Source organism: Hyphomicrobium nitrativorans NL23, assembly GCF_000503895.1.
Taxonomy (GTDB): Bacteria; Pseudomonadota; Alphaproteobacteria; order Rhizobiales; family Hyphomicrobiaceae; genus Hyphomicrobium_C; species Hyphomicrobium_C nitrativorans.
This window is the reverse complement of sequence record NC_022997.1, coordinates 2,637,454-2,863,761: the sequence shown is the minus strand read 5'-3', so window position 1 is coordinate 2,863,761 and position 226,308 is coordinate 2,637,454. Positions and strand designations below refer to the sequence as shown.

Genomic DNA, 226,308 nt, shown 5'->3' with positions numbered 1-226,308 from the left:
TCGGCGACACGACATTCGACATCGAGATGGCGCTGGGCGCGGGCACGTCGTCCATCGGCGTGGCGTGGGGGTATCACCCGGTGGATGCGTTGCGGGCGGCAGGCGCCCACCACGTCACCGCCGATTGTGCCGAGCTTGGGCGGACGCTCGACCGATTGATGTTCGAACGGCAGGTAGGATGACGGAAGACGAACGTAAGAGCGCGAACGGGAGCGCCAACGGACAAGGCAAGGAGCCGATGACGGTTCCCGTCAAAGACGCCTTGCGGCCGCCTTTGCCGAAGCGCTTCTACAAGTCGGCGTCGGTCGAGTCCCGTGACGGCGCTTTCGCAATCCTGCTCGACGGGCGGCCTGTCCGCACGCCGGGGAAGCGCCTGCTTGCGGTGAGCGTTATAGCCCTCGCCGAAGCGGTGGCCGCCGAATGGGAGGCGCAGGGCGAACGGATCGATCCGGCGACCATGCCTCTCACGCGGCTCGCCAACACAGCAATCGATGCGGTGTCCGACAAGATGCACGAGGTCGCCGATGACATCGCGGCCTTCGCGGCGAGCGATCTCCTCTGCTACCGCGCGGAGGCGCCCGAGGGGTTGGTCCGCCGTCAGGCGGAGGCGTGGGACCCGCCGCTCGCGTGGGCGCGGGACGCATTGGGCGCCGGCTTGACCGTTCAGGCCGGCTTGATGCCGGTGGATCAGCCAGCCGAAGCCATCGCGTCCGTGCGCGGCGCGCTCGCCCCCCTCGACGCGTTGAGCCTCGCCGCCACGCACGTGCTCACGACGTTGACGGGGTCGGCCATTCTGGCGTTGGCCCACGTCGAAGGACGGCTCACTCTTGAAGAGGTTTGGGCCGCTGCGACGGTCGACGAGCGCTGGCAAAGCGACCTATGGGGGCGCGACGCGGAGGCGGAGGCGAGAATGGCGGAACGCCTTGCCGAAGCTACGGCCGCCGCTCGGTGTCTTCGTCTTCTACGGTCTCGATGATGAGTGTCGGCCTGCGCGGCACGTCCGGCTGCGGCTGAGCGAAGTGCGCGAGCTTGAGGATGCCGAACGCGAGCAGCGCGGCGATGATGGCGAGCAGGTAATTGCCCGTGCCGGCTGCGACGCCGAGCGCTCCCGCCATCCACATCCCGGCCCCGGTCGTGAGTCCGCGTACCGTGTTCCTGCCCTGAATAATCACGCCGGCGGCAAGAAACGCCACGCCCGCCGTCACCGCCTCGATGATACGGATCGGATCGGCGTTGGCTTGCATCTGGCTTTGACGCACCGTCTCGTAAATCTCGAACGTAATGACCGTGAACACGGCGGCTGCGAGCGCAACGAGCATGTAGGTTCTGAGACCGGCGGGTCGAGCCTGCTCTTCGCGATCCCAGCCGAGCAGGCCGGCAAGCGCCGCGGCAAGCAATAAGCGAAAGCCCACCTCCAGGTGAGCCAGAAGGCCAGTCGAATGCAGCAGCTCGAGCGAGGTCACAGTCTGAGTCCCCCAACAAACGAGTCAGCGAGCCATAAGAATAAGACGAATTATCTTATAACGGAAAGACAAACGCGTAAGATCTTCACAGGCTGCCGTTCCGGAGCGTGCCGGGTCGTCGTCGGTCAGTCGTTATCCCTGCGGGGCACCGTGATATCGACGCCAGGAGCTTGGATGCGGGTGCCGCTCTCGTTCGTGTCGACCGACGTCCCCGGAGCATTGACGGTCGTGCCTGTGTTGTCGCTTTCGACGCGCGTCCCCGGTGCATCGACACGCGTCTCTGCGCCGCCCGTGACGGGAGAGGGGCCCCTATCCTGCGCAATGACGATCATGCCGACGAGAACGACGGCAAGGGCGGCGACGGCAATCAAAACGGTCGGGCGAGACATTCACGGCTCCTCTTCACGGCTCCTCGTTGAAGACGCGCGCCTGCATAACCGGCGAACGCAAAGAAGGTTCCCGCCGGGCGGGCGCGAGCCTCAAAGCCGGTCGTCCGTTAAATCTTCATTCATGATATCGGCGCCAAATGGCAAAGAGTTCCAAAGGGACAGGAGTGCCCGCCCCATGCTGCCGACCCACGCCCTCTTCGCGCGCCAGACGTGGCAAGCTCGCCGCGCCGTGACGATGGCGCTCGGCGCGTTTTTGGCCGGGGGCGCGCTGACCCTCGCTCCGGCGCACGCGGCCGATCTCGTGGTCGCCTACGACCAGTCGCAGCTCCTGCGCCTTCCGCGCACCGTGTCGAGCGTCATCATCGGCAATCCGTCGATCGCGGACGTGACCGTCCAGGGCGGCAACCTGCTCGTCGTGACCGGAAAGACATTCGGTATCACGAACATCATCGCGCTCGACGGCGAGCGTAACATCATCCAGGACCAGCGCGTGATCGTGACGCGAGACGAGGTCCGCACCGTGAACCTCAACAAGGCCGGAGAGCGTCAGTCCTATACCTGCACGCCGAATTGTTCGCCGATGCTCACCATTGGCGACGAAAAGGATTACTTCAGCACGATCTCGTCTCACGCCCAGACTAAAACCCGCATCTCGGAAGGCACGAGTGGGAGCGGTGGGGCGGAAGGCCAGTAGGCAGGAGCGGTGCGCCGGGCGCGCGTGAAACGCGTCGCTCCCCTCGCGGATCATCTCAGCGACGTGAAAACGTAAACGCGGACGCCGATCAGGCGTCCGCCGCGTTTTTGGGCGTGCACATGGAGCGCTTTCCGCCGGCCCGGATGAACGCGATGATTTCCATCACCGTCGGATGATCGCGGAATTCCTGCGCAACGTCGTCCACGCGCTCCAGCAGCGTGCCTTCGGCCGCAAACATCAGCCGATAGGCGCGGCGCAGGTCGTGGATCTGGCTGGCGGAAAAACCGCGCCGCTTGAGGCCGACGATGTTGAGGCCCGAGAGATACGCGCGATTGCCGAGCGCCATGCCGTACGGGATGAGATCCTGTTCGAGCCCGCTCATGCCGCCGAGGAACGCGTGGTCCCCGACGCGCGCGAACTGGATCACGGCCGCGCCGCCGCCCAGGATCGCGAAATCGCCGACCTCGACGTGCCCGGCCAGCATGACGTTGTTCGAGAAGATGACATTGTTGCCCACGTGGCAATCATGGCCCACGTGCGAATTGGCGAGGAACGCGCAGCCGTTGCCGACCGTCGTCGACATGCCGCCGCCCTCGGTGCCGGGATTGATCGTGACCCCTTCGCGGATCATGCAATCCGTACCGATCGACAGCGTCGAGGGCTCGCCGTGGTATTTGAGATCTTGCGGCTGATGCCCGATGGAGGCGAACGGGAAGATCCGCGTGCGTGCCCCGATCGTCGTCCGCCCCGTCACGACGGCGTGGCTGTGGAGCACGACGCCCTCGCCGAGCGAGACATCGCGCCCGACGATGGAGAACGGCCCGACAGTGACGCCGTCGGCGAGTGTTGCGCCGTCCTCGACGATCGCAGTCGGATGAATGTTCGTATCAGCCATTCTTGCTCGCCGCGAATGCACGAGCGTCTGCGGTGTCGGCGAGCATCGCGCTGATCTCGGCTTCGGCGACGGTCTGCCCATCGACTTTCGCTTCACCGTAGAAGCGCCACACGCGCCCGCGGTTGCGGATCTTACGCACGTGGTAGTGAAGCTGGTCGCCCGGCACCACCGGCTTGCGGAACTTGCACTTGTCGATGCCCATGAAGTAGACGAGCTCGGTCTTGTAGTCTTCGCCGAGGCTGTGCACGCAGAGCGCGCCCGCCGTCTGCGCGAGGCCCTCGATGATGAGGACGCCCGGCATGACGGGGTACTGCGGAAAGTGGCCCTGGAAGAATGGCTCGTTGATGGTGACGTTCTTGACGCCGACGCACGTCTCGTCGCCGTTGATGTCGTAGATCCGGTCGAGGAGCAGGAACGGGTAACGGTGCGGCAAGAGCTTCAAGATCTTGCCGATATCCGCCGTCTTCGGCAGGGCCTGCTTGGTCGCGTCGTCCATCCCCATCACACTCCGTCTTTCTCCTGACCTTTCGGGGCCGAAAGGAACAGGATCAATTCAATCTCATTTGCCGTCCGCGTCGTCGTCGTCGATGGAGCGACGCGCAAGCCGCTGGACGGCGGCAACTTCGCGAGCCCACTGCCTGAAGGGCCGCGCGGGCGTACCCGCCAGCACCGCTCCCGGCGGCACATCGCCCTTCGGGTGAGAGCCGCCGGCAATCTGTGCGCCGGTTCCGATCTTGATGTGGCCGATTGCGCCAGACTGGCCGCCCATGACCACGAAATCGCCGAGTTCGGCCGATCCCGCGATGCCGACTTGCCCGACGATGACGCAATGCCGTCCGATCACCGCGTTGTGCCCGATCTGCACGAGATTATCAATTTTTGTGCCTTCGCCGATGATGGTATCCTTAAGCGCCCCACGGTCGACGGCCGAGTTGGCGCCGATTTCCACGTCGTCCTGGATGATCACACGCCCCACCTGCGGCACTTTGAGATGCCCGGTCCGGCCCATCGCGAAACCGAAGCCGTCCTGCCCGATTCGGACGCCTGCGTGCAGGATGACCCGGTTCCCGATCAGGGCATGAATGACGGAGACGAGGGGGCCGATGTAGCAGTCGCGCCCGATGGTCACGCGGTATCCCACGACGGCGCCCGCAGCCACCCGCGTGCCGCGCCCGATGCGGGCTTCCGGGCCGACGATCGCCCCCGGCTCGATGATGGCGCCGTCCTCGATCACCGCCGAGCGCGCGATCCGCTCCTCGGTTCCGCCTTCCGCAGCCTTGCTGTGCATGGCTTCCGGATAGAACAGGAGCAGGGACTTGGCGAAGGCCTGGTAGGGAGTGGGCGTCGTCAGCGCGACGGTGCCGGCCGGCACGCGCGGCAGGAAGCGAGGGTCGACAAGGCAGGCGCCGGCCTGCGTTGCGAGAAGCTGCGGCAGATACTTGCGGTTCTCGAAGAACGAGAGCTGCCCTGATCCGGCTTCCGAGAGCGGCACGACATCGTCCACCAGCCGGTCGGCCTGGCCCGTTTCGCCCTGCACCTCGGCACCCGTCGCCGCGGCAACCTCGGCCAGCGTGAACGGCCCGGCTTTGCGGAAGAAACCGGGATGGTTCATGAGGAAGCCTCTCGAACGGGTGCTGGATCTGTTGGCGCAAAAGGGAAGCGAACCCCTCGGGCCAGAGCCCGCGAAACCGCCGCGTCCCTCTCTTAAAGCTTGGAGTGCGTCCGGTCCAGACTGCCCCCTAGCCAGTCCGCATGTTTGGCGTTCGCGCAGGTTTGCGCCCCGCCCACGGAATGGCTTCAATTCGCCCCGGAAAAATTCTAGCTTCATGCGGCTCTGGGAAACACGGGGAACGCACAGCATGCCAGCCTTTATCGACCTCTTCCTCGGCTTTGGCCTTTGGAACTGGTTCATCGCCGGCCTCGTCTTGATGGCGCTCGAAGCCGTAATCCCAGGCGTCCAGTTTCTCTGGTTCGGCCTGTCTGCGATTGTCGTTGGCCTTATTCTGACGCTTCTCACCTGGGCGGGCGTCGGCGAAGCGATGACCTTGCCCTGGCAACTCGTGTTGTTCGCCACTGTGTCCGTCGCGACGGTCTTTGCGGTGCGTTTCTTTTCCGACCATCAGACCGTGGACCGTGCGGACCTCACCCTCAACCAGCGCGCCGCCCAGTACATCGGCCGCGTCGTCGTGGTCGAGGAGGAAATCCGCGGCGGGCGCGGGCGTGTGCGTGTGGGCGACACCCTCTGGGCTGCCGCCGGCGCCGACACCCCGCAAGGCACGCGCGTGCGGATCGCCGGGGGCAGAGGGCACCGTCCTGGTCGTCGAGCCCGTCTGACACGCGTGCCGGCCAATTCCGCGCTCTGCCAATCGCCGTGATCGCGAGCCGCGATGGGGGAGGCCGCTCCACACGCCCATCCGCGAATGCTTAAGCGCGCGTTAACCCGCCACTCTCTACTGTCGGCCGATCCGGGTGTGTGGCCGGGTTGACGGTCGGGTTTGCGTTCGCGTGCAGGTATTTGTTCCTCATGAGGGCGCCCCCGTGGCGGTGGTCTGGCGGCTAGGCTTGATCGTCTTTGGCTTTGCGGCGGCAACGCTCGTGGCCGCGTTGAGCTATGCGCCACCGGCCAGCGCTCAGGAGCTGAATGAGCCGCCGCGCACGAACGCCGGTGCCGCATCGGCGCGAAGCATCACCGCGCCATCCGGCCGAGACCGCGATCCCGTCTCCGATCTCGCCAACGCCTACGAATTTGTCTCCCCGGCCAGAATGCGCGGCTCGATCGGCGGCGCCGACGATGACGATGGCGAACAAGGTGGAGACCCACTCGACAGCGACCCGCTGTCCGCCGAGACCGACGGCGCGGCGTCCACATCGGAAAGCACGGGCGAGAGCGAAGCCTTGCAGCCCGTCGATGGCCTGACACCGTCCGACGGACGCATCGAGCTTGGCGAGTCCGAGGCCTGGAACGAAGGCGCCGATCTCGGCCGCGATACGCGCCCGCCTGAAGACCTCGACGTTTTCAACACGCCTCCCGCCGGTCACGATCCGTTGCTGTTCCAGATCGAGGACATCGATCCCGCTGAAACCGACCGTCGTCCCGCGCGCTTCGCGCGCATCGAGCCTTACGATCCCGTCGGCATCCGCATCGGCAGCTTCGTGCTCTTCCCCGAAGCGGAGTTGGGCGGGCTCTACACCAGCAACGTGCTGAGCACGCCTCGTGCCCGCTCCGACATCGCGGGCGAGCTCAGGACCGAGGCGCGCCTCGTGTCGAACTGGAATGTTCACGCGGTCGAACTGCGCGGCACCACGTTCTCGACCTACCACGACGACTATCCCTCGGAGGACGACCGCGCCTGGAGCGTTGAAGCGCGCGGCCGCCTCGATATCAGCCGCCGCACCAACTTTCAGGGCCTCGTCGGCCGCAGCGTCAGCCAGGAAGATCGCACCGCCGTCGACGCCAACGTGACGGGCGAGCGGGCACAGGTCCGGAGCGACGAAGCCCGGCTCGCGTTCAATCACCGTTTCAATCGGCTCGCCGTCGAGCTGAGAGGATCCGTTTCCGACACGACCTATGCGTTGCCCCACGATGGCGAAAGCCTCGCGGATCGCGACACCTTGGAAACACACCAAGCCGTGCGCGCGAGCTGGGAGCTGAAGCCCACGCTTGCCGTGTTCGCGGAAGGCGAACTCAACCAGCGCGACAAGAAAGCGGCCCCCGCAGACGGTATCCGTCGTGACTCGGACGGCGTTCGCACGCGTGTAGGGCTTGACTTCGGATCGACAGGCGCGATCCTGCGCGGGCAGGCCAGTGTAGGCTACGGCCGGCAAACGCCCCGCGACGGTCGCCTCGCATCCGTCGAGGCGTTCCTGTTCGACGCAAATCTCGCCTGGCGGCCGAGCGAGATCACATCGTTGATGCTCACGGCATCGAGCGACATCTACGACACGACCACAGAGGAGTCGGGTGGCGTCGTGTCTCATAAAGTCGGCATTGAAGCCCGCCATGCCTTCCGCCGGCATCTGATCGGCTCGGCCGGGCTCTCGTATACGCATTACGACTTCCACCGGACCCCGATCGAGGAAAGCGTGGTGACGGCTTTCGTCGGTGCGGAATACTACGCAAGCCCCGAGCTGGTGCTGTTTGCGCGCTACCAGCACCTCAGCTTTGCCTCAAATGACGTGAACGGTGACTACGAGACGGACGAGGTGCGCGTCGGCGTTCGCGTACGCAGATAACGCGACAACGGGCGGCCTCTTATGCTCGCCGAGAGCGTTGCGCGCCGATGGCCTGCGTCTACTCTTGTTTGCAATTGATTCGCTTGATTTATGAGCGCAGGGAGCCTGCCATGTCAGACCGCACCCAATTCGCCGTCGGCCACAATCACAAGGTCCCGATGCCGAAGGTCATGAAAAAATCCCTTCAGGTCGTGATCGCCGCCCTGCTGACGGCGGGCGTGGTGTTGTTCGTGATGATGGTCAACGGCTTCCTCGTCGGCCGCGGCGGTTCGATGGGCGGGCTCGATGTCTGGCTTTCGTTCATTGGCCGCAGCGACATCATCGGAACCATCATCCTCACCGCGCTGGTGACGATTGCCTTCATGTACTGGCAGCGCGATCGCGAGCGCCGCTAGACCATGATCGCTTCGGACCCTATCAGTCCGAAGCGTGAATCATAGGTCTAACTCAAGAGACCATGATCGCTTTGGACCCTAGCCGCTCCGATCGCCGCGCCGCCTACCCGGCGCGGCGTGAATCGGCAGCGCGGAGAAAGTCCGAAGCGATGCATCATCGGCCTCATCAAAGATATAGAGCGTCCGATCCGATTCCATCGGATCGGAAAACGCCCTAGTTCGTTCACCGGCGAAAACCCCAAATCGACAAGGCGCGTGCGAACGGATGTTCGCTCGCGTTTTTTTTACGTGCATGCGCGCGCTGCAGCGGCACCTAAGCTGATCCATCGCGCCGCCGCCGGGGGCCGTGAACGCTTGAGCTTCATGCGCACGTGATAGCCGTGTGATGCCGGAGGAGCCATGCTTCGCATGGATGGGGAGAGAGGGCGCGCTAAAGGCAAGCGGCCTACTTCACCTCTCCCCGGTGGGACGTGTTGCGCAATGCGGAGACGCGTCTGGACCCCGACCGTCCATGCGGAGCATGGCTCCGCCATGACGGGGGAGGGGAAAACGCGAGTCCATCTCGAATGAACATGCTCTAAGAGAGCCCGATCTGGAGCCGTGCCGCGCGCACCCCGAGAAGGCGTGGCACCTTCCAAAAGAAAAACGCCCGGCAGGCAGCGAGCCTCCGGGCGTTTTGTTCGTTTTGGATGTCTCGTTAGAAGTTGGTCGAGGCACCGAAGCGGAAGAACTGCACTTCGTCGTAGCTCTCTTTCGAGAGGGCCTTGGCGAAGTCCATACGGATCGGACCGACCGGCGAGTTCCACATGATGCTCGCACCGATGGACGAGCGGATCGTGGAGTCGTCGGCGAGATCGATCAGACCGGCTTGATCGAGCCGCTTTGCGCGCTCGTTGGCGTTGAACAGCGAACCCGCGTCGGCGAACACGGCAGCCGAGAGGCCCAGATCGTCGGGCACGAACGGCAGCGGGAAGCGAACCTCAGCCGTACCGGCCCAGTAGCTCCGGCCGCCAAGCGCGTCCTCACGCCCGTTGGCGCTCATGTCGCGAGGACCGAAGCCGGCGCGGTCGAAGCCGCGAATGGTCTCGCCACCCCGATAGTAGAGGTCCGTGAGGCGGATATCGTCGTCGCCCCAGCCTTCGATATGACCGCCGATCAAGCGGCCGACGAAGGTGATCTTCTCGGTGATCGGATAGTACGCGCGGCCTTCCGCGTTGACGCGCACGTACTGCACGTCGCCGCCCAGACCTGCCATGTCGGTCGCGACCTGCAGATAGTAGCCGCTGGTGGGCGTGCGCGGGTGATTACGCTTGTCGTAGGTGATCGAGGTGCCGATCGAGGAGGTGAGAGCACCCTCGCCAAGATCCGCAACTTCGTCGCGAACCACGAGCGACACCTGATCGCCCCAGCGGTCGTCCACGTCCATCGAGCTGTAATCGATGGTGTAGCCGGTCTGCATCCACAGGTTCTCGGAGAGCGGGAAGCCGAGACGGACCGTACCGCCCGTGCGCTTCGACTCGTAGCCCGTCTCACGAGCGTAATCGAGTTCCTTGTGGAAGAGGTCGAAGCCCGCCGAAAGGTTGCGATCCAGGAAGCGCGGCTCCGTGAACGACAGGTCGACCTGCATACGCTCCATGGAGCCTGCGAGCCTGAGGCGCAGGAACTGACCGTTACCGAGCAGGTTGCGCTCGCTGATGCTGACGTCGCCGATCACGCCTTCGGAAGTCGAGTAGCCGGCGCCGAACGACAGCTCGCCCGTCGACTGTTCTTCGAGATCCACGTCGAGGATCACACGATCCGGCGACGAGCCGGGACGGCGCTTGATGTCCACTTTCTTGAAGAAACCGAGCGCTTCGAGACGCTTCTTGGCGCGGTCGACGAGCAGCGGATTGAAGGCGTCGCCTTCGGCCAGGCGGAACTCGCGGCGGATCACGTGGTCCTTCGTGCGAAGGTTACCGTTCACGTTGATGCGCTCGATGTAAACGCGCGGGCCTTCGTCGATCAAATAGCTGAGCGCAATCGTGCGCGAGGCAGGATCGGGCGTGGCGCGGGGGCGCACCCGGGCAAAGGCATAACCTTGCTCGGCGATGAGCAGCGTCAGGCGCTCGGTGCTCTTTTCGATATCCTGGCCGTTATAGATGTCGCCCTGACGGGTGAGCACTTCACCGGACAGATAATGAGGATTGACCTCGGGCAGCGAGCTTTCGATCGTGACGTCGCCGAATGCATAGCGCTCGCCTTCGTCGATCGCGAAGTTGAGATAGAAGCCGGAGCCGCCGCGGTCGAGTTCGGCGTTAGCCGCCACCACGCGCACGTCTGCGTAACCGTTCTTGAGGTAGAACTGACGCAGAAGCTCGCGGTCGAGGTTCATGCGGTCCGGATCGTAGATGCTCGTTCCCTTGAGGAAGTCGAACAAACCGGACTGTGTCGTGGAAATGATGTCGCGAAGCTGCGCGTCGGAGAACGCGTAGTTGCCGACGAAGTTGATGCCTTGAACCTTCGTCGCGCCACCCTCGTTGATTTCGAACACGAGGTTCACGCGGCTCTGTTCGAGCTCGATGATCTTGGGCTCGACCCAGGCGGCGTAGCGGCCCTGGCGGCGGTAGACGTCGAGAATGCGCTGCACGTCGGCTTGCACGCGGGCACGCGTATAGACGGAGCGCGGCTTCAGATGCACTTCGGACCGCAGCGTGTCGGTATCGACCTCGCTGTTGCCCTCGAAGGCGACCTGGTTGATGACGGGGTTCTCGACCACGTAGACAACGACGGCGTCGCCCTGGCGATCGATGGAAATGTCGGCGAACAGGCCCGTAGCGAAAAGGGCCTGGATCGAGCGGTCGGCCTTACCGGCGTCATACGCCTCGCCGACGGTGAATTGAAGATAGGAGCGAACCGTCTCCGGTTCGACGCGGCGATTACCCTCGACGCGGATATCGCGAATGGTTTGCGCATGGGCCGGAGCGGAAAACGCCACGACGTCGATGGTCAGCGCCGCCGGGACCGCAAGTGCGAGCCACAGCATCAAGCGCACGCCATGACGAGGCATGCTCCTCAGATGAACCCAGATCCGTGAGTGCTTCATGTGCGGATCTGCCTCGCCTTCATGCCGATCCCCCTCGACTCGCGGGACCTGTCGGCGACAGTCCCGAGCCCCGTTTCTTGAAATGTTGGATGATCGCAAGGACCCCAACATGAGCGGCCTGAGAAACGCTGCACTTCCCTCCGAGACCCCCAAAGTCTCGAATCGTGCTCCCAAAACCCCTCACTTCAGGCATTCTTAACAACTGGGTAAGGCACTGGGAAGTGGCAAGTTTACGTCACCCCAGGCAGATTCTAGCCGCCGCCAAAAAGCCACCTTTTACCCAATCGCATCAGGTCGTTGAGGTTGACGAAGATGATCAAAGTCATCACCAGCGCGATTCCGATTTTGAACCCGATTTCCTGCACGCGCTGGCTCAGCGGCCGGCGGCGGATGGCCTCGATCGTGTAGAAAACCAGATGACCGCCGTCGAGCACGGGAATTGGCAGCAAATTCAAGAGGCCGATGTTGGCCGAAATCAACGCCGTCAGCCGCAGCAAGGGCTCCCAGCCGTGCTCGACCACGCGTGCCGTCACCTCGGCCAGGAGAATTGGCCCGCCAACCTGATCGGCCGACTGGCGCCCCCAGATGATGTCGCCGATTCCCGTGATCGTCTGCACGATATTGGAGTAGGTCTCCCGGACACCCAGGCGGGCGGCTTCCACAAATGAAACGGCCACCGGCTCAGGCCGGTCCTGCGCGACACCGATGCGGCCGACTTGCTTGGTGCTCCCGTCCGGCATGGCGATTTCGGCCGCCGTCGGGACGATTTCGAGCGCCCGGGTCTCGTTTCCGCGTTTGACCGTCACGGCAAGCGGCCGCTCGGCGGCCGGTTGCACCAGCTCCACCACGTCCCGGAACGAGGAGATGGCGGTGCCGTCGATGGCCGTGATGACGTCGCCCACTTCGATACCGGCCTTTTCGGCCGCCGAATCCGGCACCACCGCGCCGACCCGCGCCGGCACGTGGCGGCGCACGCCGATATCGCCGAGCCGCACGGTCACGCCAAGGTCGTCCCTCTCGTCGCGCATGGCGGGGGTCACGGGGAAGGTCAGGGTTTCGCCGTTGCGCTCGACCGCGATCTGCAGCGTCCGTCCGCTCGATGTCAGCACGAGCCGCGACACGTCGTCGAACGTCTCGATCCGCCACCCGTCGATGCGGGTGATGACGTCCCCGGCGCGGAGCCCGGCCTGTTCCGCCGGCATTCCAGCCACGACTTCGTCCACCTGCGCCGTCACGCGCGAAACGCCGGTCGATACGTTGAGCGCGGTGTAAATCACCGCCGCGAGAATGAAATTTGCCAACGGACCGGCGGCGACGACCAGAAAGCGCTGCCAGACCGGCTTGTCGTGGAAGGTGCCTGCGCGGGCTTCAGGTGACATCTCGGCGCTGGCCGCCGTCCCCGGCGAGCTCGCGACGTTCGTGTCGTCCAGGAATTTGACGTAGCCGCCGAGCGGGATCGCCGCGAAACGCCAGCGCGTGCCCTTTCGGTCGACGAAGGCCGCAAGCTCTTTGCCGAAGCCGATGGAGAACGTGGTGACGGTCACGCCGCACCAGCGCGCCACGAGAAAATGGCCAAGCTCATGGAAAAAAACCACCGCGCTCAAGACGAACAGGAAGCCGAGGCCTTGGATGGTCCACGTCGAAACCTGACTGAGAAGCCCTTCGATCATCCTTGATGAAATCCTGTTCGCTGAGACGTTGTGGGGAAAAATCCTTGTCGGCCGGGCGCGCGGTCGCGTTGCCCGGAGGGACGCAGAGGGGCAACCTTTATCCTGGAAGCAGCATCCGTGCCATGTTTCGCGCTTCGAGATCGACCGCAAGCACGTCTTCCAGCGTCTCGACGCTGCTGAGAAGCCCCAGGGATTCGGCTTTTTCGAGACATGACGCGACCGTCTGGGCGATATCGAGGAAGCCGATCTTCCGGTCGATAAACGCCGCGACAGCGACCTCGTTGGCCGCATTCAACACGGCCGGGGCCGCGCCGCCGTGCCGGAGCGCATCGGTCGCGATGCCGAGAGCGGGGAAGCGGTCGAGGTCGGGCGCCTCGAACGAAAGCGTCTTCAGCGCGAGGAGGTCGAGTCGCGAGACCGGGGTCGTGAGCCGCTCGGGCCAGGAGAGCGCAAGCGCGATGGGCGTGCGCATGTCCGGCTGCGAAAGCTGGGCCATGACCGACCCGTCTTCGAGCATCACCAGGCAATGGACCACCGATTGCGGGTGCACGATGGCTTCGAGCTGGTGCGCCTCGACCGGGAACAGATGATAGGCCTCGATCAGTTCGAGGCCCTTGTTCATGAGCGTCGCGGAATCGATGGTGACCTTCGCCCCCATCGACCAGTTCGGATGCTTGAGCGCCTGCTCGGGCGTGACGCGCGCGAGCGCATGCCTGTCGAGGGTTCGGAACGGTCCGCCCGAAGCGGTCAGCACGATTTTCTCGATCGAGGCGGCCTGCGTCTGCCCGATGGACTGGAACGCGCCCGAATGCTCGCTGTCGACGGGCAGCAGCTCCGCCCCGGATTGCCGCACGTGCCTGAGGAAGATATCGCCCGCCGATACGAGGCATTCCTTGTTGGCAAGCGCAACGCGGCATCCCTGGCCAGCGGCGGCAAACGTCGGCGTGAGGCCTGCCGCGCCAACGATGGCAGCCATCACGCAGTCGGCCGGTTCGAGGGCTGCGGCCTCGACTGCGTCGGCGCCCGCCGCGACACGGATGCCCGTGCCCGCGAGGTGGGATTTGAGGTCGTCGTAATAGGCCGGATCGCCGATCACCGCGAGCTGGGCCCGATGAGCGATGGCGAGTTCCGCAAGGCGCGCCGCGTTGCACTGCGCTGTGAGCGCCACGATCTCGAAACGGTCGGGGTGCCGGCCGACCAGATCCAGCGTGCTCGTGCCGATCGATCCGGTCGCGCCCAGAACCGAGAGACGCTGCGGCCGGCGCGTGCCGGGTGCGTGCGCCGTCGCCTCCGCGCTCGCGTCGGCAGTCTCGGTTTCGAATGCCGAAGCGCGCGATACGGGAGGCGCGTGCGCCATGCCTGACATCTCCATTCGTCGACGCCGTACAAGCCGAGCCCAGAGCCTCAGGGGCGTGGCGGCCGTCGCGACAGGTTCGAGGCGCTTTATGCGCCATATCGTGGGTCTGAGCCAGCTCGGGAGCATTTCCGCATCGAGTGGCTCGCGAACGTCACCTTTGCGCCGGGAAGAGACCGGAGAAGAGTGCGTCGGCAGGGGCTTTCGGGTCGAGGAACAAGAGCACGAGAGCGAGCAGCACCGCCACCGGCACCAATCCGTCCACGCGGTCCATGAAACCGCCGTGCCCGGGCAACAAGCCGCTCGCGTCCTTGAGGTGGAAGGCGCGTTTGAGCGCGGATTCGGCAAGATCTCCCGTCTGCGCCACGAGCCCCATCGCAACACCGGCGACGGCGAGCGGAAGCACCGGCGCGCCGACGCTAGAGGCGAACGCGCCAGCCGTGAGCCCGGCCGCGCTGATCCCGCCCAGAAGACCGCTCCATGTCTTTTTCGGCGAGATCGAGGGCGCGAGCCGTGGCCCGCCGATCGAGCGCCCCGCGAAGTAGGCCGCCGTATCGGTGGCAGCCACCACCAGCAGGATGAAAAGGACGGCGTAAAACCCCATCGGCTCGTTGGAGCGCAGCCAGATCAGCGCCACGGCCGGGAGCCCGGCATAGAGAACGCCTGCCGCCGAAAGGATGGGCCGCTCCCCGAATTCGAGCGCGAGAACGATGATGGTGCCGATCAGCAGAAGCGCGACGCCGAGCGCGGCAAAACCGAAGGCGGCAAGGCCGATGGCACCGATCGCCGCGGCGAATTGGATGCCAAGCGCAAGGTCGATACCGTCGCCGCGTACGACATGCGCCCATTCCCAACTCAGGATAAGCGTCACCGCCAGGACGAGGGCGGCGAACGGCAGCGTGCCGGCCCAGGCGAGTGCCACGGAAACGGAGCCGAGCAGAAGCGCGCTGACGATCCTGAGACCGAGTTCGGCTTTTGCGCCTCCCGATGCGGCGATGGCAGGCTCGGGCTCGGCCCGACGTGTCTCGTCCTCGGTCATGGGAAGAGCCTCAGGCCGTGGATCGGCTGGGCAAGCCACCGAAGCGACGCTCGCGCGAGTTATACTGCGTGATCGCCTCGATGAGCAGTTCACGCCCGAAATCCGGCCAATAGGCATCGAGGAAGACGAGTTCCGTATACGCCGATTGCCAGAGAAGGAAGTTCGAAAGCCGCCGCTCGCCGCTGGTGCGGATCAGCATGTCGGGGTCAGGAAGATCGCCCGTATCGAGCGCCAGCCGGAAGTGGTCCACCGTGATTTCGGAAGGCGAAAGCCGCCCCGCCGCCACGTCCTCCGCAAGCCGCTGTGCGGCCCGCGTGATTTCGTTACGCGCGCCGTAATTGAAAGCGATCGTGAGCGTAAGGCGCGTGTTGTCGCGTGTGAGGTCGCACGCCTCGTCGATCAACGCCAGCATCTCCTGGTCGATGTCGCTGCGTTCGCCGATCACGAGGATCTTGACGTTGTTCTGATGCAGTTCCGCGAGGTCTCCGCGGATGAACCGCTTCATCAGCCCCATCAGATAATCGATCTCGTCCCTGGGGCGCGACCAGTTCTCGGATGAGAAGCTGTAGAGCGTAAGACAAGGGATCGAAAGCTCGATGGCGGCTTTCACGGTCCGGCGCACGGCTTCCACGCCCGCCTTGTGCCCCGCTGCGCGCGGCAATCCGCGCTCCGCCGCCCACCGGCCGTTGCCGTCCATGATGATGGCGACGTGGCGTGGAGAGAGCGGCGCGCTGAGTACCCCGTCTGGGGATTTGGATCTGTCGGCCACGGGATCTCGGCGAGTTGTTGCGGCTGGCGTGCCCGGAATATCGGTGTGCAAATGAGTTTAAATCGTGAGGCCGATTGCGCCTAAACCTTTTGGATTTCGGCGTCCTTCGCGGCAAGCGTCTGATCGATCTCCTTGATCAGCTTGTCGGTAAGCTCCTGCACCTTTGCGGAATTCTTATGTTGCTCGTCCTCGCCGATCTTGCCGTCTTTTTCGAGCTTCTTCAGAAGCTCCATACCCTCGCGGCGCACGTTGCGCACGGCCACGCGATGGTTTTCCGCATATTTGTGGGCCTGCTTGGCGAGTTCCTGGCGCCGCTCGGCGGTGGGCGCGGGGATGGGAAGCCGGAGCGTGGTGCCGTCGATGATCGGGTTGACGCCGAGGTTGGACTCTCGGATGCCCTTTTCGACCGCCGACACGTTAGACTTGTCCCAGACCTGGACCGAGATCATGCGCGGTTCCGGCACGGTGACCGTCGCCACCTGATTGAGCGGCATGCGCGACCCGTAGACGGTGACCTGAACGGGATCGAGCAGGTGCGCGCTCGCGCGCCCCGTCCTGAGGCCGGCAAGCTCGCGCTTCAGGGCCTCCAGGGAAGCACGCATCCGCGTCTCGATTTCAGTGGGATCGAACGTTGTGAGCGACACTTGCCTCGTCTCCTTCTTGTCTCTTCGCGGCGGCCGAGGCTTCCGCGCCCAGGGATCGACCGTCAAGGTCGACCGGATGATGCGGGGAGCCGCCGCGTCCGGAATTTAGCCGTGGATCACAGTGGCCCGGGCCGTACCCCGCAGCACCTTGATCAGATTCCCCGGCTCATCGATGGAAAACACAATTACCGGAAGATGATTGTCCCGGGCAAGCGCGATTGCCGCTCCATCCATCACCCGGAGATCCTTGGCCAGAACGTCCGAGTAGCTAAGCCGGTCGTAGCGCTGGGCCGCCGGGTCCTTTTTCGGGTCGGCGGAATAGACGCCGTCCACCTGTGTCGCCTTCGCGACCGCGTCGCACCCCATCTCGATGGCGCGCAGCGTCGCCGCCGTGTCGGTTGTAAAAAACGGGTTTCCGGTGCCTGCCGCGAAAATGACGATCCGCTTGCGTTCGAGGTGATAGAGCGCGCGATGGCGGACATAGGGCTCGCAGACGGTCGGCATGGTGATGGCCGACAGCACGCGCGCGGGCGCGCCCGCCGCTTCGAGCGCGCTCTGCAGCGCCAAAGCGTTCATGACGGTGGCGAGCATGCCCATGTAGTCGGCTGTGGCCCGGTCCATGCCGCGCGCCGCCCCCTGAAGGCCGCGGAAGATGTTGCCGCCTCCGACGACGACGGACACTTCGCACCCTTCGGCAAGGGCGCCGGCAAGATCGGCCGCCAGACGGTCGACCACAGCCGTATCGAGGCCGTAGCCGTTCTGCCCCATGAGCGCTTCGCCCGAGAGCTTGACGAGCAGCCGCCTGTACTTCAGCGCTCCGTCACCCGTCGTCATGCCGGTCTCCGTTTTATTGTCGTCGCGTCCACAGTCGTCTGCCGGCACTTTGCCCTCGGTGCGCTGTCCTGGCAAAAGAAACGGCGCACTTGCGCCCGGGAGCAAGGCGACCCGGCGCAAGTGCGCCAGCCATCCACATACCACAACATCCGTTGAGCGAAGCCTCAGGCAGCTTGCGTACGCCAAAAAAAAAGCCGGCGATTTCGCCGGCTTTTTCCCGTCTAGCCTTACTGTTTTACTGCGCCCATCGTTTTGGCGACTTCGGCGGCGAAATCTTCTTCTTTCTTCTCGATGCCTTCACCGAGCTGATAACGCACGAATGCCGCGACCTTGACCGGCGCGCCGACGTCCTTTTCGGCCTGCTTCAGGATTTCCGCGACGGTTGCCTTGCCGTCGATCACGAACACCTGCTTGAGGAGTACGGCCTGGTTGACGAATTCTTTCTGAAGGCGGCCTTCACCGGCCTTGAGCAGGATTTCGTCCGACTTGCCGGCGTTCTTAGGCTCGGCCTTGGCCTGCTCCAGATAAATCGCCCGCTCGCGGTCCATCGCGTCCTGCGAAAGGTCCTCGACGTTGACGACCTGCGGGCTCGACGCTGCAATGTGCATGGCGATCTGCCGGCCGAGCGCCATCAGCTTGTCCGTGTCGCCAGCGCTTTCGAGCGCGACAAGCACGCCGATCTTGCCCAGGCCGTCTGCGGCTTTGCTGTGCACGTAATCCGCAACGACGCCGTCGTTGACGGCGAGCGAAGCCGTACGGCGCACGGCCATGTTCTCGCCGATGGTGGCGATCGCTTCCTTCATCCGGTCGTCGACCGTGCCCTTGCCGCCGGGATAAGCCGCGGTGAGGAGCTTCTGGAGATCGCCGCCGGCTTCGGCGGCGAGGCCTGCGATCGTCTGGACGAGTTCCTGGAATTCCGCGTTACGGGCGACGAAGTCGGTCTCGGAGTTGACCTCGACGACGGCACCGGATTTCACTTTAGAAATCACGCCGATCAGGCCCTGCGCCGCAACGCGGTCCGACTTCTTGGCGGCTTTTGCGAGACCCTTCTTACGCAGGAGGTCGATAGCGGCCTCCATGTCGCCGTTGGTCTCGGTCAGCGCCTGCTTGCAGTCCATCATGCCGGCGCCGGTCTTGTCGCGCAGCTCTTTGACCAGTGCGGCTGAAATCGTGCTCATGAGTCTCCTTTCGCGCTTCAGCGAAGCGTCGTGTCCATGGGGCGGAAAACGGATACGCGATCCGTCCGCAGTGGGAGGCCAGCGCCGAAGCGGACGGGATGACCCGCCCGCTCCGAGGAGTTAGGCGGCGGACGCCTCAACGAGCTTTTTGGCCTGGGCGACCCAGTTTTCCTCACCGATCTGGCCCTTGAGCTTGAGCTGACGGTCGAGCGCGGCAAGGTTGTCGGCGTCGAGGTCGGCGATCTGCCAGAAATGGAACACGCCCGCGTCGTTGAGCTTCTGCTCGATCTTCTCGTTGACACCCTTGATCCGCTTGAGATCGTCGGCTTCGCCGCGCGGTCCCTCGATGCCCTTGAAGGCAACGGCGGCCTCCGGCAGGCTCTCGGCCGGAGCGTCGACCGCGGCACCGATGTCGATGCCGGACGAGCCCTGGCCGCGCTCGATGCCGTCGAGGGCAGCACGCGCGATGAGGTCGCAGTAAAGCGTGATGGCGCGACCAGCGTCGTCGTTACCGGGAACGGGGAAATCGATGCCGTCGGGATCGCAGTTGGTGTCGACGATGGCGACGATCGGAATGCCGAGCTTGCGGGCTTCCTTGATCGCGATGCCTTCCTTGTTCGTGTCGATCACGAACAGGAGGTCGGGCACGCCGCCCATGTCCTTGATGCCGCCGAGCGCCTTGTCGAGCTTGTCGCGCTCGCGCTGGATGGTGAGGACTTCTTTCTTGGTGCGGCCCTGCGGGTCGGCAAGAATGTCGTCGAGCTGACGCAGGCGGCGGATCGAGGTGGAGATCGTCTTCCAGTTGGTCAGCGTGCCGCCGAGCCAGCGGTGATTGATGTAATACTGAGCCGAGCGCTTGGCGGCGTCGGCGATGGCGTCGGAGGCCTGGCGCTTGGTGGCGACGAAAAGCACGCGCCCGCCCGAAGCGACGGTGTCGGAGACCTTGTTCAGCGCCTGGTGCAGCATCGGCACCGTCTGGGTCAGGTCGAGAATGTGGATGTTGTTGCGGGCGCCATAGATAAAGGACGCCATCTTGGGGTTCCAGCGGTGAGCCTGGTGGCCGAAGTGGACGCCTGCTTCCAGGAGCTGGCGCATGTTGAATTGCGGCGCGGTCATGTGCGTCGTGTTCCTTTTCCGGTTGGTCCTCCGCGCGTCTTGAGAAGAAAAGCGAGCCATATGAAAGGCTTAGCTGTTCCACCGGAGCGACCCTGCGGGGCTTTTAATCCGCCGGGCGCATGAGACGCGCGTGTGAGATGGCCGCTCCTTAGCCGCAAATCTCCGAAATGACAAGTTTTAAGGGAGCCTCCGAAGTCCCGCGCGCACCGGAGCCGTCTCGGCCCCCTGGAGGGCGTCCGCGTGTCTGCGGTTGCGCCAAGAGGTCGCATAAGTCCCTGACGAATAATGCGAATATGACAGTCTCATGACGGACGGTTTAAGGCCGAATTCATCGCTTCTTGCTAGCTCTCGGGTGTGGGAACAGCGGAGCGGCATATGTTTGGGTCGTCGGTACATTTGCTTCGCGAGAGCAACGGTGGAGCCATTTTCCTGGACCGCGTCCGCCAGGCGGTCGATGCCGCCCTGCAACCCATCACGGATATCCGCAGCGGCGCGACCCATGGCTGCGAAGCGCTCGCGCGGCAGACCCAGGCGCTCGGCTTTGCATCGATCCCGCAGTTTTTCGCTTTTGCGGAGCGCCTCGGCGTTCGCGTCGAGGTCGATGCGTTTCTGGTCGGGCGGGCCGCGCAGAAAATCGCCGCCCGCAAGGCGCATGTCGATGCTCTCCTGTTCGTCAATCTGGACCGCATGCGCGCGGCCCAGATCGAAGACACGTTGCCGGCGTTTCTCGCCGAGCTGTCACGGGCGGGTCTCTCCCCGTCCGACGTCTGCATCGAAATCACCGAGGGTGGGGAAGCCCCAAGCTGTGTCGGGCTCATCCAGGCGGTTGCAGAGCTGCGCCAGCACGGTTTTCGCATCGCCATCGACGATTTCGGCACCGGCCATTCCGGACTGCAGGCCCTTTACGAGCTCCAGCCCGAGTACGTGAAGATCGATCGCTTCTTTATCAAGGATCTCGACCGCGATGGCCGCAAGCGCGTGTTCGTCTCGCGCGTCGTCGAGCTTGCGCACATTCTCGGGACGCAGGTCGTGGCGGAGGGGGTCGAGCGCGTGGAAGAGCTGCACGCGTGCCGCGACGCCGGGTGCGATCTCGTGCAGGGCTATTTCGTTGCCATGCCGAGCACGGAAGCCGCTGACATCCGCAGCGTGTACGGCCCCGTTTCCGAAAACCCCGACCGTCGCCTCGCGCCGCGCAACGTGGTCACCCTCGAAGCCGAGGGCGTCGTGATGGCGCTCGAAGCGCTGCCCGATACGACGCGTGTCGCGGATGTCGTCGATTACTTTCTCGGCCACCCCGAGTGCGCTTATCGTCCCGTCGTCGATGCGCGGAGGATGCCGCTCGGGATTGTGCGCGAGCGTGATTTACGATGGCTGGTGCAATCGCCTTTCGGGCGCGATCTTCTCCAGAATTCGTCGTTCCCCATGACGCTGCGCGATTTCACGACGCGCCTGCCGACAGTGGACGCCAGCATCTGCCCCACGCAACTGATCGAGCAGTGTGCGCACGCGATCGACGAGGGCGTGATCGTGACGGAAGGGACGAGGTACTCCGGCTTCGTGCCGTCGAACGCGCTCCTGCGCCTCGCGGGAATGATCAGGCTGCGGCAGGCGCAAAGCCAGAACCCGCTCACGCACCTGCCGGCGAACGATGCAATCCTCGGCTTCATCGGGCGCGCAACCGAGGAGCGCGGCCTGAGCCATGCGTTCGCGCATCTCGATTTCAATCACTTCAAGCCGTTCAACGATGTCTACGGGTTCCACGTCGGCGACAGGGCCATCATCATGTTCGCCGATCTGCTGCGTGCCGAATTCGGGCGCGATGACGTCTTCATCGGCCATATCGGCGGCGACGACTTCTTCGTGGGCGTCTCGGGAGAGATCGACGGTTTTTCGCGCCGCGTGCGGGACGTGTGCACGCGCTTCGCATTGAATGCCGAAAGCCTTTACACTCAGCAGCATCGCCAGAACGGATATATCGAATGCGCGGGCAGGGACGGTGTCGTCGCACGTTTCCCGTTGCTGACCTGCTCCGTCGCGCTGCTCGTTTTGCCGAAGGGCGGGCGCGCAGCGACCACCGACGAGATTGCCCACGAACTGAGCCGCCTCAAGACGATCTCGAAAAAGTCGGAAGCCTGCTTCAGCACGGCGACGCTGACTGTGCGGGAATGCGGAAACGTGTTCAACGCGCGGGAGACGCCCGCGCTTCTGGAGCGCGCCGCCAATTGAAATCCATGCGGCTCAATCCCGCACGAGGCCCGACAGCGTCTGCGTGGGGGTGATGGCGTCCGGATCCTGCCGGAGATCGATGACGAACGGACCTTCGGCGCGGAGTGCATCGCGGAACACCGCTTCGAAGTCCTCGCTGTTTTCGACCGTCGCGCCCTGCGCCCCGTGCGCTCGCGCAAACGCGGCGAAATCCGGGTTGACGAGATCGGTCCCGCTCGGACGTCCCGGATACTTCCGCTCCTGGTGCATCCGGATCGTGCCGAACATCCCGTTGTTGGCAATCAGGATGACGATGGCGAGTCCGTGCTGCACGGCCGTCCCGAGCTCGGCCCCCGTCATGGCGAAACAGCCGTCGCCGGCGAAGCACACGACAGGCGCGTCGGGGTGTTCGAGCTTCGCCGCAATCGCCGCCGGCAGCCCGTAGCCCATCGAACCGGACGTGGGCGCGAGCCCCGTGTGATAGCCCTTGAACTGGAAGTAGCGGTGCACCCACTGCGAATAGTTTCCGGCACCGTTTGTCACGATCCCGTTTTCAGGCAGGAGCGTCGAGACCGCCGTCACCACGTCTTCGAGCTTGAGCGCACCCGGCGTCGGCCGCGGCGCGAGGCTCGCTTCGTACGCCGCGCGCAGATCCAGACGATAGCCGCCCCAGCGACGGCTCTCCGTTTCGCGCGGCTCGGGCGCAACGTCGGCGAGCGCTTCCGAAAACGCTGCGGATGTTGCGACGATCGAAAGCGCCGCGCCGCGATAGCCCAAAATCGCGCTGGGCTCGGGATGGACTTGCACGAACGTTTTTCCCGGACCGCTGAGAAGGGCGTAGGAATCGGTCGCGATGTCGGCCACTTCCGCGCCGACCGCGATCACGAGGTCGGCCGCCGTGAGGCCGGCCTTGAGCTTGGTATCCGTCGTGAAGCCCAGGTGACCCACATAGCAGGGATGCCGGTTGTCGACGTAATCCTGACACCGGAACGACGACGCGATCGGAAGATCGAACCGCTGCGCAAACCGCTCGACCGCGTGCCGCGTTTCGTCCGTCCAACCAGGTCCGCCGACGATGATGAGCGGACGCGCCGCAGCGGCGAGACGTTGGCCGAGATCGCTCATGTCACGCGCGGACGGGGCACCGCCTTTAAGCGCCGCAGGTGCGAGCACCGTTGCGCTCGTCTCTTGGGAGAGCACATCTTCCGGCAAGCCGATGATGACAGGCCCCGGCCGCCCCGACATCGCCACCGTAAACGCGCGCTGAACGTACTCGGCCACCCGATCCGCCTGCCGGATGATGCCGGTCCACTTGGCGATGCCGGAAAAGAGGGCTTCGAGGTCGATCTCCTGAAACGGCGCCTTGTCTTCGAGAGGGGTCGTCGGCAGGCCGACGAACAGGATCATCGGCGTGGCGTCCTGCTGCGCGACGTAAACGCCGGAGATGGCGTTGACGACGCCCGGCCCGCGCGTCGCGAAGACGATGCCGGGACGGCCGGTGAGCTTGCCCGTCGCCTCGGCCATCATCGCCGCTCCGCCTTCATGCCGGCAGACGATGGTCTCGATGGCCGAGGTCTCATAAAGCCCATCGAGCGCGGCCAGAAAGCTTTCACCCGGCACTTCGAACACGCGCGTGACGCCATGCGCGGCCAATTGGTCGATCAGGATCTTTCCGCCGTGCGGCATTGGGGGCTCAGGTCCGTGAGAAGGGATGCAGTCTCTCCAGCCACACATAGGCCACGTACCCTTATTGAACCACCCTCGGCCGGTGCGGTTCCTCCGCCCACCTTCGTGCTGGTAAATGCAACTGAAAGCGCGCAACGCTCCGCCGAGTAGGGTCTAGGCTCCCACGCGGCCCCCCGATAGTCTCGGAAGAACGTGACGGCCGATGACGGAGACGACGGGAATGAGAGAGGGAACGCGCGCACGGGCTGGCGCTTGGTTCGCCTTCGCGGCGTGCCTGGCGTTCGCGTGTGTCGTGGCTGTGAAACCGCTGGCTGCCACGGAGAATGGCGACGCAACGCTGCCTAAGCGCGCCAAAGCCGTGATCGAGACGCATTGCACCGTGTGTCGGGGCGACACGCAGTCGGCTGACGGCCCCATCCAGAGCCTGGAGGAGATCGCAGACGATCCGGGCCTCGTCATGCCGGGACGCCCGGACGCCTCGCCGCTTTATCTGCGCCTGGCGCGCGCGCGCCCGTTGCGTGAGGTCAAGGAAGGAAGTGACGCAAACGTCGTCGCGCCTTCGCCTGAGGACATCGAGGCCGTGCGCGACTGGATCGCGAGCTTGCCCCTGCGCGAAGACGGCTGTCGCGACCGTACGCTCGTTTCGGCCGACGACATCGCGGCGCTTGTCCGGCGCTGGGCGGACGCGGTCGGCCCCGAGGACGCGGCCGCGACCCGCTTCGTCTCGCTCGCGCATTTGTGGAATGCATGTACGGCGCCCATGCGCATGATGGAATTGCGCATCGCGACCGCCACACTGCTTGGCGCGCTGACCGGCCGCCGTGAGGGGCTGCAACTCGAAACCCTGGGCGAGAAGAGCGTCCTCCTCGCCATTCGTCCGGGCGCGGAGGCGCTTAAGGTTTCAGGCTGGGATCGGTTGACGGCGGATGCGCCTCTCTCGGCAAGCGGCGCGGTGCCGGCCGATTGGCTCGCAGCGCGCGTCTTGTCCGAACGGAAGGATGACGACGCGAACGCGGGGTCCATCGGCCAGACCGTTTTGGATAAGGCCGGCGAGCGGGCCGTCTCGGCGCTTGCGCGCCATTGGACGCGTGACGTGGATCTCGTGCGGGCCGCAGCCGAGCAGGGCGTTCCCCCGAATGCCCTGAGAAAAGCGCTGATGACTGTCGGGGGCGATCTGCTCGTCCCATCGCGGCGCCTCGCGCACGGTGCAGTCCCGCGGGACGCGTGGCAGCGGCTGTCGCACGCGCTCGACGGCGCACCGAAGGCGCGCGTCGAGAAAGAGCGGGAGAAAACAGATCCGCGCGACGCGGTTGACGTTGTGCTCTGGCCCGACCGGCCCTCCTATCGCCCGCGCGATCTCGTGACCTTCAACGTGCGTGTCGACAAGGCCTGTCACCTGACGCTGATCGGTGTCGACGGCGAGGGGCAGGCCACGGTGCTGTTCCCAAACGAATTGGAGCCTGAAAATCTCGTCGCGCCATCTGTCACCGTGCGGGTTCCGGGTAATACGGCGGGCTATCAGTTCCGCTTCGAGAAGGCGGGGGAGGAGACGGTAGTCGCCATCTGCCAGCGGGACGCGCGCCGGCCGCAGGGCATCTCCTACGACTACGAACGGCAGCGCTTCGCGCTCCTCGGAGATTGGCGGGAATTCCTGCGGACGGCCGAGACGCGGGAAAAGAACATCCGCGCCAGGCAGGAGGTCCAGGCAGCCCGCCGCAAGCGACGCGGCCGTGCGCCGGTGGAAAAGGAGCCGCCGCCGGTCGCGCCCAAAGAGGCCGGCGTGGAAGGACGCACGGCAATCACGATCGTGATCGAGCCGGGCGGCGGGCCTCTTTAGCACTCACCGATTTTGCGCGTTGCGGGCATCCGCTTGCGGGTCGCGATCCTTGCCTTCGGTCGCGTAGAAACGGTCGCGCAGGTCCGGCATCGGGTTGGTGTGCTTGCCGGGCGGAATCCCCTGCGGGCTCGTCTGATGTGCGAGGAGCAGCCAACGCCCGTCGGTCTCCTGCCGCTCCAGAACGAAGACCGTTGCCGCTGCGCGCTCATAAGTGGTCTGCGCTGACCACGCATAAAAGTAGCCGCGCTCCCACACGTTGACCTTGGCGAAGGCGGGGTCGATCCGCAATCGCTCGATGTCGTACGTGAATTCGAGCGCCGTGGCCGCGAGCGAGGTGTAGACGCGCGGACCCGCCGAGGCGGCACCCGTATCGAGGTGCCGATAGTGCGGCGTGGCATCGATGAAACCGGGCGCGGCAACCTTGCGCGGGCGCCCGTTCTCTTTCTTCCGAAGCTCGCCATACCAGGCCGCGATGACGGAGCGGATTTCGGCCTCGTCGCTTTTGTTCGCCGCGCAGGCGCAGGGCGCAACAGCGAAAAGCGCCAGGGCGACGGCTGCGACAGGACGTGCGAAAAAGGCGGAGCGGAATTTCATCCGTAGACGGTCGCGCGGTTCTGCGGCGCTTCTACGGCGGCCGAAGGGCACGGGGCGGGCGCGCCGGACCAAATTTCCGGCCTCCGAATCGGCTACCTACGGAGCCATGGTCGAGACCTATTCAGAGCGCCTGACCCACTGGCTTGCCGCGCTGCGCGAGACATTGAACGCCGTCGACCCGCTGATCGCGGTCGGCGCGGCGCTTCTGGTGTTCGTGATCGTGGTGGTCTGGGTGTCGCTCAAGCGTGGCCAGCAGAGCGCGCTGGCGGCGGCCGAACTCGCGGAGATCAAGGGCCGGCTCACGGCGATGAGCGAGATCGCCGTGCGTCGTGAGACGGAGCAGGCGCGCGTGCTCGATGTGCGTGTGGAGGAAATTTCGGGCCGTCTGTCCGAGCGCGTCGATGCCCTCTCGCGGCGCATGGCGGACAGCCTCGACACCGTCTCGCACCGCCTGGGCGACAACCTGGCGGAAGCGGGCCGTCGCACGACGGAAAGCCTCTCGAACCTGAACGAGCGTCTCGCCGTCATCGCCGAGGCGCGCCAGAGCCTCGCGAACCTCTCTTCGGAAGTGACGTCGCTCACCGGCGTGCTGGCCGATAAGCAGGCGCGCGGCGCTTTCGGCCAGCTTCGCATGGAAACCATCATCCGCGACGCGCTGCCCTCAGGCGCGTATGAATTTCAGCCGACACTCTCGAACGGAAAACGGCCCGACTGCGTGATCCGCCTGCCGAACACGCCGGCGGTGCTTGTGATCGATTCCAAGTTTCCGCTCGAAGGCTTCGAAGCCTTGCGGATCGCAATAACGCCCGAGGCCGCGAAGTCGGCGCGCGACGCCATTCGCGCTGCCGTCGGCAAGCACATCGACGACATCGCAGGCAAGTACCTGATCGCGGGCGAAACGCAGGACACCGCCCTGATGTTCGTGCCGTCCGAGTCGGTCTACGGCGATCTTCACGAGCATTTTGCCGATCTCGTTCAGCGCGCGCATCGCGCCCGCGTCGTGATCGTGGCGCCGAACGTGCTTATGCTCGCCGTGCAGACAGTGCAGGCCGTCATCAAGGATGCGAAGATGCGCGACCAGGCCGGTCTCATCCAGCGCGAGGTGGGCCTGTTGCTGGGTGATGTCGCTCGTCTCGTCGAGCGCGTAGGCGAGCTGGAGCGCCATTTCGGCCTTTCGGCCAAGGCCTTGGAGAAGGTCACCGCGTCGGCTGGCCGCATCAGCGGACGTGGAGAGCGCCTGACGGCTCTCGACCTGGAGGACGAATCCGGCGCATCCTCCGCCCCCGCGGCCGAGTTGACCGCGCGCGCGTCCTGACACTAAAGGCATTGGTATGGATAAGATCAATCGGCGTATCGCAGACGAACTGCGCGTGGACGCGGCTCAGGTGATGGCCGCCGTCGGCTTGTTGGACGAGGGCGCGACCGTGCCCTTCATCGCCCGCTACCGTAAGGAGAAGACGGGCGGCCTCGACGATACGCAGTTGCGCACGCTGGCCGAGCGCCTCGTTTATCTTCGTGAGCTGGAGGATCGCCGGGCGACAGTGCTCCGCAGCATCGACGAGCAGGGCAAGCTCACGCCGGAGCTGGCGCACACCGTGAACGGCGCGATGACGAAGGTCGAGCTTGAGGACATTTACGCGCCCTACAAGCCGAAGCGCCGCACGAAAGCACAGATCGCGCGCGAAGCGGGGCTCGAACCGCTGGCCGATGCGCTTCTCGAAAATCCTTCGCTGGATCCCGTCGCTGAGGCCGAAAAATACATCGCAGCCGACAAGGGCGTCGAAGATCAGAAAGCAGCCCTCGACGGCGCTCGCTTCATCCTGATCGAGCGGATTTCCGAAAAGCCTGAGGTCGTCGGAACTCTGCGCGAGTGGGAGTGGAGCGAAGGCACGCTGGCCTCCAAGGTCAAGAAGGGCAAGGACGCCGAAGGCGCCAAGTACGCCGATTACTTCGATTTCGGCCAGTCCATCAAGGATATGCCGAGCCATCGCGCGCTGGCGCTTCTGCGCGGCGTGAACGAAGGCATCCTCGACATCGGCCTCGACGTCGCGCACGACGAGACGAAACCGCACCCGGCCGAAGGAAAAATCCGCTCGGCGTTCGGCATCACGGACAAAGGCCGCCCCGCCGACGCGTGGCTGGGCGAAACGGTGCGTCTTGCGTGGAAAGCCCGTCTCGGCCCTTCGATCACGTCCGATCTCCTGACGCGCCTCAAGGAGCGCGCGGACGCCGAAGCCATCGGAGTGTTTTCCTCGAACCTGAAGGATCTCTTGCTCGCCGCACCGGCAGGCCCGCGCGTGACGATGGGCCTCGACCCCGGCCTGCGCACGGGCGTCAAGGTCGCGGTGATCGATGCCACGGGCAAGCTGGTCGAGACGGCCACGATCTACCCGCACGAGCCGAGGCGCGATTGGGCGGGGTCGCTCTCGGCGCTCGCTGCGCTCTCAACAAAGCACAAGGTCGATCTCGTAAGCGTCGGCAACGGCACCGGCAGCCGCGAGACCGACAAGCTCGTCGCCGAGTTGATGCAGAAGATGCCGCAACTCAAGCTGACCAAGGTGATGGTGTCGGAGGCGGGCGCGTCCGTCTACTCGGCCTCTGAGCTAGCTGCGAAGGAATTCCCAGATCTCGACGTCTCGCTGCGCGGCGCCGTCTCCATTGCGCGCCGCCTGCAGGACCCGCTGGCGGAACTCGTCAAGATCGAGCCCAAGGCCATCGGTGTCGGCCAGTACCAGCACGATGTCGATCAGAACGGGCTCGCCCGCTCGCTCGATGCCGTCGTGGAGGATTGCGTGAACTCGGTCGGCGTGGACGTGAACACGGCGTCCGTCCCGCTTCTCACGCGCGTGTCGGGGCTGAACCAGGCGCTCGCATCGAACATCGTGGCCTTCCGCAACGAGAACGGCGCCTTCAAGACGCGCACCGCGCTGAAGAAAGTGCCACGCCTCGGGCCGAAGGCGTTCGAGCAGGCGGCGGGCTTCCTGCGCATCATGGACGGCAAGAACCCGCTGGATTCCTCCGCAGTTCACCCCGAGGCCTACGAGGTCGTGGAGCGCATCTCCGAGAAGACCAAGCGTCCGTTGAAGGAGATGATCGGCGACCGCAGCTTCCTCAAAGCGCTGCGTCCGGCTGAGTTCGCGGATGCGACCTTCGGCATCCCGACCGTCACCGACATCCTGGCCGAGCTGGAGAAGCCCGGCCGCGACCCGCGCCCCGAGTTCAAGACAGCGACTTTTGCAGACGGAGTGGAGAAGATCTCCGACCTGAAGCCCGGCATGCAGCTCGAAGGTACGGTGACCAACGTCGCCGCCTTCGGCGCGTTCGTGGATGTCGGCGTGCACCAGGACGGGCTCGTGCATATCTCGGAGCTTGCGGACCGCTTCGTGAAGGACCCGCGCGATGTGGTGAAAGTCGGCGACGTCGTGCGCGTGCGCGTGAAGGAGGTGGACGTCGCGAGGAAGCGCGTTGCCCTCACCATGCGCTCCGGCGAGATCGACCGCAGCGCCAGCGCCACGGGCGGCCCCCGCCGCGAGGAACGCGCGCCGCAAGCCTCTCGCGGCTTCGCCCCGCCGCCACGGAAGGGCGCAGAGGCACCTGCCGAGAGCGCGCTCGCCGCAGCGCTGCGCCGCGCGCAGGAAGGTAAATAAGAACCGCGCTTCCGAGCGCACGCGTTGAACGCGCGTCAGTTTTGGCCGGCCGGCTTGTCGGAAAAGAGACAGGCCGGCCGTCACGCGTTTGTCATATGAATTGCTTGGCCCCAAGGGCCTTTACATCAAAGCCTCAAGGCCCTAAATGCGTGCCACGCACGGCGGATACGCTTCGCACGGCGCTTCTTTTCCAACCCATGTTGGTGGAGGTCCTGTGAGATGGAGCGATACAATTCAGCGGCCGAACTTGTCGCCGCCCGTAAGCCGGAGCGCCCCGTTCTTTGCGCTCGTCCCCATGCCGCCGGCCGCGCCGCGCGCTGGTTCCTCGAAAATTTCGAGGGCGACGTGGCCTATGCCTACAAAGCGAACAGCTCGGTCTTTCTGATCGGCGCGCTTTTTGGCGCTGGGATTCGTCACTTCGACGTGGCCTCGCTCCCCGAGATCGAGGACGCGGCGACGATCCCGGGCGCGAACCTGCATTTCATGCATCCCGTGAAGTCGCGTGAAGCCATTCGCCGCGCTTACCACGAGCATGGCGTCAGGAGCTTCGCGCTCGACAGCGAGGATGAACTCCGCAAGATCGTGGAGGAGACGTCGGACAGTTCCGGTCCCGCGCGCGATCTCGCGTTGTTCGTCCGCATCGCCGTGCCCGCCATCAACAGCCGCATCCCGCTGGAGCGCAAGTTCGGCACCGGCGGCCAACTGGCGGCACGCCTGCTTGTCGAGGCGCGCCAGGTCGCGGGTGACTTGGGCATCACCTTCCACGTCGGCTCGCAGACCATGACGCCGGATGCCTACGTCAACGCGCTCGGCGAAGTGCAGCGCCTGATCGGCATGGCAGGCGTCGTCGTCGACCGGCTCGACGTTGGCGGCGGCTTCCCGTCCGTCTATCCGAACATGCAGCCTGCCCCGCTCGCGCGCTTTCTCTCGGCTATCGAGGAAGGCGTCGACAAGATGCCCGTGCGAGACAACGTGCGCCTCATGTGCGAGCCCGGCCGTGCCCTCGTGGCAGAGGCCGAGAGCGTGGTCGTGCGCGTCGAGGCGCGTCGCGGCAACGACCTCTTCATCAACGATGGCGGCTACGGCATTCTGTTCGATGCGGCCCATCTCGGCTGGATCTATCCCGCGCGCCTCGTGAGCCGGGACGTGGGCCCGAGCGAGCCGCTGGTTCCCTTCGAGCTGTGGGGACCGACCTGCGATTCGATCGACCACATGAAGGGGCCGTTCCTGCTGCCGGCGTCGATCCGCGAGGGCGACTACCTCGAAATCGGCAACGTCGGCGCCTACGGGCGCGCCATCGCGGGCGACTTCAACGGCTACGGACGTTACGAAGAGGCGATCCTCGACGACGAGCCGATGATGACGCTCTATGCCGACGCCGAAACGCCGGCCGCGTTGCTGCGCTGAGTGTCTCAACAACTCTTCCGCGATTCTGAGTATAACTCCCGTTCGGCAGATTGCTGACGGTCGGGAATCGGATAGCTCGGGTGTGCTCTTTGCGGGGGACACTCATGGACATGCAATCCGCGTTTCAGCGTATTCGGCGTGCGCTTGAAGACTTCAACATGGAGATTGAGCGCGCGCGTGCGGAGCAGGCGATTAGCCAGAACCAGATCGCGTCGGTCGAGTACGAGCTCGATCAGATGAAAAAGCTCATCGCCGAGAGCGCGCTCGCGGAGTAAGCCCGGTACGCCGAACGAGCTTCGGCCGCCCCTGGGGCGACGACTGTCTCAGGTATCGAGATATTTCGCGAGCACGTCGGTCGCGGGCAGGCCGGGCTTGGCTTCGCCGTCGTCCGCCTCTCCGAAAAGGCGCTCGGCTTCGTCCGGGTCGGTATCGAGATGCTCCATCAGCGCGCTCGCAAGCGCTTGGCGCTCTTCCGGTGGAAGGCGCAGCGCCGTGAGCAGAATCGCTTTGACGCGTTCGTTCATCAGCCGCCTCGCGGTCCGCTGGCTGCCTCGCGCCGCAAGCGCGACTCAGGTCCCTAAGCGCAGGCACCCACCGATTAGACCGGAAGTCAGGTGCCGGATCAATTCCGAAAAGAAATGCGGCCGCCCGGACGATCCGGGACGGCCGCCTCCGGAAGCAGCCTGCTGAACGCCGGTGCGGGAAGACTTAGAGAACGTCGAACCTGTTTTCGAGCGGCTTCCCGTTGGGCCAGAACGGGGAATCCTCGCTCTTGTCGAGCTTCCGGTCGCCATCGTCGTCACGATAGAGCGAGGCCCATAGCGTCGAGCCGCTTTCGAGTTCCTGCTCGATTTCGACCGTTACGTTGTGGTGGTAGCCCGCTTCGAGCGGCACATAGCCCAGCACGTCGCCCGTGACTTTGCCCTCGTCGTCGCTGCCGTAGATAGCGACGTAACCGTCATGCGGCAGGCGGACGAAGCTGAAGCGAACCTCTTTGCTGCCGGCCTTTTGATCGAAGACAATCACCGAGGGATCGATCTCGTCGCTTGCGACATCGGGCACGCCGGGTGCCTGCGGTGCGGCCATCGCCTGTACGGCGAGGAAGGGCGCGAGAAGGAGCGCCGCGGCGCTCACAGAAAGTCGAGAGATAGGAGAGTGTTTCGTCATGGGGCTTTCCTCTTCTGCTTTTGCGCCGATGGGGAATGTCGGCGTCCTGGGAAAGCAACGCCACGCGGAGGCGACGGCTCCGTCACATCCGCTCACGTCAAGTTGTTTGGTTTTGAATAGAGGCGGCCTGTCCCTAAGGAACAGCACTGATATCGCCACCTCGCTCAGCGCGGGAACGTGACGCGCCGTGTTGTTCGCCGGCGGAGCCGAGACCGGGCCGATGCGGCGCTCCGCGTGACAGTGCATAAGCTAATCTGAACTTCTTCGTTCCGGCCCGCAGTGACGCGTGCAACGCTCCGCCCGCAATCATGTCCATCGCCAACGGCCGGCGCTTTGGCGCCTTGGCGCGATTCGAGATGTCTTCCAATGAATGAAATCACCGACCTGAAAACGCTCTCCGCGAAACCTGCGTGGGGACACGGACGCGTGTATGACAGCCTCACGGAAACGATCGGGAACACGCCGCTCGTGAAATTGAACCGGCTGCAAAAGGCGGCCGACATCCAGGGCAACATTCTCCTCAAGCTCGAATTCTTCAATCCGCTCTCGTCGGTGAAGGATCGCATCGGCGTGGCGATGATCGATGCGCTCGAAGCGAGCGGAGACATCACGCCGGCCAAGACCACGCTCGTCGAGCCGACATCCGGCAACACCGGCATCGGCCTTGCATTCGTTGCTGCCGCGCGGGGGTATCGGCTGATCCTCGTCATGCCGGAATCGATGTCGGTCGAGCGGCGCAAGATCCTCCGCCATCTCGGCGCGGAGCTGGAACTCACGCCCGCACCCGCAGGCATGGGCGGCGCAATCGCGAAGGCGCAAGAGATCCTGGAATCGATCCCCGGCTCCGTCAGTCCGAGCCAGTTCGAGAACCCTGCAAACCCGCTCGTGCACGAACGCACGACGGCTGAAGAAATCTGGCGCGACACCGGCGGCGACGTCGCAGCGATCGTGGTTGGCGTCGGCACCGGCGGCACGCTGACCGGCGTCGGACGCGTCCTGAAGGCGCGCAAGCCCGATATCAAGATCATCGCGGTTGAGCCCGAGGCCAGCCCCGTTCTGTCGGGTGGCGAAAAGGGCCCGCATAAGATCCAGGGCATCGGCGCGGGGTTCGTTCCCGCCGTTCTCGACCGGAGCCTCATCGACGAGGTGATCACGGTCCCGAACGACAAGGCGTTCGAATACGCGCGCCATCTCGCTCACGTCGAAGGTATTCCCGGCGGCATCTCGACGGGCGCCAATGTCTTTGCCTCGATCATTGTCGCGGGCCGCGAGGCCTATGCGGGAAAGAACGTCGTGACCTTCGCGCCGTCATCGGCCGAGCGCTACTTATCGAGCGATCTCTTCGGCCAGTCGTAACCACGCCCTGTCTCGACCGTTGCGTCCCGAACAAAAAACGGGGCGGTCAGCGCAATGCTGGCGGCCCCGTTTATTTATCGTGCACGCTCGGCTTAAGTGCGCACTAGGCCCGTTTCCGCCTGGATGTCCTCCAGCGCAGAGACGAGCACGTCGATCTCGCCGCAGGTATTGTAGAAGGCGAACGACGGCCGCACGGTTGTCTCCTGTCCGAAGCGGCGCAGGATGGGCTGGGCGCAGTGGTGGCCGGAGCGCACGGCGATGCCGTATTTGTTGAGCCGCGATCCCACCTCTTCGCTCGGGACGCCCTTGATCACGAGCGAGATCACGCTCGCCTTCTCGGGCGCCGTCCCGATGATCCTGAGGTTCGGGATCTGCAACAGCCGCTCCGTCGCGTACACGAGAAGCGAGTGCTCGTAGCGCGCGATGTTCTCCATTCCGATACGCTCGACGTAGTCGATCGCCGCGCCAAGCCCCACCGCATCCGCGATGTTGCCCGTGCCCGCTTCGAACCGCTGTGGGGACGCATGGATCTCCGTCCGCTCGTAGGTCACGTCACGGATCATGTTGCCGCCGGATTGATACGGCGGCAGGCTGTCCATCAGCGCCTTCTTGGCATAGAGCGCGCCGATGCCCGTGGGGGCGAACAGCTTGTGCCCCGAGAATACGAAGAAGTCGGCGTCCAGCTCCTGGACGTTGACCTTCATATGCGAGACCGACTGCGCGCCGTCGACCAGCACCTTCGCGCCCACCCGGTGAGCCATCTCGACAATAGCCTTGGCCGGCGTGATGGTGCCGAGCGCGTTCGAGACCTGCGTAAAGGCCACGAGCTTCGTCCGGTTGGTCAGAAGCTTGTTGAACTCGTCGAGCAGAAGCGCGCCGTGATCGTCGACGGGTGCCACGCGGAGCTTCGCGCCTTTCGCCAGACAGAGAAGCTGCCAGGGCACGACGTTGGCATGGTGTTCGAGGTTGGTGATGACGATCTCGTCGCCCGGCCCGATGTGCTGTTGCCCGTACGTTGCCGCAACGAGGTTGATCGCTTCCGTCGCTCCCCGCGTGAAGATGATCTCCTCCGGACCGCTCGCACCCAGGAAGTGCGCGACTTTCTGCCGTGCGCCTTCATAGGCATCCGTCGCGCGAGCCGCCAGTTCGTGCGCCGCCCGATGGATGTTCGAGTTCTCGTGCTCGTAGAAGTAGGAGATGCGGTCGATGACGGCCTTCGGCTTCTGCGTCGTGGCGGCGTTGTCGAACCAGATCAGCGGCCGGCCGTTCACGGTCTCCGACAGGATCGGAAAATCCCGGCGGATGGCGTGAATGTCGAACGCCGGATGCGCCGATTGAAGCTCCGACTGATGGAAGGGCGCAGCCCCCGCGCCCGAGACGTGCGCCTGACCCGGGATCGACACGCCATCGAGGAAGTAGAGCCCCGTATCGGTCGGCAGCCCCGGCACGGCAGGAACGGCCGGCACCGACGATACTGCAAGCGGCGCAAGCAGCGCATCGAGCTCCTTCTGGAACGGGATCTCGATCGGATAACCGCCAAGGCCGCCGAGTCCGCCGGACGGTGGCGTCGAAATGCCCGACGTATCGACGAGAACCGGCGCCGGCGGGTTCGCTGGCGGCGGCTGCGGAGGCGCGGGCTGATCGGCCCCCGTCTGAGCACCGGCGACCGAAGTCCCGCCACCCGCGTCCGATGGCGGCGTGCTGATCGTTCCCGCGTGGTTCAACGCACTGCCGGTATCGATCCCGCTCGGCAACGACGGATGAGCGCCGTTGATCAGCGGCTGCAAGGCGAGCGCGTCAAGCGGATCCGCCGTCGGCAGAGACACCGAAGGCGAGATGCCGATCCCCGGCGCGGATGGCGACGCGGCGCCATACGACGGCAGAGACGGCAGGCTCGGGCTGGCCGGAGTCTGTGTCCCGCTGAGGTCCATCACAGAAAACGCGGTCGGTGCCACAGGAACGGGAGAGGGAGCCGACGGCGCCTCGGACGTTGCGGCAACAGGATTTGGAACCGCTCCCGCCACACCCGTGGGGCTTGCGCCGACGCCGCCGAAAGAAGGTCCCGCAACCGTCGGCGCCTCGGGCGAGGGGAACGACGGCAGCGGCTCGCCTGGCGTTGCGGCGAAGAACGCGTTGGCCATGCGGGTCAGAAGGTCGGGGTCGGGCAAGCCCGGGGGTGGAAGACCACCCCCGCCATGGCTGCCCGCTGCGGCGGCGAGAGCGTCGAGGTCTGTCGGACCCTGAGGCAGTCCAAGATTAGCTGTAGACATGATACTTGCCCACCTCGACGCCTTCCAGAACACCGAGCGCATCGTCCGTCAGAACGGCGAGCGAGCAGTAGAGCGAGACGAGGTAGGAGGCGATCGCCTGATCGTTGATCCCCATGAAGCGGACCGACAGCCCCTTCGAAAGCTCGCCTGGCAGGCCGGGCTGGAAGAGACCGACCACGCCCTGCTTGGCTTCGCCGGTGCGGATCAGGAGGATGTTGGTCTTGCCGGCCTTCACTTCGAGCTTGTCGGATGGAATGAGTGGAATGCCGCGCCAGGTGAGGAACGGCGAGCCGAACAGCGTGACGGTCGGCGGGGGAACGCCGCGGCGCGTGCATTCACGGCCGAACGCGGCAATTGCCAGCGGATGCGCGAGGAAGAACGCAGGCTCTTTCCAGACGCGGCTGATCAGTTCGTCGAGATCGTCCGGCGTCGGCGCGCCGCTCCGCGTCTTGATCTTCTGCGAGGCGGCTGCATGCGCGAGCAGGCCGTATTCCTTGTTGTTGATGAGCTCGCTCTCCTGGCGCTCCTTCACCGTCTCGATCGTCAAGCGAAGCTGCTCTTTGATCTGGTTGTGCGGCACGCTGTAGAGATCCGAGACGCGCGTATGAACGTCGAGAACGGTCTGCACCGCGCTCAGGAGATACTCGCGCGGATTGTCGATGTAGTCGACGTATGTCTGCGGAAGCACGCGCTCGTCGCGCAGCGAGCAGGCCACCTCGACGCTGTCCGCATCCTTCACCTTGTTGACGCGATAGATGCCTGCCTCGACCGGAACCCAATTCAGGAAGTGCACCAGCCAACGCGGCGTGATGCTCGACATCTGCGGGACGGTTTTGGTGGCATTGGCGAGTTGCCGGGCAGAAATATCGCCAAGAGCTGTCTGTTTATCGTCTGCCATGTTTGACCCAAATTCTGCTATAATGGAGAATATTGTTATCGTGAATATGCTTATTCACGGAATGGAATTGGCCGTCAACGCCAAGATATTGGAATTAGATTCCCAGTCCAGCTTCGAAGGAATCCGCAATCGGCTGCGCTTGCAGCACGTGGCTCCCAGCCGGCACGCTACGCGTCAGCCACACGTTGCCGCCGATGACGGAACCGCGGCCGATGGTGATGCGCCCGAGGATGGTGGCGCCCGCGTAGATCACGACGTCGTCCTCGACGATCGGATGGCGCGGCGCGCCCTTGACGAGCGCACCGCTTTCGTCGACCGAAAAACGTTTCGCTCCGAGCGTCACCGCCTGATAGAGCCGCACGCGCTCGCCGATGACGGCCGTCTCGCCGATCACGACGCCCGTTCCATGGTCGATGAAGAAGCTTGAGCCGATCTCGGCGCCCGGATGAATGTCGATGCCGGTGGACGAATGCGACAACTCGCTGACGATGCGGGCAACGATTGGCGCTCCCAGCCGAAAGAGCTGATGCGCGACGCGGTGATAATAAATCGCCTTGATGCCAGGATAGCTCAGCAAAACCTCTTCGAGGCTCTTCGCCGAAGGATCGCCGTCGAAGGCCGCGCGCGCATCCAGGATGACACTCTCTCGGATGTGAGGCAGGCGCTCCGCGAAGTCGTGGGTGATGGATGCAACGATCCCTTCGATGGCCGTGTCGGCGCGCTGCTCCAGCGCGAACGTGAAGCGCAGTTCCTGGCTGAGGAGACCGCGCAACTGCCGGAGCGCGCTGTTGAGCGTGTTGCCGACGAAGTAGTCGATCCCCTTGTCGGTCGCATCCTGTCCGCCGCCGTGGCGCGGAAAAAGCGCTGCGAACAGCTCCTTCAGAACGCGGCCCGCGTTTTCCGGATTTGGAAGATCGCGCGCGTATGCGCTACGCGGCGTGAGGGTTCGCGCCCGGTCGCGGGAAGCCTTGAGCGCCGCGACGATGCGATCGAGCGGAATGGAAAGATCCACCGTGTCGAGCGGCGGAGAGTTCTCTTGGACGGTCATCGCGAAGGCCTTGTCGTGACGCTCACTCCCGACACTTTTATTGGCGCTCCGAGCCGCCGAGAAAGAAGAAGAACTCATAAGCTATGCAGATCGGCGCGGTGCGCAGCCAATCGGCGTTTCGGCATATGCATAGAAGAAATTGTTCTTTTGGCCGCTGCGAACGCCCGGCTACGCTCGTCCCTTGGCAAGCTTATTCTAAAACGTGAAGCGTGGACGCTTGGCCGGGCGTGGCAACGTTGCGGAGCCGTTGGCTTATGAATTTTCAGCAATTGCGCATCATCCGGGAAACCGTGCGCCAGCGCTTCAATCTGACGGAAGCAGCCAACGTGCTGCTGACCTCGCAATCCGGCGTCAGCAAGCACATCCGCGACCTTGAGGATGAGCTTGGTTTCGAGATCTTCGTTCGTCGCGGCAAGCGGCTTCTCGGCCTCACGGACCCAGGGCGCGAAGTCGCCGCTGTCATCGAGCGTATTCTTCTGGAAACCCAGAATTTGGAAGAGCTGTCGTCCAGCATTTCCCAAAGAGCGTGCGGCACCCTGGTGATCGCCACCACGCACACCCAGGCGCGCTACTCGCTTCCAGGTGTCATCGCCGAGTTCAAAAAATCATTTCCGGAAGTTCGCCTGACGCTCAAGCAACTTAGCCCCAAGGACATCGCGAGCGTGCTGCTGGAGGGGCTGGCCGATGTCGGCATTGCGACCGACACGCTTGAACACAATCCGCAGATCCTCACCTTCCCCTTTTACTCTTGGGAGCACGTCATCATCGTTCCCAAGTCGCACCCTCTTGCGCGCCGGAAGAATGTGACGCTGGAGGACATCGCTCCTTACCCGCTTATCACGTACGATGAAGGGCTCACGGGGCGCGCGCGCATCGACGACGCCTTTCAAAAGGCGTCGCTCGTCGCGGACGTGGCGATGACGGCACTCGATGCCGACGTGATCAAGGCTTATGTCGAGCTTGGCATGGGCGTCGGCATCATTGCGTCGATGGCGTTCGACAAGGAGCGCGACGCCAACCTCACGCGCATCGTGACGCCGAGGCTTTTCGAGATTAACACGTCGAGCATCGCGGTGCGGCGCGGCCGGTTCCTGCGCGGATACGTCTATCGCTTCATCGAAATGTGCGCGCCCGGCGTCACCGAGGCCCACGTCCGCACGGCCGAGCGCACGGCGGCGTCTTTGTAACGACCGCGATGGCCGGAAGACTGCGAAACTTGAGCGATGACGAATTGGTCCGAGCGCCTGACGCTCGGAGCCGCGCGCGTGAGCGACGACCTATGTCGCGCTCGGACCAATTCGGATGATTTGGCGGCTTCGGCCCGTAGGGCCTGGGAGCAAGGCGACCCGGCGCGCGCGCCGCCCCCGCGGAGCGCGCCCGAGCGCCTGGCGCTCGGAGCAGCGCGCGTGAGCGACAAATGGTGGGCGGTACTGGGATTGAACCAGTGACCCCACGCGTGTGAAGCGTGTGCTCTACCGCTGAGCTAACCGCCCGTTCGGGGTGACCCCGTCCATGGTCCTGCGGAATGCGGGCCGGGAGTATCCCGGCGCAAGACGACGCCGTTATGCGAGCAGCGTCCCCGGCCTGTCAAGCTCACCTGTCACGCTCAGGCGGCATCCGGCTGCCGGGCCGCCTTTTCGATCAGAAAGCGATGCACGCCCGATATCGCGCTCTGTCTCACGAGGCGGTGCCCCGTGGTGCGGCAGAAAGCCTCGAAATCGTCGGCTGCACCGGGGTCGCTGGCCAGCACCTCCAGCACCGCGCCGGGGGCGAGGCCCGCGAGCGCCTTGCGTGCCTTGAGGATCGGCAGGGGGCAGCGAAGACCGACGGTATCGAGGGTGGCGGATGCCGGGGCGGGTTCCATAGCACTCAATCTCCTGCCCAGGCCGATGCGAACCGAGGCTCAGCCGGTGGCTAGCTTCCGTGGATAGCTAGGGTATCGGACGCCGCTCTGCAATGGCGGATGCAACCTGTCGGGACCTTGCACGGGCGAGGCCCCGATGCCAGGGTGCCGCGCCGAGCGAAAATGCAGGCACCGGCGCATTGCCGTCGGCGGGGGCGGATCGAAGGGAAGCCGGCGGGAATGCCGGCATCGGGCATGGCTGACGACGACTTCCCGCGCCGATCCTTCTGGCTCTCGTTCGGCCTGGACCGCTTGGGGCTTGTGGCGCTCAAAGCGCCTTATGCCGTCCTCGCGCTGATCGTCGTCCTGACCGGCCTCGCGCTCGTCGGCGTGACCAAGCTCCGCGTCGACGACAGCCTTTCGGAGCTCTTCCGGGCCGATACGGCCGAGTTCCGCCAATATGAGGATATCGACCGCCGCTTTCCGTCGAGCGAGTACGACGTTCTGATCGTGGTCGAGGGGAAGGGATTGCTCGAACCGGACGGCATCCGGGCGTTCCGTGATGCGGTGATCGAACTGCAACTCACCGATGGCGTCGGCGGTCTCGTCTCGATGCTCTCCGCCCGCACCGCACCCGACGAGAACGGCTATGCCGCCCCCGTCGTGCCAGACGAGCTTCCGGCGGACGCCACGGGCTATGCCGCCGTCATGGCGGCTCTGAAGGAGAACGACATCGTCAAGGACAAGTTCTTGTCCGCTGACGGTGAGCTGGCGCTGATCGTGATCGCGCTCGACCGCAAGGCCGTGTCGGATCTTTCGGCTCGCACCGTGATCGGCGGCATCCGGGAGACGGTGGAGCGGGAACTCTCGGGCACGGGCCTCTCCGCCAGGCTCACCGGCGCGCCGGTGATGCAACTCGAAATCCGCAATGCCGTCGAGCGCGACCGGCTGATCTATAACGGCTTGGGTTTCCTCGCCGGCATCGTCGTCGCCTATCTCTTTTTCCGTCGCATCTCGCTCACGTTGATCGCCGTGCTCGGGCCCGCGATCGCGATTTTCTGGACGCTCGGCGTGCTCGGGCATCTCGATTTCCGTCTCAATGTGTTCATCAACGTGATCACGCCGCTGATCCTCGTCACCGGCTTTTCGGATTCGATGCACCTCGTATTTGCGATCCGGCGCGACATCCTCGCGGGCGTCGATCGCGTTGAAGCAGCCCGCAACGCGGTGCGTGACGTGGCCCCGGCCTGCCTGCTGACGGCCATGAACCAGGCGCTCTCGCTTGTCGTGTTCGCGTTCGCGACGTCCGCGCTCATTCGCACGTTCGGTCTCGCGGTGCTGATGGCGGTGACGATCACTTACGTCACCGTCGCCGTCGTCGTGCCGGTCCTCGCCGCGATCTTGATCCGGCGCGAGCCGCCCGCCGTTGTCGATCCGCGCATTCGCGAGGAGGGCGGCATCGGCGTCCTGCAGCGCGCGACGAGCGGGATCATGAACTTCGTCGGCTCACGGCCTCTTGCATTCGTCCTTGCGGGTCTCGTGGCCGTCGCCGCGACGGGGTATGCCTACGTCAACCTGAAGCCCATGTACCGGCTCGCCGATCAAGTGCCGGACCGCGAGCAGGCGCTCGCCGCGACGGGCAGCCTCGACACCAAGTTGACGGGCGCCAACCCCGTCCACGTGATGATCGAATGGGACAAGGCCGAGAGCGAAAATACGACCATCGCCTTGTACGACCCGGCCACGCTCGCCGTCATTTCGCGCGCGCACGAGGTGCTGGAAGGCCAAGCCGGGCTCGGCAACGTCTGGTCGCTCGAAAGCCTGCGCCGCTGGCTCCGCGCGGCGGGCGACGCCAGCGTCGAGACGGTTCAAAAGTATGTGGGCCTCTTGCCCGAGCATCTCGTGCGCCGCTTCATCGCGGCCGACGAGCAAGCGGTGCTCGTGACCGCGCGCTTGCCCGACATCGACGCGAGCGAGATCTTGCCCGTGGTGGACGAGATCGACCGCGCGCTCGATCCCGTTCGCGCTGCGAACCCCGGCTATCGGATATCGGTCACGGGCCTTCCCGCCATCGCCGCGCGCAACTCGGCCCTCCTCATCGGCGAGCTCAACGTCGGGCTGGTCGGCGACATCTTCCTGGTGTTCGTCTTCCTCGCCATCGCGCTTCGCTCGATGATGGTTGGTGTCGCGGCCGTGTTGCCCTCGCTGTTTCCGATCTTCGTGACGGGAACGCTGCTGTCGGTCAGCGGGCAGGGGCTCCAATTCGCGTCCATCGTCGCCATCGCGGTGGCGTTCTCGCTCGCAATCGATTCCACCATTCATTTCCTCAATCGGTTTCGACTGGAGGAAGACCGTCTCGGTGCCGGACCCGGGAGCGAGCAGGAAGTGTTGGCCCGCACGGCCCATCACATCGGTCCCGTCGTGGTGTTGACGACCATCGTGCTCGCGCTGGGCCTCGGCGTCACGATGCTGTCGGATCTGCCGTCGCTGCGCCTTTTCGGACAGCTCGCAGCGGTCTGTCTCTTTGCGTCGCTGTTCGCGCAACTCGTGATCTTGCCGGCCGCGGTCTCGCTCTATCGCCGCTGGTTTCCGTTGAAGCGCACGGCGTGAGGCGCGTTCTCGCTCACCAGTTCTCGCGCCAAAGCGGATAGGCCATCGCGCCGCGCGGAATGGTGATCTTGCCGTCGCGGCCGATTTCGCCACCGCCGCCAAGCTCGGCAGCCAGCTTGTTCGCGATGTTGACCTTGAGATTGGCGTTGGCCGCGCTCGAATATTTGATCTGATATTCGAAGCGCCCGACCGCCTGACGCACGATCTGGAACTGGAAGCGGCTCTCGTCGCCCTTGGGATTGGCGGAACCGAGGCACGCCCTGCGCAGAGCCGCCAGCTTGTCCTCGGTGTATTCGTAGATCGTACCCGTGAAGGTGAGCGTCACGTCCTCGACGTAGGAGCCCTTGAAGCTTGCATTGAGCAGGTTCGCCCAGCCGGCGTTAAGCCCGAACGTCTTCTGGTCGCGGACGGCGAAGGCTGCGCTGTCGAGGTTTTCCTCGATGCCGTCTTTGTCGAACGGCGCCCGGCAGCGCACGACGTTGACCTTGAGCAGCTTCTCTCCCGTGCGCTGGTAGGTGCGCTTGTCGAGATGTCCCCGCGCGATGGTGCCCGGCGTGTAGGCCGCCAGCGGCGGGCTCATACGCAGCACGTTGAGATTGTCGGAGATGGCATCGGCGTGCGCAATGTGAGGAACGGTAAAACACAGGCCGAGCGCCCACACGCTCCGACACACAAAACGCATGACACCTACCCCGCTCGAACAATGCCCACGTAGATTTACCGGGGAGCAGGGGCGCTCGGCAATCGGCAGCACGCTGAATTGAGCGAGCTGTGTGCTGTCGCTGCCACGATGCCCGGACACGCAAAAAAACGAGAATGGCCGCGGGCGCCCCCGCGGCCATTTCGAATTCCGGTGCTCCCGCCGTCAGTTGACGCGCGTCACCTCCACCAGGTTGTCGGAGTACGTCGGCGCGCGGCCGAGCCCCGACCACGCATCCGACGAGATCGAGTTGACCGAGCCGTCCGAGCGGTTGAGCGAACGCCAGTATCCGAGCGTGGCCACCACGAGGCCCGGCGGCACGTCATCGGTGACGCGCGCCAGCCCCTCGAAGCTGCCGCGCGAATTGGCGACGCGCACGGGATCGCCGTGCCGGATGCTCCGCGTTTCGGCATCCGCAGGCGAGATCATCACGAACTGCTCGCCCTGGCCTCTGATCTTGTGCGGCTCGTTCGCGTAGCACGAGTTCAGGAAGCCGTGGCTCTTCGGCGTGATGATGTTGAGCGGAAACGCCTTCGCGAGTTCGGCGTCGGCTTCCGCCGTCTCGCGCATGGCGACGTAGCCGGGCAGCGGATCGACGGGCGATCCGTCCTGGTCGCCGTCGTACATGGCGCGGAAGGGACCAGCGACGAAGTTTTTCGTATCCTCGGGCAGCAGCACTTCCACCTTGCCCGACGGCGTCGGGAACTTGCCCTCGGCGTGCGGCGCGCGCGTGTCCACCGGCCCCACGTCGATCCTGTAGAAACCGTGCTCCTTGAAGTAGTCCATGTCGACGCCGCCCATCTTGGGATCGTCCCAATTGATGTAGGCAGCGCACAACTCGCTGTCGGTCATTTTGAAGACAGGATCGTCGAAGCCCATCTCCGCCGCGAGCAAGCGCCACAGATCGCTCGTCGGTTTGCACTCGCCGGGCGGATCGACGGCCTTCTCGTTATAGGTGAGGTAAAACGTGCCCCACGACCACATCATGTCCTCGGCCTCGCCCGCCATGGTGGAGGGCAGGATGATATCGGCATACTTCGCCGTATCCGTGATGAAGTGTTCGGCCACGACGGTGAACAGATCCTCCCGCTGCAGTCCCTGCACGATCTTGTTCGTCTCGGGCGATTGGCTCACCGGATTGGTGCAGAAGACGAACAGGCTCTTGATCGGTGGATCGAGCTTCATCTCGCCGGTGAGCGCCTGGCCGAGGCGGAGATTGTTGATCGCGCGCGTGCCCGGCTTGATGAAATCCGGCCGCGCCGCCTTGGCCCAGTCGACGGGAAAATCCCACAGCGGAAGTTGCAGCATTCCGCCGCCCACATGCCGCCAGGAGCCCGCGAGCGCCGGCAGCGCGTAGATTGCGCGTGACGCCTGTGCACCGCCCGCCGAACGCTCGATGGCGACGCCGATGCGGATCGCGGACGGCTGCGAGGTCGCGAACTCGTAGGCGAACTTTTTCACGTCGTCGGCTTTGACGCCCGTAACGCGCTCCACGTACTCGGGCGTGAAGTCCGCCGCGCGCTCTTTGAGCTCCGGAAAGCCGTGGACATGCTTGTCCACGTAGTCCTGATCGACCAAACCCTGCTCGATCATCGAATTGATGATGCCGAGCGCGAGCGCGCCGTCCGTCCCGGGCTTCAGCGCGATGTGCCAGTCGGCGCCCTTTGCCGTACGCGAGCGGTAAGGATCGACGACGACGATCTTCGCGCCGCGCTTCTGCGCTTCGAGAATGAACGGCCAGTGATGCAGGTTGGTCGAGATCGTGTTGCACGCCCAGATCACGATGAACTTGGAGTGCACGAAGCTTTCGGGATCCACACCACCCGTTGGGCCGTGCGTCATGAGCCACGCCGTGGAGGAACCCGACGTGCAAAACGTCTTCTCGTTCACCGTCGTCCCGAGGCGGTTGAAGAACGGATCGCCCGAGTTGATACCCTGCACGAGACCCATGTTTCCGAGATAGCTGTAAGGCATGATCGCCTGCGAGCCATGCACGGCAATGATCTCGCGCCACTTGGCGCCGATGGTCTTGATTGCCTCGTCCCAGGTGATGCGCTCGAACGTATTGCCCCCGTTGGGCCCGGAGCCTTTGGGGCCGACGCGGCGCAGCGGATACATGAGCCGGTCCGGATTGGCGTGGTGATCGTGGAAATCCTTGAGCTTCACGCAGAGGCCGCCACGCGTGTACGGATGGTTTTTCTTGCCGCGCACGTCCACGAGCTTGCCATCCACCACGTGGTATTCCATGGCGCAGGTGTCCGGGCAGTCGTGCGGACATGCGCCGTGAAAGACTTGGGGCTTGATCTGCTCGTTCATAGGGTGCGTCCTCCGTCGCGTTTCCGTGATCCCTGGACCCGCCTTCCGCTCCGTTAGGAGGTGGCCGGTCTCTATTGTTGAGATGCGACACTCTGACATCGGGGGCGGTTGCCCGCAAGCGGTTGCTTTTGCGGGCAAAATGCCCGTGGCCCGCTGACAACACGGTGTTTTTCACAATATCAAAGAGGTGGGCGGACGAGCGAAATAGCCGCTGAAATATAGCGCGTATCCTGCGGCGCTTGATGCTACGGCGCGCACGCGCCGTCGGTGCGATGCAACGTTCCCGATGGATCGGCGACGAGGGTACCGTCGTCGCTGAGATAGTCCGGCCCAACCGGCACCTTCCCGTGGCCGCCCGGAATATCCAGCACATACGTGGGCATCGCGAGGCCGGAAAGACGCTGTCTCAGCGCGCGCATCAGCGCCTGGCCCTCCGCGATGCTCGTGCGGAAGTGTGCGGTGCCCGGCGCAAGGTCGCCATGATGGAGATAGTAGGGCGTGACGCGCGCCTCCACGAACGCCCGCATCAGCGCTTCGAGCGTATCCACGTCGTCGTTCACATCGCGCAGCAGCACCGTCTGGCTGACGAGCGGAATGCCCGCATCGACAAGACGCGCAATCGCGGCGCGCGAAACGGCCGTCAGTTCGCGCGCATGGTTGGCGTGCAGCGCGACGTAGACGGTTTTGCCCGATGCGCGAAGCGCTGAAACAAGATCCCCCGTCACGCGCTCGGGCGCCACGACGGGCACCCGCGTATGCCAGCGGATGACCTTGACATGCGCGATGTCGCCAAGCGCACGGCTCACGTCTTCCATGCGCCGTGGGCTCATGATGAAGGGGTCGCCGCCGGTCAGGATCACTTCCCAGATTTCGGGATGCGCACGGATGTACGAGAGCGCCGCGTCAAGCTCGTCGGACGTGAGGTTGGCGTCCGCGGCCGGGCCCACCATCTCGCGCCGGAAACAGAAGCGGCAGTAGACGGGGCACACGCCCACGATCTTCAACAGAACGCGATCCGGATACCGATGCACGATGCCGCGCACGGGGCTCTTGGCGTGATCGCCGATAGGGTCCGCGCGCTCCTGCGGCGTCGTTTCGAGTTCGCGCACGTCGGGCACGAACTGGCGCGCAATCGGATCGTGCGGATCGCTGGGATCGATCAGCTCTGCCATCGCCGGCGTCACGGCAACGGCATACCGGACGCCTACGGTGGCGATGCTCTCCTCCCGCTCGGCCGCCACCAAGCCCGCGTCGACGAGGTCGCTGGCGTTTCTGAGTGTCTGGCGAAGGCGGGTCATGGGGGTGGCCAGATTTCGGTGTCGTGGTCGGGGTGCTGGTTTGAGATCACGTTGACCAGAAACGCTGCATTGGGATCGGCCAGTGTGTGCTGCTCGGGAAGTGCGTGCACGCGATCCGTATAAGGGAGCTTGCCCTCGACGCCCCACTGCACGACAGGCGTGAAATCTTGCGGCCGGTCGAAAGCGCCGATGGCGAGTGCGATGCCGTCGGGAGCTTCGTACGTGAGCGGCGTCCCGCAGTCGCCGCAGAAACCGCGCGCCACGATGTTAGACGATTGAAACCTCTTCGGCGCGCCACGTGTCCACGTGAGCGTGGCCTTCCCCACGGAAACGAGTGGCGCGTAAAAGCCTCCGAACGCCTTCTGGCACATCCGGCAATGGCAAACGGACGCATCGCCGAGCGCGCCATCGACGCGGAAGCGAACGGCACCGCACTGGCACCCGCCGGAATGTGTCTCGGTCATGGGGCGTCTCACCGCTCGAAGCCTCGCGCCTTTACTTGCGCTCATCGGTCAACGGTGTCCAGATCACCTGATCGACGTTCGACGCACCTGCGGCCAGCATCACGAGCCGGTCGAAGCCGAGCGCCGCCCCGGCGGACGCCGGCATATGCGGCAGCGCAGCCAGGAAATCCTCGTCCAGCGGATAGCGCTCGCCATAGAGCCGCGCCTTCTCGTCCATCTCATGCATCAGGCGGCGGCGTTGCTCGCCAGCATCGCCAAGCTCGCCGAAGCCGTTTGCGAGCTCCACGCCCGCAATGTAAAGCTCGAACCGCTCCGCGGCTTCCGGCCGCCCTGGCACGGGTCGCGCAAGCGCCGCTTCAGGAGACGGATAGTCGTAGAATATCGTCGGCCGCGGAAAGCCGAGGCGCGGCTCTATCTTCTCCACCAGCACACGCGAAAAAATGTCGGACCAAGTGTCGTCGTCCGCGATCCGGATGCCGGCCGCAGCCGCGCGCTCCGCCAGCGCGTCGCGATTCCCATGTCCGCCGGGGCACGTGTCGAGCAGCCGGAATCCCGCGAAACGCGCGAACGCATCATCGACGGAAAGCCGCTCGAATGCGCTGTCGATCTCCGTTTCGCGCCCGCGCCAAGTCCATGTCGTGCGCCCCGCCGTGCGCGCCGCAAGCGCCAGGATCGCCGCGCAATCCTCCCAGAGCGTCTCGTAGGGCACGCCGGTGCGATACCATTCGAGCATCGTGAATTCGGGCGCGTGGAGCGCACCGCGCTCCCGGTTCCGGTAGACCGGCGCGAACGTGAAGATCTTGTCCTCGCCCGCGGCCAGCAGCTTCTTCATCGCGAACTCGGGCGATGTGTGAAGGTAGAGCCGCTGCCGTTCGAGGTCGGTGCCGACGAGATCTGTCCCGAAGGCATGGAGGTGCGTCTCGTTACCCGGCGAGACCTGGAGCGCACCCGCCTCAATCTCGACGAAGCCCTGATCCGTAAACCATGCCCGGAGGGCCGCCTTGATCCGCCCCCGTAGGAGAAGGCCCGGCCGGCGATCCCGGTGGCGGTCGGCATCCCACCAGGGGGAGGGAAGGGGCATGAGACGCGGTCCTTGAAAATGCGGCTGTGAGGCGCTGTGCGGCGCACCCTATCGAGGCACGCAGGGACGCATCAAGCCGATTTGAGCGGCGATCTGGAGTGTCCCAGCCCCGCCCCTTGGCCTCGAACCCGATCCAGAGTATGAAGCGCCACGATTTTCGGACCACGATTGCGCCGGGTCTCTGGGCCTGAGGCGTGCGTCGGCGGGCTCGACAAAGACGAGAGCCCCGCGCTGGGCAGCGGCCAAGGCTGTGATGAGCGCCGGGCCGCAACACGTTCAGCAGGAGAAGACCGTGGTCAAGGTGATCGCAAGCTCGATTCGTAAAGGCAATGTTCTCGATCTCGACGGCAAACTCGCCGTCGTCATCTCGGCGGAGAACATCCACCCCGGCAAGGGCACCCCCGTCACCCATCTCGAAATGCGCCGCATCTCGGACGGCGTGAAAGTGACCGAGCGCTACCGCACCACCGACCAGGTCGAGAAAGCCTTCCTCGAAGAGAAAGACTACAATTACCTCTACGAAGACGACATGGGCTTCAACTTCATGGAGCCGGAGACGTACGACCAGATCGCCGTTTCGAAAGATGTGATCGGCGATCAGGCGGTCTGGCTGCAGGAAAACATGTCCTGCAAGCTCTCGCTGTTCGAGGGCAACGCGATCGCCATCGAGCTTCCCGCCCGCGTCACCTTCGAGATCGTCGAGGCGGACCCCGTGGTGAAGGGCCAGACGGCCTCGTCGTCTTACAAGCCTGCGAAGCTCGAAAACGGCGCCCGCATCATGGTGCCGCCGCATATCGCCTCCGGCACGCGCGTCGTCGTCATGACGGCGGACGGCTCCTACGTCGAGCGCGCGAAAGACTGATCGCGCGCTGCATGGGTTCTGATTTCAGAATTTGATGAGCGTGGCGGGCTCGGGAACGGGGCCCGCCTCCGCGTGCATGGCCTGCAGGCGCGGCACGATCTCGGCCGCGTCCGTCACGATGCCATAGCTCACTTCGAGCCCCGGCCGGATGAAGGCCTGGCTGCGCATGTGCTCCAGCAGATGCAGGAACGGGCTCCAGAAGCCGGAGATATTGGCGACCACGATCGGCTTGGTGTGCTGCCCGAGCTGTGCCCACGTGAGCTGCTCGACCAGCTCTTCCAGCGTGCCGATGCCGCCGGGTAGCGCGACGAACGCGTCCGAGTGCTCGAACATCAGCCGCTTGCGCTCGTGCATATCGGCGGTGACGATGAGATCCGAGACATCGTGCAGCATCTGCTCCCGTTCGGAGAGAAAGTCGGGGATGATGCCCGTGACCTTGCCGCCGCCTTCGAGCGTTGCGCGCGCCACTTCGCCCATGAGGCCGAGCCCGCCGCCCCCGTAGACGAGGCCGATGTTTGCGTCTGCCAGCGCCCGGCCGAGCGTGCGGGCGGCATCCGCATAGACGGGGTTCTCGCCGTGCCCCGAGCCGCAATACACGCAGACGCTACGCACCGTGTCGGGACGAGCACGCATGTCCGATTTTCCATGAGTGTTGGCCCGCGCGCCGGTTTGACCGGCACGGGTACGCTGGGCAGAGGCAGGTGGTGGATGTTTCAACGGAGTTCCTTATGTGTGAGGATGGCGCCGCAGCGCCGAGATTAACCTCCTGTTTACAAATGGGGTGTGACGGCGTGTCTGCCAATGGCGAGGCTGAAAAGCATCAGCCGTCCGGGGTAATCGACCCGTCAGCTTAAGAAAATTTGGAACTTCCTTTGCTCCCCTGCCAACGGGTGCCGTAGTCTCGCCCCAAGAACAAAGCGCGGGAAGCGCAAGGGTGGGGAGTGGGTTGCGTAATGAGTACGGGGCGGAACGAAAATTTCACAAATATTCCAGGGGTCTGCGGGCTGGCTGTGCTGCTGTGCGGACTGCACGTTTCGCCGGATGCGCGGGCGGACACGCCGTCGCCTGCGGAGCGGATCGAGGTCGCTCAACACGACGGTACGGCGTTCAGTCAGGTCACGGAGTGGCTGGAGCGCGCGCAACGCACCTATCAGGTCGAGGTGGCGGGCAGGCTCTCCACGCCGCGCGCAGCCGCAGGCATAGGGGAGCAACAAGCCGCCGCAGATGAGCCGTCGGGCCTATGGGGCCGGATATGGGGCGCGATCGATACGGCGATGGGCTACCTCTCGTTCTGGCTGGACCGCGCCTACGAGGTGGCGGGCCTCCCGGCGCCCGCTCTGCCTTATGCCTCCGACAGCAGGCTGGACCGCGAAACCCGCGCCATCGCCGAAGCGCGCCAGCAGGCGGAATCGGAATGGAAGAGCCTGGAGGAGCGCGCCGAAGCCGTCGCCCGCGATGCCGCCCGCGAGGCGGACACCTCACGCGAGGCGGTGCAAATGGCAACGGCAGGAGAGCTTCCGGCGGTCCATCTGGCGGACGCGGAGCGCGCTCGCGCCGAGCAGCGCAAGGCGGAGCTCGCTAGGCGCAAGCAGGAACTGGACCGGCAGATCGCCGACGGCTTGCAGAAGCTCGAAGAGTTTACCGAGGCCGACGAAGCCGGAAAGCAGCGCATCAGAGACGCCGCCCGCAACGCCGAGGAGGCGCTGAAGGCCGCCGAGGACAAGCTGAGCGAGGCGAAAAAGGCCGAGGAAGCGCGCCGCGTCGCAGAAGCAGAGGCCGTCGCGCAGCGTGCCGAAGACGAAGCGCGCCGTAAGACCGAAGAGGCCGAGACGGCGCGCAAGGCGGTTGAGGCGGAAGCGGCGCGTAAAGCCGAGGAAGAGCGTCGCGTCGCGGAAGCCAAGCGGCAGGCGGAAGACGTCGAGAAGGTGCGACTTGCCGCCGAGCAGGCAGAAGCCGCACGCAAAGCCGAGGAGGCGCGCCGCGTAGCCGAAGCGCGCCGGCGCACCGACGAGGCTCTGAAAGCGCAGAAAGCGGCCGAAGCGCAGGTGCTGGCAGATGCGGCCGCCGCCCGGCGCACGTTGGAAGACGCCCGGCGTCTCTCCGTAGAGCGGCGCAGAGCGGAGGCGGCGGAAAAGGCCGCAAAGGCCCAGCCGGCGCAAAAGGCGGAGATCGCCGCCGACGAGCGCACGCAGCAGGAAGACGCCTCAGCCGCAGCGGCACGCGCGGATGCGGAAGAGACGCCGTCTCCCGACCGCACCACCGACGCGGTCGCAGAGGATGTCGCGGAGAGCCCACGCACGACAGCGGCGCAGACTGCCGCCACGCGTGAAACGCATGAGGCGACGCGCGTCGCTGCCGCGGCCAACACCGAAGCTGCCCCGCGTCGCGCCGTAAGTCCGAGAAAGAAGGTTCGGATGAAGGCCCGCGCCCACCGCGCGAAGGTATCGACCCAACGCGCGGGGCGCCCGCGCAGCGCGCTCGGATGCAAGTGGCGCAAGCCGTCCTATGCGCACAAAAAGCGCGCGCGAACCGTGAAGCGCCGTGAGGCAACGCTGTGGCAGAGGGTTCAGCGACGCGTCTCCAGCCGGGTGTCGACGCGCGCCGCGCGCTCCGTCGCGCCGGATCGGGTGAGGGACGCCAAGAAGTGCTGCACGAAACGCTGCGCCAAGCGCATCCGAGTGGGCCGCAAGGCGGGGCGCACCGGCATCTAACTCAGCGGGCGAAGGGATTGCACGCTGGCCACCCAATGACAAAAGAGGCTAAGTCTCTCGCCTGCTTCGCCAGGGGCCCCGCCGTTTGGCGCTGATCCGATACGGACCTGCGCACGTAGCGCATTGAGAGACATGAGACCCAGAAACATCGCGACATCGCAGGCGAGCCGGAGCGAGCGGCCGGACTTGCTCGGCCTTTCCGCCGAAACGAGCCACTGGACGGTTTTTCGGAGCTTGCTGCCGTTCATCTGGCCGGCCGGCCGGCCGGATCTCCGTCTGGAAGTGATCGGCGCGCTGGTCGTGCTTGTGATCGCCAAGCTCGTGACGGTTGCCGTGCCGGTGGCGTTCAAGACGGTGACCGACTGGCTCGCAACAGATATGACCGCCGCGGAAGCCGCCGCGAAGGGGCTCGTCCTCGGCGTCTCCATGCTGATCGTCGCCTATGGCGTAGGGCGCGTCTTGATGATGGCGCTCAATCAGATGCGCGACGTACTCTTCACGCGCGTCGGCCAACACGCCATCCGCGAACTCAACAACCGCACCTTCCGCCATTTGCACAAGCTCTCGCTGCGCTTCCATCTGGAGCGGCGCACGGGCGGCCTCTCGCGCGTGATCGAGCGCGGCACGCGCGGCATCGATCTCATCGTCCGCATGGGCGTGATGCAGCTTGCGCCGACTGTGATCGAGCTTGTGCTCGTGTCTGCATTGCTCGTGTTCTACTTCGACTGGAGCTACGTGCTGATCCTGCTGGCCACCGTGGCGGTCTACATGTGGTACACGTTCGTCGCGTCCGAGCGGCGCATCGCCATCCGCCGCGAGATGAACGAGAGCGATACCGAGGCCAACACCAAGGCCATCGACAGCCTCCTGAACTTCGAGACGGTGAAGTACTTCGGAAACGAGGACGCGGAGGCCCGCCGCTACGATGCTTCGATGGCGCGCTACGAAAAGGCCGCCGTCAAAACCTACTATTCGCTTGGCATGTTGAATGCGGGTCAGGCCGCCATTTACACCGTTGGCATGACGCTCGTGATGTGGCTCGCCGCCACCGGCGTGATGGCGGGCACGCATACAGTGGGCGACTTCGTGCTCATCAACGCGTTGATGATCCAGCTTTCTATGCCGCTCAATTTCCTCGGCATGGTCTATCGCGAGATCAAGCAGGGTCTCGTCGACCTCGAAACCATGTTCGCGCTGCTGGCGGAGAAGCCCGAGGTGGAGGATCGGCCGGGCGCGAAACCGCTCGTCGTCCGCGAAGGCACGGTGCGCTTCGACAACGTGTCGTTCTCCTACGACGGCGACCGGCAGATCCTTCACGACATTTCGTTCGAGGTTCCGGCCGGAAAGATGGTCGCCATCGTGGGCCCGTCGGGTGCGGGCAAGTCGACGATCTCGCGCATTCTGTTCCGCTTCTACGACATCGACCGGGGCGCCGTGACCATCGACGGTCAGGATATCCGCGACGTGACGCAGACATCGCTCCGCGCGGCCATTGGCGTCGTGCCGCAGGATACCGTGCTCTTCAACGACACGATCCTCTACAACATTCGCTACGGTCGCCCCGACGCGAGCGACGAAGACGTGCATGCCGCGGCCCGCCTCGCGCAGATCGACAAATTCATTGCAACCCTTCCTCAGGGGTACGCAACGATGGTGGGCGAGCGCGGCCTCAAGCTTTCCGGCGGCGAGAAACAGCGCGTCGCGATCGCACGCACGATCCTGAAAGGCCCGCCGATCTTGATGCTGGACGAAGCGACGAGTGCCCTCGACAGCCACACCGAAAAGGAAATCCAGGACGCGCTCGACCGCGTGGCAGCCGACCGGACGACGCTCGTCATCGCCCACCGCCTCTCGACCATCGTCCACGCCGATGCGATCCTCGTACTCGACAAGGGGCGGCTCGTGGAGCAGGGCACGCACGCCGAATTGATTGCGAAAGAAGGGCTGTATGCGAGCCTTTGGAGCCGCCAGAGGCAAGCGGAGCGCGCCCGCGAGGAACTGGCGGCCGCGCTCGAGTCTGCCGGCGCATCCGCGTCACCCCTGCCGTCGGCGGCCTATCCGCAGCCCGCTGGGCCGAACTTCGACCCCGAACGCCCGTTCGACGATTGACCGCGATGTGCAACCGTCGGAAAGAGCCTGGCCAAAGATAAGCGGGCCGCCGAGGTCGAAACCTCGACGGGCCGTCCTCATATGGCGGGATTGCACGCTGCTTACTGAGCGGCCAACTGCGCCTTGAATTCCTCGAAGCGCTTCGTGGATTCCTTGCCCTTGGGCTTGTAGGTGTCGAGCTGATCCTTGTTGGGAGGCTCGTCACCGGCCACGATCATTGCGATCATGCCCATCGTGTAGTGCGGCATGCACTTGATTCCATAGATGCCGGGCTTCTCGATCGTGATCGTGATCTCTTCGTTGAGCTTGCCCTTGAACGTCGGCACGCCTTCCGGCCACAGCTCGGGGATCGACTCGGCATTATGGGGCATTTGGGCGAGGACGAACTTCACGGTATCGCCAACATTTGCTTTGATGAAGTCCGGCTGAAACAGCATGCGCTTACCTTCGCCGTCGGTGTTCAGCATTTCGACGACATGCTCCTCGGCGAAGGCATTGCCGGCGAGAGAGCAGGCGAGCAGCGAGACGGCGGCGACACGGCCGAAGCGTGAGAACATGTTTTCTCCCTATGGGTTATATAAACTTGACAATATAAGTATAGAAATGAGGCGCGTTTGTCAAACGGCGTGCGGTGCGACGCACCGTCACGAAACGTGCGCGATGGCGGGAATGCCCTGGAGATAAAGCAGCGCGGTGAGGTCGCCGTGCGCGACGACGGCCCCGGATGCGGAAGAGCGGGCCGCAGAAGCCAGGATCGGCTTGGCCCGGAAAGCGACGCCAAGTCCCGCCGTCTGCAACATGACGAGATCGTTGGCGCCGTCGCCGACCGCCAGCGTATCGGAGGGATCGAGCCCGTGTTTCGCTGCGAGGCGGGCGAGCGCATCCGCCTTGCCGTTCGGGCCGACGATCGGCGGCCGGACCTCGCCCGTGAGTGTCCCGTTCTCGATCACGAGTTCGTTTGCGACGACCGTGTCGAAGCCGAGGCGGCGCGCAATGGGGTCCGCGAAGCACGTGAAGCCGCCCGAGACGAGCGCGCATTTTGCCCCGTTCGCCCTCATCGTCCGCAGCAGCGTGGCCGCACCGGGCATGAGCGTCGCGCGGCGTAGAATGTCGTCGAGCCTGTTGGCCGCAAATCCCTTGAACAACGCGACGCGCTGGACGAGAGCGCCCTCGAAGTCGATCTCGCCGCGCATCGCAGCCCCCGTGATGGCGGCGATCTCGGCGCGGCAGCCGACCGTCTCGGCCATCTCGTCGATCAGCTCCTCGCTGATGATCGTGCTTTCCATGTCCGCGCACAGCAAACGCTTGCGGCGAGCGCTCTGCGGCATCGCGACGAGATTAATGTCGACCGGCGCGGAACCGAGCGCCGTCTCCGCCGAGCGCCGTACCTCGTCAGCCTCTTTATGATCGAGGTAGATCTCGGTCTCCCAGGCTTCGCCCGGTGCAAGCCAGTCACCCTCCGCACCGGCTCCGGAAAGCGTCTCGCGAACATTGTCGACGATGCCCTGGGTGAGATGGCCGGAGGAGGGTGCGGCCGTCAGTACGAGAGTGCCGATGAGACGCGAGGACATGAGCGTTGAGTCCGGGTCCGGCTGCGGTTCAGGAGTGGAAAGAAGAGATTATGTATCGATCCGCTGGAGATCCATCTCTCGCAATCGCGGATCCTGATCCACGGTATAGACGATGTCCGCGGTGCGATAGGCGCTCTCCACCGCCTGCTTGTAAGCCGAGTCGATGACGACCGACCGCTCCATCAAGCCGACGCGATAGCGCTCCTCCGCTTCGGAGCTGCCGAGATAGACCCAAACGCGCCCCTCGATGCCGGGGAACTGGTCGGTGATGTCGCAACGGCAGTAATTTCTCTCGCGCCTGTCCAGAATGGCGAGCACGGATTCGTCGATGTCGAACAGCACACCGGCCACTTCGGGAGGTGGAGCGCCCGCCGGCATATCCGTTTTTCGCACCCGTTCGATGTTGAGGAAGGCCACATACACGTCCGGATGTGTGCCGGTCGCGCGGTCGATATAGTATTTGTAATCCGGCACGATCTCCCGGTTGTCCATGGCGACGCTCCAGGAACGTCTCCATCCCGTGATCGTCACGTACCGATAATCGCCGAGCGCGAGCCCGTGCTCGGTGAGAAACTCGCTAAGCCGCCCGACATCGACGAGCGAGCCGTAGCCGAAAATCATCTGACGCGTGGACTTTGGCGCATTCACGGGGCGGGCCTCGTCGAACTCTTTCCAGCCCTCCCAATCTTCCGAGCGCCCGCCGGCCCGTCTCGGCGTGGAGCCGGGCTGCACCATGACATCGTGAAAGTCGCCGAATTCGTACTCACGCGCGGGCGCCTCTCCGCTGAGCTGAAACCAGTGCGTATCGACGAACTCGCTCCCGAGGCTCGGAACGCGTCCGCGTGCGATCACCACCAGAAACGCTTCTCCTTTGTTGCCCGTCATCCCCATCGGGGTGATCGAATGGCCCTGGATGCGCCGAAGAAGCACGTCCGATCCGCTGCCGCAGACGTCGCCGGGCTCAAGCGCGATCGGCAGGCTATAGGGTACGTGTTTGATCGAGATCGGCCAGTCCTTCTTTGTGTCGAGCGTGATACGGGCGTTGCTCACGAAAGGGACGACCTTGAGGCTGTGCTGCGGCGTTGGTGCGCTCGGGTCTGCGGGGCGGGCATCGGCGAGCGTCGGTGTTCTCACGAAAGCCTCGAAGCTGAGGTCGACGAGTTCTGCGGCAGTGGCATTGTAGAGCCGGATCAGCAGCTCCCACTCGCCCTTTCCGTTGCGCCGGACGAAGAAACGTTTGCGGAAAACGAACAGCTTCTGGGGGACCAGCAGCTTGAACACGACGACGCCGAGCAGCACGGCGTGCAAAAGCATTCGGATCACGCCCGCGAGGATCGGAACCCACCAGATGCCGAGCGGTTCCTCCCGGTCGAGAAGTTCCTCCGCACCGACAAAGAAGCCACAGAAATAAACCCAGTCGCGAACAAACGCGCCGAGTGCGGGTGGGCACTCCAGCAGGGCGAGCCCGGCCGCCGAAACGATAATGAGCCCGACGAAGGCCAGCAGCAGCACCCACACTGGCGTCCTGGCCGCAAGCGCCGTGACGCGCTTCCTTTTGAAGGGATGCTGGCGTGAGAATAGGTGTAAGAGTGCCACCGAATGCTCCAGCAGATGAAGCCATGAAGAAAACTGTCGCCATACTGATCGCAGGGCCGACCGCCTCCGGCAAGTCCGCGCTTGCTCATGCGCTGGCCGAGCAACTGTCGGGCATCGTGATCAATGCGGATTCGATGCAGGTCTACCGCGAACTCCGCATTCTGACGGCGCGGCCGTCGGAGGCGGAAGCGGGCGCTGTGACCTATCGGCTCTACGGGCATGTGCCGGGCGACGAGGCCTATTCCGCCGCGCGCTACGCGGATGAGGTGCGCATCGCCCTAGCCGAGGCGCGGGCGGCGGAAAAGCTCCCCATTGTCGTCGGAGGGACGGGGCTCTATTTCAAAGCGCTGCTCGAAGGGCTGTCGCCGATCCCCCCGATCCCAGCGGAGATCCGTACACGCTGGCGCGAAGCCGCCGTCGAGCAGGGCGCGGCATCGCTCCATGCGCAACTCGCCGCCCGCGATCCCGTCATGGCGGCCCGCCTCCGCCCGAGCGACCCGCAGCGCATCGTGCGCGCGCTCGAAGTTCTTGAGGCGACCGGCGTCTCGCTCGCGCAGTGGCAGGAGGTGCCGGGCGAGCCCGTCATACAACTCGACGACGCACTTCCGCTCGTCGTCTCGCCTCCGCGTGAGGTGCTGCGGCAACGGATCGACGCCCGCTTCGATGCCATGATCGAAGAGGGCGCGATCGAAGAAGTGCGCGCCCTCGCGCATCTCGGGCTCGACCCGGATCTTCCGCTCATGAGAGCGCTTGGTGTGCGTCCGCTGATGGACATGCTGGCGGGGCGGGTGAATGCGACAGAGGCGGCCGAGGGCGCCAAGGCCGAGTCGCGGCAATATGCGAAACGGCAGACAACATGGCTTAAAAGCAATATGAGTGCGTGGAAATGGCAAGATACGCAAGATATGCAAAGTTTGCCGCGGCAGTTGTGCGATTTTATTAAAGCATGAGCCTTGACCCCATCTCTTCGCGCTCTTAGGTTTCGGCTCCATACCGGGGTTTCCCTTAGAGCACAGGGTGAGAGAGTTCATGGCACGGACGATGACGGGCGCCGAAATGGTCATCAAGGCGCTCCAGGATCAGGGCGTCGAGCACATCTTCGGCTATCCCGGCGGCGCGGTGCTGCCGATCTACGACGAATTGTTCCAGCAGGATAAGGTGCGCCACATCCTGGTTCGCCAGGAAGGCGGCGCGGTGCACGCGGCCGAGGGCTACGCGCGCTCGACGGGCAAGGTCGGCGTGGTGCTGGTCACCTCCGGCCCCGGCGCGACCAATGCCGTGACCGGCCTCACCGACGCGCTCATGGATTCCATCCCGCTGGTTTGCATCACCGGCCAGGTGCCGACGCACCTCATCGGCAACGATGCGTTCCAGGAGTGCGACACCGTCGGCATCACGCGCCCCTGCACGAAGCACAACTGGCTCGTGAAGAATGTGAACGACCTCGCGCGCGTTCTGCACGAAGCCTTCTACATCGCCAAGGCTGGCCGCCCCGGCCCTGTCGTGGTCGACATCCCGAAGGACATCCAGTTCGCGACCGGCAACTACGTCGGCCCGTCGAACATCGCGCACAAGACGTATAAGCCGCGCGTGAAGCCGGATGCGGCCCTCGTGCGCGATGCTGTCGACATCATGGCGTCCGCCAAGCGTCCCGTGTTCTACACGGGCGGCGGCGTGATCAACGCGGGCCCGAAGGCAAGCCAGCTCCTGCGCGAACTGGTGCGCCTCACCGGCTATCCCATCACCTCGACGCTCATGGGCCTCGGCGCCTATCCGGCGTCCGATAAGCAGTGGCTCGGCATGCTCGGGATGCATGGCACGTACGAAGCCAACCTCGCCATGCACGACTGCGACGTGATGATCAACATCGGCGCCCGCTTCGACGACCGCATCACGGGCCGCATCGACGCCTTCTCGCCCGGATCGCGCAAGATCCACGTCGATATCGATCCGTCCTCGATCAACAAGAACGTCCGGGTCGATCTCCCGATCATCGGCGACTGCGCCTACGTGCTCGAAGAGATGCTGCGCGTATGGAAGGCGAAGGCCCCGCAGATCGACAAGAACGCGCTCAAGTCGTGGTGGAAGGAGATCGACGGCTGGCGCGCGAAGAAGTCGCTCAGCTACGCGAATTCCAAGGACTACATCATGCCGCAGTACGCCCTTGAACGTCTGCACGAGCTGACCAAGGACCGTGATGTCTACTTCACGACGGAGGTCGGTCAACATCAGATGTGGGCCGCCCAGTTCCTCCACTTCGAGGAGCCGAACCGCTGGATGACATCCGGTGGGCTCGGCACCATGGGCTACGGTCTTCCCGCCGCCATCGGTGCGCAGCTCGCGCACCCGAAGTCGCTCGTCGTCGACGTGGCGGGCGATGCGTCCATCCTCATGAACATCCAGGAATGCTCGACCGCCGTGCAGTATCGCCTGCCGGTGAAGGTGTTCATCCTGAACAACGAGTACATGGGCATGGTGCGGCAGTGGCAGCAGCTTTTGCACGGCAACCGTCTGTCCGAGAGCTACACGGAGGCGCTGCCCGATTTCGTGAAGCTCGCGGAAGCCTACGGTTGGAAGGGGATGCGCTGCGACCATCCCGCTGATCTGGATGACGCGATCCGCGAGATGATCAACTCGAAGGAGCCCGTGATCTTCGATTGCCGCGTCGCCAAGCTCGCGAACTGCTTCCCGATGATCCCGTCAGGGAAGGCCCACAACGAGATGCTCCTCGGCGAGAACGTCTCCGACGAGGAGGTGTCGAAGGCCATCGGCAAGGAAGGCAAGGTGCTGGTGTGAGGAAAGCCGCGCACGCGCGTCTCGCTGTCGTCGCCGGGCTTGCAGCATTGCTCGCGCTCGGTAGCGGCGTGAGCGTGCGGGCGCTCGGCGGTGAGGCGCCGGGAAGCGGTGGGGCTGGCGCTGAAGACGTAACGCCGGCGTGGGATCAGGTCGCGACCATCCGCGGGGCGGCCGAGCGGCTCGGGCAACTTCACCGCGCCAAGGGCGCCAAGGCGGCGTACGACCTGATCGACGCGTGCTACCGCACCCACAGCCTCTCCTCGACCTACGGCGAGGGCTACGAGATCTGCATCGTCCAGGACTACCTGGAGACGCGCACGCTGATGAAGGTCTACGCGCGCATGCCGCCCGAGATGCTCGAAAAGCTCGGCGTCCCGTCGCCGCAAGATTTGGCGCGCGGCATGACGGAGCGGATCGCGCACGGGTTCGGGCAGTATGGAAAATCCCAGGCCTATGCCGACAATTTAAAAAAGCTGGTCGACCAGCACGGTGTTCCGGTGTTCCTCGCGCTCGTTTTTCCCGAGGCTGCCGACAGCATTCAAGGACAACAGAAGAGCAAGCCCAAATGATCAACCCCAATCCTCAGACGCACTACGCGGGCCCCGCTCTTCGCCAGGAGGTCGAAACCCGCACGCTGTCGGTGCTCGTCGACAACGAGCCGGGCGTTCTCGCGCGTGTTATCGGTCTCTTTTCTGGCCGCGGCTACAACATCGACAGCTTGACCGTGACCGAGACCGAGCACGAGAAGCATCTGTCGCGCATCACCATCATCACGCGCGGCACGCCTGCCGTGATCGAGCAGATCAAGCATCAGCTCGAACGCCTCGTTCCGGTGCATCGCGTGCGCGACCTCACGGCGGAGGGCGTCTCGCTGGAACGCGAGCTCGCCCTCGTCAAGGTCGTCGGCAAGGGTGAAAAGCGGCTCGAAGCCTTGCGCATGGCGGAGATTTTCCGCGCGCAGGTCGTCGATACGTCGATCGAGCACTTCGTGTTCGAGGTCACGGGCAAGCCCGGCAAGATCGAGACCTTCATCAACCTTATGACGGAGCTCGGCCTCGTCGAGGTGTCGCGCACGGGCATCGCCGCCATCGGCCGTGGCGCGGCAGCGATGTGATGCAGGCCTCTCGCCGCTTAGAACATCGAGCGCTTTTTGCCTTTGACGTTGCTTGCAGCCTGCGCCTCGGCAACGGAGGTCGCCAGCCGCGAGAACGCGAGGCTGTGGTCGCTGGCCGCGAGCGTGGTTTTGTTCGCGGTGACGAAGCCCACCGTGCCCGCTGGAGCAGGGTAGAGCGGCTCCGCCCGCGGGGAGCCGCCGAGCGTGACGAGGAATGCGGAGAGACGCACGCGATATTTACCGGACGCCGCGCGCTCGCACCTGCCGGCGCCCGCCGCGCTCTCGCAGCTTTCGATGTTGTTGTGGGCGACGGTTGCCTCGTGCTGGGTAACGGCCCGCTCGATGGCCTCCGCACACGCGTCCACGGCGCCGGGGCCGAAGGACGCGCAATCGGACGCGCTCGCGATCACGCCGCGTGTGCTCGTGTTGGCGCCGGTCGCTTTCCCGCTGTCGCCGCATCCGCCGAGAAAGGCGGACATGGCTGCGAGGAGAGATACGCGGGCGACTGTGAGGGAGCGCATGGCAAAACCGATGGCGAGGGGTTCGGGGCCCGCTATCCTGCGCCGATACACCCTTCCGTTCTGTTAATCACGAAGCGCCCGGGCGCGCGTCCTCATGTCCCGCTCGCTCAGGCTTCGGCCGTCTTGGCCGTTGAAACGGCGCCGATGCCCGGTGTAACGTCCGCCGAAATTTCCCGTGCGCTCGGATTTCACGCCCTTTCAGGGCCCGGCGCTTATCCCTTCACCTTCCATTAATCCAACCGCAAGAGAGAGCGATGCGCGTCTATTATGATCGTGATGCCGACATAAACCTGATCAAGTCCAAGAAGGTGGCCATCATCGGCTACGGCAGCCAGGGCCGCGCGCACGCGCTGAACCTCAAGGACTCGGGCGTCAAGGAGATTGCCGTCGGCTTGAAGGCCGGCTCGGCAACCGCCAAGAAAGTCGAGGCCGATGGCCTCAAGGTCCTGACCGTCGCCGAAGCCGCCAAGTGGGCGGACTTGATGATGATGGCCACGCCGGATGAGTTGCAGGCCGACATCTACCGTGACGAGATCGCTCCGAACATCCGGGACGGGGCCGCCATCGCGTTCGCGCATGGCCTGAACGTGCACTTCGGGCTGATCGAGCCGAAGGCGAGTGTCGACGTGCTGATGGTCGCTCCGAAGGGGCCTGGGCACACCGTTCGCGGCGAGTACGAGAAGGGCGGCGGCGTGCCGTGCCTCGTGGCCGTCCACCAGAACGCGTCGGGCAACGCGCTCGATCTCGGTCTCTCCTACGCCTCGGGTGTGGGCGGCGGCCGCTCGGGCATCATCGAGACGACCTTCAAGGAAGAGTGCGAGACCGACCTGTTCGGCGAGCAGGCCGTGCTCTGCGGCGGCCTCGTGGAGCTGATCCGCGCGGGCTTCGAGACGCTGGTTGAGGCCGGTTATGCGCCGGAAATGGCCTATTTCGAGTGTCTCCACGAGGTGAAGCTGATCGTCGACCTCATTTACGAAGGTGGCATCGCCAACATGAACTACTCGATTTCCAACACCGCCGAGTGGGGTGAGTACGTCACGGGCCCGCGCATCATCACCGAAGAGACCAAGGCGGAGATGAAGCGTGTCCTGGCCGACATCCAGACCGGCCGGTTCACGTCCGAATGGATGCAGGAATACAAGGGCGGCGCCGCGCGCTTCAAGGGTATCCGCCGCGTGAACGACGCGCATCAGATCGAAGAGGTTGGCGCCAACCTGCGCGCGATGATGCCGTGGATCGCCAAGAACAAGCTGGTCGACAAGGGCCGGAACTAGATCGAATGCGGGCAGCTTAAGAGCCGCACAACGAATGATTGAGACAAGTAGGCGGCGGGGCGAAAGCTCCGCCGCTTTGATTTTGCGCGCTCGGCTCGCGCCCGTCGCTGGAAATTGGCAGCGTTTGAGCGCATATCATCGCGATGGAATTGCTCACGCAACCGATCCTGGAGTGCGGAACATGACACGCGCAATCGTAACGTTGTGTTTGGCTGCCGTCCTGACTATCGCCGGCCCGGCAGGCATGGGGAGCCTCAATTGGCTCGCGGAACCGTCAGCGTTTGCCGATACGAAGGCGAAAGCCAAATCCAGGACCAGGGCCAAGGCGGGCCAGAAAACCTGTACGGCAAAAACGAATGCCGGTGACACCAAGACATGGCAATGCCCGGCGAACCAAGCCTGTTGCATCAACCGCTTTATGGATCAGTACGTGTGTGGAATTCCCGGTCTGGGTTGTCTCTGAAGGCCGTCTACACCGCCGCCGATAGGAACGGTTTTCGCGCAGCAGAAACCGTTCGAAAACGCGCATAAAGCGTGCCGTTGTCGGATTGAAGCGGAAAAACCCTTTTCTGCACGCTGTTTAGTGTCACATATTAAAATTTCAGCAACGCCTCCTGTGACATAAAACGACACTCAAGCCGGCCGAAAAGAGCGATAAACGAAAAAGCTTGGAGGCCCCCGGATTATCGCGTCCCGACGCGGGAGGAGGCCGAGGTGATAACCAAAAGAAAACGACGCACGGAGCCTATCGAGAAACGGCTGAAGGACATTCAGCATGAAATTCTCGTAGCGGTTGCGTCCGGTAAGCCCCTGCACGATGTGATGACCCTCCTGTGCGCCCGCGCTGAGGAGATTGCGCCCGGCACCATCTGCTCGGTCATCCGGGTGGATTCGGAAGGACGGCTGCGTCCGCTCGCGGCCCCGTCGCTTCCCGACGATTACTCCCGCGGCATCGACGGCCTGGCGATCGGCCCGATGATCGGCTCGTGCGGAAGCGCTGCCTATTACGGTGAGCCCGTCGAGGTGCGCAGCATCCGAACCGATCCGCGCTGGGTCGATTTCCGCGATGCCGCGCTGGCACTCGGATTGAGGGCGTGTTGGTCGAGCCCCATCAAATCGCATGACGGGCGCGTCGTCGGCACGTTTGCCTTCTATTTTTCGACCGCACGCAAGCCGAGCAAGACCGAAAAGTACATCGTCGAACTTTGTGCGCATCTCTGCGCGCTCGCCATAGAGCATTGGGAAGCGCAGGCCCGTATCCACCACCTGGCCTACACGGATACGCTGACCGGCCTTGGTAACCGCGCGCTGCTTACGGAGCACTTCTCCGACATCCTCGCCCGCGCACACGCGATCGGCAAAGAAGTCGCTGTATTCTACATCGACCTCGACGGCTTTCGCGCGATCAACGATCTTCGGGGCCACAAGGCCGGCGACCAGCTTTTGTGCCGCGTCGCGGATAGAATTCGCGCCATCACAGGCGAAGCCGATCTGGTCGCGCGCCTTGGTAGCGACGAATTTCTCATTGTGAAAACACAAGGGGAGGATCGCGGAGAGTTCGTCTCTCTCGCGCAGCGGCTGAGCAAGCAGCTCTCAGGCCGATACGGCCTCGAAGCGGATGTCGAGGTCAAGGCTGCGGCGTCCATCGGCGTTGCCTGCTTCCCGGGCGACGGCAAGGATCTCGATGGCCTCATGGGGCACGCCGATACCGCGCTCTGCCGCGTCAAGCGGGACAACCGCTCCGGCTATGCCTTCTATTCGTGTGAAATGGATGCCGAGAAGCACGCCCGCCGCTCCTTCGAGCGCGATGTGTCTCTTGCCGCAGCGGCAGGCCAGCTCTCCGTAGTCTACCAGCCTCAGGCTCATGTCGAGAGCTGCGACATCGTCGGGTTCGAAGCGCTGCTACGCTGGAAACATCCGATCCACGGTTTCGTGTCGCCCGAGAAGTTCATTCCCGCGGCGGAAGCGTGCGGCGTCATTGCCGAGATCGGCGCATTCGTCCTTCGGGAAGCGTTGGCCCAGGCCGCGCGGTGGCCGGAGCATCTGCGCGTTTCCGTCAATGCGTCGCCGGCGCAAATCGTCCATGTCGATTTCGCCCACCTCGTCGAGGAAACGCTGCGTGCCTCGAACGTCGATCCCAGCCGCCTTGAGATCGAGGTGACGGAAAGCCTGTTCATTTACGATTCGAATGCGGCGATGAGAACGTTGGAGCGGCTGAAGGCGCTTGGCGTCAGCGTGGCGATTGACGATTTCGGAACCGGGTACTCCTCGTTGAGCACGCTGCGGTCGTTCCCCTTCGACCGTATCAAGATCGACCGGAGCTTCATCGCCGACATGGTCGAAAACACGGATGCTGCGGCGATCGTCAATTCGATCCTGAGCCTCGGCCGCGCCCTTGGCCGCCCCGTCATAGCCGAGGGCGTCGAGACGCAATTCCAACTCGAAATGTTGCGGGATTTGGGTTGCAGTGAAGTGCAGGGCTATCTGATCGGCAAGCCGCTTCCCATCGCCAAGTACGCCCAAATCGTCAAGCCGGCGCCAAAGAGCGAGAAACGGACGCGGTTCCTGCCCCCGAAAAAGCACGAGCAGGCAACGGTCTAAGCGGAAGCAAAGGAGCGTGGCGAGGGCGACGCCTTAATTGTCGCCGTAGGTCGACACCTGATTTCGCCCGCCCGATTTTGCGTCGTAAAGCTTGGTGTCCGCGCGCTGGACGAGCAGTTCCGTATCGTCTCCCGAACGGTATTCCGCGACGCCGAACGATGCCGTCATCTGTCCGATCTTCTGGTTTGTCTCGCGGACCGTGAGCTTCTTGCTTTCGAACTGCCGGCGGATGCGTTCGGCGATCGATTTGGCGACGTCTTGGCCGGCCTTTGGCAGGATGATCGCAAACTCTTCGCCGCCATAGCGGATCACGGTGTCGCCGTCGCGCACGCTCGCCTCGATGACACGAGAGAACATCTTGATGATCTCGTCGCCGACCTGATGGCCGAAGTCATCGTTGACGCGCTTGAAGTGGTCGATGTCGCACATGACAAGCGAAAGCGGCGCGCCGCTATCGCGGCTGTCCGCGATCGCTTTCTCGATCTCGATGTCGAAGCACCGCCGGTTGCCCACGCCCGTCAACGGATCTCTGAGCACCACCTCTTCTGCTTCGATAAGATTGGAGCGTAGCGTCTCGATCTGCCGCTGGGACTCTTCGAGCTTGACCTTAAGTTCGCTGCTGTCGCGACGCATCCGCTCGTTCTCGGCAACGAGCAGGCTCACGATGACGCGAACCTGTTCGCCCTCGGAAAGCTCGGAGAGGCGCGATTGCGCGTTGGCGAGGGACTTTGCGTAGCTCTCGTTGGAGGAAATATGTCCACGGATCAGTTCGAGCACCTTGGAAAGCTCGCGCTCGATGCGTTGGCCCGCCCTCGCGACGGCGCTCGATGTGCCACCGATGCTCGCGAAGCTCGCGCTGGCGAGCAGTGGCGCAAAGCGGGCAATGAGCCATGCGAACGCCCCGACGATGGCGAGACCGACGAGCGCGATGGCGAGGATGGCGAAGGGATTGTACTGGGTCGAGATGATCGTGCCGCCACCGCCGACGTGCACGGACCGCAACGTCCGGATAGGGGTCAGATCGAAGTCTGAAATAGCCAGCAAAGCGACGATCGCGGCGCCGAGCACACCTGCCCCGACTGCAAGAATGCCTTGCTGAGAGCGGGACAAGTCGGGGGATGAATTCATGGATGGGCACTTCGACCAAGCGATGCGGAAACCGCATGTGAACGACAGCGGTGTCTCTTTAACAGCTTATGCATACATCTGAACATGTGCTAATTTGGACAATAGACAGAGCATCCGCACCGAGATGCCGTCAATTCTATGGCGACACGCATAACGCGTTGAATTCAAAGAAGAAAGAACGCCCCGTCCAGATGGGGCGAAGCGCACCGTACGCTATATTATGAACATTTACAGCCTAAATGATTCGTGAAGCGCCAGGAAGAAAACGCAAGGGCCCGCACGCCACCGCTGTAACGGTTGGGTTGCTCGTTCTGAACGAAACGAGCGCTCGACTTCCGTCGGCCGCGCCACTTGAGCGTTGAGATCGGTCTCCCCAGATGACGCAAAGCCTGCTCGCAAAAGACGGTCCGCCAACGTCCCATGCCGTCTTTGCAAGGGCCGCCGCCGCTGTGCGACGTAGAGAGAAACATAAGGAGATCTCATGGACCTCGATCTTGCTGGCAAAACAGCTCTTGTGACCGCATCCTCCGGCGGCATCGGCCTTGAGATTGCCCGCTCGCTTGCGGCCGAGGGCGCGCGCGTCACGATCAACGGCCGGAGCGAGGCCGCCGTCGGCAAAGCGATCGAGGACGTCCGCAAAACGCACCCCGCGGCCGATCTCGTTCCGCTCGTGGCCGACAACGGCACGGCCGAGGGATGTGCTGTGACGATCGCCGCCATTCCTGCTGCGGACATCTTGGTGAACAACCTCGGGATCTATGAGGCGGTCGGCTTCTTCGACGAAACGGACGAAGCCTGGCAGCGGCTGTTCGAGGTCAACGTCATGAGTGGTGTGCGTTTGGCGCGCCACTATCTGAAAGGCATGATCGACCGGGGCAAGGGCCGCGTCGTTTTCATATCGAGCGAGTCCGGCATCAGCCCGGCGCCCGAGATGGCGCACTACAGCGCCACCAAGACGATCCAGCTCGGCATTTCGCGGTCTCTTGCGGAACTGACCAAGGGAACGCGCGTGACCGTCAACTCCGTGCTCCCCGGCCCGACACGCACCGAGGGCGTGGAAAAATTCATATCGGGTGTTTACCCCGGCCTCGATTTCGCAGAGGCCGAGCGGCGCTTCATGGCGGAGAACAGGCCATCGTCGCTGATTGCGCGGTTGATCGATCCGAAGGAAATCGGCGATGTGGTGTCCTTCGTCTGCTCCGAGCGCGCATCCGCAATCAATGGGTCGAATATCCGCGCCGAAGGCGGATTGATCCGCAGCGCATTCTGAAGCTGATCAGTTCGATTGAACTTGGATCACGCTCTATCTCTTTGGTGAGGCCGATCATTCACGCCTCAGGCGGATAAGGCGTGAAGCGATTACGTGCGAGAGACCAGGCGCGCGATCTTGGCCTCTGCCTCTGGCCGTTCCCCGGCGCTGAGATCGAGCCCCGCCTTCGTGCGCCGCCAGAGAACGTCCTCCGCCGTACGCGCCCATTCGGTGTCACGGAGATAGCAGATCTCGCGCTCGGTCAGCCCTCCGCCGAGCGCTGCTCCGAGATCTGCATCGTGTGCGGCATCTCCGATGACGCGATCTGCGCGCGTCCCGTAAAGCGCGGCGAGGCGGTCGAGCGTTTCGGGTGCGAACCCCGGCCGTCGTCGTGCGAGATCCGCGCGGTAACCCGTGAGGCCATGCGGTCCCACATCTCCGCCTGGCAGCGGCGCGTGCGCCGTCCACGCACCTCCCATCCCGGGGAAGAACGGCCGAAGCCGGTCCAGCACCGCTTCGGCCAGCAGGCGAAACGTCGTGATCTTCCCGCCGATGACATTGAGGAACGGAGCGGATCCGGCCGGCTGAACGAGATCGAGCCGCCAATCGCGCGTGACGGAGGATGCGGTTGCAGCCCCGTCATCGACGAGAGGGCGAACGCCCGCGAACCGCCACACGATGTCCGTGCGGGTGAGGGGATGAGACAGATAACGTCCGGCCGCCTCGATCAGGTACGCCTCCTCCTCCGCGCTTGCCACGAAGCCCTCGGCGGGCGTTGAGACGACAACCTCGGTCGTGCCGATCATCGTGAAGCGCGCGCCGAACGGCAGCACGAACACGACGCGCCCGTCGGCGTTTTGCAGGAGAAGGGCATCGTCCGCGCCGGGAATGCGCGGGACGACGATATGCGTGCCGCGCACCAGTCTCAGCATTGGCACAGCCGCCTTGGAACCGGCCCCTTCCGGCCTTGCAAGCGCGGCGACGTCCGCGCACCACGGCCCGGCGGCATTCACGACCGCGCGCGCGGAGAAGGCGTGTCGCGCGCCGCCCGCTTCGGCGTCGATCCGCCAGCCCTCGCCCTCGCGCACGATGCGCGTGACGGGGGCCCGCGTGAGGATGTGCGCGCCGCGTTCGGCAGCATCGAGCGCGGTGATCGCAACGAGCCGCGCATCGTCGACCCAGCAATCGTGGTAGGAAAACCCGTTCCGGAACTCAGGACGCAGCGCGGCTCCCATCGGATCGCGCGTGAGATCCACCGATGCAGACGCGGGAATACGGCGGCGGCGCGCCAGACTGTCGTAGAGGAAGAGCCCGGCCCGCATCACGATGCGCGGTCGCATGCCGGCGGCGTGCGGGATGACGAACCGCAACGGGTGAATCAGGTGCGCCGCCCGGTCGAGGAGAACCTCTCGCTCGGCGAGCGCATGCCGCACCAGCCGGAATTCGCGCTGTTCGAGATAACGCAATCCGCCATGGATCAGCTTCGAGCTTGCAGACGAAGTTCCGCAGGCAAGATCGCCCTTCTCGAAAAGCACGACCCTGAGGCCACGCCCGGCGGCATCGGCAGCGATACCGGCGCCGTTGATACCGCCGCCGATAATCGCCAGATCGTAGATCGTGCCGGACATACCCCATCCGCTCCCGTTCCCTGAGGCTATCGAACATATTCCTCAGGGCACATCAATGGGGGCGGATGGGTGAGGCTCAGCTCGTGAAGAAGCTCTGCGTGCCGTGCGCTTCGATCGCTTCCGCGAGGCGTCCGAGCGCGTGCACGTAGGCGGCAGTGCGCATCGAGATGTTCTTCTCTCGCGAGATGTCCCAGATTGCACGGCCTTCGCGTTCCATGATCGTCTTCAAGCGGTCGTGGATCTCTTCGATGGTCCAGTAGAAGCCCTGGCGGTTCTGAACCCACTCGAAGTAGGAGACCGTCACTCCACCGGCGTTCGCGAGAATGTCGGGCAGCACGACGATGCCGTTCTTCTCCAGGATCGCATCGGCTTCCGATGTCACCGGCCCGTTGGCCAGTTCGAGCACGATCTTCGCTTTCACCTGCGCCGCGTTGCCTTCATGGATCATGTTTTCCAACGCGGAAGGCGCGAGGATATCGCAATCGACGCCGACGAGATCGTCCGCCGACATGAGTTCGTGCCCATCCTCCCCGGCCGTGCTGCTGACAGACTGGCCGCTGGCCTTCGCTGCGAACAGCTTCTGGAGGTTGAGCCCGCTGTCGCACTTGACGGCGCCGGACGAGTCCGAGACGGCCACGATCTTATGACCGTCGGCCGCGAACAGGCTCGCGATATGCTGCCCCGCGTTGCCGAAGCCCTGGACGGCCACACGCGCGCCTTGACCGAGACCGAGATCGGTCGCGAGATGGCGAACGAGGTAGTAGCCGCCACGCGCGGTCGCGTCGTCGCGTCCGAGCGAGCCGCCGAGCGCAATCGGTTTGCCGGTGATGACGGCCGGCTCCGTCTGTCCGACGATCTGCGCATACTCGTCGGCCATCCAGCCCATGATCATGGCGTTGGTGTAGACGTCGGGCGCGGGAATATCGCGGTTGGGGCCGATGACGCGCGCGAACGCCTGCATGTAGGCCCGCGACAGGCGCTCAAGCTCGGCTTTCGAGAGCTTGCGCGGATCGACGCGCACCGCACCCTTGCCGCCGCCGTAGGGCAGGTTCATCACCGCGCACTTGAACGTCATCCAGAAGGCCAGCGTCTCGACCTCGAAGACGTCCGAGTCGGGATGAAAGCGGATACCGCCCTTGGTCGGCCCGCGCGTGTCGTCGTAGCGGCAGCGCCAGGCGATGAACGATTTGCGCGATCCGTCGTCCATGCGGATCATGAGCCGCGCCTTGGCCGTCTCGCGCGCGTACTTGAGTTTCTCGATCACATCCGGGTCGATGCTGAGATGTGCGGCCGCCTCGTCCAGGCGGACGAGGGCTTGATCGAGAAGATTGTCGTGTGACATTCCTGCTCCTGACGTTTTGCATCCTTGTTGTGCGGCAAGTGCATAAAATGTGGGCACGTCCGCCGCAACCTGTGTCTGTAGGCAAATTGTCATGGAGGAGGGATCCCGCGCGGCGCAAGGCAGCATGTTGCGGCGCAGCATATCTGACGGCTGACGATTGAGGGAGTCGAGAAGCAGGACGTCGCATGAAAAACTGCCGCCAAGAGGTGGCGTGCAATGAGCCAAAATTCAGCGCGCGTTCGCCGCGTTAATCACGCGGAATGGAGCGGACAGAAGGGTCGGTTCAGTCGCCCTCAGGCTCTTCAGGATCTGGAACCGACTTCTTAGGGCGCGCGCCGCCCGCAAACCCGCCGAGGTCGTTGACCTTGTCGGCACCCTTCGAGAGGTCGTGCTTACGATAAGCGAAGCCCTCGCCGTACTGCTCCCGCTGGCCTTCGCCGTAAGGCAGGTGCTCGTTCTTCTTCTTGGGCCGCGGCATCGTCCACTCTCCTTAGAGACGCTTTGCCCCCCGGGGGGGGGGGGGGGGACCGGGGGCAGCGTGGCAACCGGCGAAGCAAGGGTAGCAAGCAGCCGGCATGTCGAACAACGCCGCCCGCGGCCGGCGGTTCCGCCAACCGCTCAGGGTGACGAGCCACGCAGACGGCGCTCGGCTAGCTTTCTATTCGCGCCCTCCCACAACAGATCGACCAATCCGGCCGCCTTCGGCTTCGTCTTGACGGACTTAATCTGTTCCTGGGTTGCGAGCGCGAAGTTCTTTGCCAAGTCTTTCAGCTCCTTTTCCGAGAACGTCATGAAGGCCTCTCGGAAGGCCGGATAGTCCGATCGGGAGGCGACAAGGATCGGATCGGCCATTTGTGCAGCGACCGCACCTGTAAACGTCACTGTCACACCGGCAGCCTCCAGCATCCGTCGCGCAAAGGCCGGATTGGCGGATGCCTCTTCGCGGATCACAGTAAAGATCCGCTCAAGCGCGGTCTCGGGAGTGATTTTCAATCCGTCGCTCATGGCGCCCCCTCAAGTTCAAGACGGTCGAACATCGTGTCGGCCAAAGCGAAGACCTCGTCGATGGCCCCTTCGTATTTCTCTCGCGCAGAGCGGAAGGCCCCGGTCCCCGGGTGCATCTGGGCTCGCTGCAAAGCGGTTGAGTGCGGAATGGCCCGATAAACCGCGTTGAGCTCGTAGGCGCCAGCGCGGACGTGGTCGAGCATCTGGCGTTGAACGGGATTGATCGATTGGTACATCGTGACGAGGATATGAACGCGCAAACGTTCGGAAAGGCCAAGATCCTCGGACAGGATGAGACGCCAGAAGTCGACCAGCGTAGAGTAGGAGTTCTGTTCGAGGTTTGTGGGCACGATCACGTGATTTGAAAGTCTGAACGACGTCAGTGCGAGGGGCACTGGGCCGGCGGGACAGTCAAAAATGATCAGGTGATAGCTGCGATCTATCCGTGAAAGCTCCTCTGCGAACATCGTGGCCAGCAAAGCGTCGACACGTTGCTTGCGTCGAACTCGGCCAATGATGGTCTGAAGCTCGCCCAGGTCCTTGAGGAGTTCCGGATCTGACGGAATGATGTCGACGCTGCCGATATCGTTAGATCGATCGCGAAGTTCGATAATGTCGCTCGCTGGAACGATGTGCCTCGATATGTCGGCTTTACGCCCTTTCGCCCAGGCATTGAGAAGCGAACTCAGGCCCCGGTCCTGGCTGCGGTACTCATGCAGCGCCTGCTGCCCGATCAGGATTTTCGTGGCCATGGCCTGCGGATCCATATCGAGAACCAGGACACGAGCGCCAAAGCGCAACGCAACCCCTTCCGCCAGCATCATCGCTGTCGTCGATTTGCCGACGCCACCTTTGGGGTTCCCGATAGCCACGCGTATTGCCATGTCACTGAAGCTCCTGGATCCATGACTGAAGCTGTTTCCGGTCGGAGGCTTCAAGCCGGGTTTCCAAGAATTCGTCCAAGGCATCGGGTGTCGGAGCGTGCTTGTGCGCGGGGACGCGGATCTCATACGAGCGCACATCGCCTGGGTCGCTGAAGGTGATCAGGCCGACCCCAAATCGGCTGCAGGCCTCCAGCACGGAATGGCACGTTTGATCCCGCTCATCCCAATCTGAGCAATGCCACATCAGATGCGAGTAATGCACGAGCGAGGTATGGTTCAGTGCTTCATACACGGATTGCGTGGAGCACTTGCCGAGGGGTTTCACCTCGAAACCATGAACGTCCAAGTGCCAGTGAAGCCCGTATTTCTGCCGCCATAGGGCGACGAGGCACAAATCAGGTTTGGACCAGACGCCTGTGGTGTTGCCGCCGGAGTTGGCCGTCACTGCGCTCAACGGCCGAAAGTCTCCGAACATCGGTCCGAGGCGAGGACTGAACGCGATATTGAGATAGACCTGAACGAGCGGGTAAAGATCTTTTTCGAGCATGCCGGCTCCCCATAGGCACGAGCCTAGAAAATTTGGGAGCGCGACGCCACCCGGTGTTTATGCGTAGCGGGCCTGAGAGCCAGGTTCACCGCTCCGCCTGCCCTCATCAAGGTGCTTGCTCCTAATCTGGAACCTCCGGCAAACCCGGAGCAGTTCAGAGGCGAAGAGCGGATGCCTGCTTCGACCCGGCGAGCACTTCGCGGGCGTGCGCCAGACCGGCCTGATGAAGTTTAACAAAAACTCCTTATACGCAACGGTGCGAAGTTGAAATCCCGACAGCTCCACGCGAACCGGTAAAAAGGCAGCCAAAACTACGCGAAAAATGATCAACACGCCATTTTCTGATGAACACTTCGCCGTGATGGGCGTTGCGAATGAAAGGAGATCCCATCATGCGCGCGTTATTGCAGTCCGCCATACTTGCGCCCGTACGCGCACTTTCCGCGCGCGCTGGTGCATCATCCCCTCCGATTGAGGTGACCTATGGCGCCAATCCGACGCTCTCGGAACCGGAGCGTCCATGGATACCCATCCCACACGTCAACGAGATGAAGGCCGTGGGCTGGACCGAAGACGGCGCCCCGGTCGCGGCCGACGGCCTTTCGGTTACGCGATTTGCCGATGGCTTAATTCATCCGCGTTGGGTGCACGCGTTACCGAACGGCGATGTGCTGGTAGCCGAGGCGTCGAGCTTGCCGCTCTCCAACAAGGGGATAGTCGGCGCGGTGATGGAGCCGGTGATGCGCAACGCCGGCGCGGTGCAGGAGACCAGCCCTAATCGCATCGTGCTGTTGCGCGACGCCGATGGAGATGGCGTCGCCGAGCTGCGCGAGATCTTCCTTGAAGGCCTACACCAACCGTTCGGGATGGCTCTGCTCGATGGCTATCTTTACATCGCGAACACTAATGCGCTTGTGCGCGTGCCGTACAGCGACGGAGACCTCACCGCCGCCGGTCCGCCCGAAACCGTCGCATCCCTGCCCTTCCGCGCTGACGACAACGGTCATTGGACACGCAACGTGATCGCGGCGCCCGATGGCTCGCGCCTGTTTGTAACCGTCGGCTCGATCAGCAACATCGCCGAGCAAGGCATGGACGTTGAACAAGGGCGCGCCATGATCCACGCCATCGATCCTGCGACCGGCAGGGTCACCGCGTTTGCTACCGGACTGCGTAATCCCAACGGGATGGGATTTGCGCCTGGCACAAGTACGCTCTGGACCGTCGTTAACGAGCGTGACGGCCTAGGTGACAATCTTCCACCGGATTATCTCACCTCGGTGCAGGAAGGGGGATTCTACGGCTGGCCGTGGGCCTATTGGGGCCGGGCCGATCATCGGTTCAAGTCCGAGGAGATTCCTGCTGGCGCGATCGAACGCACGATTAAGCCCGATTACGCACTTGGCGGCCACACCGCCGCGCTTGGTCTGGTTTTTAACGAGAAGCCGGCGCTCGGCTCGCAATGGCAGGGCGGGGCCTTTGTCGGCATGCACGGCTCATGGAACCGTCGCGAACCCAGCGGCTATTGCGTGATCTACGTGCCATTTACGAACGGAAAGCCAAGCGGGATGCCGGTGGACGTGCTCACCGGGTTTCTCGATGCGAACAACAACGCGATGGGACGCCCGGTGGGCGTGGAAATCGCTGGCGATGGCGCGCTTTTGGTCGCCGATGATGTCGGCAAAGTCATTTGGCGCGTCGCACCCGCCGTTGCGCGATAGCGATGCGGATCGTCAGCATGGCGACCTTATATGAGGTCGCTGCGATGCGCGCGGCGAGCTGTTGTTGGCCCTTCGCCGCGAAGCACTCGATGTCTGCTTAAGGAAGTCGCGCAACTACTGAGCGAGAAGCATTTCGCCAGCCTGCTGAGAACGCCAGCGGAACCGAATGTGTACAACGCGGTGAAGCGAATTGTACAACTGGCGCCGCGCAAGTGGCTAAGTCATTGAAATAATGGTGGGTGATGAAGGATTCGAACCTTCGACCCGCTGATTAAGAGTCAGCTGCTCTACCAACTGAGCTAATCACCCAATTACCGACGGCGGGGCAAGATCCCCGGAAAGACGGCAAAGGGGCCCTGAACGAGTTGCTCTAGGGCCCCAAGTGCGCTCCGTCTAACACCAGCCGCGCTCACTGTCCAGTCGCTTTCACAGTCCAGTCGCTTGTCACGCAGCCGTAACGTTCAGGGCCGGCGAGCTTGGCGGCCGCCCCGTCCGTTAAACGGCGTCCGTCAAACGGCCTGCTCGGCCTTGGCCGTCTTCTGCCGCTTGAGCATGAGCTTGGCCAGCGCCGCCACATAGGCCTGCGCGGACGCCACGAGTGTGTCCGTGTCGGCGCCACGCCCCGTCACCACGCGCCCATCCTCGGAGAGGCGGACGGAGACCTCGGCCTGCGCGTCGGTGCCTTCGGTGACCGCGTGCACCTGATAGAGTTCGAGCCGGGCCGTGTGCGGCACCAGCTTGTGGATCGCGGCGAATGTCGCGTCCACCGGCCCGTTGCCGTTCGCGTGCACGGTCTGCTGGTTGCCGTCGATGTCGAGCGTCAGCGTCGCCGATTGCGGCCCGCTCGTTCCCGCGACCACCTGCAGCGCGACGACCTTCATCCGGTCGTGCGCGTGCGCGATCGACTGATCGACGAGCGCCTCGATGTCCTCGTCGTAGACGTGCTTCTTGCGGTCGGCGAGCGCCTTGAAGCGGTTGAACGCATCCTCGAAGGCATTCTCTCCGAACTCGTAGCCGAGTTCCTTGAGCTTGGTGCGGAACGCGTTGCGCCCCGAGTGTTTGCCCATCACGAGCGACGTCTTCGCGACGCCGACGGATTCCGGCGTCATGATCTCGTACGTCTGCTGATGCTTCAGCATGCCGTCCTGGTGGATGCCGCTTTCGTGTGCGAACGCGTTCCGGCCCACGATGGCCTTGTTGTACTGCACGGGGAAGTTGGTCACGGCGGAGACGAGCTTGGAGGCGCGCGCCAGCATCGTCGTCTCGATGCCCGTGCGATAGGGCAGCGCATCCGAGCGCGTGCGGATCGCCATCACGATTTCTTCGAGCGCGGCGTTTCCGGCCCTCTCTCCGATGCCGTTGATGGTGCATTCGATCTGCCGCGCGCCCGCGTCCAGCGCGGCGAGCGAGTTGGCGACCGCGAGGCCCAGATCGTTGTGGCAATGGGTGGAGAAGATCGCCTTGTCGGAATCCGGCACGCGTTCGCGCACGGCGCGGAACATCGCCGCGTACTCCTCAGGCGTCGCATAGCCGACGGTGTCGGGGAGGTTGATCGTGGTGGCGCCCGCCTTGATCGCCGCGTCCACGCACTGGCAGAGATAGTCGATGCCGGTGCGGGTGGCGTCCATCGCGCTCCACTCGACGTCCTCGACGAGGTTGCGCGCGCGCGTCACGGTCGCGGTGATGATCTCAAGCACCTCCGCTTCGCTCTTGCGCATCTGGTGCGCGAGGTGAATGGGCGAGGTCGAGACGAAGGTGTGGATGCGCCCGCGCTGGGCGTGACGCACGGCTTCGCCTGCCCTGTCGATATCCGCGTTGATCGCGCGCGCAAGGCCCGCGACCGTCGCCCGTTTCACACGCTTGGCAATGGCGGTAACGGCCTCGAAGTCGCCCTCGGACGCAATCGGAAAGCCCGCCTCGATGATGTCGACGCCCATGGCATCGAGCAAGTCGGCGACGTCGAGCTTCTCGTCGAACGTCATGGTCGCGCCGGGGCACTGCTCGCCGTCGCGCAACGTGGTGTCGAAAATAACGACGCGGTCGCCTGCCACGTCTTTGGTTTCGGTGGTCATGAAACTCGTATCCTTCCTCGGGGGCCGGCCCGCCTGACGGAAACCGGCAAAAAATCCTGTCGACTTACCGTTCGGAACCCCTGAGGACCTGCCCGGCAGCCAAGGCCGGGCCCCCGGTTCTCAGGGGCTGGTAAGGAGGAGGGGCAGGAGGCCGGAAAGCGCCGGTCTGGGCGCGGAGCGGACAGCACCACGCGCGCCGCGGGGCAGGGCCCCGCCGCGGGTCGAAACGCCGAAACTGATCAGCCTGGAGCTCATGGGAGAGCGGCCTCGGTCTCGATCCAAAAACGAAATCGCGTTGACACTTACGCGAATCTGCCCCCCGCGCGCAAGGGGGCGGACTGGTACGGGTCCGGCACGCTCGTCGCCATCAGATCTGCCCCCCGCGCGCAAGGGGGCGGACCGCCGCTCCCGCAGGCGAGGCGAGCCGTAGGCGCGGGCCGGGGGGGGGGAGAAAGCCCGGACGTCAGCCCGTAGGGCTCGGGAGCGAGGCGACCCGCGGGTCATGGCGGAGCCATGCTCCGCATGGACTGCCGCGCCCCCGCGGAGCGCCAGCGTGCCTGCAAGGCACGCGAACGGGCGCGTGAGCGATGGAATGACGAACCTAGACCTCCAGCGTGCCCGTCGCGACCCGCACGCTGGCACCGCCCGTCCGCACGCTCGTGAGCTTGCCGCCCGAGACGACCAGCGTCAGCGCGATCTGGCTCGGCCGGCCCATTTCGTAGCCCTGCTCGACGATGCGCTTGTAGGTGCCGTCCGGCAGGCCGTCGAAGTGCTGCACGACGCCTGCAAGACAGACCGCGGCCGAGCCCGTGGCGGGGTCCTCCGGGACGCCGACCTGGGGCGCGAACATGCGCACGTGGAAGGCGTGGCCAGTGTGCTCGCACTGGCGCGTGTATAGGTAAACGCCGATGACGCCCTGCTGGTCGAACGCACGCTCCCAGTGGGCGCCGTTGATGCGTGCGCGCCGGATCGCATCGAGCGACGAGACGGGCACGAACGCGAATGTGTTGCCCGCCGCAAAGCAGATCGGCTTGTGGTTTTCGAAGCCGACTTCGCTCGGCATCAGCCCGAGCCCGGCCGCCAGGATGTCGATGGGCGGCAGCACGCCCGCTTCGGCCGGAAGCTTTGGCGCATCGAATTCGGCGAAGGCGGGAGCGCCTTCCCGGAGGCGCACGCCGACGCGCACCGTGCCGATGTTCTGCTCCAGGATGACGAGCGCGTCCGCCTCGCCGTTCGAAGCGGGCGGAGCCTGAAGCCCCGCGAGCAGCGTGGCCGTGCCGATGGTCGGATGCCCGGCGAAGGGCACCTCGCTCCGCGGCGTGAAAATGCGCACCTTGGCGGAATGGGCAGGCCGCTCGGATGGCAGCACGAAGACCGTTTCGGAGAGATTGAACTCGCCGGCAATCGCTTGCATCTGGCCGTCCGTCAGTCCGTCGGCGCCGAGCACGACGGCAAGGGGGTTTCCGCCGAAGCGGCGGTCGGTGAAAACGTCGAGGATATGATAGGTAAGGGCCATAGATGTGTCCGAGCCATCCGTGCGGGAACTGAAGCGCGCGCACTCTGCCCCATTCGGCACCCGCAGCAAAGCGTCGCGCCGTCTCAGGCCGAGGTTTTCAAGACGTCCGATGCGGAAAGCAGAACCCGTGCATAGTCGGGCAAGGAGAGCGTCCGAAGCGCTTCGCCGGGAGAGAGGGAAAGTGTACGGAGAAGCTCGCCCTCGGCTTCACCGGCGATGTGCAGGCTCGCTTTGCGCACCAGATCGTCGCCGGAAAGGTCGGAATGCCAGGGAACGGCAAGCGAGACTTGATGCCGTACAAGCAGGATCGCAAAGCCGGCCCCCTGGCGGAGCAGCGGGGCGCCGAGACCCGTTTCCTCCGCAATCTCTCTCGTAACGGCCCGCGAGAGATCGATCGTCCCATCCGCGTCGACATCCCGCTCGTCGATGAACCCGCCGGGCGGCGTCGCAAAGCCCTCGTTCAGGTTGCCCGGCCTCTGCTGGCACAAAAGAACATGCCCCTCGCGCGAACGGATCAGCGCCGTACAGAAGGTGTCGTAAATCCCAGCCTCCGGGCACCCGGTTTCGCGCCAATAGAGGAAGCTCATGAAGTCCGTCCGCAACAACCGCCCAGAGACAACCCCGTCGTCGGACAGTGCGTAATCCGACAGCAGAAGAACGGTGCCGTTGAAATAGTGCGGATTTTCGGCCGAACGGCGCGCCCAGTGAGCCGCGATCTCCCCTTGGTACTGGCGCGCGAAGGCCCATTCGGCATCGGTGACGCGAAGATCGACCCGTGTCGCTTCGATGAGCCGCGCCTCGATCTGTTGTCCCATGCTGGAAAAACCGCCAATGCTGATCGAAGGTGGATGGAGCCGACCGTGCCCCGCAAACGCGCCGGTGCCCCTCCTGGGGCGCGGTCATGGCTGGCCTCTCACCCCTGTAAGTCATTAGAATGACATAAGGCGGCCCACACCTTCCCTCGAAAAACCAGCGAGACCTGCGTGAGTGTGATGTTTCGAGGCCAGGCAATTTTGCGGATGGCGTCCCCGGACGTGTCGCGCTTGGCCGCGGCGCGCGTCCGGGCCAAAGCTCTGGCAGCTATGCTGGCCGGGCTTTTCATCGCAACGACGCTGACCGCCTGCGCGACGCTGGACCGTTTGCCGGCCGTGCCCCTGGCCCTGGCCTCCGAAATCCAGCCGCTCGACATCCCCTATGCGCGTTTCTATGCGGACGGCGATCCGGCCGTGCTCGAAGCGCTCGCCCGCGAGACGGTGGCAAAGCGCCGTGCGCACACAAAGGCGACCGGCGCCGCGCGGAGCCGGGCCGATACCACGACGTTCCTCGCGATATCGGGCGGGGGCGACGACGGTGCGTTCGGCGCGGGGCTTCTGGTCGGGTGGACCGCGCGCGGCGACCGGCCGGATTTCGCGGTCGTGACAGGGATCAGTACGGGTGCGCTCTCCGCACCGTTTGCCTTCCTCGGGCCCGAGTACGATCACGCGTTGCGCAGCGTCTACACGGAGACGAAGGTTGACGACATCTTCGTCAAGGTCTCGCTCATTTCCGTTTTCGAGGGCGATGGTGCAACCGATACCACGCCGCTGAGAAACCTCATCGCGCGCTTCGTCGACCACAAGATGGTCCGGCGCATCGCCGAGGAATACGACAAGGGCCGCCTCCTGCTCATCGGCACGACGAACCTCGACCAGGCCCGCTCGGTGATCTGGAACATCGGCGCCATCGCGAAAAGCTCGGATCCGAGAGCGCGCGACCTGATCATCGAAGTGCTGCGCGCGTCCGCCTCGATCCCGGGCGTCTTCCCGCCCGTCATGCTCGACGTGGCGGTTGGCGGAAAGCATTATCAGGAGATGCACGTCGATGGCGGAGCGACGACGCAGATGTTTCTCTATCCGCCGCAACTCCACTTGAAGCGGGTCGAGCGCGCAGATCCGAACCATAAGGATGTCGCCTACATCATCCGCAACGGACGGCTGTTCCGCGATGAGGAAACGGTGAAGCGGCGCACGCTGGCCGTCGCAAGCCAGGCGATCTCGACGATGATCGCCTCCAATGCAGTGAACGATCTCTATCGCATCTATTTGACGACCCACCGCGATGGCGTGGCCTTCAATCTCGCCTACCTCGACGATGGCTTTACCGTTCCCTACAAGGGCCCGTTCGACAAAGAGTACATGAACAAGCTGTTCGCCTATGGCTATCGGAAAGGCGCCGGCGACGTGCGCTGGCACAAGACGCCGCCCGGCTACGCGGATTGAGCAAGGGCGGGATTGGCGGCCATCATTGGAAAGAGACGGATGACCGGCAAAGACGCAGAAACCAGGCTCTACTTCGAGGATCTCGAAGTCGGCCGCCGCTTTACAACCGGCTCCGTGACCATGGAGCTTGACGCCATCAAGGCCTTCGCGGCGAGCTTCGACCCGCAACCGTTCCACCTCGACGAAGAAGCGGCGAGCGCGAGTTTTTTCGGCGGCCTCGTGGCGAGCGGTTGGCATACCGCGTCTGTCACAATGCGCCTCCTGGTGACGAGTGGGCTTCCCATCGCGGGCGGCGTCATCGGCGCCGGGGGCGATATCGTCTGGCCGCGTGCCGTACGCCCCGGCGATACGCTCTCCGTTGTCTCGGAAGTTGTCGCGGCCAAGCCCTCCGCATCGCGCCCCGAACGCGGCATGGTGACGGTGCGAAGCGAAACGCTGAATCAAGACGGGGAGGTGGTGCAGATCATGACGGCCCGCCTCGTCGTGCCGACGCGGGGAAGTGCGCGCTAACGGTATGATACACCATAACAATGTTACACCGTAGCATCAGGGTGACTTATTGGAGGTCGGGTAAAAAACGATTGGCGAACCCCGCGCCGAACTCATAAGTTTCTTGTCATAAGACAGGCGGGTGACGAACCCCGCCGCCCAACCCAAGGAGATTGACCTCATGAAGACCTGGATGAAGCCCTCGGTTCGCGAGCAGGAAGTCGGCCTCGAAGTGACCTCGTATCTGCCGGCTGACATCGACATCATCTAACGAGCACGGCCGCATCTGGTCTTATCGATACGGCGCGGAACTCCTCGGTCAGATATCCAGTCGATCACGTCTGTTCGATCGTGCGGCGGTTGCGAAAGCGACCGCCGCTTTGCTTTGCCGGGGAGCAATGTCATTTTGAGTAAAAATTCGTGAGCGGCAGGCTGCCACGTTTGCCGTAATCTTGCCGTCTTCCGGGAATGGACTTCAAAAGCCGAAGATCGGCGAACATGAGAGAAGGGGGATAGACCCGCCGGGGGGCGGCCGAACGCAATGACGTTTCGGCCGAAGTTCTGAGAAACTGAAGCGTGTATGGAGCATCGCCTCATGTCTTACTCAGCCACACCTCCGACGTCGTCTCCTCAGCCGTCCAGCAACGTCACCTATCTTCCGCTGAAACCTCGCGTGGTCGAGACCGTTGAGCGCGGCGCGGCCCGTCCCGTCCCGTTTGATCCCGGGTGGACCGAAGAGCTTGAGCGCAGACGCCGGGCTGTCGCGCGTTGGCGTGGCAGCGATGTTGCGCTCAAGGAGACCATGATGCGCACGTCGCGTTGGATCTGAGGCAAAGCGCAACGACCGCGCGTAAAACGACGAAGGGCGGACCGTCCTCGGCCCGCCCCGTGAAACGCAGCGTCACGCCATGCGCTCAGTGGTGATGATGGTGGTCGTGCTCGTCCTTGGCCGCGCCGCCGCCCTTTTGGTCCCCGCCGATCGGACGGATCGGGAACGTCACCTCGACGGACGCGCCGCTCTTGAACGTCAGCGTGACCGGCAGGCTGGCGCCGGAAACCAGCGGCTCTTTGAGATCCATGAACATGAGATGCTTGCCGCCGGGCGCGAGCGTGGCCGTCCCGCCGGCTGGGATCTCGATCCCCTCCGGCAGCGCACGCATCCGCATCACGCCGTCCGTCATGGTCATGTCGTGGATCTCGCCCTTGCCGGCGACAGGGGCAGCGATGCCGATCAGCGTATCCGCCTCACTGCCCGTGTTGAGAATCGTAAGATAGCCCGCGCCCACTTTCGCCCCCTGAGGCGTGGCGCGTGCCCACGCGCCTTGGATCGCAAGCGTTCCAATCTTAGCTGCGCCGCCTGTGTCCTTCGGCACCGCATGCTCGTGAGACGCTGCGATGCGCAGCACCGCCGCCGGAGACGCCAGCTTTTGGCCCTCGGTTCCATCCGGGATCTCGATCCACTGGCGCTCGCCGTCCGCGCAGGTCTGCGTCACCTTGAAATAGAGCGAAGAGCCTCCTGCGAGATCTTTGCCGAGGAAGCCCGCAGCCACGAATTCGTCGTAGTGCTCGTCGGGCAGGTTGCCGTCCGCCCACGTGATGTCCTTCACGCCTTCGGTCAGCGTACGCCCGTGCAGCGGATAACTCGTGGCGTAAGGCCCCTTCACGGTGGCGAGCGACCAGCCCGGTTTCGGCATCGGCTTCACGTTGATGAAGCCTTCGGGGATTTCCACGCGAACCGCCTGCGTCGGCGACGTGCCGCAGCCGTGCGGAACCTTCAACACGGCCTTGTAGGCCGCGCCCGGAGCGGCCTCCCGCTGTTCGAGTGTGACGTGAGCGCCGGCGGGGCCGCTGGCCAGCAGGGCGAGTGGAAGCAACGCGAACGCCGCCAGAGCTTGAGAGGAGTATGAGCGTTTCATGATCGGAGCCTGTTCCTGAAGATAGGGATGAGGGGTTGAATGCGGCGTCACGTCAGGGCCGCCTTGGATGATAAGCGTCACCACTTCACCTGCACGCCGCCGTAAATGGCGCGTCCCGTGCCGGGCTCGAAGTAGGCGCCGTCGAGGCCGAGGACGTTGCCGGAAACGCTGGCGGACGCGATGTAGGCCGTGTCGGAGAGATTACGCCCTTCGATGTAGGCCGTGAACGTCTCGCCCTCGTAGCCGAGCTTCGCACCCCAGATGGCATAGCCTTCGGTCTTGAGCGTGTTGGCGTTGTCGACGAAGTAGGCGGAGGGCGCCCATTCTACGTTCGGCCCGAAGAAGACGCCGGACGGGTGACGGTACATCAGCTCGGCCCTGAGAAAATGCCGCGGCAGGCCCGGAAGTTCGTTGTCGCCCCACACGGCATCGTTGTCGAAGTGGAAGTCGTTGAGCGTATAGGCCGCGTTCAGCCACAGCCTGTCGGGCGTCGGACCGTCGACGATGAGCGAGTGCAGCACCGCCGCCCCGAAGCCGAGCTCCAGGCCTTGATGCACGGTCTTGTCCGCGTTCGTCACCGTGCACATGTTCGGGAACGGCACCAGGATCGTGAGACACTGCAACTCGTTGTCGATCTCGGCGCGGTAGAGCGCGATATCCCAGTGGTAGGTCTCGCGCCGGCCGCGCGTGCCGATCTCGTAGGTGGTGGCTTCCTGGAGTTTGGCCGTAAATGCCGAGCCGCTGACCGCATTTTCCCCGAAGCTCGGAACTTCCGCGCTGCGCGAGATGTTGGCGAACATCTGCCAGCCGGGATCGACGTCCCATACGATGCCGGCCTTCGGGCTCCAGACGTCGAACGTGTTGCGTCCGCTCTGTTCGTTGCCGAAGAAAACGTCACGGTCGCGGTCGGCGTGCAGGAATTGCAGTCCCGCCACCAGCGCGACGTCGGGCAGCACGAAAAAGCTGTTCTCGGCATAGACCGAAAGGTTTTCCGAGCGGTTCTCCGTATGGCTGATGAGCGCGAGCTTGGCCGCGTTGGGCCCGTTGCCGAAGTGTCGGACGTCCACCGTTCCGTTGTGAAGGTTCACGCCCGCGATGAAGCGGTTGCGGAACCCTGCGATAACGCTGTCGTCCGAGAGACGCGCGAAGCCGCCGTAATCGTCATAGCGGTAGTCGAGCCACTGATAGATCGGATGGTCGAGATGGCGGTCCACGTTGAACGCGCCGAATTCGAGCAGCGTGCCTTGCGAAAGGCGGACCGTCGTCTTGTTGGCGATGCGCAGCGTCTCGATATTGCGCTGCCAATCGTTGAGAACGTTGACGGCGGCGGCTTGTTTCGGATCGGTCAGCGCGGTCTGGCGCGTCACGGCGCCAGGGATGCGCTGCTCGACGTCGTTGGCGTTCACGTAGAAACGCGTCTCCACGTTTTCGCTGAGCCGGTAGCCGAGGTTCATCGAGCCGCGCAGGCTTTCGCCCCAGCTATGATCGCGGTAGCCGTCCCATTCCTGCCAGGTGCCGGCAATAAAGTAGTCGACCGGCCCCGACACGCCGCCTGAGCTTGACGAGAACTTGCGGAACCCGAAGCTGCCGATGTCGGTCCGCGCGGTGAAGCGATGAGCGTCGTAGCCGGTGGGCATCACGAAGTTGATCGCCCCGCCGAGCGAGTTGGCACCGAAGCGGAGCGCATTCGCGCCCTTGAACACCTCGATGTAGCGGTAGACCGTCGGGTCGACCTCCTGGAAGTCTCCGAACCCGTCCGCGGTGCTGATCGGGATGCCGTCCATGAAGAGCTGCGTGCCGCGCAGATGGAAATTGCGCGAGATGCCCGAACCGCGGATCGAAAGGCGAGCGTCTTCGCCCCACTTCGGCTGCACGAACACGCCCGGCACGTAATCCAGCGCATCCTTGATGGTCACGGCGGGGGTGGACGCCGCATAGGCATCCGCCGGAACGATCTCGACGGCCCCCGGCGTGCGCTGGATCTCCGCGACCGCTTCTGCCGTCGTCGGCACCGTGAGGCTGCCGGAGCGCGTCCCAGGCGAAACCGGCGCACCGGCGGGCGTGTCGGCGGAAGGCGATTGAGGCACGGGAACGCCGCTGGGGGCAGCGGCCGCTTGCTTGGGTCGCGGCGCCTTCGGCTGTGCCGCCGTCGTCGTGACGGTGATTTCGGGAAGTTCGGTTTCCTGGGCCGAGGCGGGCCAGGCGTGAATGGCGAGGACGACAGTCCCAATTGCCGCAAGCGAATATGTGCCGCGAGCGGGGGAAATGTGCCGGCGGGAAACCGGACGGAATGGCGATGTCATGTGCGTAGGCTCTGTTGATCTGGAAACGGGCCGGCGCCTTCGCTCCCCAATGTGCGGGGATTCGGCAAAGGCTGCGATGCGCGGGCTCGCGTGAGCCCGGTCAGATCAACAGGTTCGGTGGCCCGCGCGCGGATGTGGCGCCGGGTTTCGGCGTCTCGGCATAAAGCGCGGCCGCGAGCTTGTACGTGAGGCTCGCGTAGGCGACCGTGCCTGCGAGATCGGGTTCCCCGGTGGCCACGTCGCCGACGCTGGAGAAGGCGAAGGGGCAGAGATCGGGCTCGCCCTGCTGCTCCGCAGGCGTCGTGCCGTCTGCCGCTACATGCATCGTCTTCTGGCCCGTGCTGGTACAGATGACGATCTCGAAGGAGCCGTCACCCGCATTCGCGGCCGCAATCATGAACCCATCGGGCACGAGGCTGCGAAACGCCAGCGCGATGAGCATGAAAACGACGATGGGTGTGCGTTTGCTCACGAGACCCCTTCATTCCCTGTCCGCAGGGTAGACGGACGGTAGGCGCGGGCGGCGAACTTTGCAAGTGACGGCGGTGCGACAGGAGATCTCCCTGGGCTGCCGGGGTCGAATCTCTGGCCGGTGAGGGACAGGCATGGTTATGATGCGGAAAGGATCGCCCGGGAAAAACGAGAAGAAACGATGAAAAAACGAAACCTGAGGGGCGGGACGTGGCCCGGGATCGCACTGGCGCTCGCAGCTTTGACAGCTATGGCAACGCTCTCCGGTTTGCGGGCTCAGTTTGCAGATGCGCAGGCCTACGTCGATACAGCCCTCGTCGTGTCCGTCGATGTCTCGAACTCCGTCGATGCGCACCGCTATAAGCTGCAGATGGAGGGGATAGCGACCGCGCTCGAAGACCCGGAGGTCTTGAAAGCTATTCTGAACGGCCCGAACGCATCGATTCTGTTCTCGATGGTGACGTGGGCCGACAGGCCGCGCCAGGTCATCGCCTGGGAGCGCATCTCCTCGCCCGCCGAGGCGGCCGCCGTCGCGAACATGGTGCGAAAGCTTCCCCGCCAGACCGGAGAGTTCACCTGCGTCTCCGCCATGCTGCGCGCGATCTCGGATAAGGTCGTCTCGCAGATCCCCGCCAAGCCCTTCCGCACCATCGTCGACGTCTCGGGCGATGGGCGCGAGAACTGCAATCCTGACGAGGATCCAGCCGCCGTTCGCGATGAGCTTGCCGCCTTGGGCGTGACCGTGAACGGCTTGCCCATCCTCGAAGCCGACGAGGGCGATACGCTGGAGCAGTGGTATCGCGAGAACGTGATGGGCGGGCCCGGCTCGTTCGTGCTGCCCGCCGACGGCTTCGACGATTTCGGCCGCGCGATCCGCCAGAAGTTCATCATGGAGATCAGCAGCGGCGTGCCGGCCTACAAGCAGGCAAGCCGGCGAAACTAACGCGGGCCGACGAAGCCCCGTTTCGCAACACGTCGTCTCGCAACAAAAAACAGCGCCTCGGTAGGAGGCGCTGTTTGCCGGTCGACGCGGAGCGGCGCACACAAGATGCGCCGCGTTCTGGCCGCGGATTATGCGGTCAGCAAGATCTCGCCCTTGCCGATGGTGGCGCGGTCTCCCGCGAGCTTCCGCACCAGCGGCGGCAGCGGCTTCGGCGCGAGCGGCCCCAAGGTCTTTGCAATGTAGCGCGACAGGATGTTGAGGATGACGAGGTCGTGGCGTCCGCAATCGGCGAACGTCGGCAGAAGCTCGTCCACCTTGGGCGCGATCAGCGTGCCGCGGCGCAGCAGCGGACCGGGGCGCGGCCCGAAGCCCGCCTCCGTCCAGAGCGTGCCGCCGACCATGCGCGAACCGGCAGCGGCGCCGAACTTGCCCCGCGTCACGACGATGCCGCGCCGCATCCGTTCGCCCGCACGCTCCCCGATGTCGCCTTCGACGACGACCGTGCCCCCGAGCAGGCCGAACTTGTCGCCGGGACGCGCGCCGCCGAGATAGTCGCCCGCCGAGCCCTTCACATGCACGAGGCCGCCCGTCGCCGACGAAGCGAGATAGGCCCCCGCATTACCGCGGATCTCAAGCGTGCCGCCCTTCATGCCACGCGCCGCGTGGTTGCCGACGGAACCCTCGACCGTGATCGTGCCCTGGTCGAGACCCGCGCCGACGTAATCGAGCAGCGTCGAGTCTGCCGAGATCGCGAGCGCGGCGCCCGGCGTGCCCGAAACGGTGAACACGTCGCCGACGTTGAGCGCATGGGCGCCCGTGACGAGCGGCAGCTTCTCGATCTCAGCCGTAGAAAGCTCGGCCAGACGGCCCGGAATCAGGCTGGAGAGGTCGAGCGCATGCGTCGGCGCCGTGCGCAGGGTGAAGCTCAGCGTGCTCATGGCAGCAGGTCCTTCAGGTGATAGTGATGCTGGCCGAGATTGCCGCCGTAGTTGCCGGCAGAGACCCGCGTGACGCCCTTCGCGGCGCCCGTCTCGATGATGGTTTTGAGACCGGCCCGCATCGCGTCCGCGACGGACGCCGAGGTGACGCCGTCGATCACGATTTCGAGCACGGCAATCGTGTCGGCATCGAGTTCCGACGTCACCGCGCCCTTGAGCGTGGGGCAGAACGCGTCGTTGGTGGACGCGATGGCGCCCTTGTATTTGGAGCCGACTTTGGAGCCCGAGCGCACGATGCCGCCGGGGAACGGCGTGATGACGTCGTCCACTTTTGCAATCGCTGCGACGGCCGCTTCCGTCACTTCGAGAAGGCCTGCGCGGTCACGGCCGAGCACCAGCAGGTTGCCGCCGCCGACCGCCTCGGTGGTGACGCCGCATTTGTCCTCGATGATGAACTCACCGTCCATCACGGGCACGCGCCAGAAGCGCTGCTTGCCGAGTTTCTTGGCCGTCTGCCAGCCGTCTCCGAAGAAGCGTGGACCGGCGGCGAGTGGCATCGTCGTGGGGCTGTCGAGGCCGTTGAAGCAGGCGGAGCCCGGGCTCGTCAGCACGCACTGCCCGACGCGATTGAGAAGCTGCGGCTTGAGGGCGTCCGGCGAGAAGCCGAACATCAGCACACGCACGCCCGGCCGTCCGTCCGGCGTTTCGTCGGGCGAAAGTTGCCGGTCGATGCCGCATTCCGCGCCCGCGCCGATCACCGAGGTGCCGAAGCCGGTCATCACGGTCGCGCAAATGTTCGCCCACTTGGCCGAGTCTGCGGTGATGATGAGGCCGAGCGCGCTCATGCCGAACGCTTCGGCGAAGGTGTCGTCAATCGTGACGCCGTTTCTTGAGATGGCGCTCATGGGTTAGGTCCTCGGTCCCGTCGGCTGAACGATGACGCAGCCGCACTCTCCGCCGGTGTGGCCGCAATTGCTGTCGACGATCTCCTGGTCGGAGACGCGGAAGTTGTCGAGCCGGACGGTGTGGTAGCGTTCGAAATAATCCCTGAGCGTCTTCTCGATGCCGGGGTCGTAGTCGGGGCGGGCGACGTGCGTGGCGCCCGCGACCACCTTCACGACTTGCCCGTTCTTCACGATCAGCTCGCCGCTCTTGAACACCAGGAGCGGCGTCTTGAACATCGCTTCGCGGTCCGGCAGATCCTCGTAGATCGTGATGTCGGCGGAAGCACCGGCACCCAGATGGCCGCGGTCGCGCAGGCCGAGGCTCTTCGCCGGGCCCGCGCGCGTCATGACCGCGATCTCGTAGAGCGAATACTCGCGGTCGAGCGACTTCAGGATCGTCGCCGCCTGCGCGCCGGGGTGTAGCTTTTCCAGCATCTCGTTGCGGAACGTGCGGTCCATCAAGAGCCGGATGAGATGCGGGTAGTAGTAGAACGGCGCGCCGTTCGGATGATCGGTCGTGAGGAAGATCCGCCACGGATCGTTGACGAGCAGGAACAGTTCGAGCCCGATCGCCCACTGCAGCGCGTTCACGTAGCTCTTGTCGCGGTACTTCATCGGCACCACGCCGCAGCCGTTGTCGCACTCGATGTCCATCACCACCCACTTCTTGGGATCGGCGGACTTCGTGTTGCCGTACTGGCGCATGGAGTCGCCGGACGCCGTGCACGTCTGCCCGAACATGATCTGCCCGATATCGATCGAGACGTTCGTGTGCTGGTTCAGAAGCTCGGCGATCTGCGGCGCGCCGGACGAGAACTTCATGTCCCCTTCCGTGCCGTAGCTGTGGAACTGAATGTGCGTGAGATGGAGCGGCAGCCCTTCGGCCGCACGGATCGTGGCGAGCGTCGAATGCATGGAGCCCGGAACGCCGAGGTTGCACCCGTGGATGTGGATCGGATGCGGAACGCCGAGTTCCTTCATGCCGCGTGCGAGCGTCAGGATGATGTCGCGGGGCGTCACGCCGTAGTGGACGTTCTTCTCGTCGAGATCGAGCGCGCGTTGATTGAACTTGAACGCGTTGATGCCGCCGGGGTTCACGATCTTGACCGCGAGCGCCTGCGAGGCGTGCATGGTCCAGCCGATGTAATCCTTGATGAACGCGAAGTCCCGCTTCTCCGCGAGCGCGCTCAGGAAGAAGTCGTCGTTGCCGAGCATCACAAACGCGCCCTTGTCGATCATGGGCGTGTCGCCCATTTCGAGGTGGGCTTGCCGTGCGTTGGCGGGCAGCATCGCGGGCTCGAACGCGGCCGTGTAGCCCATCTCCGCGTAGCGGTAGCCGGTGGTCATCGTGGAAGGCACGGCGTGGCCGCAGCCCGAGCGCAGGAGCTCCGTGCGCGCCACTTCGTTTCCGATGTGATCCTCGGGCAGCATCATGCGCCCGATGGTGACCTTGCCGCCGCCGATGTGGCTGTGCGGATCGATCGCGCCCGCCATGACGACTTGGCCCTTGAGCGAATACTCTTCGTCGATCCGCGTCCCGGGTTGCGGCTCGGCGACGATCCGGCCGTCCTGGACATAGATGTCCCGCACCTCGCCGTCGACCCCGTTCATGGGGTCGTAGACGGTGCCGCCGGTGAACTTGATCAGCATGTCTTCGTGTCCTTGGGAAGGGCGGGCTTAAAGGGCGAGTTCGATTGCGGCGAGGATGTCGGCGGCGCGAGGTAGCTCTGAGCGGCCGAGGTCCTTGAGCGGTATGGAAACCACGTTGTCGACGCGGATGATGCGCCCCGCATGGTCGATGCCTGGCGTCCCGATGGGGATGAACACCTTGGGCTGAGCCGCCAGCTTGATGCCGGGCGTGCCGAGCACGATGCTCGGGACCTTTGTGGCGGGAGGACCGAGATCCGGCGAGAAGGAGGCGATCCAGAGCAGAAGATCGCCTTCGCCGTCCTGGATCATGCGCGGGATGGCATAGCGCGTGACGTCGTAATGCGGTTTGCCGGATGCAAACGAAACACGCAGAGGGAAGCCGCTCTGCCACGACGAAACCGCAGCCGCCGAAATCGCGCCCTCGTTGCCGCCGAGCGCGAGACCGGCCGCCCGGCCCTCGACGTTGAGGTCTTTGACGAGGTCCGACACGGTGCTGACCACGAGGTCGGCGTTCGGGAAGGCAAGGCTGGGCGGGGCCCACACGAACACAGGATATTCGGCAGCCTTGCAGCGCTCCGCGAGCGCGCGGATGTCGGCGGTCGCCACGCCCGCGACGGTGTCCCCGGTCGCCGGCGTCCCGCGGATCTCGGCTGCGAGCGCGCTGACGACATCGCTCACATGGTCGAGGTCGACGTTGAGTGTGAGCACCTCGCCGATTCGCGGACCCGTGACGGCGGACTGGTCGAGATCCTTACCGATGAAGACGACGGTGCGCTTCTTCGGCTGCTCGGTGAGCAGCGACTGCTCGACGTTGACGATGCGTTCGAAAAAGCGCGGATGCAACTTTTGCACGTCCGTCGCGACGATAATGAAGAGGTCGGCGCGGTTGCGCGCCTCCGTCAGCGTGGACATGACCCAGCCGCGAGTCTGCAGCACGCGGAAGTTCCGGTACTGCCCCTCTGACAGGGCATGATCGACGACACCGCCGGACTTGTCGGCCAGCGCCATCACGGCGCGGATGCCGTCCACGTCCGTGCCGAGCCCGCCGTAAAGCGGAAGCGACGACGCACGGACGAGTTCGGTCGCGGCGCGGATGGCCGTGTCGAGGTCGACATCCCTCCCGTCCACCTGGGGCCGGGCGCCGTCCACCGCGCGCTCGAAGCCGGCCACGGCCTTCTCGCAGCCGTTCTTGGCCACCTTGATGCCGCTCTCGTCGCGCACGATTTCGAGGTCGTCGCAGACGAGACCGCAGAACGGGCAGGCGACATCCGTGATCGCGTTCGACTTGCGCGAGTCGCCCGCGCCTGTGGCTTGGGTCCAGTTCGTCATGCGTTGGGTCTCGTGAGTTGATTTGGGGCGGCACCAAAGCATGGACTTAGGTCTAAAACAACAGCGGATCATGCTGCGCCGCAGGGGCGGATGAGCGCATGGATTGCGTGTCCCTGATCTCTTCCTTATTGTCCGCCGCCTGCTTGACATATGTCTAGTCGAGAATGGAATTTCTGGAGGATTGCTGATGGTTAGATTGCTTGCTTCGGCGCTTGCGCTGGTGGCCGTACTGCCCTTCGCGGCCGAGGCGCACGGCCCCACGCGACAGAGGGTCGTCGAAAAGATCGAGATCAACGCCCCCGCCGACAAGGTGTGGGAGGTCGTCAGCAACTTCCAGGACATGAGCTGGCATCCGGCCATCGAGAAGACGGAAGGCGAGGGCGGCAATGCGGTGGATGCCACGCGGACGCTGACGCTTCAGGGTGGCGGCCAGATCCATGAAAAGCTCACGAAGTTCGACGAGGCGGGCAAGGTCTACAATTACGTGATCACGGAAGTCGATGTGAAGGTATTGCCGGTCGAGAACTACTCGTCGCGGATCACCGTCACGGGCGACGGCGAGAAGTCGGAAGTCGAATGGTGGGGCGCGTTCTATCGCGGCTTCATGAACAACGACCCGCCGCCGGAGCTCTCGGACGAAGCCGCCGTCAAGGCCATTACCGGCGTCTATACGAGCGGCCTCGCGGCCCTGAAGGAGAAGCTGGAAGGGGGCAACTGATGCCCCGTGCGAGCGGGCGGTTGTCGCGGCGCACATTCGTCTCGCTTGTTGCGGGCGCGGCGGCGGTCCTTCCTGCGGCGCACTGGCTCCCCAGCCAGGCGTTCGCCGCATCCGAAGGCGCACGCGAGGCGTTCGTCACCAATCAGGGCGGCGATTCTCTCTCGATCGTCGATCTGGCGACGCGGAAGCCGGTGGCGGAAATCGCCATCGGCGGCAAGCCGGCGGGTGTCGCAATGGCGCCCGGCGGCCGCATCGCCTACGTCACCGCGCCCGAGGGCAAGGAGGTGGTGGTCGTCGATGCCGACGCGCGCGCCATCACCTCCCGCATTGCCGTCGGCAAGGGGCCGGTCGGCATCGCCGCCCATCCCGACGGCAGCCGGATCTTCGTGGCCGACTGGTACGAGCACAAGCTTTACGCGGTCGATCCAGCGGCCGGGACCGTGATCGGGAGCGTCGACGTCGGCCTGTCGCCGTCCGGCGTGGCGATCACCCCGGACGGAAAGCTGATCGTCACCGCCGACCGCGACAGCGATGAAGTCTCGCTGATCGACGCGGAGACGCTCACGCGCAAGGCGCATTTCGCAGTCGGCGCGCGCCCCTTCGGCGTCACCATCGATTCGGAAGGCAAGCGGGCGTACACGGCGAACGTGCAAAGCGACGACGTGAGCGTGATCGATCTTGAGACGGGAAGCGTCGTCGGCACCGTCAAGGTCGGCAGCCGGCCGTATGCGGTCGCGCTCTCCGGCGGTCGCGGCTACGTGACGGATCAATACGCAGGTACGGTCTCCGTGTTCGATCTCGAAACGCTCAAGGTCGTCGGAACGGTATCCGTCGGCGAATTCCCCGAAGGCATCGAGGCCGATCCGTCCGGAGACGCGGTCTACGTTGCCTGCTGGGAATCCAACACGCTCGAACGCATCGACACCAAGACGCTCCAAGTCACCGACCGCATTCCCGTCGGCGACGGCCCGCGCGCCTTCGGACAGTTTCTCCGGTAACCCACTTCCGGAGACACGGAATGCTGCGCCGCAGCATTGCCGCCGACCACCCACGCCACACCCCAACTGCGCAGCAGTTCGGGAGCAAGGCGACTCGGCGCTTATGCGCCGCCCCGGCGGAGCGCCAGCGCGGGGCATCGGCCCGCGCGAACAGGCGCGTGAGCCAAAATAACCGAGAATTCATGTTCGAACCGTTGCCGGAAGAGACCGACCGGCGTTAGAAGAATTCCCAAGAAGGCCCAGGATTGGTGCCCAATTGGAGGAAATGCAACGATGTCACACTTTGCACGGGCTATCGCTGCCGTGTGTCTGGCGCTGGCGCCCGTCGCGGCCATCGCGGCCGGAGACCCGAGGGTCGTGGAGCTGCTGTTCGAATCGCGCCATCTCGATTTGATCGACAAGGGGGCCGGCGTCACCTACCGCTTCGAAAAGAAGGGTTCGAACGAGCAGCTCGTCGGCAAGAACCTCACCGACGAATTGCGCCTCAACGTATCGAGCGTGAACGGCAAGGGCGAGCGCGACGTCGTATTTCACGTTTTCACCGGCGAGCAGGCGCGCGACCCGCAGAACTGGCCCGATCTGACAATCAACCCGCTCTTCGTCTGGTATCTGGACCGCGCTGTGACGAACTTCCGTTATCTCGCCGGCGGCGACGCCCGCTACCTCAAGCGGAAATTCCAGTTGGCCCTGCGTGACTCGGCCAAGATCCAGGACATCAAGTACGAGTTCGACGGCAAGACAATCGACGCTCAAAAGGTGACGATCCGCCCATACGCCGACGACGTTCGCAACAAGGACAAGATGCAGGGTTTCGAGAACACCGAGTTCACCGTCGTGGTGAGCAAGGAGGTGCCGGGGTTCTTCGTCGATCTCACGTCGAGCTTCGTGAGCACGCAGGCCGCGGCCCCGAGCATCGAAGAGAAGATCACTCTGGTAGGCATGGGAGAGGCGAAATGACGATGAAGCGATTTGCATACGCTCTGGCCGCTGCCTCCGCAGTCATGATCGCGGCGGGCTCGTCGGCCATCGGCGACGACTGTCCGGAAAAGGACACCAAGCTAAAGCTTCCCGACATCTCGAACGACTATCCGACCAACGTGCGTGCCGACTACGTCTATGGATGCATGCTGGTCAACGGCATGACGCGCGATGTCGTCGACCGCTGCTCGTGCTCGATCGACGTCATCGCCTCCGTGCTGCCCTACGATCAGTACGAGGAAGCTGAAACCATCCTGTCGGTGCGCCAGCGCGGCGGCGAGAGCGTGGCTTACATGTACGGGCCGCTGTTCGTCGAGAAGGTCAGCAACCTGAAACGCGCCCAGGTCGAAGGCGAAGTTCGCTGCTTCTGATCTGCGCGCGCAAAGGACAATCAAAAAGGGCGCCTCGCGGGGCGCCCTTTTTCTGTTTGCTCTCGCCAGAGCGCCTTCAACTCAAACGGAGGCGGGTCGGGTATTCCGCGACACTGTCCCTCCCCAAAAGGGGGAGGGGAACGGTGCGGTTGCGCTTACACAGAACATGCGCCAGCGGCGAAGCCTGACCCAGGTCTTACGAGCCCCTCGGCTCGGCGCGTCCGGTGAACGTCCGCCCGTCGGTATCCTCCGCGGTGACCTCGATCGTGTCGTCCGTCCCGCTCGCATACGTGAAGCGGATGTTCGGATCCTCCGAGAGCGAGATGCCGCCTTCGACGCGGAACACACGCTCGCCCCCGCGCGTGACGTCGATGCTGCGCAGGAACTTGGCCGGGATGTAGTAGCCGGTGACCTGATTGAGCTGCAGGCCCGAATACTGCGGATGGCGGATCATGACCTGCCCCATGCGCTGGCCAGTTACTGTCGCTGTCGCTGTCGCGTCGCCGGCGAGATGGCGGATCTGCATGCGCCCCGCATCTGCGAGCGCCGCGTCCGTATCCTTGAGCGCCGGTGCCGAGCACCCGCCGGCCGCCTTCACGAACTTCGTCGCCATCAGCAGGCGGCCGTCGTCGGTCTCCACAATGGCACGCACGTTGGAATACATGTCCACCCTGACGCGCGTTTCGATCACGCGCTCGCCCGACCCCGCCGCCGGCCCGAACGTGAAATCGCCGACGACCGGCGCGGGGTTCAGGTCGATGACGAGCGTGAGCTTCTTAACGCGGTCGGCCATATGTGCGGGGATGCGCACCGTGAGCGGCACCAGCGCGGCGTCGTCCGCACGGTAGGGCGCTTCGAGTGTCACGGCGGAGGTATCCTCCACCACCGTCCGCGCGCCGAAGATATCCTTCTCAAGCGCCGGCCAGATGTCTTCGTCCGTTGCCGATGCGCTATGGAACGCACCAAAGGCGATCATCGCTGAGACCGCCAGCATCGCGAGGTGCGGAAAGCGAAGCAGGCTCTTCTTCTGCGGGCCCTGAATCATCAAAGTTCTCCAGTCCGGCGGGATTACTCCCATTCAAGTTCGGCAAACGCAGCCGAGACATTTCTCCCATGATACGCATCAAAAAGTTCCCATGCACGCCTTTCCGAAAGGCCGACGCTCTGGGTGGCCTCCGACAGGGTGCGGTTGTCGGCGATCATCTTGCGGATCTCGCCGGTGATGACCTGAAGGTAATGGCGGATCGGCCTCGCCGCGTCCGGCCAGCCCATGGAGGAGGGGCCATGACCGGGCACAACGCGTTCCGCCGGCTCTGCCGCCAGCGCGTCGAGAACCGCCATCCAGCCGAGGATCGACCCGTCGATCGTCGGGATGTGCTCGGCGAAGACGAGATCCCCGAGGAACACCGTCCCCGTCTGGCTGTCGCGCACGGTCAGATCGTTATCCGTATGCGCGGTGGGGTGCGGCGTCAGCACGATCTCGCGGCCGCCCAGATCGAGCGTCGTCGGCGCATCGATGAGCTGGCTCGGAATGACGATTTTCGTCCCCGCGAAAGCGTCCGGCCCGAGATCCTGTTCGTAGACGGCGAGATACCGCTCGGCCCGGGCCGCCAGACCGCGTGCGATCTTGTGGTGCCCGACGAAGGTTGTGCCCTCGACCTCGAACGCGGCGTTTCCCAGCACATGGTCGGGATGCATGTGGGTGTTGATCACATAACGGATGGGACGGTCGGTGACCGCGCGCACGGCCTCGTGGAGCTGTGCGCCCACCTTGGCGCTGCCTCCCGTATCGATCACGGCCACCGCCTCACGGCCCACGATGAACCCCATGTTCGCGTGGTCGCCCGCGTTTTCCCGTGTGGCAACCGCAACCTCTCCCCGGTGTGCGAAGACGCCGGGCGCGATCTGGTCGACGAACGGATGCAGCGCGGAGCCTGTCGCCGTCTCCGCGCGGCCGGTGCGCAAACCGGCTGGGAGGATCAGGAGCGCCGCGAGCGAAGATGCAGCCGTGAGGAGCGCGCGCCGGCCCACGGTTCCGAGCGGGAGCGCATCGGGGCGGGGAGGCGGGAGAGTTCGAACGGCGAGGCGCGGAAAAGGCGGGCGGTTTCGGGTCACGCGGTGCGCCTCCGATGCTCTGAGCGGATCCTTGATCGACGGTAGCCGCCCCTGATCGACGGGCACCGCACAACAGAGGTACCGAGATGCCACCCACGCTTCAACGAGCGCTTTTGCAGGAAGACTCAAAGCGCGGGACAAACTTCCGTCCGGGCACGGCAAAGACTGGGATAAATTCCCGATATTTCGGGAAGAAACACGTAAGCATGGGCTGGGAAAAGCGCAAAATATGCCCACATAAAATTTTCAAAGGACAAAAATTATTCACAAAACTTTTCAAATGTCAATGGGGCGACGGGCCACCTTGTCATGGGAAAAATTAGACGTGCAGCGCACCATTTCATCCCGCAGCGCAAAAACTCCAATGATACCTATCGTAAAAAGGGTCAGGCCCCTTGTCCTATTGGTGTTGCAATAAAATTCGCTTCACGGATTGCCTTGCGGACCTCACGAGAAAGTGTCTAAAAGGGACCACGGTAGTGATGGCTTCAGGAGGGTCCCCAGTGCGGGAACTCCATTCGTAAGCCAACGGAAAGACACGGGAAATAATCCCGGGAAACCGTAGCTGGGCTGTGACACGCTGTCGTTCGCTGCCGCTTGCAAGCGTGGCAAGAACTTTAAGGAGGAAGCGCGATGCGCAGAAGTGCACTCGCATACGGGCTGCTCGCCTCAGTCGCTCTGACTTCGCCGGTGATGGCGAATGACGACGTGAAGAAGGCGTCCGCGGACCCCAACAACTGGGCTATGCAGTCCGGTAGCTACAACAACTGGCGTTACTCGGAACTCGATCAGGTCAACAAGTCGAACGTCAAGGACCTCCGGGTCGCTTGGCAGTTCTCGACCGGCGTCCTGCGCGGTCACGAGGGCTCGCCGATTGTGATCGGCGATCGCATGTGGCTCCACACGCCGTTCCCGAACAACGTCTTCCAGCTCGACATCTCCGACCCCGTCGGTCCGAAGATCGTCTGGAAGTACACCCCCAAGCAGGATCCGTCGGTCATCCCCGTGATGTGCTGCGACACGGTCAACCGTGGCGGCGTGAACATCGTCGGCGATACGCTGATCTTCGGTCAGGCTGACACCACTCTCGTCGCGCTCGACGCCAACACGGGCAAAGAGAAGTGGAAGACTGTGAACGGCGACCCCAAGAAGGGTGAGACGCACACGGGCTTCACGCTTGTCGTCGGTGACAAGGTCATCATGGGTACCTCGGGCGCTGAGTTCGGCGTTCGCTGTCACGTGACGGCTTACAACATCGCTGACGGTACGCGCGCTTGGCGCGCCTACTCGATGGGTCCGGACGAAGACATCCTGGTCGACCCGGAGAAGACCCTGTCGCTCGGCAAGCCGGTCGGCAAGGACTCCTCGCTCAAGACCTGGACCGGCGACCAGTGGAAGATCGGTGGTGGCTCGACCTGGGGCTATGCCTCGTACGATCCGGATGCCAACCTCTTCTACTACGGCACGGGCAACCCCTCGACCTGGAACCCGGCTCAGCGCGCTGGACCTGACGGTAAGCAGATCGACCAGAAGTGGTCGATGACCATCTTCGCTCGTAACCCCGACACCGGCGTTGCAGCGTGGGCTTACCAGATGACCCCGTTCGACGAGTGGGACTACGACGGCATCAACGAGAACGTCCTCGTTGACCTCAAGGTCGGTGGCGAGGACCGCAAGGTTCTGGTTCACTTCGATCGTAACGGCTTCGCCTACACGATCGATCGTCTCAACGGTGAAGTGCTCGTCGCTCAGCCGTACGACGAAGACCTGAACTGGGCAACGCACGTCGACCTCGACAAGGACAGCGCCACTTACGGTCGTCCGATCGTCGTCGCGTCGAAGTCCACGTTCCTCAACGGTCCCGACGTGAACTCGAAGTACGTCTGCCCGGCTGCCCTTGGCTTCAAGGACCAGCAGCCTGTCTCGTACTCGCCGCTGACGGGTCTGTTCTACGTGCCGGTCAACAACGTTTGCATGGACTACGAGCCGTTCCAGGTTTCTTACACGCCTGGTCAGCCCTACGTCGGTGCGACGCTGTCGATGTTCCCGCCTGAGGGCAAGACGAACACCGGCCACTTCACCATCTGGGACGCCGCTGAAGGCAAGATCGTGCATCAGCATGACGAGCCGTTCTCGGTCTGGTCGGGTGTTCTCACCACGGCTGGCGGCCTTGCCTTCCACGGCACGCTTGACGGCTACTTCAAGGCGCGTGACCAGGAAGGTGGCGCTGAGCTCTTCAAGCACCGTCTGCCTTCGGGCTCGATCGGCAATGCTTTCACCTACTCGCAGGGTGGCAAGCAGTACGTCGGCATCTTCTCGGGCGTTGGTGGCTGGGCCGGTATCGGTCTCGCAGCTGGCCTCGACAAGCCGACGGACGGTCTCGGCGCGGTCGGCAACTACGCTGGCCTGAAGAGCTACACCGACCTCGGTGGCACGCTCACGGTCTATGCGCTGCCTTAGTTTGGCTCGCTAAGAAAACGGACCGGCGCGGGGCAACCCGCGCCGGTTTGTTGCTGGAAAGTAATCTTCAAGACGACTTGTCGCGGCGGGCGGACGTCACCAAGTCGTGAAGAAGATCCGAACGCAAATGCACCGTATTGTGAAGGCCTGAGAGCAGCTTCGGCATTATAAGGAACAGAGCTGAAGCTGGTCGGAGCTTCAACGTAACAGGGGACGCGCGTGAAAAGATTTGGTTTTGGTATGATCGTTGCCGCTGGTGTAGTGGCAGTTTCTATGGGATCTGCAATCGCAGACGATGACAAGTCGGCAATGCCCGATCCGGCCTTCGAGAAGCAATTCCAGGAAGGCAAGGAATTCAAGGACGGCAAGTGGACGCTGCCCGACGGCACGCCGACCTATGACGTCAAGCGGAATCCCGAGAATACGGATCACGTGGTTCAGGTCGACTGGAACACCTATTCCGGCTGGCGCCGCTACCATGCTGAGTGCCACGTATGCCATGGTCCGAACGCGGAAGGCTCGACGTTTGCGCCAGCCCTCAAGGACTCGCTCAAGACCATGGATTACGCGAAGTTCCTCCAGGTCGTCGCGGGCGGTCAGGAAAGCGACATGGGCGGCACCAAGTCGGTCATGCCCGCGCTCGGCGATAACCCGAACGTCATGTGCTACATCGACGACATCTACATCTATCTCCGCGCCCGTTCGACGGATGCGCTGCCGGGTGGCCGCTTGAGCGCTGACCAGCGCGCTGCGAAGCCGCAGGAAGCGATCGACTACGAAAAGGCCTGCGTAGGAGGCTAACGAGATCGGTGGTTCGGCGGCTGCCTCATAAGAACGAGAGAGAAAATCCCATGAGAACGCACGCCCTTCTAGCTCTCTTCCTTGGCAGCCTCGTCGTCGCTCCTGGCGGCGCCGGGGCTGCCGAGGGCCATCTCGCGGATGCGGTCAACCGCAACGTCTTTCGCGTTTGCGCAACGCCCGGAAACTTGCCGTACTCGAACGAGAAGGGCGAAGGTTTCGAAAACAAGATCGCCGAGATCTTCGCCGACGAACTCGGACGTCCCGTCGAGTACACGTGGTTTCCGCAAGGGCTCGGCTTGGTTCGGATGACGCTGGCGGCCCGGCGCTGCGACGTCATCATGGGCACCGTCCAGGCGGACGAATACACGCTCAACACCAATCACTACTACCGCACGACCTACGCCATCATCGCCAAGAAAGGCAGCGGCCTTGAGGACGTGAACTCGATCTATGACGAGCGGCTCAAGGGCAAGACCATTGGCGTCCAGGCAGGCGCTCCGGCCGCCGATCATGTTGCCCGCGCTGGCCTGATGCCGAACGCGCGCTCGTATCGCTTCATGGTCGATACGCGCCACGAGAGCCCGCCGCGCGAAATGATCCAGGACATCGAGAAGGGCGAGATCGACGCGGGCGTGCTGTGGGGCCCTTACGCGGGCTACTACGCGAAAGAGTTCGGCGATCTGGTCGTCAATCCGATCGTCGAAGCGCGCCGCCCCGGCACCGAACGCCTCGACTATCGCATCACCCTCGGCGTACGCGTCAACGAGGTGCAGTGGAAGCACGAGATCAACGACGTGATCACGAAGCGTCAGGGCGATATCGACAAGATCCTCCTCGACTACGGCGTGCCGATCATCGACGAGGACAACAAAATCATTACGGAGCCGCGCGGCCCCGTGAAGGCCACCGGCTCCAACTAAAGCCCATCTCCATCTGGCTTGGGCGGAGATTGACGCCGGGTGTGCACATGTGTACGCCCGGCGTATGTCGTTTGGGGTGGTTCAGAGGAGCAGTGGCGTGCGATTGGGCTGTGTGACGGCGGTCTCTGTGACGACCGGCGCCTTTTCGACATCGGCACGCACGCGCGCATGGATAGCCGCCGCGGTCTTCGTGCTGCTCTCCACCCCGCATATATCCGCCGCCATCGCGGGCGATGTGCCGGAACTCGAAGGCTACAGAACCGACGACTACCGTGCGCCCGTTCCTCTCACCTTGAAGGGTGCGCGCACGATCGATGCGGACGATGCCGAAAAGATCGTCCGCGAAGGGCGTGCGCTCTTCGTCGACGTCTATCCCCGCGCGAAAAAGCCGCCAAACCTCCCGAAAGGGACCATCTGGCGCGACCCGACCCACATGAGCATGAAGGGCGCCCACTGGTTGCCGAACGTGGGCTACGGCGTGCTGTCCGACGAGTTCGAGGACTACTTCAAGACGCGCCTGGCGACGTTGACGGAGAACGATCCGGCACGCCCCGTCGTTTTCTTCTGTCAGCGGAACTGCTGGATGTCCTGGAATGCCGCTAAACGCGCCCTCGAATGGGGCTATACGGATGTGCTCTGGTTTTCCGAGGGAACGGACGCTTGGCAGGAGCACGGCTTCGACCTCGTGAAGGTGGAGCCGGTCCCGTAACGTAGCGGATAACGAGGCTCACGCGGCCTGGCGCCGTGAGGCGTGCCAGCTTCCCGGCGGCAGGGCGGGTCCCGGTCCAAGGAACGCCTGCGGGCCGACAGAGCCACTTCGCCATCCCGACAGATGGAGTTAGCTGCTCATCCCGTTGCGGATTGCGCGCGTCAGCATGAACAGCCGCTCTTCGATCAGAACCGGCAGCTCACACGCGAGCGGAATGTTCGTCTGACGCTCGTGAAAAATACGCTGCGCCCAATCGAACTTCTCTTGAGCGTCCTTGAGCTTGGCGGCTGCGTCGTCGTCCGTTGAGGCCTTATCCTGAAGCGTGGAGATGGCCGAGCTCTGCCGCTCAAGCTCCCGCGAGCGCTCCTGCTGCGATCGCTGATAGCGCTCGATGCCCGCCATCACGCCGCGGCGTTGCGTCGTCGCCCGGTCGAACAACCCGGCAAACAGCAGCGTCAGCCGTTCGTCCTTCTTGTCGTCCGGCTGCTCCTTGGCAAAGGCCTCGACGGCTCCTTCGGCTTGGTCGACGGGAATGCGGCGGCTCGAAAGAACCTCGATGAGCGCGGAAACATCCGTGTCCAGGAACCATCCCTTGACGTCGTCGATGGGCGGCCCGTCCCAGATCTGTGCAACCGACAGCGTATCCACCTTGCGCTGTACGCAGGGCCAGGCCGAGGTCATGTCGATCGGCGGCGGTGCGGGCTCGCCCACGGCGGGCATCGGCGTCACCGCCGGCCCCCCCGCGGCTGCTGGGGCGGATTGGAGTGCGAACGACGCGCCGAAGAGGAAGGCCGCGCCGAGGACGATGGATGGGATCGAAGCGTTCTGAGCGGTGCTGGTCATTTTTTGTCTCTCGTTGGTCCAGTTCGCCGAAGAAGCTGAAACAGGCTTTTGAAATCTCCACCTTGGGGATGGGCGCGAGATCTCAGCTCGCTCTCGCGCCCGGGCCGCCGCGCCGTGCGATCAGGCCCTTGGAGGGGTTATAGGCATAAACCGCCGCCCCAAGGAAGAACACCGTGTAGCCGATGACAACATACAGATTTGTAAGGTCGATCGAGCCGTCGCTGAGGCGCGGACCGACCTGCCCGTAAAGGGCGAAGCGGATCAGTTCAACCGCATAAGTGAACGGGTTAACCCTGCAGATCTCGTAGAGAAGCGGGCTCGATTCCCGGATGCGCCACAGCGGGTAGAGCGCGGAGGAGGCGAAGAACATCGGGAAGATGACGAAGTTCATGACGCCCGCGAAGTTCTCCAGCTGGCGGATCACCGATGAGATGAACAGCGCCATGGCGCCGAGCATCAGCCCTGCGAGGATGATCGCGGGCGCCACCGTCAGGTAGCCGATGAGCGGCGGCTCGATCTCCCAGAAATAGCACACCGCAAGGAACGCGTACGCTTGCAGGAGCGCGACCGCCACCGACCCGATGAGTTTCGAGAGCAACAGGAAGGAGCGCGGGAACGGGCTCACGAGCAGCGTGCGCATGGCGCCCGTCTCGCGGTCGTAAACCATCGATAGCGAAGACTGCATCGCGTTGAAGAGCAGGATCATCGCGATCAGGCCCGGCGTGATGAACGTCTCGTAAAGCACGTAGGTCTGATACGGCGGAATGATCGAGACGCCGAGCACCTGCCGAAAGCCGGCCGCGAAGATGAACAGCCAAACGAGCGGCCGGACGAGTGCGGAGAAGAAGCGTTCGCGCTGATGCAGGAAGCGGAGCACTTCCCGCCAGACGATTCCGCGGAAACACGCGAGATACGCGAAGAAACCGAGCCCTCGCGGCGCCTGATCGGCCATCGGACGGACGACATCGACCTTGTTCATGCCGCATCCTCCTCCGACTGGGTGCCGGTGAGTATGCGGAAGGCATCCCGTGCATTTGCCGCCCCGGCAGCTTTCAGAAGCTCGGGAACCTGGCCGGTAAACAGCACCTGGCCCTTGTGAAGAACGACGACGCAATCGTCGGGCGCGATCTCGTCGATGAGATGCGTGGCCCACAAGACGCCGAGTCCCTGGCGTGCCACGAGGTCACGTACGATTTTGATGACGCTCTCGCGCGAGCCGATGTCCAGCCCCACCGTTGGCTCGTCGAGCAGCAGGCAGCTCGGTCGATGTAGCAGGGCGCGCGCGATCTCCACGCGCCGCGCCTGTCCACCTGAAAGATTGCGCACCTTCTCGTGCGCGCGATCCGCCAAGCCGACGGTTTCGAGGGCTTCCTGGGCCCGCTTCTTGGCGTCGCGCCGGCCGAGACCGTGCAGGGCGGCGTGATAAAGCAGGTTCTGCTGAAGCGAGAGATCGGAATCGAGCGTCCGCGACTGGAACACCACGCCGAGACGTTGCAGCGCAGCGCCCGGTGTCCGCCGAACGTCGCGGCCGAGAATGCGGATCTCTCCGGACACGTTGTCGTAGAGGCGCGTGATCAGCGCGAACAGGGTGGATTTGCCGGCGCCGTTGAGGCCGAGCAGAACCGCAAACGAACCCCGCGGTACGGTCAGCGACACGTCGTCGAGAACGCGCTTGTCGCCGAAGCTGTGGCTCACGCTGTTGACGACGAGCGCGTCGGGCGAGGAGGTCTCGGATGTTGTGCTGGCGATGCTCACGTGACGGATAAAGTCCCTTGCTGATCCGTTGCTGCGAGGGCCTGGCCGCTCCGCGGAGAGACGCCCGGACGGATCACGACAAAGTGCGCGCAGCGCTGGCGTTCGGTCTCGTGCTGCCGTCACGAGTTTGAATTCTACCCTTCGAAGCCCACATCGCCGAAGCGTCCGTAGACGTCGGGCGAGATGAAAGCGCATTCACGTCTGCCAGTCGATGAGAAATTGAGCGAGGTGCTTTCCCGAACGGAATGGAAGTCTCGCCAATATCCCTGCTGAAAACGGAAAGCCATCGCCACCGGAGTCATGAAACGGAACGCGCGGTGTGCGCGCTCCGTTTTCCCCTGACCTAGTTAGGCGCGGCGACCACACCCCACGGGTAGCGGCCCACGCGGATCGACTTCGTGACCTTGAGCGATGCGACGTCGATGACGGAAACGTCGTTCGATGTGCCGTTCGTGGTGAAAAGAAGCTTCTCGTCGGGTGTGAAGCCGAGGTTCCACACGCGCTGGCCGACGAGCAGATAGCGCTCGACCTCGCGCGTGGCGACATCGACCACGGCAACGCGGTTGGACGGCCCGAGCGCGACGAACGCCTTCTTGCCGTCGCTCGTGATGCGCACGCCGACCGGCTGGATCGCGTCTTTCGTGATGCCCTGGATTTCGAAGTTGATCTTGGCGAGAACCTCGCGGCTCTCGGTGGCGATCACGGTGACCGTGCCGCCGATTTCCGCCGACACCCACACTTCCTTGCCGTCGGGCGTGAATTCCGCCACGCGCGGACGGCTGTCCACGAGCACGTTGTCGATCACCTTGAGGCTCTCGGTGTCGATGAAGTGCGCCATGTTGGTGGTTTCGGACGTGTTGACCAGCCACTTGCCGTCCGGGCTCATGCCCATGCCCTCGGGCTCCACGCCGACCGGAATGTCCGTGATGATGCGGTTTTCGAAGATGTCGACGACGGTGACGAGGTTGTCGTCTTCGTTCGAGACGTAGAGCGGGTTTCCGGAGGTGTGCAGGATCGGCAACTCGGGATCCGGTCCCGACGGCAGATCCTTCACCAGTTCGTAGGTCTGCGTGTCGAATACCTGCAGCTTGTTGTCGTCGCTCACGCACACGATGACCCACTTGCCCTCGTTCCCGAGGATGATGCCGCGTGGACGGTTGCCGGTTTTGATCGTGTGGATGACCTCCAGCGTCTCGCTGTCGATCACCGAGATCGTGTTTTCCTTCTCGTTCGAGACGAACACGCGGTATGCGAGCGCGTTCGAGGCGGAGAAGGCCAGCATGACGCCGGCAAGGAGTGCCAGTGCGAAGGCCGTGCTTTGTCTTTTCACGTTGAAGCTCCTTGGGGTCGTTCGCTCAACTTATTGAAAGGCGGTGCATTTGGTTTCGGGCCGGTCGACGCCCAGCGTGTCGAGTTCCGAGAACTCGTGCAGGAATCCAGGCTGCGGCGAGACCGTGACGTGGATCTTCGGAGTGACGATGAAGATCGGCTGGCGAAGCTGTCCGTTCCACGAGCGGTACGTCAGCTTCTGGCCTTTGAATGCGGCAAGATCGAACTTGTCCGATCGCATGTAGTCGATCAGCGTCTTGGCATCCGACGAGTTCGTGCGCGAGGCCGCTTCGCCGACGGAGCGTACGGCCGTCCAGGCGTTGTAGTCGATCGGGCGCATCTGGCGCTTCGCGAGACGTTGGAAGCGGTTCTGGAACTGCGTGCCGCCCCAAAGCTCGACGGCGGGATGCCAGGCGGTCGGATAGAGGCCGGCCGTCCCCACGACGGGGCGTGAGATCCATGTCCGGTAAGGAAAATACTCGCCGAAGAGTTCGCCTTCGTCCGCGATCACGACGACATCGTGATCCGGCGCGCCTTGCATGAAGCTCGGGATCTGTTGCTGGATCTGCTCGAAGCCACCGTCGGCGCGCCGGCTGCCCGGCTCGTACTCGAACATCCGCTCGTCGACGATCTTGAGGCCGAAGCGCGTCGCGGCCCGCTTCAGCGCATCCGCGAACGCCTTGTCCTCAGGTGTCGGGCCGACGACCAGCAGCCAGTTGCGCCACTGTTTCCAGGCCAGATACTGAGCGAGCGCGTCCGCCAGCATCGTACGCGACGGTGCCGTATGCTTGACGTTCACGCGGCAGTTCTCTTCGCGCAGGTCCTCGTCGGGCGCTGCGACGTTGAACACGACGGTGTCCTTGTCCTTGAGAGCGTCGGCGAGCTTCAGCAGCGTCTCGGCCCGGGCATCGGCGACGACGAACGGGAAGCCTTCGTCGACTTTCTTGACGACGTCGGCCACGAGCGCGTCCGCGTTCGCATTTTCGACGGAGTCGAGAGTGAACTCCTGCTTGAGAAAGCGTCCGGTAGTGTTGTTGTCATCGATCCCGAGCTGTGCGCCGGCAAGCCCGTCATCGGGCGGCGGAATATCGAGAAGCGAGAGCGGAGGCAGGCGATCTTCCTGAATCTCGCGAGCCATCAGGATGCGAATTTTCAGAATGTCGTCTTTTGGGGTGTCCGCAGCAGGGGCCTGGGCCTCGGCGGGAGCGGTCTGGGCCGGAGTTTGAGCTGCGCCCTCTCCGGCATAACCCGCAGATGTCGCTGTAGAAACAAGGGCCGCGCAGGCGACAACGAGGGTGAACCCCCTAAGGAAGGAGGGGCTTGGACGGCACAAAACAGACCGGGCGGGCCGAGGCGCCGGCCCAGCATACACTCTCATGCGTTTATCCTCCCGCCAGGCTTGTTCGGCACCGCCGAAATGCCCGGGTACATTGTAACATCTTCCCCGGGAACATCGCATCGAATTGCCAATTGTCAAGTTCACCGAACTTGGTGCTCTCGTTTTTGTTACAGGCTGTGAGGAGGGCGGTGCGGAGTTTAGGGCTTGCCAATCCAAGCGCATCGAACGCACGTTATAGCGTAAGAACTAAAGTCTATGTGAGGAACGGCGAGGCACGATGACGAAGGGGCGAAACGCGGGTTGGTTGACTGTGCTGGCGGCGGCGATCCTATCGCTTCCGGCGGCGGCCGAAGCGGGTCCCAAGCTGCTACTTTTCCCGATCGAAATGTCGATTCCGCGAACGGAGATGGATTTTTTCGCCCCCGCAGTGGGACCTTCTCCCGCGGAGCAGGAACGCCTCGAAAAGGCGAACGCCGAACTTGCCAAGCTGATTGAAGCCGACGGGCGATACGATCTCGTGGACATCGCGCCTCATCGCGCCGATATCGAAGCGGCACAGCCCATCTCCGAATGCAACGGCTGTGAGATCGATATCGGTACCAAGGCCGGCGCCGATCTCCTGATGGTGAGTGTGCTGAACAAGATATCCGAGACGCATCTGAGCCTGACGGTCTCGCTGGTCGACGTCGCCAAGAGCGGGGTGGTGAGCAATTCGAGCGTGCTGATTCAGGGCAATACGGACGAGTCCTGGCAGCACGGGGTCCGCTGGCTCGCTCGCAACCGCTTGCTGGTGGCCGAGGGCAACCCGCAATGATCGACAGGCGCCGTCTCCTCTGCGGCACGGGCCTCGCCGTGGCCGCGGGCTTCGTGCCGTGGCCGCTCGCAGCGGGCGGCAGCGGCGCGCCTCTGCGGCTGGCGTCAGTGCGTTTCGGCTCGCTCTCCTGGGTCATCGAAACCGTTCGAGCCCTCGAACTCGACACGAAGGCCGGCCTCCCGATCGAAGTGATCGAGGTTGCGTCGAACCAGGCCGGCCCCGTGGCGCTGCTGGGTAACGGCGCCGATGTCATCGTATCGGACTGGACCTGGGCCATGCGCCAGCGCGCGCTGGGAGAAAAGCTGAAGTTCGCGCCCTATTCGTCCGCGGTTGGCGCACTCGTCGTCCCCAACGACAGCGACATCCACGGCGTGCAGGATCTGCAAGGCCGCCAGCTCGGCGTCGCGGGCTCCGCGATCGACAAGAGCTGGCTTTTGCTGCGCGCCTATTCGCAAAGATTGATCGGCCGCGACATGGCCCGGTATGCCCGCGCCTCGTATGGTGCCGCGCCGCTTCTCAACGAAGAGCTGCGCTCGGGACGGATCGAGGCCGTCCTCAACTTCTGGACCTATGCCGCGCGCCTCACCGGCACGGGCTATCGGGAGGTCATCTCCGTCGGCGAGATCATGAAAGCGCTCGGCGTCGATCCCGTGCCCTCGCTCGTCGGATTCATCTGGAAGGAATCCTACGAGGCAACCAACGCGCGCGAGCTGCAAACCCTGCTTGCCGTTGTGCAGGAGGCGAACCGGATCCTCGCCACCGACGACAGCGCCTGGGACCGTTTGCGCCCGCTCGTGAAGCCCGAGTCCGATGGCGAATTCGAGGCGATCAAGGCCGCCTACCGGGCAGGTATCCCCGATGCGTGGGGGAGTGCGCAGACGGAGGCGGCGAAAAAGCTTATGGAGGTGCTCATCGAGGCGGGCGACGCCGAGTTGATCGGCCATGGCACCAACTTCGACCCCGGGCTCTTCCACCATGCAGCGACCTAGTCCGTTGAGAAGCGCAGAAACGCCGGAGTGGGTCTCGCGACTTACGTGGAGCCTCGGCTCGATCGTGGCGTTCTTCGTCTTCTGGGAGGTGATGGCGCTCCTCATCCAGCACCGTCATCTGCCGGGCCCCTCCGTCGTTTTCGCGGCCATGATGCGGGAGGCCGCAAGCGGCGAGCTTCTCTATCACATCGGCATGACGCTCTATCGCGTGGCTATTGCCTTCACGCTCGCCATGCTGATCGGCTCGGCCATCGGCATTGCCCTCGGCCGCAACGGCAAGGCCGATCGCTTCTTCGATACCTGGCTCATCCTGTTCCTGAACCTGCCGGCGCTCGTCGTCATCATCCTGTGCTATGTCTGGTTTGGCCGCACCGAGCTGGCCGCCATTTTCGCCGTCGCCATCAACAAGATCCCGAACGCGGCCGTGACCGTCCGCGAAGGTGCCAGAAGCCTCTCGCGAGATCTTGCCGAAATGGCGCACATGTACCGCTTCGGCTACTGGCGGACGCTGCGCCACGTGACGCTGCCGCAGCTCGCACCCTTCTTCCTGGCCGCCGCCCGCAACGGCCTTTCGCTTGTCTGGAAGATCGTGCTCGTCGTCGAGTTGCTCGGCCGGTCCGATGGCGTCGGGTTCCAGCTCGGCATCTATTTCCACATGTTCGACGTCGCGATGATCCTGGCCTACGCGCTCGCCTTCATCTTCGTCGTGCAGATCATCGAGTTCGGCGTCCTTCAGCCCCTCGGCAACAGGGTGAACAGATGGCGGCGGTAACCGACACGGCGACGGGATCGCTGAACGTCCGCGTCGCGCGCAAGATCTATCCCGCCTCCGGCCAGCGCGAGGCGCAGCCCGTCCTGAACGGCATCTCGATCGACATCGAACCGGGATCGTTCGTCGTGCTCACGGGCCCGTCCGGTTGCGGCAAGTCCACGCTGCTCAACATCATCGCCGGGCTCGACCGCGACTTCGAGGGCGAGGTGAAGCTCGGCGGCCCCGAGACGCACCTCGGTTACATCTTCCAGTCGCCGCGCCTGCTGCCCTGGCGCACCGTGCGCGAGAACATCGAGCTTGCGCTTCCCGCAGGCGATCCGCACGTCGAACGGATCGACGACATGCTGCGCCACGTCGGCCTCGAAGGCTTTGCGTCTCAATATCCCGAGCGGCTTTCGCTCGGCATGCAGCGCCGCGCGGCGCTTGCTCGCGGCTTCATCACCGAGCCCGACGTGCTCTTGATGGACGAGCCCTTCGTCTCGCTGGACGACCCCACGGCGCAGGGTCTGCGCGAGCTTCTGATCGGTCTTTGGAACCGCCGCCCGACGACGGTGATCTTCGTCACGCATGACCGGACCGAGGCGGTGATGCTGGCCACCCGCATCTTGCGCATGTCGAGCGCAAATGCGACTATCGTCCAAGACGAGACCGTGCGCCTCTCTCCGTCCGAGCGGACCGACAGGGACAAGGTGCTGGCCGAGCAGGAACGCATTTTCCGCGACGGATAAAAACAAGTCCGCGAGACGTGAGCCCCCAAAGATGACGACGGAGCCCCGGCGCGTCCGCCTCCTTGCCAGCGTGACGTCAGAGGCGGAAGCGCGCCTCGCAGCCAGCCATGGCGCTGACATCGTCGATTGCAAGAACCCGGCGGAAGGCGCGCTCGGTGCGCTGCCGCACGAAACGGTGACGGCCATTCGCGCGGCTCTTCCCGCGTCGGTCCCCGTGAGCGCCACCATCGGCGATCTTACGCCCGAGCCTGCCCCCGTACTGGAGGCCGCGCGCGCCATGGCGGCGACGGGTGCGGACATCGTCAAGATCGGTTTCTTTCCAGGCGGCGACGCGCACGCAACCATCCGCCATCTCGGTTGCCATCTCGCCGCGTCGACGCCGCTGATCGCGGTGCTGATGGCGGACGCCGAAGGCCCGCTCGACATCGCGATGGTCTCGGCGCTGGGCGAAGCGGGCTTTGCCGGCGTCATGCTGGACACGGCCGTGAAGGACGGACGCACGCTGCTCGACCATCGCACGCCGGAAGAGCTTGCGGCTTTCCTCGAAGCGGCCGCGGCGGCCGGATTGATGGCGGGGCTTGCGGGCTCGCTGAAGCTCACGCAAATTCCGGCCTTGTTGACGCTTGAGCCCGACGTTCTCGGATTTCGCGGTGCGCTCTGCCGCGCATCGGATCGCGCGCGGGCGCTCGATGCGGACGCTCTGTCTGCCGTTCGCCGGGCGATCCCTCGAATGGACTATCGCGGCGCGACAGGCGTCGAGCTGGAGACGACACTATGAGCAATCGTCAAGGCGTATCTTCACCGGGTGCGCCGGCCACGGAGAAGGCGCGTGACATCGGTCGCGATTGCATCTTCGTCAAGGACTGGGTGATCGACTGCAACATCGGCGTGTACGCTGAAGAAAAAGGCGTAACGCAGAAGGTGCGCTTGACGGTTGACGCCTACCTCGCGCCGGAGCTGCGCGCCTCCGGCGACGACATGGACACCGTGCCGTCCTACACGGACATCATCGATGCCGTGAACGAGCGGACGGCAGAGGGGCACATCAATCTGATTGAAACGTTGGCCGAAGACGTCGCGGCGCGCGTTCTCGGTGATGCGCGCATCGCGGCCATCCGCGTCCGCATCGAAAAGCTGGAACGCGGCCCTGTGCGCGGCGTCGAGATCTACCGCACCCGCGCGGACGCGGTCCGGTGATCCCGCTCGTCCTCAAACTTGGAGGAAGCCTCGCCGAAAGCGGCCGGCTCCGCGCGACGTTGGCGCTGGTGATGCGTGCGCGCCGCCCCGTCGTCGTCGTGCCGGGTGGCGGTCCGTTCGCCGATGCGGTGCGCGAGGCGCAGGCCGATCTCGGCCTTTCAGACGCCGCCGCGCATGACATGGCGCTGATCGCCATGCATCAGATGGCGGCCGCGATGACCGATCTCGCGCCCCGCCTCGTGGCGGCGGACACGCGCCGCGCCATGGTCCGCGCCTGGCGAGACCGTCGCATTCCCGTGTGGTTGCCCGCGCGCCTGTGTGCGGCCGACAAGGCCATTCCGCGCGACTGGTCGATCACGTCCGATGGGCTGGCCGCACGTCTGGCGGAACGCCTTGGCGCCGCAGAGGTCGCGCTTTTGAAGTCGTGCGCCGTGCCGCGTGGCGCGTCCCCCGAGACGCTGGCCGCGCTTGGGCTCGTCGATCCCGTTTTCCCGGCCATCGTCGAGCGGGCCTCGCTCGCTTGGCATGTGCTCGGTCCGGGAGAGGGCGCGACGCTCGCCGCTTTGATCGACGCCAAGGGGCAAACGCCGGAGCCGATTTGGGTGGGCGGGCCGCTCGCCAAGCGCCGGCGGCCCCGTTCGCTCGTCAACGCATCCCGGAAGGACACGAGACCATGCCGCGCATCGTCGAGACCGTCGTAACGACGACGAATGCGGAGGGGACGCCGCACATCGCGCCTCTCGGCCTGATCGAGGACGGGGACGGGTGGATCATCGCCCCGTTCAAGCCCTCGCGAACGCTCGACAACCTGATTGCCAACCCGTTTGCGGTCGCGAGCCATCCGGGAGACGTGCGCGTCTTTGCCGGCTGTGTGACGGGCCGTCGCGAATGGCCGACCGTTGCGGCGGACGTCGTCAAGGGCGTGCGTTTGCGCGATGCTGTCTCGCACTGGGAGCTCGCCGTCGCGAGCATCACCGAGGACGACGTTCGCCCGCGCTTTCATTGCAAGGTCGTGCACGTCGCGGGTCACGCCCCGTGGGGTGGTTACAACCGGGCGGAGGCGGCGGTGCTTGAGCTTGCCGTTCTCACCACGCGTCTCTCTATGCTTCCGCCCGAGAAGATCGACGCGGAGCTGGCCTATCTGAACATCGCGATTTCGAAGACGGCCGGACCGCGCGAGTTGGAGGCCTGGGGCTGGCTGATGGAGCGGGTCGAGGCGTTTCGCAGCGGCGATAAGGGCGCCGCGCGCAAGGTCTGAGGCAAAAGCCCGTCTTAGTCAGGCGAGGAGAACGGGCTGCGCGGCCTTCCCACGGGCGCGATAACGAAGCGAAAGAACGGTGCCGACGCCAATGGCGAGGGCCAGAAACACGGCCGGCAGGCAAAGGGCCGCAAGGATTGAAAGCTTGAACGTCATGGGCCGTCTGTCCTTCCCGGAGAACAATGCTCGCTGAAGCAATGCTCATCTTTCTAGCAGTCGGCCTTTAAGGCACGGCTCAGGGCAGGCGCGGCATCGGAGGCATTTCGGAAAGGCTGCGTTAAGCCATATATTCCGTGATGCGATAAATCGGGCAGCGCCGTCAGATCCCCGCGAGCAGAGCCACCGCAACGGCGGGCGCGGCGGCTGTTGCCCAGGCCTGCGCCGCCGGGTCCGCTCCGGCAAGCTCGCCGTAGGTCACGAACGTGCGTCCCAGCCGGTGCGCAATCTCGGCAACGTCGCTCGCCCCGATTCCAGCCGCCACAACCGGCGCTGCGGCATCGAGACCTGAGGCCGACAGCACCAGCACCGCCCCATCGTGGATCGAGCGGAGCTGTGCTTCGCGAATGTGGGCGGCCGCGACACGCCAATCTTCGCCCGTCCCGTCACGCGCGTCGCGGCCGAGCATTCGGGCAAACCGCGTGATGCTTTCGGCGGGCGTTTTGCCTTGGCCATCGGCCGTCGCGTGCTGATCGACCTCCGCCAGATCGGTGCCGAGAATGCGGCGCACGTCGGCCATGGTCGCGAGGTATTCGCGCGCGAGGCCCACCCATTGCCCGCGGAATGGTGCTGCGGAGGCAACGCCCATCACCGCCGTCCGCGTGTAGCCCGTATAAACGAGTTCGCCCGTGACCTGCCGGTCGGCGTCCGTTAGCCCGCGCGGGCGAGGCGCGCCGCCCGAGATCGGAATGACATCCGCAGTCGTCGATCCGAAATCGATCAGAAGCGCATCGCCCGCTTTGCGTCCGACCAACGCCGCAGTCGCGAGGAAGTTGGTGGAGCCGACGTCGGTATGATGCCGCCGGGCGTCGTCGGCATTGCCGAAACCGCGCGGCCCCATCCAGAAGCGAAGCCTGTCGCCGAACGCCTCCTGAAGACGGCCGATCAGCGTCAGCGCGCCGGTCTCCCGGTCTGGAAACAGATCTGACAACTCGCCCGTCATCGTGAGCGCGATAGTGTCCGCATCCGCAATCAGCGGGCGGGCTTCCGCCAGCGCCGCGTCGAGCTTGTCGAGTCCCTGCCATAGGGGGCAGGCGATCTGGCGCACGGCGGTCACCCGTCCTTGCGTGACCAGAGCGACCTTGAGGTGCGCGCCGCCGACGTCGAGACCAGCCGTGATGCTCATGCCTGAGAATGTCCTTCGAAGCCGCGCTCTTCCGCGCACGCAATGTGTTTCACGCCGATGTGTTACACCATGGCGAGAACGAGGAAAGCCATGCGGTTAATTCCGGTTATCGATATTCGCGGAGGCGAGGCTGTCGCCGCCAGCCGGGGAGATCGCGCCAACTATCGCCCGTTGCGGACGCCGCTGGCCGAAGGCAGCGATCCGGTTGCCGTCGCACGCGCGCTCCACGGGCTTTTCCCGTTCCCGACGCTGTACGTGGCAGATCTCGACGGTATCGAAGGCCGCGGTGCGGATCTCGCGACGCAGCGACGGATTGCAGACGCCTGGCCCGGCCGCGAGGTGTGGATCGACGATGGCTGTGGCCACGACGCCAACGCCGGGACTCTCCCCCTCCTGTCCTCCCCCACAAGGGGGGAGGAACGCAGTAGCTTGCCGCTTGCACGACAGATTCCCTCCCCCTTGTGGGGAGGGTTAGGGTGGGGGGAAGCCCGACCGCAGCCGCTGAATAAGAGTCAGCTGCTGTACCCAGATACCATCAGCCGCGTCGTAGGATCGGAAACGCTCAAAGCGATTGAAGATTACACGCAAACGCGCGAAGCAGCCGGGCTCGACGCGCCGCTCTCGCTCGACTTCCGCGGCGAAGCGTTCCTCGGCCCGCCGGAGCTGCTCGCCAACACAGATCTTTGGCCTGCCCGCATCATCGTCATGACGCTGGCGCGTGTCGGAAGCGGCGAGGGGCCGGACATCGCGCGTCTCGCCTCTATCGTCGCCCGCGCCGGCGCGCGTGAGGTCTATGCGGCGGGCGGCGTACGCAACGCGGATGATTTGAACGCCCTGCGCGATATCGGCGTCGCGGGCGCGCTTATATCCACTGCGCTCCACGCCGGCACCATCACGCGCGACGATCTTGAAGCGCTTGGCGCGGAGACCGACGGGTAGCAGGCCAATCAAACAGCGCGTCAGCGCTCGGGGCGCGATCGCGCCCCCGGCGCAAGTGCGCCGGTCCTCCACAGAGCACGACGCCCTTTATCCGAAGCTTCCCGCAGCTTGCGTCCGCAAACAAAAACAGCGCGTCAGCGCCCGGGAGCAAGGCGACCCGGCGCGAGTGCGCCGGCTCTCCACATCCCCCGACATCCATTGAACGAAGCCTCCCGCAGCTTGCGTCCGAAAACAAAAAAGAGCCTGATCGCTCATCGCGACCAGGCTCCGAAGTTTCAGTCCACTTGCGAGTGGATCGTGAAGGTTCCACCCGAAGTTTTTAGCCGTTCCAACGGCCAGAGAGCAGTCTTCCCAATCGCTGCAGCAGACCCCCATTCAACGGAGGGGCATCGTTATCCTGCTGTGGACGGTTTCCGCTTCAAGACTTGGCAGCGAACGGATGTGCAGCCGTGTTACGCTGTGCGGTCGCTTCGGCAGCCGTCGGCTGGCCGGCAACGGCGCGAGCGATAGCTTCCTTCGTTGCGCGATAGTTGTAGTCCTGGATCTTTGCGTCGTCGGCAGCTTCCCAGTGGATGAACACGCCGACGAGGACGTAGACGTCGTCAGCTTCGTTCGCGGGGATCACGCCTTCAGCAACCGAGTCCTGAACGGCCTTGGCAACGCCGTACTGGGCCGGGCCGAACATCTGGACAGCCTGGCGGGCGTCCTTGATGGTGACCTTGTTGAACATGATCGTGTTCGGCTTGCATGCCAGGTTCGGCGCGATCACTGCGAGCAGAGTCGTGAAGCCGTCCTTGTTGTTCGCGAGCGCGTTTACGAACGCGGTCTCGGCAGCGCTGCCGCGCGGTCCGATGACGAGGTCGATGTGAGCGACTTCGTTGCCGTCACCGACGAGCGACTCGCCGACGAGTACGCGATTAATCTTGGCCATGAGGGGGTTCCCTTCCTTCATATTGAACAAAAAAACACGCGCGCCGGGTGTTCGTCTTTTGAACGTTCACCTGGAGCGTCCGCCCGGGGAGTGAGGGCCGGCTGCAGACCGAAGACTATCCCAGTTGCTGCGAACGATGAGGAGCTCACCGTACCGGTTGGCCAGATAGCGGCGCTGCGGCGCCGCCCCTTAATAGACCTAGGATTGCGCGTTCGACAAGGGCCTAGGAGTGCCCGGGAGTCGCACGCGGACGAATGAGCCGATCGGCAAAAACTGTTGCGACCACAAAGTCGGCTGTGGTGCCGGGGTTTAGGCCGCGTGCCTTGAGGGAACGGTCGAGATCGAGAAGGGCCTCCCACGTCTCGGAGCGCGGCACTGGAGCCCACAACGGCCGCAGGGCCTGGGCCTCTTTCTGGACCGCGGCCGCCGCGGCAGGCCCATGCTTGCGCGCGATATGGCTGTCGGGAAAGGCCGCAAGCAGGCCCATATGTAGTGCAGTCACAGCCATGGCGTCGTTTTGTGCAATGCGGCGAGCTGCATAAAGTTCAGGCAAAGCAAAGGAGAAGATGTCGTCGAAGCCGGTGACGTAGGCGCGTGCGATCCGATCCCGATCCGCGGCGAGCGCCATTGCGGCGCCGAGCGTCATGGTGGGCGGCTGCGAGACGTCTCCGTCTTGCGCGCCCCCGAGCCCGGCCGGATTGGCAAGGACGATGGCGCGGAATGCCTGATCTGCGTCAGCGAGATCGAGCCCGTCGAGCACACGCCGCAGGCGCTCTCTGAGATTGGCGGGTCCTTCGGGCGCACCGGCCGCGACGGCAAGGGGAGCCGTGAGCAGAACGATTCCGAGATTGGTATTGCAACCCGCAGCCGCCATGCTGGCCGAGACCGCGCCCAGGATGCGCCCGCCGACGCCGTATGCCGTATCGGCGATAAAGGGCGCCGCCGCTGACGCGGCACGCTCGAAGTGCGAAACGTCCATGTCGTGGCCTGCGCCATGGATGTGCACGTTGCCCGGCTTGAGCGCCCGAAGTTCCGCGTGGCACGCGGCGATGAAGGCGGCTTCGATAACCTCGCGCGAGAGCGGGTAGCTCATCGCGCGGGCGCCTTGAGGACGGCTGCGAGAAAGTCGGCCGCGAGCACATCGGCGATATCGGCGTCGGTGACGGCCTGCAGCCCCTTCCACGCGGGGTTCGAGTTGATTTCGAGCAGCATGAGCTGTCCGCTCTGGTCGCGAATGACATCGACCCCTGCATAGTCGGCGCCGATGGCTGCCACGCCCGCGAGCGCCAGGCCGCTCATCTCCTCGCACGGATCGTGCGCAATGGCTTCCGCTCCTTGATGCACGTTCGTAATCCAGGTCTTCCCGCGCCGGATCATCGTCGAGAGCACCCGGCCCTGCGAGACGAATACGCGCCAATCCTCAAAAGTCGTGGCGTCCGGCGCACGGAGATAGTGCTGCATGTAGTAGACGTTATTCACGTCCTCGGGCGGTGGCAGATATTCGGGGCCGCGCACGCGGCATACGCCGTTGCCCTGGCTGCCGAACAGCGGCTTCACCACGAACGGCCGCGGATGCGCGCAGAGGTGCGCGTGCGCCCGGTCCCGCATTTCGACGACCCGCGTTGGCGGCGTCGGCAGGCCCGCTTTGCGAAACAGAAACGTTGCCGTCGATTTGTCCACGCACCGCTCGATGGCGCGCGCATCGTTCCACACCCGCACGCCGCTTTCGCGGAGCGCGTGCAGGATGCCGAGCCGGAACGTGATCTGCTCTAGCGTGCCCGTCGAGACGGAGCGTACGAAAGCCCCGTCCGGCAACAGTCCGTCGAAGCCCGGGATTTCGAGCCCGCTCGGAGACGACGTATCGAATGCGCACGCCGAAAGCGTGGTGGTGACGACGCTTGCCCCGCGTGCCTCCATCGCGCGCTTGAGGCGGCGGGCGTGCCAGTCGCCCGATCCGTCCTCGACGAACAGCACGATCCGCGGCCCGGTGGGGCGCGCGTCGCTCAAATCGGTCGATGTCACGGGCCGGTTCATGGAGAAGCCTGTTGCCCCTCCGCGTCGAGCAAAGCCATCCTGGCCCGTCGCGACGCGGAAGAGGTAAAGTGTTGCTTACTTGAAGCTCGCGTCGACGATGTCGGGCGCGAGGCGTCCGGCGTGGAAGGACGAGCCGGTGTCGAGGTTCGAGACCGTCACGACGGCCGGGCTGAACAGCGAAGCGTCGATCTTGTAGAAGTCGCCTTCGACCTCCGCGAAGATGTCGGCGAACGGCTTGCCGTAGGCCGCGCACGTGTTCGACGGTAGCGCATTGGCGAGTTTCTCCGCTTCCGCATCCGTGCCGCGCACGAAAAGCTGAATGCGCCCGCCGTAGATGATCGCGTCGTTGGTACGGCCCATCGCCTTGACGAAGTCGGGGATCGGCGGCGCGATCGGCGCGGCGCCGTAGCCGTCGACGATGTTGTTGAGGTCGAAGTGCAGCGAGTGCGCCTTATGCAGCGCGACTTCGAGCACGCGTGCCGCGATCTGCACGGTGCCCGCGAGGCTGCCCGTCGGTGCGTAGAGCACCGTCAGATCGCTGGTCCTGACGCCGCAATCGCTCGCAACCTTCGTTGCGACGGCCGGCGGCGGAGGCGTCTCGCCTTCGATCACGATGGCGGCTTTGTTGTGATGATCGACGTAGCCAAGCTCCTTGTAGAGCTCCTCGACCCGCGAGAGCGCGCGCGCCGGGCCCGAGCCGAGCGCGAAGAAGCCCGCGTCGTCGGTGATCGTCCATCCTGCGTACTGGCTGCCCAGGCACGCGACGACCGGGTTCGACGAATGCACCATCACGCCGAGCGGCCAGCGCTCCAGCGGCGACGACGAGGTGATCGCGACGGTGCCGAGGCCGCCCATGCAGATCTCGCCGAGCTGGCGTCCGGCTTCGAGCCCGCCGGGAACGTTGGCGCCGAGGTCGATGCGCCGCTCGCCGGCGGCGCCGGTCGAGACGGAGACCCGAAGCGCCGCCGCGTTACGTGCGAGGTTGTCGACCAGTTGGCCCGCCAGCGCGTTGACGCTCGGTGCGAACCCCTGACTGCTGCTCATCGATGAGCTCCTTCTTCTTCGTTTGAATTGTCATATAACAAAGCGTCCAGCTCCCCCAAGCGGTCTTGGCAGGTGGCCTGAACGGTATCGAGATCGTCGCCCTCGGCCGTCACGGTTGCGAGCGGTTGCCCGCGCCCGATGGTCGTGCCCGGCGCCGGACGGTCCGCGGCCCACTCGGGCCAGTCGATCGCGCCGATGTCGAGAGCACCGCGGTCCGCATAAAGAACGGACACGGCACGCGCAATCGGGGGATGCCATCCCTCGGAGAGAATAGCGGCTGGATCTCCACCCTGTGCGGCTTCCACGTGGGCTTTGAAGAGCGTCCCGGACACGTCGTCGAACACGTCGAGAGAGGCGCCGGGCCGGGGGTTTATTTCGGTCAGCGAGGGTTCGCCGTCTTGCACGAGATAATCGAGCGACACGATTCCGCAGAGCGACAGCGCTTCCGAGACGGCGAGGCTCATCTCGATCATGCGCGCTTCGAGATCGGCGTCGAGCAGGAGAGATCCGGCCGCGCCGCCGTAGCGGAACGGGCGGCGGGGAAGCGGGCTCGTCCATTGCCGGCTGACGGCGAAAGCTGCGCTCTTTTCGGACACGAGGCCGAGCAGCGAAATCGGTTCGCCCTCGATCCGCCGCTGGAAATAGCGCCGCGTGTCGGGACGAGGCGTCTGCGGGCAGATGTGGATGTGCAGTCCCCCGCTGCCGCCGATGCGCTTCATCAGCCATCCGTCCGTGCTGGCCGGAGCTTCCATCTGCGTTGCGGGATGGGGAACGCCAAGCTCGTCGAGAACCTTGAAGAGGTGCACGGGATCTTTCGTTCGCCGGATCGTTTCCGTGTCGTTGCCGATCAGCCGGAAGCGCTCGCCAAGGCGATGCACGAGCCGCGGATTGCATTCGAACCCCGCGCCGAGCACGAGCCCGATGGGCGGCGAGGAGGCTTTGGCCGTAAGCTCTTCGAGGGCGGCAATGAGAGGCCGAGGCGTGAAGCCGACCTGCACCCGGGCCGGTAGAGAGATCGCGGCTTCGGCGCACGCGAGGGTATCGGTATCGCCGAAGCAATCGACGACGAGTGGCCGGTAACCGGCACGCCGCGCGGACGCTGCGAGCGCCCGCGCGGAGAAAGCTGCGATAAGGACGGTTTCGCCGGTCAAGCCACGAGCTGGCGGGCCAGCGCGAAGGCGTGGCGGAAGTCGAGCGTCAGCGCTTCCTTCGACTCGAGCATCTGCTTGAAGAGACCGGATTCCGTCTTGTACTTGATGTCGCCGATGGCGAGCGGACCGACGCCGAGCGCCTCGGAGTCCGGCAACTGTGCGCCGTCCATGAACAGCTCCATGCCGTCAACGCCCGCAGGCGGCACCGCGTTGACGTCCGCGACGACCAGGAGCTTCTTCGCGATGGCCTTGTCTTCCTTCGAGATCACCTGCACGCCGGCGGCTGCGGCGGCGAAGATCACTTCCGCGTTGGCGATGATCTCGCGCTTCTGCTCGGGCGTCTCGCCCGAGACGGCTTCGAGATCGACGCCGAAGCGCTCCTTGGAGACGGCAGCCGACTTGATGACACGGTCGACGCCGCGATGCGCGACGAGCTGCACGTTGGCGCCCTCAAGCGCTGCGATGATCGAGGATGCGAAGCCGACGACGCCTGTCGCGCCGAACACGGCGACCTTCACGCCCTTCCAGTCGCGGCCGAACTTGTTCTTCAGAACCCGCTCGACGCAGGCGACCATGGCGGCCGCGGTGGTGAACGAGCCGGCGGGGTCGGCAACGACGGAGAGCTGGAACGGCGGAACCTGCGCCTTGCGGGCCGCTTCCAGCATGTCGAGCGAGAGAATGGCGTCCTTGCCGCCGATGAACACGCCTGTCCGCGTGCCATAGTCCGGTGGGCGCGAGAAGATCGCGTCCTGAACGAGCGGCGTCACCTCTTCGAGCGTCACGTTGATGTAGGGAACGATGACCTTGTAGCCGGCGTCGGCGGCCATGTTCACGTCGAACGGGCTCATATGCTTCTGCGGCGAAAGCATGTGCAGAATAGGCGTGGCATCACTCATAAGGGCGTCTCCCGTTCACGTGTGGGCGCGGTGGTTATTTGGTGTCGGATCGGTCAGGGGGTCTGCCGATCGTCCACGATCGTCGCGCCGGAGTTGCGTCCGCGCGCGATCGTAATTTCGAGGCCATTCGCTTTAGCGTCTTCGACTAAAGAATGATAGAGGCGGTCTGCCACATGCTGCGTTGGAACGAAGGCGAAACCTGTTGGCCCCCACGAGGTCTGTCCGATACCCGTAGCGCCCTGTTCCGCCGCACGTTTGAGGAGCGCGCCAACGGCGGGAGAGGTCCACGGACTGCCGCCCTGCGCGGCCGCAAAATGGCTTCCCACAATTGCTTGGATCTGAGTTAACGCAGTGCCGAAGGCTGCGATGTCCGCCTCCTTGAGCCCCGGCACGAGCTGCATCAGCACAAGCCGGCAAAGCCGGTCGGCGAGGGTCTCGGGGAAGGGCGGGAGCGCGGCGAACGCGCTCGTCTCGCGGTCGCCGTGCGCGCCCTGCGCGCTGCGGTCGAACACGAGGAGGACGCGCCAGTCTTCCGGAAACGGCATCTGGATCAGCACCGGCGGCGGCTGGTCAATGGCCCCGCGTCCGCCGTCCACGATGAAGCCGCCCGCTTCGAACGCGGCCATGCCGATCGCGGAGCGCGCGCCGCGGCCTGCGAGATCGCCGAGCTGCTGGGGGGAGAGCGAGAGCCCTTCGAGCCGCATGAGCGCAGCACCGATTGCGAGCGCGAGCTGTGTTCCCGAGCCGAGCCCGGCATGGGCCGGAATGGCGGAGAGAACGTCCACTCGGTAGCGGCCCGAAAGGCCGAGCGCCTGTCGGCACCGTTCCAGCACGGTCAGCACGCGGTCCTGCTCGGGTCCCGCCGCAGTCATCGTTTCGGAACGCGAGAGGCGGATCTCGGTTTTCGGCTCATCGACCGCAAGCCCGATGGAGCCGTAGCGCCGGCCGAGGCTTCCGTTGAGGTCGACGAAGCCGAGATGAAGTCTGGCCGGCGCCGAAACGCTCAATCCATGGGCCAGTTTCGTGTCGTGCATCGCGAAACGCGTCCTTGGCGGTGAGGGGTGGGCTCGCCGATTGCGCAGGCTGGAGGCGAGGATTAGGGTCGCGCCGAAGCGCAGAGAAGGTATTGGCGCATTTGTCCACCAAAGGCGAGGAGAGAGCAATATGACGAGCCCCCGCGAGACGGCACTTTCCGAGGCCGAGGTCACGCAATGGCTGTCCGAGAACCTTCCCCAGTGGCGCCTGGAAGATGGGTGGATCCGCCGCACATACAAGACGGCGAGCTGGAAAAGCACCTTGATGGTGATCACGACAGTCGGCCATCTGGCCGAGGCCGCCTGGCACCACCCGGACATCACGGCCTCGTACGCCTGGGTGGAAGTCCGCCTCGTGACCCATTCCGCCAAGGGCATCACCCGGAAGGATCTGGAGCTGGCCAGGAAGATCGAGGAGGTGATCGCCTGGCAGCCGGCGAAAGACGGCGTGTTCGAAGGCACGCCCTCCGACCAGCGCTTCGCGTACATCAAGTATGACTGATTTCGAAGAAGCGCATCCGCATTCCCTCCCCCCTTATGGGGGAGGGTTAGGGAGGGGGGGATTCCAGACCGTTTGCTGTCGGGCTTCCCCCCACCCCTGGCCCCTCCCCACAAGGGGGAGGGGAATGCGCCCCCCATGTGTCGAAAACGAAGGTCATGGTCCGAGGTGGCCATGAAGAAGTCTGCGAAGGCCTCCGCGGATTTCGACGCGCTTATCGGCCTCGGCTCCAACATGGGCGACAAGCAAGCGAACATTCGCCGGGCGATCGGTCTTCTGACAGAGGCGGGAGACATCCGCCTCGTCCGCGCCTCACGCCTTTATCGGACCCCGCCCTGGGGCGTGCTCGACCAGGATTGGTTCGTGAATGCGTGTATCGCCGTCGCGACCGATCTTGCTCCATACGACCTGCTGGCACGGTGCCTCGGCGTCGAAGATGAGATGAAGCGCGTGCGCCACGAGCGCTGGGGACCGCGTGTCATCGACGTCGACGTGCTGACCTATCGCAACGTTGCGCTCGACGATGCGCGCTTGACGGTGCCTCATCCGCGCATTGTGGAACGCGCCTTCGTGCTGCTGCCGCTCAAAGATATCGCCCCCGATCTCGTGGTCTCGGGGCACGTCCTCGATCACTGGCTTGCGAAGCTCGATACCGCCGGCGTCGAGCCTGTCGCAACCGCCGAATAGAAAACGCCGCGGATGAAAGCATCCGCGGCGTTCCGATGTTCAAAAAATCGCGTGCGCTTATTCTTTGCACTGCGTCTTGATGAAGGCGAGCAGATCCGCGCGGTCGTCCGCGTTCTTGATGCCGGCCGGGAAGATCATCTTGTTGCCCTTGATGAGCTTATCGTCAGCCTCGAACCAGGCGAGCAGGTTCTCGTCCGTCCACTCGATGCCGGAGTTCTTCACGGCGTCCGAGTAGTTGAAGCCCTCGACATGGCCAGCCGGCTTGCCGGCGATGCAGTCGAGATGCGGACCGAGACCGTTCTTCGCACCTTCGCCGATCTGGTGGCAGGCGGCGCAGCGCTTGAAGATGTTCGCGCCGTTGTCGGCATCCTGTGCGGACACGATTCCAGGCACGGCTACCAGGGCGGCAGCCGCAATAATCCAATTGCGCATGTTACGTTTCCTCCGAATTTTTCCCGCAGTCGGCCCATTGGACCTTGCTCGCATTCTGGCAATTTTTTGCTGAATGCGGTGTGAACAAGATGCCGCACCTAGCCGATATGCCTTGTCTACTTGAGGGGAGGAACGACCTCAAGATGCGTTGTGCGTGACCTTCGGTTTTGCTGCACCGCCCACACGCCGGTAAATGAACTCCGGCGGCTCGCTGTGGCTTTCGACCTCGGCCACCGCCTGCCACTGGGCATGCAGGGGCGAAAGCGAGCAGGCCGGGTCGGTGTTGGCCGCATCGCCCGTGAGCGCGAACGCCTGGCAGCGGCACCCGCCGTAGTCGATTTCCTTGCGCGGGCAGGTCCGGCAAGGCTCCTTCATCCACTCCGTGCCGCGATAGGCCTGGAAGGCTTCGCCGTTGAGCCAGATGTCAGCGAGCTTGCGCTCCTTGATGTTGTCGAAGGCGAGCGTCTTGATCGATTCGGCCGCATGGCACGGCAGCACCCGCCCCGACGGCGTGACGTTGACGATTCCGCGCGCCCACCCGCCCATGCAGGGCTTCGGGAACTTGGCGTAGTAGTCCGGCACGATGGCGTCGATGACGATGACGCCTTTGTACTTCTCGCGTGCCTCCTCGACCTGCTTGGCCGCCACCATGAAGGCTTCCTTGGTCGGCATCAGCGACGCGCGGTTGACCAGCGCCCAGGCGTAGTACTGCACGTGCGCGATCTCCACGCGGCCCGCGCCCATCTCGACCGCGAAGTCGATCATGCGGGGCACGTTATGGATGTTCTGCCGGTGAATGGGGCAGTTGATCGTGAGCGGTAGCCCGGCGTCGCGCACCCACTTGGCCACCTGGACCTTCTTGGCCATGCCGCCTTTATACTGAGCGATGCGGTCGGCATTCTCGGGGTCGACGTCCTGCACCGAGAGCTGCACGTGATCGAGGCCGACGTCGACGAGGCGGCGCAGGCGCTCTTCCGTCAGCGTCACGCCCGCCGTGATGAGGTTGGTATAGAGCCCGACTTCGGCCGCGACTTGCACGATCTCTTCGAGGTCCTTGCGTGCCGTCGGCTCGCCACCGGAAAGATGGATCTGCAGCACGCCGAGCGCGGCGGCCTGGCGCATCGTGTCCTGCCACTCCGCCGTCGTCAGCTCGGTGTTGCCGCGTTCCAGTTCGACCGGGTTCGAACAGTAGGGACACTGAAGCGGGCAGCGATGGGTCAGCTCGCAGAGCATCCCGATCGGCGCGCGCGCGCAAAGGGCGGGATCCTGACCTGGATCAGACGCGGGCGCGTCGTCGGTCGTCCGCGCGCAGACCGGCATTCCGGTCTCTTTGACGTGGTTAGGTACGATCTCGTTCATGGGCTCGTCCTCCCTGGGCCTTGCAGCAGCTTAAGCCTGCACCAGCACGCCTTTGTCCGTGAGGTCCTGCAGCATGACCACGATGTCGCCTGTTACGACTTCAAGTGGTGCGTCGTACTCCTGAGACAAGGTTTCCGCGATGTCGCTCACGGAACGTTGTCCGTCGAGGCGCTGCAGCACGACCACCGCGATGTCGTCCGGGTTGAATACCCGCTCGGGCGCGAGAATGATCCAGCGCCCGCGTCCCGCGTCGTGGCGCAGCTTAATGTGCCGCGGCATTGCGAGCTTGGTGTCCGGCGTGACGATGAGCCGGGTCGGGATCGGCTTCGCGTCGGATTTCGTTTCCGGCGTGTCGGGCTCAGCCATTGTCGAGCGTCTCCGGGTTGAAGGCGCCAGGCGGAATCCATGCCGGCGAAACATACGCGTGGTGCAGCGCATCGAGCTGCGCCCAGAGCACGTTGCACTTGAAGCGCACGGCGGCGACGCAGGCCTCCTGCTCGGCGCGCGTCTCCGCATGCGCCTTGATGAAGTCGAGCGCGAAACCGGCGTCGTTCGGCGCCTGCACGAGGCGCTTCTTAAAGTAGGCCATCACGTCGTCGTCGATGAAATCGTAGTTCTCAAGCATCCCCGAGATCCGCTCTTTGTGGATCTTCGGCGCGAACAGTTCCGTAAGCGACGAGGCGACGGCGACCACGAGCGGTTCCTCGCGCACGAAGCGCACATAGGCTTCGACGGCGAAACGCGTCGCAGGCAGCGCACCCTCCATGCTCTGGACGTAGCCGCGGTCGAGGCCGAGCCCGTCGGTCAGCACGAGCCAGCGCTCGATGCCGCCCGGATCTTCGCCGTGCCCGTCGTGTTCGAGCACGCGGTGAATCCAGTCGCGGCGGAGCTGCCGGTCGAAGACGCGGCTGACGAACGCCGCGTCCTTGCGCGGCACGGCCGACTGATAGCAGTAGCGGTTGAGGGCCCAGGCCGCGACCTGTCCCTTGTTGAGCTTGCCCCCGTGCAGAAGCTGATGGAACGGATGCAGGTCGTGATAGCGCTCCGCGCCGACGGCGCGGATGGCGGCCTCGAACTCGTCCGGCGTCCAAAGGGTTTTTGCGTCGCTTGCCGCGCGCCGCTCGCTCATAGGTCGATCTCCATTCCGTCGTAGCCGACCTCCCAGCCGGAGGCCTCCGTCGCGCGGCGCTCGGCCGAATTGTCGTTGAGCACCGGGTTGGAATTGTTGATGTGCACGTAAACCCTGCGCCCGACGTCGAGCGGCGCGAAGGCTGCGATGGAGCCTTGTTCGCCCGAGATGCTCATGTGGCCCATCCGCTGGCCGGTTTTCTGCATCAGGCCCTGCTTCAGCATCTCGTCGTCGGTGTAGAGCGTGCCGTCGAAGAACACGAGTGGCGCGCCCCTGAGACGCTCTGCCAGCTCTCCGTCGACCTCCGCGCACCCCGGTACATAGAAGAAGTGCTTCCCCGAAGCAGGCGACGAAACCTTGAGGCCGATGGCATCGCCCTCGCGGCTGCCGTAGTTGGTGTTCGCTGCGCCGCTTTCCAGGTAGAGCGCGATCTTGCCGGGCACGGCGAACGCCTCGATCACGAGGCCGGTATCGACGCCCGGCCCTTCGATCGGTGTCGGGGTGTCGAGCGCAAGCTCCATCCGGGGCACATAGTCCGCATTCAATACGTTAAAGATGGAGTTGTCGGCGAGCGTCGCCAATACCCGGGACGAGCCGTAAACCGCGAACGGCTGCAACTCGCGAAGGTTGAGCAAGCCTGCGATGAAATCCACGTCGCCGCCCGTCAGCACGGCGGCCTTGATCGGGCTGTTGCGCAGCGGTCCATCGGGCTGCGCGCCAAGCTCCGGCGTCTCGTTGATCTGTTGGCGCAAGTCGGGCGCCGTGTTGAGCAGTACCCAATCGCGGCCGTTGTCAGAGACGGCAAGCGAGCACTGGGTCCGCGGGCGGAAGCCCGGCGTCCCGGCCCTGACGTTGGCGCAGTTCAGGCAATTACAATTCCACTGCGGGAAGCCGCCGCCAGCAGCTGCCCCCAGGATTCGGATGCGCATGGGATATGTTCGCTCTTAACTGACGCACGCTTCGCCGAAAGCTGCGCCGCAAACAGCAGGCCGGCCGGGGGCTGGGAAAACAGCCGAAAGCCGGGAAACCGAGAGCAGTCGGCCGAAGCTGGCCTAAGGCCGGAAACAGCGACGGCGGTCGAAGCTCTCGACCGCCGCGCCGAAACTGCTCGTAAACGTGCGAGCGGATCGATTAGATGATGTCGATCTCGGCCGGCAGGTACGAAGTAACTTCGAGGCCGACTTCCTGCTCACGCACTGCGGGCTTGGTCCAGGTCTTCATGGGTAGTTCCTCCTTGAAATGGCAAGCTGTCCTAACGAGGCACCCCGCCAAGGGCCCCCACTGAAGTCGCCAGCCTTTGTTAGCGACGTCAGTCTGCGGATCGAGCCTCGCTTGTCAAGCGCGACCGCTTGGTGAGAGATAAACCACAAAGCTTGGCTGCGGCAAAGTAACAGTCCGTCACGACTTCGTGTGAGCGGGCAATCCTTGAGATTCGGACGGGACGCCGTTGAAACGGGTTTGCAGCCCCGTCGCCCCGGCCTCGCCCCCTGTAGGGTTTTGGAAGATCGTCCGCAATCGTTGTCTACTCCTTAAGTCCAGTGAGGAATAGAATTGCGAACTAGCCCGCGCGACCTTAAAGACATAGAAAATTATTCTACCTTATTGTATGTCGGGCCAGTGGCGGCATGCCAATGTAGGACGCATTTTACGAAAGGCTGCTAGAGATCCGCTCGCGCGGGCTATAGACGGCCGGCACAGGGCTGTGCAGTGCGGCCTAATCCGTCTGACAGGGCCGGCGCACGAGAAAGAACGAACGAGGGAGGAGAAGCGGGTGCCCGCGGTTCCATTCTTGCCGAAAAACGCGCCGTTTACGGCCGAAGAAATCGACGTGCTGAACGGACTCGTCCAGCGCTCGACGCCGTTGCAGCGCAGTTGGCTGTCGGGCTTTCTCGCGGGCCTCGATGCGGCCCAGGGCCAGGCGGCCGGAGCCGTCGCCGCCGCGCCCGCACCCCGCGCCCGTGAGCCGCTGACGATCCTTTACGGCAGCGAATCCGGCAATGCCGAGACGCTCGCGCTCAAGGCGAAGAAGCTGGCGGCCAAGCAGAACTTCGACGCCAAGGTCGTCGACATGGCCGACGCGGACCTCGCATCGCTCGCCAAGGTCAAGAACCTCATCGTCTACATCTCGACCTGGGGCGAGGGCGATCCGCCCCAGCGGGCCGAGGACTTTTACAAGGCGCTGCTGGCCGAAGACGCGCCCCGCTTCGAGGGCGTGCGCTTTGCCGTGCTCGCGCTCGGCGATACGGCCTACGTGAATTTCTGCCAGACGGGCCGCGAGATCGACACGCGCCTGGAGGCGCTGGGCGGCAACCGCGTTCACGCCCGCCAGGATCTCGACCTGGATTTCCAGAAGCAAGCCGCCGCTTGGACCGACAAGGCGCTTGAGGTGCTGGCGCCTGCCGAACCCGCGACGACGGTGGTTCACGTCGATTTCAAAGGCCCCGGTGCCGAGGACGACGAGGAGCGCTTTACCGCCGAGAGCCCGATCGAGGCGGAGATCACCGATCTCATCAATCTCAACGGCACGGGCTCCAGCCGCGAGACGTGGCACGCCGAGTTCGCGGTCGACGATCCCGCTTTCGTCTACAAGCCGGGCGATGCCATCGGTCTCTATCCCGAGAACGATCCGGAACTGGCGGACGAGCTTTTGCACGCCGTCGGCCTTTCCGGAGATGCCGCGCTCAAGCAGAAGCTCGTGCGCAGCCTCGACATCACCACCGTGTCGCGCCCGCTGGTGGATGGTTACGCCAAGCTCACCGGCCGCGCGGACGTGGCCAAGCTGCTCGAAGGCGATGCGCTTGCGCGCTTTACGGCAGACCATCAGCTCGTGGACGTTTTCGCGAACTATCCGGAGAAGCTCACGGCCGATCAGTTCGTGGGGCTTTTGCGTCCGCTCCCCGGTCGGCTGTACTCGGTGGCGTCGAGCCTCAAGGCGCATCCCGGCGAAGCGCATCTCTGCGTGGGCGCGGTCCGCTGGTCGTCCCACGGCCGCGCGCGCAAGGGCGTAACGTCAACCTATCTCGCCGACCGGCGGAAGGTGGGTGACAAAGCACGCATCTATATCAAGCCGAACCGTCACTTCGGCCTGCCGGCGGATGGCGCGACACCGATCGTCATGATCGGTGCAGGCACCGGCGTTGCGCCGTACCGCGGCTTCATCGAGGAGCGCGCCGAGAACGGCGATTCCGGCAAAAGCTGGCTCTTCTTCGGCGAGCGCAACTTCTCCTACGACTTCCTCTACCAGCTCGAATGGCAGGATCATCTGGAGTCGGGCGCTCTCTCGCGCATCGACGTCGCGTTCTCCCGCGACCAGCCGGAGAAGATCTACGTCCAGCATCGCCTCTGGGAGCGCCGCGACGAGATCCAGGGATGGATCGCCGATGGTGCCCACGTCTATGTGTGCGGCGACGAGAAGGGCATGGCCAAGGACGTGGACGCGACGCTCGTCAAAATCCTCGCCGAGGCCGCCAAGGGCGACGAGGACGCAGGCCGCGCGAAGCTGAAAGAGCTGACCAAGGCCGGGCGCTATCAGCGCGACGTATATTAGGCGGCAAAGCCGTCGGCGCTCGGCACTTTGCCCGAGAGCCGATCACCGATATCCGAGAAACTGCCATGACCGACAAGACCGATAAGCGCGCCCGTAACGAGTTCCTCAAGGAAGAAAGCCACTTCCTGCGCGGCACCATCGCCGACGGCCTCGCGCACGTGGAGACGGGCGCGATCTCCGACGACGACACGCAGCTCATCAAGTTCCACGGCTCCTACATGCAGGACGACCGGGACATCCGCGGCGAGCGCGCGAAGAAGAAGCTCGAAAAAGCGTTCAGCTTCATGATCCGCCTGCGGTTGCCGGGCGGCCTCGTCTCGCCCGAGCAGTGGATCAAGCTCGACGACATCGCGGGGACTTACGCCAACGGCTCGCTGCGCCTCACGACGCGCGCGACGTTCCAGTACCACGGCGTCATCAAGTCGAACCTGCGCCGCACGATGCAGGCGATCAACGGCGCCTGCCTCGACACCATCGCGGCCTGCGGCGACGTCAACCGTAACGTGATGTGCGTGGCAAACCCGTTCTTCTCGCCGGTTCACGCCGCGGCCGGCGAGTTTGCGCGCAAGGTGAGCGATCACCTGCTGCCGAAAACGAGCGCCTATCATGAGATCTGGCTTGAGGGCGACAAGGTCGAGGACATGTCGCGCCCGGCCGTTGTCGACACCGAGCCGCTCTACGGCACACACTACCTGCCGCGCAAATTCAAGATCGTGATCGCCGTGCCGCCGCACAACGACGGCGACGTGTTCGCGCACGATCTCGGCTACATCGCTATCACGAATGCCAAGGGCGAGCTTGCAGGCTGGAACGTCTCCATCGGCGGCGGCATGGGCATGACGCACGGCGACACGGCAACCTTCCCGCGCACGGGCGATGTCATCGGCTTCTGCACGCCCGAGCAGGCGGTCGACGTGGCTGAGAAGGTGATGCTCGTCCAGCGCGACTGGGGCAACCGCGAGAACCGTGCCAACGCGCGCCTGAAGTACACCGTCGAGCGCTTCGGCGTCGACAAGTACAGGGAAGAGGTCGAGAGTCGCCTCGGCTACAAGCTGGGCGAGGCGCGCCCCTTCAAGTTCACCTCGATGGGCGATCCCATCGGCTGGTACCAGGGCCCCGACAAGAAGTGGCACCTCGGTCTCTTCATCGAGGCGGGGCGCATCCGGGACTTCCCGGGCCGCCACCTGCGGACAGCGATCCGCGAGATCGCCGAAGCGGGCGGCATCACGTTCTCGGTCACCGGCAACCAGAACATCATCATCTGCAACGCGTCCGCGAAGCAGAAGACCAGGATCGACGCGATCCTCAAATCGCACGGCATCGACATTGCGACGTCGTCGGGCCTGCGCCGCAACTCGATCTCGTGCGTCGCGCTGCCGACGTGCGCGCTGGCTCTTGCCGAGAGCGAGCGCTTCCTGCCGGAACTGATCACGACGCTGGAAGACAGCCTCGACAAGGCGGGCCTGCGCAACGACGATATCGTCATCCGCATGACCGGCTGCCCCAACGGCTGCGGCCGTCCGTACATGGCCGAGATCGGCTTCGTCGGTCGCTCGCCGGGTCTTTACAACCTCTACCTCGGCGCGGCCCACGAGGGCACGCGGCTGAACAAGCTCTATGCGCAGGACGTCGGCAAGGCGCGGATCGTCGAGCTTCTGGAGCCGTTGTTCGTCCGCTACGCCAAGGAGCGCGACGAGGGTGAGAGCTTCGGCGACTTCGTGATCCGCGCGGGCGTCGTGAAGCCGACGCTCGGCGGCAACACGTTCCACGACGACATCGCGCTTGTCTAGACGAAGGCGCCTTTCATCCAGCAACGCGAAGGGGCGTCGTCAACCCTTCGCGTGGAGCTGATAGGCCGCGAACACGAGGATGGCCGCAAGGGCGGAGCGCAGCAGCCAGTCCGGCAGAATGCCCGTGAGCCGCGATCCGAGCGCGATCCCCGGAAGCGACCCCAAAAGCAAGAGCCCGAGCAGCGCGAAATCCGCGTTTCCCATGCTCAGGTGCCCGAGCCCCGACACCAGCGTCAGCGGCACCGCGTGCACGATGTCGGTGCCGATCAGGTAACGCGGACGCAACGCGGGATAGAGCAGCGTCAGCACGACCACGCCAATGGCGCCGGCACCCACGGACGTGAGCGTCACGACCGATCCCAGAGCGAAGCCGAGCAGCATCGTTGGAAACGGGCGCGCCACCGTGTCGTCGGCCTTGCCAGGCGCATCGCGAAACGACGCGCGTTTCATGAACGGATAAATGACCAGGGCGAACGAGCTCAGGATCAAGGCCGCCGAGAGCCCTGTCTTGATCACAGACGCCATCGTCGCGAGGTCGGGTTCGAGGATCTTGATCAGCACCAGCATCGCGATGGAGCCCGGCACGCTGCCCGCGGCGAGCCACCGCACGATGCGCCAGTTCACATGCCCGAACGTATGATGCGGCGCGACAGCGGAGGCCTTCGTGATCGCCGCGAAAAGCAGATCCGTCCCGACCGCGATGGCGGGCGAGATCCCGACTTTCGTAATCAGGAACGGTGTCATCAGCGAGCCCGCACCGACGCCCGTCATTCCGACGAGAAACCCGACCACAAGCCCGCCAGCCACGATCTGGGGCCACAAGGAAAGAACGGAAATGTCGAACATGCTTGGGGAGCCGCCTAAATGAACACGCGATAAATCGTGTGCATGCTCAGAAGAACGACCACGCAGCCGACCGCGAGCATCAGCACTTTTGCCGGGATATGTTTCGCCGCGAGTGCCGCGAACGGTGCGGCGATCACGCCGCCGATGATGAGCCCCAGAATGATCGGCCACAGGCTGAGCCCGATGGTGACGAAGAACGTCGCCGAGATGGTGAGTGTGACGAAGAACTCCGCGAGATTGACGGAGCCGATCGCATAGCGCGGTGTCGCGCCCTGCCCGAGCAGGCTCGATGTCACGATAGGCCCCCACCCACCGCCGCCGATGGCGTCGAGCAGCCCGCCGAAGAAGCCGAGCGGTGCAACCGTGCGCGGTTCCACGCCGTCGCGCTGGCGGGCGCCGATGGCCTTCCAGATGATGACGAGCCCGAGGATGAGGAGATAGGCGGCGATGAACGGCTTCAGCGTATCGCCAGGAAATTCCGACAGAACGTATGCACCGATCGCGCCGCCGATGGCGCCCGGCACCGCAAGACGCCACAGCAGTTTGCGATCGACGTTGCCGAGCTTCCAGTGCGCGGTCCCCGATGCGGCTGTCGTGACCGTCTCGGCTGCATGCACGCATGCGCTTGCCGTGGCCGGCGGCACGCCCGCGCTCAGAAGCACGGATGTGGCTGTCACTCCGTAGGCCATGCCTATCGCGCCGTCGATCATCTGGGCGAGAAACCCAACGATGACGTAGAAGAGAATGTCGTCCATGATGACCGGCGGAGTTTCCGTTTTTGTTGCCATTCAATAGCAGACAACACGCGCCCGGCGATACAGATTTGTTTGCTCTAGGCCATTGAAGACGCATTTAAAATTCGTGTTAACGCGGCGCCGTATCGTGGGCTCGAACACGCCGAAAGCCCGCCCCTCGGATGCGAGGGACGGGCTTCGTTTTTTTGCGTCGGCAATGCGCGAGCGGGACGCTTAGATCGAATAGTCCGGCGCGTTCTCGATCTCGACGTTGATCCCCGCCGCCCTGAGAATGAGGGCCACCTCATTGGCGCGACGGCGGAACTCTGCATCCGCCTGCGGGCTGTCGCCGAGGTCGGAGTTGAGGCCGCGTTCGAGCATCGCGCGCGTCAGCACGAAGGTGTTCTCGTCGGCTTCCGCCGCTTCGGCTTTCGCAGCCGTGATCACGCCGCCGGCGACGGAGCCGCCCGTGATGGCATCCACCAGCACGAAGCTTCCCGTTTCCGGAGCCTCCGTGAAGGTGTCGATGGCGGCCGTGCGCCCGAGCGCGATGGTGCCGATGGCGATGTCGTTGGTCGCGCACGCGTCCGCTTCATGCGTTTCGAGAGTTTCGAGATCGAGCAGCGCGCTGATCTTGAGGTTGGAGACCGGCGTCAGGTCGGTCGCGGTGCGCAAGAGGTAGGAGCCGCGCGGATCGTAGGCTGTCTCGCTGAGCCACACCATGCGCGCTTCGAGAACGCGGGCCGCAAGCGGCGGCATGTCACCCTTGGAGAGCACGGCGCCACGCGCGACGTCGATATCGGTGTCGAGCTGGATGGCGACGGCCTGCCCCTGGGACGCCGTGTCGAGATCGCCGTCCATGGTCGAGATGCGCAGGATCTTGGCCTTGCGCTGGGATAGCGCATCGACGACCGTCTCGCCCACCCGCACGCTGCCGCCGCTGACGGTGCCGGCAAGACCGCGGAAGTCGTTGCGGCTGTCGCGCAGGACAGTCTGCACGGGGAAGCGGAACGGGCCGGTGGGTTCCGTTACGCGGCTCGGCAGGCTTTCGAGATGTTCGAGCAGCGTGGGGCCGGAATACCAGGGCATGTGCGCCGATGCGGCGGCGACGTTGTCGCCGGAGACGGCAGCCGTCGGGATCACCGTCGTCTCCCAGAAACCGAACCGCCACGAGAAGGTCTCGAAGTCCGCTTCGATCTTGCGGAAGGTCGATTCCGACCAGTCGACGAGATCCATCTTGTTGACGACGAGGATCACGCGCTTCACGCCGACGAGGTCGAGGATTGCTGCGTGCCGGCGCGTCTGCGTCTTGATGCCGTGGCGTGCATCGATGAGAAGGATCGCAACGTCGGCGTGCGAAGCGCCGGACGCCATGTTGCGCGTGTATTGCTCGTGTCCGGGGCTGTCGATGACGACGATGCGCCGCGTCGCGGTATCGAAGTAGCGCCAGGCGATGTCGATGGTGATGCCTTGCTCGCGCTCGGCGACGAGCCCGTCCATGAGCAGGCTGAAATCCGGATTGCCGCCGTCGACCCTCTTGCCGCGCTCAAGCGTTTCGCGCTGGTCGTCGTAGAGATCGGTGGCATCCCAAAGCAGGCGGCCGATGAGCGTCGACTTGCCGTCGTCCACCGAGCCGCAGGTGAGCACGCGCAAGAGGCCGGAAAGCTCGGGTGCGATCTCGTCGAGATTGGCGCCCGAAGGCGAGGCGGCCGGCGTCTGGCCGGACACGACCTTGAGCGGCGCTTTCGAGACGCCGGACTGTGACTTCTGCAGGGCGGTGGGCTGTGCGGACATCTTTAGAAGTACCCTTCCTGCTTCTTCTTTTCCATCGCGCCGACCTGATCGTGATCGATGAGGCGGCCCTGGCGCTCGGAGGTGCGCGCGCCGAGCGTTTCTGCAACCACGCTTTCCATGTCGGCGGCATCGGATTCGACCGCGGCCGTCAGCGGATAGCAGCCGAGCGTGCGGAAGCGAACGCGCCGGTTGACGACCTCCTCGCCCGGCTTCAGCGTCAGGCGGTCGTCGTCCTGCATGATGAGTTGGCCGTTGCGCACGATGGTGGGGCGCTCGGCGGCGAAATAGAGCGGCACCACGTCGAGCTTCTCGCGCAGGATGTAGCGCCACACGTCGCGCTCGGTCCAGTTCGAGAGCGGAAACACGCGCACCGATTCCCCGGCGCCGAGACGCCCGTTGAGCAAGCGCCACATCTCCGGGCGTTGCCGGCGCGGATCCCAGCGGTGGCCCTCGGCGCGGAACGAGAACACGCGTTCCTTCGCGCGGCTCGCTTCCTCGTCGCGACGCGCGCCGCCGAACGCGGCATCGAATGCGTATTTGTCGAGCGCCTGCTTAAGCGGCACCGTCTTCATGACGTCGGTGTAGACCGAGGGCGAATAGTCGAGCGGATTGATGCCCTTCTCGCGGCCGTCCTCGTTGGTGTGCACGATGAGATCGAGGTCGAAGTCGCGCACCGTCTTGTCGCGAAACGCGATCATGTCACGGAACTTCCAGCCCGTATCGATGTGCAGCAAGGGGAACGGCAGGCGCGCCGGCCAGAACGCCTTGCGCGCGAGATGGAGCAGCACCGTCGAATCCTTGCCGATGGAATAGAGCAGCACCGGCTTGCGGAACTGGGCCGCCGCTTCCCGGAAAATATGAATGCTCTCGGCTTCCAGAAGGTCGAGATGCGAAATCTGTTGCGTCATACGTGAGCCTCTTTCGGCTTCGGGCGGTTGTGAAGGCCGCACTCTTTGCCGTCCTCGTTCTCCCACCACCAGCGGCCGGCGCGGATGTCCTCGCCGGGTCGGATGGCGCGCGTGCACGGCTGGCAGCCGATGGAAGGGAAGCCGCGGGCGTGCAGCGAATTGATCGGAACCCTGTTGGCGGCGATATAGGCTTCGAGCGTTTCGAGGCTCCAGTCGGCGATGGGGTTCAGCTTGACGAGGCCCTGCGCCGCGTCCCAGGCTGCGAACGGAACATGCGAGCGCCCCTCGGACTGATCGCGCCGGAGCCCGGTGATCCATCCCGCGGCCCCCGCGAGCGCCTTGTTCAGAGGCAGCACTTTGCGCACGTGGCAGCACGCGCGGCGGGCCTCGATGGACTGGCGGAAGCCCATGATGCCGTCGCGGGCGACAAGCGCTTCGACGTCGGACGCCTCCGGAAACACCACGCGGACCGCCGGCTTGTAGCGCAGCACGCTCGCTTCGAGCGTTTCGAGCGTTTCGGGGAAATGGCGTCCGGTGTCGAGCGTGAAGACGTCGAACGCCCGCCCCGTCGCGGCAATGGCGTGGAGGACGGCCTGATCCTCGATCCCGAGGCTTGTCGAGAAAGCGATCCGCCCCGGAATAGCATCGGAAATGGCGATCAGGCGCGCCTCGATGGTATCGAGCGCGGCGAGTTCGGCATCGAGACGGGCGGCGCGTGCGTCTCCCCCGTCCGCAAGGGCGGAATGATCTGTCGGCGCACCGGCGGAGCCCCCGGCGCGCACCTGAACACTCGATTGGGTCATGAAATCCTCCGATGCCCGGAAGCTAATGAAATGCTGTTCCCAGATAAAGGGGCATCTTGAAATAAAAATAGTATCTCATTCCGACAGGGCGGAGGTGGAGAAAAATTGTTCCGCAGAGGCCGCTTTGGGAACCATTTCTTGCAGAGCAGCATGCCTCCGCACCGTCTTAGACCGTCCGAGCCTCTCTGACATCGCTGGGCGGAACGGAAAACGGCGCCTCAGCTACCAGGTTCCCGTGTTTTCCATGGACACCCACGGCTCGGCCTTGGGCAACGAGGCGCCCTTTTGGAGCAGTTCGATCGAGATGCCGTCGGGCGAGCGGACAAACGCCATCCGTCCGTCGCGCGGAGGTCGGTTGATCGCGACGCCGCCCTCCGCAAGCCTGGCGCAGGCCGCATAGATGTCGTCGACCTCGAATGCGAGGTGGCCGAAGTTGCGGCCCGCCCCGTAATCCTCCGGATCCCAGTTATGAGTGAGTTCGATAAGGGGAGCGTTTTCGGCGCCCGCCCGAGGTTCGTCGCCGGGTGCGGCGAGGAAGACCAGCGTAAAGCGTCCGATCGGGTTGGCGATCCGCCGCGTTTCGACGAGGCCGAGGAGCCCGCAATAGAACGCCAGGCTGTGTTCGAGGCTTGTCACGCGAACCATGGTATGGAGATAGCGCATATCGACCTCCCGCTGTTGCACGCATATCACGGGAAACATCCCGTGAACTCAAGGAGCGGAGACGCCCAACCCGGCGACTTTCCTCAGCTTTCGCTCTCGACGGGCCCGAAATGACGTTATCCCCAGGCCCTCCACTGGCCTCTCGTGACGGTCTTACCCTGTGTGCAGATCTGCGGGAATGCCGTTAGGAGGCCTGTCGTCAAAGCGAATCAGTTGGCCGCTCTTTTGGCCCGAGGGGAGCCAAAAACCACGTTGATGCACATGCGACACGGCTCGGCTCTGCTGCGGCTCAGAAAATTTCCGGAACGTTGGATCGCTAAAAAAGGGTTAATGAACTCAGTCCCTTGCTGTTCGCATCTCATGTGGACATGCCGTGAGTGGTGTCCCTTCCGACGTGTCCCATCTGGACGAAGGGCTGGCCTCGACCTTCCGAGGTGATATTCTCCGCCCATCGCCGAAAGCGAAATACAGTCGATGTTGAGGGCTGACACTGTATTGGCGTCGAGGCGGCGCATTAATGTTCAACGTAGGCCAAGTATAGGCGGGGTAAAATTATGGGGGATTCCAAGCTACCTCCGGAGTATCCGGGCGACGGAGTATTGTCTGAAGGCGATCTGGAGCGCCTGGAGGAAGGTGGTCTCGAAGTATTCGAGATCGCGGGCACCATAAAGTGGTTCGATGTGGCGAAGGGATACGGCTTTATTGTCCCTGACAACGGACTGCAGGATGTTCTCCTCCATGTGACCTGCCTGCGGGCCGGCGGCTACCAGACCGCATACGAAGGGGCCCGGATTCACTGCCAGGTCCTGAAGCGTCCGAAGGGGATGCAGGCATTTCGCATCCTGTCGATGGACGAATCGACGGCCATCCACCCCTCGTTGCTGCCGCAGCGCACCCACGTTCAGGTGACGCCGGAGAGCGACTGGGAGCGCGTGATGGTGAAGTGGTTCAACCGCGTGCGCGGTTTCGGCTTCCTCAGCAAAGGCGAGGGCACGCCGGACATCTTCGTGCACATGGAGACGCTGCGCCGCTTCGGTTTTACCGAACTCAGGCCCGGTCAGACTGTTTTGGTTCGCTGGGGCATGGGCTCCAAGGGCCACATGGCGGCCGAGCTTCGCCCGGACGGCTCGTCGACGGGCATCGCCTCGTCGCACTGAGCGACCAACGGATCGCATCAGGCCGATCTGGCCTGATGCGATGATCTTGGGCTGATCCGGTGCGAACGGCGCCAAGCAGAGCAGCGCCCCATTGATCGGAACGCCGGGCCGTGCTGGTTTCGAGCTCCGCCGATCTCGACTATCGGCGACGAGTTTGATGCGAGGCCGGTTCGCGTGATGTGCGCGTTCCCGGCAGCCGAAGCGCCGGGATGCACCGATGAGCGAATTTCGACATGGACGAAGGGCCGTCGTTGGGGCGGCCCTTTTGCTTGCGACCGTCGCGGGAGCCGGAGCGCTGCTCTGGGCTGGGCAGTCGACGCGCACCGCCGACGCCGAACGCGCGGGTGCATCGGTTATCGAAGAGCGGCTCGAACTCGTGACCGCAACGGGCGTTCACGCGTTCGACATCGAGGTCGCAACCACACCCGAGCAGCAAGCCCGCGGACTGATGTTCCGCACCGAGCTGGCCGAGAACAAGGGAATGCTCTTTCCGTACTCTGAACCGCGCGAGCTCACGATGTGGATGCGCAACACCTATATTCCGCTCGATATGGTGTTCATCCGCGCCGACGGCACCGTGCACCGGATCGAAGCGCAGACCGTGCCGTTTTCCGAACGCACCATCGGCTCCCAAGGCGCCGTGACCGCCGTGCTCGAAATCGCGGGCGGTGTCGCCGCACGGCTGGGCCTCAAGCCGGGCGATACCGTGCGTCATGCACACTTCGGCACGTCCGCGCAGCGGTAACGCCCCGTCGAAAAACGAAAATTGCTCCGGAACGCTTATCGCAAGTGCTTTGCGAATGAAGCACTTGCGAAGAACTGAGTAAGCATATCCCGTAATCACGAAAATAAGATATGCGCTGAGTTCGGAAAATCGCCTCAGTGACGATCTTTAAAGATCGGGTCGAATGGGCGGAGCCTGACGGGGAGGGTCTCCATAATGCGTTCTGCGGTGGTCCTGCGCAATTGAGTGCGCAAGTGCGCTGGGTCCACCGCGCGAGCATTAGGATTGAAAATGTTCCAGCGTGGGTCTCACTGGGTTTCGGCCCGGATGAGCGAAGTCGTAAAGTCTGGCGTGCCGCAAGTTGTTGCCCGCGAGCAGCCGGCGAGAGACGAGACGGTGTCCGCGCCCGGCGCCCCGGAGGACGTGGGGGCGAAGACGCGGCCACCATCTTCGGTTTCATTGCTGCCGGGCTCTACAGGAAGCGCGGGCTCCACAGGAAACGACAGGTCGCAGCATAAGACGCTGCCCGTTGCGGCGGAGCTTGACCGCGCCGATGCGCCGCCGGGCGCGGTGCGGAAGGTGGGAGACGAAAGCCCGGCCCGAGCAAGCGTCGTTGAAAAGCAGCGGGACAGGTCCCGCGAACGGCGCGTGCCCCACGTCGCATTGGTCGCAGTCGGGATCCTTGCCGCCGTCGCGGTCGGGCCTGGAGGGACGAGCGTTCCGCAGGAGGGCCGTCGCGTCGCGAGCATTGTGCCGGCGACACTCGCGCAACCGGCGCGTGGCGAGGCGTCCGCAGTGCGCGCACAGCCGGTGGAACACGCCGTCGAGGCAGCGCCGTCGGCCCCTCCCGGGGAGCATGCGTTGCAAGAGCGTGAACCGGCGAAAGAGCGGCCTGCCGCCGATGCGCTGATCTTCAAGAACGCGACGCTCTGCACCGGCACGCGATGCAACACGCTTCTCGTGCATCGTCCGTATGAGACCCTTCGACCGATGTTGCAGCCCGCGCTGGGGCGGGCGGCGGGCATCGCCGAAACGGCTGTCGGGGATGAATTCCACGTCATCGCTCAAGACGTTGTCTTGAAAACGCCTGCGCCGGCCGAGACCGCCTTCTCGACTTCTGAGGAAAAACCCGACGTGCCGCACGGTGCCGAAGACGCGGATAAGCGCGTTCTGGAAATCCCCCTCGACGCTCTCGGCGAGGTCGAGTTCGTGCTGTTGCCCGAGAGTGGCCAGGATACCTCCCGCGCACGCGTTGCATTGAGGCAGCGCGATGGCGGCGAGATCGCCCGGTTCGATCTCAAAATCGATCAGACTTTGATCTCCCGCCTACCGCAGGGCGAGAACGAGAGCGAGGAGCGACGACCACTGGAAAATGACGAAGAGCGGCACGGCGGCGCGGACGACGAAGGCGCAGATCCTGAGAAACCGGCTGTCGATGCGCCTCCCGTCCCGCGCACAAAAAAGAGGGCGCCGCGCGCGGAGCGCAAGAGCGCGCCCCGCCGGGCCAGGACGACGCAGCCGGTCAAGCAGTCGGAAAAGAAGGATAGTCTCTCCGCCAGGGCACCGACGCAGCGCGCGTCCGCGACACCTCCGCCTCGTGGCCTCTTCCCGCTCCAGCCTTTACCGTCGCCACCCTCCAAGCCCGCGTCCCAGCGAGCAGCTCCGGCGATGGAGAAGAAGAGGGACCCCGAGGTTTCGTCGAACGACCTGGCCTCCCAACCGACGCCGCGAACAGTCGGGCGGCCGCCTGGCTTCGAAACGCTGATGAGCCTCGGGGGCGGCTTTGCGGTCGAGCCCCCGTGACCCGGAGCAGGAGAAAGCCGCGACGTAGCCCCGCAGCAGCGCACGCCGCTTTTTTGTCTCGCATCCGTGTGCTAGAAGGCCTCACTCTGCGGCCAGCCGGAACGCGATCCGCAGCAGAACCGCGTCGTGCCTCAGAGCCGCGCACAATCGTCGGGGCATAGCTCAGCCTGGTAGAGCACCTGCTTTGGGAGCAGGGGGCCGGGAGTTCGAATCTCTCTGCCCCGACCATTCGGTTCCGGAAATGTGCGGCCTGTCGGTGCCGTGGAGTGAGCTAGCACGCGGCCTGCCTGGAGCCGCAGCTACTCGGGCTTCCCCTCGGCAAGCCGCGCCAGGCCCGGGATATCGCGGATGATGATTTTCTGGCGCCCGACCTCGACGAGCCCCTGAGTATTCCAGGCGCTCAGAATGCGCGAAACGGTGTGGAGCGTCGTGCCCGTCATTTCGGCGATGTCACGCCGCGAGATCGGAAAGCCGATCTGGATGCCGGCCTCCTCCTGGCGGCCCGCCTTTCCCGAAAGCCGCAAGATCGCATGAGCGACGCGCCGCTCCGATTCCTGCGTCGACATTTCCCGAATGCGGGTGTGCGCTTCGTCGAGCTGGCGGCCGAGGGTTTGCATGGTCCTGGCGGCAAGGAGCGGTGTCCGTCCGATGAAATCGGACCAGAGGCAGCTCGGCCACGCGAGTGTCATGCTATCGGTGACCGCCATTGCGGTGCCCGGATAGTCAGGCCGCGCGAGCGCCTTCGCAAAGCCGAAAAGTTCGCCGGGATGCACGACGCGAACGATGATCTGCTGACCGTCTCCAGTGACCTGGGTGACCTTCAATCGCCCGCTGAGCAGAAGGAAGAAGCTCGTCGCCGTTTCCCCTTGCTTGAACACGGCCTCGCCTTGCGCCACGCGCCGTGGCGTGGCCTGAGCCAGCAGCCCGTCGAGGTCCGCATCGCTCATCGTCTCGAAGAGAGGGAGCGACTTGATGACGGTGCGGTGCATCTTCACGGAATGGGCGCCTCACCTCGAACAGGCACGAACTCCCGCCGGCCGGGCGGTCAGGAGCACAATCGAGCGTCCATCATTCGGTGGCGAGGCGCGAAAAGTCTTTGTTGCGGATCAACCGGCGTGCCTAGAGCGTTTTCCGATCCGATGGAACCGGATCGGACGCTCCATCTTTTTGATGAGACCGATGATTCACGCTTCGGACTGATAGGGCCCGAGGCGATCATGGTCTAGAGCCGAATGCCTAACGACCGCACGGCGACCAGGAGAGGCTCGTACCACGTGGTGTCTTTGACGAGACGGAAGCCCAGGTTGTCGGGCGGCGCGCCGACGGCGCAGCCGCCGCCCTTGGGATTTCGAACGAAGAACACCATCGCGGCCCGATGCTGCCCCGCGGCCCAATAGATCCCGCACGAGGCGGCGGGCGCGAGACGCTCCGCCTGGCTGCGGCTGAGGTCGACACGCTGACGGCAGGTGGTGCTCCATTCCCAGACATTGCCTGCAAAATCCGCGACGCCGAGTTCGTTCTCGCCGAAATGCCCGAGCGGTTTCGGAACGCCGTCACGGTTGGCGGTGCGCTCGGCATCTTTGCGATACGTGGCGAGCCAGCGGTCGGCGGGATTGGCGCTGGACCCAAGCGCGTCGTCGGGAAAGCGCGTTCCGGCGGCAAACGCGAGTTCCTCGTCGGTCGGAAGCCGCCAGGCCTCGCCGGTCTGGCGGCCAAGCCATGACGCATACGCCTCGGCATCCGTATAGCTCACGCCCGTCACGGGCACGTCGACGTCATCCGCCACGTGGAATTCGGGTTCGGCAGCCGAGCAGGCGCCATCGGCGACGCAGCGGGCGTAGTCTGCCTGGGACACCTGATACTTCATGATCGTGAGCGGTTGCGTGACCGACACCGTACGGACGGGGCCATCGACCTCATAGCCGTCGCGATAATATTCCCCGGCCGCGCGATAGCTGAACGTGCGCGGCGCGACCGTGACCACCTGCGGTGCGTCGGCAAGCGCGATGGCAACTGTCTCGGTTCGGAAGAGCGTCGCCTTGATCAGAACGGCGCATGCCACAACGGCGATGAAGATCGACGATCCGACAATCGTGGCATGAAGAATGTCGTCTTTGAGTGAGAGAGCGGTCATGGCGGCCTCCATGCCAAATTCCGCACGCCCGGAACCGGCACCTAGGGGAGATGGCTTGAATTGCCGCCGGTTCCGGACGTGGAAAGGAACGAGGAGAGGGAAGGCGGGCTAGCGTATCGCTCGCCTCCCCGAGAGGGCGTCAGCTTCCTGACGGCGCAACGACGGTCGTCATCAGGTCGTCGTTCCAGTCGCCCGTGACGGTAAAGTGGGCGGCCGCGCCAAGCTCGAAGGCCTCGATCAGATTGTGGTTCACGTAAGCGTAAATGCCCGGCTGCTCGAAGGTGTAGAGCGCGGCGCCCGCGGTGCCGCCCGGAATGAACCAAGTCTCCTGATCGACATCGGGCGGATTGCGGAACTTGCCCGTTCCCCAGACGTAGTCGCCGTGCCCACCGATGAGGTGCGGGCGCGTATCGCGGTTGGCCTGCGAATGGATGATGAGAACCGTCTCGCCCACGGCAGCCTTGAGCGCGTTGTCGCCGGTGAGAGCACCGACCGCACCGTTGAACACGATGTGGCTGGGCACAAGCGTCCGCATGGTCTGGACCGTATCGAAATAGGAGTCGTTGATGGTCTCGTACTTCTTGTAATCGCCCTTCTCGTCGCGCGGCACGTAGAAGTCCTGCTCGCCCACGTAGTAGACGCGGTCGTAAGGAAGCTCCTTGCCCTTGCCGTCGGTCAGCCCCTCGCGCGGCAGCACCATGACGGCGCCGTTCATGCCGGCGGTGACGTGCCAGGGAACCATGCCTGGAGGCGCGCAGTGATAGACGAAAACGCCGGCCTTGGTGGCCTTCCAGCGCAGCACCGTCCGCTCGCCGGGATTGACGAGCGTCAGTCCCGCGCCGCCCAACGCACCCGTTGCGGAGTGGAAGTCGATGTTGTGCGGCATGCTGCTGGTCGACGGGTTGATGAGCGTCAGCTCGACGTAATCGCCTTGGTGCACGACCATGAGCGGGCCGGGAACCGACCCGTCGAAAGTCATCGCATGCACTTCGGTGCCCTGGTCGTCGAGGATGATTTTCTTCTCCTCGATCGTCATCGTGAATTCGACGATCTTGGGTCCGCCCTCGGCTTTCTGCGTGTGCGCGTGCACGAACGGCGGCCTCACGAGATCGACCTTAACGCGGGGTAAAGACGCGATGTCGACGGGTGTGTTGGAAGCAGCTTCGCGAGCCCGCGCGGGGCTTCCGCTCACGACGGGTGCCAGCGCACCGGCAATGGCCGCACCGGCCATCATCGTGCGGCGTGTCATCTGCAAATGATTAGCCATCGGTCATCTCCTCTCTAGGATGGAAGCGGGTATTGCCCGTTTCTTCCTTTGTAGGAGCATTCGCGGTGCGCTCTTTGCTGTGGAGCAAAGAAGCCTTCCACGCCGATGCGGCACTTTAGCAGCTGTCTGAGAAAGAATAGAAGGAACGCGTGGAAACGGAATGGGTGCGCGTGCGCATCCCCCGCGCGCTTAGAACCCTTCCTCTCCACGGTCGCTCCACTCGACGAACGTCGCGAGCAGCGCCACGTCCACAATCGAGATCTGCTCGCGATCGACGCTGACGCCGAGCGGACGCAGCTTCGCGAGTGCCCGCGGAGAGGCAGGGTGCGATCCGCTTTGCGGGGGCGCACGGCGAAAACCGCGAGAGCACATCGATAGCCCGCGCTTGACCCCGGTCAAGGGCCGCCCATCGGGGACGCGCAACGAGGGGCGGTCGATATAGGAGAGGCGCCATGAACATCGCTGCAATCGTGTACCAGGGCGATCAGGGAGCGGCGGTAGACGCGCTGCTCGCCGACATTGCCTATGACCTGCGCGCGAGCGGGTGGAAGCTCGCCGGTGCCGTGCAGACGCCGGCCGCGCCACGCAACAGCCGATGCGAGATGACGCTTGAGGATCTCGCGACGGGGGCGTGCGTCGAGATGTCGGACGAGTTGGGTCCGACAGCTTCGGGATGTCGGCTCGACACGGAAGCGCTGGAGGATTCGGTGGGCCTCGCGACCGCATCGCTCGATCCCGCGACGAGGCTCGTGATCGTCAACCGCTTCGGAAAACGCGAAACTGACGGTCGAGGTTTCCGCTCGATGATCGAAAGCGCGGTTGCGATGGATGTGGCTGTGCTCGTCGGTGTAAAACAGGTGCACCTCGACGCTTGGAAACGTTTCGTCGGCGACGAGCCGCTCATGCTGCCGCACGAGCGCGACCGCATCCTGGCATGGTGCAAAGACGCTGTAGGAAGCGAGCGCTGACCCGCGACAATCGAAGGGGGTGAAAGCGTGAGCGCGAGACGCGCGACTATGAAAAAGTTAGGCGGCTTTCGCCGCCTAACGTCCGTGTGCGTCAGCGACGGACGCAGTTTTTCCGATCGTCGCGCCGCTGAACATCGTCGTGCTCGGCATCGACGACCAGAGATACGCCGCAACGAGCGGATGCATGGCGCGGCCTAAACCGCACCGAAGATCATCAGCAACAGCACGACACTGAGCGGCACGCCGAGAATCCAGAGAAGAACGGGCATTGGTTGAACCTCTTGTTCGTTGGTCTGTCGCTTTAACGTGCAGCACGGAGGGTCGGTTCCGGTGCCCTCACGAAAGAGGCGGCCCTGAGGCCGCCTCTCCCGATCTTCCCGATTGTCGTCGGCGGTGTCAGTTGCCGCGCGAGATCAGAGGCGTGATCCGCCGCACGGCAACGCGTCTGTTCTGCCGCTCCGCCGCCTGCGTGTTGATCTTGAGATAGTGCTCGCCATAGCCCTGTGTGGCGATGTTCTCGGGAGGGACGCCGAATTCGTCGGTGAGGATGATGGCGACGGTCTCCGCGCGCCGGTCCGAGAGGCTGAGGTTGTCTTCGTCCGAGCCGACCGCATCGGTGTGTCCCTCGACCAGAAACATCTCGTTCGGATTGCGGTCGATAACCCGGTTCATCGCGTCCGCGATGCGCTCCAGCGCCGGATACTGATTGGGCGCGACGCCCCACGCGCCGAAATCGAAGTTGATGACGTCGAGATCGATCCGCCGCATCCGGGCGCGGAGGTTCGGCGAGCGGCGCACCTCCTCAAGTGAATACGTGCGTTCGAGCCGTTCTACGGGCGGCGCGGAGAGTGCGTCGTAGACGTCTTCGTCGCTCGCGTCTTCGTAATCGAGGACATAGGAGCGGCGTGGAATTCCGACCCGCGGCGGAGGAAGATCGACGATGGCGTCGGTGAACGAGCCGCCGCGGTGGCGCCGGTAGTAATCGCGGTTGTCGAACAGGATGACTTCGCGGCCTTCGCGATCACGCCGATAACGCCGCAGCGGCCGGCCGCGGTCGTCGTTCTCGGTGAAGATCTCGACGCCGCCCGGCCGCGCGCTGATGGTGACGTCGAGACCGTCGCGCTTTTCGCGGCGCTGCTGGCCGCCGAGGCGGCGGAAGCGTTCGCCTTCGTCCGCGCGGATGATGGATCGGCCGCCTTCGCGCACGATCACGCGGTTGTCCGGCTCCTCGATCACGACGCGCTTGCCGCCGTCTTCGGAGCGCTCTTTGCGTTCCTCCCGAAGCTCCTTGAGGTCCTTTACTTCCGATGGAGCTGGACCGGCTTCCGGCGCGCGGCCTTCTCGCGGCCCGCCCTCACGGTCGCGGCGCGGGCGCGTGCCGTCTTTGGGAGCGGCTTTTGGAGCCGCCTCCGGTGCCTGTGGGGACTGAGGCTGCGGAGGTGTCACAGCCGGAGGAGGCTCGTCCGCCTTGGGCGGCGGAGCGGCGTCCGGCGCGGGTGCCGGTGGTGCGTCTGGAGAAGGCGCCGGTGTGTCTTGCGCAGGCGGTGGCTCGTCGACAGGAGGCGTTTCGGGTGCCGCCTCGGGCTCGGGTGCCGGCGGTGGAGGTGCGGTTTCTGGCTCCGGGGACGGCGGCGGAGCAGCGGGCTCCGGCATCGGCTCGGGTTCGGCTGGCGGTGCCGGCGGCGGAGGTTGGCTTTCGACGGGGGGAGCCGGGCTCCTCGGGCGCGGGCGCGGGCGGCGCGTCGGGAGCGTCAGCGCCGGTTTCGGGAATATCGGCGCCGTCTTCCCGCCCGAGTTCGCCAAGATCGGCCGGTCCTTCGTCGGCGGTCGGCTGATCGGCTTGTTCGTCTTCAGGCGCGGCCTGCGCGAGCTGCATGTGAGGTGACGCGGCGAACACTGAGACGGAGGTGGCGCCCAGCAGGATGGCGGCCAAGGCAAGCGAGGAAAGATTGGAGGCGTATGTCACGCGATGTTTCTCCGGATCGAGAGACGGTGAAGCGCACTTGGCGCATCAACCGCAACGCACGCCAGCCGAGTTTGGCTCCCACGCGTGAGAGGCCAAACGATGACGGAGGGGCGTGTCTCCGGAGAGCGATCGGGCTGGGCAACGAAATCGAACGAAGCCGCGGCCGGTAGAAAGCGATCAGGCGTCGCGGCCGCGTGTGCGCTTTTTGGTTGGCTTCCCGGCGACGGGAGTTTTATCGCGCGCGAGCAGGAGGCCTTGGTTTTCGAGTCGCCGCCGCCGATGGGCTTCGAGGCGCGCGCGCTTGAGCAGGATCGCGTCGTAGTTGGGATGGCTCGGGTCGAGTGCGGTCGGCGCGGACGGGCGCGAAACGTCGGGCTTGCTGTTCTTCATGGGATCCTGAGACGTGCCTGAAGCAGGGTGATTGGGAATAATGTAACCTTGTTATAGGGAAATTTTCCCGATTCAAAACCCCTAAAACGGCGCCGTTTCTCAGCTAGCGATGGGCCGTGCGGTGCAATATTATTAAAAACAATGAGTTAGATCGATCTGGAATTCAGGCCCCCCAATGGCCACACACGGACCCGTGGTCAGCGCTACGATAACGCCCGCCGCCAAGACCGAGCCTTCCGATGGGGAGTGAGATGACTTTTGCGCTGGCCTTTCTCGCGCTCTTCATCGAGGCGCTTGCGGGCTATCCGGAAAAGCTTGTGGCGCGGATCGGCCACCCCGTGGGCTGGATGAGCGCGCTGGTTCGGCGTGCGGCCGCCGCTTGGAACGAGCGCTCTCTCTCGCTCTCTCAGCGCCGTTTGAGAGGCGTTCTTGCGCTCGCGACCGTTCTGCTGGTGGGCACATCCTGCGTTCTTTTGCTCGATCGGACCCTGGATCTTCTCCTGCCTGTGGCGGTGGCGCTGATCGCAAAAGCTATCCTTGCGAGCACGCTGATTGCGGGCCGCAGCCTCGACGAGCGCGTCTCGGCCGTTGCCGACGCTCTGGATGAGCGCGGGGTCAACGCGGGACGAACGGCGCTTGCGCCGATCGTCGAGCGCGATACGGCCGCGCTGGATGAAGCCGGCGTGTCTCGCGCCGCCATCGAAAGCCTTGCAGGAGGTTTTTCCGAAGGCGTCGTCGCGCCGCTGATGTGGCTTGCGATCTTGGGGTTGCCAGGCTGTGCCCTTTACAAGACCGTGAGCACGGCGGGGAGCATGTCCTCTCAATCGCCGGATACCGATGGACGGGGAGCCTATGGCTGGGCCGCGGTGCGCCTGGACGAGGCCGTGAACATGCCGTCGGCGCGTCTCTCCGCCCTTTGGCTCGCCGCGGCCGCCCGGATCATGCCCGGCGCGGATTGGCGGAGTGCGCTCATGTCCGCCGTCCGCGACGGGCCGCGCCATCGCGAGCGCAACGCCGGTTGGCCGGAAGCCGCGATGGCCGGAGCGCTGGGACTGACGCTTGCGGGGCCGACCGACGTCGGAGGCAGGCGGATCGATAATTCTTGGATGGGATCGGGCCGGCGCGCCTTGACGGCAGCCGATATTCATCGCGCGCTCCGCCTTTATCGGATTGCCTATGTGGTTCAGGCGGCGGCGATTGGGCTCATTGCCCTGATCCTCCTGATCGTTTTCTAAAGACACGTTTTTCGTTTGAATTGCCGTGCCGCAAGGACTTAGCTCACGCGTGCGTGCGCTTGATCCCGCCCCGCAGCCCATCCGATCCGACCGTCTCCGAGCGCCCATGCCGTTTTCTTCCGACATCTTCCCGCCGTTCCCCGAAATGGCGCCTGGCGAGGTCTGGCTCGTGGGCGCGGGACCGGGAGACCCGCGCCTTCTGACCGTCATGGCCGTTCACGCGTTGCGCCAAGCCAACACGATCGTGCACGACGCCCTCGTCGATCCGCGCATTTTGCGTCTCGCGGCTGGAGACGCGGAGATCCATTTCGCCGGCAAACGTGGCGGACGGCCGTCGTCGCAGCAGCGCGACATCAACGAGCTGATCGTCGCCGAGGCGAAGAAGGGGCGGCGTGTGCTGCGTCTCAAGGGCGGCGATCCGTTCGTGTTCGGCCGGGGAGGCGAGGAGGCCCGCGCTCTGGTGCAGGCAGGCATCCCCTATCGCGTGGTGCCGGGTCTCACGGCCGGGCTGGCCGCGCCCGCGCTGGCGGGCATTCCGGCCACGAGCCGAGACACCAACCACGCTGTCATCCTTGCGGCTGGCCATCGGGCGGCCGGCGACGAAGGCGCGGCGGATTGGGAGGCTCTGGCAGCCACGGGTCAGCCGATTGTGCTCTACATGGCATTGGCGCAACTGCCGGAGATTGTCGCAGCGTTCGAACGTGGCGGCCTTTCCGCGGACACCCCGGCAACGATCATTTCGAACGCGACCGGCGGCGAGGAGCGTATTCTCGAAACACGTCTCAGTCGGCTCGTATCGGATGCGAAGGTGAGCGGGATAGAGCCGCCCGCGGTGATCGTCGTCGGGGCGAACGCAGCCTTGCGCGCGACCCTCGCCCCCGGCATGGTCCGCCTATGAAGGGAAGGCCGAGAGACAAGTCGGATGGGCGCGGAACGGCAGTCCGCTCCGCATGCCGCCTCGTAAAATCTGCTCTGCGATGGACGTACGTGCATATCTGCCGGGCCGCGTGACGCGATGGCGGATCGCAGCGACGCCGCATCGCCGCCCGTCTTCGCTTCGGAATTTTCCGATCGGTTCCGCGACCTCGTGCTCTGGCGTCGCGATGTGCGGCGTTTCCGCACCGATGCTTTGCCCGAAGGCGCCGTGGAGCGCCTGATCGAACTCGCCTGCCGCGCGCCGTCGGTCGGAAATTGCCAGCCCTGGCGGTTCGTTTTTGTCGAAACGGCTGAGCGCCGCGACGTGGTGAAATCTGCCTTTAAGCGTGCGAACGAGCGCGCGCTTGCGGGCTATGAAGGCGAACGGCATGCGCTCTATGCCAGCCTGAAACTGGAAGGACTGGGTTGCGCCCCTGTGCAACTCGCTGTCTTCGCTGACGAGGCGACGGACCGCGGCGCGGGTCTTGGTCGCCAGACCATGCCGGAGACGCTGCATTATTCGGTGGTGGGCGCCGTCCACACCCTGTGGCTCGCGGCTCGCGCCCAGGGCATCGGCGTCGGCTGGGTCTCGATCCTCGATCCCCAAGAGGTCACGCGCGCCCTGGACGTCCCCGAGGCCTGGAAGCTCGTGGCCTACCTCTGCCTCGGCTGGCCGGTGGAAGAGCACCTGGACCCCGAACTGGAGCGCGCGGGCTGGGAGCGCCGCACCGAGGCGGCGGGCCTGGTGGTGCGCCGCTGAGCCGCTCGCACGCGCGTCGTCTGGTGCTTGCCGGCCGCCGCCGACGGCGCTAAGCACGAAAGAGCAACCGACCAAAAGAACGAGCGAGGTCATCCGTGACGGCACGCATCTACAAGCCGGCCAAGACCGCCATGCAGTCTGGCCTGGCCCGAACCAAAGTTTGGGTTCTCGAACATGAGCCGGCGACACCGCGCAAGATCGACCCGCTGATGGGTTGGACGAGCTCCGCCGATACGCGCGCGCAGGTCCGGCTGTCCTTCGACACGAAGGAAGAGGCGATTGCCTACGCCGAGCGGAACGGGATCCCCTATCGTCTCGAAGAGCCCAATCCGCGGGGCCTCATCCGCAAGTCCTACGCCGACAACTTCAAGTTCGGGCGTCTGGGCGCCTGGACTCACTGAGCGGCCGCAGGGAGATTTGAGACACGGCTCGGGGTGTGCGCCGGCGCATCTCTTTGATATAGAAGGGCCACATCGAGGCGCTCGCCGCGCATTCCGGCGTCGGCGAACGCTCCTTAGAAAGCACGATCCCGTAGCTCAGTCGGATAGAGCATCTGCCTTCTAAGCAGAGGGTCGCTGGTTCGAATCCAGCCGGGATCGCCACGCCATTTCGGGGCTATTGATTTCGCAGGAAAAATCTGCCGAAAGTCCCCACTCCGCGCCACCGACCCGGTTGCGTCGACCGGCGGCGCGTCGGGCAGCACGTGAGGTCGTCGGAGCATTAAATTCGCCATTTTTACGGCTGAAGCTTTCGCATTGCTGTTGAATTGCGATTGAGGAAGCCCCGATTTGTTTCCCGCGCCCCATTTTGCGGCTGCTGCTGCGGCAGCCTTTTTGCTGATCGCAGATGTAGCGAAGGCGGAGACCCAAAGTCCATCCGGACGTTGCGAGGATGCCGCGGCCGGGCTTGCGGTCCTGTCCTCGCCAGTCGCCCCCTGGCGCGGTGCGCCGCTGCGCGTCGTCTTCGCGACGGAGGAGCGGATCGAGGGCGAGCTTTCGCTGATCACGCCTGGCGGGAAGGTCGCCGTCACATCGCGCGAGCGGTACGGCGGGCCGCCGTATTTCTGGGTCGCCGAGGTCGCCTCGCCAGCCGCAGGGACGTGGCAGGCGAAACTCGCGCGCGGCGGAACATCGTCGGAATGCGGCCCGCTCACGCGCGAGATTTCCGTGCAGCGCAATCGGCCGGCGGCCTCGCGGGCGACGGCAAAGAGTGTCTGGCCCGTGCGGGATTCGTGGACCCGTGAAAACGAGAACCTCTATTCTGCATGGATCGAGAAGCTCTTCGATGCACCGCTCGAGGAGACGCTGTCGTGGAAGGCGCTGCATGAGGTGTTGCATGACCGGTCGCGCAATATCCTGTTCAATCATCTGGGCTTGCGCGAGGACGAGCAGAAGCACGTTATTCGGCCGGATTGCGCCGACCTTCCCTATTTCCTGCGTGCGTATTTCGCGTTCAAGATGGGGCTGCCGTTCGGGTACGCGAAGTGTACGCGCGGTGGCGGCGGCAAGCCGCCACGATGCCATGCGTGGTGGAACATTCAAAACGAGGAGCCTCCCCCCGAGCCGCCCGCGCCCGAGGCGAAGCCCGCGTCGGCCGATCTGTTCGGGTTGTTCGCGCCCGCGCCGCCCCCAGCCAAGCCTGCGCCGCGCACGCAACGCCCGCCGGGGCTCGTGCCGGGATTTGGATTCTATCTGCGGACAACCGTTGCCAACGGCGTCCATTCCGGATCCGGGCGGACGGCGGCGGACGACAACAACACGGACTACTATCCTGTGCCGCTGACGCAGGAATCTCTGCGCCCGGGGACCATCTACGCCGATCCATACGGACACATTCTGGTGCTCGCCAAGCGCATGCCGCAGTCGGACGGCGCGGCGGGGATACTGCTTGCCATCGATGCCCAGCCCGACGGGACGGTGGCGCGTAAGCGCTTCTGGCGGGGCAATTTCCTGTTCGCGCAAGATCCCGCGCTCGGAGGCCCGGGGTTCAAGCGCTTCCGGCCCGTCGTGCGCGAGAAGGGCGCGCTCAGGCGGCTGAGCAATGCTCAGATCGCGAAGCATCCTGAGTACGGCGATTTTTCGCTTGAGCAATCCGAGATCGCGGTCGAGGACTTCTATGATCGCATGGATGACGTGATCTCGCCCGCGCCGCTCGATCCGATGCGCGCGATGAAGGAGGCGATCGCGGCACTTGATGAGCAGGTGAACGCCCGCGTGACATCGGTCGAGAACGGCCGACAGTTCCAGGTGGGCGGCGGTCGCGACGTGGCCATGCCGGACGGCGCGTCGATCTTCGAGACGACCGGGCCGTGGGAGGATTTCGCGACGCCCTCGCGCGACCTGCGCCTGCTGATTGCGATCGATGTGGTGCGCGGGTTTCCGGACCGCGTCGCGCGCCGGCCCGAGCGGTACGCAATGCCGGAGGGGAAGAGCGTCGCCGACGTCAAGGCCGACCTGGAGAGCACGCTCGCGTCGGAGCTTTCCGCGCGCAAGTTCGCCTATACGCGGAGCGATGGCTCGGAGTGGACGCTCACGGTGAGCGACGTGGTAGAGCGCGTGGCGGATCTGGAGATGGCCTACAATCTGAACGATTGCGTTGAGCTGCGTTGGGGCGCGCCGGACGGTAGCGCGGAAGCCTCGACGTGCAAGCTGCAAGCGTCGTCGGCACAGCGCGCGAAGATGACGGAGTACCGCGCCTGGTTCAGCGAGCGTCGCCGGCCCCCGCGCGGCTAGACCATGATCGCTTCAGGCCCTATCAGCCTGAAGCGTGAATCATCGGTCTAACTCAAGAGACCATGATCGCTTCAGGCTCTATCAGCCTGAAGCGTGAATCATCGGTCTAACTCAAGAGACCATGATCGATTCAGGCTCTATCAGCCTGAAAAGCGTGGCCGACAGCCCTCAAGACATTCAGCACCATCGGCGCAAGCGTCCGGAACGTCCCGCGGGCGAAGGCGTTGTGACTTCCACCGCTCAACCTCCGGAGTATTGCCTATGGACACGCTCGAAAAGCTCTTTGAAGCGACATTGAGAGACGTCTACTACGCTGAAAAAGCGATCTTAAAGAACCTGCCGAAAATGGCGAAGAAGGCGAGTTCCTCGCGGCTTGCGGCGGCTTTCGAGGAGCACATCGAACAGACGGAAGGCCAAGTCGAGCGTCTGGAACGAATTTTTGAAATGGTCGGCAAGGCGGCGCGCGGCAAGCGCTGCCCTGCAATCGACGGCCTCGCCGAGGAAGCCGGGGAAATCATCGAGGAGGCAGAAGACGACACCGTCCGCGATGCCGGGATGCTGAGCGCGGCTCAGGCCGTCGAGCATTACGAGATCGCTCGCTATGGCACCTTGGCGGCCTGGGCCGACAAACTCGGAATGTCGGACGCGGGAGACCTTCTGAGAGAGACGCTCGAAGAAGAAAAGCAGACCGACGCCAAACTGTCGAAGCTTGCAGAGTCCGAGATCAATGCGCGCGCCGGACAGGGCGGCGAAGCGCCCAAGGGCAAAGCGTCTTCGAAGAAGAAGAGCACGGGCAACCGCCACGCCTCAGCCTAAACCCAGACCATGATCGCTTCGGACCCTATCAGTCCGAAGCGTGAATCATCGGTCTAACTCAAGTGACCATGATCGCTTTGGACCCTATCAGTCCGAAGCGTGAATCATCGGTCTAGCTCAAGAGACCATGATCGCTTCAGGCCCTACCAGCCTGAAGCGTGAATCATCGGTCTGACGAAAGTGGCCATGATCGCTTTGGACCCTAGCTGCTCCGATCGCCGCGCCGCCTACCCGGCGCGGCGTGAATCGGCAGCGCGGAGAAAGTCCGAAGCGTGAATCATCGGTCGCATCAAAGATATAGAGCGTCCGATCCGATGAAACGGATCGGAAAACGCCCTAGGCGGTCGATAGCAGCCTCGGAGAAATCGATCTCCGGGGCGAGACAGTTTCACGCGGCGCGTTCGAGCCTGCAACTTCGCAACCGTGACGATTGTCGGCGTCCGCCGCCTCGATAGAATTTCGGATGACCTTGCCTCCCATCGAGAAAGGATGACGGCTGCAACGGCCGCCTTGCCTGACGCGCACACTGTCGATTAACTACGTCTCAGCACACGCATCGTCGAAGAGCCGGCGCGTGTGTACGCTCATTCGTATCACAGATGACAATTCCCGGTGGGGCGGGAGCCGCGACAGAGGACGCAGGCAGGGATGACCAAAAGCGCATCCTCTTCCAAGCCTGTCCCGATCGATCTCGCGCTCCAGGGCGGGGGATCGCATGGCGCGTTCACCTGGGGCGTTCTGGACCGCCTCCTCGAAGACACCCGTTTCAAGATCGACGGCATATCCGGCACGTCCGCAGGCGCGATGAACGCTGCCGTTCTGGCAGACGGGTATGCGGCAGGCGGTGCGGAAGGCGCGCGTGAGGCATTGGCGGCTTTCTGGCGCGGCATTTCGGACGCGGCGCGCTTCAGTCCGTTCCAGCGCGGCCCGCTAGACAGGGTGCTCGGCAAATGGACACTCGACAACTCGCCGGTGTTCATCGGAATGGATCTGCTGTCGCGGCTGTTCTCGCCCTACGATCTCAATCCGGGCAACGCCAATCCGCTGCGCGACATTCTGAGCGAGATGATCGATTTCGAGCGTCTGCGCTCGTCTCCGATCCGCCTGTTCATCACCGCAACCAACGTGCGCACTGGGCGTGGACGCGTGTTTCGCAATGCGGACATTACGCCGGACGTGCTCTTGGCTTCCGCCTGCCTGCCGACGCTGTTCCAGGCCATCGAGATTGATGGCGAATCCTATTGGGACGGCGGCTATTCCGGCAATCCGACCATGACGCCCTTGGTGCGCGAACTGGATTCCGACGACACCATCCTCATTCCGATCAACCCCGTCGAACGTCCCGGCACGCCGAGCAGCGCGCGCGACATCCTGAATCGCCTCAACGAAGTGTCGTTCAACGCCGTGCTTCTCAAGGAGCTGCGCATGATCGCCCTGCTGCGCAAGGTGGTCGATGCTGGCAACAGCGAGGGTGCGCGCTGGGCCCGAATGCGGATCCACCTCGTGCGAAACGGTCTGATGAGCGAACTCGGCTACTCGTCCAAGCTCAATGCTGAGTGGGACTTCATCTCGTGGCTGCACAGCGAGGGGCGCAAGGCGGCGGACGAGTTCCTGACCCGGGACGGCAAGCACATCGGCAAGCGCTCCACCGTTGACCTCGACGTCTTGTTGGAGGGAGTCTGATCCATGGGTCTGCTCGGTATCCTCGTCGGTCTCTTCTTGATGATCGGGCTTGCCTATCGGGGATGGAGCATCCTCCTCCTCGCGCCCGTCGCCGCGTTGGTCGCGGCCGCCTTTGCGGCCGAACCGCTTCTCGCGCACTGGACGCAGACGTTCATGACGAGTGCCGCGGGCTTCTTCGCGCAGTTCTTCCCGTTGTTTCTTCTTGGGGCGCTGTTCGGAAAGCTCATGGACGACAGCGGTTCGGTTGCCACGATCGCGGACTTCATGACCGAGAAACTCGGCCCGAAACGTGCGGTCCTCGCCGTCGTCCTGGCGGGCGCGCTCGTGACCTATGGCGGCGTCAGCCTGTTCGTTGCGTTCTTCGTGCTGGCCCCGATGGCGGTTGCCCTGTTCCGTGCCGCCAACGTGCCGCGCCGTCTCATGCCCGCCGCCATCGCGCTCGGCACGTCCACCTTCACGATGTCGGCGCTGCCGGGAACGCCGTCGATCCAGAACGCGATCCCGATGCCGTTCTTCGGCACGACACCGTTCGCGGCGCCGGGTCTGGGCTTGATCGCGTCGCTGATCATGCTCGGCTTCGGCATGTGGTGGCTGAAAGGCGCGGAGGAGCGCGCCAAACGTGCGGGCGAGGGTTTCGGGGAAGATCCGCCGAAAGTCGATGCGACCCCCGCCGACGATCTTCTGGTCCGCGAACTCGGCACCGTGGCCCGCGAGTTCGACCCCGCCGAGCTGTCGCGCGGCCAGCCAAGTCCGACGCGTCCGCCGATTGCGCTCGCGATGCTGCCGCTCGGCATCGTCATAGCCGTCAACCTCGTAATGTCTCAGTTCGTCCTTCCCAGCCTCGACGTGTCCTTCCTCGCCGAAGAACGCTGGGGCGAGACGACACTCGCCGGTGTCGGCGGTGTGTGGTCGGTCGTGACGGCGCTTGTGGCCGCCATCGTGGCGGTCATCTCCATCAACCATCGCCGCCTGCCGGCGTTGCGCGACACCATGGACGCTGGCGCTAACGCGTCTGTTCTGCCGGCCGTCAGCGTCGCGAGCCTCGTCGGTTTCGGCGCGGTCGTGGCTGCGTTGCCCGCATTCGCTGCCGTTCGCGACGCACTGCTCGCGATGGAGGGAGGTCCGCTGGTCTCGCTCGCCGTTGCGACGAACGTCCTGGCGGCGCTGACGGGTTCGGCATCGGGTGGCATGACCATCGCGCTCGATGCGCTGGGCGAGGTTTACAAGGCGATGGCGCTCGATGCCGGCATCGACCCCGCCCTCATGCATCGCGTGGCTGTGATCAGCTCCGGCACGCTCGATAGCCTCCCGCACAACGGCGCCGTGGTCACGCTGCTCGCCGTCTGCGGTGCAAGTCATCGCGAAAGCTATTTCGATATCGTGATGGTCGCGATCGTAGGCGCCCTCATCGCGCTCGTCGCGGTGATCGGCATCGGGTCCGTGGCCGGTGCATTCTGAGGCAAGGGAGGGTTGCGGTCATGATGGCGAGCGTCCGGACGCGACGGGTACGATGCGGATGGCCCAAGCTCGGTATTTCCATGGCTGCAGTCCCCCTGCTGCTGGCAGGTTGCGGAGCCGAACCCGAAGCGGCGACGCCGGAGCCGCGACCCGTTCGCGCCGTGACGGTCGAGAAGCGGGAAGCGGGAACGCCGATCACGCTGACCGGACGCATCGAGGCCGATGACGAGGCGATCCTCGGTTTCCGCATCGCCGGCCGGGTGCTGGAGAACAGCGTGAGCCGCGGCCAGCGCGTCGTTGCGGGCCAGGTTTTGGTTCGCCTCGAATCCCAGAACGAGATGAATGCGCTGCGTGTCGCCCAAGCCGGTCTCGCGACAGCGCAGGCACAACTCACACAGGCAAGAAATCACTACGAGCGCCAGGAAACCCTCATCGGACAAGGCTGGACCACGCGCGCCATCTACGACCAGGCGGAGAAGGCGCGCCGCACGGCCGAGCAGGCGGTGGAAGCGGCGGAAGCGGAACTCAAGGCCGCGCACGATCTCGTGGGCTTCACCGAACTGAAAGCGGATGCGCCGGGCACGGTCACGGATGCGGGGCCGGGCGCAGGTGAGGTCGTCCAGGCCGGTCAGGCCATCGTACGCCTCGCGCGCAAGGATGGCCGCGATGCGGTTTTCGACGTCCCCGCAAACGTGTTGCGCACGGTGCCGGGCGATCCGGAGATCTCGGTGTTTCTCACGGAAGCCCCGACGGTCACCGCGATGGGTCGCGTCCGCGAGGTCGCGCCCCAGGCGGACCCGGTGATGCGAACCTTCGAAGTCAAGGTTGGGCTCACCGATCCGCCCGAAGCCATGCGTCTCGGAGCGACGGTGACAGGGCGCGTAACGATGGCCTCCGGCGCGATCATCGAGATCCCGGCCTCGGCGCTGACGAGAAGCGAGCAGCAGCCAGCGGTCTGGATTGTCGATCCCGAGACGCGCACGGTGTCGATGCGCAACGTCGACGTGCTCCGCTTCGAGCCCGCAACGGTCACGATCTCGCAGGGGCTCGACACCGGTGAGGTGGTCGTCACTGCTGGCGTGCAGGCGCTTCATCCCGGACAGGAGGTCCGTCTCCTCGGATCGTCGCCATGAGGTTCAATCTCTCCGAATGGGCCCTCCGGCATCGCTCGGTCGTCGTCTATTTCATGATCATCGCCGTGCTGGCAGGCCTTGCCGCCTATAATCGCCTTGGCCGCAGCGAAGACCCGACGTTCGTCATCAAGACCATGGTCGTGCAGGCGGCCTGGCCGGGCGCTTCGATCGAGGACACGCTGCGCCAGGTGACGGAGCGATTGGAGCGCAAGCTGCAAGAGACCCCGAAGCTCGATTTTCTCCGCAGCTACACGACCGCCGGCGTCACGACCATTTTCGTCAACCTCGAAGGCGACACGACGGCGCCGGAGGTGGCCGACATCTGGTACCACGTACGCAACAGCGTGGGCGATATCCGCCATACCCTTCCCGCGGGCATTGTGGGCCCCGGATTCAACGACGATTTCGGCGATACCTTCGGCATCATCTACGGTTTCACGGCCGACGGCTTCACCCATCGGGAATTGCGCGACTATGTGGACGCCGTGCGCTCGCGCCTCCTGCAGGTGCCGGACGTGTCCAAGATCGAGGTCCTCGGCGCCCAGGACGAAAAGATCTTCGTCGAGTTTTCGATCAAGGAGCTGGCGAGCCTCGGCATCGACCGCGCCGCGCTTCTGGCAGCCCTTCACGCCCAGAACGTGGTGCAGCCCGCCGGAACGATTCAAACCGGCGACGAGCGCCTGTCGGTGCGCGTGTCTGGCGGCTTTGAATCCGAGCGCGATCTCCGGGAACTCAACTTTGCGGTGGGGGGCCGCCTGCTGCGCCTCGCCGACATCGCGGAGGTGAGGCGAGGGTACGCCGATCCGCCGCAACCGTTCTTTCGCGTCGACGGTGCGCCCGCCATAGGTCTGGCCATCGCCATGCGGGACGGCGGCGACATTCTCGCACTCGGCAAGGCCGTCAAGGCGGCCATGGCAGAGCTGACGGCCAATCTTCCGATCGGCATCGAACCGATGCTCGTGGCGGATCAGGCCGTGACCGTCGAGGGGGCGATTTCGGAATTTATGACGTCGCTGTGGCAGGCGGTCGCCATCATCCTGGCCGTGAGTTTCATCAGCCTCGGCGTACGGCCGGGCCTCGTCATCGCGCTCTCGATCCCGCTGACGCTCGCTGTCGTATTTTCGATCATGGATCTTTCGGGCATCGACATGCAGCGCATCTCGCTCGGAGCGCTCATCATAGCGCTCGCGCTGCTCGTGGACGACGCCATGACGACGACCGACGCGATGCTGAGCCGATTAGCTGAGGGCGACGGCAAGGTCGAGGCGGCAACGTTCGCGTTCCGCACGTATGCGTTCGCGATGTTGGCCGGCACGTTGGTGACTATTGCGGGCTTTGTGCCGGTCGGCTTCGCGGCCAGCTCAGCAGGCGAGTACACCTTCTCGCTGTTCGCCGTGGTGGCTATTGCGCTTGTCGTATCGTGGTTTGTCGCGGTTCTCTTTGCGCCCTTGATGGGCGTCGCCATTCTGAAGGTGCCGGAAAAGAAAGCAGGAGAGGATGAGAAACCCGGCTTCGTTTTCCGGACCTACCGCAATCTTCTGACGTCGGCGATGCGGGCCAGGTGGCTGACCGTCGGCGGCACCGTCGGCCTGTTTGTCGTGGCGCTGCTCGCCATGTCACTCATCCCGCGCCAGTTTTTCCCTTCCTCCGATCGGCCGGAGCTGATGGTCGACCTCGGGCTGCCGCAGAACGCGTCGATCTACGCGAGCGACAGCGTGGCGCGCCGGTTCGATGCGGCGCTGAAGGACGATCCCGACGTCGCGCGCTGGAGCACCTACGTCGGCCGCGGCGCCATCCGTTTCTACCTGCCGCTCGACGTGCAGCTTCCGAACGAATTCTTTTCGCAGGCAGTCATCGTGGCGAAGGATGTCGCGGCCCGCAAACGCTTGCAGGAAAAGCTTGAGCGCCTCCTTGCCGACGAGTTTCCCGGTCTCGTGAGCCGCGTCGCGCCGTTGGAACTCGGTCCGCCGGTCGGATGGCCCGTGCAGTATCGCGTTAGCGGACCCGACATCGGCATTATCCGCGAAATATCGCTTAAGCTCGCCGCCATCGTCGCATCCAATCCGGACGCGGCAAGCGTGAACTACGACTGGATCGAGCCGACGCGGCAAGTCCGCATCCGCGTGGACCAGAATGAGGCCCGTCTTCTGGGGCTCAGTTCCGAGGCGCTGGCCGGCGTGCTCAACACCGTGATCAGCGGTCGCCCCGTGACGCAAGTGCGCGACGACATCTATCTCGTCGATGTCATCGCGCGGGCGCGGGAGGAGCAGCGGGTGTCGCTCGCAACCCTGCGCCACCTGCAGGTGCCGCTGCCCGGCGGACGCACGGTGCCGCTCGGTCAGTTCGCGACGTTCGAATACGAGCAGGATCAACCGCTGGTGTGGCGCCGCGACCGCGTGCCGACGCTGACCGTGCAGGCGGACGTCAAGCCTGGCGTGCTTCCGGACACCGTCGTGAGCGCACTCGCACCCGGCATAGATGCGCTCGCCGGCACGTTGCCCAAGGGGTATCGGATAGCCGTCGGAGGAACCGTCGAGGAAAGTGCGAAGTCGCAGGCCTCCGTGATGGCCGTCGTGCCGGTGATGCTGCTGCTGATGTTCACGATTTTGATGCTGCAACTCCAAAGTTTCCAACGGCTCGCGCTCGTGCTCACCGTCGGGCCGCTGGGATTGATCGGTGTGGTGGCCGCGCTCCTCGTCTCGGGGCGGCCGCTCGGCTTCGTCGCCATCCTCGGCATTCTTGCGCTCCTCGGCATGATCACGAAAAATGCGGTGATCCTGATCGGGCAGATCGAGGCTGAGCGCGCTGCTGGCAAAGACGTGTGGCAGGCGGCCGTGGACGCAAGCAGCGCCCGCTTCCGCCCGATCATGCTGACGGCGATCTCGACCGTGCTCGGCATGATCCCCATCGCGCCGACCGTCTTCTGGGGACCGATGGCGTTCGCGATCATGGGCGGTCTTCTGGTGGCGACGATCCTGACGCTGGTCTTTCTGCCGACGCTCTACGTGGCATGGTTCGGCGGCAAGGAGCCCGAGGCCGCGCCCGCCGATCCCGCCACGGTGCCGGCGTAACGCACGAGGGGAAAAACATGGCGATCTGGGATCTTCGGAAGGGCGACGCGGACGACGATCGGATGAGCCCCGGCGGTCGCGGCATGCGCGCGATTGTGATGTCGGCATTGTTCGAGTTCAACGTCGTGCAGGCCGCACTCGCATTCGTTGCGCTGGTGCTTCTGCCGGCATTCCTCGTTGGGCTCGTTCCCTCGTTGCTCCAAACATACGGCACGCTCGTGATGACGTCCGTGCGGCAGCTTTGGTCCGAGCCGCTTTGGGCGGGTCTCGTCATCGCGGCCTTGGCGCTCGTCGCGTACAAATGGGGGCGGATGCGCTATGCGTCGGCCGCGCGCAGCCTCTGGAAGCTCCACTACACCCTGGTGTTCCCGATCTTCGTTCTGGTGCGGGAGGCGGTGAAGATCGCGGGCGAAAGGTGGCTTGGTCCCCATGCCACCCTCGCTGACCTGATGGCGCGCCGCAGGTTGGGAACCATCGTGTCGGGAGGTCTGTTCGCGGGCCTCTCTCTCGCCATCGCCACGACGCTCATTCTGACGACGGGGATCGTGAGCGTCTCGCTCGCGACGGCAAGTCCGCGGATGATCGTCAGGGCCGCTGTGATCGACGGCCTCATGGTGCTTGCGTTCTCGACTGTTGTCGCCAGTCTCTACTGGACGTGGCGCGAGTTGAGCGTGCCGCCTCCGGAACTTGCGAAGGACAAGGCGCACGTGCCGGAATCGCAAGGTGTCCTGCGTGTCGCGCACCTGTCCGACCTGCATCTCGTCGGGAGCCGCCACGACTTCCGGATGGAGCCTGGAACGCGCGGGCCGCAGGGAAACGCGCGCTGGCAGGCGACGGCCGCGCACCTTGCGGAAATGGACCGGACGGCGCCGTTTGACGTGATCCTGATCACGGGAGACGTGACGGACACCGGCGCGCGTGCCGAATGGGTGGAGTTTCTCGAACAGATCGACGCGAACGCTGCGCTCCGCGAGCGGGTCCTGATCCTGCCCGGAAATCACGACGTCAACATCTGCGACCGATGGAATGCCGGACGTTTGGAAATGCCATGGAGCGCCGGGCTCGCCTTGCGCAAGCTCCGCTTCATCGTGGCGGCCGATCAGGTTCAAGGCGAGCGCGTACGCCTCGTATGCTCCCGCACCGGCGAGCTGAAACAAACCCTCCGCGAGGCATTGCGCGACGGAGAAAGACTGCACCGGCTGCAGGCGCTCGCACGAGATGGAAACGTCCGCGGACGCTGGCTGGTCTCTCAGCTTTGGCGCGATCTGTTCCCCATGGTGGTGCCGCCCGGCACCGGCGGCCGGCCCGGCGTGATCCTGCTCAACTCATGCACGGATAGCCACATGGCGCTGACCAATGGCATAGGGGCCATCGAGCCGCGGCAACTTCAGGCGCTGGAGCGCCTGTTAGAACGGCATGGTGAGGCCAGGTGGTTGCTCGCGCTCCATCACCAGGTCATCGAGTACGCCGCGTTCGGCATCCCCCTCAAGGAGAGGTTCGGGCTTTCTCTGATCAATGCCCCCGATCTGCTCGCGTCGATCGGCGCGCGCGCGCGTCAGGCCGTCGTGCTGCACGGTCACCGCCACCGGAACTGGGTCGGAATGTGCGGCGCGCTGCAACTTTGCTCCGTGCCCTCATCGACCCTGGGAGCGCATGACACGAAGTACGGACCCGGGCTTTTCCACCTGCATGAGATGGCCTGGGGCGAAACAGGCCGCATCTGGGTGACGGCGACGGAGACCGTCGTCGTGCCCGATGCCGAGGCCACCGCCTACCCTGAAGACACATCCGAGGCATGATGGCGGGCGGAGGAGGTGAACACGGGCGTCGCGGGCTCCGGGGCGTCTCGCGTAATGGGCAGCACGAAAGGTGTCCGCGAGGGTGTCTGGTTGGCGTCGAGGGCGCATCCGTAGGTGTGTGAAAGAAGATCGTCGCGAACGATCTCGTCTGGCGCCCCATGCGCAATCAGGCGGCCTTCGCGCATCAGCGCCAGGGTGTCGCAGTATCCGGCAGCAAGATTGATGTCGTGCAAAACGGCAAGCACGGCCGCCCCTTCGGTCGCCGCCTCGCGCAGCGCCCCGAGCACGCGGCGTTGGTGTCCGATGTCGAGGTTTGAGGTCGGCTCGTCGACGAGCAGGAGCAACGTTTCGCCAGGGCTCGGAGGTGCCGTCGCGAGCTGGCACATGGCGCGTGCGATATGGACGCGCTGGCGCTCGCCTCCGGAGAGATCCGTATAGGCTCGCGCAGCGAGATGAGCGAGCCCGACCCGGTCGAGCGCCCATTCCGCGGCGCGGCTGTGATCGTCCGAAAGCCCAAACCCCGGAACGGAGGCGCCGAGCGTCACCACTTCGAGCGCGGAGAACGAGAACGTGAGCTGTGACGACTGGGGCACGACGGCGCGGCGGCGGGCGAGAAGTGCGGGATGAGCTTGGGCGAGCGGTACGCCGTCGAATAGAATTCGCCCCGCGGTCGGCCTGAGTTCGCCGGTCGCGAGTTTCAAGAACGTGGATTTGCCCGCGCCGTTCGGTCCCAGAATGCCGACCATGCGTCCCGCAGGAATTGCGAGGCTGACATCGTCCACGAGCCGCTTGCCGGAGATTTCGAAACGTAAGCCGCAAGCCTCGATGGCCGGAGATTTCACGTTAGCCATGCGCACCCCTCCGCAAGACGAGATGGAGGAAGAAGGGCGCGCCGATCAGTGCCGTTATAATGCCGAGCGGAAGCTCCGCAGGCGCGACGGCGACGCGCGCCACCATGTCGGCCGCCACAGCCAGCGTGCCGCCGAGGAGTGCGCTTGCCGGAAGCAGGAAGCGATGGTCCGGCCCTGCGACGAGGCGAATGATGTGCGGCGTCACGATGCCGATAAAGCCGACGATGCCTGCAACCGCGACGGCTGCGCCCACAGCGCCTGCGGTGACGAACACGATCAGCATCTTGGCGCGCTGCACGTTAACGCCGAGGTGATAGGCCTCGGCCTCGCCGAGCAGCAGTCCGTTGAGGTCCCGGATCAGTCGGGGCAGAAGAAGCGCCAGAACGAGGGCGAACGGCAGCGTGCCGATCACCTTGCTCCAACTCGCGCCCGCGAGGCTTCCGAGTGTCCAGAGCGTGAGATCGCGCAGCGCACGGTCGTCTGAGAGGTAAGCGACGACCCCCATGAGCGCCGAGGCCAGCGCCGCGAGCGCCACGCCCGCAAGCAAAAGCGTGCCGGTTGAAATTACTCGTCGCCCGTTGGTGAGGCCGACAAGCAGGGCCGTCGCGCCAAGCCCGCCGACGAACGCCGCGACCGGAAGAGCATGCACCCCGAGCGCGGCTTTGATCGCTGGCAGATACGCATCTCCGAATGCGATCATGGCCACCGCGAACAGCGCGGCGCCGGAGGAGACGCCGATCAGTCCGGGATCCGCAAGTGGGTTACGGAACATGCCTTGCATGATCGCGCCCGAAACGGCGAGCGCCGCCCCCACATACATGGCAAGCAGCGTTCTCGGCAGCCGGATGTCCAGCAGCACGAGGGCCTCGTGCCCGCCCGTCCCCGCCGAATATCCCGTGACCTCGGCGATCACCTGGGGGAGGGAGAGAAGAGTGATACCGCTCGGTCCCACGGAGAGCGAAAGAAACGCCGTGAGCAGGAAAGCCATCCCAAGCACGATGAGGCCGCGGGACCTCGTCCGGTCACGCGCGGAGCGGGTGTGTGTGCGGAGGTCCTCCGCTGGTGTCGGTTTCAGCATCCGTCAGTTGATCCGGCGCGTGGGTACGAGGTCGGGGTAAAGGATATGCATCAGGTCATGAGCGGCTTGTGGTGCGCGCGGACCGAACTGCAGCATCAGGCTGCCGTCGAATTCGATGATGCGTCCGTCTTTGACGGCCGGCGTGTTGGCAAGCCCGGTAATGGCGGCGATTTCCGTCGCGATCGGACCACTGGCTTCGGCCGTGCGGTGGCCGGGCGCGGCTTTCATGACGATGATCGCGTCCGGCGCAAGCGCGAGTGCGGCTTCGCCCGAAAGCGGCTTGTATCCGTCGAACGAGTTCACGACGTTTTCGGCGCCCGCAAGCGCGAGCATCGCATCGGCCGCTGTGTTCCGGCCGCCCGCCAACGCGCGCCCGCTCTGCACTGAGAGGAGAAACAGCGCCTTGATCGGTTTCGCGATCGTCTTACGCGCATCCGCCGCGGCCTCGAACTCGGTGCGAATACGCTGAGCCAGTGTTTCCCCGGCCTCTTCCTTTCCTACGATTGCTGCGACTTGCTTCACCTTTTCGGCGACGCCTTCGGGTGTGTCGGGACCGTCTATCGTGATGAAAGGCGTCGACGATGCCTTGAGCGCCGCGACGACTTCGGGCGGACCGGCTTTGTCTGTGGCGAGAATGAGCGTCGGCCGAACGGCGAGAACGCCCTCGGATGAGAGGGCGCGCATGTATCCGACGCTCTTCTTCTCGGAAGGAATTTGCGGAGGAAACACGCTCGTCGTGTCGATGGCGACCACGTTATCGCCGAGCCCAAGCTCGTAAAGAATCTCCGTCACGTCGCCGCCGACCGACACGATGCGGGAGGTGTCGCGCGCGGACATCTCTGCGCTATGAGACGGTGCGGACACCGATACCGAGGCGAGGAGCAGGAAAGCTGCACGTGCGAGCGCGCAAGCGGTGGGCCTTGGCCGAACGAACATTGCGATCATCCTTTTTGTCATGCGGAGCAGGGCCGCGGCAGATTGCGATCAATCTGCAACACCCATGGAAATCGTGATCCGCCAATATTGACGAAAATAATCAGGAAATATACGGATAGCAAGTCGGACGCGGATCGGGAGGCCCGTGCCCTGGCGTTCGGGTTGATCGGTCCGAAGGGACACCTGCTGTGAAGCCTGCGTTTAAGCGGGCGCGACAGGTGCAAGCCGGGACTACATTGGAGTTCTCTTGATATGTCGAAGCGCGCGTCGTCGCGGCTGCTGATGGCGGCTGTTCTCTTGGGTGTGGCCGGGAGCCATGCGGTAGCGGACGAAATTCAACTCGACGGCATCGTCGTAACCTCGACGAAAACCGAGGAAAGCTGGATCGACGCGCTGTCGGGATCGAGTGCGGTCGATCGGGCGACAATGGACGAGCAGTTCAATGCGGATCGCGTATCGGAAATTCTGCGCACCATCCCGGGCGTGACGACGCAGGAGACGGCGCGCGACACGGCGACCGCTGTCAATATTCGCGGCCTTCAGGACTTCGGACGGGTGAACGTCCTCGTGGACGGCGCGCGCCAGAACTTCCAGCGCAGCGGCCACAGCGCCAATGGCGTGTTTTACATCGAGCCGGAAATGATCAAGCGCGTGGACATCACGCGCGGCCCCACCGCGACGATCTATGGCTCCGGTGCCATCGGCGGCGTCGCGGCCTTCGAAACGCTCGATGCCGACGATATTCTAAGGCCCGGCGAGTACGCTGCCGTGCGCGGACGCGGGAGCTACGGCACGAACGGCGACGAAAAACTCGGCAGCGGCACAGCGGCCGTCAAGGTGGGGAACTTCGATATTCTCGGCCAGTTCAACGCCCGGCGGAATGGCGACTACGAGGATGGCAGCGGCAATAAGGTTCCCGGCTCGAACGACGAGACGGATTCGAAACTGGTGAAGTTCCGCGTTCGTCCCGCAGAAGGCCACCAGATCACGGCGTCGCTTATCGACTATAACTCCGCGTTCATCGACGAAGTTGAGAGTGGCGGCACGCAATACGACACCGGCGTCGACAACCGTCAATACACGCTGGGCTACACCTTCCAGAGCCCGACCAATCCGCTGATCGATTTCAGCAGCAAAATCTACCGCAACGAGACCGCACTCGACCAAACCCGGCTTACAGGCGGTAATGCGACGTTCTTTTCGCCCACGCCTCTCGCCGGAAGCGTGCCCTGCACGCCTGCGCACTTGGCGGCGAACAACTTGAACGGGTTCCTTCCGGTCGGCGCGCCGTGCTTCGTTACGCCTGGAACATTTCCCGTCGGTGCACAGCGAGGCTTCAACACCGAAACGGAAGGCTTCGATGTGTTCAACACGTCACGCTTTCCACTCTCAAGTGGCGTGGACGTTGCGCTGACATACGGCGTCGATGGCTTCCGCGATACCGTGAATACGGTTGATCCCTCCGGCAGCGGCGACGAATTCACGCCATCGGGAGAGCGCAACATCTGGGGGAGCTTCGTCCAGAGCAAGATCACGTTCTTCGACGTCGTCGACGTGATCGGCGCGCTGCGGTACGACAGCTATGAACTCGACGGCAACGGCGTCAACGTCCAGGACGAGCATGTCTCGCCCAAAATCACGGTCGGCGTCACGCCTGTGCAGGGCGTCACCGTCTTCGGCACCTGGGCCGAGGGCTTCCGCGCTCCTGCGCTGTCCGAAACGCTCATTACCGGCTTCCATCCCGGCTTCGCAAACTTCGAGCTGCGCCCCAACCCGGATCTGAAACCTGAAGTTGCGCAGAACGTCGAAGGTGGCGTCAATTTCAAGTTTGATAACGTGCTGTCCACGGGTGACAGGTTCCGGGCCAAAGTGACGGCGTTCCGTAACGAGGTTGAAGATTACATCGACATGGTGAGCGTGCCGGGTCCGATCGACGGCTACTTGCTGTTCAATCGCCCAGGATGCGTGCGCCCCGCGGGCCCCCCTGTGTCCTGTTTCCCGACGTCGTTCCTACCGATCTTGATGGACGATTACGTCCAGTATCGAAACATCAGCAACGCCACGCTCGAAGGCATCGAATTCGAGGCCCTCTATGATGCCGGTGCCTGGTTCGCGGGGCTTGGCGCACATCACATTCGCGGCAAGAACGAGGATACGGGCGAAGGCTTGCGCACGGTGCCTGCCGATCAGGTTACGGTCACTGCGGGCTTCAGGGCCTTCGACGATAAGCTCGTCGCGGGTGGTCGCGTCCGCTTCGTCGCTGCGCAGGATCGCTTCATCGAGGGCGAGAACGCTGCCATGAGGCATGCCGACTCCTACAATGTCGTCGATCTCTTCGCGCAATATGAAGCGACAGATAACGTGACATTGAACGTCAACATTGACAATCTGTTCGACCAGACGTACCGCCAGCACCTTGACCAGTACAACAGCCCGGGCTTCAGCGCGCGCGCAGGGCTCACGATGCGGTTCGGTGCGTCGAACTGAACGGACCGCTCCGGCGGCGAAAGAATAGGGAGCCGCGGCCAGCGACAATGTCGGCCGCGGTCCCGCCTGTTCCAGTGTGAGGAGAAAGTTCCAATGTTCATCGCAATGAACCGCTTCAAGGTGCTTAAAGGTTCGGAGAAGGATTTCGAGAACGTTTGGCTGTCGCGCGAGACGCACCTTGATGAACTCGACGGGTTCGTCGAATTTCATCTCCTGAAGGGCCCCGAGCGGGAAGATTACGTGCTCTATTCCTCGCACACGATCTGGCGCTCCCACGCCGATTTCGAGGCATGGACGAAATCCGAGCAGTTCCGGAAGGCCCACTCGGGCGCCGGCGGCAGCAAGCCGCTCTACCAGGGCCATCCCGAGTTCGAAGGCTTCACAGTGCTGCAAACCGTCACGTCCGACGGAAAACGCGTCGTTGCGGCATAAGCGGCATGACCGGGACCTCTGAGACCGCGTCGCCTCGTCCGCCGCTGGCCGAGCGTCTCGCCCGGAACGCCGATGGCATCCTGGAGCAGATCGCGGCCGAGTACGGCGTAAGCACGCTCGATGTCGTTCGGGCGCTCCCTGGCGAGCACCGCGCGCTCGTCGATGGCACACGCTTCGCCGACGTGATGGCGGCAATCGGCGAGTGGGGAGCGATCCTGTTCATCGTGCACACGCGCCACATCGTTCTCGAATGCGAGGGCGTGCTTCCGCCGGGAACGTTCGGCCGCGGGTACTACAACATCCACGGCGACAGCCCCATCGGCGGGCATATCCGCGCCGAAGGCTGCAAGACGATCGCGTTCGTCTCTCGCCCCTTCATGGGGCGCGAGTCCCGCTCGGTCCAGTTCTTCAGCGAGGACGGCGAGGCGATGTTCAAGATCTTCGTACGCCGGGACGAAGCGCGCAATCTGATTGCCGATCAGGTTGCCCGCTTCGATGCGCTTCGCGGCGAACTTTCCCGGTAGGGCGCGAGAAGGGGCAGGGTGCGAGAGGCAGGCGGTCTCTTGCGTCCCTCCCGCGGCGTTCACGCGGAGTTTATCCGCGCGCGCCGTGCTCGCGCTTGCGCACGGCGACTGAGCGCGCCATCCCTTCGCAAAAGCTTTGACGCCGTTTGCGAGAGGTCGGCCCATGCTCCGTCGCGCACTTGTTTTTTCCGCCATCCTTGCGATCTCCTCTCCGGCTGCTGCGGAGAACGTGTGGATGGTCAAATCTTCCGGCGTTCTCGGATGCCAGGATCGCGCGGCGTTGGTCGCGTTCGAGCAGAGCCAAACGCAGCACGAGGCAAGCGGGCCGCCGCCTGAGGGATGCGCGGTGCTCTATTCCGGGGAACGCCTGATCGACCAGCCTGAGATCGGCGTGGGGTTCAACGACCACATGAGAGTCCAGCGCAGCGATAGCTCTATCGTGTTCGTGCGCCGCTCGGCGGTCGTTCCAGACCCAGGCATCGGCAGCGTGACCGAGGATCGATTTTAGATCCAAACGCGATTTTGCGCATCAGGGCGTCGCCGTGCGCCGCCGCCATGCCCTCGCGCCCAGCATGGCGGCTCCCGGAAGAGCGATGGACGCCGCAAGTGCCGCCAGAAATTCCACGCCGCTCTCAACACGCGCGCCGATGAGCGCATACACGGCGGCAAAGCCGATATTGGCGAGCGTCGTGACGATGAGAACCTTGCGTGCCGGAAGGTTCGCCACGCCTGCCGCGATGACGCTCGCTTCAGCGAGCACGGGCACAGGCCGGCAGAACGCGAGCACGAGCACACCGTGGCGTTCGAACCAGGTCGAGACGGCGGCCAGATCCTCGCGTCCGATGGTGCGTTCCGCGAAGTCGAAGCCGAAGCGCTTGCCGAGCCAATAGCCGATGGCACAGCCGAGCGTCAGTCCGCCCGCGGCGACGAGCGTGCCGGTTAAGGCGCCGAACCATCCGCCGAGGAGAGCGATCACGACCGTCGAGGGAATGGGAAGCACGACGTCCGCAGCCAGCAGGAGAAATCCGAATGCGCCGGCAAGAGGCCAATACGATGCGCTCGCCATCGCATCGCGGGCGAAGGAATCCAGCGGGTCTCCGAAAAGAAGAAACGGAACGATCACGACGGCTAGCATAGCCACGGCAAGCGCAGTCAGTTTTGCGATCCGCCGCCGGTTCGCACCCCGACGTCTCGACGGAAACGCGCGTCCTGTCTCGGGTTCGACGGTGCTCGCTGTGGGGCGCGTCATCGCGGATCTTCTCAATTCTTGCCGGAGAGGCTCGTACGCGCCGTAGCCAGCCGGCGTCCTTCCTCGATCAGCCGCGCGATCTCGTCGTCCTTGAACGTGCGCTCCGCGCGGTTGGCCACGCCCAAAGCGCCCACGGCCGCATCGCCGTCGAAAATCGGAACGACGATCGAACCTGCGAGCCCCGTGGCCTTTGCGCCAGCTCGGACATCGCCGCTGGTATCGGTTTGAAGGTTGCAGGCGTTGACGGGAGCTTTCCGCTCGACGGCAAGCCCAGCCATGCCCTTTCCGACCGGAATCGTGCGGATGGTGGCGAGAACGACGTCCGGAATGCCGGGGGTGGCGGCGGCGAGATGCAAGAGGCCATCCTCTCCCAGGAAATGAATGGTCCCGCTGTCGGCCGCGAAATCGGAAACGATGCGGATGAGATCGAGACCGCTCGGTTCCTGCGCTCCGTTTCCGCGCGTCTTCATCGTTGCACCCTTTTCTGCGTCGTGGAGGGGATCCGTTCGGCGTTCTCCGGCGGCATGAGTGCGACGGGCCATTCCTCTGCCACATAGCGCACGAACCACGCCGTGAATTGATGGGGCGAGGCCGCGACATCGCGCTGAATACTGTCGAGCCCGCACCATTTGTAGTCTTCGACCTCGGCGGGATCCGGCACGACGGCGCCGTCGTAGCGCGCGCGGAAAACATGCACGATTTCGTGCTCGATCAGATCGTTGCCGACGTCGGCACGGTATCCGACGACACCCAGCCATTCGAGCGGGCTGGTGAAGCCCATCTCTTCTTCGAGCCGCCGTGCGGCTGCGTCCGCGACGGGCTCGCCAGGACGCGGATGGCCGCAACACGTGTTCGTCCAAAGGCCGCCCGAATGATACTTCGCGTCGGCGCGCTTCTGCAGAAGCTGCCGGCCTGAGGCATCCCAGACCACGACCGAAAACGCGCGATGCAATAGCCCTCTCCGATGGACGTCGATCTTCTCCGCGCTGCCGATTTCGCGGTCTCTCTCGTCGATCAGGATGACGCGTTCGGATGAGGATGCCATTGCAGAATGCTCACGCTTCGAAAAGGTGGGACAGGATGAGCGCCTTGACGTCGCGCGCGTCGACCGGCTCTTCAGGAACCAGGTGCGGGGCGGAGGATAGGAACACCGGGCTGTGGTGCTCCGGCGTATCTGAGCGCCCGTGCGAGCCTTTGACGAGCGTGGCATCAAGCGGGATGACGTCCATCAGCGTCCGCAACCCCAGCATCTTCTTGAAAAGGCGCCAGCCTATCGAGAGCTTGGGAAAGCGGATGGTTGGATCGAGAAAGAGCTCAACGGGATCGTAGCCCGGCTTGCGGTGGATCTCAACGGTGTGCGCGAAGTCCGGCGCACGCGCGTCGTCGAGCCAGTAGTAATACGTGAACCAGGCGTCGGGCGCCGAGATCGCGACCAGTTCGCCGGAGCGTTCGTGATCGAGGCCGAAAGCGCTTTGCTCCGCGCGCTCGAGCACGCGATCGACCCCCGCGAGGTCGGCCAGTAGCCCGCGAACCGTGGGGATGTCACGGTCGTCGCGGACATACACGTGGGCCACTTGATGATCGGCGACGGCGAACGCTCGGCAGCGCGGGATGTCGAGAATTTCGCCGCCCTGCTCATCGCGCACGGAGAGGAGCCGTGCGGCGCGAAGCGCGCGATTGATATGTACGGGTTGACGTACCGGCACAATGCCGTATTCGGAGAGCACCACGACGCGCCGTCCGAGAGCGTTCGCAGCTTCGATGAGATCGCCGCTGACGGCATCGATCTCCGCAAGGTCTGGCGCAATCGCCGGATCGTCCGGCCCGAAGCGCTGAAGCGCATAGTCGAGGTGCGGCAGGTAGACGAGCGTAAGCGTCGGATCGCGCGTCGCAAGGACATGCTTGGCCGCATCCGCGATCCATCGGCTCGAAGCGATCGACGTCGCCGGTCCCCAGAATTGAAAGAGAGGGAAGGTGCCGAGCTTGTCCTGCAACTCGTCGCGCAGGTCGGGCGGGTCGGACCAGCAGTCGGGCAGTTTGCGTCCGTCGGCTTTATAGATCGGACGCGGCGTCACCGTGACGTCCGTCGAAGCCCCCATCGCATACCACCAGAACAGGTTGGCGGAGGTGAAACTTGGATCGCGCTTTTTCGCGGCCTCCCAGATCGCCTCTCCTGCGACCAGCCGGTTGGATTGCCGCCAGAGCCAGACTTCCATCAACTCGCGAAACAGCCAGCCGTTGCCGACGATGCCGTGATCGCGTGGCGCAAGCCCGGTAACGAACGTGGCTTGTGCGGCGCAGGTGACGGCGGGCGTGACCGTATCGAGCCGTCTGCTCGCGCCCTCGGCCGCAAAGCGCGAGAGCCGCGGCATGTGCTGTCCCATCAGGCTCGGTGTGAGCCCGACGACATTGATCACCACGGTGGGATGCATTGCCGGCCAGCCTCCTGGCGGCATTACTTCTTCAACGTGTGAATGTACGCGATCATCTTGAGGATCTGGTCTTGCGTGACGCCACGGATCGAAAACGAACGCATGGCGCCCGACGACCCAGAATGGATGATCTCGAAAACGCCGACGTCCGTGTTGGCGCGCTTGTTGATGTAGACGTCGTCGATAAGGCTCGGCCCCATTCCGCCCGAGCCGTCCGGCTTGTGACAGGCTTGGCAATTGTCGTTGTAAAGCGTTTTGCCGGCTGCGATGGCGTCGGCGTCGCCGTTATAGGGATTAACGCCGTCCTTGCGGAAGGCTTCGACCGCCGCGGTAATCTCCTCGCCCTTGATCGGCGCGAGGTCGAGCGGCGAGTTGTCGAGCGCGTGGCGGAATTCGATCTCGGCCATCGCGGGAGGCGCAAGCGACATCGTCACGGCAGGCACCATGAAGGCGGCCGCAAACAGAGCCGGACGAAGCGGGAAGAGGCGCGATTTCAGGGTCATGTCGTGGTTGCTCGCTTGGATGGTGTCTCATGCCGGAGACATGGTCTGCAAGACGCGCCGAAGGCAGCGCGTCGAAGACGGGAAGGCCCCCTGCCGGCTGGCGTGAGGGCCTTCCTTGTCTCTCATATGGGCGTGCTCATGAGCATCGCCTAGATCTTTACTGCTTCATGCGAGCCGTCTCGGCGCCTTCCGGCACCGCGTCGGCGGCAACGATCTTCCACAGTGCGCCCGGCGGGTTGGCCGCAGCACCCTTGTCGTCGAGGTAGAAGCAGTTGCAGTTCACGGCGAGAACGGTGCCGTCCTCGTCGTTGTTACCGGCCGTGAACTGCAGGTCGGTCTGCGCCAGCTCCTGGAGCTGCCACTTGCTTCCGTCCCAGCCGGTGGCGAACACGCGGCCCGAGCACCAGTCGCCGGTCAGGTACACGCCGTCCATGCCGGCGTAGTTGGCCACGCCAAGTCCCTGGACCGAGCAGCCCCAGCCTTCCGTGAGCTTTTCAGCGCCCGGATAGGGTTCCTGGTGCGGATACTCGGAGACCGGGAGCACGCCGACCTGCGGACACACGTCGTTCGGGCCCGTTGCCGGATGGCAGTGCGTGCCCATGTTGTGCTTCCAGCCGTAGTTCTCGCCACCCTTGCTGGAGGCGGGCTGCCAGTTGATCTCTTCCCAGTGGTTCTGGCCCACGTCTGCGATGAAGAGGTCGCCCGTCTTCTTGTTGAAGTGGAAGGCGTAGGGGTTACGCAGGCCGTAGGCCCACGATTCGGGGCGAGCGCCCATGTGGATCTTGGAGAAGCCCTCTTCGGTGATGCCGAAGAGCGTCATCATGCGATCCTGCCAGGCGGTTGCCCAGGGGTTTTCTCTCGGCACGTTGTAGGCGTGCATCTCGCTATCGTCGACGTCGATATCGATGCGGAGCATCTTGCCCCACAGCACGTCTTTGCGTTGGCCGGCGTCGAGCGGATCGCCTTCCCAGCCGGCGTCGCCCTTGCCGATGTAAAGGAAGCCATCGGGGCCGAACTGAATGCCGCCGCCGTAGTGATTGTAGTAGGGCTGCGGGATATTCATGATGACCTTGACGGTCTTGTTGGCGTGCTCGACGGTCACTTCGTCAGGGCTCGCAGGATCGACGGTATAGCGCGCGATGATGTGCGCTCCGTTGAACGGCAGCGATGCGTAGCTGACGAAGAAGTGCCCGTTCTCCTTGAACTTCGGATGGAATGCTATGGCCCAGAGGCCCTGTTCCACGAACCCGGTCTGGACTTCGCTTCCGAGCGGGCTGTTCTTCGTGAGGTCGAGGAAAGGCTTCTCGTTGACGGAGCCGTCCTTGTTCACGACCCGGATCGTGCCTTGGCGCTCGACAACGAAGATGCGGCCCGTCCCGTCGAACGCGGACGACACGCCCACGGGATCGAGGAAGCCGTCTGCAACCTTCACCAGCGCGATTTTAGGATCGCCGGGGAGCTTGCCCCCGGGCCGCGCGACTTCGCTGGCCTCTTTCGGAACTTCCTGCGCTACGGCGATCATCGACCCCGCAGCGAAGAAGCCCGCCGCCAACACCGACGCGGATGTAATAAACCGCATTCGCATTTGGACGTTCTCCCATTCAAGTTTGATTTGGCAGCTAAGTTTCTATTTGTGCGACAGCGGACTTTGCTGCGTTGCGCAAATTTCAGGCGCAGCCAAAAAGCAACCCGAGCGCCATCGAAACTATCGGCCGCTCGAAATAGAGCAACCACTTCATTTATGCCGTCAATCAAGAAAAGTTGAAAAATGTGCCTAGATAGGAAAATAGGAAATAGTCGCGGCGTTAATTGCAATATATTCCCGCAAAAGGCGGGAAGCAGGCCATAATGTCGCGATGCACCCGGCCGTGAAGCCGCTCGAACGCCCTGTCCCAGACGTGGCTCGAAGGTGCTCGAAACGTGACTGCGGTTGCCAGACAGCGCCGTTTGGCGCAGATTTGAAATCAAAGCGCGTCCCTGAGGGGGCGCGTTTCGATCAATCGGGCGATTATCCCGAAGTTAACAAGAATAATTCCCGAATGGTCGCTCAAGACCGCGACGGAACTGTCTTCATGGGGAAACGAAACGGTGTCGATTAATGCAGCATTCGCGCTTCCGGCAATTGAATCGAATGTGAATCAACTCGTTTTCTCGCAGAAATTTTCTGTGTCCTATGAATTCCCCGTTGCGTTCACCAGGGATGTTTTCGCGCCCTCAAACGCGATCCTTTCTGAATTGATCTCGGCCCGCTCTCGCGGAGTCGAGACCCGCGTGAATTTCGTGGTGGATGAGGGCGTTGTGCGGGAAATGCCGGATCTCGCCAAGCGGATCGCGGACTACGTCGCGGTGTACGACGGGCTCACGCTCGCCGGTCCGATCATCGAAATCGCGGGCGGCGAAGCGGCAAAAAACGATCCGTCTCTGCTGACCGCTCTTCAGCGCGGTTTCGTCGCGCGAAACCTTGATCGCCATTCCTATGTCGTTGGCATCGGCGGCGGTGCGATGCTCGATCTCGTGGGATACGCTGCGGCGACGACGCATCGCGGCATTCGCCATATCCGCGTCCCGACCACTGTCCTGGCACAGAACGATTCCGGCGTCGGCGTAAAGAACGGCATCAACGCGTTCGGCGCCAAGAATATGCTTGGCACGTTTGTGCCTCCGGATGCCGTCGTCAACGATTCCGCATTCATCGACGTTCTGCCCGGCCGCGAAAAGCGTGCGGGCATGGCTGAGGCGGTCAAGGTCGCGCTGATCCGCGACCGCGCGTTCTTCGAGTGGCTGGAAGAGAAAGCGGAAGCGCTCGCGCTGTTCGCGTCGGAGCCGCTGGAAAAGCTGATCCGCCATTGCGCGCTTCTCCACATGCGCCAGATCGCCCACGGCGGCGACCCGTTCGAGCGCGGCAGCGTGCGTCCGCTCGATTTCGGCCACTGGGCGGCCCACAAGCTCGAAGTGCTCTCGAACTACGAACTGCGCCATGGCGAGGCGGTGGCCATCGGCATCGCGCTCGACACACGCTATTCCGTTCTTGCGGGCCTCCTGCCGGAAGGCGACGATGTGCGCGTGGCGCGGCTGCTGACGCGGCTCGGCTTCGCGCTGTGGCATCCGGCGTGCGAGCTTCGCGACGAGAACGATCGCCGCAAGCTGATGAAGGGATTGCAGGAGTTCCGCGAGCATCTCGGCGGTGAACTCACCATCACGCTCCTGTCCGCCCTCGGTACGGGCGTCGAGGTGCACACGATGGACGAGACGCTGATCGGTGAGGCGATGGCGTGGCTGCGCGGGGGAGCGCGCGTCTAATGCAGCTTGCGCTTCCCGGCAACCCCCACCTCACGTACTGCACGAATATTCACGCCGGAGAGACCTGGAGCGAGATTGAAACGGCGCTTTGCGATGCGCTCCCGCGCGTCAAGGCTGGCATATCGCCCGACCGTGCGATGGGCGTGGGCCTCAGGCTATCGGCGCAGGCGGCAGGAGAACTGGCGGCACCCGCGCTGCGGGAACGCTTCAAGCGCTTTCTGCGCATCCACGATCTCTACGTCTTCACCATCAATGCCTTTCCCTACGGAAATTTCCACGGCGCCCGCGTCAAGGAGCGGGTCTACGAGCCGGATTGGCGCACGCCCGAACGGCTCGGCTTCACCTGCCGCGTCGCGGACCTCCTGGCCGATCTCGCACCCGATGGCATGGACGCCAGCATCAGCACCGTCCCGGGTGGCTTTCGCACTAACATCGCGGCGCCCGCCGACATCGCGCGCGTTGCCGAGGGATATGCGCGCACCGCAGCCCACCTCGACGGTATCCGTCTGCGGACAGGAAAAACGATCACGCTCGCCATCGAGCCGGAGCCCGCGTGCTTCATGGAGACGACGCAAGAGGCGGTGCGTTTCATCGAGGAGTATCTCTTGCGCGGCCCGGCGGCAGATCTGTTCGCACGCCTCGCAGGGGCTTCTCCGCACGATGCCGACGCGCGTCTCCGCCGGCACGTCGGCCTCTGTTTCGACGTCTGCCATTCGGCCGTGGCGTTCGAGGACACGATCCCAATGCTCGATGCGGTCCACGCTGCGGGCATTACGGTCGCGAAGCTTCAACTCAGCTCCGCGCTTCGTACGACCGGAGAGGCGGCGCACTTCGAGCGGCTGCTCGGACGCTTCGACGATGGCATTTATCTGCACCAGACGGTGGAGCGGAACGGCGAGGCGATCACGCGCCATCTCGATCTTCCAGACGCGTTCGGCGCGGCCCGCCGTGGCGAAGCGGGCGGAGAATGGCGCGTGCATTGTCATGTGCCGGTCTTCCTCGATCGCTTCGAGGCGCTGGAAGCCACACAGCAGAACCTCCGCGACGCGTTGGCGCTCTGCCGCCGGCGTGCGGTCTCGCCTCATCTGGAAGTGGAGACCTACACCTGGAGCGTGCTTCCCGACGCGGTGAAATCGCCGGAGCTTGTTGGCGACATCGTCCGCGAGCTTGCCTGGGTGCGGACGGAGCTCGGCGCGTGAGGGCCATCGTGGCGCTCGTGCGCCTTGCTCGTGTTTCCAACCTGCCGACCGTCTGGAGCAACGTGCTCGCGGCGTCCGTTCTCGCTGGCGGCCTCGCGAGCCCGAGTCTGGCCATGGTGCTCGTCGCCATGTCCGCGCTTTACTCCGGCGGCATGATCCTCAACGACGCCTTCGACCGCGAAATCGATGCGCGCGAGCGGCCCGAACGTCCGCTGCCCGCGGGCGATGCCGCGCCCGCCACTGCGTGGGCCGTGGGGCTTGCTTTGCTCGCGCTGGGCGTGGCCATGCTGGCAAGCTTCGGCGGCAGGAGCGCAAGCGCGGCGGTGGCGCTCGCGGGCGCAATTCTGATCTACGATGCGTGGCACAAGGGCTATGCGTTCGCGCCGCTGGTGATGGGGCTTTGCCGCGCGCTCGTCTACATCGCGACGGTGCTGGCGGCAGGGGCCGCTCTCTCTGCGCCCGTGATCGCGGCGGCTCTCGCGCTCCTGGCCTATGTCGCGGGATTGAGCCTCGTCGCCCGCGGCGCAGGCGCGCGTTCCGCGGTGCCGCACTGGCCGGTCCTGCTCCTCTTGCTCCCGATCGGCGTCGCGCTCGCCAGCGGCGAGGTTAATTCCTTGAGCCTGCTCATGGCGGCTGGCGCGGCTGCGGTTATTATCCTGGCTGTGGGCGGTCTGAGATCGGGCGCGGCGGAGCGGCGCGAGCGTTCGGTCGGGCTTCTGATCGCGGCCATCGCCCTCGTCGATGGCGTCGTGTCAGCAGCCCACGGCAACGCGACGATGGCGATGATCTGTGTTGGGCTGTTCGCCCTGACATTGGCGTTGCAGCGCATCGTTCCAGGCACGTGAGGCTGAGCGCATGACGGCATTTCCTTCTCAGACCATCGAAGCCGAAAAGGCCATGCAACTGCTTAACGCGTGGCTCGCGCCACGCCTGACGTCCGACGCCGCCGCGTGGCTCGCTTCCCAGCTTGCGATCATCGCGTCGGGAGAAAAACCGATGCAACTGGCCATCGCCGTCGGTCTCGCACCGCGCAAGGTCGGCAAGACCGATCTCGACCTCACGACGGACGAGGCCGAGGCGGGACGCACTGTGCGTGAAGGTCTCGACGCCACGGGCTGGAGCGTCGATCAGGCGGCGCGCATTCTGCTCGCGCTTGCAAGCCATCGCGGCGACGACGAGCAATTCGTAGTGAGCCTCGACCGTGTTCTCGCTGCTGCGGAAATCGGCGAGCAGATCGCGCTTCTGCGCGGCCTTCCGCTCTATCCGGCTCCGCAACGCATCTTGCATCGCGCCGCCGAGGGCGTGCGCTCGGCGATGCAGCCCATCTTCGAAGCGGTTGCGCATCGCAATCCCTATCCTCGCGAGCAGTTCAGCGAGGCGCAGTGGAACCAGATGGTCGTCAAAGCCCTGTTCATCGAAAGCCGTCTCTGCCCGATCCAAGGGCTCGACGCGCGCCGCAATCCGGATCTCGCGCGGATGCTGATAGACTACGCCGCCGAGCGCCGCGCCGCGGGCCGCGCGATCTCGCCGGAGTTGTGGCGCTGCGTGGCGCCCTTCGCGGGTGAAGCGGAAGTCGCAACGCTTGGCGACATTCTTCGTGCCGGAACCGACGCCGAACGCAAAGGCGCAGCCCTCGCGCTCAACGATTGCCCCGTGCCGTCGGCGCGTGCCGCACTCGCCACCGCACCGGAACTCGCAGAGACGGTCCAATCCGGCCGCGTGTTCTGGGACAATATAGCCTGACCTCACCAAAACCCCTCGGAGCCGACGATGTTCATCGACCCGCACGCGCACATGATCTCCCGCACCACCGACGACTACGAGGCGATGGCGAAAGCCGGCGTCGTCGCCGTCATCGAGCCTGCGTTCTGGATCGGGCAAGCGCGCACCAACGTGGGAAGCTACAGGGATTATCTCTCCCACATCCTCGGCTTCGAGCGCTTCCGCGCCGGCCAGTTCGGTGTGCGCCACTATTGCTGCATCGGCCTCAACTCGAAGGAAGCCAACAACGAGGAGCTTGCCGAGGCGGTGATGGACATCCTGCCCGGCTTTGCCACGAAGGAGGGCGTCGTCGCCATCGGCGAGATCGGCTACGACGAGCAGACGGCGCTCGAAGACAAATATTTCCGCCTGCAGCTCGACCTTGCGCGCGATCTCGATCTGCCCGTGATGATCCACACGCCGCATCGCGACAAGAAGCGCGGCGCCTCGCGTTCGATGGACGTCATCCTGGAGCATAAGCTCGACCCCTCCCGCGTCGTGATCGATCACGTCAACGAGGAGACGATCCAGGAGGTGAAGGATCGCGGCTTCTGGGCGGCCTTCTCGATCTATCCGCACTCGAAGATGACGGCCGAACGCATGGCCGCGCTGGTGAAGACGTACGGCGCGGAGCGCCTGATCGCGGATTCGGCATGCGACTGGGGCGTGTCCGATCCGCTCTCCGTGCCGAAGACCGCGAAGCTGATGGCGGACTCCGGTATCTCCGCCGAAGACGTGCGCCTTGTCACCTACGCCAACGCGCTCGCCGTCTACGGCAAAAGCGGACAGATGGCGGAAGCGGATTGGCTGTCCCCCGAGCCCATCGATCAGCGCACCCTTTACCAGGGCAACACCGTGCTCCGCGGCGGTCAGACCCCGCGCATGCCGCAGTCGGGATCCGGCAACGAGTGAGGCAACGGGTGTCGCCTCACCACTTCGATTTCATCGCGACCGAGACGATGTCGGCGGATTGATGGGCGCGCCCGACGAACTGCCTCACGGGTGTCGTCGGGCTGGCGGGCGAGGTCGTGAGCGAGTCGATGGGCGCATCGTCGAAAATGATGTGCGAATAGGCAACGTCGAAGGACATGGTCTCGTTGAGCGCATAGCTGGCGCCGGCGCTGAGCCAGATGCGATCGCTGTCCGCGACGTTGATCTTGCGCTGGGTGGCGCGCCGAATGGGCGATACTTCGTAGGCGGCCCCTGCGCGCAACGTAACCCGGCTCGAATAATCCCACTCGCCTCCGAGTGAGAAGAACCATCCATCGTCCCAATGGAAATCGAGGACGTTGACGCTGTCGCCCGGTGAGAAGGGGCCAGCCGCGATGCCGCCCATGCGGGTGGCCATGAAGTTGACTTCGTCGAGCCGGCTCCAGTTCGTCCATTCCACGGTCGCCAGAAGACGAGCGGCTGGGCTGATGGATTGGCGCGCGCTGAGCGTGAGCATCTCCGGTGTTTCGAGCTTGGCTGAGAATGCGGTAGGCTCGAAGGCGACAGTTCCGAGACCGCCCCCCGTCGCGAGCATTCCGCCGCGCATCGACGCGTCGCCCTCGATATTGTGAGACACCGCTGAGCGGTATCCGAGACCGATGCTCGTAGCGGGGGTGGGCTGCCAAAGAAGGCCGGCCGTAAAGCCCACGCCGATGTCGTCGCCTTCGAGGACCGACCTGCGTTGCGGCGGCGCCAGCGCGCCGGACGGGTTGGCCTTGACCTTCAGCAGCATGTATTGGATCTGCGGACCTGCGCCGATCGCAAGCGTGGGCGAGATCTGATACGAAACGATCGGATTGACGTTGACGGTGAGGAGCTGCGAGGCGCGATAGTGGTATTGTCCCGACCACACGGGATCGCTGGCGTCGTTTTGTGATCCGAACGGGGCCGAGATCGAAAGGCCGAAAACGAACTCGTCGTTGACGCGCCAAGAGGCGTATGAGGCACCGACGACAGCGATCGGATCGATCTTGGAAACGTCGTTGACCGCCGTCGTCGAGGGCGTCACGAGCGAGCCGGGTAACACGCTCACGCTCTCCGCGCGCACGTCGATATCCGCGACGATGAGAGAAAAGTGGCTTTCCGTCGCGAGCCCGTAGCCCGCGGTCGCCATCGCGGCCGGGTTCCAGAAGCTGGAGCTGAGGTCTCCGCCGGCAGCGGCACCTGCAAACGACATTCCCTGGAAGGAAACGGACTGTTCGCGGACCGAGAGGCCGCCGGCCTGCGCGTCCGTGCCGGAAAGAACGAATGACGAGAACGTGATCAAACCGCCGAGTGCGATAGCGCCAGACCAACGGATAGCCTGCCCCGCAGAGACGTCGCGAGCCATGGAGCTCTCCCTGACCGAACTTATTTATTTGATGTTTTTTGAAGAATGACGCGCACTGAGCAGAAGCAAGCCACGTGTCTGCTTAAAAAGGCGTTAATTGCCGTGCCGATGCGAAACGTGGAGGGCGGTCGGTCGACGGCTGGCTAGAGTGCTTCCGGAAAAGTGGGAGCCGGTTTTCCGATAAGAAGCATGACCAAGCAAAAGCTTGGAGGCGTTCCGCGATTCTACCGAAATCGGAACGGCTCCGGTGCTGCAACACGCGCCCTGTTAAGCGGTCGCCCGTTCCCGTGATGGCGAAGTCGCAGAGATAAAATCGTGCGTTTTGCTGGCCGCGACGGGTGGAGAATACAGGTATCCTTGAGCCAGAACGCCACCCAACTGTTCTATGGCCGCAAGCTCCGCCTCGGTCTCGACACCTTCCACGACGCAATCGAGGCCCATGTCTGTGCCGAGCGCGAGCAATGATTTCACGATTTTGTAGCTCGATGGCCGGAGATGCAACTCGCTGACGAAGCTGCGGTCGATCTTGATCTTGGTGAGCGGTAGAGCATAGAGCTGCGTCAGGCTGGAATAGCCCGTTCCGAAATCGTCGAGTGAAATCCCGCATCCGAGCTGCCGCAACGTCGCGATTGAGTGCGCGACCTGCTGAAAGTCGTGAGCGAATGCGGTTTCCGTGATCTCGATATCGAGCCGGGACGGGGGAACGTACTCGTCTTGATGATCTCGATGAGGTCCGCGATCCCCTCGGATGTGTTGAGGTCGTGGGCCGAGAGATTGAACGCCAGGCGGATGTCCGCCGGCCAATGAGTGGCTACGGCAAGCGCTTTCACGAGCAGATGCCGCGAGAGCATTCCCACGATGCCGGCCCGCTCCGCGACGGGCACGAACTCTCCCGGCGAGATCGCCCCCAGTCGCGGACTGTGCCACCGCGCCAGCGCTTCGAACCCGACGGTAAAGCCGGTGCGAATATCGACGATCGGCTGAAACACGACGGAAAGCTCCGCCGCGAGATCGGCTTGCTTGAGCGTTTGCTCGATCTGCGCGTGGCGGTGGATCTGTTCGTGATGCGTGGTCGTGAACAGGGTGCTGCTGCCCCGCTTGGCCCGCTTGCCGTAAAACAGCGCATAGTCGGCGCGGTCGAAAAGCTGTTCGCGCGTCTGAGCCGTTTCCGGATAGACGGAAATGCCGATCGAGCCCGAGATCATGACGGTGGCATCCGAGAGTTCGAACGGAGCATGAAGCTCCGCGCAAATTTCATCGCTGCGAACGACGAGATCGGTATCGTCCGGAGAATTGACGACGATAAACGCGAACTCGTCGCCGCCGATACGCGCGAAATAGATATCATGGCGCGCGCCCACGTGCTGAAGCCGCGTCGCTGCGGCGGCCAACAAGCGATCGCCCGTCGAATGACCGTAAAGATCGTTGACGGGCTTGAAGCCGTCGAGATCGATAATCCCGACAGCCAGCCGCGTTCCGTTCTCCCGCGCCGATTTGAGAGCGCTGTCGAGGCGAGCGAAGAACGCTCGTCTATTGGGAAGGTCCGTCAAGGTATCGAGGTTGGCGAGCCGCAGATTTTCGTCGCTCAGGGCCTGGGTCTGCTCCTGCGCACTGATCATGCGCGCAAAGTTGCGATAGTTGATCGTGAGAATGACCAGCATCCCGATACAGACGAGAAGGATATTGATGGCGATCGCGATGAACGTCGGCTGGCCCGTCGAGGCAAAAAACGCGATGAACGCACCGTTGACGACGACCGTGACGAGCAGGGCGGCAGAGCGCAGGTACATCAGGCAGAAGATGCAGGCGATGACTGTGATCGCCATGTAGAACGCGACGTGAGATTGCGCGTACGCGTTGCCATACGGAATGAGAGCGAACGACCAGGCCGTGAAAACGACCGAGATGCCGACGGCCAGTCGCGTGGTCCGCACGAGTTCATGATGAGCGGCCTCGGGCGCGAGATCGTTGTTCGTCGTTTTGAACCAGTGGGCGGCGCGAACCGCGCTGATGACCGTGAAAATACCGGGAATGACGAGCGTGAGCCACACGGGGGCCGTCGAGATGTGCGTCATCGCAACGGCCCATGTGTTGGCCATGAGGATGAAGTACATCATCGGCATCTGACGAGAGATAGCCCGGTGCTGCGCCTTCAGGAGCGCCGGGTTGTCGGATGGGACGGTTATATATTTCTTAATGTCATAAAATTTGGAAACCACAAAGCCTCCGGTATTGACAGCCTGAAGCGTGACCCGAAGCTTAATGTGAGGAAGCTAACATTTGATGGATTTCATCCGGTGGATTTCCCATTCGAAGAAGTGAAAAACGGATGAATTGTTTTGTCTTTCGAAATCGTGCTTCGACAGGCGGATGCGAAGGGCAGTCCGTGCTCTCGCCCCGCCGGAACGACGCCATCGCAACGGCGTTGCCTATTTATGAGCGGGAAGCACAAGAAACGACCCGATCCTTATCCGGCAGGCAAAGCGCGGCAGGGCGAGATCGTCCTGCGACGGCCATGGCAACGGGCGGTATTCGTCGCGGGGCTCGCCGGAGGTGTGATCGCCGCGCTCGTCGCCTGGGTGTTCGGGATCTGGTAGCGCGCACTTTTGCGAACGAAGGAGCGCGAGGCAAAAAAAATCACGACCTCGCATTGCGAATTTATTCGCTCGACGGAGGCCGTGCCGGCGGGCGCCAATCGCGGCTGGCTTGGGCGACCATCATGTACTCCGCGATATTCTCGAGCGTGATAATGCCGACCACGCGCTCCTCGTCGTCGATAACGCCGATCAGTGGCTTGCCGCTCTGTTGGAGCGTCGACACCGCGCGTTCGAGGGGTGCGCGGCAGTTGATGGTCGGCACGTCGCGTTCCATCACATCGAGCACCGCCGTATCGGGTCCGCTGTCGGAAAGCGCACGGATCATCCCGTCACGCGTCAGGACGCCTCGTAGGCGTCCGCCACCGTCGGTAACGGGGAATTCCGTCTGCGTGGTCGAGAGAAGAAGACGCGCAGCCTCGCCCACGTTCGACTGCGGATCGAGCGTGGAAAACGCCGTGATGGTGGCTTGGCGCATCGCCGCGCCTTTCGTCGCTTCGCTGAGGGCGACCGCGTAGCTTTCGTGGCTCGCTGCGAGGAACACGAAAAGCGCGATGAAAATGAGCAGCGGATTTCCGAAAAGCCCGAGGAAGCCGAGGCCGAACGCGACGGCCTGCCCGATGCCCGCGGCAATGCGCGTCGCAAAGGCGCGGTCGAAGCGATAGGAGAGAAGCGCCCGCAGCACGCGCCCGCCGTCCATCGGAAAAGCGGGAATGAGATTGAACACCACGAGCATCACATTGACGAACGCGAGCCGTGTCGTGAAATCGACGGTCTGATTTTCGAGCGCTGCGGGATCGAGCCCGACGCCTGCGCCGAAGACGGTGAACAGCACGAACGCGATCGCGACGTTCACGGCCGGGCCGGCCAGCGCAATGATGAGTTCCTGCGTCGGCTTCTCGGGCATCCGTTCGATGCTGGCCACGCCCCCTATGGGAAGCAGCGTAATATCGCGGGTCCCGATGCCGAAGCGGCGCGCGGCGAGCACGTGCCCGTATTCGTGCGCCAGCACGCAGGCGAAGATGGCGAGAATGAAAAGGACGGCATCGATGGCGGCCGCCTGTCCCCCGCGCGCCCCTGCTACGATTGCGAACCATGCCACCAGCAGGAAGAACGTGAGGTGGATGCGCACCTCCGTGCCTGCGATGCGTCCCAGTGAGATTGACCACCCCATGATGATGCCTTCTCGCTCTTTCGCGTGTCTCCGAGGCGTCGAGGCGCGGGTTTGCGCGCTCGGCGTCCTGACGAGGAGAGAGGATAGCAGGACTTGCCGGTGCGCCAACGCCGATGCACGCCGGCACGGCGCGTCTTGGTCGCAGATAAGCGCAAACGCGTGACAGACAGGGCCCGCCCGCGCTTCAAACGAGGTGCGTAGAGGGGGCGGGCGCTACTTGCCGTCGGTCTCGTCCGGAGCGTCTTCCGGAAGTCCGGACACCGCCTCCATGGGCGGCACTGTTTCCACGCCCTCCGTGCGGTCGCGATAGAGCGCGGCGCGGCCCAGGAGCATCAGCACCACCGGCATGGTGACGGTGAGAAAAATCGCGATCAGCACCTCGTGCAGCACCGCACGTGACTGCAGAACGCTGAAAATGATGATGGATGCGAGCAAAATCCCGCCTGCGCCCCACGTGCTGCCCAGCGTCGGCACGTGAATTCGATCGTAGAAGCTGCGCAATGTCAGAAGCCCCACCGCGCCGATGAGGGTGACAAAGGCCCCGACGAGGATAAAGAACGAGGCGAGCAGTTGCGCCCAGGCAGGGAGTTCCGCGAGATGCGTCATTCGATGACCTCCCCGCGCATGAGAAATTTGGCGAGCGCGACCGTCGAGACGAATCCCAGGAGCGAGATCACGAGGGCTGCTTCGAAGTAGAGTGTGGTGCCGGTGCGGATTCCGAAGGTGAGCAGCAGCAGCATGGAGCTGACGTAGAAGGCATCGAATGCCATCACGCGATCTTGCGCCCGGGGTCCGCGAATGAAGCGGATCGCCTGGCAGACCATGGCCACCGCGAGCAGCACATGCGCGATGGTGACCGACCACATGAGAATGGTGGCGCTCATTCGAAAATCTCCATCAGCAACCGCTCGTAGCGATTTTTGATCAGGTCGATCCACGCCTGTTCGTCGTAAAGGTCGAGCACGTGGAGCAGGAGCCTGCCGTTCGCGGCGCGGTATTCGAGCCAAGCCGTACCCGGTGTGCTGGTCAGAATGCACGAGAGGAGCGCAAGCCCCATGGGGTGGCGCAACTCCAAGGGAATGACGATGAACCCCGCCGTATGAGCCGACCGGCGGCCGCGCAGGACGATGCTCGCCACCGCGATGTTCGAGCGAAGGATGTCATAGATAAGCGTCAACGAAAGCCGGACGACCGCGCTCCAGCTTCCGATCCGCACGGGTTCGGGCTTGAGCGCGACCATCACCCGCGAAGCTCCGATCGCGATCACGCTGCCGAGCAGGATGTGCCCGATCGAGAAGCTGTTGAGCAGCAGCCACATCACGACGAGCGCGAGCGTGAGCAGCGGATAAGGGAGCCATCGGCTCAGGGTCATGGCGCCGTCTCCTCCCCCTTATCTCGTTCGACGCGGGGCGCATCGAGCACATTTTCGATGTAGGCGGAGGGCGTATGAAGAGCCTGCGCGGTAGCATCCATGTAGCGCATCAATGCGCCGCCCTGGATCGACATGCCCACGCAAAGCACCAGCAGAAACGCGACCGGCATGATCTCGATCAGGCGCACGCGCGGCACCGCCGGCCCTTCCGCGGGCGCCCAGAATGTGCGGATGCCGGCGCGAACCATCGCGATCATGGCCGCGAGACCGGAAAGAATGAGGAGCGCGAAAAAGATCCACGTGCCCGTGGCGATGGTGCTGTTCGGCTCCGCTCCGATGGGCGAGAGCATCGCCGTAAGCAGAGCGAACTTGCCGACGAAGCCGGAGAGTGGCGGCAGTCCCGCGAGCAACAATCCGCAGCCCGCAAAACAAATGCCGAGCACAGCCAGCGTCCCCGGAATGACGACACCGACCTCGTCCTCGGCATCGATGCCCGCTTCCTCGTCGGGCGCCGTGAACGCCGCAAGCTCGTCCATGGACGGGTCCTGCGCGCGCTCGATGAGCTCGATCAGCAGGAAAAAGGCGCTGACGGTAAGCGTCGAGCTCACCATGTAGAACAGCGCGCCCGACGTGACACCCGCGCTCGAAAGCCCGATCGCGGCCATGAGCGTTCCCGACGATGTAATGATGCTGAAGCCCGCGAGGCGGCCCATCGACTGGGACGAGAGCATCCCGATCGCGCCGAACGCAAGCGTGAGGAGGCCGCCCACGAACAGCCACGATGTGCCGAAGCCGGATGATGCGCCCGCCGTCGCCCCGAAAAGAAGCAGCGACAGGCGAAGCAGAATGTAGATGCCCACCTTGGAGAGAATGGCGAACACCGCAGCCACCGGCGCCGCCGCTGCCGTATAAGTCGTGGGAAGCCAGAAGCACAGCGGCCACATGCCGGCCTTCACCAGGAACGCGATGCCGAGCAGCGCCGCGCCTGCGTGAAGCAGCATGCGATCCGCCTCGGGCACCTGAGGAATCCGGGCTGCGAGGTCGGCCATATTGAGCGTGCCCGTGGTGCCGTAGATCAGCGCAACGCCGATCAGGAACAGCGACGAGGCTGCGAGATTGATGGCGATGTAGTGCAGCCCCGCCTTGACGCGCGCAGGCCCCGAGCCATGCAGAGCCAGGCCGTAGGACGCGGCCAGCATGACCTCGAAGAACACGAACAGGTTGAACAGGTCGCCGGTCAGCACGGCGCCGTTGACGCCCATCAAGAGGAATTGGAAAAGCGTATGGAAGTGCGGGCCGCCTCTGTGCCATCGCGCGAGCGCGAACACGAGGGCGGCCAGCGCAAGCAGCGCGGCGAGCACCAGCATCAGCGCGGAAAGCCTGTCGAGCACCAGCACGATGCCGAACGGTGCGGGCCAATTGCCGAGCAGATAGACGCCGGTCATCGCACCGCCGCCGGCGGCCCCGCTATCGGCCATCGTCAGAAGATGCACGGCGAGCACGAGCAGCAGCAACGTCGAGAACGCGTTGATCAGCGCCTTGAGCGTATGACGCCGCTCGTCGAACATCATGAGCGCCGCGCCCGCGACCAGCGGGAGCACAACGGGTGCGATCAGAAGGTGGTTGGCCGCTCCCGTCATTTGGATTCCGTTCCGTCGACGTGATCGCTACCCGTCAGACCGCGCGAGGCCAGCAGCACGACAAGAAAGAGTGCGGTCGTGGCAAAGCCGATGACAATCGCCGTCAGCACGAGCGCCTGCGGTACGGGGTCCGCATAGCGTGAGGGATCGACGGCGCCCGATTCGAGGATGGGTGCCGCGTTTGTCTTGAGGCGGCCCATGCTGAAGATGAAGAGATTGACGCCGTAGGCGATCAGCGACAGTCCGATGATGACTTGGAACGTGCGGGTCCTGAGCAGGAGCCAGACGCCCGAGCCGATCAGAACGCCGATACCGATGGCGAGCATGAGTTCCATCAGGCGGCCTCCTCCTTGATGGCGCTCGCAACCCGCGAAGCGCGATGGCGGCGGATGGACTGGTGAGCCAGCGCGATGAGCATCAGCACCGTTGCGCCGAGCACGAGCGCAAATACGCCGAGATCGAAGATGAGTGCCGTCGCGGCCGGCACCGCGCCGATGAGCGGAATGTCCACATACTGCGAATAGGATGTGAGGAACGGATAGCCTATCGTCCATGAGGCCGCGCCGATTGCGACGGCCACGAGCAGGCCGAAGCCGATCCAGTTGACCGGCAGCACCGTCAGGCGGTCTTCGACCTTCCGCGTGCCAAGCGCCATGTATTGCAGAATGAACGCTGCCGCCATGGCCACGCCCGCCGCGAAGCCGCCACCCGGCAGGTCATGGCCGCGCAGGAAGAGATAGGCGGCCAGCACGATGATGACCGGGAACAGCCACGTCATGATAACGGATGGCACGAGCAGATAATCCGAGAGGGTATCTCCCAACTGCCGGTCCGGACGTTCCTCGTCGGTCGCGTCCTGAATACGCTGCTGCTTCGGCGCTTCGACGTTGTCTGCGGCCGGACGGAAACGCCGCAAGAGCGCGAACACCGTCAGCGCCACGATGCCGACCACCGTGATTTCGCCCAGAGTGTCGAAAGCGCGGAAGTCGACGAGGATCACGTTCACGACGTTGCGCCCGCCGCCTTCGCTGTAGGCGCGTTCGAGGAAGTACGTGGCGATGGTATCGGGGGGCGCGCGCATCATCATGGCGTACGCAATGAGCGTGACGCCCGCACCCACCACGACGGCGAGCGCGATGTCGCGGTAGCGCCGGTTCTGGTTCTTGGAGCCGAGGGCGCGAGCCGCTTCCTTGGAGCGCTTCGGCAGCCAGCGCAGCCCAAGCAGGATGAGAACCGTGGTGACGATCTCCACGACGAGCTGTGTCACGGCGAGATCGGGCGCCGAGAACCACACGAAGGTGATGCAGGTCGCGAGCCCCGCGCCGCCGAGCAGAACGAGCGCCGCAAACCGATGCAGCCGCGCCTGCTGTGCCGCGCCGATGGCGCAGGCGATGGCCGTGAGCCAGACGAGCGCGAAGGCGGGATCGAGCCCGGCGAACGTCAGCGGCCCGGTATCGAAGCCGTGCGTATAGAGCGGCCACGCCGCGGCGATGAAGGCCACGATGATGACCATGCCGAGCTGCGGCTGGAGGCGGCGCGTCCCGAGGCGTCCTTCGATGGCGACCGGCCATCTCCACGCCGCCGTCGTGAGCACGCGCTCGAAGATGCGCGGACCTTTGAAACGGGCGAAAATCGGCGGGCCGTTCTCGAAATGGGCGAGAAAGTCCTTGAGCTTGAAATAGAGCAGCACGCCAGCGACGAGCGCGACGGCGCTCATGATCAGCGGCAGGTTGAACCCGTGCCAGACGGCAAGGCTGTAATACGGCTTGTTGGGCCCGAGAACCGAGGAGACCGCCGTGTCGAGGTAAGGCCCGATGGTCCGGCCCGGAATGATGCCGACGATCAGGCAGGCGGTGACGAGCAGCAGGATCGGGAAGCGCATCCAGAACGGCGGCTCGTGCGGCTCGCGGGGCAGGTCGGTCGGCGGCGGCCCGAAGAACACCTGATGGATGAAGCGTAACGAGTAGGTGACCGCAAACGCACCCGCAAGCACGGCGACATAGGGCGCGATCGTATCGAGAACGGACGTCTGGTGACGCTCGATTGCTTCCGCGAAGAACATCTCCTTGGAGAGGAAGCCGTTGAGCAGCGGCACGCCGGCCATGGCCGCGCTCGAAACCATCGCGAGCGTGGCCGTGAACGGCATGTATCGGAAGAGCCCCGATAATCGTCGGATGTCGCGCGTGCCCGTCTCGTGGTCGATGATACCGGCCGCCATGAAGAGCGACGCCTTGAACGTGGCGTGGTTCATCATGTGGAAGATGGCGGCTACCACGCCGAGCGGGCTGCCAAGGCCGAGCAGAAGCGTGATGAGGCCGAGATGGCTGATGGTCGAGTAGGCCAGCAGGCCCTTGATGTCCTGCTGATAGATCGCGAAGTAGGCGCCGAGCACGAGCGTGATCATGCCGGCCGTGCCGACGATCAGGAACCACTCGTAGGTCCCCGCCAGCGCAGGCCACAGCCGCGTCATCAGGAACACGCCGGCCTTCACCATCGTCGCGGAGTGAAGGTAGGCGGACACCGGCGTCGGCGCGGACATGGCGGAGGGCAGCCAGAAGTGGAACGGGAACTGCGCGCTCTTGGTCAGCGCGCCGAGCAGAACGAGAATGAGCGCGGGCAGGTAGAGGTCGTGGTTGCGGATCAGGTGTCCCGAGACCAGCACCGTGTCGAGGTCGTAGCTGCCGACGATATGCCCGATGATCAGCACGCCGCCAAGCAGCGCAAGCCCGCCGATCGCGGTGATTGTCAGCGCCATCTTGGCGCCGTCGCGGGCCGCGACCGTGTGGTACCAGTAGCCGATGAGCAGGAACGAGACGATGCTCGTCAGCTCCCAGAACACGACCATCAGAATGAGGTTGCCGGAGAGCACGATGCCGAGCATGGCGCCCATGAACGCCAGGAACAGCGAATAGAAGCGCCGGATCGGGTCCTTCGGCGACATGTAATATCGCGCATAGAGCACGACGAGAAAGCCGATGCCGCTGATTAGCATGGCGAACATCCATGCGAACCCGTCCATCCTGAGGGAGAAGTTGAGCCCGAGAGACGGGACCCATTCGACGGTTGCGCGCAGCACACGTCCGTCGGTCACGCCGGGATAGGACGCGGTCACGACGAGAAGAATGAGCAGGGCGAACGTGCCGGCGAGCCAGGCTTCGGCATTGCGGGCATTTGCGGGCAGGAGAGTCGCGAGCAGGCTGCCCACGAATGGGAGCGCAATCGTCAAAAATAGCGATGTCTCGCCCGGCATTCGGCGCAACTCTCCTCAGGGGAAATTAGGAAGTGATTGCTCGATGTCACCCAATATGGTTGACTTCGGCAAGGCGGGGCAAGGATATAAATCATGCCTATCCATCCGGAGCAATGTCGGGCCGCCCGCGGTCTGTTGAATTGGACGCAGGAGCGGCTAGCCGCCGCAGCCGGTGTGTCGCGCAGCACGATCAAAGATTTCGAACGTCATCGCCATGCTCTGCACCAGAGCACCGAAGACCTGTTGATCGAGGCATTCGAGCAAGCAGGTGCGCAGTTATTGCCCCATGGGCGCGAAGGCCCGGGCGTGCGCTTGAAGCGGGTACCCAGACCATGATCGCTTCAGGCCCTACCAGCCTGAAGCGTGAATCATCGGTCTAACCCAAGAGACCATGATCGCTTCGAACCCCTATTGGTCCGAAGCGATGCATCATCGGCCTCATCAAAGATATAGAGCGTCCGGTCCGATTCCATCGGATCGGAAAACGCCCTAGGTAGAAAATCCTTACGTAGAAAAATGTGTGAGTATCGATGCGTGGTAGGAAAAATCACCTGCGGGCCGCATCGGCACGTCACACCTTGCCGCATCCCACTTCGCCCGGAACGGGGCCGCTCTGCGGCGTGAGGCGCTTCTGTCCGCACTGCTCGTCGAGCAGCCGGCGCAATTGCGCCTCTCGTTCTTTCTGTGTGGCCCGGCCGGCAAGATTTTCGAGTTCCATCGGGTCCGCCGACACATTGTACATCTCGTATTCGGTCACGGCCGGCGTGGTTTTCACCTGCTCGTCGAAGACGCGTCGCGCTACGCCGTCGGCCGATGCCTCTTGCACCTTCGAGACGAGGACGACATCGCGCACGCCTTCGCTGCCGGGCGTTCCCGGATGGCTCCAATAGCGCGGGTGATCGAAGTAGCGCGAATACTTCCAGATCTCGCCGTCGATCTCCGTGATGACCGTTTCGATGTGGGTGGGCTGAGCGACGGAGTTCGGCGCGATGCCGATGAAGTTCTCCTCGTTTGGCCCACGGCTCGGATCGTCGTCGGTCATGAAATAGATGGGCGCCGCGAACGTATCGATCTTGGCTTCGCCGCGCAGGAGCGGCGAGAGATCGCGGCCGACCAAAGGAAGCGCATCCGTGAAGGCCGGCGCGATTTCCTCGCGCAGGGACTCCCGGTCGAGGCCGACAAGCCCGAGCAGCGTCGGCGCGATGTCGATGTGGCTTGTCGGCATCGCAATTGAGCGAGCTTGCCATTGGCTGGGCAGCACGATCGTGAACGGGACGCGCAGCGCTTCCTCGTAAGCCGTGTACCATTTCTGATGCATGCCCCCGTGTGCGCCGAGCAGATGGCCGTGGTCGGAGGTGAACACCACGATCGTGTTCTTGAAGAACGACGAGCCTTCGAGCGCGGCCATCACCTCGCCGATCCGCCGGTCCACGTCCGCATGAAAGCGATAGTAGGCGCGCGTATACGGGCGCCCGGCCATGGATGGCGGCAGGAACTGGCTGAAGGCATCCCGAAAGGATCTCTGGCACGAGGGTTTGTCGTCCAGCCGCTCGGTGCGCGTGCGCCCGAACAGGCTGCGGTCGAACGGCTCTTCGGGCACGAATTCGGGAACGCTGAAATCGTAGCGCTGCTGTTCTTCCGCGGCGAGGTTCGACACATAGCCCCACAGCGAGATGTCATGCGGGTTGGCAAAAGACGCCATAACGAACCAAGGGTTAGTGTCCTCGGAGGTGTCGAGTTCGCTGATCAGCCGGACGACCTGATCGGAGATTGCCGCGTCACGTCCCTGCCGTCCTTCCGGCAGGGCGGAGCCCATCTTCAGCGGATCCGCGCCGAACGGCTCGGGTCCGACCCACCCCTCGAACCCGAACGGGTCGAGCGTGTTGGCCCGCAGGTACGTCTCGACCTTTGCCGGGTCTGCGAACCCGGTATCGTCATAGCTCGCGACGGAGCGCTGGGTCCCGGGCACCTTGAGGTCGGCGTCCGTCACGCGCCACTTGCCTTTCCAGAACGTGCGATAGCCTCCAGCCCGGAGGTAATGGCCGATCGTCGGCACCGAGCCGGGAAGCAGCCAGCCCATGCCGGGATCGTTGGCGGCCTTGGCGGCTCCGTCGGTGTTTGCAGCCCCGTGAAGCGAGGGATAGTGCCCGGTGCACAACGAGGTTCGGCTGGGCACGCAGGCGACGGAGGCCGTGTAGTGGCGCTCGAAGCTGACGCCGCGACGTGCGAGTTCGGACTGAGCGGGGAGGTGAGTGGCGCGGAAGTCCTTGAGGGCGGAGCTTTCGTAAACGGTCGGATAGCGTTGTTCGTCGACGAGGAGGAACAGGATATTGGGCCTCGCCCGTTCCTGCACGGGCGCGGCGTTGCGTACGGTCTGCGCCACCGCAGAATCCAGGCCGGTCGCCCCCATCGCGCCGGCCAGCCCGAGTTTGAGCGCATTTCGGCGCGTCAAACCCCCCTTCTCTGTCATGATCTTAACCCCGCACACGGCACCTTGTTTGACAGCGGACCAGTATGGCCAGGGTCCAGATCGCCACGCAATAAGGAACCTCACTGAGGCAATCGTGAGGGCAGAGAAGGTGCGTTTTAGCCGCCGGAGGGGGGATCCGCCCCGCTCACCACCTCGACTTCGACCGTCGCGTGGTCGACGCCGAACCGGGATTTCAGCCGCTCCTTGATCGCGGCCGTGATTTCGCTCGGCGGACGGGTGTCGATGACACGCGCGTTGAGCGTCACGAGTGGGCGATCCTGCGTGATCGACCACGCGTGGATATGATGCACGTCCACCACACCCGGCACCGTACTTTTGAGGTGGCGGGCGATCTCTTGCGGGTCGAGGTGTTGAGGCGTGCCTTCGAGAAGGATGTGTCCGCTCTCGCGAACGATCCGGTAGGCGGATCCCAGAATGAGAAGCGAGACGACGACCGAGAGGATCGGATCGATCGGCGTCCAGCCAGTCGCGAGAATGACGAGTGCCGCACCGAGCGCGGCCAGCGACCCCAAGAGATCGCCGAGCACATGCAACCTCGCTGCCCGCACGTTGAGGTTTTCCCCATCGCCGCCGTGGAGAAGCCAGAAGGCAAAGAGGTTGACGAGAAGCCCGGCAATCGCGACGGCGAGCATCACCCCGCCCAGGATTTCGCCGGGGGCCTGAAGCCGGTGCCACGCCTCCACCACGATCCAAATCGCAATGGCAAAGAGCGCGAGTCCGTTGGTGTAGGCGACGAGCACGCCGAACCGGCCGTATCCGTAGGATCGCTTCGGGTCCGCCGGACGCCGCGCGACCCGGAAGCCGAGCCAGGCGAGCGTGAGCCCCGCGAAGTCGGTCAGCATGTGGCCGGCGTCCGCGATCAGCGCCAGCGACCCCGAGATGAGGCCGCCCGCAAACTCGGCCACCATGAACGCGCCGGTCAGCAGCGCGGCGAAGCCGATGCGCCGCTCGCTCGCGCCCGCCCCATGCTCGTGGCGATGACCCGGCCCATGGGAATGCGCTCCATGGTCGTGAGAATGTGCGTGCATGCCTATCGTTATCCTCCGCGAGGATCCGGCCGTCTGCGTACGGCGTCTACCCGCCGAAATCGTAAGCCGCAAGCGCCGCGAGGTTCACGATGTCCGAGTCCTTGGCGCCGAGTGTCGAGATTTGCACGCTTTTATCGAGACCCACGAGCAGCGGCCCGATCACAGTCGCCCCGCCGAGCTCCTTGAGCATTTTGGTCGAGATCGACGCCGCATGGAACGCCGGCATCACGAGCACGTTCGCGGGGCCGGTGAGACGGCAGAACGGGTAGAGTTTCAAGAGATCGGCGGACAGCGCGACGTCCGCCGCCATGTCTCCGTCGAATTCGAAATCGACCTCGCGCTGCGCCAGAAGCGCGACGGCTTCCCGCACCTGGCCCGAACGCTCGCTCTGCGGCTGGCCGAACGTCGAGTAGGCGAGCAAAGCGACGCGCGGTTCCATCCCGAGCTTGCGCGCCGCTCCGGCTGCTTCGATGGCGATGTCCGCGAGTTGCTCGGCGGTCGGCATGTCGTGCACGCTGGTGTCGGCGACGATGACCCCGCGCCCCCGGCAGATTGCGAGGCTCACGCCGATGATCCGCCGGTCTGGCTGCGGGTCGATCACGCGGCGCACGTCCCGGTAGACGCTCGTCCAATTGCGCGTAACCCCGAAACCATGCCGTCGGCATACCCATGCGCGACGAGCAGCGACGCGAATACGTTGCGCTCGTTCGTAGCCAGGCGCAGGCAGTCGCGCTTGAGATAGCCGCGCCGCTGCAGCCGCGCATAAAGATAGTCGACGAACTCGTCCGTATGACGCGAGCGGCGCGTATCGATGATCTCGAATTCCGGCCGCACGCGGATGCCTGCTTCGCGGAAGCGTTGGCGGACGAGATCCTCGGTGCCGATGAGGATCGGCGTGCCGAGCCCGAGCTGGAAGTAGCTGTTCGCGGCGCGGATCACGGCGGGATCCTCGCCCTCTGCAAACACGATGCGGCGCGGCTCCGCGCGGACGCGATCGAAGATGGATTGCAGCCAGTGCGACACGGGGTCGAGCCGACCTTTGAGGCGCGAGACGTAGCTCTCCATATCGACGATAGGCCGGCGCGCGACGCCAGATTCCATCGCCGCCTGCGCCACGGCAGGCGGCACGCGGGTCATCAAGCGCGGATCGAACGGCGCCGGGATGATGTATTCGGGCCCGAACGTCGGTTGCCGGCCGAGAAAGGCGGCCATCACGACGTCGGGCACGTCCTCGCGGGCGAGTGCGGCGAGCGCGTGCGCGGCTGCCATCTTCATCTCGTCGTTGATCGTGCGCGCCTGCACGTCGAGCGCACCGCGGAAGATGAAGGGAAAGCCGAGCACGTTGTTGATCTGGTTCGGATAGTCGGAACGCCCGGTGGCGACGATGGCGTCCTCGCGCACGGCGGCGACCTCCTCCGGCGTGATCTCGGGGTCGGGGTTGGCCATCGCGAAGATGATCGGTTTTTCCGCCATCGAGGCGACCATCTCGGGCGTCACTGCGCCCTTGGCCGAGAGACCGAAGAACGCATCCGCACCCGCAAGAGCCTCCGCCAGCGTCCGCGCCGTGGTCTTCGACGCGTAGGCCGACTTCCACTGGTTCATGCCCTCTTTGCGGCCTTGGTAGATCACGCCCTTCGTGTCGCAGAGGACGATGTTCTCTTTTCTGACGCCGAGGGCCGCGGCGAGGTCGAGGCACGCGATGCCGGCCGCGCCCGCGCCGTTGACTACGAGGCGGCACTCCGCGATGTCGCGCCCCGTGAGTTCGAGCGCGTTGATCAGCCCCGCCGCCGCGATGATCGCGGTGCCGTGCTGGTCGTCGTGAAAGACGGGAATGTCGAGCAGCTCCTTGAGCCGCTCCTCGATGATGAAGCAGTCCGGCGCCTTGATGTCTTCGAGGTTGATGCCGCCGAAGCTGGGCCCGAGATAGCGTACGGAATTGATGAAGGCGTCCACGTCCTCCGTGTCGACGAGAAGATCCAGCGCGTCGATGTCGGCGAACCGTTTGAAGAGCGCGCCTTTGCCCTCCATCACGGGCTTCGCCGCCAGCGCGCCGAGATTGCCGAGGCCGAGAATGGCTGTGCCGTTCGAAACGACGGCGACGAGGTTGCCCTTGTTTGTGTAGTCGTAGGCGAGCGCCGGGTTTTCCGCGATCGCTTCCACCGGCACCGCGACGCCCGGCGAATAGGCGAGCGAAAGATCGCGCTGGGTCACGAGCGGCTTGGTGGGCGTGATCTCAAGCTTGCCGGGCTTGCCCTGCGCGTGAAACTGAAGAGCCTCTTGGGCGGTGATGCGGGTGCGCTGGGACGATTTTGACATGGGATCCGGTTGGGCGAGCGGGCGGACGAAATCGCCCGCTGTCTCGATGCAAGAGGGGCCGCTGCGGATGCGAAACGGCGAGAGGGCAGCCTGAGGGCCGGAGAGTAAGGGGCGGAGAGGGGGAGCGACAATCGCTCATTGGTTCGACTTTCGCCCAATGCCGCCGATCGCGCGAGCACCCGTCCATGGGCAAACGGTCAGTCGACGATCGTGACCGTAAACGAGCGCTCCGTCGCATTGCCGCTGGAGGATAGCGCCGAGATTGTGAAGGTATCTTGTCCCGTTTCGCCGGGGCGGGCGGTGTAATAGATGCCGGTCCCTGTGACGTTTGCGCCTGCGCACGTGCCGACCGCACTTGCGCGGATCGTCGTTTGCTGTCCCGGCTGGAAAGAAACCTCTCCCTTCGCGGGCGGTACCGTCACGGTAATCGTCGGCTCCGGCTGGCTTCGGCAATCCGCGTCGAACCCGGCCATGACGAACACACGCGCGCGCCGCCCGGCGACGACCGGCTCCCGGCGGACGCCGTCATCGCCCGCGCGTTCCGAGACGCCGCTCGCTCCCGGCGGGCCCGATGCCGTGCAGCCCGCGACGGCCGATGCAGCAAGTGCGGCGGCAAGAACCGCGCGCCAGATCGTCGGCCGGATGTCGCGTGTCATGAAGGGATGCACCTATGCCGTGTCGCGTCGCGAGCGGAGAGTGCCATGTCCCGCCGGCCCGATCACGGCTGAAAACGAAACATGCGCCAGATCCCGGAGGATCTGGCGCATGGTGTTGGGATACATCGACGGCAAACGCGCTGTAAAAGATCTCTAATGAGAGAGATGCAGCTTGTTCACGCGCGACGCGATCTCTCGGAAGGCTTGCCGCAGCTCATCGTTTGAATTGGCATTGTAATAAGCCTTCGGCGAGGCGCATTGCGTCAGCAGATTGCGGGCCGCATTCGAAACCTGGAAGCCGACGGTGATGACCTCGATCCCCCCCTCTTCCCTGGCATTGCGGCAGATCTCGCGCAATTGCGTATCGGCGCTCGTGCCCGTACACGTCGCTTTCTTCGACTGGTTCGTCCCGCCGTTGTAGACGCCGATCGAGTTCCGGTCGGGTCTCCCCGCTCCGCAGTACTGAACGGTATTGTCGCCGTCGCTCATGATCACGAGATACTTGGCCGTATCCTTGTCCGTGTAGGGGTTGACGCTGTGGCCGAACCTCGCCGCCCAGGTCGGTGAGAGAGCATAGAAGCCCCAAGCCGCACCCACATGCGTTGCCGTGGCCCCCCGCGCCGAGAACCCGTCGATGGCGCTGTTGAGCGTCTCCGTATTGCTGGAGAGGGCGCGCGCGGGCGGGACCGCGCAATTGGTATTGCCCGAATAGACGCGGTTGACGCTCGCCAAGGTGTCGCTATAGCGGCCCGCATCTGTACGTTCGGACACACAGCCCGGCTGGAGCTTCCAGTCCGATGTATGAGCAGGGTCGGGGAAAATCGTCGGAATCGGTCCGGCAAGTTCCGAGATGTTGACGGCGTAGGAGTAGGGGATCAGCGCAATCCGGCTCTTCCACACGCTCTGGTCGTCCCAGATCACGTCCTCGACCAGACCTTTGGCGGCATCTTTCAAAGTGCTGAGCTTGCTTCCCGACATCGAGCCGGTGACGTCGAGCACGAGCGCCATTTCGATGTTCATGCGCTCGATGCGCGCCGCCGAATAGGACGAGACGGGAAACTTGTTCATATGAACGACTTTGGTGAAATGGGTCGGAACGGAGCCGTCTGCGAAAGCCTCCGCCATCAATGCGCCGTCGCTTTCGCGCGTGAGCTTGAAGCGCACGTCTTCGTCGTTGATCGTAAAGCCTTGCGCCTGCCGGTTCGCCAGATAGACCGCCCGCGCCTTCGTTTCGGCGGTTGCCGTATCGCTGGGAAAGGTCTTGAGATGGGTGGCAGCGGCGAGCACCGCGGCATCGCTCGCCCCTTGCATGACGGTCCTTGCGCGCAACGCCGAACCGAAGTCGACCGCCGCCCCGATGAAGAGACAGAGCGTCAGAAGCAGAAAGGCAAAAATGATGGCGACGCTGCCGGTATCGTCGGAGCCGAAGCGGGGCGCGCGCGCGATCGACCGGCAGCGCGGGACCTCGCGAACGGCCCGGCCGATTTCCGACGCGGCAGGCCGCTGTGGAAAGGACGCAGACATGAATACGCACTCCATGGAGGATCGTGCGCAATGCTCGGTCCGGAACGTCTTATACGCGGTTAACTCCGCTGTCTTTCAGACGATGTCTGATGGTCTTCCTCACGCGTTGATGAAGGAACACTGAAGAAAGCCGCTCGCATTCTATCCGGTCCGCGCCGCGGACCTGCAGTCCGAAACCAGGCGTCGGCGTCGCGAAATAAAGCTAACCGAAATCAATACATTAACTTCGGCTTCCGGTTTCCCTGGGCTTGGCCGTCGAAAATCGCCGTTTCGGTGCACGGTGGACCGTGCGCCGGAGCCCCCCGTCGTCTATACTCGAGGCCCAGCGGCTCTAGGTCGTGAACTCATAAATGGATGGGATATTGATGAGCCAAGCAAGCCCAAGGGCCAGGAAAAGCGCGCAGCTCGATGCTTACGCATCGGGCAAGCGGTTTAACGCCGCCATTGGGCTTGCTTGGCTCACCCCGCAGGGGCGCGGTCCTTTCGCACTGCCGATGCGTCGCAAAAGCTTCCAAACCATGAGGTTTGCTGCGCTTCCGCTCCTGTCGACAGCACGAAAGTCCTCGCGTCAATGCCCATCCATTTATGAGTTCACGACCTAGACTGCATTATGATCGACAAACTCGAACTGCTCCTGGCACTGGCCCGCGAACGCCACTTCGGCAAAGCGGCCGACTCGGCAGGTGTGACCCAGCCAACGCTCTCTTCAGCCTTGAAAAGCCTGGAGGATCAGTTCGGCGTGCTGATCGTGGAGCGAGGCTCGCGGTTCCGCTGCTTCACGCCCGAAGGCGAGCGCATTCTCGATTGGGCCCGGCGCATCGTGGGCGATACGCGCGCCATGCGCCAGGAGATCGAAGCGCTCAAAAAGGGCCTCTCGGGGCACCTTCGTCTCGCGGTCATCCCGACGTCTCTGCCTTTCCTGGCCGAACTCACCGTGCCGATGCGCCGCCGCTATCCCGACGTTCACCTCACCGTCCTGTCGATGACGTCGGATGCCATCCTCGATCGGCTGGAAAACCTGGAGGTGGATATCGGGATCTCCTACGTGGATACCGAGCCTCCGCCCCGCTTCGACACCACCCGCATTTACGACGAGCAATACGTCCTTCTGGTTGCGCCGGAATCACCGCTCGCCAAGCGCGAGCAAGTAACGTGGGCGGAGGCTGGCGAGCTTCCCCTCTGTCTGCTCACCCCCGACATGCAGAACAGGCGCCTCATCGACCGCCATTTGGAGGAAGCCGGAGCCAAGCAGACGCCGACATTGGAGAGCAACTCGATGCTTGTTCTTTATGCTCACGTCCGCTCCGGAGAGTGGGCGAGCATCCTGCCGTCCCGTCTGGCCGAGACCCTCGACCGCCCCAGCCGCCTCCGGTCGATCTCGCTCGTCAAGCCGACGGTGACCCATAAGATCGGTTTGATCGTAACCAAGAGAGAGCCGCACTCGCCTGTTGTGGCGGCCTTTTTGGCGCACGCCAAACGGGTCGTGTCGCAATTCAAGGCGAACGCTGCAGCCGACAGGGCTGCGGCCGACGGAGCGCCGCGGGCAAAGGGGCGCTCCTGAGACGATAGACGCGCTCTATCGTCGCACGAAATAGCGCTATTGACCTGAGGGTCCCTAGAAGCGATCTAAAGTCTAATAACTATAAAGTACAAGTGGAGGGCCCAATGAGCCGCTTCGAGCCATGGAGCGAGGAGCGCACGGTCGAGATTATCGCGCAGCATAAGGCGTTGGAGGGGCCGCTCATGCCCATTCTGCACGCTCTTCAGCACGCGTTCGGCCATGTGCCCCAGGAGACGGTCCCGGTCATTGCCCGGGAGCTGAACCTGTCTCGCGCCGAGGTCCACGGCGTGGTGACCTTCTACCACGATTTCCGCCCCGAACTGCCGGGCAAGCACGTCCTGAAGCTCTGTCGCGCCGAGGCCTGTCAGGCGATGGGCTGCGATAGCTTGGTCGAGCGCGCCGAGAGCCGCTTGGGCGTCGAATGCGGCAGCACCAGCGCCGACGGTCGCGTGACACTCGAAGCCGTCTATTGCCTGGGACTTTGCGCCACCGCGCCGTCGGCCATGATCGATGGCCGCGTGGTGGGCCGGCTCAACGAGAACCGGCTGGACGAGCTTCTGAAAGAGGCGCAGTCATGACGAAGACACTTCGCGTATTCGTGCCTCGCGATGCCGCAGCGGTCGCCTGCGGAGCGGACGACGTTGCCACCGCACTTGCGGCCGCGGCAAAGAAAGCTGGCGTTGACGTCACCGTCGTCCGCAACGGCTCGCGCGGCATGCTCTGGCTGGAACCGCTCGTCGAAGTCGAGCAGGACGGCGTTCGTTATGGCTTCGGCCCCGTCGCCAAAGAGGACGTGGACGGTCTCGTGAAGGCCGGCCTGCTGGATGGCAAGGCGGCGACTCTATCTTCCCCTCTCGCCATCGGCGCGGTGGAAGAGCACCCTTACATGACGCGCCAGACGCGCCTCACGTTCGTGCGCTGCGGCGTCACCGATCCCGTGTCGCTGGAAGATTACCGCGCTCACGACGGCTACAAGGGGCTTGAGCGCGCGCTCGGCATGAAGCCGATCGAGATCGTGGAGGAAGTGTCGAAGTCGGGCCTGCGCGGCCGCGGCGGCGCGGGCTTCCCCACCGGCATCAAGTGGAAGACGGTCCACGACACGCCGATGGGCCAGCAGAAGTATATCGTCTGCAACGCCGACGAGGGCGACAGCGGCACCTTTGCCGACCGCATGATCATGGAAGGCGATCCCTTCGTGCTCGTCGAGGGCATGACGATCGCCGGCATCGCCGTCGGCGCCACCAAGGGCTACATCTATCTGCGCTCGGAATACCCGCACGCCGCCATCGCCTTGAATCAGGCCATCGCAGCGGCGCACAACGCGGGTTACCTCGGTAAGAAGATCCAGGGCTCGGACTACGCCTTCGACCTCGAAGTGCGGATCGGCGCGGGCGCCTATGTTTGCGGCGAGGAAACCTCGCTTCTGGAAAGCCTGGAAGGCAAGCGCGGCCTCGTGCGCGCCAAGCCGCCGCTTCCCGCTCACAAAGGGTTGTTCGGCCAGCCGACCGTCATCAACAACGTGCTTTCTCTGGCGGCGGTGCCGTACATCCTCGACAAGGGCGCACAGGCCTACGCCGACTACGGCATGGGCCGCTCGCGCGGCACGATGCCGATCCAGCTTGCGGGCAACCTGAAATATGGCGGCCTGTTCGAGACCGCCTTCGGCATCACGCTCGGCGAACTCGTCGACGACATCGGCGGCGGCACGATCACCGGGCGCCCGGTGAAGGCGGTTCAGGTCGGCGGTCCGCTCGGCGCCTATTTCCCCCGCGGCTACTTCGATACGCCGTTCGATTACGAGGCTTTCGCAGCGCGGGATGGCCTCATCGGCCACGCGGGGGTTGTGGTGTTCGATGACACCGCCAACATGATCAAGCAGGCGCGTTTTGCGTTCGAATTCTGTTCGGTCGAGAGTTGCGGCAAGTGCACGCCCTGCCGCATCGGCTCCACACGCGGTGTCGAGACCGTAGACAAGGTGATCGCCGGCATCGAGCCGGAGAAGAACCTCGCCGTGATTGAAGATCTCTGCAACACGATGAAGTTCGGCTCCCTTTGCGCTTTGGGAGGCTTCACCCCATATCCTGTGATGAGCGCGTTGACGCATTTCCCCGAGGATTTCGGCCGGCCGGCGACGAAGTTGGCCGAGGCAGCGGAGTAGGACAATGGCCCTGATCAAAGAAACGGATTACGGGACCCCCGCGTCCAAGTCCGAAAAAATGGTGAGCCTGACCATCGACGGCGTCGAGGTCACGGTGCCTGAGGGCACATCCATCATGCGTGCAGCCATGGAGATGGGCACCACCATCCCGAAGCTCTGTGCAACCGACATGCTGGAGAGCTTCGGCTCCTGTCGGCTCTGTCTGATCGAGATCGAAGGCCGCAACGGCACGCCCGCTTCCTGCACGACGCCCGTCGCCCCCGGCATTGCGGTCAAGACTCAGACGCCGCGTCTTGCGGCCATCCGCAAGGGCGTGATGGAGCTTTACATCTCCGACCATCCGCTGGATTGCCTCACCTGCGCCGCTAACGGCGATTGCGAGTTGCAGGATATGGCCGGCGCAGTCGGCCTGCGCGACGTGCGTTATGGCTACGACGGCGCCAACCACGTGTTCGAGAAGAGCCGCCTCGATAGCGCCGCCAACGATCTCTGGCTCTCGAAGGACGAGACCAACCCGTATTTCTCCTACGATCCCTCGAAGTGCATCGTCTGCAACCGCTGCGTCCGCGCGTGCGAGGAGGTGCAGGGCACCTTCGCGCTCACGATCTCGGGCCGCGGCTTCGACAGCCGCGTGTCGCCGGGCATGAGCGAAGACTTCTTGTCGAGCGAGTGCGTATCGTGCGGCGCCTGTGTGCAGGCCTGCCCGACGGCGACCCTCACCGAGAAGGACGTCATCAAGATCGGCCAGCCCGAGCATTCCGTCATCACCACCTGCGCCTACTGCGGCGTGGGCTGCGCCTTCAAGGCCGAGATGCGCGGCGAGGAAGTCGTGCGCATGGTGCCGTGGAAGGACGGCAAGGCCAACCGCGGCCACTCCTGCGTTAAGGGCCGCTTCGCTTACGGCTACGCCACGCATCAGGACCGCATCACGAAGCCGATGGTGCGCGACAAGATCACCGATCCTTGGCGTGAGGTCTCCTGGGAGGAAGCGATCGCGCGCGTCGCGGGCGATTTCCGCCGCATCCAGGAGCAGTACGGCCGCACCGCCGTCGGCGGCATCACCTCGTCGCGCTGCACGAACGAGGAAGCCTACCTCGTGCAGAAGCTCATCCGCGCCGGTTTCGGCGTGAACAACGTCGACACCTGCGCCCGCGTCTGCCACTCGCCGACCGGCTACGGCCTCAAGACGGCGTTCGGCGAAAGCTCGGGCACGCAGGACTTCGACTCGGTCGAGAACACCGACGTCATCCTCGTCATCGGCGCCAACCCGCCGGACGCGCATCCGGTCTTCGGCAGCCGCATGAAGAAGCGCATCCGCGAAGGCGCCAAGCTGATCGTCGTCGATCCGCGGCGCACCGACCTCGTCAACTCGCCCCACATCAAGGCGGATTACCATCTGCCGCTGCAGCCGGGCACCAACGTCGCCGTCGTGACGGCGATGGCGCATGTCATCGTCACCGAAGGCCTCGTCAACGAGGAGTTCGTCCGCGCCCGCTGCGATTGGGACGAGTTCCAGGAGTGGTGCGAGTTCGTCTCCCAGGAGGTCAACTCTCCCGAGGCGATGGCGCAGTACACGGGCGTCGACCCGGAGCTGATCCGCGGCGCGGCTCGCCTTTACGCAACCGGCGGCAACGCGGCCATCTATTATGGCCTCGGCGTCACCGAGCACTCGCAGGGCTCCACCACCGTCATGGCCATTGCCAACCTCGCGATGGCGACGGGCAACATGGGCCGCACGGGCGTCGGCGTGAACCCGCTGCGCGGCCAGAACAACGTGCAGGGCTCGTGCGACATGGCCTCGTTCCCGCATGAGCTGACCGGCTACCGTCACATCTCGGACGTGGAAACGCGCACGGCCTTCGAGAAGGAGTGGAACTGCACGCTCGATCCGGAGCCGGGCCTCCGCATCCCGAACATGCTGGACGCCGCGATCGAAGGCACCTTCAAGGCCATCTACATCGAGGGTGAGGACATCCTTCAGTCCGATCCCAACACGCATCACGTCTCTGCGGGCCTCGCGGCGATGGAATGCGTCGTCGTTCAGGATCTCTTCCTCAACGAGACCGCGCGTTATGCGCACGTGTTCCTGCCGGGCTGCACCTTCCTGGAGAAGGACGGCACGTTCACGAACGCGGAGCGTCGCATCCAGATGGTCACCAAGGTGATGACGCCGAAGAACGGCTACGCCGATTGGGAGATCACGCAGTTGATCGCCCAGAAGCTGGGCCTCGACTGGAACTACACCGATCCGTCTCAGATCATGGACGAGATCGCGCGCCTCACCCCGACCTTCACGGGCGTATCGTTCGAGAAGATCCGCGAGCACGGCTCGATCCAGTGGCCCTGCAACGACGACGCGCCCGACGGTACGCCGATCATGCACGTGGACGAGTTCGTCCGCGGCAAGGGCAAGTTCATGCTCACCGAGTACATCCCGACGGACGAGCGGACGGGCGCACGCTTCCCGCTCATTCTGACCACGGGCCGTATCCTGTCGCAGTACAACGTCGGCGCGCAGACACGCCGGACCGAGAACACGGCATGGCACCCCGAGGACGTGCTTGAGATCAATCCGTTCGACGCCGAGCATCGCGGCATCAAGGACGGCGATTGGGTGACGGTGAGAAGCCGCGCGGGCGAGACCGCGCTCCGTGCCGTGATCACCGACCGCGTGGCGACGGGCGTCGTCTACACGACGTTCCACCACCCGACCACGCAGGCCAACGTCATCACCACCGACTTCTCGGACTGGGCGACCAACTGCCCCGAGTTCAAGGTGACGGCGGTCGAGGTCGCACGCTCCAACGGTCCCACGGCTTACCAGGAGGAGTACGAGGAGTTCTCCGAACTGACACGCCGCATCGTACCAGCCGAGGCTGCGGAGTAGGCAATGACGGACACGTCGCGCCGCGTGCTGTCTCGCCGGGTCAGCGAGACCCGCGCGGAAGACACGAGCCGCCTCATTCCCGAGGAGGTGCCGGTCGCGCTCGTCTATGACGGCACGACCCACGCGGTGATGATGGCGACGCCGGCCGATCTCGAAGATTTCGGCGTCGGCTTTTCCATCACGGAAGGCATCGTCTCCGCCCGCGACGAGATCCGCGAGCTCGAAATCGTCGAGCACGAGAAGGGTCTCGAAGCGCGCATATGGCTGGTGCCGGAAGCGGGCCGCAAACAGGTCGAGCGTCGGCGCCGTATTACGGGGCCGTCGTCATGTGGCCTGTGCGGCGTCGATAGCCTCGAAGCGGCCGTCGCCGAGGCGCGCCGCGTCGGCCGTTCCACGACGACGACGCCCGGAGAGATCCAGCGCGCTCTTGGCGCCATGTCGCCTGCGCAGACCCTCAACGTCGCGACCCGGGCCGTTCATGGGGCCGGGTTCTGGGATGCTAGCGCGGGCGCGTTTGCCGCCGTGCGCGAGGACGTCGGCCGCCACAACGCGCTCGACAAGCTGGTCGGCGCCGTGGCGACGGCGGGCCTCGATCCGACGCAAGGCTTCGTCGTGCTGACGAGCCGCGTCTCCGTCGAAATGGTTCAGAAGACGGCCATGATGGGCGCCGAGATCATCGTCGCGGTTTCAGCGCCCACGGCGCTCGCGCTTCGCGTCGCAGACGAGGCCGGCATCACGCTGGTCGCCATCGCGCGCTCCGACGCTTTCGAGATTTTCACTCGCCCAGAACGCATCACGCTTGCCGCGCAGACTGGCGACGGCGATCGCCAGGAGGTTTTATCCCATGTCCTCGCCCGCTGACACGCTCATCCGCATGGCCAACGATATCGGCAAGTTCTTCCGCTCGCAGGGTGGCGAAAAGGCCATTCTCGGCATCTCGAACCACATCAAGTTGTTCTGGGAGCCGCGAATGAAGAAGCAGATTTTCGCGCACCTCGATCATGGCGGCGAAGGGCTGGATCCGCTGACGCTCCAGGCGTTGCAGAAGCTCAAGACGGATATGGCCGGCAAATCGACGGCTGCGGAGGCCGCTGCGGCATTGAAGGAGATGGCCGAGGTCGGCCCCGATCTCGTGCTCGAAGGCAGCGCGGCGACAAAGGGCAAATCCAAAAAACGCTAAAGGCGCTGGCGGCGGGAACCCATTGACACGTAAATGTCGATCGGATGCGTTAGGCATCGTCATGGTTCATCATGGAGCAAGCCGATGATCTCGATGTCGTCGCTCGGTCGCGTCCTGATTGCAGCTTCGTTCGCTGTCGGTGCGTTCGCCACGCAATCGCTTGCCGACACGCCCAAGCGCCACATCGTCGTGACGGCCGTGGAGCCCAAGGGCGGCGCCAACGTCGAGAAGGAGCCGTTTCCCGCACCGCTTCCCGAAGGTGGCGGGTACGTCCTCAAGAAGCCCGACGACACCGGCCGTTGGGAAGTCGCGGTCTACGTGTTCGAGCCGCGTCAGATTTTCGTGGACGAGGGCGACGAGGTGACGCTCGAATTCGTCGGCATCAACGGTGCAAGCCACCCGACCACGATCGAGGCTTACGGCCAGTCGTTCGAGCTGAAGCGCGGCCAGGTGCACAAGGTCACCTTCACCGCCGACAAGCCAGGCCGCCACAGCATCGTCTGCTCGGCCCACCTACCCACGATGGTCTCGGAATTGATCGTCGCCCCGAAGAAGTAATCGCTGTCATCCCGGCCAAGCGAGGCGGTCACGCCGAAGGCGTGCCTTCGGCACGACGCCGAGCGCCGCGCCGGGACCCAGGAAAAACCTCTATCGCGAGGTATCGCGTCTTCGACGGCTCTCACGCTGAGTCCCGGATAAGGCCTTCGCCTTTCCAGGATGACAGATCGTGAAGCCTTAAGCCGCAGCAGGCCGCTCGGCGCCCGTAGGCGGGGGCCCGAGCTTTTCCAGCTCCTCGTTTTCCGCATCCGTGTAGACGCGCGAGCGCGTGAGGAAGCGCACGCCTTCGGGGGCTTCGAGCGAGAAGCCCGAGCCGCGCCCCGGCACGACGTCGATGATGAGATGCGTGTGCTGCCAGTAGTCAAACTGGGCAGCCCCCATGTAAAAGGGCTGCCCGGCGATCTCGCCGAGGTAGACATCCTGCGCGCCGACGCGGAATTCGCCCCGCGGATAGCACATCGGCGCACTGCCGTCGCAGCACCCGCCGGACTGATGAAACAGAAGCGATCCGTGCATCCCGGCGAGCTTCTCGATCATCGCGTAGGCTTCCGGTGTTGCGGTGACGCGCTCGACCATCCTTGCCTCCCTTGGCGGCTTAAGTCGGAACCTTGTCGCCCGACGGTACCACAATCGCGAAGATATCGGCCAACGCGGCAAGCGCGCCGGTATGAACGGCATCCGCCGGAACCGTGCCGCCGACCGGGTTCGGCAGCGCACGCGTCGCCGTCGCGTTCGCGATCACCGTCGGCCGGTAGCCGTGGTTGAACGCGGCGCGCGCCGTCGAGTTCACGCATACGTGCGTCATGAAGCCGGCGAGCACAAGGTCCTCCACGCCGAGCCGCTTCAGTTCGGCATCGAGATCCGTTCCCTCGAAGCTGCTGGGATAAGCCTTGGTGATGACCTTCTCGCCGTCCTTCGGCGCGACGGGATCGGAGATCTGGCCGATGGGCGCGTTGACGTCGTAGGGCGAGCCTGCCCCGGCGTCGTGGCGGATGTGGATCACGGGCGTGCCCGCTTCGCGCGCGCGCTCAAGCAGCTTTGCGCATTCCTGAAGGGCAGGCTCCACGCCTTCGAGCTGCATGATGCCCTCGCGGTACGTGTTCTGGCAGTCGATCAAGACGAGCGCCGACTTCGAGAGCGGCGCGGGCGTGTCGGGGAGGGCGAGCAGCGAGCGGAGCGTAGGGCGAGCATCGGACATTGTTGAACTTCCTGATCGGATTCGATGGTGCCGCGTCCCGACATGGCGGGACATACGAAAACAGCGCGACCTTGCGGCCGCGCTGCTTTGGAGGGAACCGCTTCTAAAGCCTGGCCGAGCCTTAGAAGAAGCCCAAAGCCTTGGGGCTGTAGCTGACCAGCATGTTCTTGGTCTGCTGATAGTGGTCGAGCATCATCTTGTGCGTTTCGCGGCCGATGCCGGACTGCTTGTAGCCACCGAAAGCGGCGTGCGCCGGATAGAGGTGGTAGCAGTTCGTCCACACGCGGCCGGCCTGGATCGCGCGGCCGAAGCGATAGGCGCGGGTGCCGTTGCGCGTCCACACGCCCGAGCCGAGGCCGTAAAGCGTGTCGTTGGCGATGGCGAGCGCCTCTTCGTCGTCCTTGAACGTCGTGACCGAGACGACCGGCCCGAAGATCTCTTCCTGGAACACGCGCATCTTGTTGTGACCAGCGAGGATCGTCGGCTTCACGTAGTAGCCTTCGGCGGCTTCGCCATCGAGGATGTTGCGCGCGCCGCCCGTGAGCACCTGCGCGCCCTCGTCCTGTCCGATCTTGATGTAGGAGAGGATCTTTTCGAGCTGGTCGTTGGACGCCTGCGCGCCGATCATCGTCGAGCTATCGAGCGGGTGGCCCTGCTTGATCGCTTCGACGCGCTTCACGGCGCGTTCCATGAAGCGGTCGTAGATGCTCTCGTGCACGAGAGCACGGCTCGGGCAGGTGCAGACCTCGCCCTGGTTGAGCGCGAACATCGCGAAGCCTTCGAGCGCCTTGTCGAAGAAGTCGTCGTCGTGATCGGCGACGTCGGCGAAGAAGATGTTCGGGCTCTTGCCGCCGAGTTCCAGCGTGCAGGGAATGATGTTCTCCGACGCGTACTGCATGATGAGGCGGCCGGTCGTCGTCTCGCCCGTGAATGCGATCTTGGCGATGCGCTTGTTCTGGGCCAGCGGCTTGCCGGCCTCGATGCCGAAGCCGTTGACGACGTTGAGCACGCCCGGCGGCAGCAGGTCGCCGATGAGGTCCATCAGCACCATGATGCTCATGGGCGTCTGCTCGGCGGGCTTCAGCACGACGCAGTTGCCTGCGGCCAGCGCGGGCGCGAGCTTCCAGCAGGCCATCAGCAGCGGGAAGTTCCAGGGGATGATCTGGCCCACCACGCCGAGCGGCTCATGGAAGTGGTAGGCGACGGTGTCGTGATCGATCTCCGCGATCGAGCCTTCCTGGGCGCGGAGGCAGCCCGCGAAGTAGCGGAAGTGATCGATGGCGAGGGGGATGTCGGCCGCCGTCGTCTCGCGGATCGGCTTGCCGTTGTCGAGCGTCTCGACCATGGCGATCAGCTTGAGGTTGGCTTCCATCCGATCGGCGATTTTGAGGAGCACGCCGGCGCGCGTGGCCGGAGACGCGTTGCCCCAGTCGGCGCGCGCCTTGTGGGCGGCGTCGAGCGCGACTTCGATGTCCTCGGCGGTCGAGCGGGCCACATCGCAGAGCGGCTTGCCCGTGACGGGGGTCACGTTGGTGAAGTACTGGCCCTTGACCGGCGCGACCCACTGGCCGCCGATAAAGTTGTCATAGCGGGGGCGAATACGAATCTGCTGCGAGAGTTCGTTCAGGGCTTGTTGGATCATGGGGCTTCCTCCTTGGGGATCCGGATAGCCAGAGGCGCGCCCGTGGGGGCTGCTTATTCTAAAGTCTGGCCAGGATGCTGCATTAATTAGGGGCGGTGCGCGCCACTCGTCTATTCGCCAAAGGTGCTAAACGCGCTTTGCGCGCCGTCAATGACCACATCAAAGCGCCGGGAATAGGCCGCCGCACGCGAAATCCGACCGGCATCGCAAAAATGTGAGCGGCGCAGCCTTACGCGGCCGATTTGAGGCGCGTGAATCCGGCGTCCAGATCCGAAATCAGGTCCCGCGGATCGTCGAGCCCGATATGCAACCTGAGCGCCTGGCCGGCGTCGCCCCATGTCGTGGCGGTTCGGCATGTCTTGGGATCGAACGGCACGATCAGGCTCTCGTAGCCACCCCAGGAATAGCCCATCCCGAACAGTTCGAGACCGTCGAGCATCGCGGCCACCGCAGCGCGCGGAACCGGGTTCAGGACGATCGAAAACAGCCCCGAGGCGCCCTTGTACTGCGCCTTCCAGAGCGCGTGACCGGGATCGGAGGCGAGGGCGGGATGAAGCACACGCGCGACCTCGGGCCGCCCGGCAAGCCATTCGGCCACTTCGAGCCCGGCCTTGTGATGGCGGGCGAGCCGCACGGCGAGAGTCCGCAGCCCCCTGAGGCCGAGATACGTCTCTTCAGATCCCGGACATCCGCCGAGCAACAGGCGCGACATTTCGATTGCGCGCGCCGTCCGCGCATTGGCCGTGATAGCGCCCAGCATCGCGTCCGCGTGCCCGACGATGTACTTCGTGCAAGCGTTGATCGAGACGTCGACGCCGTGCTCCAGCGGCCGGAAATAGAGCCCTGTCGCCCATGTGTTGTCCATCACCACGGCGATGTCGCGCGCGCGCGCCGCTTTGGCGATGGCGCCGATGTCCTGCATCTCGAAGGTGAGCGATCCCGGGCTCTCCGTGAAGACGAGGCGCGTGTTCTCCTGGACGAGCCCCGCGATCCCTTCGCCGATGAGCGGATCGTAGTATGTGGTGGCGACGCCGAGCCGCGCCAGGAAGGCATCGCAGAACTTCCGCGTCGGTTGATAAACCGTATCGACCATCAGGATGTGGTCGCCCGCTTTGACGAACGCGAGAATGGCGGTCGTGACCGCCTGATAGCCGGAGGGGGTCAGGACGCAGCGCGCGCCGCCTTCGAGCTGGCACAGCGCCTCTTCCAGGGCTGCCGTCGTAGGCGTGCCGTGGCGCCCGTAGCGGTAGGTCTGCTGGTCGTAGGCTTCGAGGGCGTCGAGGGTGGGGAACAGCACCGTCGAACCGCGGTACACGGACGGGTTGACGAAGCCGTGCTGGGCCTCCGGATCGCGTCCGGAATGCAGGATTTCCGTATCCGGATGGCGTGGGTCTCGTACGCCGTCTCGCTTGGTCATGGAGTGATGATCCTTGAAAACAGGCGCCCTTTAAAGGCTGGCCGGACGAAACCTTGCGCTGAGCGCCCTTTGACGCAACTTCCCACGCGGGTCAAGGGCTTGACCATCCGGGTGCGACGCGGGATGTGTGACTGAGGAAGAGCGAAATCGCCGCGCCGCGCAACGTACCACGATACACCCGTCAGCTCGCCATGGCGGCGGCAGCGTGACGTGTGCCGCGCGCCTTCACCGATCCGGAGACCACGTGTCGGCCCACAGCCCCGAGTCACGCCCCCAGCCTTGGCGCTTCGTTGCGCCAGTCCTCGCCATGTCGTTCGGTATGGCCGCGATGTTCTCGGCGGCTCCCGCGGCTGATGCGAGCACGCTCGACGACATCCGCACCCGCGATCACCTCGTCTGCGGGGTCACGGAGGGGACGCCCGGCTTTGCCGAGGTTGCGGCAAACGGCGCCTGGAAGGGGCTCGACATCGATTTTTGCGAAGCGCTCGCCGTGGCCGTCCTCGGGCGGCGCGATGCGGTGCGTTATCGGGTCGTCTCACCCGCCAACCGCTTTCAGGTGCTCGCAGGCCGCGAGGTCGACGTTCTGCCCCGGGCCAACGCGATGACGCTCTCGCGCGATACCGAGCACGGTGTGCGGTTCGTCGGCACGCTCTTTCACGATGGCCAGGGCATCCTGGTCCGGCGCGGCCACACCGTGGCGAGCGTCCTTGAGCTTTCCGGCGCATCCGTGTGCGTGATGGCCGGGACAGGGGCCCAGGAAGGCTTCGAACGCTATTTCCAGATGCGCAAGATGCGCTACCAGCTCGTCACCGCCGAGCAGTGGCCCGACACCGTCAAGACGTACGCTGACGGCGCCTGCACGCTTCTCACCGGAGATATGACGCTTCTTGCCAGCGAGCGTAGCCGCCTCCCCGATCCCGGCGAGCACGTGATCCTGCCGGAGTTGGTCGCCAAGGAGCCGCTTGGCCCGATCGTGCGCCAGGGAGACGACCGCTGGTTTTCCGTCGTGCGCTGGACGTTGGAGGCGTTGATCGCGGCCGAGGAACTCGGCATCACGAGCCAGAACATCGACAGCCTCCGCAACTCGCCCAACACGGACATCCGCCGTTTCCAGGGAGAGGAGGCGGATCTCGGCCGCCCCCTGGGGCTCGCGCGGGATTGGAGCTACCGCGTGGTGAAACAGGTGGGGAACTATGGCGAGCTGTTCGACCGCAACGTGGGCGCGAGATCGCCGCTTGCCCTTGAGCGGGGCGTCAATAACCTTTGGACGAGGGGCGGACTTATGTCGGCCGCGCCCCTTCGATAAGGTTCTTCTTGCAGTGCAACATGGGATGCTGCGAGAGTAGGGGTTGGCGAAGAAGGGGGATCGTCATGGCTCACCCATTCATGAAAGACGTCCAATAGCAGGCGCAACGAAATGAAGTCCTGGCCGTTTGGCGTTGCATCCGTCTAGCCGGTGCCGGGGCTGGGCTGTCTTTTGGGTCGTCCCTTAGCGGAGTTCCGCGATGATCGAGATCGGCGGCCTCGCCGGAACGCTTCTCCTGCTCGTGCCGTTTGCTGTTTTGCTTTTGACCGTGGTTTCCAGCGTGCGCAGAAAAACGAAAACGAACCTGAAGACCGCGGTCCCCGCCGAAGCCGTATCCGAGCCGGTCGCCGCGCAGAGGTACGTGCTGACGGCTGTTGGTGGCGGCGGCGCCGGCGTGGACGCGCGCGGGGATGCCCCGGTCGCGAAGCCCTCGGCCGAGCACTGGCTGGACCAGATTCGTCTTGCCGAAGAGCGCAACGATGCGGCGGCTCTGCCGGCGCTCTATCTGGCGCTGGGTCAGGAGGAAATCGCGCGCGGAGAGGCGGAGGACGGCGCGGGGCACCTGCGCTCGTGCATCCGCCACGCGGCGCGTTCGAGGAACGCCGCAGTGGAGGCCGAAGCGCGGCTTGAGCTCGCCGAGCTGGCGCGCGAGGCAGGCGATCTCACGACGGCCTGTGAACACTGGCAGATCGCGCGCAGCCTCTTTCACAAGCTTGCGCGCACGCATGATGTGTCGGTCACCGAAGACCGGATGCGCCACCACGGATGCCCGACGGACTGGGTTCTGACGGATTTCTGAAGCGACGATGCACTGCGCCCGTTCGATGCGGAGCCTTTGCCGGCGTCACCGCATCACGACTTCGACCTGCGTCGTCTCTCCCGCGGCAAGCGTCACTTCGCGCTGAAAGGCACGCCCCTGCGATTTCGCGACGACGGTATAGCTGCCCGGCGCCAGAATGTGCGACGGCAGCGCGCCCACGCTCGCCTTCACCTCCTCGCCCTGTGGGGTCAGGATGCTCCACTGCGTATCGGGAAGCGCTTCGCCGCCTGGGCGCTGAACCAGCTTGAAGGTGGCCTTGGCCGCGGAGTGCGTGAGCGCGGCTTCCGTGAGCTTGCCGGCTTCCACCGTCACGTCGGTGCTCACCACCGCGTTACAATCCCCGTATGTCGAGACGATGTGATAGATGCCCGCGTTGAGGCGCATCACGACGCCGGGCCGGACGGACGACATGACAAGCTGGCGCGCGTCGGTCTGGTCGCGGTCGGAATAGATCGTGTAGCTCACGGTGTGTGCCGCGGCCTCCGCGCCGTCCACCAGCGCCCGGACGCGCAGCCCGCCGGCGTTGAGCACGAATTCCTCGACCGGAACCTGCTCTGCCCCGCCCGGTTGCACCGTGACGCGGCGCGTGATGTGCGCACGCCCCATCGTCGCGTTCACGACATAGTCTCCGGGCCGGAGCTGGAACGTCGGCTGCGCATCCTCCTGGCTGGCGATCAACAGCGTCCGGGTTGGACTTTCGGGCGTTTTGCCGAACACCCGCCATACGAGCCCTTGCCCGATCACTTCCCCATCGGCCGTGAGGCGCGCCATCATGCGAACCGGCACCGGCGTTGCGCTCTCCTGCGACGTATACGCGCCGGGCGGTGCCGTGGCCGTGGAACCTGCATCCGGAACGGCTTGTTCGAGGACGCCCGTCAGCCAGTCCGCAGCCGATTGCGCAAGAACGGGCGCCGGAAACGCAGCCGTCACGACGCCGATGGCCGCCGCCGAAAACGTGAGCCGCATGGGTTTCGAGGTGACTGGCATGGGACGGACGCGCATCGGGAAAACCGAATCCAGGAAGCTTGTAGGATAGCGGGTCATCACGCCGCGCGACGATGGTTGAAGTAAGGCGGATGGTCCCATGGACGGCCCTGGAAAGCTACCCTCCGAAGCCGTCGGCGCCGGTCTCGGTGAGTTTGGAGCCTAGGGGTGCGCAAGGTTCAGGTCCTGGCGTGCCCCGGCTGCGAGATCGAACGCCTGCGGTGCTGCGCCGTCAGCGATGAACTCGTAGCGGCCCGGTGCGAGACGCGCCGTGGTGGTCATGCCCGGGCCGGAATGCATCACCGTGCGGCCTTCGCCGTCCTTGATGCGCCAATGTCGGGCCGTACCGGCGTTGGCGATATTGACCTCGCCGGACTCGAGCCGGATTTCCGCGGTGACGTCTCGCCCGGCGGCGAGATCGACGCTGCCGGTCGCGCGGATGGTCTTTCCGCTGATCGCGGCTTCGACCCGGTACCGGCCCGGTGGCAGGTGGAACACGCCCGTCTCGGAGTTGGCGCGCACGATCTCTTGCTCGGGCCGGTCCGGGTTCAGGATGCGGATGACGACCGGCCGACCGCCTGCGCCGCCGTCCGCGAAGGGAGGCGTCACGAGGGCCGAGACGGTGAGCTTGACGATGTTGAACACTGCGACATGCCGCACGACGTCGCCGCTGCCGAGCGCGATGCGCTCGTGCGTTTCGAGCGCGCCGGACCGCGCCGCGACGTAGTAGGTCCCGGCCGGCAGCGTGAACGCGGCGGAGGGATCGGCGGAACGCGCCACCTCGCGCCGGCCCTGCGGCGAGAACGGATCGTCTTCCTCGATGACGTAGATGATCTCTTCGAGCGGCTCGTCGCTGGTGGCCGAGACGGCGGCGAGTTCGAGTGTGCCCGCGCCTAGAACAGGGGCGACATCCACGCTGACTCCTTCCGCAAGAGACACGTCGGCCGTCTCGCTGACGAACCCGTCCTCGATCCGAACCGCATAATCCCCTGACGGAAGCACCAGCTCCGCGCCCGCATCGCGTCCGATCCATACCGGATGCCGCCCCGGCGCTTCGTCCGTGTCTTTGGCATAGACCGTGATGAGGGGACGGGTCAGGGGCGTGCCGTCGCGGTCTGCCTTGACCGCGAGCCTGAGCGCTCCGGCCCCGAGCCCGACTTGCACATCGACTGGCCCCCCGTCCGTGACCTCCGCCGTCTGCTGCGCCGAGGCGCGTCCGAGCTTGGCCGTGACCACATAGGAGCCGGGGTCCAGTTCCGTTGCGAACTCGGCACCGCGCCCCGTGGCAACCGCCACATCCGGCGCGCTCGCTTTTCGCAATCGTCCAGTCGACGGGCTGGCTGACCGTTGGCCCGCCGGCCGCGAGCGAAGCGGAAAGCCGAAGACCCGGCGCGCCTGCCGCTTTGGGAGGCGTCGCAGCCTGAGGCGCGGGCACGGCGACGCCGGTTGCGGGATCGACCCGTGCAAGGCCCGCGAGCGTCAGGGCTTCGGAGAGCGCGGCGCCGAGGCTCGCCGAATCCTGTGTCTCGAACACACGGCCTCCCGTCGCATCCGCCACGCACGCGAGGCGCTGGGCGTCGGCTCGCGCAAGACCGAAGCCGATCATAAATACACGTGTCTTCGGGTGAGAGGCGGCGATCTCGCGCGCGGCGGCGCACGGATCCTGCGAGCAATTGTCGGGCCCGTCGTGAATGGCGATGATGCTGCCGGAGCGGTCGGCCGGAATTTGGCTTGCCGCACCGCGCAGCGCCTGTGTCAGCGGTCCGCGGCCGCGCGGGCTGATACGGTCGGCGGCGGTCAGCACGCGCTCTGTCGCATTGGGGGCGGGCGAAGCCAGCACCTCGACATCGCTGCAATCTCCGCGACGGCGATGGCCGAACGCCATGAGGCCGAGTTCAACCCGCGGCGAGAGCGTGGAGAGCGTCTCCCGCAAAGCTCCGCGCGCCAATTCGTACTTCGGCGGCCGCTCGGTGCCGATCTGGCCCCACATCGAGCCCGACCCGTCGAAGACGACGACGGCAGGCCCGGTCCCGTCGGTTTCCGTCGCCGACGAGGGCAGGGGGAAAGCGAGAAGCGCTGCGAGAGCGATCAGCGGGCAGGTGAGGCGCGTGAAGACCGGCATCGAGGAGGGAATCCGTTTTTAGACTGCAACACGAAGGATTGTAACAGACAGGCACTTGCGATAGCGAGGCCGGCGGGAGGCCCCTCTCACGTATTTTCCGAGGAATAGAACCGTATGACTGCGATGATCGATCGTCTCGCCACCCGCCGCTCCGTCAAGCCGGACAGGCTCGCAGAGCCGGCGCCGACCGGCGCCGAGCTGGACCGCATTTTGACGGTGGCAGCGCGCGTGCCGGATCATAAGAAGCTCGTGCCCTGGCGCTTTATCGTGTTCGAGGACGAAGCGCGCGCTGCTGCGGGCGAAGTTTTCGCGGAGGCGTGCGCGGCCGAGGAAAAGGAGCCGCCGTCGGCCTTCCGCCTCGAAACCGAGCGCAACCGCTTCCAGCGGGCGCCGCTCGTGGTGGCCGTCGTCTCCCGCGTCACGCCGCGCCCGGGCGCGCCCGAGTGGGAGCAGATCCTCTCCGCCGGTGCCGCGTGTTTCAATCTCTGCCTCGCGGCCAATGCGCTGGGCTACGGCACGTCGTGGCTCACCGAATGGATCGCCTACAGCCCCATCGTGCGTGCGCGTTTTGGTCTTGCGGAGAACGAGCGCATCGCGGGCTTCGTGCACATCGGCACGCCCAAGGAAAAGCCGGAGGAACGGGATCGGCCGAGCCTCGATACCGTAGTGACGCGCTGGGAAAAATGAGACGTGCGGAAATTATATACGTGACGTACTGCGCTGAGGCTTGCACAAGGCTTGCGGCCGTGCGGATGAGGCTGGCACGAGGTGTTGCACGCAACGCGAATCGCGTATGCCAGTTAGGCATTCGTCGGAAATGTCCGACAGGAGCGCGTCTCTACGGGGTCAACTGGCGGTTCGCGAGGGTTACGGCGAACTGCCTTTCGGAGACAAAGCCATGAAGCAGATTGCAGCGCTGCTTAATGCGATTTTAACCGCATCTGTCGCACGCTTGCGACCGATGAGTTGATCTGCAACAATAAAAATCAGATTCATGTGGTGTGAAGCCGTTGGGAATCAAACCCGATGGAGTGGGATGCATAATCCTGCCCTGGGCATCAGCCCATGTGGAGCCGCGCGGTGAAATGAAAATGGGCGCCGCACGCAAGCGCGACGCCCGTTCTTCTGGTGAGGGAGCCAAGGGTCGAACCGTCAAGTGAAGCCCTTGGTTTCCCGATGCCGGTTTAGATTTCGTAAACCGGTGCGGTAGATGATCCCTTCACGAGATTGATCGCCGCATAGCAATCGGTCTTGTTCCAATAACCTTCACCAGAGTTGGCGATGATGCGGTTATTGGCTGCCACCAAGCGCCAGCGCCAATGGCCGTTGGCGTCCTTGTAGACCTTGTACGCCATGAGTTTTCACTCCTTTCACATGGCATGACAAAAATGCAAACGCACCTGTTCTCATATCGACACGATGGTTCGGAATGGATGTTGGAGATCAAGGCTACAGACGAAGCCGACGCCAAAGCCCGCCTTGCAAGGCTTGCCTTCGCGTCATATGACGGCGTGCTGGTCGCGAATATCCCCGCTGCCCTAAGCCCCCTCGCCATCGCAGCGACTTGGATGCGGAACGCTGCATCATCGCTCCTGCCACGATTCTAGGTTGCGAGGGAAGTCCTCCGTCTGCGCAATCTGTGGAGTCGCGGGTCCTTTTGCCTAAGTGTATTCTGTCTGCTTTTTTGGCTGGTAGGTCAGCCGCTTCCCGCGAAGAACGACTCCGCGTGGTGACGTTGCACTTGCCGTCATTCGCCGCGTAACGGCCTGTCGAATGGTTCACGCTCTGGTGTCTTCGCGATGAAAAAAGTCGATCCGAATAGAAAGAAGAAAACACACAGGATTGCGCCCCATCCCCGAATGAAAATTTCGGAGATGGGGCAAACGATTTTGTATTTCGAACTGTGACGTCGAACTTATTGCGAAGGGCCCCGAACGTTCGGAACCGCGCCGCTCACGGTGCCCGTAGCGGGAAGCTTGCCCGCTTCGTCGCCCATGCGGTGAGCAGGCCCTTTGGGTGAGGACGATCCGCTGGTTCCCGTGCTTGTGCCGGTGGCGCCAGTGTCCGGTCCCACCATATCTGGAACCTTGTTCGTCAGTGTTTGGCTGGCGGGGAGTTTACCTTCGTCGCCCATGGTCTGGGGCGGCCCCTTCTGCGTGGGGCGATCGGTTGCGATGGCGACAGTCGACAGGGCGCCGACGGCGGCAAAGATTGCAAGGGTGGACGTGATGGAGCGTTTCATAAGCCGGACTCCTTAGCGATTGTTTTTATATCACCAGGTGCCCCCTTGGGGTGGACTATAGGCCATTTTCCGATTTGCGCAGAACACAAATTATTTCAGCGCCAATGTGGTTAGCATTGGCTGAAAACATCGACGGCGATGGAAATAGAAAATTTCGCCGAAATGTCCGATCCTTGCCAATGGCATCCGTCAATATCGGAACTGTTCCGCGAGAATGCGCTCGTCGAGGTTATGGCCGGTATCGAACATCATGAAGAGGTCGATGGTGCGCGCCTGCTCGATATCGACCCGCACCACGTTGCGCATCTCGTTCGCGTCCGCCACCGCGCTCACCGGCCGCTTTTCGTGTTCGAGCGCCGAGATGCTGATCTGCGCCTTGTTGGGGAGCAGCGCCCCGCGCCACCGCCGCGGGCGGAACGGACTGATCGGCGTGAGCGCCAGCAACTGCGCGTTGATCGGCAGAATCGGCCCGTACGCGGAGAGATTGTAAGCCGTGGAGCCGGCAGGTGTCGCCACGAGTACGCCGTCGCAGATCAACTCCTCCATCCGCACCTTGCCGTCGATCGAGATCCGGAGCTTTGCCGCTTGGTAGCGTTCGCGGAACAGCGAAACCTCGTTGATTGCCAGCGCTTTGCTCGCTTTGCCCTGCGCGTCGTAAGCGACCATCGAGAGCGGATGAACCCGGCTCATTTCCGCGGCAGCCAGGCGCTCCAGCAGATCGTCTTCCCGATATTCGTTCATGAGGAAGCCGACCGATCCCCGGTTCATGCCGTAGATCGGAATGCGGTCGTTCATGAAGCGGTGAAGCGTGGCGAGCATCAGCCCGTCGCCGCCAAGCGCCACGATGGCATCGGCCTCCGAGGGCTCGACGGCGCCGTAGCGGTCGCTAAGGCGCAAAAGCGCCTCGCGCGCTTCGGAGACTTCACTCGCAACGAAGGCGATTTTCTCGAATTTCGTCTTGGATTTTGCCATGATCCGCCATGGGCGTGCCGAAGCTGAGCTGCTGCGTGACGTGAGCAGAGGTACGCGCCCGCCATGCGCGCAAGCGCTGAGCTTAGACCGAATCGGGCCAGGATCGACACCGCTTAGAGGAGGCTTGCTTACTTGCAGGAAAACGACAAGGCCGTTCTCGTCTATACGACGTTTCCGAGCCCCGAAGCCGCCGAGCAGGTGGGCGCAGCCCTGGTCGATGCCGGGCTCGCCGCCTGCGTCAACATCTTGCAGGGGATGACGTCGATCTACATGTGGGAGGGCGCCCGCCAGCGTGATGCCGAGGCGGTCATGATCGTCAAGACGCGCCGCGCCTTGGCCGACAGGGCGATGGAGGAGATCCGCGTGCGTCATTCTTACGAAACGCCGGCCCTGCTGATCCTCCCCGTCGAGGGCGGATCGGCCGACTATCTCGCCTGGATCGCGGCTCAGACCGCAGGCCTATAGAGACTGCAGAACGATAGCGCCGGGAGCGTCTTGGCGAAGCCATGCTCCGCACAGACTGCGCCGGTCATCCACAAAGCACAACCCTGAATGTCGGAAGCTTCTCGCAGCTTGTGTCAGTCAAAAAAACTTACATCCGCCCGAGCGGATGCTCGAAGAGACGCTGCACCTGCCGGTAATTGCTCCGCCAGTTCTTCCGAGACGATTTGACGGCCCTGGGACGCTCGGCCGCCCGCTCCCGCGCCTGGCGGCGCGGCGTGACGATCGGGTCCGCCATCCCTGGCTCCGGAACGACGTGGGTGACCGGACGGATGGCCTCACCCGGCGCGTCGCCCACGACGTCGATCGCAAGCGAGGGTTCGAGCGAGGCGGTGCGATGAAGCCTGTTCGAGCCGATGGGCAGAGTTGCGGTCTGCGTATGCGCGGCCGGCAAAACCTCGTCTCCAGGCCGTGGTCCGCCAATGCCCATGCGTCCATAGAGTGGCGGCGGGCGGCTCGGCGGCGTCGCGGCGGCAACCGTGGTTTCTGCGGTCTCGCCGGGATCCTGCATCGTGGTGGCCGGTTCCGATGCATCGCGGCGTGTCCGTGCCGCAAGCACCGGCCCCCGCGCCAGGCGCGGTTCCAGACTGTCGTCGTGAGCCAGCAGTGTGGTCGGCAGGCAGCGCCCACCCGTCGAGAGAACCTGCCCGTGCGGACACGTGGCGCCGCAGACCGCATTGGTCTCGGTCGCGAGCAGAGACAGCATGAACACGTCGGGCTCGTCGACGGGCAGGATGGCGTTGACGCGCTCCATAAACGCTATCACCGCGCGCTGCGATCCCGGCCCCCAGAGTCCGTCGATCTCCCCGACATAGCAGCCGACACGCTGCAATTCGCGCTGGATATCGCGGGCGAGCAGAGCTTTCTGCGCGTCGCCCGTCGGCTTCGTCTTAACGGGGGTATCGGCCTTCACCTGCACAACCGCGCTCTTCCAGGAGCCGGTGGCCACGGGCTCGACTGAGGCCGTGAGCGTCACGGCAGGCTGCGGCGCAACCGCTGCGAAACTTCGCGCGATGAAATCGAACATGCCGGGAGCAGGTGGCGGCAGCTCGGCGTCGAGAAGACGTGGACCGGGCGAGAACGCCGCGAGCCGCGACCGTGGCGGGGCCTGCCGCGCTTCTGACGCCAACACGACCATTGCGGAAACGGGTACGGTCGCCTTCTCTTCGGAGGTGCGCTCAAGTGTGCTCACCGCAGCCGATCGTTCCGCCCCCGGATTTTGGCCGAGGGTGGTTGCGGGCAGCGCGAGTTCGTCGATGTCTCTGGGAAAGAGAGTTTGGGCTCCGAAGACGAGACCGGCGGCAAGGACCGGGTAGCCGAGATACCATCGCATGACACGACTCCGTAACAAGGCAAGCCCAACAACGTCTGCTGAGAGGCCACAACGCTCGCCTGCGGAACTCCGATGCCACCCTTTCGATGCCCGACGTCGTCAGGGGCTGGAGCCCTCCGATGGGAGGAAGTTTAACAAAGCTTAGTGCTGAGGACCATGCCGAAGGCGAAGTCGCTAACGTAAATCGTCGTGTCCCACGTCGGCTCCAGAAGAAAGCCTCTCTCCGCACCCTCGACTTTCTCTTGCTCTGTGTCGCGCAGGACGCGCTGCGTGAACGCCGATCCGCTTGCCACGGAGGCGTTCCGCCGTATCGATCCCCGCAGCCCGCAGAAGACACGAGGAGAGAGGCCGGCGGGTGAGTCGTGGATAGCCTGTGGATTTTGCACGCAATTCCGCGAACAAGCAGTGCATAAACGCCGTTCCTCATGTGGATGAGATGGGTGTGCAGAAGCGCCACACGGGATGCACTTTGGCAGAGCGTTTTTCGGCGTCCAGCCTAGCGAACTGATTCTCTTAACGAAAGGTGGATGCGTTCAGCTCGAATCGCGCTAGCGTATGGCCCGAGGGATGTGTTCTGCGTGTTGTTCGCTGACGTACGCTTAAGTTTTGCACACTGGCATCGAGCGGCGGTGTCACCTGTGCACAAACGATCGCGGCGTTCGCGGGTTCAGCTTTCGGGTTGTCCGCCGGGGGGCGGCGTCGACCGATCCTGATGAACCGCCTTGGGGGGTGGTTCTAGCTCAACAGGCGAGGAAGATGCGCTACCAGTCGGCAACATTGTCCGGCGTCGGAGCTGTCCGGTCTGTTTTCCCTCCAGATCCAAAAACTGCTTGGGGTCCGTTCCTGGCCGCCATTCGGGCGGCGCGGACCACTCAAAGGAGAGGGCAATGAGACATGCTCTAGGCGTGTTGGGTGTTCTCGCAGCCGGCGTACTACTTGTCGTATCGGCTACGATGAACTGGCGTTTCGGCATCAGCCTCGGACGAACCGAGCTTGATGGACAGATCTATGGTGCGGCGTCCGCCGCAGCGGACTGCCTCAAGGCACTGATTCCGTTTTTTCTTTTCGCCGCTATTCGAAGCAAAATGTGGTCTCAGGCCGCCGCCGCCGCCATTCTGGGCGTCGTCGTCACGGCCTATTCGCTGACCTCGTCGCTGGGCCACGCCGCGCTGAACCGGTTCGATACCGCCGGTAACCGCGCCGCCGAAGCGCAGGTGTACCAAGATCACCGGGCCGACCTGAAGCGCGCCCAGGACCAGCTGTCCTGGATTCCTCAGCATCGCCCCGCAGCTACGGTACAGGGCGAAATCGAAGCGATGAAGAGCCAGCGCGCCTGGACTTCGACCAAGGGCTGCACAGACGCGACCCGGCCTGCGAGCCGCACGTTCTGCCAGTCCTTCCATGGCCTGACTGCCGAAATGGCATCCGGCCAGCAGGCTCAAGAGCTGGAATCCCGCATCCGGGAGATCCAAGGCAAGCTTGAGCAGACCGATCAGATGACGGTCATGACGGAAGCCGATCCGCAGGCCACGGTGCTTGCGAAGATCACAGGCTTTGAAACCGAGCAGGTCCAAATGGCGATGACCATGTTCATCGCGCTGCTCCTGGAAGTGGGTTCCATCTTTGGCATGTACGTCGCGTTCAGCCAGTGGCGCCTGTACGATCGTGAAGCCCCGTCCGCGCCCGCGATGGCGCCGATGGCGAGCACCGCTGCGGCAGCGGTGGCGGCCCCTGAAGAAGAGGTCGTTGCAATCAGAAAGCCGCGTTCTGGCGCCAACGACAATCGTTCGTTGCCTGCCCAGCCTCAGAAACTGCTGGTCCCCGAGACGGACGTCCAGCGGTTCTACAAGGAGAGTGTCGACAGTCAGGACGGACATACCGTCTCTGCAACATCCCTATACGAAGCCTACTGCGTGTGGTGTGAAGAACGTCAGAAGGAGCCTCTAGCACTTCCAACATTTGGACGTGAGATTGCCGAGTTCGGAATTCAGAAAGTTAAGAAAAAGGACGGCGTAAGATACGTTGGAATTGCACTGAAATCCGATCTCGACCTTGAGGAGGATAAGAAGCTGACGGCCTTACGCGCCGAAGCCGCCTAGGATAGGTAAGAGAATTCAGGAAGGGCCCTCACCGGGCCCTTCTTTTTTTGTGAGCCGTCCAGCGAATCTGGGCGGCTTTTTTTGTTGGAAAGACACTCGGCTTCACCGGCACGGAGCCCCGTCCGGGGGCTTCGGCAGCGCGCGCGGGAGGAGGACGAGATTGCGTAGAAATCATCTGAAATAAATCGGGAATAAATCTCGGCATCACGGGGAGTTATAAGAAAAAACTCCATAGACATTAGTCTATATCGCCAATGAAATTGGAGTTGTTTCGCCAAAAGGCGAATGGACAGTCGTTCGCGAAATTTCGAGTGTCCGACCAGGTGGCGAAAGCCGCTGATAAAAACCGTATTTGGGAGAAGACGCCATGCAACGTAGACACCCCGGCTGGGGCGTCCGCGCGACGCTTTTTGCCGCCGCATCGACCGTCGCGATCGCCGCATTTTCCACGAGCCTCACGGCTGTCGCCAACGAGGTCGGCACCAAGGCCGTGACCTGGGACGACATCGTCAACGACGAAGCTACGACGAACGACGTCGTGAGCTGGGGCATGGGCGTGCGCAACCATCGCTACAGCGCGCTCGATCAGATCAACACCGAGAATATCGCACAGATGAAGCCCGCGTGGTCGTTCTCGTTCGGTGACGAGAAGCAGCGCGGACAGGAGACGCAGGCGCTCGTCCACGACGGCGTGATCTACGTCACCGCCTCCTATTCGCGCGCGTTTGCACTCGACGCGAAAACGGGCAAGCGCCTGTGGAGCTACACCCACCGCCTGCCGGACGACATCCGTCCCTGCTGCGACGTCGTCAATCGTGGCGGCGCGCTCTACGGCGACAAGTTCTACATGGGCACGCTGGACGCTGGCATCGTC

General features: G+C 64.3%; 209 protein-coding genes, 4 tRNA genes and 3 pseudogenes (2 of these 216 cut by a window edge). 97 read left to right on the top strand and 119 right to left on the bottom strand.

Annotated elements, in window-relative coordinates; translation table 11 throughout:
• Both W911_RS13325 and W911_RS13320 read left to right on the top strand, forming a co-directional pair.
• Positions 1-182: the 3' portion of an HAD-IA family hydrolase gene (locus W911_RS13325; protein WP_174394677.1), read on the top strand. The gene continues 520 nt to the left of window position 1, outside the view; 182 of the gene's 702 nt are visible here — the last part of the coding sequence; its start codon lies beyond the left edge, outside the window; its stop codon occupies positions 180-182.
• On the top strand, positions 179-976 hold the full coding sequence (locus tag W911_RS13320; RefSeq protein WP_023788069.1) for an ATP12 family chaperone protein: 798 nt from the start codon (positions 179-181) through the stop codon (positions 974-976). Before W911_RS13325 ends, W911_RS13320 begins: the two co-directional genes overlap by 4 nt.
• Here W911_RS13320 and W911_RS13315 read toward each other — a convergent pair.
• On the bottom strand, positions 933-1,463 hold the full coding sequence (locus tag W911_RS13315) for an MgtC/SapB family protein (protein WP_023788068.1): 531 nt from the start codon (positions 1,461-1,463) through the stop codon (positions 933-935). The two genes, W911_RS13320 and W911_RS13315, sit on opposite strands and share 44 nt — an antisense overlap.
• A gap of 125 nt (positions 1,464-1,588) precedes the next feature.
• Positions 1,589-1,852, bottom strand: coding sequence for a hypothetical protein (locus tag W911_RS13310; RefSeq protein WP_023788067.1), 264 nt, complete (start codon positions 1,850-1,852; stop codon positions 1,589-1,591).
• A 175-nt stretch (positions 1,853-2,027) separates the two neighbouring features.
• Here W911_RS13310 and W911_RS13305 point away from each other — a divergent pair, with 175 nt between their 5' ends.
• Positions 2,028-2,546, top strand: coding sequence for a pilus assembly protein N-terminal domain-containing protein (locus W911_RS13305; RefSeq protein WP_023788066.1), 519 nt, complete (start codon positions 2,028-2,030; stop codon positions 2,544-2,546).
• Positions 2,547-2,634: 88 nt separating this feature from the next.
• Here W911_RS13305 and lpxA read toward each other — a convergent pair whose 3' ends face one another.
• The 3 genes from lpxA to lpxD all read right to left on the bottom strand — a co-directional run bounded on the left by lpxA (position 2,635) and on the right by lpxD (position 5,053).
• Positions 2,635-3,441 carry an acyl-ACP--UDP-N-acetylglucosamine O-acyltransferase gene (lpxA, locus tag W911_RS13300; protein WP_023788065.1) on the bottom strand — a complete coding sequence of 269 codons (807 nt, stop codon included), beginning with the start codon at positions 3,439-3,441 and terminating at the stop codon, positions 2,635-2,637.
• Positions 3,434-3,937: a 3-hydroxyacyl-ACP dehydratase FabZ gene (fabZ, locus tag W911_RS13295; RefSeq protein ID WP_023788064.1), complete on the bottom strand. Its 504-nt coding sequence runs from the start codon at positions 3,935-3,937 to the stop codon at positions 3,434-3,436. The genes lpxA and fabZ overlap by 8 nt, the downstream gene beginning before the upstream one ends.
• Before the next feature lie 63 nt (positions 3,938-4,000).
• Positions 4,001-5,053 carry a UDP-3-O-(3-hydroxymyristoyl)glucosamine N-acyltransferase gene (gene lpxD, locus W911_RS13290; protein ID WP_023788063.1) on the bottom strand — a complete coding sequence of 351 codons (1,053 nt, stop codon included), beginning with the start codon at positions 5,051-5,053 and terminating at the stop codon, positions 4,001-4,003.
• Positions 5,054-5,300: 247 nt separating this feature from the next.
• Between lpxD and W911_RS13285 the strand changes: the two genes are divergently transcribed.
• From W911_RS13285 to W911_RS13275, 3 genes are all read left to right on the top strand, one after another.
• Positions 5,301-5,816 (top strand): NfeD family protein, encoded by a 516-nt coding sequence (locus W911_RS13285; protein WP_144083603.1) that lies wholly within the window; start codon positions 5,301-5,303, stop codon positions 5,814-5,816.
• Between the two features lie 163 nt (positions 5,817-5,979).
• Complete coding sequence (locus tag W911_RS13280; protein WP_051388560.1) at positions 5,980-7,674, top strand: outer membrane beta-barrel protein; 1,695 nt, start codon at positions 5,980-5,982, stop codon at positions 7,672-7,674.
• A 110-nt stretch (positions 7,675-7,784) separates the two neighbouring features.
• Positions 7,785-8,069, top strand: a complete 285-nt coding sequence (locus tag W911_RS13275) for a hypothetical protein (RefSeq protein WP_023788060.1) — start codon at positions 7,785-7,787, stop codon at positions 8,067-8,069.
• 697 nt (positions 8,070-8,766) lie between these two features.
• Here the strand turns inward: W911_RS13275 and bamA are convergent.
• The 9 genes from bamA to W911_RS13230 form a co-directional block, all read right to left on the bottom strand.
• A complete protein-coding gene (gene bamA, locus W911_RS13270) occupies positions 8,767-11,115 on the bottom strand; it encodes an outer membrane protein assembly factor BamA (RefSeq protein ID WP_041316578.1) in 2,349 nt (782 codons plus the stop codon).
• A 287-nt stretch (positions 11,116-11,402) separates the two neighbouring features.
• Positions 11,403-12,821 carry an RIP metalloprotease RseP gene (gene rseP / locus W911_RS13265; protein ID WP_023788057.1) on the bottom strand — a complete coding sequence of 473 codons (1,419 nt, stop codon included), beginning with the start codon at positions 12,819-12,821 and terminating at the stop codon, positions 11,403-11,405.
• A 97-nt stretch (positions 12,822-12,918) separates the two neighbouring features.
• The gene (locus W911_RS13260; protein WP_023788056.1) at positions 12,919-14,178 is read right to left on the bottom strand and encodes a 1-deoxy-D-xylulose-5-phosphate reductoisomerase; all 1,260 of its coding nucleotides are present in this window, start codon (positions 14,176-14,178) and stop codon (positions 12,919-12,921) included.
• Positions 14,179-14,329: 151 nt separating this feature from the next.
• Positions 14,330-15,214, bottom strand: coding sequence for a phosphatidate cytidylyltransferase (locus W911_RS13255; protein WP_023788055.1), 885 nt, complete (start codon positions 15,212-15,214; stop codon positions 14,330-14,332).
• Between the two features lie 10 nt (positions 15,215-15,224).
• Positions 15,225-15,983 (bottom strand): isoprenyl transferase, encoded by a 759-nt coding sequence (locus W911_RS13250; RefSeq protein WP_023788054.1) that lies wholly within the window; start codon positions 15,981-15,983, stop codon positions 15,225-15,227.
• Between the two features lie 80 nt (positions 15,984-16,063).
• Positions 16,064-16,585, bottom strand: coding sequence for a ribosome recycling factor (gene frr, locus W911_RS13245; RefSeq protein ID WP_051388837.1), 522 nt, complete (start codon positions 16,583-16,585; stop codon positions 16,064-16,066).
• A gap of 147 nt (positions 16,586-16,732) precedes the next feature.
• Positions 16,733-17,461: a UMP kinase gene (gene pyrH, locus W911_RS13240; RefSeq protein ID WP_041318761.1), complete on the bottom strand. Its 729-nt coding sequence runs from the start codon at positions 17,459-17,461 to the stop codon at positions 16,733-16,735.
• Between the two features lie 227 nt (positions 17,462-17,688).
• Entirely contained in the window at positions 17,689-18,639 is a 951-nt protein-coding gene (tsf, locus tag W911_RS13235) for a translation elongation factor Ts (RefSeq protein ID WP_023788051.1), read from the bottom strand.
• Between the two features lie 120 nt (positions 18,640-18,759).
• The gene (locus tag W911_RS13230) at positions 18,760-19,755 is read right to left on the bottom strand and encodes a 30S ribosomal protein S2 (protein ID WP_041316576.1); all 996 of its coding nucleotides are present in this window, start codon (positions 19,753-19,755) and stop codon (positions 18,760-18,762) included.
• Between the two features lie 375 nt (positions 19,756-20,130).
• Between W911_RS13230 and W911_RS13225 the strand changes: the two genes are divergently transcribed.
• The gene (locus W911_RS13225) at positions 20,131-21,981 is read left to right on the top strand and encodes a GGDEF domain-containing protein (RefSeq protein WP_081717738.1); all 1,851 of its coding nucleotides are present in this window, start codon (positions 20,131-20,133) and stop codon (positions 21,979-21,981) included.
• Positions 21,982-21,993: 12 nt separating this feature from the next.
• On the opposite strand, the gene W911_RS13220 is transcribed toward W911_RS13225, so the two are convergent.
• Positions 21,994-23,646 (bottom strand): thiamine pyrophosphate-dependent enzyme, encoded by a 1,653-nt coding sequence (locus W911_RS13220; RefSeq protein ID WP_023788049.1) that lies wholly within the window; start codon positions 23,644-23,646, stop codon positions 21,994-21,996.
• Between the two features lie 220 nt (positions 23,647-23,866).
• Between W911_RS13220 and W911_RS13215 the strand changes: the two genes are divergently transcribed.
• Positions 23,867-25,483, top strand: coding sequence for a DUF4384 domain-containing protein (locus W911_RS13215; protein WP_158412868.1), 1,617 nt, complete (start codon positions 23,867-23,869; stop codon positions 25,481-25,483).
• A gap of 3 nt (positions 25,484-25,486) precedes the next feature.
• Here W911_RS13215 and W911_RS18390 read toward each other — a convergent pair whose 3' ends face one another.
• Positions 25,487-26,077 (bottom strand): hypothetical protein, encoded by a 591-nt coding sequence (locus tag W911_RS18390; protein ID WP_023788047.1) that lies wholly within the window; start codon positions 26,075-26,077, stop codon positions 25,487-25,489.
• Positions 26,078-26,183: 106 nt separating this feature from the next.
• Here W911_RS18390 and W911_RS13205 point away from each other — a divergent pair, with 106 nt between their 5' ends.
• The 4 genes from W911_RS13205 (at position 26,184) to W911_RS18385 (ending at position 31,406) form a co-directional block, all read left to right on the top strand.
• A complete protein-coding gene (locus tag W911_RS13205; protein WP_023788046.1) occupies positions 26,184-27,392 on the top strand; it encodes a DNA recombination protein RmuC in 1,209 nt (402 codons plus the stop codon).
• Between the two features lie 16 nt (positions 27,393-27,408).
• Positions 27,409-29,724: a Tex family protein gene (locus tag W911_RS13200; protein ID WP_023788045.1), complete on the top strand. Its 2,316-nt coding sequence runs from the start codon at positions 27,409-27,411 to the stop codon at positions 29,722-29,724.
• A 219-nt stretch (positions 29,725-29,943) separates the two neighbouring features.
• Complete coding sequence (locus W911_RS13195) at positions 29,944-31,131, top strand: type III PLP-dependent enzyme (RefSeq protein WP_023788044.1); 1,188 nt, start codon at positions 29,944-29,946, stop codon at positions 31,129-31,131.
• A gap of 104 nt (positions 31,132-31,235) precedes the next feature.
• Positions 31,236-31,406 (top strand): hypothetical protein, encoded by a 171-nt coding sequence (locus W911_RS18385; RefSeq protein WP_023788043.1) that lies wholly within the window; start codon positions 31,236-31,238, stop codon positions 31,404-31,406.
• A gap of 48 nt (positions 31,407-31,454) precedes the next feature.
• Here the strand turns inward: W911_RS18385 and W911_RS13190 are convergent, their stop codons facing one another.
• Together W911_RS13190 and W911_RS13185 are read right to left on the bottom strand one after the other, a co-directional pair.
• Positions 31,455-31,655, bottom strand: a complete 201-nt coding sequence (locus W911_RS13190) for a hypothetical protein (protein ID WP_023788042.1) — start codon at positions 31,653-31,655, stop codon at positions 31,455-31,457.
• Positions 31,656-31,839: 184 nt separating this feature from the next.
• Positions 31,840-32,298, bottom strand: a complete 459-nt coding sequence (locus W911_RS13185) for a DUF7282 domain-containing protein (RefSeq protein ID WP_144083601.1) — start codon at positions 32,296-32,298, stop codon at positions 31,840-31,842.
• A 366-nt stretch (positions 32,299-32,664) separates the two neighbouring features.
• Here W911_RS13185 and cysK point away from each other — a divergent pair, with 366 nt between their 5' ends.
• Entirely contained in the window at positions 32,665-33,654 is a 990-nt protein-coding gene (gene cysK / locus W911_RS13180; protein ID WP_023788040.1) for a cysteine synthase A, read from the top strand.
• A 92-nt stretch (positions 33,655-33,746) separates the two neighbouring features.
• Here cysK and W911_RS13175 read toward each other — a convergent pair whose 3' ends face one another.
• The 3 genes from W911_RS13175 to epsC form a co-directional block, all read right to left on the bottom strand.
• Positions 33,747-35,924 (bottom strand): family 2A encapsulin nanocompartment cargo protein cysteine desulfurase, encoded by a 2,178-nt coding sequence (locus W911_RS13175; RefSeq protein ID WP_023788039.1) that lies wholly within the window; start codon positions 35,922-35,924, stop codon positions 33,747-33,749.
• Positions 35,911-36,822 (bottom strand): family 2A encapsulin nanocompartment shell protein, encoded by a 912-nt coding sequence (locus tag W911_RS13170; RefSeq protein ID WP_023788038.1) that lies wholly within the window; start codon positions 36,820-36,822, stop codon positions 35,911-35,913. The genes W911_RS13175 and W911_RS13170 overlap by 14 nt, the downstream gene beginning before the upstream one ends.
• A gap of 94 nt (positions 36,823-36,916) precedes the next feature.
• The gene (gene epsC / locus W911_RS13165; RefSeq protein ID WP_023788037.1) at positions 36,917-37,870 is read right to left on the bottom strand and encodes a serine O-acetyltransferase EpsC; all 954 of its coding nucleotides are present in this window, start codon (positions 37,868-37,870) and stop codon (positions 36,917-36,919) included.
• Between the two features lie 254 nt (positions 37,871-38,124).
• On the opposite strand from epsC, the gene W911_RS13160 reads away from it, so the two are divergent.
• Entirely contained in the window at positions 38,125-39,057 is a 933-nt protein-coding gene (locus tag W911_RS13160) for a CysB family HTH-type transcriptional regulator (RefSeq protein ID WP_023788036.1), read from the top strand.
• Between the two features lie 231 nt (positions 39,058-39,288).
• Here W911_RS13160 and W911_RS13155 read toward each other — a convergent pair.
• Both W911_RS13155 and W911_RS13150 read right to left on the bottom strand, forming a co-directional pair.
• A tRNA-Val gene (locus W911_RS13155) sits at positions 39,289-39,363 on the bottom strand.
• 113 nt (positions 39,364-39,476) lie between these two features.
• Positions 39,477-39,734 carry a sulfurtransferase TusA family protein gene (locus W911_RS13150; RefSeq protein WP_023788035.1) on the bottom strand — a complete coding sequence of 86 codons (258 nt, stop codon included), beginning with the start codon at positions 39,732-39,734 and terminating at the stop codon, positions 39,477-39,479.
• A gap of 234 nt (positions 39,735-39,968) precedes the next feature.
• Here W911_RS13150 and W911_RS13145 point away from each other — a divergent pair, with 234 nt between their 5' ends.
• Positions 39,969-42,323 (top strand): efflux RND transporter permease subunit, encoded by a 2,355-nt coding sequence (locus W911_RS13145; protein WP_041318750.1) that lies wholly within the window; start codon positions 39,969-39,971, stop codon positions 42,321-42,323.
• A gap of 13 nt (positions 42,324-42,336) precedes the next feature.
• Here W911_RS13145 and W911_RS13140 read toward each other — a convergent pair whose 3' ends face one another.
• The 5 genes from W911_RS13140 to epmA form a co-directional block, all read right to left on the bottom strand.
• On the bottom strand, positions 42,337-43,005 hold the full coding sequence (locus W911_RS13140; RefSeq protein WP_023788033.1) for a hypothetical protein: 669 nt from the start codon (positions 43,003-43,005) through the stop codon (positions 42,337-42,339).
• Positions 43,006-43,188: 183 nt separating this feature from the next.
• On the bottom strand, positions 43,189-45,339 hold the full coding sequence (locus W911_RS13135) for a molybdopterin-containing oxidoreductase family protein (protein ID WP_023788032.1): 2,151 nt from the start codon (positions 45,337-45,339) through the stop codon (positions 43,189-43,191).
• 245 nt (positions 45,340-45,584) lie between these two features.
• Complete coding sequence (locus W911_RS13130) at positions 45,585-46,637, bottom strand: lysine-2,3-aminomutase-like protein (protein ID WP_023788031.1); 1,053 nt, start codon at positions 46,635-46,637, stop codon at positions 45,585-45,587.
• Entirely contained in the window at positions 46,634-47,101 is a 468-nt protein-coding gene (locus W911_RS13125) for a GFA family protein (protein ID WP_023788030.1), read from the bottom strand. The genes W911_RS13130 and W911_RS13125 overlap by 4 nt, the downstream gene beginning before the upstream one ends.
• 31 nt (positions 47,102-47,132) lie before the next feature.
• Positions 47,133-48,182, bottom strand: coding sequence for an EF-P lysine aminoacylase EpmA (epmA, locus tag W911_RS13120; RefSeq protein ID WP_023788029.1), 1,050 nt, complete (start codon positions 48,180-48,182; stop codon positions 47,133-47,135).
• A 253-nt stretch (positions 48,183-48,435) separates the two neighbouring features.
• On the opposite strand from epmA, the gene efp reads away from it, so the two are divergent.
• Positions 48,436-49,044, top strand: coding sequence for an elongation factor P (gene efp / locus W911_RS13115; protein WP_023788028.1), 609 nt, complete (start codon positions 48,436-48,438; stop codon positions 49,042-49,044).
• Between the two features lie 24 nt (positions 49,045-49,068).
• On the opposite strand, the gene W911_RS13110 is transcribed toward efp, so the two are convergent.
• Positions 49,069-49,677, bottom strand: coding sequence for an LOG family protein (locus W911_RS13110; RefSeq protein WP_023788027.1), 609 nt, complete (start codon positions 49,675-49,677; stop codon positions 49,069-49,071).
• Positions 49,678-49,997: 320 nt separating this feature from the next.
• On the opposite strand from W911_RS13110, the gene W911_RS13105 reads away from it, so the two are divergent.
• Positions 49,998-51,755, top strand: a complete 1,758-nt coding sequence (locus tag W911_RS13105; RefSeq protein WP_144083600.1) for a hypothetical protein — start codon at positions 49,998-50,000, stop codon at positions 51,753-51,755.
• 132 nt (positions 51,756-51,887) lie between these two features.
• The gene (locus tag W911_RS13100; RefSeq protein WP_023788025.1) at positions 51,888-53,864 is read left to right on the top strand and encodes an ABCB family ABC transporter ATP-binding protein/permease; all 1,977 of its coding nucleotides are present in this window, start codon (positions 51,888-51,890) and stop codon (positions 53,862-53,864) included.
• A gap of 101 nt (positions 53,865-53,965) precedes the next feature.
• On the opposite strand, the gene W911_RS13095 is transcribed toward W911_RS13100, so the two are convergent.
• The 3 genes from W911_RS13095 to W911_RS13085 all read right to left on the bottom strand — a co-directional run bounded on the left by W911_RS13095 (position 53,966) and on the right by W911_RS13085 (position 57,031).
• Entirely contained in the window at positions 53,966-54,421 is a 456-nt protein-coding gene (locus tag W911_RS13095; protein WP_023788024.1) for a pseudoazurin, read from the bottom strand.
• Positions 54,422-54,508: 87 nt separating this feature from the next.
• A complete protein-coding gene (gene serB, locus W911_RS13090; RefSeq protein ID WP_023788023.1) occupies positions 54,509-55,435 on the bottom strand; it encodes a phosphoserine phosphatase SerB in 927 nt (308 codons plus the stop codon).
• Positions 55,436-55,483: 48 nt separating this feature from the next.
• A complete protein-coding gene (locus tag W911_RS13085; protein ID WP_144083599.1) occupies positions 55,484-57,031 on the bottom strand; it encodes a gamma-glutamylcyclotransferase family protein in 1,548 nt (515 codons plus the stop codon).
• 23 nt (positions 57,032-57,054) lie between these two features.
• Here W911_RS13085 and miaA point away from each other — a divergent pair, with 23 nt between their 5' ends.
• From miaA to ilvN, 4 genes are all read left to right on the top strand, one after another.
• The gene (gene miaA / locus W911_RS13080) at positions 57,055-57,981 is read left to right on the top strand and encodes a tRNA (adenosine(37)-N6)-dimethylallyltransferase MiaA (protein WP_023788021.1); all 927 of its coding nucleotides are present in this window, start codon (positions 57,055-57,057) and stop codon (positions 57,979-57,981) included.
• Between the two features lie 79 nt (positions 57,982-58,060).
• Positions 58,061-59,827 (top strand): acetolactate synthase 3 large subunit, encoded by a 1,767-nt coding sequence (locus W911_RS13075; protein ID WP_023788020.1) that lies wholly within the window; start codon positions 58,061-58,063, stop codon positions 59,825-59,827.
• Complete coding sequence (locus tag W911_RS13070; protein WP_023788019.1) at positions 59,824-60,396, top strand: hypothetical protein; 573 nt, start codon at positions 59,824-59,826, stop codon at positions 60,394-60,396. The genes W911_RS13075 and W911_RS13070 overlap by 4 nt, the downstream gene beginning before the upstream one ends.
• Positions 60,393-60,941: an acetolactate synthase small subunit gene (gene ilvN / locus W911_RS13065; protein WP_023788018.1), complete on the top strand. Its 549-nt coding sequence runs from the start codon at positions 60,393-60,395 to the stop codon at positions 60,939-60,941. The genes W911_RS13070 and ilvN overlap by 4 nt, the downstream gene beginning before the upstream one ends.
• Before the next feature lie 17 nt (positions 60,942-60,958).
• Here ilvN and W911_RS13060 read toward each other — a convergent pair whose 3' ends face one another.
• Positions 60,959-61,462: a DUF1190 domain-containing protein gene (locus tag W911_RS13060; protein ID WP_023788017.1), complete on the bottom strand. Its 504-nt coding sequence runs from the start codon at positions 61,460-61,462 to the stop codon at positions 60,959-60,961.
• 254 nt (positions 61,463-61,716) lie between these two features.
• Here W911_RS13060 and ilvC point away from each other — a divergent pair, with 254 nt between their 5' ends.
• The 3 genes from ilvC (at position 61,717) to W911_RS13050 (ending at position 65,337) form a co-directional block, all read left to right on the top strand.
• Positions 61,717-62,736 (top strand): ketol-acid reductoisomerase, encoded by a 1,020-nt coding sequence (gene ilvC / locus W911_RS13055; RefSeq protein WP_023788016.1) that lies wholly within the window; start codon positions 61,717-61,719, stop codon positions 62,734-62,736.
• A 181-nt stretch (positions 62,737-62,917) separates the two neighbouring features.
• Positions 62,918-63,199, top strand: a complete 282-nt coding sequence (locus tag W911_RS18210; protein ID WP_144083598.1) for a hypothetical protein — start codon at positions 62,918-62,920, stop codon at positions 63,197-63,199.
• A gap of 251 nt (positions 63,200-63,450) precedes the next feature.
• The gene (locus W911_RS13050; protein WP_023788015.1) at positions 63,451-65,337 is read left to right on the top strand and encodes a putative bifunctional diguanylate cyclase/phosphodiesterase; all 1,887 of its coding nucleotides are present in this window, start codon (positions 63,451-63,453) and stop codon (positions 65,335-65,337) included.
• A 33-nt stretch (positions 65,338-65,370) separates the two neighbouring features.
• Here the strand turns inward: W911_RS13050 and W911_RS13045 are convergent, their stop codons facing one another.
• On the bottom strand, positions 65,371-66,465 hold the full coding sequence (locus tag W911_RS13045) for a GGDEF domain-containing protein (protein WP_081717734.1): 1,095 nt from the start codon (positions 66,463-66,465) through the stop codon (positions 65,371-65,373).
• A 481-nt stretch (positions 66,466-66,946) separates the two neighbouring features.
• Between W911_RS13045 and W911_RS13040 the strand changes: the two genes are divergently transcribed.
• The gene (locus W911_RS13040; RefSeq protein ID WP_023788013.1) at positions 66,947-67,735 is read left to right on the top strand and encodes an SDR family NAD(P)-dependent oxidoreductase; all 789 of its coding nucleotides are present in this window, start codon (positions 66,947-66,949) and stop codon (positions 67,733-67,735) included.
• An 89-nt stretch (positions 67,736-67,824) separates the two neighbouring features.
• Here the strand turns inward: W911_RS13040 and W911_RS13035 are convergent, their stop codons facing one another.
• From W911_RS13035 to W911_RS13010, 6 genes are all read right to left on the bottom strand, one after another.
• Positions 67,825-69,342, bottom strand: coding sequence for a glycerol-3-phosphate dehydrogenase (locus W911_RS13035; protein WP_023788012.1), 1,518 nt, complete (start codon positions 69,340-69,342; stop codon positions 67,825-67,827).
• A 76-nt stretch (positions 69,343-69,418) separates the two neighbouring features.
• Positions 69,419-70,684: a Glu/Leu/Phe/Val family dehydrogenase gene (locus W911_RS13030; protein WP_023788011.1), complete on the bottom strand. Its 1,266-nt coding sequence runs from the start codon at positions 70,682-70,684 to the stop codon at positions 69,419-69,421.
• A 283-nt stretch (positions 70,685-70,967) separates the two neighbouring features.
• Positions 70,968-71,162 carry a hypothetical protein gene (locus tag W911_RS13025; RefSeq protein ID WP_023788010.1) on the bottom strand — a complete coding sequence of 65 codons (195 nt, stop codon included), beginning with the start codon at positions 71,160-71,162 and terminating at the stop codon, positions 70,968-70,970.
• Between the two features lie 140 nt (positions 71,163-71,302).
• Positions 71,303-71,689: a hypothetical protein gene (locus W911_RS13020; RefSeq protein ID WP_023788009.1), complete on the bottom strand. Its 387-nt coding sequence runs from the start codon at positions 71,687-71,689 to the stop codon at positions 71,303-71,305.
• Positions 71,686-72,627 carry a ParA family protein gene (locus W911_RS13015; RefSeq protein ID WP_244438525.1) on the bottom strand — a complete coding sequence of 314 codons (942 nt, stop codon included), beginning with the start codon at positions 72,625-72,627 and terminating at the stop codon, positions 71,686-71,688. Before W911_RS13015 ends, W911_RS13020 begins: the two co-directional genes overlap by 4 nt.
• Complete coding sequence (locus tag W911_RS13010) at positions 72,575-73,120, bottom strand: hypothetical protein (RefSeq protein ID WP_023788007.1); 546 nt, start codon at positions 73,118-73,120, stop codon at positions 72,575-72,577. The genes W911_RS13015 and W911_RS13010 overlap by 53 nt, the downstream gene beginning before the upstream one ends.
• 392 nt (positions 73,121-73,512) lie before the next feature.
• On the opposite strand from W911_RS13010, the gene W911_RS13005 reads away from it, so the two are divergent.
• Positions 73,513-74,841 (top strand): PQQ-dependent sugar dehydrogenase, encoded by a 1,329-nt coding sequence (locus tag W911_RS13005; RefSeq protein WP_081717861.1) that lies wholly within the window; start codon positions 73,513-73,515, stop codon positions 74,839-74,841.
• A gap of 233 nt (positions 74,842-75,074) precedes the next feature.
• Here the strand turns inward: W911_RS13005 and W911_RS13000 are convergent.
• The 4 genes from W911_RS13000 to W911_RS12985 all read right to left on the bottom strand — a co-directional run bounded on the left by W911_RS13000 (position 75,075) and on the right by W911_RS12985 (position 79,244).
• Positions 75,075-75,150 (bottom strand) — tRNA-Lys (locus W911_RS13000).
• A 200-nt stretch (positions 75,151-75,350) separates the two neighbouring features.
• The gene (locus W911_RS12995) at positions 75,351-76,913 is read right to left on the bottom strand and encodes a 2-isopropylmalate synthase (protein WP_023788005.1); all 1,563 of its coding nucleotides are present in this window, start codon (positions 76,911-76,913) and stop codon (positions 75,351-75,353) included.
• 601 nt (positions 76,914-77,514) lie between these two features.
• Positions 77,515-78,429, bottom strand: a complete 915-nt coding sequence (locus W911_RS12990; RefSeq protein ID WP_023788004.1) for a PhzF family phenazine biosynthesis protein — start codon at positions 78,427-78,429, stop codon at positions 77,515-77,517.
• Between the two features lie 83 nt (positions 78,430-78,512).
• Positions 78,513-79,244 (bottom strand): NUDIX hydrolase, encoded by a 732-nt coding sequence (locus W911_RS12985; RefSeq protein ID WP_023788003.1) that lies wholly within the window; start codon positions 79,242-79,244, stop codon positions 78,513-78,515.
• Positions 79,245-79,463: 219 nt separating this feature from the next.
• Between W911_RS12985 and W911_RS12980 the strand changes: the two genes are divergently transcribed.
• From W911_RS12980 to W911_RS12965, 4 genes are all read left to right on the top strand, one after another.
• Positions 79,464-80,687 carry a patatin-like phospholipase family protein gene (locus tag W911_RS12980; RefSeq protein ID WP_210163467.1) on the top strand — a complete coding sequence of 408 codons (1,224 nt, stop codon included), beginning with the start codon at positions 79,464-79,466 and terminating at the stop codon, positions 80,685-80,687.
• A 39-nt stretch (positions 80,688-80,726) separates the two neighbouring features.
• A complete protein-coding gene (locus W911_RS12975) occupies positions 80,727-81,197 on the top strand; it encodes a MaoC family dehydratase (protein ID WP_041316568.1) in 471 nt (156 codons plus the stop codon).
• A gap of 160 nt (positions 81,198-81,357) precedes the next feature.
• Positions 81,358-81,447 (top strand): pyrroloquinoline quinone precursor peptide PqqA, encoded by a 90-nt coding sequence (pqqA, locus tag W911_RS12970; protein WP_023788002.1) that lies wholly within the window; start codon positions 81,358-81,360, stop codon positions 81,445-81,447.
• Between the two features lie 324 nt (positions 81,448-81,771).
• A complete protein-coding gene (locus W911_RS12965; RefSeq protein ID WP_144083596.1) occupies positions 81,772-82,005 on the top strand; it encodes a hypothetical protein in 234 nt (77 codons plus the stop codon).
• 85 nt (positions 82,006-82,090) lie between these two features.
• On the opposite strand, the gene W911_RS12960 is transcribed toward W911_RS12965, so the two are convergent.
• The 3 genes from W911_RS12960 to W911_RS12950 form a co-directional block, all read right to left on the bottom strand.
• Positions 82,091-83,092 carry a DUF1775 domain-containing protein gene (locus W911_RS12960; protein ID WP_041318727.1) on the bottom strand — a complete coding sequence of 334 codons (1,002 nt, stop codon included), beginning with the start codon at positions 83,090-83,092 and terminating at the stop codon, positions 82,091-82,093.
• A 77-nt stretch (positions 83,093-83,169) separates the two neighbouring features.
• Positions 83,170-85,395, bottom strand: a complete 2,226-nt coding sequence (locus W911_RS12955) for a TonB-dependent receptor (RefSeq protein WP_023787999.1) — start codon at positions 85,393-85,395, stop codon at positions 83,170-83,172.
• Positions 85,396-85,495: 100 nt separating this feature from the next.
• Entirely contained in the window at positions 85,496-85,867 is a 372-nt protein-coding gene (locus tag W911_RS12950) for a DUF2946 family protein (protein WP_023787998.1), read from the bottom strand.
• Positions 85,868-86,047: 180 nt separating this feature from the next.
• Here W911_RS12950 and W911_RS12945 point away from each other — a divergent pair, with 180 nt between their 5' ends.
• Positions 86,048-86,809: a DUF1194 domain-containing protein gene (locus tag W911_RS12945; RefSeq protein ID WP_023787997.1), complete on the top strand. Its 762-nt coding sequence runs from the start codon at positions 86,048-86,050 to the stop codon at positions 86,807-86,809.
• 128 nt (positions 86,810-86,937) lie between these two features.
• Here the strand turns inward: W911_RS12945 and W911_RS12940 are convergent, their stop codons facing one another.
• Genes W911_RS12940 through W911_RS12925 form a run of 4 tightly spaced genes read right to left on the bottom strand, consistent with a single transcriptional unit; the run spans position 86,938 to position 91,670 of the window.
• Positions 86,938-87,747, bottom strand: coding sequence for a formylmethanofuran dehydrogenase subunit C (locus W911_RS12940; RefSeq protein WP_023787996.1), 810 nt, complete (start codon positions 87,745-87,747; stop codon positions 86,938-86,940).
• The gene (fhcD, locus tag W911_RS12935) at positions 87,744-88,652 is read right to left on the bottom strand and encodes a formylmethanofuran--tetrahydromethanopterin N-formyltransferase (protein ID WP_023787995.1); all 909 of its coding nucleotides are present in this window, start codon (positions 88,650-88,652) and stop codon (positions 87,744-87,746) included. The genes W911_RS12940 and fhcD overlap by 4 nt, the downstream gene beginning before the upstream one ends.
• Before the next feature lie 3 nt (positions 88,653-88,655).
• Positions 88,656-90,341 (bottom strand): formylmethanofuran dehydrogenase subunit A, encoded by a 1,686-nt coding sequence (locus W911_RS12930; protein WP_023787994.1) that lies wholly within the window; start codon positions 90,339-90,341, stop codon positions 88,656-88,658.
• 27 nt (positions 90,342-90,368) lie between these two features.
• Positions 90,369-91,670: a formylmethanofuran dehydrogenase subunit B gene (locus W911_RS12925; protein WP_023787993.1), complete on the bottom strand. Its 1,302-nt coding sequence runs from the start codon at positions 91,668-91,670 to the stop codon at positions 90,369-90,371.
• Between the two features lie 187 nt (positions 91,671-91,857).
• On the opposite strand from W911_RS12925, the gene W911_RS12920 reads away from it, so the two are divergent.
• The 4 genes from W911_RS12920 to W911_RS12900 all read left to right on the top strand — a co-directional run bounded on the left by W911_RS12920 (position 91,858) and on the right by W911_RS12900 (position 94,735).
• The gene (locus W911_RS12920) at positions 91,858-92,388 is read left to right on the top strand and encodes an SRPBCC family protein (RefSeq protein WP_041316566.1); all 531 of its coding nucleotides are present in this window, start codon (positions 91,858-91,860) and stop codon (positions 92,386-92,388) included.
• Positions 92,388-93,386 carry a beta-propeller fold lactonase family protein gene (locus W911_RS12915; RefSeq protein ID WP_023787991.1) on the top strand — a complete coding sequence of 333 codons (999 nt, stop codon included), beginning with the start codon at positions 92,388-92,390 and terminating at the stop codon, positions 93,384-93,386. The genes W911_RS12920 and W911_RS12915 overlap by 1 nt, the downstream gene beginning before the upstream one ends.
• A gap of 273 nt (positions 93,387-93,659) precedes the next feature.
• On the top strand, positions 93,660-94,343 hold the full coding sequence (locus W911_RS12905; RefSeq protein WP_023787989.1) for a hypothetical protein: 684 nt from the start codon (positions 93,660-93,662) through the stop codon (positions 94,341-94,343).
• The gene (locus W911_RS12900; RefSeq protein ID WP_023787988.1) at positions 94,340-94,735 is read left to right on the top strand and encodes a hypothetical protein; all 396 of its coding nucleotides are present in this window, start codon (positions 94,340-94,342) and stop codon (positions 94,733-94,735) included. The genes W911_RS12905 and W911_RS12900 overlap by 4 nt, the downstream gene beginning before the upstream one ends.
• A gap of 196 nt (positions 94,736-94,931) precedes the next feature.
• On the opposite strand, the gene W911_RS12895 is transcribed toward W911_RS12900, so the two are convergent.
• Together W911_RS12895 and W911_RS12890 are read right to left on the bottom strand one after the other, a co-directional pair.
• Positions 94,932-95,780: a quinoprotein dehydrogenase-associated SoxYZ-like carrier gene (locus tag W911_RS12895; RefSeq protein WP_023787987.1), complete on the bottom strand. Its 849-nt coding sequence runs from the start codon at positions 95,778-95,780 to the stop codon at positions 94,932-94,934.
• 23 nt (positions 95,781-95,803) lie between these two features.
• Complete coding sequence (locus tag W911_RS12890) at positions 95,804-96,850, bottom strand: quinoprotein relay system zinc metallohydrolase 2 (protein ID WP_244438523.1); 1,047 nt, start codon at positions 96,848-96,850, stop codon at positions 95,804-95,806.
• A gap of 633 nt (positions 96,851-97,483) precedes the next feature.
• Here W911_RS12890 and W911_RS12885 point away from each other — a divergent pair.
• The 4 genes from W911_RS12885 to W911_RS12870 all read left to right on the top strand — a co-directional run bounded on the left by W911_RS12885 (position 97,484) and on the right by W911_RS12870 (position 101,740).
• Entirely contained in the window at positions 97,484-99,310 is a 1,827-nt protein-coding gene (locus tag W911_RS12885) for a PQQ-dependent dehydrogenase, methanol/ethanol family (RefSeq protein WP_023787985.1), read from the top strand.
• Positions 99,311-99,583: 273 nt separating this feature from the next.
• Positions 99,584-100,111 (top strand): c-type cytochrome, methanol metabolism-related, encoded by a 528-nt coding sequence (locus W911_RS12880; protein WP_023787984.1) that lies wholly within the window; start codon positions 99,584-99,586, stop codon positions 100,109-100,111.
• Between the two features lie 50 nt (positions 100,112-100,161).
• Positions 100,162-101,031, top strand: a complete 870-nt coding sequence (locus W911_RS12875; protein ID WP_023787983.1) for a substrate-binding domain-containing protein — start codon at positions 100,162-100,164, stop codon at positions 101,029-101,031.
• 97 nt (positions 101,032-101,128) lie between these two features.
• Positions 101,129-101,740: a PQQ-dependent catabolism-associated CXXCW motif protein gene (locus W911_RS12870; protein WP_244438521.1), complete on the top strand. Its 612-nt coding sequence runs from the start codon at positions 101,129-101,131 to the stop codon at positions 101,738-101,740.
• A 129-nt stretch (positions 101,741-101,869) separates the two neighbouring features.
• On the opposite strand, the gene W911_RS12865 is transcribed toward W911_RS12870, so the two are convergent.
• The 5 genes from W911_RS12865 to W911_RS12845 all read right to left on the bottom strand — a co-directional run bounded on the left by W911_RS12865 (position 101,870) and on the right by W911_RS12845 (position 106,805).
• On the bottom strand, positions 101,870-102,583 hold the full coding sequence (locus W911_RS12865; RefSeq protein ID WP_023787981.1) for a hypothetical protein: 714 nt from the start codon (positions 102,581-102,583) through the stop codon (positions 101,870-101,872).
• Between the two features lie 82 nt (positions 102,584-102,665).
• Positions 102,666-103,562, bottom strand: a complete 897-nt coding sequence (locus W911_RS12860) for an ABC transporter permease (RefSeq protein ID WP_023787980.1) — start codon at positions 103,560-103,562, stop codon at positions 102,666-102,668.
• A complete protein-coding gene (locus tag W911_RS12855) occupies positions 103,559-104,332 on the bottom strand; it encodes an ABC transporter ATP-binding protein (protein WP_041318699.1) in 774 nt (257 codons plus the stop codon). Before W911_RS12855 ends, W911_RS12860 begins: the two co-directional genes overlap by 4 nt.
• A gap of 349 nt (positions 104,333-104,681) precedes the next feature.
• On the bottom strand, positions 104,682-105,620 hold the full coding sequence (locus tag W911_RS12850) for a YVTN family beta-propeller repeat protein (protein WP_144083683.1): 939 nt from the start codon (positions 105,618-105,620) through the stop codon (positions 104,682-104,684).
• Positions 105,621-105,698: 78 nt separating this feature from the next.
• A complete protein-coding gene (locus tag W911_RS12845; protein WP_023787976.1) occupies positions 105,699-106,805 on the bottom strand; it encodes an ABC transporter substrate-binding protein in 1,107 nt (368 codons plus the stop codon).
• A gap of 511 nt (positions 106,806-107,316) precedes the next feature.
• On the opposite strand from W911_RS12845, the gene W911_RS12840 reads away from it, so the two are divergent.
• Genes W911_RS12840 through W911_RS12805 form a run of 8 tightly spaced genes read left to right on the top strand, consistent with a single transcriptional unit; the run spans position 107,317 to position 112,764 of the window.
• Positions 107,317-107,820 (top strand): DUF3280 domain-containing protein, encoded by a 504-nt coding sequence (locus tag W911_RS12840; protein WP_158412867.1) that lies wholly within the window; start codon positions 107,317-107,319, stop codon positions 107,818-107,820.
• Complete coding sequence (locus W911_RS12835) at positions 107,817-108,809, top strand: ABC transporter substrate-binding protein (RefSeq protein ID WP_023787974.1); 993 nt, start codon at positions 107,817-107,819, stop codon at positions 108,807-108,809. The genes W911_RS12840 and W911_RS12835 overlap by 4 nt, the downstream gene beginning before the upstream one ends.
• Positions 108,796-109,581 (top strand): ABC transporter permease, encoded by a 786-nt coding sequence (locus tag W911_RS12830; protein WP_051388558.1) that lies wholly within the window; start codon positions 108,796-108,798, stop codon positions 109,579-109,581. Before W911_RS12835 ends, W911_RS12830 begins: the two co-directional genes overlap by 14 nt.
• Complete coding sequence (locus tag W911_RS12825) at positions 109,569-110,309, top strand: ABC transporter ATP-binding protein (protein WP_023787972.1); 741 nt, start codon at positions 109,569-109,571, stop codon at positions 110,307-110,309. The genes W911_RS12830 and W911_RS12825 overlap by 13 nt, the downstream gene beginning before the upstream one ends.
• A gap of 31 nt (positions 110,310-110,340) precedes the next feature.
• Positions 110,341-111,087 carry a (5-formylfuran-3-yl)methyl phosphate synthase gene (locus tag W911_RS12820; RefSeq protein ID WP_041316557.1) on the top strand — a complete coding sequence of 249 codons (747 nt, stop codon included), beginning with the start codon at positions 110,341-110,343 and terminating at the stop codon, positions 111,085-111,087.
• Positions 111,084-111,506: a dihydroneopterin aldolase gene (locus W911_RS12815; RefSeq protein WP_041316555.1), complete on the top strand. Its 423-nt coding sequence runs from the start codon at positions 111,084-111,086 to the stop codon at positions 111,504-111,506. The genes W911_RS12820 and W911_RS12815 overlap by 4 nt, the downstream gene beginning before the upstream one ends.
• Positions 111,503-112,207 carry an amino acid kinase family protein gene (locus W911_RS12810; RefSeq protein ID WP_023787971.1) on the top strand — a complete coding sequence of 235 codons (705 nt, stop codon included), beginning with the start codon at positions 111,503-111,505 and terminating at the stop codon, positions 112,205-112,207. The genes W911_RS12815 and W911_RS12810 overlap by 4 nt, the downstream gene beginning before the upstream one ends.
• Positions 112,180-112,764: a DUF447 domain-containing protein gene (locus W911_RS12805; protein WP_023787970.1), complete on the top strand. Its 585-nt coding sequence runs from the start codon at positions 112,180-112,182 to the stop codon at positions 112,762-112,764. Before W911_RS12810 ends, W911_RS12805 begins: the two co-directional genes overlap by 28 nt.
• 18 nt (positions 112,765-112,782) lie before the next feature.
• Here W911_RS12805 and W911_RS18380 read toward each other — a convergent pair whose 3' ends face one another.
• Together W911_RS18380 and W911_RS12800 are read right to left on the bottom strand one after the other, a co-directional pair.
• Positions 112,783-112,920 (bottom strand): hypothetical protein, encoded by a 138-nt coding sequence (locus W911_RS18380; protein ID WP_023787969.1) that lies wholly within the window; start codon positions 112,918-112,920, stop codon positions 112,783-112,785.
• 163 nt (positions 112,921-113,083) lie between these two features.
• Positions 113,084-114,106 carry a hydantoinase/oxoprolinase family protein gene (locus W911_RS12800; RefSeq protein WP_023787968.1) on the bottom strand — a complete coding sequence of 341 codons (1,023 nt, stop codon included), beginning with the start codon at positions 114,104-114,106 and terminating at the stop codon, positions 113,084-113,086.
• A 90-nt stretch (positions 114,107-114,196) separates the two neighbouring features.
• Here W911_RS12800 and W911_RS18790 point away from each other — a divergent pair, with 90 nt between their 5' ends.
• Positions 114,197-115,045 carry a HisA/HisF-related TIM barrel protein gene (locus W911_RS18790; RefSeq protein WP_023787967.1) on the top strand — a complete coding sequence of 283 codons (849 nt, stop codon included), beginning with the start codon at positions 114,197-114,199 and terminating at the stop codon, positions 115,043-115,045.
• Between the two features lie 418 nt (positions 115,046-115,463).
• On the opposite strand, the gene fae is transcribed toward W911_RS18790, so the two are convergent.
• The 7 genes from fae to W911_RS12760 all read right to left on the bottom strand — a co-directional run bounded on the left by fae (position 115,464) and on the right by W911_RS12760 (position 122,135).
• The gene (fae, locus tag W911_RS12790) at positions 115,464-115,976 is read right to left on the bottom strand and encodes a formaldehyde-activating enzyme (protein ID WP_023787966.1); all 513 of its coding nucleotides are present in this window, start codon (positions 115,974-115,976) and stop codon (positions 115,464-115,466) included.
• 223 nt (positions 115,977-116,199) lie between these two features.
• Positions 116,200-117,069, bottom strand: coding sequence for a triphosphoribosyl-dephospho-CoA synthase (locus W911_RS12785; RefSeq protein ID WP_023787965.1), 870 nt, complete (start codon positions 117,067-117,069; stop codon positions 116,200-116,202).
• Entirely contained in the window at positions 117,066-118,010 is a 945-nt protein-coding gene (locus W911_RS12780; RefSeq protein WP_023787964.1) for an ATP-grasp domain-containing protein, read from the bottom strand. The genes W911_RS12785 and W911_RS12780 overlap by 4 nt, the downstream gene beginning before the upstream one ends.
• 75 nt (positions 118,011-118,085) lie before the next feature.
• Positions 118,086-119,054 (bottom strand): methenyltetrahydromethanopterin cyclohydrolase, encoded by a 969-nt coding sequence (gene mch / locus W911_RS12775; RefSeq protein ID WP_023787963.1) that lies wholly within the window; start codon positions 119,052-119,054, stop codon positions 118,086-118,088.
• Entirely contained in the window at positions 119,051-120,205 is a 1,155-nt protein-coding gene (locus W911_RS12770; RefSeq protein ID WP_023787962.1) for an ATP-grasp domain-containing protein, read from the bottom strand. The genes mch and W911_RS12770 overlap by 4 nt, the downstream gene beginning before the upstream one ends.
• Positions 120,202-121,101, bottom strand: a complete 900-nt coding sequence (locus W911_RS12765; protein WP_023787961.1) for an NAD(P)-dependent methylenetetrahydromethanopterin dehydrogenase — start codon at positions 121,099-121,101, stop codon at positions 120,202-120,204. The genes W911_RS12770 and W911_RS12765 overlap by 4 nt, the downstream gene beginning before the upstream one ends.
• A gap of 53 nt (positions 121,102-121,154) precedes the next feature.
• A complete protein-coding gene (locus W911_RS12760; protein ID WP_023787960.1) occupies positions 121,155-122,135 on the bottom strand; it encodes a beta-ribofuranosylaminobenzene 5'-phosphate synthase family protein in 981 nt (326 codons plus the stop codon).
• 130 nt (positions 122,136-122,265) lie between these two features.
• On the opposite strand from W911_RS12760, the gene W911_RS12755 reads away from it, so the two are divergent.
• A complete protein-coding gene (locus tag W911_RS12755; protein ID WP_023787959.1) occupies positions 122,266-122,637 on the top strand; it encodes a 4a-hydroxytetrahydrobiopterin dehydratase in 372 nt (123 codons plus the stop codon).
• A gap of 171 nt (positions 122,638-122,808) precedes the next feature.
• Positions 122,809-123,321 carry a 2-amino-4-hydroxy-6-hydroxymethyldihydropteridine diphosphokinase gene (gene folK, locus W911_RS12750; protein ID WP_023787958.1) on the top strand — a complete coding sequence of 171 codons (513 nt, stop codon included), beginning with the start codon at positions 122,809-122,811 and terminating at the stop codon, positions 123,319-123,321.
• A gap of 57 nt (positions 123,322-123,378) precedes the next feature.
• Here the strand turns inward: folK and W911_RS12745 are convergent, their stop codons facing one another.
• The 6 genes from W911_RS12745 to pqqA (W911_RS12720) all read right to left on the bottom strand — a co-directional run bounded on the left by W911_RS12745 (position 123,379) and on the right by pqqA (W911_RS12720) (position 127,462).
• Complete coding sequence (locus W911_RS12745) at positions 123,379-123,753, bottom strand: c-type cytochrome (RefSeq protein ID WP_041316552.1); 375 nt, start codon at positions 123,751-123,753, stop codon at positions 123,379-123,381.
• A gap of 138 nt (positions 123,754-123,891) precedes the next feature.
• The gene (gene pqqE, locus W911_RS12740; protein ID WP_041316550.1) at positions 123,892-125,112 is read right to left on the bottom strand and encodes a pyrroloquinoline quinone biosynthesis protein PqqE; all 1,221 of its coding nucleotides are present in this window, start codon (positions 125,110-125,112) and stop codon (positions 123,892-123,894) included.
• Between the two features lie 30 nt (positions 125,113-125,142).
• On the bottom strand, positions 125,143-125,478 hold the full coding sequence (pqqD, locus tag W911_RS12735; protein WP_051388557.1) for a pyrroloquinoline quinone biosynthesis peptide chaperone PqqD: 336 nt from the start codon (positions 125,476-125,478) through the stop codon (positions 125,143-125,145).
• On the bottom strand, positions 125,471-126,241 hold the full coding sequence (pqqC, locus tag W911_RS12730) for a pyrroloquinoline-quinone synthase PqqC (RefSeq protein WP_023787956.1): 771 nt from the start codon (positions 126,239-126,241) through the stop codon (positions 125,471-125,473). Before pqqC ends, pqqD begins: the two co-directional genes overlap by 8 nt.
• On the bottom strand, positions 126,238-127,170 hold the full coding sequence (gene pqqB, locus W911_RS12725) for a pyrroloquinoline quinone biosynthesis protein PqqB (RefSeq protein ID WP_023787955.1): 933 nt from the start codon (positions 127,168-127,170) through the stop codon (positions 126,238-126,240). The genes pqqC and pqqB overlap by 4 nt, the downstream gene beginning before the upstream one ends.
• Positions 127,171-127,372: 202 nt before the next feature.
• The gene (gene pqqA / locus W911_RS12720) at positions 127,373-127,462 is read right to left on the bottom strand and encodes a pyrroloquinoline quinone precursor peptide PqqA (RefSeq protein ID WP_020086280.1); all 90 of its coding nucleotides are present in this window, start codon (positions 127,460-127,462) and stop codon (positions 127,373-127,375) included.
• Between the two features lie 550 nt (positions 127,463-128,012).
• On the opposite strand from pqqA (W911_RS12720), the gene W911_RS12715 reads away from it, so the two are divergent.
• Both W911_RS12715 and W911_RS12710 read left to right on the top strand, forming a co-directional pair.
• The gene (locus W911_RS12715; protein ID WP_023787954.1) at positions 128,013-129,788 is read left to right on the top strand and encodes a diflavin oxidoreductase; all 1,776 of its coding nucleotides are present in this window, start codon (positions 128,013-128,015) and stop codon (positions 129,786-129,788) included.
• A gap of 65 nt (positions 129,789-129,853) precedes the next feature.
• Positions 129,854-131,578 (top strand): NADPH-dependent assimilatory sulfite reductase hemoprotein subunit, encoded by a 1,725-nt coding sequence (locus tag W911_RS12710; RefSeq protein WP_023787953.1) that lies wholly within the window; start codon positions 129,854-129,856, stop codon positions 131,576-131,578.
• A 39-nt stretch (positions 131,579-131,617) separates the two neighbouring features.
• Here W911_RS12710 and W911_RS12705 read toward each other — a convergent pair whose 3' ends face one another.
• The 6 genes from W911_RS12705 to W911_RS12680 all read right to left on the bottom strand — a co-directional run bounded on the left by W911_RS12705 (position 131,618) and on the right by W911_RS12680 (position 137,326).
• Complete coding sequence (locus W911_RS12705; RefSeq protein WP_023787952.1) at positions 131,618-132,424, bottom strand: sulfite exporter TauE/SafE family protein; 807 nt, start codon at positions 132,422-132,424, stop codon at positions 131,618-131,620.
• Positions 132,425-132,438: 14 nt separating this feature from the next.
• Positions 132,439-133,179 carry a sulfite exporter TauE/SafE family protein gene (locus W911_RS12700; protein ID WP_023787951.1) on the bottom strand — a complete coding sequence of 247 codons (741 nt, stop codon included), beginning with the start codon at positions 133,177-133,179 and terminating at the stop codon, positions 132,439-132,441.
• Positions 133,180-133,392: 213 nt separating this feature from the next.
• The gene (locus tag W911_RS12695) at positions 133,393-134,952 is read right to left on the bottom strand and encodes a sulfate adenylyltransferase subunit 1 (RefSeq protein WP_023787950.1); all 1,560 of its coding nucleotides are present in this window, start codon (positions 134,950-134,952) and stop codon (positions 133,393-133,395) included.
• A gap of 2 nt (positions 134,953-134,954) precedes the next feature.
• The gene (gene cysD, locus W911_RS12690) at positions 134,955-135,860 is read right to left on the bottom strand and encodes a sulfate adenylyltransferase subunit CysD (RefSeq protein WP_023787949.1); all 906 of its coding nucleotides are present in this window, start codon (positions 135,858-135,860) and stop codon (positions 134,955-134,957) included.
• Positions 135,857-136,663 (bottom strand): phosphoadenylyl-sulfate reductase, encoded by an 807-nt coding sequence (locus W911_RS12685; RefSeq protein WP_023787948.1) that lies wholly within the window; start codon positions 136,661-136,663, stop codon positions 135,857-135,859. The genes cysD and W911_RS12685 overlap by 4 nt, the downstream gene beginning before the upstream one ends.
• Before the next feature lie 222 nt (positions 136,664-136,885).
• Positions 136,886-137,326 (bottom strand): VOC family protein, encoded by a 441-nt coding sequence (locus W911_RS12680; protein WP_023787947.1) that lies wholly within the window; start codon positions 137,324-137,326, stop codon positions 136,886-136,888.
• 554 nt (positions 137,327-137,880) lie between these two features.
• Between W911_RS12680 and W911_RS12675 the strand changes: the two genes are divergently transcribed.
• From W911_RS12675 to W911_RS12660, 4 genes are all read left to right on the top strand, one after another.
• The gene (locus tag W911_RS12675) at positions 137,881-138,483 is read left to right on the top strand and encodes a cold-shock protein (RefSeq protein WP_041316546.1); all 603 of its coding nucleotides are present in this window, start codon (positions 137,881-137,883) and stop codon (positions 138,481-138,483) included.
• 217 nt (positions 138,484-138,700) lie between these two features.
• Complete coding sequence (locus W911_RS12670) at positions 138,701-139,228, top strand: DUF192 domain-containing protein (RefSeq protein ID WP_041316544.1); 528 nt, start codon at positions 138,701-138,703, stop codon at positions 139,226-139,228.
• Between the two features lie 306 nt (positions 139,229-139,534).
• Positions 139,535-141,010, top strand: coding sequence for a hypothetical protein (locus tag W911_RS12665; protein WP_144083595.1), 1,476 nt, complete (start codon positions 139,535-139,537; stop codon positions 141,008-141,010).
• Between the two features lie 151 nt (positions 141,011-141,161).
• Positions 141,162-141,238 (top strand) — tRNA-Pro (locus tag W911_RS12660).
• A gap of 71 nt (positions 141,239-141,309) precedes the next feature.
• On the opposite strand, the gene W911_RS12655 is transcribed toward W911_RS12660, so the two are convergent.
• The 4 genes from W911_RS12655 to W911_RS18490 form a co-directional block, all read right to left on the bottom strand.
• Positions 141,310-142,005: a Crp/Fnr family transcriptional regulator gene (locus tag W911_RS12655; protein ID WP_041316542.1), complete on the bottom strand. Its 696-nt coding sequence runs from the start codon at positions 142,003-142,005 to the stop codon at positions 141,310-141,312.
• A 227-nt stretch (positions 142,006-142,232) separates the two neighbouring features.
• Positions 142,233-143,144, bottom strand: coding sequence for an SUMF1/EgtB/PvdO family nonheme iron enzyme (locus tag W911_RS12650; protein WP_041318679.1), 912 nt, complete (start codon positions 143,142-143,144; stop codon positions 142,233-142,235).
• 139 nt (positions 143,145-143,283) lie between these two features.
• Positions 143,284-144,411 carry a copper-containing nitrite reductase gene (gene nirK / locus W911_RS12645; RefSeq protein WP_023787941.1) on the bottom strand — a complete coding sequence of 376 codons (1,128 nt, stop codon included), beginning with the start codon at positions 144,409-144,411 and terminating at the stop codon, positions 143,284-143,286.
• Between the two features lie 189 nt (positions 144,412-144,600).
• A complete protein-coding gene (locus W911_RS18490; protein ID WP_174394676.1) occupies positions 144,601-144,810 on the bottom strand; it encodes a hypothetical protein in 210 nt (69 codons plus the stop codon).
• Between the two features lie 53 nt (positions 144,811-144,863).
• Between W911_RS18490 and W911_RS12635 the strand changes: the two genes are divergently transcribed.
• Positions 144,864-145,379, top strand: a complete 516-nt coding sequence (locus tag W911_RS12635; RefSeq protein WP_023787939.1) for a DUF2478 domain-containing protein — start codon at positions 144,864-144,866, stop codon at positions 145,377-145,379.
• Between the two features lie 396 nt (positions 145,380-145,775).
• On the opposite strand, the gene W911_RS12630 is transcribed toward W911_RS12635, so the two are convergent.
• Complete coding sequence (locus tag W911_RS12630) at positions 145,776-146,825, bottom strand: OmpA family protein (protein ID WP_158412866.1); 1,050 nt, start codon at positions 146,823-146,825, stop codon at positions 145,776-145,778.
• A gap of 22 nt (positions 146,826-146,847) precedes the next feature.
• Between W911_RS12630 and W911_RS18375 the strand changes: the two genes are divergently transcribed.
• Positions 146,848-147,264 (top strand): hypothetical protein, encoded by a 417-nt coding sequence (locus W911_RS18375; protein WP_158412865.1) that lies wholly within the window; start codon positions 146,848-146,850, stop codon positions 147,262-147,264.
• Positions 147,265-147,522: 258 nt separating this feature from the next.
• Here W911_RS18375 and W911_RS12620 read toward each other — a convergent pair whose 3' ends face one another.
• Positions 147,523-147,735, bottom strand: coding sequence for a hypothetical protein (locus W911_RS12620; protein ID WP_023787937.1), 213 nt, complete (start codon positions 147,733-147,735; stop codon positions 147,523-147,525).
• Positions 147,736-147,986: 251 nt separating this feature from the next.
• Here W911_RS12620 and W911_RS12615 point away from each other — a divergent pair, with 251 nt between their 5' ends.
• From W911_RS12615 to W911_RS12560, 12 genes are all read left to right on the top strand, one after another.
• Positions 147,987-148,970 (top strand): cobalamin biosynthesis protein CobD/CbiB, encoded by a 984-nt coding sequence (locus W911_RS12615; protein ID WP_023787936.1) that lies wholly within the window; start codon positions 147,987-147,989, stop codon positions 148,968-148,970.
• Between the two features lie 106 nt (positions 148,971-149,076).
• Positions 149,077-149,868: a uroporphyrinogen-III C-methyltransferase gene (gene cobA / locus W911_RS12610; RefSeq protein WP_023787935.1), complete on the top strand. Its 792-nt coding sequence runs from the start codon at positions 149,077-149,079 to the stop codon at positions 149,866-149,868.
• A gap of 117 nt (positions 149,869-149,985) precedes the next feature.
• Positions 149,986-150,645, top strand: coding sequence for a 5,6-dimethylbenzimidazole synthase (gene bluB / locus W911_RS12605; protein WP_023787934.1), 660 nt, complete (start codon positions 149,986-149,988; stop codon positions 150,643-150,645).
• 95 nt (positions 150,646-150,740) lie between these two features.
• Positions 150,741-151,046, top strand: coding sequence for an ETC complex I subunit (locus tag W911_RS12600; RefSeq protein WP_023787933.1), 306 nt, complete (start codon positions 150,741-150,743; stop codon positions 151,044-151,046).
• Between the two features lie 124 nt (positions 151,047-151,170).
• A tRNA-Arg gene (locus tag W911_RS12595) sits at positions 151,171-151,247 on the top strand.
• 186 nt (positions 151,248-151,433) lie between these two features.
• Positions 151,434-153,377: a hypothetical protein gene (locus tag W911_RS12590; protein WP_023787932.1), complete on the top strand. Its 1,944-nt coding sequence runs from the start codon at positions 151,434-151,436 to the stop codon at positions 153,375-153,377.
• A 261-nt stretch (positions 153,378-153,638) separates the two neighbouring features.
• Complete coding sequence (locus W911_RS12585; RefSeq protein ID WP_023787931.1) at positions 153,639-154,193, top strand: YciE/YciF ferroxidase family protein; 555 nt, start codon at positions 153,639-153,641, stop codon at positions 154,191-154,193.
• A 648-nt stretch (positions 154,194-154,841) separates the two neighbouring features.
• Positions 154,842-155,876, top strand: coding sequence for a patatin-like phospholipase family protein (locus W911_RS12580; RefSeq protein WP_023787930.1), 1,035 nt, complete (start codon positions 154,842-154,844; stop codon positions 155,874-155,876).
• Positions 155,877-155,879: 3 nt separating this feature from the next.
• On the top strand, positions 155,880-157,334 hold the full coding sequence (locus W911_RS12575) for a GntP family permease (protein WP_023787929.1): 1,455 nt from the start codon (positions 155,880-155,882) through the stop codon (positions 157,332-157,334).
• A gap of 80 nt (positions 157,335-157,414) precedes the next feature.
• Entirely contained in the window at positions 157,415-158,467 is a 1,053-nt protein-coding gene (locus tag W911_RS12570) for an efflux RND transporter periplasmic adaptor subunit (protein ID WP_023787928.1), read from the top strand.
• Entirely contained in the window at positions 158,464-161,538 is a 3,075-nt protein-coding gene (locus W911_RS12565; RefSeq protein ID WP_023787927.1) for an efflux RND transporter permease subunit, read from the top strand. Before W911_RS12570 ends, W911_RS12565 begins: the two co-directional genes overlap by 4 nt.
• Before the next feature lie 17 nt (positions 161,539-161,555).
• Complete coding sequence (locus W911_RS12560; protein WP_023787926.1) at positions 161,556-163,337, top strand: metallophosphoesterase family protein; 1,782 nt, start codon at positions 161,556-161,558, stop codon at positions 163,335-163,337.
• Here W911_RS12560 and W911_RS12555 read toward each other — a convergent pair.
• The 3 genes from W911_RS12555 to W911_RS12545 are packed head-to-tail and all read right to left on the bottom strand — an operon-like array spanning position 163,310 to position 166,202.
• Complete coding sequence (locus tag W911_RS12555) at positions 163,310-164,188, bottom strand: heme ABC transporter ATP-binding protein (RefSeq protein WP_023787925.1); 879 nt, start codon at positions 164,186-164,188, stop codon at positions 163,310-163,312. The two genes, W911_RS12560 and W911_RS12555, sit on opposite strands and share 28 nt — an antisense overlap.
• Positions 164,181-165,266 carry a FecCD family ABC transporter permease gene (locus tag W911_RS12550; protein WP_041316539.1) on the bottom strand — a complete coding sequence of 362 codons (1,086 nt, stop codon included), beginning with the start codon at positions 165,264-165,266 and terminating at the stop codon, positions 164,181-164,183. The genes W911_RS12555 and W911_RS12550 overlap by 8 nt, the downstream gene beginning before the upstream one ends.
• Positions 165,267-165,269: 3 nt before the next feature.
• Positions 165,270-166,202, bottom strand: coding sequence for a heme/hemin ABC transporter substrate-binding protein (locus W911_RS12545; RefSeq protein WP_041318665.1), 933 nt, complete (start codon positions 166,200-166,202; stop codon positions 165,270-165,272).
• A gap of 252 nt (positions 166,203-166,454) precedes the next feature.
• Between W911_RS12545 and W911_RS12540 the strand changes: the two genes are divergently transcribed.
• The 4 genes from W911_RS12540 to W911_RS12525 all read left to right on the top strand — a co-directional run bounded on the left by W911_RS12540 (position 166,455) and on the right by W911_RS12525 (position 170,153).
• Positions 166,455-168,689, top strand: a complete 2,235-nt coding sequence (locus tag W911_RS12540; RefSeq protein ID WP_023787922.1) for a TonB-dependent hemoglobin/transferrin/lactoferrin family receptor — start codon at positions 166,455-166,457, stop codon at positions 168,687-168,689.
• Between the two features lie 93 nt (positions 168,690-168,782).
• Positions 168,783-169,121, top strand: a complete 339-nt coding sequence (hmuQ, locus tag W911_RS12535) for a heme-degrading protein HmuQ (protein WP_023787921.1) — start codon at positions 168,783-168,785, stop codon at positions 169,119-169,121.
• A 5-nt stretch (positions 169,122-169,126) separates the two neighbouring features.
• Positions 169,127-169,645 carry a heme utilization cystosolic carrier protein HutX gene (gene hutX / locus W911_RS12530; RefSeq protein WP_023787920.1) on the top strand — a complete coding sequence of 173 codons (519 nt, stop codon included), beginning with the start codon at positions 169,127-169,129 and terminating at the stop codon, positions 169,643-169,645.
• 235 nt (positions 169,646-169,880) lie between these two features.
• The gene (locus tag W911_RS12525) at positions 169,881-170,153 is read left to right on the top strand and encodes a hypothetical protein (RefSeq protein WP_158412864.1); all 273 of its coding nucleotides are present in this window, start codon (positions 169,881-169,883) and stop codon (positions 170,151-170,153) included.
• A gap of 21 nt (positions 170,154-170,174) precedes the next feature.
• Here W911_RS12525 and W911_RS12520 read toward each other — a convergent pair whose 3' ends face one another.
• The 6 genes from W911_RS12520 to W911_RS12495 form a co-directional block, all read right to left on the bottom strand.
• Positions 170,175-170,894 (bottom strand): TVP38/TMEM64 family protein, encoded by a 720-nt coding sequence (locus W911_RS12520; protein ID WP_051388555.1) that lies wholly within the window; start codon positions 170,892-170,894, stop codon positions 170,175-170,177.
• Between the two features lie 11 nt (positions 170,895-170,905).
• Complete coding sequence (locus W911_RS12515; protein WP_023787918.1) at positions 170,906-171,364, bottom strand: GAF domain-containing protein; 459 nt, start codon at positions 171,362-171,364, stop codon at positions 170,906-170,908.
• Positions 171,361-171,939 carry an isopentenyl-diphosphate Delta-isomerase gene (gene idi / locus W911_RS12510; protein ID WP_023787917.1) on the bottom strand — a complete coding sequence of 193 codons (579 nt, stop codon included), beginning with the start codon at positions 171,937-171,939 and terminating at the stop codon, positions 171,361-171,363. The genes W911_RS12515 and idi overlap by 4 nt, the downstream gene beginning before the upstream one ends.
• 10 nt (positions 171,940-171,949) lie before the next feature.
• Positions 171,950-173,326 carry an alkaline phosphatase family protein gene (locus W911_RS12505; RefSeq protein ID WP_023787916.1) on the bottom strand — a complete coding sequence of 459 codons (1,377 nt, stop codon included), beginning with the start codon at positions 173,324-173,326 and terminating at the stop codon, positions 171,950-171,952.
• Between the two features lie 23 nt (positions 173,327-173,349).
• Positions 173,350-173,829 (bottom strand): c-type cytochrome, encoded by a 480-nt coding sequence (locus W911_RS12500; protein ID WP_023787915.1) that lies wholly within the window; start codon positions 173,827-173,829, stop codon positions 173,350-173,352.
• Between the two features lie 157 nt (positions 173,830-173,986).
• Complete coding sequence (locus tag W911_RS12495; protein ID WP_023787914.1) at positions 173,987-175,408, bottom strand: PQQ-dependent sugar dehydrogenase; 1,422 nt, start codon at positions 175,406-175,408, stop codon at positions 173,987-173,989.
• Positions 175,409-175,917: 509 nt separating this feature from the next.
• Between W911_RS12495 and W911_RS12490 the strand changes: the two genes are divergently transcribed.
• From W911_RS12490 to W911_RS12470, 5 genes are read left to right on the top strand one after another with little or no spacing between them, the layout of a single operon-like run.
• Positions 175,918-177,129: a 3-dehydroquinate synthase gene (locus W911_RS12490; RefSeq protein ID WP_023787913.1), complete on the top strand. Its 1,212-nt coding sequence runs from the start codon at positions 175,918-175,920 to the stop codon at positions 177,127-177,129.
• Positions 177,129-178,328: a metabolite traffic protein EboE gene (gene eboE / locus W911_RS12485; RefSeq protein WP_023787912.1), complete on the top strand. Its 1,200-nt coding sequence runs from the start codon at positions 177,129-177,131 to the stop codon at positions 178,326-178,328. The genes W911_RS12490 and eboE overlap by 1 nt, the downstream gene beginning before the upstream one ends.
• Positions 178,325-179,173, top strand: coding sequence for a UbiA family prenyltransferase (locus W911_RS12480; protein WP_041316535.1), 849 nt, complete (start codon positions 178,325-178,327; stop codon positions 179,171-179,173). The genes eboE and W911_RS12480 overlap by 4 nt, the downstream gene beginning before the upstream one ends.
• A gap of 10 nt (positions 179,174-179,183) precedes the next feature.
• Positions 179,184-180,071 carry an EboA domain-containing protein gene (locus W911_RS12475; protein WP_023787910.1) on the top strand — a complete coding sequence of 296 codons (888 nt, stop codon included), beginning with the start codon at positions 179,184-179,186 and terminating at the stop codon, positions 180,069-180,071.
• Positions 180,072-180,098: 27 nt separating this feature from the next.
• Positions 180,099-181,001, top strand: a complete 903-nt coding sequence (locus tag W911_RS12470) for a TatD family hydrolase (protein ID WP_023787909.1) — start codon at positions 180,099-180,101, stop codon at positions 180,999-181,001.
• 16 nt (positions 181,002-181,017) lie between these two features.
• Here the strand turns inward: W911_RS12470 and W911_RS12465 are convergent, their stop codons facing one another.
• Together W911_RS12465 and W911_RS12460 are read right to left on the bottom strand one after the other, a co-directional pair.
• Positions 181,018-182,409 carry an OmpP1/FadL family transporter gene (locus W911_RS12465; protein WP_023787908.1) on the bottom strand — a complete coding sequence of 464 codons (1,392 nt, stop codon included), beginning with the start codon at positions 182,407-182,409 and terminating at the stop codon, positions 181,018-181,020.
• Positions 182,410-182,676: 267 nt separating this feature from the next.
• A pseudogene (locus W911_RS12460) lies at positions 182,677-184,028 on the bottom strand (putative bifunctional diguanylate cyclase/phosphodiesterase).
• Positions 184,029-184,550: 522 nt separating this feature from the next.
• On the opposite strand from W911_RS12460, the gene W911_RS18200 reads away from it, so the two are divergent.
• Together W911_RS18200 and W911_RS18470 are read left to right on the top strand one after the other, a co-directional pair.
• Complete coding sequence (locus W911_RS18200) at positions 184,551-184,742, top strand: hypothetical protein (RefSeq protein ID WP_144083592.1); 192 nt, start codon at positions 184,551-184,553, stop codon at positions 184,740-184,742.
• 102 nt (positions 184,743-184,844) lie between these two features.
• Complete coding sequence (locus W911_RS18470; protein WP_023787907.1) at positions 184,845-185,006, top strand: hypothetical protein; 162 nt, start codon at positions 184,845-184,847, stop codon at positions 185,004-185,006.
• A gap of 61 nt (positions 185,007-185,067) precedes the next feature.
• Here W911_RS18470 and W911_RS12455 read toward each other — a convergent pair whose 3' ends face one another.
• From W911_RS12455 to W911_RS12425, 7 genes are all read right to left on the bottom strand, one after another.
• A complete protein-coding gene (locus W911_RS12455) occupies positions 185,068-186,177 on the bottom strand; it encodes a site-2 protease family protein (protein WP_023787906.1) in 1,110 nt (369 codons plus the stop codon).
• A gap of 213 nt (positions 186,178-186,390) precedes the next feature.
• Positions 186,391-186,783: a monovalent cation/H(+) antiporter subunit G gene (gene mnhG, locus W911_RS12450; protein ID WP_023787905.1), complete on the bottom strand. Its 393-nt coding sequence runs from the start codon at positions 186,781-186,783 to the stop codon at positions 186,391-186,393.
• Positions 186,780-187,061 (bottom strand): K+/H+ antiporter subunit F, encoded by a 282-nt coding sequence (locus W911_RS12445; protein WP_023787904.1) that lies wholly within the window; start codon positions 187,059-187,061, stop codon positions 186,780-186,782. Before W911_RS12445 ends, mnhG begins: the two co-directional genes overlap by 4 nt.
• Complete coding sequence (locus W911_RS12440; protein ID WP_023787903.1) at positions 187,058-187,549, bottom strand: Na+/H+ antiporter subunit E; 492 nt, start codon at positions 187,547-187,549, stop codon at positions 187,058-187,060. Before W911_RS12440 ends, W911_RS12445 begins: the two co-directional genes overlap by 4 nt.
• A complete protein-coding gene (locus tag W911_RS12435; protein ID WP_023787902.1) occupies positions 187,546-189,189 on the bottom strand; it encodes a monovalent cation/H+ antiporter subunit D in 1,644 nt (547 codons plus the stop codon). The genes W911_RS12440 and W911_RS12435 overlap by 4 nt, the downstream gene beginning before the upstream one ends.
• On the bottom strand, positions 189,186-189,524 hold the full coding sequence (locus tag W911_RS12430; RefSeq protein WP_023787901.1) for a Na+/H+ antiporter subunit C: 339 nt from the start codon (positions 189,522-189,524) through the stop codon (positions 189,186-189,188). Before W911_RS12430 ends, W911_RS12435 begins: the two co-directional genes overlap by 4 nt.
• Positions 189,524-192,439: a monovalent cation/H+ antiporter subunit A gene (locus W911_RS12425; RefSeq protein WP_023787900.1), complete on the bottom strand. Its 2,916-nt coding sequence runs from the start codon at positions 192,437-192,439 to the stop codon at positions 189,524-189,526. Before W911_RS12425 ends, W911_RS12430 begins: the two co-directional genes overlap by 1 nt.
• 93 nt (positions 192,440-192,532) lie before the next feature.
• Here W911_RS12425 and W911_RS17890 point away from each other — a divergent pair, with 93 nt between their 5' ends.
• Positions 192,533-192,775, top strand: coding sequence for a helix-turn-helix transcriptional regulator (locus W911_RS17890; RefSeq protein WP_041316533.1), 243 nt, complete (start codon positions 192,533-192,535; stop codon positions 192,773-192,775).
• A gap of 235 nt (positions 192,776-193,010) precedes the next feature.
• On the opposite strand, the gene W911_RS12415 is transcribed toward W911_RS17890, so the two are convergent.
• From W911_RS12415 to W911_RS12395, 5 genes and pseudogenes are all read right to left on the bottom strand, one after another.
• On the bottom strand, positions 193,011-194,909 hold the full coding sequence (locus tag W911_RS12415; RefSeq protein ID WP_051388554.1) for a sulfatase family protein: 1,899 nt from the start codon (positions 194,907-194,909) through the stop codon (positions 193,011-193,013).
• A 116-nt stretch (positions 194,910-195,025) separates the two neighbouring features.
• Positions 195,026-195,958 (bottom strand): cation diffusion facilitator family transporter, encoded by a 933-nt coding sequence (locus W911_RS12410; RefSeq protein WP_023787897.1) that lies wholly within the window; start codon positions 195,956-195,958, stop codon positions 195,026-195,028.
• 46 nt (positions 195,959-196,004) lie between these two features.
• Positions 196,005-198,274 (bottom strand): annotated as a pseudogene (locus W911_RS12405) (NADP-dependent malic enzyme).
• A gap of 197 nt (positions 198,275-198,471) precedes the next feature.
• Entirely contained in the window at positions 198,472-198,930 is a 459-nt protein-coding gene (locus W911_RS12400; protein ID WP_023787896.1) for a hypothetical protein, read from the bottom strand.
• 153 nt (positions 198,931-199,083) lie between these two features.
• Complete coding sequence (locus W911_RS12395) at positions 199,084-200,454, bottom strand: pilus assembly protein TadG-related protein (RefSeq protein WP_023787895.1); 1,371 nt, start codon at positions 200,452-200,454, stop codon at positions 199,084-199,086.
• Positions 200,455-201,064: 610 nt separating this feature from the next.
• Here W911_RS12395 and W911_RS12390 point away from each other — a divergent pair.
• From W911_RS12390 to W911_RS12360, 7 genes are all read left to right on the top strand, one after another.
• Positions 201,065-202,015: a LysR family transcriptional regulator gene (locus W911_RS12390; protein ID WP_023787893.1), complete on the top strand. Its 951-nt coding sequence runs from the start codon at positions 201,065-201,067 to the stop codon at positions 202,013-202,015.
• A 104-nt stretch (positions 202,016-202,119) separates the two neighbouring features.
• Positions 202,120-202,593 carry a formate dehydrogenase subunit gamma gene (locus W911_RS12385; RefSeq protein ID WP_023787892.1) on the top strand — a complete coding sequence of 158 codons (474 nt, stop codon included), beginning with the start codon at positions 202,120-202,122 and terminating at the stop codon, positions 202,591-202,593.
• A complete protein-coding gene (locus W911_RS12380) occupies positions 202,590-204,173 on the top strand; it encodes a formate dehydrogenase beta subunit (RefSeq protein WP_023787891.1) in 1,584 nt (527 codons plus the stop codon). Before W911_RS12385 ends, W911_RS12380 begins: the two co-directional genes overlap by 4 nt.
• A 4-nt stretch (positions 204,174-204,177) precedes the next feature.
• Complete coding sequence (fdhF, locus tag W911_RS12375) at positions 204,178-207,060, top strand: formate dehydrogenase subunit alpha (protein ID WP_023787890.1); 2,883 nt, start codon at positions 204,178-204,180, stop codon at positions 207,058-207,060.
• Between the two features lie 3 nt (positions 207,061-207,063).
• A complete protein-coding gene (gene fdhD / locus W911_RS12370) occupies positions 207,064-207,921 on the top strand; it encodes a formate dehydrogenase accessory sulfurtransferase FdhD (RefSeq protein ID WP_023787889.1) in 858 nt (285 codons plus the stop codon).
• Positions 207,905-208,240, top strand: coding sequence for a formate dehydrogenase subunit delta (locus W911_RS19040; protein ID WP_023787888.1), 336 nt, complete (start codon positions 207,905-207,907; stop codon positions 208,238-208,240). The genes fdhD and W911_RS19040 overlap by 17 nt, the downstream gene beginning before the upstream one ends.
• 84 nt (positions 208,241-208,324) lie before the next feature.
• Positions 208,325-208,798 carry a cupredoxin domain-containing protein gene (locus W911_RS12360; protein ID WP_023787887.1) on the top strand — a complete coding sequence of 158 codons (474 nt, stop codon included), beginning with the start codon at positions 208,325-208,327 and terminating at the stop codon, positions 208,796-208,798.
• 177 nt (positions 208,799-208,975) lie between these two features.
• Here W911_RS12360 and W911_RS12355 read toward each other — a convergent pair whose 3' ends face one another.
• The 4 genes from W911_RS12355 to metC form a co-directional block, all read right to left on the bottom strand.
• Entirely contained in the window at positions 208,976-209,374 is a 399-nt protein-coding gene (locus W911_RS12355) for a DUF779 domain-containing protein (RefSeq protein ID WP_023787886.1), read from the bottom strand.
• 19 nt (positions 209,375-209,393) lie between these two features.
• A complete protein-coding gene (locus W911_RS12350) occupies positions 209,394-209,996 on the bottom strand; it encodes a cysteine hydrolase family protein (protein ID WP_023787885.1) in 603 nt (200 codons plus the stop codon).
• A gap of 121 nt (positions 209,997-210,117) precedes the next feature.
• Entirely contained in the window at positions 210,118-211,638 is a 1,521-nt protein-coding gene (adh, locus tag W911_RS12345) for an aldehyde dehydrogenase (RefSeq protein WP_023787884.1), read from the bottom strand.
• 229 nt (positions 211,639-211,867) lie between these two features.
• Complete coding sequence (gene metC, locus W911_RS12340; protein ID WP_023787883.1) at positions 211,868-213,055, bottom strand: cystathionine beta-lyase; 1,188 nt, start codon at positions 213,053-213,055, stop codon at positions 211,868-211,870.
• Between the two features lie 244 nt (positions 213,056-213,299).
• Here metC and W911_RS12335 point away from each other — a divergent pair, with 244 nt between their 5' ends.
• Together W911_RS12335 and W911_RS12330 are read left to right on the top strand one after the other, a co-directional pair.
• Positions 213,300-214,361, top strand: coding sequence for an amino acid ABC transporter substrate-binding protein (locus W911_RS12335; protein WP_244438519.1), 1,062 nt, complete (start codon positions 213,300-213,302; stop codon positions 214,359-214,361).
• 199 nt (positions 214,362-214,560) lie between these two features.
• Positions 214,561-215,160 carry a hypothetical protein gene (locus tag W911_RS12330; protein ID WP_023787881.1) on the top strand — a complete coding sequence of 200 codons (600 nt, stop codon included), beginning with the start codon at positions 214,561-214,563 and terminating at the stop codon, positions 215,158-215,160.
• 45 nt (positions 215,161-215,205) lie between these two features.
• Here the strand turns inward: W911_RS12330 and W911_RS12325 are convergent, their stop codons facing one another.
• The 3 genes and pseudogenes from W911_RS12325 to W911_RS19035 all read right to left on the bottom strand — a co-directional run.
• Complete coding sequence (locus tag W911_RS12325; protein ID WP_144083591.1) at positions 215,206-216,183, bottom strand: hypothetical protein; 978 nt, start codon at positions 216,181-216,183, stop codon at positions 215,206-215,208.
• Positions 216,184-216,327: 144 nt separating this feature from the next.
• Positions 216,328-217,461 (bottom strand): hypothetical protein, encoded by a 1,134-nt coding sequence (locus W911_RS18195; RefSeq protein WP_041316530.1) that lies wholly within the window; start codon positions 217,459-217,461, stop codon positions 216,328-216,330.
• 265 nt (positions 217,462-217,726) lie between these two features.
• Positions 217,727-218,155 (bottom strand): annotated as a pseudogene (locus tag W911_RS19035) (vWA domain-containing protein); the annotation flags it as partial.
• Here W911_RS19035 and W911_RS18780 point away from each other — a divergent pair.
• Both W911_RS18780 and W911_RS12310 read left to right on the top strand, forming a co-directional pair.
• Positions 218,049-218,309 (top strand): hypothetical protein, encoded by a 261-nt coding sequence (locus tag W911_RS18780; RefSeq protein ID WP_244438517.1) that lies wholly within the window; start codon positions 218,049-218,051, stop codon positions 218,307-218,309. The pseudogene W911_RS19035 and the gene W911_RS18780 sit on opposite strands and share 107 nt — an antisense overlap.
• A 92-nt stretch (positions 218,310-218,401) precedes the next feature.
• Positions 218,402-218,974 carry a nitroreductase family protein gene (locus tag W911_RS12310; RefSeq protein ID WP_023787879.1) on the top strand — a complete coding sequence of 191 codons (573 nt, stop codon included), beginning with the start codon at positions 218,402-218,404 and terminating at the stop codon, positions 218,972-218,974.
• Positions 218,975-219,471: 497 nt separating this feature from the next.
• Here W911_RS12310 and W911_RS17875 read toward each other — a convergent pair whose 3' ends face one another.
• The 3 genes from W911_RS17875 to W911_RS12300 all read right to left on the bottom strand — a co-directional run bounded on the left by W911_RS17875 (position 219,472) and on the right by W911_RS12300 (position 221,501).
• On the bottom strand, positions 219,472-219,642 hold the full coding sequence (locus tag W911_RS17875) for a YegP family protein (protein ID WP_023787878.1): 171 nt from the start codon (positions 219,640-219,642) through the stop codon (positions 219,472-219,474).
• Positions 219,643-220,202: 560 nt separating this feature from the next.
• Positions 220,203-220,529, bottom strand: a complete 327-nt coding sequence (locus W911_RS12305) for a hypothetical protein (protein ID WP_023787876.1) — start codon at positions 220,527-220,529, stop codon at positions 220,203-220,205.
• 189 nt (positions 220,530-220,718) lie between these two features.
• A complete protein-coding gene (locus W911_RS12300; protein WP_023787875.1) occupies positions 220,719-221,501 on the bottom strand; it encodes an NAD kinase in 783 nt (260 codons plus the stop codon).
• A 132-nt stretch (positions 221,502-221,633) separates the two neighbouring features.
• Between W911_RS12300 and cutA the strand changes: the two genes are divergently transcribed.
• Complete coding sequence (cutA, locus tag W911_RS12295; RefSeq protein ID WP_023787874.1) at positions 221,634-221,966, top strand: divalent-cation tolerance protein CutA; 333 nt, start codon at positions 221,634-221,636, stop codon at positions 221,964-221,966.
• Between the two features lie 127 nt (positions 221,967-222,093).
• On the opposite strand, the gene W911_RS12290 is transcribed toward cutA, so the two are convergent.
• Positions 222,094-223,335: a peptidoglycan-binding domain-containing protein gene (locus W911_RS12290; RefSeq protein ID WP_023787873.1), complete on the bottom strand. Its 1,242-nt coding sequence runs from the start codon at positions 223,333-223,335 to the stop codon at positions 222,094-222,096.
• 953 nt (positions 223,336-224,288) lie between these two features.
• Here W911_RS12290 and W911_RS12285 point away from each other — a divergent pair.
• Entirely contained in the window at positions 224,289-225,434 is a 1,146-nt protein-coding gene (locus tag W911_RS12285; RefSeq protein ID WP_041316525.1) for a primase-like DNA-binding domain-containing protein, read from the top strand.
• Between the two features lie 367 nt (positions 225,435-225,801).
• Positions 225,802-226,308, top strand: partial view of a methanol/ethanol family PQQ-dependent dehydrogenase gene (locus tag W911_RS12280; RefSeq protein WP_023787870.1) — the 5' portion only. Its footprint extends 1,401 nt past the window's final position; the window shows 507 of its 1,908 coding nt (coding positions 1-507); it begins with the start codon at positions 225,802-225,804; its stop codon lies beyond the right edge, outside the window.

Excerpts from the sequence above, each read along its gene's own strand:
- pyrH (WP_041318761.1), bottom strand. The coding sequence starts at position 17,461 with ATGACGACGGGTGACGGAGCGCTGAAGTACAGGCGGCTGCTCGTCAAG.
- pqqE (WP_041316550.1), bottom strand. The coding sequence starts at position 125,112 with ATGAACGAGATCGTACCTAACCACGTCAAAGAGACCGGAATGCCGGTC.
- W911_RS12845 (WP_023787976.1), bottom strand. The coding sequence starts at position 106,805 with ATGGCTCGCGAGATTCAGGAAGATCGCCTGCCTCCGCTCTCGCTTCTC.
- W911_RS12310 (WP_023787879.1), top strand. The coding sequence starts at position 218,402 with ATGACTGCGATGATCGATCGTCTCGCCACCCGCCGCTCCGTCAAGCCG.
- miaA (WP_023788021.1), top strand. The coding sequence starts at position 57,055 with ATGAAGAAAACTGTCGCCATACTGATCGCAGGGCCGACCGCCTCCGGC.
- W911_RS13125 (WP_023788030.1), bottom strand. The coding sequence starts at position 47,101 with ATGACCGAGACACATTCCGGCGGGTGCCAGTGCGGTGCCGTTCGCTTC.
- W911_RS13025 (WP_023788010.1), bottom strand. The coding sequence starts at position 71,162 with ATGCCGCGGCCCAAGAAGAAGAACGAGCACCTGCCTTACGGCGAAGGC.
- ilvC (WP_023788016.1), top strand. The coding sequence starts at position 61,717 with ATGCGCGTCTATTATGATCGTGATGCCGACATAAACCTGATCAAGTCC.
- W911_RS12675 (WP_041316546.1), top strand. The coding sequence starts at position 137,881 with ATGGGGGATTCCAAGCTACCTCCGGAGTATCCGGGCGACGGAGTATTG.
- W911_RS12990 (WP_023788004.1), bottom strand. The coding sequence starts at position 78,429 with ATGGCCCTTACCTATCATATCCTCGACGTTTTCACCGACCGCCGCTTC.
- mch (WP_023787963.1), bottom strand. The coding sequence starts at position 119,054 with ATGAGCAGCAGTCAGGGGTTCGCACCGAGCGTCAACGCGCTGGCGGGC.
- pqqA (WP_023788002.1), top strand. The coding sequence starts at position 81,358 with ATGAAGACCTGGATGAAGCCCTCGGTTCGCGAGCAGGAAGTCGGCCTC.
- W911_RS12570 (WP_023787928.1), top strand. The coding sequence starts at position 157,415 with ATGGCTGCAGTCCCCCTGCTGCTGGCAGGTTGCGGAGCCGAACCCGAA.
- ilvN (WP_023788018.1), top strand. The coding sequence starts at position 60,393 with ATGATCAACCCCAATCCTCAGACGCACTACGCGGGCCCCGCTCTTCGC.
- fabZ (WP_023788064.1), bottom strand. The coding sequence starts at position 3,937 with ATGGACGACGCGACCAAGCAGGCCCTGCCGAAGACGGCGGATATCGGC.
- fdhF (WP_023787890.1), top strand. The coding sequence starts at position 204,178 with ATGGCCCTGATCAAAGAAACGGATTACGGGACCCCCGCGTCCAAGTCC.
- W911_RS12780 (WP_023787964.1), bottom strand. The coding sequence starts at position 118,010 with ATGAACCGGCCCGTGACATCGACCGATTTGAGCGACGCGCGCCCCACC.
- W911_RS13020 (WP_023788009.1), bottom strand. The coding sequence starts at position 71,689 with ATGAGCGACGGATTGAAAATCACTCCCGAGACCGCGCTTGAGCGGATC.
- W911_RS12705 (WP_023787952.1), bottom strand. The coding sequence starts at position 132,424 with ATGTTCGACATTTCCGTTCTTTCCTTGTGGCCCCAGATCGTGGCTGGC.
- W911_RS12470 (WP_023787909.1), top strand. The coding sequence starts at position 180,099 with ATGTTCATCGACCCGCACGCGCACATGATCTCCCGCACCACCGACGAC.
- W911_RS13150 (WP_023788035.1), bottom strand. The coding sequence starts at position 39,734 with ATGGAACCCGCCCCGGCATCCGCCACCCTCGATACCGTCGGTCTTCGC.
- W911_RS13260 (WP_023788056.1), bottom strand. The coding sequence starts at position 14,178 with ATGGCGCACGCGCCTCCCGTATCGCGCGCTTCGGCATTCGAAACCGAG.
- W911_RS12455 (WP_023787906.1), bottom strand. The coding sequence starts at position 186,177 with ATGGGGTGGTCAATCTCACTGGGACGCATCGCAGGCACGGAGGTGCGC.
- W911_RS13135 (WP_023788032.1), bottom strand. The coding sequence starts at position 45,339 with ATGAACGAGCAGATCAAGCCCCAAGTCTTTCACGGCGCATGTCCGCAC.
- W911_RS13105 (WP_144083600.1), top strand. The coding sequence starts at position 49,998 with ATGAGTACGGGGCGGAACGAAAATTTCACAAATATTCCAGGGGTCTGC.
- W911_RS12550 (WP_041316539.1), bottom strand. The coding sequence starts at position 165,266 with ATGCTGAAACCGACACCAGCGGAGGACCTCCGCACACACACCCGCTCC.
- hutX (WP_023787920.1), top strand. The coding sequence starts at position 169,127 with ATGACCGGGACCTCTGAGACCGCGTCGCCTCGTCCGCCGCTGGCCGAG.
- W911_RS12965 (WP_144083596.1), top strand. The coding sequence starts at position 81,772 with ATGTCTTACTCAGCCACACCTCCGACGTCGTCTCCTCAGCCGTCCAGC.
- W911_RS13255 (WP_023788055.1), bottom strand. The coding sequence starts at position 15,214 with ATGACCGAGGACGAGACACGTCGGGCCGAGCCCGAGCCTGCCATCGCC.
- fdhD (WP_023787889.1), top strand. The coding sequence starts at position 207,064 with ATGACGGACACGTCGCGCCGCGTGCTGTCTCGCCGGGTCAGCGAGACC.
- W911_RS12515 (WP_023787918.1), bottom strand. The coding sequence starts at position 171,364 with ATGAAGACGCGCGGAAACGGAGCGCAGGAACCGAGCGGTCTCGATCTC.
- W911_RS12430 (WP_023787901.1), bottom strand. The coding sequence starts at position 189,524 with ATGGAACTCATGCTCGCCATCGGTATCGGCGTTCTGATCGGCTCGGGC.
- W911_RS12905 (WP_023787989.1), top strand. The coding sequence starts at position 93,660 with ATGTCACACTTTGCACGGGCTATCGCTGCCGTGTGTCTGGCGCTGGCG.
- W911_RS12975 (WP_041316568.1), top strand. The coding sequence starts at position 80,727 with ATGACCGGCAAAGACGCAGAAACCAGGCTCTACTTCGAGGATCTCGAA.
- W911_RS12760 (WP_023787960.1), bottom strand. The coding sequence starts at position 122,135 with ATGCACGACACGAAACTGGCCCATGGATTGAGCGTTTCGGCGCCGGCC.
- W911_RS12825 (WP_023787972.1), top strand. The coding sequence starts at position 109,569 with ATGGCGGCGGTAACCGACACGGCGACGGGATCGCTGAACGTCCGCGTC.
- W911_RS12305 (WP_023787876.1), bottom strand. The coding sequence starts at position 220,529 with ATGAAACGCTCCATCACGTCCACCCTTGCAATCTTTGCCGCCGTCGGC.
- hmuQ (WP_023787921.1), top strand. The coding sequence starts at position 168,783 with ATGTTCATCGCAATGAACCGCTTCAAGGTGCTTAAAGGTTCGGAGAAG.
- lpxD (WP_023788063.1), bottom strand. The coding sequence starts at position 5,053 with ATGAACCATCCCGGTTTCTTCCGCAAAGCCGGGCCGTTCACGCTGGCC.
- W911_RS13160 (WP_023788036.1), top strand. The coding sequence starts at position 38,125 with ATGAATTTTCAGCAATTGCGCATCATCCGGGAAACCGTGCGCCAGCGC.
- frr (WP_051388837.1), bottom strand. The coding sequence starts at position 16,585 with ATGCGTGCTTCCCTGGAGGCCCTGAAGCGCGAGCTTGCCGGCCTCAGG.
- W911_RS12360 (WP_023787887.1), top strand. The coding sequence starts at position 208,325 with ATGATCTCGATGTCGTCGCTCGGTCGCGTCCTGATTGCAGCTTCGTTC.
- W911_RS12635 (WP_023787939.1), top strand. The coding sequence starts at position 144,864 with ATGAACATCGCTGCAATCGTGTACCAGGGCGATCAGGGAGCGGCGGTA.
- mnhG (WP_023787905.1), bottom strand. The coding sequence starts at position 186,783 with ATGACGCATCTCGCGGAACTCCCTGCCTGGGCGCAACTGCTCGCCTCG.
- W911_RS12520 (WP_051388555.1), bottom strand. The coding sequence starts at position 170,894 with ATGACGCGCCCCACAGCGAGCACCGTCGAACCCGAGACAGGACGCGCG.
- W911_RS12505 (WP_023787916.1), bottom strand. The coding sequence starts at position 173,326 with ATGCATCCCACCGTGGTGATCAATGTCGTCGGGCTCACACCGAGCCTG.
- W911_RS12830 (WP_051388558.1), top strand. The coding sequence starts at position 108,796 with ATGCAGCGACCTAGTCCGTTGAGAAGCGCAGAAACGCCGGAGTGGGTC.
- W911_RS12475 (WP_023787910.1), top strand. The coding sequence starts at position 179,184 with ATGACGGCATTTCCTTCTCAGACCATCGAAGCCGAAAAGGCCATGCAA.
- W911_RS13225 (WP_081717738.1), top strand. The coding sequence starts at position 20,131 with ATGTTTGGGTCGTCGGTACATTTGCTTCGCGAGAGCAACGGTGGAGCC.
- W911_RS17890 (WP_041316533.1), top strand. The coding sequence starts at position 192,533 with ATGCCTATCCATCCGGAGCAATGTCGGGCCGCCCGCGGTCTGTTGAAT.
- W911_RS13320 (WP_023788069.1), top strand. The coding sequence starts at position 179 with ATGACGGAAGACGAACGTAAGAGCGCGAACGGGAGCGCCAACGGACAA.
- W911_RS12580 (WP_023787930.1), top strand. The coding sequence starts at position 154,842 with ATGACCAAAAGCGCATCCTCTTCCAAGCCTGTCCCGATCGATCTCGCG.
- W911_RS13130 (WP_023788031.1), bottom strand. The coding sequence starts at position 46,637 with ATGACCCGCCTTCGCCAGACACTCAGAAACGCCAGCGACCTCGTCGAC.
- W911_RS12650 (WP_041318679.1), bottom strand. The coding sequence starts at position 143,144 with ATGACCGCTCTCTCACTCAAAGACGACATTCTTCATGCCACGATTGTC.
- efp (WP_023788028.1), top strand. The coding sequence starts at position 48,436 with ATGAGCGCCGGGCCGCAACACGTTCAGCAGGAGAAGACCGTGGTCAAG.
- W911_RS12435 (WP_023787902.1), bottom strand. The coding sequence starts at position 189,189 with ATGACGGGAGCGGCCAACCACCTTCTGATCGCACCCGTTGTGCTCCCG.
- W911_RS12525 (WP_158412864.1), top strand. The coding sequence starts at position 169,881 with ATGGTCAAATCTTCCGGCGTTCTCGGATGCCAGGATCGCGCGGCGTTG.
- folK (WP_023787958.1), top strand. The coding sequence starts at position 122,809 with ATGAAGAAGTCTGCGAAGGCCTCCGCGGATTTCGACGCGCTTATCGGC.
- idi (WP_023787917.1), bottom strand. The coding sequence starts at position 171,939 with ATGGCATCCTCATCCGAACGCGTCATCCTGATCGACGAGAGAGACCGC.
- cobA (WP_023787935.1), top strand. The coding sequence starts at position 149,077 with ATGCCGTTTTCTTCCGACATCTTCCCGCCGTTCCCCGAAATGGCGCCT.
- W911_RS13230 (WP_041316576.1), bottom strand. The coding sequence starts at position 19,755 with ATGACCGCGCCGCAATTCAACATGCGCCAGCTCCTGGAAGCAGGCGTC.
- W911_RS18210 (WP_144083598.1), top strand. The coding sequence starts at position 62,918 with ATGACACGCGCAATCGTAACGTTGTGTTTGGCTGCCGTCCTGACTATC.
- W911_RS12960 (WP_041318727.1), bottom strand. The coding sequence starts at position 83,092 with ATGAAACGCTCATACTCCTCTCAAGCTCTGGCGGCGTTCGCGTTGCTT.
- W911_RS12665 (WP_144083595.1), top strand. The coding sequence starts at position 139,535 with ATGAGCGAAGTCGTAAAGTCTGGCGTGCCGCAAGTTGTTGCCCGCGAG.
- W911_RS12500 (WP_023787915.1), bottom strand. The coding sequence starts at position 173,829 with ATGACCCTGAAATCGCGCCTCTTCCCGCTTCGTCCGGCTCTGTTTGCG.
- W911_RS12805 (WP_023787970.1), top strand. The coding sequence starts at position 112,180 with ATGCCGCGCATCGTCGAGACCGTCGTAACGACGACGAATGCGGAGGGG.
- W911_RS18780 (WP_244438517.1), top strand. The coding sequence starts at position 218,049 with ATGAGGCCGAGTTCAACCCGCGGCGAGAGCGTGGAGAGCGTCTCCCGC.
- W911_RS12400 (WP_023787896.1), bottom strand. The coding sequence starts at position 198,930 with ATGACACGCGACATCCGGCCGACGATCTGGCGCGCGGTTCTTGCCGCC.
- W911_RS12300 (WP_023787875.1), bottom strand. The coding sequence starts at position 221,501 with ATGGCAAAATCCAAGACGAAATTCGAGAAAATCGCCTTCGTTGCGAGT.
- W911_RS13075 (WP_023788020.1), top strand. The coding sequence starts at position 58,061 with ATGGCACGGACGATGACGGGCGCCGAAATGGTCATCAAGGCGCTCCAG.
- W911_RS12875 (WP_023787983.1), top strand. The coding sequence starts at position 100,162 with ATGAGAACGCACGCCCTTCTAGCTCTCTTCCTTGGCAGCCTCGTCGTC.
- tsf (WP_023788051.1), bottom strand. The coding sequence starts at position 18,639 with ATGAGCACGATTTCAGCCGCACTGGTCAAAGAGCTGCGCGACAAGACC.
- W911_RS12565 (WP_023787927.1), top strand. The coding sequence starts at position 158,464 with ATGAGGTTCAATCTCTCCGAATGGGCCCTCCGGCATCGCTCGGTCGTC.
- W911_RS18385 (WP_023788043.1), top strand. The coding sequence starts at position 31,236 with ATGGACATGCAATCCGCGTTTCAGCGTATTCGGCGTGCGCTTGAAGAC.
- W911_RS13305 (WP_023788066.1), top strand. The coding sequence starts at position 2,028 with ATGCTGCCGACCCACGCCCTCTTCGCGCGCCAGACGTGGCAAGCTCGC.
- W911_RS12425 (WP_023787900.1), bottom strand. The coding sequence starts at position 192,439 with ATGCCGGGCGAGACATCGCTATTTTTGACGATTGCGCTCCCATTCGTG.
- W911_RS17875 (WP_023787878.1), bottom strand. The coding sequence starts at position 219,642 with ATGGCGTACAAGGTCTACAAGGACGCCAACGGCCATTGGCGCTGGCGC.
- W911_RS18470 (WP_023787907.1), top strand. The coding sequence starts at position 184,845 with ATGAGCGGGAAGCACAAGAAACGACCCGATCCTTATCCGGCAGGCAAA.
- W911_RS12670 (WP_041316544.1), top strand. The coding sequence starts at position 138,701 with ATGAGCGAATTTCGACATGGACGAAGGGCCGTCGTTGGGGCGGCCCTT.
- W911_RS12710 (WP_023787953.1), top strand. The coding sequence starts at position 129,854 with ATGACCGACAAGACCGATAAGCGCGCCCGTAACGAGTTCCTCAAGGAA.
- W911_RS19040 (WP_023787888.1), top strand. The coding sequence starts at position 207,905 with ATGTCCTCGCCCGCTGACACGCTCATCCGCATGGCCAACGATATCGGC.
- pqqA (WP_020086280.1), bottom strand. The coding sequence starts at position 127,462 with ATGAAGACCTGGACCAAGCCCGCAGTGCGTGAGCAGGAAGTCGGCCTC.
- W911_RS12355 (WP_023787886.1), bottom strand. The coding sequence starts at position 209,374 with ATGGTCGAGCGCGTCACCGCAACACCGGAAGCCTACGCGATGATCGAG.
- W911_RS13140 (WP_023788033.1), bottom strand. The coding sequence starts at position 43,005 with ATGCGTTTTGTGTGTCGGAGCGTGTGGGCGCTCGGCCTGTGTTTTACC.
- W911_RS12930 (WP_023787994.1), bottom strand. The coding sequence starts at position 90,341 with ATGCTGATCAAGTTCACCGGCGGCACCGTCTACGACCCCATGAACGGG.
- W911_RS13005 (WP_081717861.1), top strand. The coding sequence starts at position 73,513 with ATGCGCGCGTTATTGCAGTCCGCCATACTTGCGCCCGTACGCGCACTT.
- W911_RS12765 (WP_023787961.1), bottom strand. The coding sequence starts at position 121,101 with ATGAGTGATGCCACGCCTATTCTGCACATGCTTTCGCCGCAGAAGCAT.
- W911_RS12850 (WP_144083683.1), bottom strand. The coding sequence starts at position 105,620 with ATGCTGGCCTTCTCCGCCTCGAACGCGCTCGCATACCGCGTGTTCGTC.
- W911_RS12575 (WP_023787929.1), top strand. The coding sequence starts at position 155,880 with ATGGGTCTGCTCGGTATCCTCGTCGGTCTCTTCTTGATGATCGGGCTT.
- W911_RS12985 (WP_023788003.1), bottom strand. The coding sequence starts at position 79,244 with ATGGGACAACAGATCGAGGCGCGGCTCATCGAAGCGACACGGGTCGAT.
- W911_RS12350 (WP_023787885.1), bottom strand. The coding sequence starts at position 209,996 with ATGTCCGATGCTCGCCCTACGCTCCGCTCGCTGCTCGCCCTCCCCGAC.
- W911_RS13200 (WP_023788045.1), top strand. The coding sequence starts at position 27,409 with ATGGATAAGATCAATCGGCGTATCGCAGACGAACTGCGCGTGGACGCG.
- W911_RS12585 (WP_023787931.1), top strand. The coding sequence starts at position 153,639 with ATGGACACGCTCGAAAAGCTCTTTGAAGCGACATTGAGAGACGTCTAC.
- W911_RS13185 (WP_144083601.1), bottom strand. The coding sequence starts at position 32,298 with ATGACGAAACACTCTCCTATCTCTCGACTTTCTGTGAGCGCCGCGGCG.
- W911_RS12920 (WP_041316566.1), top strand. The coding sequence starts at position 91,858 with ATGGTTAGATTGCTTGCTTCGGCGCTTGCGCTGGTGGCCGTACTGCCC.
- eboE (WP_023787912.1), top strand. The coding sequence starts at position 177,129 with ATGCAGCTTGCGCTTCCCGGCAACCCCCACCTCACGTACTGCACGAAT.
- W911_RS12285 (WP_041316525.1), top strand. The coding sequence starts at position 224,289 with ATGAACTGGCGTTTCGGCATCAGCCTCGGACGAACCGAGCTTGATGGA.
- W911_RS12560 (WP_023787926.1), top strand. The coding sequence starts at position 161,556 with ATGGCGATCTGGGATCTTCGGAAGGGCGACGCGGACGACGATCGGATG.
- W911_RS13145 (WP_041318750.1), top strand. The coding sequence starts at position 39,969 with ATGGCTGACGACGACTTCCCGCGCCGATCCTTCTGGCTCTCGTTCGGC.
- W911_RS13205 (WP_023788046.1), top strand. The coding sequence starts at position 26,184 with ATGGTCGAGACCTATTCAGAGCGCCTGACCCACTGGCTTGCCGCGCTG.
- W911_RS12555 (WP_023787925.1), bottom strand. The coding sequence starts at position 164,188 with ATGGCTAACGTGAAATCTCCGGCCATCGAGGCTTGCGGCTTACGTTTC.
- W911_RS12940 (WP_023787996.1), bottom strand. The coding sequence starts at position 87,747 with ATGAGCACGCTGAGCTTCACCCTGCGCACGGCGCCGACGCATGCGCTC.
- W911_RS13095 (WP_023788024.1), bottom strand. The coding sequence starts at position 54,421 with ATGTTCTCACGCTTCGGCCGTGTCGCCGCCGTCTCGCTGCTCGCCTGC.
- W911_RS18390 (WP_023788047.1), bottom strand. The coding sequence starts at position 26,077 with ATGAAATTCCGCTCCGCCTTTTTCGCACGTCCTGTCGCAGCCGTCGCC.
- adh (WP_023787884.1), bottom strand. The coding sequence starts at position 211,638 with ATGATCCAACAAGCCCTGAACGAACTCTCGCAGCAGATTCGTATTCGC.
- W911_RS12820 (WP_041316557.1), top strand. The coding sequence starts at position 110,341 with ATGACGACGGAGCCCCGGCGCGTCCGCCTCCTTGCCAGCGTGACGTCA.
- W911_RS12385 (WP_023787892.1), top strand. The coding sequence starts at position 202,120 with ATGAGCCGCTTCGAGCCATGGAGCGAGGAGCGCACGGTCGAGATTATC.
- W911_RS12440 (WP_023787903.1), bottom strand. The coding sequence starts at position 187,549 with ATGACCCTGAGCCGATGGCTCCCTTATCCGCTGCTCACGCTCGCGCTC.
- cysK (WP_023788040.1), top strand. The coding sequence starts at position 32,665 with ATGAATGAAATCACCGACCTGAAAACGCTCTCCGCGAAACCTGCGTGG.
- cysD (WP_023787949.1), bottom strand. The coding sequence starts at position 135,860 with ATGACGCAACAGATTTCGCATCTCGACCTTCTGGAAGCCGAGAGCATT.
- W911_RS13275 (WP_023788060.1), top strand. The coding sequence starts at position 7,785 with ATGTCAGACCGCACCCAATTCGCCGTCGGCCACAATCACAAGGTCCCG.
- W911_RS12860 (WP_023787980.1), bottom strand. The coding sequence starts at position 103,562 with ATGAACAAGGTCGATGTCGTCCGTCCGATGGCCGATCAGGCGCCGCGA.
- W911_RS12540 (WP_023787922.1), top strand. The coding sequence starts at position 166,455 with ATGTCGAAGCGCGCGTCGTCGCGGCTGCTGATGGCGGCTGTTCTCTTG.
- epsC (WP_023788037.1), bottom strand. The coding sequence starts at position 37,870 with ATGACCGTCCAAGAGAACTCTCCGCCGCTCGACACGGTGGATCTTTCC.
- serB (WP_023788023.1), bottom strand. The coding sequence starts at position 55,435 with ATGTCCTCGCGTCTCATCGGCACTCTCGTACTGACGGCCGCACCCTCC.
- W911_RS12835 (WP_023787974.1), top strand. The coding sequence starts at position 107,817 with ATGATCGACAGGCGCCGTCTCCTCTGCGGCACGGGCCTCGCCGTGGCC.
- W911_RS12995 (WP_023788005.1), bottom strand. The coding sequence starts at position 76,913 with ATGACCACCGAAACCAAAGACGTGGCAGGCGACCGCGTCGTTATTTTC.
- W911_RS12755 (WP_023787959.1), top strand. The coding sequence starts at position 122,266 with ATGACGAGCCCCCGCGAGACGGCACTTTCCGAGGCCGAGGTCACGCAA.
- W911_RS18790 (WP_023787967.1), top strand. The coding sequence starts at position 114,197 with ATGCGGTTAATTCCGGTTATCGATATTCGCGGAGGCGAGGCTGTCGCC.
- W911_RS12955 (WP_023787999.1), bottom strand. The coding sequence starts at position 85,395 with ATGACATCGCCATTCCGTCCGGTTTCCCGCCGGCACATTTCCCCCGCT.
- W911_RS13060 (WP_023788017.1), bottom strand. The coding sequence starts at position 61,462 with ATGCGCTCCCTCACAGTCGCCCGCGTATCTCTCCTCGCAGCCATGTCC.
- W911_RS12290 (WP_023787873.1), bottom strand. The coding sequence starts at position 223,335 with ATGCGATGGTATCTCGGCTACCCGGTCCTTGCCGCCGGTCTCGTCTTC.
- W911_RS12800 (WP_023787968.1), bottom strand. The coding sequence starts at position 114,106 with ATGAGCATCACGGCTGGTCTCGACGTCGGCGGCGCGCACCTCAAGGTC.
- W911_RS12330 (WP_023787881.1), top strand. The coding sequence starts at position 214,561 with ATGATCGAGATCGGCGGCCTCGCCGGAACGCTTCTCCTGCTCGTGCCG.
- W911_RS12900 (WP_023787988.1), top strand. The coding sequence starts at position 94,340 with ATGACGATGAAGCGATTTGCATACGCTCTGGCCGCTGCCTCCGCAGTC.
- W911_RS12815 (WP_041316555.1), top strand. The coding sequence starts at position 111,084 with ATGAGCAATCGTCAAGGCGTATCTTCACCGGGTGCGCCGGCCACGGAG.
- W911_RS12745 (WP_041316552.1), bottom strand. The coding sequence starts at position 123,753 with ATGCGCAATTGGATTATTGCGGCTGCCGCCCTGGTAGCCGTGCCTGGA.
- fhcD (WP_023787995.1), bottom strand. The coding sequence starts at position 88,652 with ATGAGCGCCATCTCAAGAAACGGCGTCACGATTGACGACACCTTCGCC.
- W911_RS12620 (WP_023787937.1), bottom strand. The coding sequence starts at position 147,735 with ATGAAGAACAGCAAGCCCGACGTTTCGCGCCCGTCCGCGCCGACCGCA.
- W911_RS18380 (WP_023787969.1), bottom strand. The coding sequence starts at position 112,920 with ATGACGTTCAAGCTTTCAATCCTTGCGGCCCTTTGCCTGCCGGCCGTG.
- W911_RS13175 (WP_023788039.1), bottom strand. The coding sequence starts at position 35,924 with ATGTCTACAGCTAATCTTGGACTGCCTCAGGGTCCGACAGACCTCGAC.
- W911_RS13310 (WP_023788067.1), bottom strand. The coding sequence starts at position 1,852 with ATGTCTCGCCCGACCGTTTTGATTGCCGTCGCCGCCCTTGCCGTCGTT.
- W911_RS13195 (WP_023788044.1), top strand. The coding sequence starts at position 29,944 with ATGGAGCGATACAATTCAGCGGCCGAACTTGTCGCCGCCCGTAAGCCG.
- W911_RS13190 (WP_023788042.1), bottom strand. The coding sequence starts at position 31,655 with ATGAACGAACGCGTCAAAGCGATTCTGCTCACGGCGCTGCGCCTTCCA.
- lpxA (WP_023788065.1), bottom strand. The coding sequence starts at position 3,441 with ATGGCTGATACGAACATTCATCCGACTGCGATCGTCGAGGACGGCGCA.
- W911_RS12495 (WP_023787914.1), bottom strand. The coding sequence starts at position 175,408 with ATGCGGTTTATTACATCCGCGTCGGTGTTGGCGGCGGGCTTCTTCGCT.
- W911_RS12410 (WP_023787897.1), bottom strand. The coding sequence starts at position 195,958 with ATGCACGCACATTCTCACGACCATGGAGCGCATTCCCATGGGCCGGGT.
- pqqB (WP_023787955.1), bottom strand. The coding sequence starts at position 127,170 with ATGCGCATCCGAATCCTGGGGGCAGCTGCTGGCGGCGGCTTCCCGCAG.
- metC (WP_023787883.1), bottom strand. The coding sequence starts at position 213,055 with ATGACCAAGCGAGACGGCGTACGAGACCCACGCCATCCGGATACGGAA.
- W911_RS13030 (WP_023788011.1), bottom strand. The coding sequence starts at position 70,684 with ATGTCACACGACAATCTTCTCGATCAAGCCCTCGTCCGCCTGGACGAG.
- epmA (WP_023788029.1), bottom strand. The coding sequence starts at position 48,182 with ATGCCCCTTCCCTCCCCCTGGTGGGATGCCGACCGCCACCGGGATCGC.
- W911_RS12700 (WP_023787951.1), bottom strand. The coding sequence starts at position 133,179 with ATGGACGACATTCTCTTCTACGTCATCGTTGGGTTTCTCGCCCAGATG.
- pqqC (WP_023787956.1), bottom strand. The coding sequence starts at position 126,241 with ATGAGCGAGCGGCGCGCGGCAAGCGACGCAAAAACCCTTTGGACGCCG.
- W911_RS12380 (WP_023787891.1), top strand. The coding sequence starts at position 202,590 with ATGACGAAGACACTTCGCGTATTCGTGCCTCGCGATGCCGCAGCGGTC.
- W911_RS13010 (WP_023788007.1), bottom strand. The coding sequence starts at position 73,120 with ATGCTCGAAAAAGATCTTTACCCGCTCGTTCAGGTCTATCTCAATATC.
- W911_RS12545 (WP_041318665.1), bottom strand. The coding sequence starts at position 166,202 with ATGTTCGTTCGGCCAAGGCCCACCGCTTGCGCGCTCGCACGTGCAGCT.
- W911_RS13100 (WP_023788025.1), top strand. The coding sequence starts at position 51,888 with ATGAGACCCAGAAACATCGCGACATCGCAGGCGAGCCGGAGCGAGCGG.
- W911_RS12785 (WP_023787965.1), bottom strand. The coding sequence starts at position 117,069 with ATGAGCTACCCGCTCTCGCGCGAGGTTATCGAAGCCGCCTTCATCGCC.
- bamA (WP_041316578.1), bottom strand. The coding sequence starts at position 11,115 with ATGCCTCGTCATGGCGTGCGCTTGATGCTGTGGCTCGCACTTGCGGTC.
- W911_RS12880 (WP_023787984.1), top strand. The coding sequence starts at position 99,584 with ATGGGATCTGCAATCGCAGACGATGACAAGTCGGCAATGCCCGATCCG.
- W911_RS13215 (WP_158412868.1), top strand. The coding sequence starts at position 23,867 with ATGAGAGAGGGAACGCGCGCACGGGCTGGCGCTTGGTTCGCCTTCGCG.
- W911_RS13285 (WP_144083603.1), top strand. The coding sequence starts at position 5,301 with ATGCCAGCCTTTATCGACCTCTTCCTCGGCTTTGGCCTTTGGAACTGG.
- W911_RS13045 (WP_081717734.1), bottom strand. The coding sequence starts at position 66,465 with ATGAATTCATCCCCCGACTTGTCCCGCTCTCAGCAAGGCATTCTTGCA.
- bluB (WP_023787934.1), top strand. The coding sequence starts at position 149,986 with ATGGCGGATCGCAGCGACGCCGCATCGCCGCCCGTCTTCGCTTCGGAA.
- W911_RS12865 (WP_023787981.1), bottom strand. The coding sequence starts at position 102,583 with ATGACCAGCACCGCTCAGAACGCTTCGATCCCATCCATCGTCCTCGGC.
- W911_RS12615 (WP_023787936.1), top strand. The coding sequence starts at position 147,987 with ATGACTTTTGCGCTGGCCTTTCTCGCGCTCTTCATCGAGGCGCTTGCG.
- W911_RS13035 (WP_023788012.1), bottom strand. The coding sequence starts at position 69,342 with ATGTCCGGCACGATCTACGATCTGGCGATTATCGGCGGCGGTATCAAC.
- W911_RS12945 (WP_023787997.1), top strand. The coding sequence starts at position 86,048 with ATGAAAAAACGAAACCTGAGGGGCGGGACGTGGCCCGGGATCGCACTG.
- W911_RS13040 (WP_023788013.1), top strand. The coding sequence starts at position 66,947 with ATGGACCTCGATCTTGCTGGCAAAACAGCTCTTGTGACCGCATCCTCC.
- W911_RS12925 (WP_023787993.1), bottom strand. The coding sequence starts at position 91,670 with ATGACGAACTGGACCCAAGCCACAGGCGCGGGCGACTCGCGCAAGTCG.
- W911_RS12325 (WP_144083591.1), bottom strand. The coding sequence starts at position 216,183 with ATGCGCGTCCGTCCCATGCCAGTCACCTCGAAACCCATGCGGCTCACG.
- W911_RS12415 (WP_051388554.1), bottom strand. The coding sequence starts at position 194,909 with ATGACAGAGAAGGGGGGTTTGACGCGCCGAAATGCGCTCAAACTCGGG.
- pqqD (WP_051388557.1), bottom strand. The coding sequence starts at position 125,478 with ATGGCTGAGCCCGACACGCCGGAAACGAAATCCGACGCGAAGCCGATC.
- W911_RS12445 (WP_023787904.1), bottom strand. The coding sequence starts at position 187,061 with ATGAGCGCCACCATTCTCATGTGGTCGGTCACCATCGCGCATGTGCTG.
- W911_RS12895 (WP_023787987.1), bottom strand. The coding sequence starts at position 95,780 with ATGATTCAGGGCCCGCAGAAGAAGAGCCTGCTTCGCTTTCCGCACCTC.
- rseP (WP_023788057.1), bottom strand. The coding sequence starts at position 12,821 with ATGATCGAAGGGCTTCTCAGTCAGGTTTCGACGTGGACCATCCAAGGC.
- W911_RS13170 (WP_023788038.1), bottom strand. The coding sequence starts at position 36,822 with ATGGCAGACGATAAACAGACAGCTCTTGGCGATATTTCTGCCCGGCAA.
- W911_RS12465 (WP_023787908.1), bottom strand. The coding sequence starts at position 182,409 with ATGGCTCGCGACGTCTCTGCGGGGCAGGCTATCCGTTGGTCTGGCGCT.
- W911_RS12695 (WP_023787950.1), bottom strand. The coding sequence starts at position 134,952 with ATGTCCGCACAGCCCACCGCCCTGCAGAAGTCACAGTCCGGCGTCTCG.
- W911_RS13110 (WP_023788027.1), bottom strand. The coding sequence starts at position 49,677 with ATGCGTGCTCGTCCCGACACGGTGCGTAGCGTCTGCGTGTATTGCGGC.
- W911_RS12885 (WP_023787985.1), top strand. The coding sequence starts at position 97,484 with ATGCGCAGAAGTGCACTCGCATACGGGCTGCTCGCCTCAGTCGCTCTG.
- W911_RS12680 (WP_023787947.1), bottom strand. The coding sequence starts at position 137,326 with ATGCGCTATCTCCATACCATGGTTCGCGTGACAAGCCTCGAACACAGC.
- W911_RS12915 (WP_023787991.1), top strand. The coding sequence starts at position 92,388 with ATGCCCCGTGCGAGCGGGCGGTTGTCGCGGCGCACATTCGTCTCGCTT.
- W911_RS13220 (WP_023788049.1), bottom strand. The coding sequence starts at position 23,646 with ATGCCGCACGGCGGAAAGATCCTGATCGACCAATTGGCCGCGCATGGC.
- nirK (WP_023787941.1), bottom strand. The coding sequence starts at position 144,411 with ATGGCTAATCATTTGCAGATGACACGCCGCACGATGATGGCCGGTGCG.
- W911_RS12395 (WP_023787895.1), bottom strand. The coding sequence starts at position 200,454 with ATGTCTGCGTCCTTTCCACAGCGGCCTGCCGCGTCGGAAATCGGCCGG.
- fae (WP_023787966.1), bottom strand. The coding sequence starts at position 115,976 with ATGGCCAAGATTAATCGCGTACTCGTCGGCGAGTCGCTCGTCGGTGAC.
- W911_RS12390 (WP_023787893.1), top strand. The coding sequence starts at position 201,065 with ATGATCGACAAACTCGAACTGCTCCTGGCACTGGCCCGCGAACGCCAC.
- W911_RS12685 (WP_023787948.1), bottom strand. The coding sequence starts at position 136,663 with ATGACCCAATCGAGTGTTCAGGTGCGCGCCGGGGGCTCCGCCGGTGCG.